The organism is Leifsonia sp. NPDC058292 (genome assembly GCF_042880955.1).
Lineage (GTDB): Bacteria > Actinomycetota > Actinomycetes > Actinomycetales > Microbacteriaceae > Leifsonia.
In genome coordinates, this window is sequence record NZ_JBHVYL010000002.1 from 1 (window position 1) to 222,840 (window position 222,840).

The 222,840-nt window shown below is 68.4% G+C and carries 226 protein-coding genes, 1 tRNA gene, 3 rRNA genes, 1 pseudogene and 1 riboswitch (1 of these 232 only partly in view); of the genes and pseudogenes, 106 read left to right on the forward strand and 125 right to left on the reverse strand.

All coding sequences use genetic code 11. The features are described 5' to 3' along the window. Positions 1–17: 17 nt before the first annotated feature. On the reverse strand, positions 18–1,307 hold the full coding sequence (locus ACFVWR_RS02005; RefSeq protein ID WP_387207452.1) for an ABC transporter substrate-binding protein: 1,290 nt from the start codon (positions 1,305–1,307) through the stop codon (positions 18–20). A gap of 135 nt (positions 1,308–1,442) precedes the next feature. Here ACFVWR_RS02005 and ACFVWR_RS02010 point away from each other — a divergent pair, with 135 nt between their 5' ends. Next, a complete protein-coding gene (locus ACFVWR_RS02010) occupies positions 1,443–2,594 on the forward strand; it encodes an ROK family protein (RefSeq protein WP_387207454.1) in 1,152 nt (383 codons plus the stop codon). A 22-nt stretch (positions 2,595–2,616) separates the two neighbouring features. Here the strand turns inward: ACFVWR_RS02010 and ACFVWR_RS02015 are convergent, their stop codons facing one another. The 3 genes from ACFVWR_RS02015 to ACFVWR_RS02025 are packed head-to-tail and all read right to left on the reverse strand — an operon-like array spanning position 2,617 to position 5,135. Further along, entirely contained in the window at positions 2,617–3,012 is a 396-nt protein-coding gene (locus tag ACFVWR_RS02015) for a nuclear transport factor 2 family protein (RefSeq protein WP_387207456.1), read from the reverse strand. Between the two features lie 19 nt (positions 3,013–3,031). Next, positions 3,032–4,789, reverse strand: coding sequence for a 2-succinyl-5-enolpyruvyl-6-hydroxy-3-cyclohexene-1-carboxylic-acid synthase (gene menD, locus ACFVWR_RS02020; RefSeq protein WP_387207458.1), 1,758 nt, complete (start codon positions 4,787–4,789; stop codon positions 3,032–3,034). Beyond that, positions 4,782–5,135, reverse strand: coding sequence for a PLDc N-terminal domain-containing protein (locus ACFVWR_RS02025; protein WP_387207460.1), 354 nt, complete (start codon positions 5,133–5,135; stop codon positions 4,782–4,784). Before ACFVWR_RS02025 ends, menD begins: the two co-directional genes overlap by 8 nt. Before the next feature lie 42 nt (positions 5,136–5,177). Here ACFVWR_RS02025 and ACFVWR_RS02030 point away from each other — a divergent pair, with 42 nt between their 5' ends. After that, complete coding sequence (locus ACFVWR_RS02030; protein WP_387207462.1) at positions 5,178–5,471, forward strand: DUF4229 domain-containing protein; 294 nt, start codon at positions 5,178–5,180, stop codon at positions 5,469–5,471. Here ACFVWR_RS02030 and ACFVWR_RS02035 read toward each other — a convergent pair. From ACFVWR_RS02035 to ACFVWR_RS02045, 3 genes are read right to left on the reverse strand one after another with little or no spacing between them, the layout of a single operon-like run. Further along, positions 5,459–6,436, reverse strand: a complete 978-nt coding sequence (locus ACFVWR_RS02035; RefSeq protein ID WP_387207464.1) for a 1,4-dihydroxy-2-naphthoate polyprenyltransferase — start codon at positions 6,434–6,436, stop codon at positions 5,459–5,461. The genes ACFVWR_RS02030 and ACFVWR_RS02035 overlap by 13 nt on opposite strands. A 26-nt stretch (positions 6,437–6,462) precedes the next feature. Continuing rightward, entirely contained in the window at positions 6,463–7,647 is a 1,185-nt protein-coding gene (locus ACFVWR_RS02040; RefSeq protein WP_387207466.1) for an AMP-binding protein, read from the reverse strand. A 15-nt stretch (positions 7,648–7,662) separates the two neighbouring features. Then, a complete protein-coding gene (locus ACFVWR_RS02045; protein ID WP_387207468.1) occupies positions 7,663–8,574 on the reverse strand; it encodes a 1,4-dihydroxy-2-naphthoyl-CoA synthase in 912 nt (303 codons plus the stop codon). A gap of 47 nt (positions 8,575–8,621) precedes the next feature. Between ACFVWR_RS02045 and ACFVWR_RS02050 the strand changes: the two genes are divergently transcribed. Beyond that, entirely contained in the window at positions 8,622–9,614 is a 993-nt protein-coding gene (locus ACFVWR_RS02050) for an o-succinylbenzoate synthase (protein ID WP_387207470.1), read from the forward strand. Between the two features lie 29 nt (positions 9,615–9,643). Here the strand turns inward: ACFVWR_RS02050 and ACFVWR_RS02055 are convergent, their stop codons facing one another. Both ACFVWR_RS02055 and ACFVWR_RS02060 read right to left on the reverse strand, forming a co-directional pair. After that, positions 9,644–10,666: an HAD-IIA family hydrolase gene (locus tag ACFVWR_RS02055; protein WP_387207472.1), complete on the reverse strand. Its 1,023-nt coding sequence runs from the start codon at positions 10,664–10,666 to the stop codon at positions 9,644–9,646. After that, positions 10,641–11,570: a hypothetical protein gene (locus ACFVWR_RS02060; RefSeq protein WP_387207474.1), complete on the reverse strand. Its 930-nt coding sequence runs from the start codon at positions 11,568–11,570 to the stop codon at positions 10,641–10,643. The genes ACFVWR_RS02055 and ACFVWR_RS02060 overlap by 26 nt, the downstream gene beginning before the upstream one ends. On the opposite strand from ACFVWR_RS02060, the gene ACFVWR_RS02065 reads away from it, so the two are divergent. Then, complete coding sequence (locus tag ACFVWR_RS02065; protein ID WP_387207476.1) at positions 11,535–11,906, forward strand: hypothetical protein; 372 nt, start codon at positions 11,535–11,537, stop codon at positions 11,904–11,906. The genes ACFVWR_RS02060 and ACFVWR_RS02065 overlap by 36 nt on opposite strands. 551 nt (positions 11,907–12,457) lie before the next feature. Here ACFVWR_RS02065 and rrf read toward each other — a convergent pair. From rrf to ACFVWR_RS02105, 8 genes are all read right to left on the reverse strand, one after another. Further along, positions 12,458–12,574: ribosomal RNA gene (gene rrf, locus ACFVWR_RS02070) — 5S ribosomal RNA — on the reverse strand. A gap of 135 nt (positions 12,575–12,709) precedes the next feature. Then, positions 12,710–15,824, reverse strand: a 23S ribosomal RNA gene (locus ACFVWR_RS02075). A 433-nt stretch (positions 15,825–16,257) separates the two neighbouring features. Further along, positions 16,258–17,781 (reverse strand): 16S ribosomal RNA (locus ACFVWR_RS02080). Together the 16S, 23S and 5S rRNA genes form the textbook arrangement of a ribosomal RNA operon. A gap of 684 nt (positions 17,782–18,465) precedes the next feature. Further along, complete coding sequence (gene ccsB, locus ACFVWR_RS02085) at positions 18,466–19,524, reverse strand: c-type cytochrome biogenesis protein CcsB (protein ID WP_387207478.1); 1,059 nt, start codon at positions 19,522–19,524, stop codon at positions 18,466–18,468. 9 nt (positions 19,525–19,533) lie between these two features. Beyond that, positions 19,534–21,177, reverse strand: a complete 1,644-nt coding sequence (locus ACFVWR_RS02090; protein WP_387207480.1) for a cytochrome c biogenesis protein ResB — start codon at positions 21,175–21,177, stop codon at positions 19,534–19,536. Continuing rightward, positions 21,161–21,901, reverse strand: a complete 741-nt coding sequence (locus ACFVWR_RS02095) for a cytochrome c biogenesis CcdA family protein (protein ID WP_387207482.1) — start codon at positions 21,899–21,901, stop codon at positions 21,161–21,163. Before ACFVWR_RS02095 ends, ACFVWR_RS02090 begins: the two co-directional genes overlap by 17 nt. 1 nt (position 21,902) lies before the next feature. Then, positions 21,903–22,526 carry a TlpA family protein disulfide reductase gene (locus tag ACFVWR_RS02100; protein WP_387207484.1) on the reverse strand — a complete coding sequence of 208 codons (624 nt, stop codon included), beginning with the start codon at positions 22,524–22,526 and terminating at the stop codon, positions 21,903–21,905. Continuing rightward, entirely contained in the window at positions 22,523–23,221 is a 699-nt protein-coding gene (locus ACFVWR_RS02105; protein ID WP_387207486.1) for a histidine phosphatase family protein, read from the reverse strand. Before ACFVWR_RS02105 ends, ACFVWR_RS02100 begins: the two co-directional genes overlap by 4 nt. Positions 23,222–23,342: 121 nt before the next feature. Between ACFVWR_RS02105 and aspS the strand changes: the two genes are divergently transcribed. Continuing rightward, positions 23,343–24,656: an aspartate--tRNA(Asn) ligase gene (aspS, locus tag ACFVWR_RS02110; RefSeq protein WP_387207971.1), complete on the forward strand. Its 1,314-nt coding sequence runs from the start codon at positions 23,343–23,345 to the stop codon at positions 24,654–24,656. Here aspS and ACFVWR_RS02115 read toward each other — a convergent pair. Together ACFVWR_RS02115 and pip are read right to left on the reverse strand one after the other, a co-directional pair. Next, the gene (locus tag ACFVWR_RS02115; protein WP_387207488.1) at positions 24,586–25,338 is read right to left on the reverse strand and encodes a RadC family protein; all 753 of its coding nucleotides are present in this window, start codon (positions 25,336–25,338) and stop codon (positions 24,586–24,588) included. The two genes, aspS and ACFVWR_RS02115, sit on opposite strands and share 71 nt — an antisense overlap. A 106-nt stretch (positions 25,339–25,444) precedes the next feature. Then, complete coding sequence (pip, locus tag ACFVWR_RS02120; protein ID WP_387207490.1) at positions 25,445–26,404, reverse strand: prolyl aminopeptidase; 960 nt, start codon at positions 26,402–26,404, stop codon at positions 25,445–25,447. Positions 26,405–26,522: 118 nt separating this feature from the next. Here pip and ACFVWR_RS02125 point away from each other — a divergent pair, with 118 nt between their 5' ends. Beyond that, positions 26,523–27,710: an acetyl-CoA C-acetyltransferase gene (locus ACFVWR_RS02125; RefSeq protein ID WP_387207492.1), complete on the forward strand. Its 1,188-nt coding sequence runs from the start codon at positions 26,523–26,525 to the stop codon at positions 27,708–27,710. Positions 27,711–27,848: 138 nt separating this feature from the next. Here the strand turns inward: ACFVWR_RS02125 and ACFVWR_RS02130 are convergent, their stop codons facing one another. Genes ACFVWR_RS02130 through ACFVWR_RS02140 form a run of 3 tightly spaced genes read right to left on the reverse strand, consistent with a single transcriptional unit; the run spans position 27,849 to position 31,472 of the window. Further along, positions 27,849–28,976, reverse strand: a complete 1,128-nt coding sequence (locus ACFVWR_RS02130) for a bifunctional 2-methylcitrate synthase/citrate synthase (RefSeq protein WP_387207494.1) — start codon at positions 28,974–28,976, stop codon at positions 27,849–27,851. Positions 28,977–29,001: 25 nt separating this feature from the next. After that, the gene (gene prpB / locus ACFVWR_RS02135; RefSeq protein WP_387207496.1) at positions 29,002–29,901 is read right to left on the reverse strand and encodes a methylisocitrate lyase; all 900 of its coding nucleotides are present in this window, start codon (positions 29,899–29,901) and stop codon (positions 29,002–29,004) included. After that, on the reverse strand, positions 29,901–31,472 hold the full coding sequence (locus ACFVWR_RS02140; protein ID WP_387207498.1) for an MmgE/PrpD family protein: 1,572 nt from the start codon (positions 31,470–31,472) through the stop codon (positions 29,901–29,903). Before ACFVWR_RS02140 ends, prpB begins: the two co-directional genes overlap by 1 nt. 54 nt (positions 31,473–31,526) lie before the next feature. Between ACFVWR_RS02140 and ACFVWR_RS02145 the strand changes: the two genes are divergently transcribed. Further along, a complete protein-coding gene (locus ACFVWR_RS02145) occupies positions 31,527–32,165 on the forward strand; it encodes a LysE family translocator (protein ID WP_387207500.1) in 639 nt (212 codons plus the stop codon). A gap of 130 nt (positions 32,166–32,295) precedes the next feature. Here ACFVWR_RS02145 and ACFVWR_RS02150 read toward each other — a convergent pair whose 3' ends face one another. Both ACFVWR_RS02150 and ACFVWR_RS02155 read right to left on the reverse strand, forming a co-directional pair. Then, the gene (locus ACFVWR_RS02150; protein WP_387207502.1) at positions 32,296–32,829 is read right to left on the reverse strand and encodes a YbhB/YbcL family Raf kinase inhibitor-like protein; all 534 of its coding nucleotides are present in this window, start codon (positions 32,827–32,829) and stop codon (positions 32,296–32,298) included. Beyond that, positions 32,826–33,650 (reverse strand): polyprenol monophosphomannose synthase, encoded by an 825-nt coding sequence (locus ACFVWR_RS02155; protein ID WP_387207504.1) that lies wholly within the window; start codon positions 33,648–33,650, stop codon positions 32,826–32,828. Before ACFVWR_RS02155 ends, ACFVWR_RS02150 begins: the two co-directional genes overlap by 4 nt. 115 nt (positions 33,651–33,765) lie before the next feature. On the opposite strand from ACFVWR_RS02155, the gene ACFVWR_RS02160 reads away from it, so the two are divergent. After that, complete coding sequence (locus ACFVWR_RS02160) at positions 33,766–34,653, forward strand: rhodanese-related sulfurtransferase (protein WP_387207506.1); 888 nt, start codon at positions 33,766–33,768, stop codon at positions 34,651–34,653. Positions 34,654–34,660: 7 nt separating this feature from the next. Here ACFVWR_RS02160 and ACFVWR_RS02165 read toward each other — a convergent pair whose 3' ends face one another. Next, positions 34,661–36,241: a Na+/H+ antiporter gene (locus ACFVWR_RS02165; protein WP_387207508.1), complete on the reverse strand. Its 1,581-nt coding sequence runs from the start codon at positions 36,239–36,241 to the stop codon at positions 34,661–34,663. Positions 36,242–36,311: 70 nt separating this feature from the next. Further along, positions 36,312–37,688: an LssY C-terminal domain-containing protein gene (locus tag ACFVWR_RS02170; protein WP_387207510.1), complete on the reverse strand. Its 1,377-nt coding sequence runs from the start codon at positions 37,686–37,688 to the stop codon at positions 36,312–36,314. A gap of 34 nt (positions 37,689–37,722) precedes the next feature. Here ACFVWR_RS02170 and ACFVWR_RS02175 point away from each other — a divergent pair, with 34 nt between their 5' ends. The 5 genes from ACFVWR_RS02175 (at position 37,723) to ACFVWR_RS02195 (ending at position 40,354) form a co-directional block, all read left to right on the forward strand. After that, a complete protein-coding gene (locus ACFVWR_RS02175) occupies positions 37,723–38,511 on the forward strand; it encodes an isocitrate lyase/phosphoenolpyruvate mutase family protein (RefSeq protein WP_387207512.1) in 789 nt (262 codons plus the stop codon). After that, positions 38,508–39,059 (forward strand): MOSC domain-containing protein, encoded by a 552-nt coding sequence (locus ACFVWR_RS02180; RefSeq protein WP_387207514.1) that lies wholly within the window; start codon positions 38,508–38,510, stop codon positions 39,057–39,059. Before ACFVWR_RS02175 ends, ACFVWR_RS02180 begins: the two co-directional genes overlap by 4 nt. 60 nt (positions 39,060–39,119) lie before the next feature. Beyond that, the gene (locus ACFVWR_RS02185) at positions 39,120–39,374 is read left to right on the forward strand and encodes a hypothetical protein (protein ID WP_387207516.1); all 255 of its coding nucleotides are present in this window, start codon (positions 39,120–39,122) and stop codon (positions 39,372–39,374) included. Positions 39,375–39,671: 297 nt separating this feature from the next. Then, on the forward strand, positions 39,672–40,076 hold the full coding sequence (locus ACFVWR_RS02190) for a VOC family protein (RefSeq protein ID WP_387207518.1): 405 nt from the start codon (positions 39,672–39,674) through the stop codon (positions 40,074–40,076). Beyond that, the gene (locus ACFVWR_RS02195; RefSeq protein WP_387207520.1) at positions 40,073–40,354 is read left to right on the forward strand and encodes a winged helix-turn-helix transcriptional regulator; all 282 of its coding nucleotides are present in this window, start codon (positions 40,073–40,075) and stop codon (positions 40,352–40,354) included. Before ACFVWR_RS02190 ends, ACFVWR_RS02195 begins: the two co-directional genes overlap by 4 nt. Before the next feature lie 46 nt (positions 40,355–40,400). Here the strand turns inward: ACFVWR_RS02195 and ACFVWR_RS02200 are convergent, their stop codons facing one another. Further along, positions 40,401–40,736 (reverse strand): hypothetical protein, encoded by a 336-nt coding sequence (locus ACFVWR_RS02200; RefSeq protein ID WP_387207522.1) that lies wholly within the window; start codon positions 40,734–40,736, stop codon positions 40,401–40,403. Between the two features lie 146 nt (positions 40,737–40,882). Here ACFVWR_RS02200 and ACFVWR_RS02205 point away from each other — a divergent pair, with 146 nt between their 5' ends. After that, a complete protein-coding gene (locus tag ACFVWR_RS02205; protein ID WP_387207524.1) occupies positions 40,883–41,905 on the forward strand; it encodes an MDR family oxidoreductase in 1,023 nt (340 codons plus the stop codon). Positions 41,906–41,909: 4 nt separating this feature from the next. Continuing rightward, entirely contained in the window at positions 41,910–42,290 is a 381-nt protein-coding gene (locus ACFVWR_RS02210) for a DUF1304 domain-containing protein (protein ID WP_387207526.1), read from the forward strand. On the opposite strand, the gene ACFVWR_RS02215 is transcribed toward ACFVWR_RS02210, so the two are convergent. After that, positions 42,259–43,518 (reverse strand): FAD-dependent oxidoreductase, encoded by a 1,260-nt coding sequence (locus tag ACFVWR_RS02215; RefSeq protein WP_387207528.1) that lies wholly within the window; start codon positions 43,516–43,518, stop codon positions 42,259–42,261. The genes ACFVWR_RS02210 and ACFVWR_RS02215 overlap by 32 nt on opposite strands. 24 nt (positions 43,519–43,542) lie before the next feature. Between ACFVWR_RS02215 and ACFVWR_RS02220 the strand changes: the two genes are divergently transcribed. Then, a complete protein-coding gene (locus ACFVWR_RS02220; RefSeq protein ID WP_387207530.1) occupies positions 43,543–43,923 on the forward strand; it encodes a DUF1304 domain-containing protein in 381 nt (126 codons plus the stop codon). Here ACFVWR_RS02220 and ACFVWR_RS02225 read toward each other — a convergent pair. Next, positions 43,920–44,306, reverse strand: a complete 387-nt coding sequence (locus ACFVWR_RS02225; protein WP_387207532.1) for a hypothetical protein — start codon at positions 44,304–44,306, stop codon at positions 43,920–43,922. The genes ACFVWR_RS02220 and ACFVWR_RS02225 overlap by 4 nt on opposite strands. Before the next feature lie 121 nt (positions 44,307–44,427). On the opposite strand from ACFVWR_RS02225, the gene ACFVWR_RS02230 reads away from it, so the two are divergent. From ACFVWR_RS02230 to ACFVWR_RS02250, 5 genes are all read left to right on the forward strand, one after another. Further along, complete coding sequence (locus tag ACFVWR_RS02230; RefSeq protein WP_387207534.1) at positions 44,428–45,609, forward strand: ROK family transcriptional regulator; 1,182 nt, start codon at positions 44,428–44,430, stop codon at positions 45,607–45,609. Between the two features lie 72 nt (positions 45,610–45,681). Further along, on the forward strand, positions 45,682–46,788 hold the full coding sequence (locus ACFVWR_RS02235) for a sugar ABC transporter substrate-binding protein (protein ID WP_387207536.1): 1,107 nt from the start codon (positions 45,682–45,684) through the stop codon (positions 46,786–46,788). 22 nt (positions 46,789–46,810) lie between these two features. After that, the gene (locus ACFVWR_RS02240) at positions 46,811–47,638 is read left to right on the forward strand and encodes an ATP-binding cassette domain-containing protein (RefSeq protein ID WP_387207973.1); all 828 of its coding nucleotides are present in this window, start codon (positions 46,811–46,813) and stop codon (positions 47,636–47,638) included. Continuing rightward, positions 47,635–48,882 carry a sugar ABC transporter permease gene (locus tag ACFVWR_RS02245; RefSeq protein WP_387207538.1) on the forward strand — a complete coding sequence of 416 codons (1,248 nt, stop codon included), beginning with the start codon at positions 47,635–47,637 and terminating at the stop codon, positions 48,880–48,882. The genes ACFVWR_RS02240 and ACFVWR_RS02245 overlap by 4 nt, the downstream gene beginning before the upstream one ends. A 37-nt stretch (positions 48,883–48,919) precedes the next feature. Further along, entirely contained in the window at positions 48,920–49,156 is a 237-nt protein-coding gene (locus tag ACFVWR_RS02250; protein WP_387207540.1) for a hypothetical protein, read from the forward strand. 42 nt (positions 49,157–49,198) lie between these two features. On the opposite strand, the gene hemL is transcribed toward ACFVWR_RS02250, so the two are convergent. The 11 genes from hemL to hemE all read right to left on the reverse strand — a co-directional run bounded on the left by hemL (position 49,199) and on the right by hemE (position 59,259). Continuing rightward, the gene (gene hemL, locus ACFVWR_RS02255) at positions 49,199–50,566 is read right to left on the reverse strand and encodes a glutamate-1-semialdehyde 2,1-aminomutase (RefSeq protein WP_387207542.1); all 1,368 of its coding nucleotides are present in this window, start codon (positions 50,564–50,566) and stop codon (positions 49,199–49,201) included. Next, positions 50,563–51,546, reverse strand: coding sequence for a porphobilinogen synthase (hemB, locus tag ACFVWR_RS02260; RefSeq protein ID WP_387207544.1), 984 nt, complete (start codon positions 51,544–51,546; stop codon positions 50,563–50,565). The genes hemL and hemB overlap by 4 nt, the downstream gene beginning before the upstream one ends. Positions 51,547–51,725: 179 nt before the next feature. Beyond that, the gene (locus ACFVWR_RS02265) at positions 51,726–52,511 is read right to left on the reverse strand and encodes a uroporphyrinogen-III synthase (protein WP_387207545.1); all 786 of its coding nucleotides are present in this window, start codon (positions 52,509–52,511) and stop codon (positions 51,726–51,728) included. Beyond that, a complete protein-coding gene (gene hemC, locus ACFVWR_RS02270) occupies positions 52,508–53,509 on the reverse strand; it encodes a hydroxymethylbilane synthase (protein ID WP_387207547.1) in 1,002 nt (333 codons plus the stop codon). The genes ACFVWR_RS02265 and hemC overlap by 4 nt, the downstream gene beginning before the upstream one ends. Further along, on the reverse strand, positions 53,506–54,690 hold the full coding sequence (locus ACFVWR_RS02275) for a ferrochelatase (RefSeq protein ID WP_387207549.1): 1,185 nt from the start codon (positions 54,688–54,690) through the stop codon (positions 53,506–53,508). The genes hemC and ACFVWR_RS02275 overlap by 4 nt, the downstream gene beginning before the upstream one ends. After that, complete coding sequence (gene hemQ, locus ACFVWR_RS02280; protein ID WP_387207551.1) at positions 54,687–55,409, reverse strand: hydrogen peroxide-dependent heme synthase; 723 nt, start codon at positions 55,407–55,409, stop codon at positions 54,687–54,689. Before hemQ ends, ACFVWR_RS02275 begins: the two co-directional genes overlap by 4 nt. Positions 55,410–55,463: 54 nt before the next feature. Continuing rightward, entirely contained in the window at positions 55,464–55,679 is a 216-nt protein-coding gene (locus tag ACFVWR_RS02285; RefSeq protein ID WP_387207553.1) for a DUF3618 domain-containing protein, read from the reverse strand. Continuing rightward, on the reverse strand, positions 55,669–56,079 hold the full coding sequence (locus ACFVWR_RS02290) for a phage holin family protein (RefSeq protein WP_387207555.1): 411 nt from the start codon (positions 56,077–56,079) through the stop codon (positions 55,669–55,671). Before ACFVWR_RS02290 ends, ACFVWR_RS02285 begins: the two co-directional genes overlap by 11 nt. A 31-nt stretch (positions 56,080–56,110) precedes the next feature. Further along, entirely contained in the window at positions 56,111–56,602 is a 492-nt protein-coding gene (locus ACFVWR_RS02295) for a hypothetical protein (protein ID WP_387207557.1), read from the reverse strand. Positions 56,603–56,617: 15 nt separating this feature from the next. Beyond that, positions 56,618–58,150: a protoporphyrinogen oxidase gene (hemG, locus tag ACFVWR_RS02300; protein WP_387207559.1), complete on the reverse strand. Its 1,533-nt coding sequence runs from the start codon at positions 58,148–58,150 to the stop codon at positions 56,618–56,620. Further along, positions 58,147–59,259 carry a uroporphyrinogen decarboxylase gene (hemE, locus tag ACFVWR_RS02305; RefSeq protein WP_387207561.1) on the reverse strand — a complete coding sequence of 371 codons (1,113 nt, stop codon included), beginning with the start codon at positions 59,257–59,259 and terminating at the stop codon, positions 58,147–58,149. Before hemE ends, hemG begins: the two co-directional genes overlap by 4 nt. Before the next feature lie 98 nt (positions 59,260–59,357). On the opposite strand from hemE, the gene ACFVWR_RS02310 reads away from it, so the two are divergent. The 5 genes from ACFVWR_RS02310 (at position 59,358) to ACFVWR_RS02330 (ending at position 66,505) form a co-directional block, all read left to right on the forward strand. Next, positions 59,358–60,665, forward strand: coding sequence for a glutamyl-tRNA reductase (locus ACFVWR_RS02310; protein ID WP_387207563.1), 1,308 nt, complete (start codon positions 59,358–59,360; stop codon positions 60,663–60,665). Positions 60,666–60,688: 23 nt separating this feature from the next. Further along, positions 60,689–61,330 (forward strand): GNAT family N-acetyltransferase, encoded by a 642-nt coding sequence (locus ACFVWR_RS02315; protein ID WP_387207565.1) that lies wholly within the window; start codon positions 60,689–60,691, stop codon positions 61,328–61,330. 118 nt (positions 61,331–61,448) lie between these two features. Further along, on the forward strand, positions 61,449–62,837 hold the full coding sequence (locus tag ACFVWR_RS02320; RefSeq protein ID WP_387207567.1) for a glycine--tRNA ligase: 1,389 nt from the start codon (positions 61,449–61,451) through the stop codon (positions 62,835–62,837). A 24-nt stretch (positions 62,838–62,861) separates the two neighbouring features. Continuing rightward, a complete protein-coding gene (locus ACFVWR_RS02325; RefSeq protein WP_387207569.1) occupies positions 62,862–65,414 on the forward strand; it encodes a bifunctional lysylphosphatidylglycerol flippase/synthetase MprF in 2,553 nt (850 codons plus the stop codon). 23 nt (positions 65,415–65,437) lie between these two features. Beyond that, positions 65,438–66,505 (forward strand): NAD-dependent epimerase/dehydratase family protein, encoded by a 1,068-nt coding sequence (locus ACFVWR_RS02330; protein WP_387207571.1) that lies wholly within the window; start codon positions 65,438–65,440, stop codon positions 66,503–66,505. Positions 66,506–66,629: 124 nt separating this feature from the next. Here the strand turns inward: ACFVWR_RS02330 and ACFVWR_RS02335 are convergent, their stop codons facing one another. From ACFVWR_RS02335 to ACFVWR_RS02365, 7 genes are all read right to left on the reverse strand, one after another. Next, positions 66,630–67,658: an alpha/beta hydrolase gene (locus ACFVWR_RS02335; RefSeq protein ID WP_387207573.1), complete on the reverse strand. Its 1,029-nt coding sequence runs from the start codon at positions 67,656–67,658 to the stop codon at positions 66,630–66,632. 63 nt (positions 67,659–67,721) lie between these two features. Beyond that, positions 67,722–68,630 carry a serine hydrolase gene (locus ACFVWR_RS02340; RefSeq protein WP_387207575.1) on the reverse strand — a complete coding sequence of 303 codons (909 nt, stop codon included), beginning with the start codon at positions 68,628–68,630 and terminating at the stop codon, positions 67,722–67,724. A 142-nt stretch (positions 68,631–68,772) separates the two neighbouring features. Next, positions 68,773–70,752, reverse strand: a complete 1,980-nt coding sequence (locus tag ACFVWR_RS02345) for a M13 family metallopeptidase (protein ID WP_387207577.1) — start codon at positions 70,750–70,752, stop codon at positions 68,773–68,775. Positions 70,753–70,761: 9 nt separating this feature from the next. Beyond that, positions 70,762–71,232, reverse strand: coding sequence for a hypothetical protein (locus ACFVWR_RS02350; RefSeq protein ID WP_387207579.1), 471 nt, complete (start codon positions 71,230–71,232; stop codon positions 70,762–70,764). 220 nt (positions 71,233–71,452) lie between these two features. Next, positions 71,453–71,929 carry a GbsR/MarR family transcriptional regulator gene (locus ACFVWR_RS02355; RefSeq protein WP_387207581.1) on the reverse strand — a complete coding sequence of 159 codons (477 nt, stop codon included), beginning with the start codon at positions 71,927–71,929 and terminating at the stop codon, positions 71,453–71,455. Positions 71,930–71,968: 39 nt separating this feature from the next. Continuing rightward, on the reverse strand, positions 71,969–73,687 hold the full coding sequence (locus tag ACFVWR_RS02360; RefSeq protein WP_387207583.1) for an ABC transporter permease: 1,719 nt from the start codon (positions 73,685–73,687) through the stop codon (positions 71,969–71,971). Beyond that, positions 73,684–74,607, reverse strand: coding sequence for an ATP-binding cassette domain-containing protein (locus ACFVWR_RS02365; RefSeq protein ID WP_387207585.1), 924 nt, complete (start codon positions 74,605–74,607; stop codon positions 73,684–73,686). Before ACFVWR_RS02365 ends, ACFVWR_RS02360 begins: the two co-directional genes overlap by 4 nt. A 130-nt stretch (positions 74,608–74,737) precedes the next feature. Here ACFVWR_RS02365 and ACFVWR_RS02370 point away from each other — a divergent pair, with 130 nt between their 5' ends. Beyond that, entirely contained in the window at positions 74,738–74,902 is a 165-nt protein-coding gene (locus ACFVWR_RS02370) for a hypothetical protein (RefSeq protein ID WP_387207587.1), read from the forward strand. 127 nt (positions 74,903–75,029) lie between these two features. Here ACFVWR_RS02370 and ACFVWR_RS02375 read toward each other — a convergent pair whose 3' ends face one another. Continuing rightward, complete coding sequence (locus ACFVWR_RS02375) at positions 75,030–75,881, reverse strand: serine/threonine-protein kinase (protein ID WP_387207589.1); 852 nt, start codon at positions 75,879–75,881, stop codon at positions 75,030–75,032. Positions 75,882–75,979: 98 nt separating this feature from the next. Here ACFVWR_RS02375 and ACFVWR_RS02380 point away from each other — a divergent pair, with 98 nt between their 5' ends. Next, positions 75,980–76,819: an aldo/keto reductase gene (locus tag ACFVWR_RS02380; RefSeq protein ID WP_387207591.1), complete on the forward strand. Its 840-nt coding sequence runs from the start codon at positions 75,980–75,982 to the stop codon at positions 76,817–76,819. Positions 76,820–76,911: 92 nt separating this feature from the next. On the opposite strand, the gene ACFVWR_RS02385 is transcribed toward ACFVWR_RS02380, so the two are convergent. Then, positions 76,912–77,796: a LysR substrate-binding domain-containing protein gene (locus ACFVWR_RS02385; RefSeq protein ID WP_387207593.1), complete on the reverse strand. Its 885-nt coding sequence runs from the start codon at positions 77,794–77,796 to the stop codon at positions 76,912–76,914. Between the two features lie 131 nt (positions 77,797–77,927). Between ACFVWR_RS02385 and ACFVWR_RS02390 the strand changes: the two genes are divergently transcribed. Next, entirely contained in the window at positions 77,928–79,256 is a 1,329-nt protein-coding gene (locus tag ACFVWR_RS02390; RefSeq protein ID WP_387207595.1) for an MATE family efflux transporter, read from the forward strand. A gap of 120 nt (positions 79,257–79,376) precedes the next feature. Here ACFVWR_RS02390 and ACFVWR_RS02395 read toward each other — a convergent pair whose 3' ends face one another. Together ACFVWR_RS02395 and ACFVWR_RS02400 are read right to left on the reverse strand one after the other, a co-directional pair. Further along, entirely contained in the window at positions 79,377–80,606 is a 1,230-nt protein-coding gene (locus ACFVWR_RS02395) for an amidohydrolase (RefSeq protein ID WP_387207597.1), read from the reverse strand. Between the two features lie 775 nt (positions 80,607–81,381). Beyond that, entirely contained in the window at positions 81,382–82,443 is a 1,062-nt protein-coding gene (locus ACFVWR_RS02400) for a LacI family DNA-binding transcriptional regulator (protein ID WP_387207599.1), read from the reverse strand. 81 nt (positions 82,444–82,524) lie between these two features. Here ACFVWR_RS02400 and ACFVWR_RS02405 point away from each other — a divergent pair, with 81 nt between their 5' ends. Beyond that, on the forward strand, positions 82,525–83,802 hold the full coding sequence (locus tag ACFVWR_RS02405) for an MFS transporter (protein ID WP_387207601.1): 1,278 nt from the start codon (positions 82,525–82,527) through the stop codon (positions 83,800–83,802). Between the two features lie 382 nt (positions 83,803–84,184). Here the strand turns inward: ACFVWR_RS02405 and ACFVWR_RS02410 are convergent, their stop codons facing one another. Further along, positions 84,185–85,135, reverse strand: coding sequence for a helix-turn-helix transcriptional regulator (locus tag ACFVWR_RS02410; protein WP_387207603.1), 951 nt, complete (start codon positions 85,133–85,135; stop codon positions 84,185–84,187). Positions 85,136–85,195: 60 nt separating this feature from the next. Here ACFVWR_RS02410 and ACFVWR_RS02415 point away from each other — a divergent pair, with 60 nt between their 5' ends. Beyond that, positions 85,196–86,347 (forward strand): epoxide hydrolase family protein, encoded by a 1,152-nt coding sequence (locus ACFVWR_RS02415; RefSeq protein WP_387207605.1) that lies wholly within the window; start codon positions 85,196–85,198, stop codon positions 86,345–86,347. 53 nt (positions 86,348–86,400) lie between these two features. On the opposite strand, the gene ACFVWR_RS02420 is transcribed toward ACFVWR_RS02415, so the two are convergent. Further along, on the reverse strand, positions 86,401–87,456 hold the full coding sequence (locus ACFVWR_RS02420) for a lactonase family protein (protein WP_387207607.1): 1,056 nt from the start codon (positions 87,454–87,456) through the stop codon (positions 86,401–86,403). 33 nt (positions 87,457–87,489) lie between these two features. Between ACFVWR_RS02420 and nucS the strand changes: the two genes are divergently transcribed. From nucS to ACFVWR_RS02440, 4 genes are all read left to right on the forward strand, one after another. Beyond that, a complete protein-coding gene (gene nucS, locus ACFVWR_RS02425) occupies positions 87,490–88,185 on the forward strand; it encodes an endonuclease NucS (protein WP_387207609.1) in 696 nt (231 codons plus the stop codon). Beyond that, entirely contained in the window at positions 88,185–88,604 is a 420-nt protein-coding gene (locus ACFVWR_RS02430; RefSeq protein WP_387207611.1) for an SseB family protein, read from the forward strand. Before nucS ends, ACFVWR_RS02430 begins: the two co-directional genes overlap by 1 nt. 37 nt (positions 88,605–88,641) lie before the next feature. Continuing rightward, positions 88,642–89,319 (forward strand): HAD family hydrolase, encoded by a 678-nt coding sequence (locus tag ACFVWR_RS02435; protein WP_387207613.1) that lies wholly within the window; start codon positions 88,642–88,644, stop codon positions 89,317–89,319. An 87-nt stretch (positions 89,320–89,406) separates the two neighbouring features. Beyond that, a complete protein-coding gene (locus ACFVWR_RS02440; protein WP_387207615.1) occupies positions 89,407–89,814 on the forward strand; it encodes a hypothetical protein in 408 nt (135 codons plus the stop codon). A 98-nt stretch (positions 89,815–89,912) separates the two neighbouring features. On the opposite strand, the gene ACFVWR_RS02445 is transcribed toward ACFVWR_RS02440, so the two are convergent. The 8 genes from ACFVWR_RS02445 to ACFVWR_RS02480 all read right to left on the reverse strand — a co-directional run bounded on the left by ACFVWR_RS02445 (position 89,913) and on the right by ACFVWR_RS02480 (position 96,221). After that, positions 89,913–90,257, reverse strand: a complete 345-nt coding sequence (locus ACFVWR_RS02445; protein ID WP_387207617.1) for a hypothetical protein — start codon at positions 90,255–90,257, stop codon at positions 89,913–89,915. Between the two features lie 71 nt (positions 90,258–90,328). Next, positions 90,329–91,402, reverse strand: coding sequence for an NAD(P)/FAD-dependent oxidoreductase (locus tag ACFVWR_RS02450; RefSeq protein WP_387207619.1), 1,074 nt, complete (start codon positions 91,400–91,402; stop codon positions 90,329–90,331). Continuing rightward, complete coding sequence (locus ACFVWR_RS02455; protein ID WP_387207621.1) at positions 91,399–91,923, reverse strand: isoprenylcysteine carboxyl methyltransferase family protein; 525 nt, start codon at positions 91,921–91,923, stop codon at positions 91,399–91,401. The genes ACFVWR_RS02450 and ACFVWR_RS02455 overlap by 4 nt, the downstream gene beginning before the upstream one ends. Next, positions 91,920–93,062 (reverse strand): type III polyketide synthase, encoded by a 1,143-nt coding sequence (locus ACFVWR_RS02460; protein ID WP_387207623.1) that lies wholly within the window; start codon positions 93,060–93,062, stop codon positions 91,920–91,922. The genes ACFVWR_RS02455 and ACFVWR_RS02460 overlap by 4 nt, the downstream gene beginning before the upstream one ends. Positions 93,063–93,136: 74 nt before the next feature. Further along, positions 93,137–93,934 carry an ABC transporter ATP-binding protein gene (locus tag ACFVWR_RS02465; RefSeq protein WP_387207625.1) on the reverse strand — a complete coding sequence of 266 codons (798 nt, stop codon included), beginning with the start codon at positions 93,932–93,934 and terminating at the stop codon, positions 93,137–93,139. Between the two features lie 25 nt (positions 93,935–93,959). Beyond that, complete coding sequence (locus tag ACFVWR_RS02470; RefSeq protein WP_387207627.1) at positions 93,960–94,364, reverse strand: RidA family protein; 405 nt, start codon at positions 94,362–94,364, stop codon at positions 93,960–93,962. Further along, positions 94,357–95,148 (reverse strand): IclR family transcriptional regulator, encoded by a 792-nt coding sequence (locus ACFVWR_RS02475; RefSeq protein WP_387207631.1) that lies wholly within the window; start codon positions 95,146–95,148, stop codon positions 94,357–94,359. Before ACFVWR_RS02475 ends, ACFVWR_RS02470 begins: the two co-directional genes overlap by 8 nt. Further along, positions 95,145–96,221 (reverse strand): sugar kinase, encoded by a 1,077-nt coding sequence (locus tag ACFVWR_RS02480; protein WP_387207633.1) that lies wholly within the window; start codon positions 96,219–96,221, stop codon positions 95,145–95,147. The genes ACFVWR_RS02475 and ACFVWR_RS02480 overlap by 4 nt, the downstream gene beginning before the upstream one ends. A 92-nt stretch (positions 96,222–96,313) precedes the next feature. On the opposite strand from ACFVWR_RS02480, the gene ACFVWR_RS02485 reads away from it, so the two are divergent. The 4 genes from ACFVWR_RS02485 to ACFVWR_RS02500 are packed head-to-tail and all read left to right on the forward strand — an operon-like array spanning position 96,314 to position 100,470. Next, on the forward strand, positions 96,314–97,573 hold the full coding sequence (locus tag ACFVWR_RS02485) for an alanine racemase (protein WP_387207635.1): 1,260 nt from the start codon (positions 96,314–96,316) through the stop codon (positions 97,571–97,573). A 44-nt stretch (positions 97,574–97,617) separates the two neighbouring features. Then, positions 97,618–98,265 carry a bifunctional 4-hydroxy-2-oxoglutarate aldolase/2-dehydro-3-deoxy-phosphogluconate aldolase gene (locus ACFVWR_RS02490; RefSeq protein WP_387207637.1) on the forward strand — a complete coding sequence of 216 codons (648 nt, stop codon included), beginning with the start codon at positions 97,618–97,620 and terminating at the stop codon, positions 98,263–98,265. Next, positions 98,262–99,869, forward strand: a complete 1,608-nt coding sequence (locus ACFVWR_RS02495; RefSeq protein WP_387207639.1) for an amidohydrolase family protein — start codon at positions 98,262–98,264, stop codon at positions 99,867–99,869. Before ACFVWR_RS02490 ends, ACFVWR_RS02495 begins: the two co-directional genes overlap by 4 nt. Positions 99,870–99,885: 16 nt before the next feature. Continuing rightward, positions 99,886–100,470 carry an RBBP9/YdeN family alpha/beta hydrolase gene (locus ACFVWR_RS02500; protein WP_387207641.1) on the forward strand — a complete coding sequence of 195 codons (585 nt, stop codon included), beginning with the start codon at positions 99,886–99,888 and terminating at the stop codon, positions 100,468–100,470. A gap of 29 nt (positions 100,471–100,499) precedes the next feature. Here ACFVWR_RS02500 and ACFVWR_RS02505 read toward each other — a convergent pair whose 3' ends face one another. Genes ACFVWR_RS02505 through ACFVWR_RS02530 form a run of 6 tightly spaced genes read right to left on the reverse strand, consistent with a single transcriptional unit; the run spans position 100,500 to position 105,931 of the window. Beyond that, the gene (locus ACFVWR_RS02505) at positions 100,500–101,660 is read right to left on the reverse strand and encodes a mannitol-1-phosphate 5-dehydrogenase (RefSeq protein ID WP_387207643.1); all 1,161 of its coding nucleotides are present in this window, start codon (positions 101,658–101,660) and stop codon (positions 100,500–100,502) included. Then, positions 101,657–102,094: a PTS sugar transporter subunit IIA gene (locus tag ACFVWR_RS02510; protein WP_387207645.1), complete on the reverse strand. Its 438-nt coding sequence runs from the start codon at positions 102,092–102,094 to the stop codon at positions 101,657–101,659. The genes ACFVWR_RS02505 and ACFVWR_RS02510 overlap by 4 nt, the downstream gene beginning before the upstream one ends. Further along, positions 102,091–103,602 (reverse strand): PTS mannitol transporter subunit IICB, encoded by a 1,512-nt coding sequence (locus tag ACFVWR_RS02515; RefSeq protein WP_387207647.1) that lies wholly within the window; start codon positions 103,600–103,602, stop codon positions 102,091–102,093. Before ACFVWR_RS02515 ends, ACFVWR_RS02510 begins: the two co-directional genes overlap by 4 nt. A gap of 26 nt (positions 103,603–103,628) precedes the next feature. Further along, positions 103,629–105,311, reverse strand: coding sequence for a phosphoenolpyruvate--protein phosphotransferase (gene ptsP, locus ACFVWR_RS02520; RefSeq protein ID WP_387207649.1), 1,683 nt, complete (start codon positions 105,309–105,311; stop codon positions 103,629–103,631). Between the two features lie 2 nt (positions 105,312–105,313). Next, positions 105,314–105,580, reverse strand: coding sequence for an HPr family phosphocarrier protein (locus tag ACFVWR_RS02525; RefSeq protein ID WP_387207651.1), 267 nt, complete (start codon positions 105,578–105,580; stop codon positions 105,314–105,316). A 42-nt stretch (positions 105,581–105,622) separates the two neighbouring features. Next, complete coding sequence (locus tag ACFVWR_RS02530; RefSeq protein ID WP_387207653.1) at positions 105,623–105,931, reverse strand: PTS sugar transporter subunit IIB; 309 nt, start codon at positions 105,929–105,931, stop codon at positions 105,623–105,625. Positions 105,932–106,131: 200 nt separating this feature from the next. On the opposite strand from ACFVWR_RS02530, the gene ACFVWR_RS02535 reads away from it, so the two are divergent. Continuing rightward, positions 106,132–108,048 (forward strand): BglG family transcription antiterminator, encoded by a 1,917-nt coding sequence (locus tag ACFVWR_RS02535; protein WP_387207655.1) that lies wholly within the window; start codon positions 106,132–106,134, stop codon positions 108,046–108,048. An 83-nt stretch (positions 108,049–108,131) separates the two neighbouring features. Here ACFVWR_RS02535 and ACFVWR_RS02540 read toward each other — a convergent pair whose 3' ends face one another. Further along, the gene (locus tag ACFVWR_RS02540) at positions 108,132–108,548 is read right to left on the reverse strand and encodes an META domain-containing protein (RefSeq protein ID WP_387207657.1); all 417 of its coding nucleotides are present in this window, start codon (positions 108,546–108,548) and stop codon (positions 108,132–108,134) included. A gap of 117 nt (positions 108,549–108,665) precedes the next feature. Between ACFVWR_RS02540 and ACFVWR_RS02545 the strand changes: the two genes are divergently transcribed. After that, complete coding sequence (locus tag ACFVWR_RS02545; protein ID WP_387207659.1) at positions 108,666–109,166, forward strand: pyridoxamine 5'-phosphate oxidase family protein; 501 nt, start codon at positions 108,666–108,668, stop codon at positions 109,164–109,166. 11 nt (positions 109,167–109,177) lie between these two features. On the opposite strand, the gene ACFVWR_RS02550 is transcribed toward ACFVWR_RS02545, so the two are convergent. Then, entirely contained in the window at positions 109,178–110,356 is a 1,179-nt protein-coding gene (locus ACFVWR_RS02550; RefSeq protein ID WP_387207661.1) for an ROK family protein, read from the reverse strand. 152 nt (positions 110,357–110,508) lie between these two features. Between ACFVWR_RS02550 and ACFVWR_RS02555 the strand changes: the two genes are divergently transcribed. The 7 genes from ACFVWR_RS02555 (at position 110,509) to ACFVWR_RS02585 (ending at position 116,736) form a co-directional block, all read left to right on the forward strand. Beyond that, a complete protein-coding gene (locus ACFVWR_RS02555) occupies positions 110,509–111,261 on the forward strand; it encodes an amino acid ABC transporter ATP-binding protein (protein WP_387207663.1) in 753 nt (250 codons plus the stop codon). Positions 111,262–111,324: 63 nt separating this feature from the next. After that, a complete protein-coding gene (locus ACFVWR_RS02560) occupies positions 111,325–112,260 on the forward strand; it encodes a glutamate ABC transporter substrate-binding protein (protein ID WP_387207665.1) in 936 nt (311 codons plus the stop codon). An 89-nt stretch (positions 112,261–112,349) separates the two neighbouring features. Then, entirely contained in the window at positions 112,350–112,994 is a 645-nt protein-coding gene (locus ACFVWR_RS02565; protein WP_387207667.1) for an amino acid ABC transporter permease, read from the forward strand. Continuing rightward, positions 112,991–113,917: an amino acid ABC transporter permease gene (locus ACFVWR_RS02570; RefSeq protein ID WP_387207669.1), complete on the forward strand. Its 927-nt coding sequence runs from the start codon at positions 112,991–112,993 to the stop codon at positions 113,915–113,917. Before ACFVWR_RS02565 ends, ACFVWR_RS02570 begins: the two co-directional genes overlap by 4 nt. Further along, positions 113,910–114,944, forward strand: coding sequence for an asparaginase (locus tag ACFVWR_RS02575; RefSeq protein WP_387207671.1), 1,035 nt, complete (start codon positions 113,910–113,912; stop codon positions 114,942–114,944). The genes ACFVWR_RS02570 and ACFVWR_RS02575 overlap by 8 nt, the downstream gene beginning before the upstream one ends. Further along, entirely contained in the window at positions 114,941–115,747 is an 807-nt protein-coding gene (locus ACFVWR_RS02580) for a copper homeostasis protein CutC (RefSeq protein ID WP_387207673.1), read from the forward strand. Before ACFVWR_RS02575 ends, ACFVWR_RS02580 begins: the two co-directional genes overlap by 4 nt. Further along, positions 115,744–116,736, forward strand: coding sequence for an ROK family protein (locus ACFVWR_RS02585; protein ID WP_387207675.1), 993 nt, complete (start codon positions 115,744–115,746; stop codon positions 116,734–116,736). The genes ACFVWR_RS02580 and ACFVWR_RS02585 overlap by 4 nt, the downstream gene beginning before the upstream one ends. Positions 116,737–116,816: 80 nt before the next feature. Here the strand turns inward: ACFVWR_RS02585 and ACFVWR_RS02590 are convergent, their stop codons facing one another. The 3 genes from ACFVWR_RS02590 to ACFVWR_RS02600 all read right to left on the reverse strand — a co-directional run bounded on the left by ACFVWR_RS02590 (position 116,817) and on the right by ACFVWR_RS02600 (position 120,675). After that, positions 116,817–118,373, reverse strand: a complete 1,557-nt coding sequence (locus ACFVWR_RS02590) for a chaplin family protein (protein ID WP_387207677.1) — start codon at positions 118,371–118,373, stop codon at positions 116,817–116,819. 82 nt (positions 118,374–118,455) lie between these two features. After that, a complete protein-coding gene (locus ACFVWR_RS02595) occupies positions 118,456–119,388 on the reverse strand; it encodes a hypothetical protein (RefSeq protein WP_387207679.1) in 933 nt (310 codons plus the stop codon). A 90-nt stretch (positions 119,389–119,478) separates the two neighbouring features. Beyond that, entirely contained in the window at positions 119,479–120,675 is a 1,197-nt protein-coding gene (locus ACFVWR_RS02600) for an MFS transporter (RefSeq protein ID WP_387207681.1), read from the reverse strand. Positions 120,676–120,823: 148 nt separating this feature from the next. Here ACFVWR_RS02600 and ACFVWR_RS02605 point away from each other — a divergent pair, with 148 nt between their 5' ends. Both ACFVWR_RS02605 and panD read left to right on the forward strand, forming a co-directional pair. After that, complete coding sequence (locus ACFVWR_RS02605) at positions 120,824–121,273, forward strand: MarR family winged helix-turn-helix transcriptional regulator (protein WP_387207683.1); 450 nt, start codon at positions 120,824–120,826, stop codon at positions 121,271–121,273. Positions 121,274–121,313: 40 nt separating this feature from the next. Continuing rightward, positions 121,314–121,727, forward strand: a complete 414-nt coding sequence (panD, locus tag ACFVWR_RS02610; protein WP_387207685.1) for an aspartate 1-decarboxylase — start codon at positions 121,314–121,316, stop codon at positions 121,725–121,727. Positions 121,728–121,750: 23 nt separating this feature from the next. On the opposite strand, the gene ACFVWR_RS02615 is transcribed toward panD, so the two are convergent. Further along, entirely contained in the window at positions 121,751–122,248 is a 498-nt protein-coding gene (locus ACFVWR_RS02615) for a hypothetical protein (protein WP_387207687.1), read from the reverse strand. A gap of 77 nt (positions 122,249–122,325) precedes the next feature. On the opposite strand from ACFVWR_RS02615, the gene ACFVWR_RS02620 reads away from it, so the two are divergent. After that, positions 122,326–122,697, forward strand: a complete 372-nt coding sequence (locus ACFVWR_RS02620) for a hypothetical protein (RefSeq protein ID WP_387207689.1) — start codon at positions 122,326–122,328, stop codon at positions 122,695–122,697. On the opposite strand, the gene crcB is transcribed toward ACFVWR_RS02620, so the two are convergent. From crcB to ACFVWR_RS02635, 3 genes are all read right to left on the reverse strand, one after another. Further along, complete coding sequence (crcB, locus tag ACFVWR_RS02625; protein WP_387207691.1) at positions 122,694–123,068, reverse strand: fluoride efflux transporter CrcB; 375 nt, start codon at positions 123,066–123,068, stop codon at positions 122,694–122,696. The genes ACFVWR_RS02620 and crcB overlap by 4 nt on opposite strands. Next, the gene (locus ACFVWR_RS02630; protein WP_387207693.1) at positions 123,065–123,499 is read right to left on the reverse strand and encodes a fluoride efflux transporter FluC; all 435 of its coding nucleotides are present in this window, start codon (positions 123,497–123,499) and stop codon (positions 123,065–123,067) included. Before ACFVWR_RS02630 ends, crcB begins: the two co-directional genes overlap by 4 nt. Before the next feature lie 11 nt (positions 123,500–123,510). Then, positions 123,511–123,593: riboswitch (Fluoride riboswitch) on the reverse strand. Positions 123,594–123,622: 29 nt separating this feature from the next. Further along, positions 123,623–124,147 carry a universal stress protein gene (locus ACFVWR_RS02635; protein WP_387207695.1) on the reverse strand — a complete coding sequence of 175 codons (525 nt, stop codon included), beginning with the start codon at positions 124,145–124,147 and terminating at the stop codon, positions 123,623–123,625. A 119-nt stretch (positions 124,148–124,266) separates the two neighbouring features. Here ACFVWR_RS02635 and ACFVWR_RS02640 point away from each other — a divergent pair, with 119 nt between their 5' ends. The 4 genes from ACFVWR_RS02640 to ACFVWR_RS02655 are packed head-to-tail and all read left to right on the forward strand — an operon-like array spanning position 124,267 to position 126,667. Further along, positions 124,267–124,698 carry a phage holin family protein gene (locus ACFVWR_RS02640; RefSeq protein WP_387207697.1) on the forward strand — a complete coding sequence of 144 codons (432 nt, stop codon included), beginning with the start codon at positions 124,267–124,269 and terminating at the stop codon, positions 124,696–124,698. Continuing rightward, entirely contained in the window at positions 124,695–124,943 is a 249-nt protein-coding gene (locus tag ACFVWR_RS02645) for a DUF3618 domain-containing protein (RefSeq protein ID WP_387207698.1), read from the forward strand. Before ACFVWR_RS02640 ends, ACFVWR_RS02645 begins: the two co-directional genes overlap by 4 nt. Next, positions 124,930–125,979 carry a YihY/virulence factor BrkB family protein gene (locus ACFVWR_RS02650; protein ID WP_387207700.1) on the forward strand — a complete coding sequence of 350 codons (1,050 nt, stop codon included), beginning with the start codon at positions 124,930–124,932 and terminating at the stop codon, positions 125,977–125,979. Before ACFVWR_RS02645 ends, ACFVWR_RS02650 begins: the two co-directional genes overlap by 14 nt. Before the next feature lie 31 nt (positions 125,980–126,010). Next, positions 126,011–126,667: an NUDIX domain-containing protein gene (locus ACFVWR_RS02655; RefSeq protein WP_387207702.1), complete on the forward strand. Its 657-nt coding sequence runs from the start codon at positions 126,011–126,013 to the stop codon at positions 126,665–126,667. A 110-nt stretch (positions 126,668–126,777) separates the two neighbouring features. Here ACFVWR_RS02655 and ACFVWR_RS02660 read toward each other — a convergent pair whose 3' ends face one another. Continuing rightward, positions 126,778–127,563 carry an NAD-dependent epimerase/dehydratase family protein gene (locus ACFVWR_RS02660; protein ID WP_387207704.1) on the reverse strand — a complete coding sequence of 262 codons (786 nt, stop codon included), beginning with the start codon at positions 127,561–127,563 and terminating at the stop codon, positions 126,778–126,780. 7 nt (positions 127,564–127,570) lie between these two features. Continuing rightward, positions 127,571–127,717 carry a hypothetical protein gene (locus tag ACFVWR_RS02665; protein ID WP_387207706.1) on the reverse strand — a complete coding sequence of 49 codons (147 nt, stop codon included), beginning with the start codon at positions 127,715–127,717 and terminating at the stop codon, positions 127,571–127,573. A gap of 76 nt (positions 127,718–127,793) precedes the next feature. Here ACFVWR_RS02665 and ACFVWR_RS02670 point away from each other — a divergent pair, with 76 nt between their 5' ends. Then, entirely contained in the window at positions 127,794–128,225 is a 432-nt protein-coding gene (locus ACFVWR_RS02670) for a GNAT family N-acetyltransferase (protein ID WP_387207708.1), read from the forward strand. Between the two features lie 216 nt (positions 128,226–128,441). Further along, positions 128,442–128,702 carry a helix-turn-helix domain-containing protein gene (locus ACFVWR_RS02675; protein WP_387207710.1) on the forward strand — a complete coding sequence of 87 codons (261 nt, stop codon included), beginning with the start codon at positions 128,442–128,444 and terminating at the stop codon, positions 128,700–128,702. A 675-nt stretch (positions 128,703–129,377) separates the two neighbouring features. On the opposite strand, the gene ACFVWR_RS02680 is transcribed toward ACFVWR_RS02675, so the two are convergent. After that, positions 129,378–129,971 carry a TetR/AcrR family transcriptional regulator gene (locus ACFVWR_RS02680; RefSeq protein ID WP_387207712.1) on the reverse strand — a complete coding sequence of 198 codons (594 nt, stop codon included), beginning with the start codon at positions 129,969–129,971 and terminating at the stop codon, positions 129,378–129,380. Positions 129,972–130,067: 96 nt separating this feature from the next. On the opposite strand from ACFVWR_RS02680, the gene ACFVWR_RS02685 reads away from it, so the two are divergent. The 4 genes and pseudogenes from ACFVWR_RS02685 (at position 130,068) to ACFVWR_RS02700 (ending at position 132,972) form a co-directional block, all read left to right on the forward strand. Then, positions 130,068–130,493, forward strand: a complete 426-nt coding sequence (locus tag ACFVWR_RS02685) for a nuclear transport factor 2 family protein (RefSeq protein WP_387207714.1) — start codon at positions 130,068–130,070, stop codon at positions 130,491–130,493. 46 nt (positions 130,494–130,539) lie between these two features. Then, positions 130,540–131,295, forward strand: a complete 756-nt coding sequence (locus tag ACFVWR_RS02690) for an MBL fold metallo-hydrolase (RefSeq protein WP_387207716.1) — start codon at positions 130,540–130,542, stop codon at positions 131,293–131,295. Positions 131,296–131,989: 694 nt separating this feature from the next. Further along, positions 131,990–132,603 (forward strand): annotated as a pseudogene (locus ACFVWR_RS02695) (recombinase family protein). Positions 132,604–132,768: 165 nt separating this feature from the next. Continuing rightward, a complete protein-coding gene (locus ACFVWR_RS02700) occupies positions 132,769–132,972 on the forward strand; it encodes a hypothetical protein (protein WP_387207718.1) in 204 nt (67 codons plus the stop codon). Between the two features lie 335 nt (positions 132,973–133,307). Here the strand turns inward: ACFVWR_RS02700 and ACFVWR_RS02705 are convergent, their stop codons facing one another. Continuing rightward, positions 133,308–133,841, reverse strand: coding sequence for a CGNR zinc finger domain-containing protein (locus ACFVWR_RS02705; protein ID WP_387207720.1), 534 nt, complete (start codon positions 133,839–133,841; stop codon positions 133,308–133,310). Positions 133,842–133,949: 108 nt separating this feature from the next. Between ACFVWR_RS02705 and ACFVWR_RS02710 the strand changes: the two genes are divergently transcribed. Further along, on the forward strand, positions 133,950–135,206 hold the full coding sequence (locus ACFVWR_RS02710) for a hypothetical protein (RefSeq protein ID WP_387207722.1): 1,257 nt from the start codon (positions 133,950–133,952) through the stop codon (positions 135,204–135,206). Positions 135,207–135,241: 35 nt separating this feature from the next. Here the strand turns inward: ACFVWR_RS02710 and ACFVWR_RS02715 are convergent, their stop codons facing one another. From ACFVWR_RS02715 to ACFVWR_RS02740, 6 genes are all read right to left on the reverse strand, one after another. Further along, complete coding sequence (locus tag ACFVWR_RS02715; protein WP_387207724.1) at positions 135,242–136,174, reverse strand: hypothetical protein; 933 nt, start codon at positions 136,172–136,174, stop codon at positions 135,242–135,244. Positions 136,175–136,335: 161 nt separating this feature from the next. Beyond that, on the reverse strand, positions 136,336–139,365 hold the full coding sequence (locus tag ACFVWR_RS02720; protein WP_387207726.1) for an alpha-mannosidase: 3,030 nt from the start codon (positions 139,363–139,365) through the stop codon (positions 136,336–136,338). 32 nt (positions 139,366–139,397) lie between these two features. Further along, positions 139,398–140,234 (reverse strand): carbohydrate ABC transporter permease, encoded by an 837-nt coding sequence (locus ACFVWR_RS02725; RefSeq protein WP_387207728.1) that lies wholly within the window; start codon positions 140,232–140,234, stop codon positions 139,398–139,400. After that, a complete protein-coding gene (locus tag ACFVWR_RS02730) occupies positions 140,234–141,199 on the reverse strand; it encodes a carbohydrate ABC transporter permease (RefSeq protein ID WP_387207730.1) in 966 nt (321 codons plus the stop codon). Before ACFVWR_RS02730 ends, ACFVWR_RS02725 begins: the two co-directional genes overlap by 1 nt. 6 nt (positions 141,200–141,205) lie before the next feature. Further along, positions 141,206–142,555: an extracellular solute-binding protein gene (locus tag ACFVWR_RS02735; protein WP_387207732.1), complete on the reverse strand. Its 1,350-nt coding sequence runs from the start codon at positions 142,553–142,555 to the stop codon at positions 141,206–141,208. A gap of 177 nt (positions 142,556–142,732) precedes the next feature. Further along, positions 142,733–143,287: a TetR/AcrR family transcriptional regulator gene (locus ACFVWR_RS02740; RefSeq protein WP_387207734.1), complete on the reverse strand. Its 555-nt coding sequence runs from the start codon at positions 143,285–143,287 to the stop codon at positions 142,733–142,735. Between the two features lie 39 nt (positions 143,288–143,326). Between ACFVWR_RS02740 and ACFVWR_RS02745 the strand changes: the two genes are divergently transcribed. Further along, positions 143,327–144,046 carry an MBL fold metallo-hydrolase gene (locus ACFVWR_RS02745; RefSeq protein ID WP_387207736.1) on the forward strand — a complete coding sequence of 240 codons (720 nt, stop codon included), beginning with the start codon at positions 143,327–143,329 and terminating at the stop codon, positions 144,044–144,046. 70 nt (positions 144,047–144,116) lie between these two features. Here ACFVWR_RS02745 and ACFVWR_RS02750 read toward each other — a convergent pair whose 3' ends face one another. From ACFVWR_RS02750 to ACFVWR_RS02765, 4 genes are all read right to left on the reverse strand, one after another. Then, complete coding sequence (locus ACFVWR_RS02750) at positions 144,117–151,712, reverse strand: DUF5979 domain-containing protein (protein ID WP_387207738.1); 7,596 nt, start codon at positions 151,710–151,712, stop codon at positions 144,117–144,119. Positions 151,713–151,963: 251 nt separating this feature from the next. After that, positions 151,964–152,521, reverse strand: coding sequence for a hypothetical protein (locus ACFVWR_RS02755; RefSeq protein WP_387207740.1), 558 nt, complete (start codon positions 152,519–152,521; stop codon positions 151,964–151,966). Beyond that, the gene (locus ACFVWR_RS02760) at positions 152,518–154,173 is read right to left on the reverse strand and encodes a response regulator transcription factor (protein WP_387207742.1); all 1,656 of its coding nucleotides are present in this window, start codon (positions 154,171–154,173) and stop codon (positions 152,518–152,520) included. Before ACFVWR_RS02760 ends, ACFVWR_RS02755 begins: the two co-directional genes overlap by 4 nt. A gap of 397 nt (positions 154,174–154,570) precedes the next feature. Continuing rightward, positions 154,571–155,827 (reverse strand): ROK family protein, encoded by a 1,257-nt coding sequence (locus ACFVWR_RS02765; protein WP_387207744.1) that lies wholly within the window; start codon positions 155,825–155,827, stop codon positions 154,571–154,573. Between the two features lie 111 nt (positions 155,828–155,938). On the opposite strand from ACFVWR_RS02765, the gene ACFVWR_RS02770 reads away from it, so the two are divergent. From ACFVWR_RS02770 to ACFVWR_RS02785, 4 genes are all read left to right on the forward strand, one after another. After that, complete coding sequence (locus ACFVWR_RS02770; RefSeq protein ID WP_387207975.1) at positions 155,939–156,271, forward strand: UBP-type zinc finger domain-containing protein; 333 nt, start codon at positions 155,939–155,941, stop codon at positions 156,269–156,271. 101 nt (positions 156,272–156,372) lie between these two features. Further along, positions 156,373–157,032, forward strand: coding sequence for a hypothetical protein (locus tag ACFVWR_RS02775; RefSeq protein ID WP_387207746.1), 660 nt, complete (start codon positions 156,373–156,375; stop codon positions 157,030–157,032). Positions 157,033–157,129: 97 nt separating this feature from the next. Further along, on the forward strand, positions 157,130–157,858 hold the full coding sequence (locus tag ACFVWR_RS02780; RefSeq protein ID WP_387207748.1) for a YcnI family protein: 729 nt from the start codon (positions 157,130–157,132) through the stop codon (positions 157,856–157,858). Next, positions 157,855–158,547 (forward strand): copper resistance protein CopC, encoded by a 693-nt coding sequence (locus ACFVWR_RS02785; RefSeq protein WP_387207750.1) that lies wholly within the window; start codon positions 157,855–157,857, stop codon positions 158,545–158,547. The genes ACFVWR_RS02780 and ACFVWR_RS02785 overlap by 4 nt, the downstream gene beginning before the upstream one ends. Before the next feature lie 57 nt (positions 158,548–158,604). Here the strand turns inward: ACFVWR_RS02785 and ACFVWR_RS02790 are convergent, their stop codons facing one another. Next, positions 158,605–159,498 (reverse strand): SDR family oxidoreductase, encoded by an 894-nt coding sequence (locus ACFVWR_RS02790; RefSeq protein ID WP_387207752.1) that lies wholly within the window; start codon positions 159,496–159,498, stop codon positions 158,605–158,607. A 99-nt stretch (positions 159,499–159,597) separates the two neighbouring features. Here ACFVWR_RS02790 and ACFVWR_RS02795 point away from each other — a divergent pair, with 99 nt between their 5' ends. After that, a complete protein-coding gene (locus tag ACFVWR_RS02795; protein ID WP_387207754.1) occupies positions 159,598–159,729 on the forward strand; it encodes a hypothetical protein in 132 nt (43 codons plus the stop codon). 58 nt (positions 159,730–159,787) lie between these two features. Here the strand turns inward: ACFVWR_RS02795 and ACFVWR_RS02800 are convergent, their stop codons facing one another. Beyond that, positions 159,788–159,958, reverse strand: coding sequence for a hypothetical protein (locus ACFVWR_RS02800; RefSeq protein WP_387207756.1), 171 nt, complete (start codon positions 159,956–159,958; stop codon positions 159,788–159,790). 160 nt (positions 159,959–160,118) lie between these two features. On the opposite strand from ACFVWR_RS02800, the gene ACFVWR_RS02805 reads away from it, so the two are divergent. Both ACFVWR_RS02805 and ACFVWR_RS02810 read left to right on the forward strand, forming a co-directional pair. Continuing rightward, entirely contained in the window at positions 160,119–161,306 is a 1,188-nt protein-coding gene (locus tag ACFVWR_RS02805) for a MarP family serine protease (RefSeq protein ID WP_387207758.1), read from the forward strand. 124 nt (positions 161,307–161,430) lie between these two features. After that, complete coding sequence (locus tag ACFVWR_RS02810; protein ID WP_387207760.1) at positions 161,431–162,447, forward strand: NADPH:quinone reductase; 1,017 nt, start codon at positions 161,431–161,433, stop codon at positions 162,445–162,447. Here the strand turns inward: ACFVWR_RS02810 and ACFVWR_RS02815 are convergent. Further along, entirely contained in the window at positions 162,431–163,666 is a 1,236-nt protein-coding gene (locus ACFVWR_RS02815; protein ID WP_387207762.1) for an MFS transporter, read from the reverse strand. The two genes, ACFVWR_RS02810 and ACFVWR_RS02815, sit on opposite strands and share 17 nt — an antisense overlap. A gap of 87 nt (positions 163,667–163,753) precedes the next feature. Here ACFVWR_RS02815 and ACFVWR_RS02820 point away from each other — a divergent pair, with 87 nt between their 5' ends. The 4 genes from ACFVWR_RS02820 to ACFVWR_RS02835 all read left to right on the forward strand — a co-directional run bounded on the left by ACFVWR_RS02820 (position 163,754) and on the right by ACFVWR_RS02835 (position 165,830). Continuing rightward, positions 163,754–164,299, forward strand: a complete 546-nt coding sequence (locus ACFVWR_RS02820) for a TetR/AcrR family transcriptional regulator (protein ID WP_387207764.1) — start codon at positions 163,754–163,756, stop codon at positions 164,297–164,299. A 40-nt stretch (positions 164,300–164,339) separates the two neighbouring features. Beyond that, positions 164,340–165,074 (forward strand): AzlC family ABC transporter permease, encoded by a 735-nt coding sequence (locus ACFVWR_RS02825; RefSeq protein ID WP_387207766.1) that lies wholly within the window; start codon positions 164,340–164,342, stop codon positions 165,072–165,074. Next, on the forward strand, positions 165,071–165,376 hold the full coding sequence (locus ACFVWR_RS02830) for an AzlD domain-containing protein (protein WP_387207768.1): 306 nt from the start codon (positions 165,071–165,073) through the stop codon (positions 165,374–165,376). The genes ACFVWR_RS02825 and ACFVWR_RS02830 overlap by 4 nt, the downstream gene beginning before the upstream one ends. A gap of 85 nt (positions 165,377–165,461) precedes the next feature. After that, positions 165,462–165,830 (forward strand): hypothetical protein, encoded by a 369-nt coding sequence (locus ACFVWR_RS02835; protein WP_387207770.1) that lies wholly within the window; start codon positions 165,462–165,464, stop codon positions 165,828–165,830. A gap of 13 nt (positions 165,831–165,843) precedes the next feature. Here the strand turns inward: ACFVWR_RS02835 and ACFVWR_RS02840 are convergent, their stop codons facing one another. Continuing rightward, entirely contained in the window at positions 165,844–166,536 is a 693-nt protein-coding gene (locus ACFVWR_RS02840) for a GntR family transcriptional regulator (protein WP_387207772.1), read from the reverse strand. Between the two features lie 94 nt (positions 166,537–166,630). Here ACFVWR_RS02840 and ACFVWR_RS02845 point away from each other — a divergent pair, with 94 nt between their 5' ends. Then, complete coding sequence (locus ACFVWR_RS02845) at positions 166,631–167,284, forward strand: GntR family transcriptional regulator (protein WP_387207774.1); 654 nt, start codon at positions 166,631–166,633, stop codon at positions 167,282–167,284. A 198-nt stretch (positions 167,285–167,482) separates the two neighbouring features. Here the strand turns inward: ACFVWR_RS02845 and ACFVWR_RS02850 are convergent, their stop codons facing one another. The 5 genes from ACFVWR_RS02850 to ACFVWR_RS02870 all read right to left on the reverse strand — a co-directional run bounded on the left by ACFVWR_RS02850 (position 167,483) and on the right by ACFVWR_RS02870 (position 173,297). After that, positions 167,483–168,577 carry a substrate-binding domain-containing protein gene (locus ACFVWR_RS02850; RefSeq protein ID WP_387207776.1) on the reverse strand — a complete coding sequence of 365 codons (1,095 nt, stop codon included), beginning with the start codon at positions 168,575–168,577 and terminating at the stop codon, positions 167,483–167,485. A gap of 66 nt (positions 168,578–168,643) precedes the next feature. Continuing rightward, positions 168,644–169,981, reverse strand: a complete 1,338-nt coding sequence (mmsB, locus tag ACFVWR_RS02855; protein WP_387207778.1) for a multiple monosaccharide ABC transporter permease — start codon at positions 169,979–169,981, stop codon at positions 168,644–168,646. After that, positions 169,981–171,543 carry a multiple monosaccharide ABC transporter ATP-binding protein gene (gene mmsA, locus ACFVWR_RS02860; protein WP_387207780.1) on the reverse strand — a complete coding sequence of 521 codons (1,563 nt, stop codon included), beginning with the start codon at positions 171,541–171,543 and terminating at the stop codon, positions 169,981–169,983. Before mmsA ends, mmsB begins: the two co-directional genes overlap by 1 nt. Positions 171,544–171,675: 132 nt before the next feature. Then, positions 171,676–172,866 (reverse strand): ROK family transcriptional regulator, encoded by a 1,191-nt coding sequence (locus ACFVWR_RS02865; RefSeq protein WP_387207782.1) that lies wholly within the window; start codon positions 172,864–172,866, stop codon positions 171,676–171,678. Between the two features lie 86 nt (positions 172,867–172,952). After that, positions 172,953–173,297, reverse strand: a complete 345-nt coding sequence (locus ACFVWR_RS02870; protein ID WP_387207784.1) for an L-rhamnose mutarotase — start codon at positions 173,295–173,297, stop codon at positions 172,953–172,955. 103 nt (positions 173,298–173,400) lie between these two features. Between ACFVWR_RS02870 and ACFVWR_RS02875 the strand changes: the two genes are divergently transcribed. Together ACFVWR_RS02875 and ACFVWR_RS02880 are read left to right on the forward strand one after the other, a co-directional pair. Further along, positions 173,401–174,258 (forward strand): fumarylacetoacetate hydrolase family protein, encoded by an 858-nt coding sequence (locus ACFVWR_RS02875; protein WP_387207786.1) that lies wholly within the window; start codon positions 173,401–173,403, stop codon positions 174,256–174,258. Positions 174,259–174,283: 25 nt separating this feature from the next. Next, entirely contained in the window at positions 174,284–175,039 is a 756-nt protein-coding gene (locus ACFVWR_RS02880) for an SDR family NAD(P)-dependent oxidoreductase (protein ID WP_387207788.1), read from the forward strand. 109 nt (positions 175,040–175,148) lie between these two features. Here ACFVWR_RS02880 and ACFVWR_RS02885 read toward each other — a convergent pair whose 3' ends face one another. After that, positions 175,149–176,441 carry an enolase C-terminal domain-like protein gene (locus ACFVWR_RS02885; RefSeq protein WP_387207977.1) on the reverse strand — a complete coding sequence of 431 codons (1,293 nt, stop codon included), beginning with the start codon at positions 176,439–176,441 and terminating at the stop codon, positions 175,149–175,151. Positions 176,442–176,535: 94 nt separating this feature from the next. After that, on the reverse strand, positions 176,536–177,300 hold the full coding sequence (map, locus tag ACFVWR_RS02890; RefSeq protein WP_387207790.1) for a type I methionyl aminopeptidase: 765 nt from the start codon (positions 177,298–177,300) through the stop codon (positions 176,536–176,538). Between the two features lie 66 nt (positions 177,301–177,366). Here map and ACFVWR_RS02895 point away from each other — a divergent pair, with 66 nt between their 5' ends. After that, positions 177,367–177,678, forward strand: a complete 312-nt coding sequence (locus tag ACFVWR_RS02895) for a helix-turn-helix domain-containing protein (RefSeq protein ID WP_387207792.1) — start codon at positions 177,367–177,369, stop codon at positions 177,676–177,678. Here ACFVWR_RS02895 and ACFVWR_RS02900 read toward each other — a convergent pair. From ACFVWR_RS02900 to ACFVWR_RS02930, 7 genes are all read right to left on the reverse strand, one after another. Next, positions 177,675–178,373 carry a GntR family transcriptional regulator gene (locus ACFVWR_RS02900; RefSeq protein WP_387207794.1) on the reverse strand — a complete coding sequence of 233 codons (699 nt, stop codon included), beginning with the start codon at positions 178,371–178,373 and terminating at the stop codon, positions 177,675–177,677. The two genes, ACFVWR_RS02895 and ACFVWR_RS02900, sit on opposite strands and share 4 nt — an antisense overlap. Before the next feature lie 58 nt (positions 178,374–178,431). Continuing rightward, entirely contained in the window at positions 178,432–179,439 is a 1,008-nt protein-coding gene (locus ACFVWR_RS02905; protein ID WP_387207796.1) for an aldo/keto reductase, read from the reverse strand. A 14-nt stretch (positions 179,440–179,453) separates the two neighbouring features. Next, entirely contained in the window at positions 179,454–180,578 is a 1,125-nt protein-coding gene (locus ACFVWR_RS02910) for a mandelate racemase/muconate lactonizing enzyme family protein (RefSeq protein ID WP_387207798.1), read from the reverse strand. A gap of 46 nt (positions 180,579–180,624) precedes the next feature. After that, complete coding sequence (locus ACFVWR_RS02915; protein ID WP_387207800.1) at positions 180,625–181,524, reverse strand: carbohydrate ABC transporter permease; 900 nt, start codon at positions 181,522–181,524, stop codon at positions 180,625–180,627. Next, complete coding sequence (locus tag ACFVWR_RS02920; RefSeq protein WP_387207802.1) at positions 181,514–182,494, reverse strand: carbohydrate ABC transporter permease; 981 nt, start codon at positions 182,492–182,494, stop codon at positions 181,514–181,516. Before ACFVWR_RS02920 ends, ACFVWR_RS02915 begins: the two co-directional genes overlap by 11 nt. A 2-nt stretch (positions 182,495–182,496) precedes the next feature. Next, positions 182,497–183,744 (reverse strand): ABC transporter substrate-binding protein, encoded by a 1,248-nt coding sequence (locus ACFVWR_RS02925; RefSeq protein WP_387207804.1) that lies wholly within the window; start codon positions 183,742–183,744, stop codon positions 182,497–182,499. A gap of 230 nt (positions 183,745–183,974) precedes the next feature. Beyond that, on the reverse strand, positions 183,975–185,339 hold the full coding sequence (locus ACFVWR_RS02930) for an alpha-L-fucosidase (protein ID WP_387207806.1): 1,365 nt from the start codon (positions 185,337–185,339) through the stop codon (positions 183,975–183,977). Positions 185,340–185,482: 143 nt separating this feature from the next. Here ACFVWR_RS02930 and ACFVWR_RS02935 point away from each other — a divergent pair, with 143 nt between their 5' ends. From ACFVWR_RS02935 to ACFVWR_RS02950, 4 genes are all read left to right on the forward strand, one after another. Beyond that, positions 185,483–186,862, forward strand: coding sequence for an alpha-L-fucosidase (locus ACFVWR_RS02935; RefSeq protein ID WP_387207979.1), 1,380 nt, complete (start codon positions 185,483–185,485; stop codon positions 186,860–186,862). 3 nt (positions 186,863–186,865) lie between these two features. Then, positions 186,866–187,714 (forward strand): amidohydrolase family protein, encoded by an 849-nt coding sequence (locus tag ACFVWR_RS02940; protein ID WP_387207808.1) that lies wholly within the window; start codon positions 186,866–186,868, stop codon positions 187,712–187,714. 126 nt (positions 187,715–187,840) lie between these two features. Beyond that, positions 187,841–188,662, forward strand: coding sequence for a shikimate 5-dehydrogenase (locus tag ACFVWR_RS02945; RefSeq protein ID WP_387207810.1), 822 nt, complete (start codon positions 187,841–187,843; stop codon positions 188,660–188,662). Positions 188,663–188,688: 26 nt separating this feature from the next. Beyond that, complete coding sequence (locus tag ACFVWR_RS02950; RefSeq protein WP_387207812.1) at positions 188,689–189,126, forward strand: MarR family winged helix-turn-helix transcriptional regulator; 438 nt, start codon at positions 188,689–188,691, stop codon at positions 189,124–189,126. A gap of 49 nt (positions 189,127–189,175) precedes the next feature. Here the strand turns inward: ACFVWR_RS02950 and ACFVWR_RS02955 are convergent, their stop codons facing one another. Next, complete coding sequence (locus ACFVWR_RS02955; RefSeq protein ID WP_387207814.1) at positions 189,176–189,397, reverse strand: hypothetical protein; 222 nt, start codon at positions 189,395–189,397, stop codon at positions 189,176–189,178. A gap of 169 nt (positions 189,398–189,566) precedes the next feature. Here ACFVWR_RS02955 and ACFVWR_RS02960 point away from each other — a divergent pair, with 169 nt between their 5' ends. Both ACFVWR_RS02960 and ACFVWR_RS02965 read left to right on the forward strand, forming a co-directional pair. Then, positions 189,567–189,812, forward strand: coding sequence for a hypothetical protein (locus ACFVWR_RS02960; protein WP_387207816.1), 246 nt, complete (start codon positions 189,567–189,569; stop codon positions 189,810–189,812). 64 nt (positions 189,813–189,876) lie between these two features. Continuing rightward, positions 189,877–190,461 (forward strand): dihydrofolate reductase family protein, encoded by a 585-nt coding sequence (locus ACFVWR_RS02965; protein ID WP_387207818.1) that lies wholly within the window; start codon positions 189,877–189,879, stop codon positions 190,459–190,461. Here the strand turns inward: ACFVWR_RS02965 and ACFVWR_RS02970 are convergent. Next, positions 190,427–191,005, reverse strand: coding sequence for a hypothetical protein (locus ACFVWR_RS02970; RefSeq protein ID WP_387207820.1), 579 nt, complete (start codon positions 191,003–191,005; stop codon positions 190,427–190,429). The genes ACFVWR_RS02965 and ACFVWR_RS02970 overlap by 35 nt on opposite strands. Positions 191,006–191,037: 32 nt before the next feature. Beyond that, positions 191,038–191,610, reverse strand: coding sequence for a helix-turn-helix domain-containing protein (locus ACFVWR_RS02975; protein ID WP_387207822.1), 573 nt, complete (start codon positions 191,608–191,610; stop codon positions 191,038–191,040). 59 nt (positions 191,611–191,669) lie between these two features. Here ACFVWR_RS02975 and ACFVWR_RS02980 point away from each other — a divergent pair, with 59 nt between their 5' ends. From ACFVWR_RS02980 to ACFVWR_RS02990, 3 genes are all read left to right on the forward strand, one after another. Then, positions 191,670–192,587 carry an NAD(P)/FAD-dependent oxidoreductase gene (locus ACFVWR_RS02980; RefSeq protein ID WP_387207824.1) on the forward strand — a complete coding sequence of 306 codons (918 nt, stop codon included), beginning with the start codon at positions 191,670–191,672 and terminating at the stop codon, positions 192,585–192,587. Positions 192,588–192,620: 33 nt separating this feature from the next. Next, positions 192,621–193,202 carry a TetR/AcrR family transcriptional regulator gene (locus tag ACFVWR_RS02985; RefSeq protein ID WP_387207826.1) on the forward strand — a complete coding sequence of 194 codons (582 nt, stop codon included), beginning with the start codon at positions 192,621–192,623 and terminating at the stop codon, positions 193,200–193,202. Between the two features lie 110 nt (positions 193,203–193,312). Then, on the forward strand, positions 193,313–194,725 hold the full coding sequence (locus ACFVWR_RS02990; protein ID WP_387207828.1) for an MFS transporter: 1,413 nt from the start codon (positions 193,313–193,315) through the stop codon (positions 194,723–194,725). A gap of 21 nt (positions 194,726–194,746) precedes the next feature. On the opposite strand, the gene ACFVWR_RS02995 is transcribed toward ACFVWR_RS02990, so the two are convergent. Beyond that, positions 194,747–195,583 carry an alpha/beta fold hydrolase gene (locus ACFVWR_RS02995; protein WP_387207830.1) on the reverse strand — a complete coding sequence of 279 codons (837 nt, stop codon included), beginning with the start codon at positions 195,581–195,583 and terminating at the stop codon, positions 194,747–194,749. A 277-nt stretch (positions 195,584–195,860) separates the two neighbouring features. On the opposite strand from ACFVWR_RS02995, the gene ACFVWR_RS03000 reads away from it, so the two are divergent. Then, positions 195,861–196,502, forward strand: coding sequence for an NADPH-dependent F420 reductase (locus tag ACFVWR_RS03000; RefSeq protein ID WP_387207832.1), 642 nt, complete (start codon positions 195,861–195,863; stop codon positions 196,500–196,502). A 179-nt stretch (positions 196,503–196,681) separates the two neighbouring features. Beyond that, complete coding sequence (locus ACFVWR_RS03005) at positions 196,682–198,607, forward strand: PKD domain-containing protein (RefSeq protein ID WP_387207834.1); 1,926 nt, start codon at positions 196,682–196,684, stop codon at positions 198,605–198,607. Positions 198,608–198,637: 30 nt separating this feature from the next. Here the strand turns inward: ACFVWR_RS03005 and ACFVWR_RS03010 are convergent, their stop codons facing one another. Then, positions 198,638–200,374, reverse strand: a complete 1,737-nt coding sequence (locus ACFVWR_RS03010; RefSeq protein ID WP_387207836.1) for a cation:proton antiporter — start codon at positions 200,372–200,374, stop codon at positions 198,638–198,640. 43 nt (positions 200,375–200,417) lie between these two features. Next, positions 200,418–201,311, reverse strand: coding sequence for an SDR family oxidoreductase (locus tag ACFVWR_RS03015; protein ID WP_387207838.1), 894 nt, complete (start codon positions 201,309–201,311; stop codon positions 200,418–200,420). An 83-nt stretch (positions 201,312–201,394) separates the two neighbouring features. Between ACFVWR_RS03015 and ACFVWR_RS03020 the strand changes: the two genes are divergently transcribed. Then, positions 201,395–201,955: a TetR/AcrR family transcriptional regulator gene (locus ACFVWR_RS03020; protein WP_387207840.1), complete on the forward strand. Its 561-nt coding sequence runs from the start codon at positions 201,395–201,397 to the stop codon at positions 201,953–201,955. Positions 201,956–201,961: 6 nt separating this feature from the next. On the opposite strand, the gene ACFVWR_RS03025 is transcribed toward ACFVWR_RS03020, so the two are convergent. From ACFVWR_RS03025 to ACFVWR_RS03035, 3 genes are all read right to left on the reverse strand, one after another. Next, positions 201,962–202,438, reverse strand: coding sequence for a hypothetical protein (locus tag ACFVWR_RS03025; RefSeq protein ID WP_387207842.1), 477 nt, complete (start codon positions 202,436–202,438; stop codon positions 201,962–201,964). Between the two features lie 156 nt (positions 202,439–202,594). After that, positions 202,595–203,491: a serine hydrolase gene (locus tag ACFVWR_RS03030; RefSeq protein WP_387207844.1), complete on the reverse strand. Its 897-nt coding sequence runs from the start codon at positions 203,489–203,491 to the stop codon at positions 202,595–202,597. Then, the gene (locus ACFVWR_RS03035) at positions 203,484–204,401 is read right to left on the reverse strand and encodes a LysR family transcriptional regulator (RefSeq protein ID WP_387207981.1); all 918 of its coding nucleotides are present in this window, start codon (positions 204,399–204,401) and stop codon (positions 203,484–203,486) included. The genes ACFVWR_RS03030 and ACFVWR_RS03035 overlap by 8 nt, the downstream gene beginning before the upstream one ends. A gap of 93 nt (positions 204,402–204,494) precedes the next feature. Here ACFVWR_RS03035 and bla point away from each other — a divergent pair, with 93 nt between their 5' ends. The 3 genes from bla to ACFVWR_RS03050 all read left to right on the forward strand — a co-directional run bounded on the left by bla (position 204,495) and on the right by ACFVWR_RS03050 (position 206,480). After that, on the forward strand, positions 204,495–205,445 hold the full coding sequence (gene bla, locus ACFVWR_RS03040) for a class A beta-lactamase (RefSeq protein ID WP_387207845.1): 951 nt from the start codon (positions 204,495–204,497) through the stop codon (positions 205,443–205,445). Positions 205,446–205,541: 96 nt separating this feature from the next. Then, complete coding sequence (locus tag ACFVWR_RS03045; protein WP_387207847.1) at positions 205,542–206,234, forward strand: hypothetical protein; 693 nt, start codon at positions 205,542–205,544, stop codon at positions 206,232–206,234. Positions 206,235–206,249: 15 nt separating this feature from the next. Then, on the forward strand, positions 206,250–206,480 hold the full coding sequence (locus ACFVWR_RS03050; RefSeq protein ID WP_387207849.1) for a hypothetical protein: 231 nt from the start codon (positions 206,250–206,252) through the stop codon (positions 206,478–206,480). A gap of 141 nt (positions 206,481–206,621) precedes the next feature. On the opposite strand, the gene ACFVWR_RS03055 is transcribed toward ACFVWR_RS03050, so the two are convergent. Continuing rightward, positions 206,622–207,188: a TetR/AcrR family transcriptional regulator gene (locus tag ACFVWR_RS03055; protein WP_387207851.1), complete on the reverse strand. Its 567-nt coding sequence runs from the start codon at positions 207,186–207,188 to the stop codon at positions 206,622–206,624. A gap of 112 nt (positions 207,189–207,300) precedes the next feature. Between ACFVWR_RS03055 and ACFVWR_RS03060 the strand changes: the two genes are divergently transcribed. Together ACFVWR_RS03060 and ACFVWR_RS03065 are read left to right on the forward strand one after the other, a co-directional pair. Continuing rightward, positions 207,301–207,867, forward strand: a complete 567-nt coding sequence (locus tag ACFVWR_RS03060; RefSeq protein WP_387207853.1) for a hypothetical protein — start codon at positions 207,301–207,303, stop codon at positions 207,865–207,867. Between the two features lie 60 nt (positions 207,868–207,927). Further along, complete coding sequence (locus ACFVWR_RS03065) at positions 207,928–208,227, forward strand: EthD family reductase (protein ID WP_387207855.1); 300 nt, start codon at positions 207,928–207,930, stop codon at positions 208,225–208,227. Positions 208,228–208,343: 116 nt separating this feature from the next. Here ACFVWR_RS03065 and ACFVWR_RS03070 read toward each other — a convergent pair. Then, positions 208,344–208,427 (reverse strand) — tRNA-Leu (locus tag ACFVWR_RS03070). Between the two features lie 175 nt (positions 208,428–208,602). Here ACFVWR_RS03070 and ACFVWR_RS03075 point away from each other — a divergent pair. The 7 genes from ACFVWR_RS03075 (at position 208,603) to pknB (ending at position 217,539) form a co-directional block, all read left to right on the forward strand. After that, positions 208,603–209,346: an FhaA domain-containing protein gene (locus ACFVWR_RS03075; protein ID WP_387207857.1), complete on the forward strand. Its 744-nt coding sequence runs from the start codon at positions 208,603–208,605 to the stop codon at positions 209,344–209,346. Further along, positions 209,343–209,933 (forward strand): FHA domain-containing protein, encoded by a 591-nt coding sequence (locus ACFVWR_RS03080; protein WP_387207859.1) that lies wholly within the window; start codon positions 209,343–209,345, stop codon positions 209,931–209,933. The genes ACFVWR_RS03075 and ACFVWR_RS03080 overlap by 4 nt, the downstream gene beginning before the upstream one ends. 5 nt (positions 209,934–209,938) lie before the next feature. Next, positions 209,939–211,186: a PP2C family protein-serine/threonine phosphatase gene (locus ACFVWR_RS03085; RefSeq protein WP_387207861.1), complete on the forward strand. Its 1,248-nt coding sequence runs from the start codon at positions 209,939–209,941 to the stop codon at positions 211,184–211,186. After that, positions 211,173–212,570: an FtsW/RodA/SpoVE family cell cycle protein gene (locus ACFVWR_RS03090; protein WP_387207862.1), complete on the forward strand. Its 1,398-nt coding sequence runs from the start codon at positions 211,173–211,175 to the stop codon at positions 212,568–212,570. The genes ACFVWR_RS03085 and ACFVWR_RS03090 overlap by 14 nt, the downstream gene beginning before the upstream one ends. A gap of 1 nt (position 212,571) precedes the next feature. Next, positions 212,572–214,026: a peptidoglycan D,D-transpeptidase FtsI family protein gene (locus ACFVWR_RS03095; protein ID WP_387207864.1), complete on the forward strand. Its 1,455-nt coding sequence runs from the start codon at positions 212,572–212,574 to the stop codon at positions 214,024–214,026. Then, positions 214,023–215,744 carry a protein kinase gene (locus ACFVWR_RS03100; RefSeq protein WP_387207866.1) on the forward strand — a complete coding sequence of 574 codons (1,722 nt, stop codon included), beginning with the start codon at positions 214,023–214,025 and terminating at the stop codon, positions 215,742–215,744. Before ACFVWR_RS03095 ends, ACFVWR_RS03100 begins: the two co-directional genes overlap by 4 nt. Before the next feature lie 100 nt (positions 215,745–215,844). Further along, positions 215,845–217,539, forward strand: coding sequence for a Stk1 family PASTA domain-containing Ser/Thr kinase (gene pknB / locus ACFVWR_RS03105; protein ID WP_387207868.1), 1,695 nt, complete (start codon positions 215,845–215,847; stop codon positions 217,537–217,539). Between the two features lie 63 nt (positions 217,540–217,602). Here the strand turns inward: pknB and ACFVWR_RS03110 are convergent, their stop codons facing one another. From ACFVWR_RS03110 to ACFVWR_RS03120, 3 genes are read right to left on the reverse strand one after another with little or no spacing between them, the layout of a single operon-like run. Then, a complete protein-coding gene (locus ACFVWR_RS03110) occupies positions 217,603–218,241 on the reverse strand; it encodes an anthranilate synthase component II (protein ID WP_387207870.1) in 639 nt (212 codons plus the stop codon). Next, positions 218,238–218,396, reverse strand: coding sequence for a hypothetical protein (locus ACFVWR_RS03115; RefSeq protein WP_387207872.1), 159 nt, complete (start codon positions 218,394–218,396; stop codon positions 218,238–218,240). Before ACFVWR_RS03115 ends, ACFVWR_RS03110 begins: the two co-directional genes overlap by 4 nt. A gap of 3 nt (positions 218,397–218,399) precedes the next feature. Next, complete coding sequence (locus ACFVWR_RS03120; protein WP_387207874.1) at positions 218,400–219,149, reverse strand: class E sortase; 750 nt, start codon at positions 219,147–219,149, stop codon at positions 218,400–218,402. A gap of 87 nt (positions 219,150–219,236) precedes the next feature. On the opposite strand from ACFVWR_RS03120, the gene ACFVWR_RS03125 reads away from it, so the two are divergent. Next, positions 219,237–219,479 (forward strand): cell division protein CrgA, encoded by a 243-nt coding sequence (locus tag ACFVWR_RS03125; RefSeq protein WP_387207876.1) that lies wholly within the window; start codon positions 219,237–219,239, stop codon positions 219,477–219,479. A 215-nt stretch (positions 219,480–219,694) separates the two neighbouring features. On the opposite strand, the gene ACFVWR_RS03130 is transcribed toward ACFVWR_RS03125, so the two are convergent. Both ACFVWR_RS03130 and ACFVWR_RS03135 read right to left on the reverse strand, forming a co-directional pair. After that, positions 219,695–220,546: a rhomboid family intramembrane serine protease gene (locus tag ACFVWR_RS03130; RefSeq protein WP_387207878.1), complete on the reverse strand. Its 852-nt coding sequence runs from the start codon at positions 220,544–220,546 to the stop codon at positions 219,695–219,697. A 23-nt stretch (positions 220,547–220,569) separates the two neighbouring features. After that, complete coding sequence (locus ACFVWR_RS03135) at positions 220,570–221,109, reverse strand: peptidylprolyl isomerase (protein ID WP_387207880.1); 540 nt, start codon at positions 221,107–221,109, stop codon at positions 220,570–220,572. 101 nt (positions 221,110–221,210) lie between these two features. Here ACFVWR_RS03135 and ACFVWR_RS03140 point away from each other — a divergent pair, with 101 nt between their 5' ends. Continuing rightward, a complete protein-coding gene (locus tag ACFVWR_RS03140) occupies positions 221,211–221,753 on the forward strand; it encodes a hypothetical protein (RefSeq protein WP_387207882.1) in 543 nt (180 codons plus the stop codon). Between the two features lie 115 nt (positions 221,754–221,868). Continuing rightward, positions 221,869–222,066 (forward strand): PspC domain-containing protein, encoded by a 198-nt coding sequence (locus ACFVWR_RS03145; RefSeq protein ID WP_387207884.1) that lies wholly within the window; start codon positions 221,869–221,871, stop codon positions 222,064–222,066. On the opposite strand, the gene ACFVWR_RS03150 is transcribed toward ACFVWR_RS03145, so the two are convergent. Beyond that, entirely contained in the window at positions 222,063–222,482 is a 420-nt protein-coding gene (locus ACFVWR_RS03150) for an NUDIX hydrolase (RefSeq protein ID WP_387207885.1), read from the reverse strand. The two genes, ACFVWR_RS03145 and ACFVWR_RS03150, sit on opposite strands and share 4 nt — an antisense overlap. A gap of 62 nt (positions 222,483–222,544) precedes the next feature. Here ACFVWR_RS03150 and ACFVWR_RS03155 point away from each other — a divergent pair, with 62 nt between their 5' ends. After that, positions 222,545–222,840 carry the 5' end (the start) of an Fpg/Nei family DNA glycosylase gene (locus ACFVWR_RS03155; RefSeq protein WP_387207887.1) on the forward strand. The gene runs 568 nt beyond the window's last position, so the window shows 296 of its 864 coding nt (coding positions 1–296); the start codon lies at positions 222,545–222,547; its stop codon lies beyond the right edge, outside the window.

Here is a 222,840-nt window from a genome sequence, read left to right on the forward strand (position 1 = left end):
GAGCCCGACCATGGCGGCTAACCGTTTGTGACCTTGAAGCCGTTCTTCTTCATGTCCTGAACGACGGCCTTCTGCGTTGCGATGAACGCGTCACGCCACGGGGTCTTGTTGGCGATCGCCTTCGACAACGCATCGGTGAACGTCGACTTCGCCAGGTTCACGTTCGGGCCCCAGGTGACGGGCGTCGTCTCCGAGGAGATCTGCGCGGCGAGCGAGTAGAAGTCCGTCTGCTGCGGCATCAGCGCCGGCGGTTTCTGCGACTTCGCGAGTTCCTGGCCAGAGGTCGCCGCCGGGTAGAGGTTCTGCGTGTTGAGGAGCAGCTTCACGCCGTCGGTGTTGGCGTTGTACCAGGTCGCGAACTTCGCGGCGGCTTCTGCGTGCTTGGAGTTCTTCGACACGATGATGGACGAGCCGCCCTGATAGGAGACGGATGCGTCTCCAGCAGTCCACTGCGGAAGGGGAGCGAGGGCCCACTTGCCCGCGGTATCCGGAGCGACGCTCTGCAACACTCCCGGCGCCCACAGCGCCGACGGCCACGAGAGCATCGTCCCGTCGTTCAGAGCCTTGTCGTACTCGGGAGTGAGCAGCGGATCGGTGCTGATCAGACCCTCATCGGCGAGCCCCTGAAAGAAGTCCGCCACCTTCAGTGAGTCCTCGTCGGCGATGCCGACGGTCCATTTGCCGTCTTTCACGTTCCACCATTGCGATCCCGCCTGCGCGGCAATGCCCGCGTATGTGCCGAATTCCGTCGGGGGGATGGATGCGATGACCGCCTGCGGGTTGGCCTTGCGCACGGTCTGAGCCGCGACCTTGAAGTCGTCCCACGTCTTCGGTGCGGCGATTCCGTACTGCTTGAAGATGTCCTCGCGATAGGTGATGGACATCGGACCGACGTCTTGCGGTACGCCGTAGACCTTGCCGTCGAAGGTGGTCTGGTCCCACGTGCCCTGGGTGAAGTCGTCTTTCACATCCGCCGTGTACTTGGTGATGTCCGCCGGAACGCCGGCGACGATCAGGGAGGGGAGGGTGGTGTATTCGACCAACGCCAGGTCCGGCGCGTTGCCTGCGCGGCTGGCTGTGAGCAGTTTGGATGCGGACTCGTCGCCTCCACCGGCGTCGGTGTACTTGACGTGGATCTTCGGGTTGGCCTTGTTCCAGGCGTCGACGACTTTCTGGCTGTTCGGCGCCCAGGACCAGAACTTCAGGGTGACGTCGCCCGAGTCGCCGCCCGAGCTACTGCAGCCGGTGAGCATGGCGACGCTGACGGCGGCCGCCAGCCCTAGTGCCATGACGGATCGTGATCGCATTCTGAATCTCCTTTGACTGGTGCGAATGAGGGGTGCAGACAACCCGAACGGGGCTGAGGGTGGTTCCAATATGCGCGAGACCCGAGTAGTTTGTCAACTGATGAAATTAACTCTGTGGAAGCTACAGTGAATGCCGTGTCCATCGTTACGCAGGCCCCACATCAGTGGCCGGACCTTCAGCCGTCCGCCCGCGCCGCCCTGCAACTCGTTCTGCGCCAGGGGCCCATGGGTCGTTCCGAAATGGCACGCAGCCTGGGGGTTTCTCGGGCGAACCTCACGCGGGTGACGCGTGACCTGTTGGCGGTGGGATTGGTGCAGGAGGGCCGCACCGAACTGCGGGCCAGCACCGGCAGACCCATCGAGCTGCTCGAGCCGGTTCACGACGCCTACCAGTTCCTCGGGGTGAAGCTCACGGGTGAGGCGCTGTACGCCGCTGTCGTCAATCTGGCCAATGATGTCGTCGCATCAACGGAACTGGAGCTTCGATCCCACGACCCCCACCAAGTGGCGGACGAGATCGCGATCATCCTTCGTGGCTTCCAGAACGACCATCCGAGGATCGCCGGCGTCGGGGTCACTCTCGCCGGCACGATCTCCGGCCCTCCAGGGCAAGAAGTCGTTTACGAATCGAGCTACCTGGGCTGGGACGGTGTCGCATTGGCCGACCTCCTGAGCACGCGGGTCGGCCTACCGGTGAGCGTGGCCAACGATGTGCAGGCTCTGACGCTCGCCGAGAGCATCGGTCTGCAAGGACACTCGTCCATCGTGACCATGGCGCTGGTCACAGTGGGAGTGGGGATCGGCGTCGGATATGTCATCGACGGGAAGCTGGTCAAGGGCGCCAACGGCAGGCCCGGCAAGCTCAGCCACCTCCTGGTCGACGCGACCGGACCTCAGTGCGACGCGGGCCACCGGGGCTGCGTCTCCAGCTATCTCACCAACGCGTCCATCGCCCGGAACGCCGGCCGGGAGGCATACGGCGAAGCGTTGGAGGCCGCCAGAGCGGGCGACGAGCCGGCGATGCGCGCGTTCCAAGCTGCCGGACTCGCGTTGGGCACGCTTTTGGGCGCGGTGGCCGATGCGACCGATCCCGGCCTGATCATTCTCACCGGAGACGGCCTCGCGCTGCATTCCCTGGCTGAGAGCTCGATCCAGGAAGGGATCGCGCGGGCTCACGCTTGGGACGCCGGCGCTTTCACGCTGGACGTGCGCGCGTTCGACTTCTCCGAATGGGCAAGAGCCGCCGCGGTCATGGCCATCAACACAGCACTGGTCACGGTTCGCTGAGCGAGACGATGACGGCGTGACGCTAAGCCCGCCGGATATCCCTGCCCGGCATCGGCTCCGCCAGCGCCCTCCGCGACTCGGGCGAGTCGAACGGCTCGGCGAAATACTGCGTCTCGTGAGAGACCTTGCCGCCCGCGAACTCCATGATCGACACCGAGTATGTCGGCGCTCCGTCATAGCTGATGATGCACTCGCTCACCCACAGCTCATCGGCGCCCGTGATGCGGAGCACGGTGAAATGCCGTTCCGCCGGATGCCCTCCCCGCTGCGCCGCGATCTTCTCGCGGCCTCGGAACCGCTCACCCGACTGGGGATAGTCGAGAGTCGCGTCGTCGGCGTAGATCGCGTGCTCCGTCCGGATGTCGCCGCTCTCGGATGCCCGCCAATGTTCCTCGATCGCCGCACGTATCGAATCCACACCGCTCCCCGTTCTGTCTTTACCGCTCCAGAGGAACCTCGACGACACTGACCCCGGCCGGCGGCGCCGACAGCGCCTGGTCGAGTTCGCCTTTCGTGCGCGCGACCCGGTGAGCCCAGCCGTAGGCGGCCGCCAGGCTCGCGATGTCGGCGGCCTGCGGCGTGAAGAGCACGCGGTTGAAGGCGCTCTCCGGCGCTGTGCCCGCGACTTCGAGGCCGTCGAAGATCGTGCCGCCCCCGTCGTTGCCGACGACGACCTGCAGGTGCGGTCGCCGCTCCCCGCTTCCGAAGAGCAGGGCCCCGACGTCGTGCAGGAGCGCGAGGTCGCCGAGCAGCACGCGAGTCACCCCGGCAGGGCTGCCCGTCTCTTCGGCCGCGGCCTGGCTCGCCAAGGCGATGCCGATCGCCGTGCCGATGGTGCCGTCGATCCCCGCCAGCCCGCGGTTGGCGTGAACGCGAATCTTCTTGCCGGGCACGATCTTGTCCGCATCCCTGATCAGCCTCGACGCTCCGAGCACGAGACGATCATGCGGCCACGTGTAGCGCCAGAGCGCTTCGGCGAGCAGCGGCCTCGTGATGGGAGCTCGCACCGCGGCGAGTTCGGCCTTCGCGAACGCGAGCGCGTCGGCGGGCGCGTACGAGCGGGCCTTGTCGACATCCGGAGCGCCTGCGCCTCCGTCGGCCTCGCGTTCGGCGGCCTCCTGCAGCCTGCGGCTGGCGAACACCCAGCTGCCGACCCATCCCCGCACCTCCGGCGAGCGCAGGTCGACGGATGCCGGCGCACTCGCGGCCCCGACCACGCGCGCGCGATGCGCCGGGTTGTACGCTTCGAGGCCCGAAGGCGCGACGACGATCACCTCGACGTCGTCGCGACTCAGCAGAGCGGGCACTTCGCGACTGAGGGTCGGATGCCCGAACACGATCGCCCGCGATACCCGGCCGCCGAACGCGTCGTCAGACAGCAGCTCCCGATACGAGACGACCAGGTTGGGCCCGAAGTGCGATCCGCTCGACACCTCGGCCAGCAGCGGGTAGCCCCCGGCACGAGCGAGGGATTCTGCGGCCTCTCCGGCGTCGGCGCCCGCGATGACGATCGTGCCCGGCGCATCCGTCAACTCGATGGACTCGCGCCCGAGAACACTCGGGGATGCGACGGCCGGCACGGCGCCGACGGTACCGACCTCGATCGGCGGAACCGCCACCGAGAGCGGCGCCCGCAGCGCCAGGTTGATGTGCACCGGCCCGGGGGCGGCCGTGTCGGCTCCGACGGCGGCGCGCACGGCCGCCCGGGCCAGCTCTTCAGCCGCGCCCCGCTCGCGCTGCTCACCTTCCGGAGCCGCGACATCCAGCTCGAGCCGGGTCGCCGAACCGTAGAGTCCTTGCTGGCGCGTGGTCTGGTTCGCCCGGATGCCCCGCAACTCGGCCGGCCTGTCCGATGTGAGCACGATCAGCGGCACACCCGACTCGTGCGCCTCCAGCACCGCAGGATGCAGGTTGGCCGTCGCGGTGCCGCTCGTCGTGATCACGACCGCGGGAACGCCGCTTTCACGTGCCAGCCCCAGCGCGAGGAAGCCCGAGACCCTCTCGTCGATCCGCACGTGCAGTCGCGCAGCACCGGCGCGCTCCAGCTCGGCAGCGACGAGCGCGAGTGCCTGCGACCGGGACCCGGGGCTCACGACGATGTCGCTGACCCCGTTGCGCACGAGCGCGCCGAGAAGGGCGATGGCGTAGTCGGTCGCCGGGTTGCCGGTCACTCGGGTCTGTGCGGCGTCAGGCATCCCGGCGGCCGGTTTGGTCGTCGGGGCCGTTCTCATCGAGGTCGGAGAGTTCCTTCTCGAGCTGACGGATGCGCTCCTCCTGCTCGCGGTCGGTGCCGAGCCGCTTCAAGAACTCGGGATCGTCGTCGGGGGCCGTCGTGCGGCGCACACCCTCGCTGCGTCGACGCCCGCGCCCGACGAGAAACCAGAGCACACCGCCGATGACCGGGAAGAGGATGATCACGAGAAGCCACACAGGCTTCGGAAGTCCGCGCACCCGCGAGCGCTCGAAGAGGGCGCAGTCTGCCACCGAATAGATGTAGAACACCGCGGCAGCGACGCCGAGGACTATCCAGAGGCGAACCATATGTCAATCGTAACTCTCAGAGAGTGTCCCTAAGCTGGGAGCGTGAAACGCATTCCCTCTTGGGTCACCTATTCTGTGCTGCGACTGCTCCTGTTCGCAGTTCCGCTGGCGATCCTGCTGGTTCTGCGCATCGACTGGTGGATTGCGGTCATCGCCGCAGCGCTCATCGGGCTGTGCCTGTCTTACGTCATCCTGCGCAAGCCGCGGGATGCGGTTGCTCGCGACCTGTACGCCGCGCGTCACCGCGAGACCCCGGCGACGACGGTCGACGACGACACGGAAGACGCGGCGGTCGACGCCGCCGAAGAGACGCGCTCGAAGCCTCAGAACACGTAGGCGCACCCCAGCGCGATCGCCACGAGCAGTCCGGTGAGACTGGTGAGCTGCAGAGCGGTCACCAGCTCACGCGGCGTCTTCGCGAACAGTGTGATCACGCACGCCGGAAGAGCGGCGAGCAGCGCGAAGAAGCCCAGCCACGCGATCGGATAGAACAGCGCGAGCACGCCCAGAATGGCGAACGGCACCAGCAGGAACACGCAGAACACGATGCGGGATGCGACGTTGCCGAGCAGCACGGCGAGCGTGCGCTTGCGGGCGGCCTTGTCGGGTTCGATGTCGCGGATGTTGTTGACCATCAGCACCGCGCAGGCGATCAGTCCCGCGATCACCGAGCCGAACCATGCCTCCTGGTTCACGGTGCCGGAGAGCATGTACGTCGTTCCCGCCGTCGCGACCACCCCGAAGAAGACGAACACGAACACCTCGCCGAGCCCGAAGTATCCGTAAGGCCGCTTGCCGCCGGTGTAGAACCAGGCAGCCGCGATGGCCGCGGCACCGACGAGCAGCACCCACCAGTGCTGGGTGAGGAGCACGAGCGCCAGACCGGCCACGGCGCCCAGGCCGAAGAACACGAGGGCGACGGTGAGCACGCGCTTCGGAGCCGCACGCCCCGAGCCGGTGAGCCTGCTCGGCCCGACCCGGAACTGGTCGGTGCCGCGAACCCCGTCGGAGTAGTCGTTCGCGTAGTTCACGCCGATCTGCAGCAACACGGCGACAGCGAGACAGAGGAGCGCTCGAACCGGATGCCAGACTCCCGCTCCGTCGGCCACCTTGGCCGCCCCGACACCGATGATGACGGGTGCGATCGCGAGCGGCAGGGTGCGCAGTCGCGCGCCCGCGATCCAGTCGGACGCCGTCGCGGGCTTCACTTTCGCCTTCGGCGCACCGGGCCGCCCGCTTCTCCCGTTCGTCCCGCGCTGGGCCGGGTTCATCCGCTGCATCCGTGGCTTGTTCTGACTCATCACAGTGCGAATTGTAACGACACCGGCTATGCCTCGCCGTTCCGCCGGCTGTCGGTGACGGCCCGTGCGACGCGCACCCGGTCGGGTTTCCCGCTGCTCAGCATCGGCAGGTGCGGCAGCACGACGATCCGGCTCGGCGCAGCGGCTCGTCCCACCCGCTCGGCGACGAACTCACGCACCGCCGCAAGCTCCGCCCTCTCGACACCCGCGGCCGCGACATCCTCCGTCACGACCACCGGAACTTGCCCCCATTCCGCGTCGTCCTCCGCCACGACCACCGCGTGCTCGTAGCCGTCGAGCAGCCGCACGGCCCGCTCGACCGCGTCGAGCAGAACCTTCTCGCCCCCGGAGATGATCACGTTGTCCGCGCGGCCGAGCACGACCACCCGGCCCTCCGCATCCACTCGCCCCACGTCGCCCGTGCGATACCACCGCTGCCCGTCGGCCTCGTGGAAGGTCCCTTGCGTGCGAGCCGGATGGCCCAGGTATCCCTCGGCCAGCGTCGGTCCGGCGATCTCAAGGCCGCCATCGACCTCGCGCACGACCGTCGCTCCGATGGGCGTCCCGTCGTAAACGCAGCCGCCCGCCGTCTCGCTCGACCCGTAGGTGCCGAGGATGCGCGCGCCCACCGCCGCCGCCCTCTCCCGCACTCGGCCGTTCAAGGCCTGACCGCCCACCAGGATGCCGTCGAACCGGCGCAGCGCATCGGCCACCTCCCGAGCGCCGTTCTCCACCGCGGTGAGCAGCCGCGCGAGCTGCACGGGAACGAGGGACACGTAGCGCAGGTCGCTCGTGAGCTCGGCGGCCAAGCCGGCGAACGCCACGGGGTCGAAGTGTCCCCCGCCGTAGATCAGGGGTTCGGTCTCGGCAGCGATCGACCGCACCAGCACTTGCGCTCCCGCGACGTAGTGGGCAGGGAGGGCGAGGATCCACTGCCCCTGACCACCCATCGCGCCGGCCGACGCCGCGGCGCTGGCCAGCAGCGCGTCGGTGGAGAGGGCGACCCGTTTCGGCGAGCCCGTCGACCCCGACGTCTCGATGACGAGCGCAACGTTCTGCGCCACCGTCGCTCCCGGCTCCGGCCACCGACCGCGCTTCGCCGCCGGGTCCCGCGGCACGACAGCCGGCCCACCACCGGCGAGCGCCGCCCGCAGCGCGAGCAGGATGTCGCCCGGCCGGTCCGACCCGAGAACGTTGAGCGCGCGGGTCACCGCCGCGGCCTCACGTCAGTACTGCCACGGGAACGGCGACCAGTCGGGTTCCCGCTTCTCGAGGAAGGAATCGCGACCCTCGACAGCTTCGTCGGTGCCGTAGGCGAGGCGGGTGGCCTCACCCGCGAAGACCTGCTGGCCGACCAGACCGTCGTCGACGGCATTGAAGGCGAACTTCAGCATCCGGATGGCCGTGGGCGACTTGGTGAGGATCTCCGCAGCCCAGTCGAGGGCCGTCGTCTCCAGCTCGGCGTGCGGAACGACCGCGTTCACGGCTCCCATCTCGTAGGCACGCTGAGCCGAGTACTCCCGCGCCAGAAAGAACACCTCGCGCGCGTTCTTCTGCCCGATCTGCCGGGCGAAGTATGCGCTGCCGTAGCCGGCGTCGAACGAGCCGACATCGGCATCCGTCTGCTTGAATCTCCCGTGCTCTGCGCTCGCGATCGTCAGGTCGCAGACCACGTGCAGCGAGTGGCCGCCGCCGGCCGCCCAGCCGGGAACGACGGCGATGACGACCTTGGGCATGAAGCGGATGAGACGCTGCACCTCGAGGATGTGCAGCCGGCCACTGCGAGCGGCGTCGATCCCGGTCGCGGTCTCGCCTTCCGAGTACTTGTAGCCGTCGCGGCCCCGGATGCGCTGGTCGCCGCCCGAGCAGAAGGCCCAGCCGCCGTCTTTGGGGCTCGGCCCGTTGCCGGTCAGGAGCACCACGCCGATGCGCGGGTTCGTGCGAGCGTCTTCGAGAGCCGCGTACAGCTCATCGACCGTGTGCGGGCGAAATGCGTTGCGCACCTCGGGGCGGTCGAACGCGATGCGCGCCACCCGGCCGGTGAGGTCGTGGTGATACGTGATGTCGGTGAGCCCGTCGAAACCGGGCGCCTGGCGCCAAGCGTTCGGGTCGAAGATGTCTGAAACCGCCTGTGCCATACGACAAGCCTACGGTTCGCCGGATGCGCGCGTGCGAGACTGGGGAGATGTTGCCCGAGCTGGCCGATCTGCTGAGCAGTACCCGCGTGGTCTCGTTGCCGTTGACGGCGAGATTCCGTGGCATCACGGTGCGGGAGGCGGTGCTCTTCGAAGGGCCGCAAGGCTGGACGGAGTTCTCGCCCTTCGTCGAGTACGGCGACACGGAGGCTGCCGCCTGGCTGCACGCGGCCATCGACTTCGGCTGGCGACCCGCCCCGACGCCGCTGCGCGACCGCATCCCCGTGAACGCGACCGTGCCCGCCGTGGCCGCCGGTCGCGTCGCTGCCGTTCTCGACCGCTACCCGGGTGCGCGCACGGCGAAGGTCAAGGTGGCCGAGCCCGGGCAGACGCTTGCCGACGACGTCGCGCGCGTGCGCGAGGTGCGGGAGTATCTGGGGCCCGAGGGCCGCATCCGCATCGACGCGAACACTCTGTGGAACGTCGACGAAGCCGAGCACGCCATCCACGCGCTCGCGCCCTACGACCTCGAATACGTGGAACAGCCCTGCGCGACGGTCGAAGAGCTGGCCGAGATCCGCGGTCGCGTCGCGTACATGGGCGTTCCGATCGCCGCGGACGAGAGCGTGCGCAAAGCCGAAGACCCGCTCGCCGTTGCGAAGGCGGGCGCGGCCGACCTGCTGATCGTGAAAGCTCAGCCCCTCGGCGGCATCCATGCGGCGCTCCGCATCGTCGGCGAGGCCGGGCTTCCGGTGGTCGTCTCGAGCGCGATCGACACCTCCGTCGGCATCGCGATGGGGGCGCATCTGGCCGCGGCCGTGCCGTCGCTCGAGTTCGACTGCGGGCTCGGAACAGTTGCGATGTTCGAGCAGGATGTCGCGGATGAGCCCCTGCTGCCGGTCGGCGGGTCCATCCCCGTCGTGCGCCCCACCGTATCGACCGCACGACTCGACGCGCTCGCGGCCGACGCCGAACGCCGCGACTGGTGGATCGACCGCATCCGTCGCTGCTACCGGGTGGTCGAGCGGGCCGCAGCGCTCTGAGCGCGACAGGCCACCGACATCACGGCCGGTCAGATGTAGAGTCGCTCCGGCACTTCGAGCCCGTAGATCGCCCGCCCCGAGTTCCAGATCACGGCGCACGCCGCTCTCAGCAGATCGAGTTCGGATGAGCCTTCGGTCACGATCTCCACATCGTTTCCGGCGATCCGCACCACCGAGTCGCCGACGGTCGCGGTGAGGCCGTCTTTCGAGAAGACGGTCTCCGGATACGGCTCCGACAGGCCGCGCAGATCGCCCAGGATGTAGGTCGGGCGAGAGTTCGCATCCGCCGCGATCAGCTGCTTCGCGCCATCGATACCGGTGAGCACGAGCACCGAATCGATTCCGGCCCGGTTGGCGCCGAGGATGTCGGTGTCCAGTCGGTCGCCGATGAACAGCGGTTTCGAGGCGCCGAACCGGGCGACGGCCTCGTCGAAGATCGCGATCTCCGGTTTGCCCGCAACCAGGGGCAGCCGGCCGATCGCCGTGTGCACTGCGGAGACGAGCGTGCCGTTTCCCGGTGCGATCCCCCGCGCCACCGGGATCGTCCAGTCGGTGTTGGTGGCGACCCAGGGTCGCTCCTCCTCCGTGCGCCCTTGCAGGGCGAACGCGGCTTCGGCCAGGTGGGTCCAGCCCACCTCCGGGGCGAACCCCTGGATGACCGCCGCCGGCTCGTCGTCGGCCGATCGGGTGACGGAGAAGCCGCCCTTCTGCACTTCGTCGACGAGTCCGTCGCCGCCGATCACGAGGATCGTGGAACCGGCCGGTACGTGCTGCGCGAGCAACCGCACCGCAGCCTGCGGCGAGGTCACCACATCGGCCGGCGCCACCTGCAGGCCCAGGTCAGTGAGGTGCGAGGCGACGGATGCGTCCGTGCGCGACGCGTTGTTGGTGATGTACCCGACGCGTACGGTCTCACTCGCGGCGTTCAGGCTCTCGACGGCGTGCTCGATCGCGTCGGGGCCTTTGTAGACCACACCATCCAGGTCGGCGAGGATGAGGTCGACACCATCCAGCGGAGTCACGGCTTTAGCGCTCCGTCGGAACAGTGCCATCGTCACCCTTGTCTTCGTCTTCGTCTTCGTCTTCGTCGTCTTGCGTTGCGTCGTCGTGCAACGGGTCTTCGAGCTCGATCACCGCGTCGGCGTCGAGATCGGAGTCGCCGGCCTCCACGACCGCGAAGCTGTCGACCTCGCCGGACTCGTCGACCTCGCCGGACTCGTCGAAGTCGATGTCGACGCCTTCGAACTCCTCTTCGACGATGTCCACCGTCTCATGCTCATCGACGCTCAGTGCCGCGCCGATCGCCTCCTCTGCACGGGTGGCGCGCTCGCGCCACGTCGCCGCCTGCTCCTCGCGGCCGAGCTCTTCGAGAACATCCGCGTAGGCGTGAAACAGGTCGGGGCTCCAGCTGAAGGCACGGTTCGGATCGAGCTGCGGAATCTCCAGTTCGGCCAGCGCCGCTTCGGTCTGCCCCAGGTCGAGCCGCGCGCCGGACATGGCGATGGCGAGCGACGCCTGCACGTCATTGGGAAGAGTGGTGCGGTCGACCGAGCGGCCCAGCTCGAGCGCACGGTCGGCACGCCCGACCCCGCGCTCGCTGTCGACCATCAGGGGCAGTTGGTCGTTCGATCCGGAGATGCGTCGATACGTCCGCAGCTCACGCAGGGCCAGGGCGAAGTCCCCGGTCGCGTACGCGGTGATCGCCAGCGTCTCGCGAACGACGCCGATTCTGCCGGCGCGACGAGCGGCCGACATCGCGTGCTGGTGCGCGAGCTCCGGGTCGTCTTCGATGAGCCTCGCCGCCATCACCAGATGCCGTGCAACCCACTCGGCGTTCTCTTTGCTCAGAGTCTTGAGCTCGGTGCGAGCACCTTTGTCGAGGTCACGTGGCTCGACACTGTCGGGAATCTCAGGATCGTCGTGACGCGTGCGAACGGAACGCAGCTCGCGCGCCATCCGTTCCTCTTCGGTGAGCTCACGCTCGAAGTCGCGCGCATCGCGGTCACCCCTCGCGGGTCGACCTTCGCGCGTCCAGAGCTTCTCGTCGCGTCCGTCGCGGCCGCCCGGTCGCTGCCCGCCTCGCCGATCGTTCGGCCGCTCACCGCCTGGCCGCTGCCCATTCGGCCGCTGCCCATCGGAACGCACGGCATCGCCGGAACGACCGCCAGCGCCTTGACCGTTACGCGACGGGGCGCCGCCACGACCGCCGGAGCCCTGTCCATCACGCGAGTACGCGCCGCGACCGCTGGAGCTCTGGCCGTCGCGCGAGTACCCGCCACGACCGCCCGCTGACTGCCCGTCGCGCGAGCCTGCGCCGCGGCCGCCCGAGCTCTGCCCGTCGCGAGAGCCTGCGCCGCGGCCACCCGAGCTCTGCCCGTCGCGCGAGTAGCCACCGCGGCGATCGCCTCCAGCGGCATTCGGCCGACCGGCCGCGCGGTCACCGGAGGGGCGTCCACCCGAGGGGCGTCCCGTGGAGGGACGTCCGCCCGCATCGCGATCACGCCCACCGCGATCACCGCCGGCGCGATCACCGCCGGCGCGATCACCGGAAGGTCGTCCGCCACGGTCGTCGCGCCTGTCGCGCGAGCCGCCAGCGCCGCCTTGACGCCGCTGACCCCCGGCGCCCTCGCCGTCACGTCGGTCGCGTTTGTCGTTCTGGTCGTCTGGCGGTGTCTCGCTCACGACTTCTCCTTCGGTTGCCGGCACGACGTGCTCAGCCTACGACGATGCTTCTCGAGGTCTTCCGGGCTGACGCCCGTGCTGCTCAGCGCGCTGTGTTGTTAGAAGACTGCTGTTAAACGCGAAATGGCCACCCAAAGCTGGGTGGCCATTTCACAAAAGAAGTCCGGCGGTGTCCTACTCTCCCACAGGGTCCCCCCTGCAGTACCATCGGCGCAGAGAGTCTTAGCTTCCGGGTTCGGAATGTAACCGGGCGTTTCCCTCTCGCTATGGCCGCCGAAACACTATTGATGTATCAAAGTGAACGAACAATCATGACGATTGTATTTGTTCTCGACCGTACATCGAGAACCACATAGTGGACGCAAGCAATCTCAGGCTCTCCATACCAGCCTTACAACGGTATGAAGATAGTGATTATCAAATTATCGGCTTATTAGTACCGGTCAGCTCCATGGGTCTTTAGTCCCCACTTCCACATCCGGCCTATCAACCCAGTAGTCTAGCTGGGAGCCTCTCGCCCGAAGGCATGGAAATCTCATCTCAAGGCCGGCTTCCCGCTTAGATGCTTTCAGCGGTTATCCATCCCGAACGTAGCTAATCAGCGGTGCTCTTGGCAGAACAACTGACACACCAGAGGTTCGTCCAACCCGGTCCTCTCGTACTAGGGTCAGATCCTTTCAAATTTCCTACGCGCGCAGCGGATAGGGACCGAACTGTCTCACGACGTTCTAAACCCAGCTCGCGTACCGCTTTAATGGGCGAACAGCCCAACCCTTGGGACCTACTCCAGCCCCAGGATGCGACGAGCCGACATCGAGGTGCCAAACCATGCCGTCGATATGGACTCTTGGGCAAGATCAGCCTGTTATCCCCGAGGTACCTTTTATCCGTTGAGCGACAGCGCTTCCACAAGCCACTGCCGGATCACTAGTCCCGACTTTCGTCCCTGCTCGACTTGTCAGTCTCACAGTCAAGCTCCCTTGTGCACTTACACTCGACACCTGATTGCCAACCAGGTTGAGGGAACCTTTGGGCGCCTCCGTTACTTTTTGGGAGGCAACCGCCCCAGTTAAACTACCCACCAGGCACTGTCCCTGAACCGGATTACGGTTCTAAGTTAGATATCCAGAGTGACCAGAGTGGTATTTCAACATTGACTCCACCGACACTAGCGTGCCAGCTTCAAAGTCTCCCACCTATCCTACACAAGCCACACCGAACACCAATACCAAGCTGTAGTAAAGGTCACGGGGTCTTTCCGTCCTGCTGCGCGTAACGAGCATCTTTACTCGTAGTGCAATTTCGCCGAGTTCGCGGTTGAGACAGCTGGGAAGTCGTTACGCCATTCGTGCAGGTCGGAACTTACCCGACAAGGAATTTCGCTACCTTAGGATGGTTATAGTTACCACCGCCGTTTACTGGGGCTTAAATTCTGAGCTTCGCCGAAGCTAACCCTTCCTCTTAACCTTCCAGCACCGGGCAGGCGTCAGTCCGTATACATCGTCTTGCGACTTAGCACGGACCTGTGTTTTTAGTAAACAGTCGCTTCCCACTGGTCTCTGCGGCCTTCAAACGCTTCGGAAGTAAATTCCTACACGCCTCAGGCCCCCCTTCTCCCGAAGTTACGGGGGCATTTTGCCGAGTTCCTTAACCACGATTCTCTCGATCTCCTTGGTATTCTCTACCTGACCACCTGAGTCGGTTTGGGGTACGGGCGGCTGGAACCTCGCGTCGATGCTTTTCTTGGCAGCATAGGATCACCGATTTCGTCAATTAAGACTACCCATCGTGCCTGGCCCTATATGAGAGACGGATTTGCCTATCTCTCGGGTTACACACTTAGACCGGGACAACCATCGCCCGGCTCGGCTACCTTCCTGCGTCACACCTGTTAATACGCTAACCGCACCAGCATAGGGTCGTGTGCTAGGCCCACTCGTCTAGGCCCGAAGGCTTCGATCAAGGGGATTCAGACACTTAGCATTACTGGATTAGTTTGGGCGGTTCTTCGCCGGTACGGGAATATCAACCCGTTGTCCATCGACTACGCCTGTCGGCCTCGCCTTAGGTCCCGACTTACCCAGGGCGGATTAGCCTGGCCCTGGAACCCTTGGTCTTTCGGAGGACGGGTTTCTCACCCGTCTTTCGCTACTCATGCCTGCATTCTCACTCGTGTAGCCTCCACGGCTGGTTTACACCGCCGCTTCGCTGGCCACACGACGCTCTCCTACCCATCAACACGGCTGGACCACGAAGGCCTACCAATAATGTCAATGCCACAACTTCGGTGGCGTGCTTGAGCCCCGTTACATTGTCGGCGCGGAATCACTTGACCAGTGAGCTATTACGCACTCTTTCAAGGGTGGCTGCTTCTAAGCCAACCTCCTGGTTGTCTGTGCAACTCCACATCCTTTCCCACTTAGCACGCGCTTTGGGACCTTAGTTGGTGGTCTGGGTTGTTTCCCTCTCGACGATGAAGCTTATCCCCCACCGTCTCACTGCTGCGCTCTCACTTACCGGCATTCGGAGTTTGGCTGACGTCAGTAACCTTTTAGGGCCCATCGGCCATCCAGTAGCTCTACCTCCGGCAAGAAACACGCAACGCTGCACCTAAATGCATTTCGGAGAGAACCAGCTATCACGAAGTTTGATTGGCCTTTCACCCCTATCCACAGCTCATCCCCTCAGTTTTCAACCTAAGTGGGTTCGGTCCTCCACGACGTCTTACCGTCGCTTCAACCTGGCCATGGATAGATCACTTCGCTTCGGGTCTAGGACATGCGACTGAATCGCCCTATTCAGACTCGCTTTCGCTACGGCTGCCCCTCACGGGTTAACCTCGCCACATATCACTAACTCGCAGGCTCATTCTTCAAAAGGCACGCTGTCACCCCTACAAGGAGGCTCCAACGGTTTGTAAGCAAACGGTTTCAGGTACTATTTCACTCCCCTCCCGGGGTACTTTTCACCTTTCCCTCACGGTACTTGTCCGCTATCGGTCATCTGGGAGTATTTAGGCTTATCAGGTGGTCCTGACGGATTCACACGGGATTTCTCGGGCCCCGTGCTACTTGGGATACTCTTCGCGCCATTGGAACATTTCGACTACGGGGTTGGCACCCTCTATGACTGGCCTTTCAATGCCATTCGTCTATATTCCTTTGTAACGCTTGCTGTTCGGCAGAATCAGCAGAAAAGTCCCGCAACCCCGACCATGCAACGCCTGCCGGCTATCACACATGATCGGTTTAGCCTCTTCCGGTTTCGCTCGCCACTACTAACGGAATCGCTTTTGCTTTCTCTTCCTGTGGGTACTGAGATGTTTCACTTCCCCACGTTCCCTCTACCCGCCCTATATATTCAGGCGGGAGTCACTGGGTCACCTTACGGGCCCAGCGGGGTTTCCCCATTCGGAAATCCTCGGATCAAAGTTCGTTTATCAACTCCCCGAGGCTTATCGCAGATTACTACGTCCTTCTTCGGCTCCAGATGCCAAGGCATCCACCGTTTGCTCTTAGAAATTTGAAATCACATGAGTTTGAATCGATCTTTCGTTAGAAAAATTGACCAATGATCTAATAAATCAGATCATCTTTTTGTGATCCGAGACTCGCCAGCCGAAACCGGCTCGACTCGAATCTAAGATGCTCGCGTCCACTGTGTAGTTCTCAAAGTACGGGCGGTACCTTCTCTGACGGCAAGTGATGCCGACAAGAAAAGGTCCAGAGGTCCAGTTCTCATCCGTTCGGACGAGGCCCGGTCCCTCAGGACCCAACAGCGTGCATGTGCGGTGCTTCCGAGTTCGAAGCTTTCCAACTCCGAAGAGCGTACTGACTTCGAGCCGTTCGGCTCCGCACCAATGTCAATGTTCCACCCATGAGCTACCAGCGAGAACGTGTGTCTCGATCTGGCGCCTGGACACCACTGCGTCTTACGACACGGGGTGCCAGATGCTCCTTAGAAAGGAGGTGATCCAGCCGCACCTTCCGGTACGGCTACCTTGTTACGACTTAGTCCTAATCACCGATCCCACCTTCGACGGCTCCTTCCACAAGGGTTAGGCCACCGGCTTCGGGTGTTACCGACTTTCATGACTTGACGGGCGGTGTGTACAAGGCCCGGGAACGTATTCACCGCAGCGTTGCTGATCTGCGATTACTAGCGACTCCGACTTCATGAGGTCGAGTTGCAGACCTCAATCCGAACTGAGACCGGCTTTTTGGGATTCGCTCCACCTTACGGTATTGCAGCCCTTTGTACCGGCCATTGTAGCATGCGTGAAGCCCAAGACATAAGGGGCATGATGATTTGACGTCATCCCCACCTTCCTCCGAGTTGACCCCGGCAGTCTCCTATGAGTTCCCACCATTACGTGCTGGCAACATAGAACGAGGGTTGCGCTCGTTGCGGGACTTAACCCAACATCTCACGACACGAGCTGACGACAACCATGCACCACCTGTTTACGAGTGTCCAAAGAGTTGACTATTTCTAGCCCGTTCTCGTATATGTCAAGTCTTGGTAAGGTTCTTCGCGTTGCATCGAATTAATCCGCATGCTCCGCCGCTTGTGCGGGCCCCCGTCAATTCCTTTGAGTTTTAGCCTTGCGGCCGTACTCCCCAGGCGGGGAACTTAATGCGTTAGCTGCGACACGGAGACCGTGGAATGGTCCCCACATCTAGTTCCCAACGTTTACGGCGTGGACTACCAGGGTATCTAATCCTGTTCGCTCCCCACGCTTTCGCTCCTCAGCGTCAGTTACGGCCCAGAGATCTGCCTTCGCCATCGGTGTTCCTCCTGATATCTGCGCATTCCACCGCTACACCAGGAATTCCAATCTCCCCTACCGCACTCTAGTCTGCCCGTACCCACTGCAGGCCCGAGGTTGAGCCTCGGGATTTCACAGCAGACGCGACAAACCGCCTACGAGCTCTTTACGCCCAATAATTCCGGACAACGCTTGCACCCTACGTATTACCGCGGCTGCTGGCACGTAGTTAGCCGGTGCTTTTTCTGCAGGTACCGTCACTTTCGCTTCTTCCCTACTAAAAGAGGTTTACAACCCGAAGGCCGTCGTCCCTCACGCGGCGTTGCTGCATCAGGCTTGCGCCCATTGTGCAATATTCCCCACTGCTGCCTCCCGTAGGAGTCTGGGCCGTGTCTCAGTCCCAGTGTGGCCGGTCACCCTCTCAGGCCGGCTACCCGTCGTAGGCTTGGTGGGCCGTTACCTCACCAACTACCTGATAGGCCGCGAGTCCATCCTTGACCGAAATTCTTTCCACGTACAGGAGATGCCTCCGTACGTCGTATCCGGTATTAGCTTCCGTTTCCGGAGGTTATCCCAGAGTCAAGGGCAGGTTACTCACGTGTTACTCACCCGTTCGCCACTAATTCCCCAGAGCAAGCTCCGGGTTCATCGTTCGACTTGCATGTGTTAAGCACGCCGCCAGCGTTCGTCCTGAGCCAGGATCAAACTCTCCGTAAATGTTTGATTGCACGAGACGCAAGCGTCTCGGCACATCTAGTGCTTCGAGCCACCGGAATGGGTGACATCTCAGCAAGTTTGAAACTGACAGAACAAATCATTACTGACTTGCTTTGTTGTTTTAATCTGTTTCCAAAGGAATCTCTTGCTTAGCCGAAGCTAAGCGTCGAGGTTTTTGGCATTTGACATTGTGCACGCTGTTGAGTTCTCAAGGATCGGACGCTCCCAGTTTCTGACCTCTCGGCCGTCTCTCTGGGGCAACTTCTCTACCTTACCACTCTCCGTCAGTTTGTCAAGTCGGCCGTTTCGTGTTCTCGCGGCGGTCCTTATCTGGACGCAACCGTTTCACACGATCCGAGTCGGTTAGACCTGCTCAGTGAGTGGGGTTTATATCCTAAGCATTCCGGGCGCTCTCAATCAAGTTGAGATTTGCCGTTAGGCTAAGGATTCGGTCCCGCTTGAGGCCGGGGAGCTCTTCGGCTCTCCCGCACCTTTGGGGTGACAAGTAAGTACTTTACGCAGGTCCCCAGGGGCTCGCAAATCTGCACTGCAGCCCGGGCGTGTCGCACCCCCGCATCCGCGTCATCCCGCGGATCTAGCAGGTTCGGCGGCGCTTAAACGACGAAGAGCGCGTGATGCACACGCGCTCTTCGTCTGTCGGAAACTTGCTTCCGGATCCGCCGGTTACAGACCCGAGTAGGCGTGCAACCCCTTGAAGAAGACGTTGACGATGCCGAAGTTGAACATCACCGCGGAGAACCCGATGATCGCGAGCCACGCGGAACGCGACCCGCGCCACCCGCGAGTGGCTCGTGCGTGGATGTAGCCGGCGTAGATCACCCAGATGATGAACGTCCAGACTTCCTTGGTGTCCCAACCCCAATACCGACCCCACGCCTTCTCGGCCCAGACCGCTCCGGCGATGAGTGTGAACGTCCAGGCGATGAAACCGAAGATGTTCACCCGGTAGGCGAGGTTCTCGAGAGTCTTCGCCGTCGGTAGGGTCGCGAGGAACTTGAACTGCTGCGGCACGGAGTCTTCGATCTGCCGTTCGCGTCGGGCCTGCAGCAGCTGCAGACCAGAGAGGGCGAACCCGAGAGCGAAGAACGCGGTGCCCAACACCGCGACGATGATGTGCAGCACCAGCCAGTACGACTGGAGCGCCGGTTGCAGCGGGACCACCGGAACGTAGTACCGCACGAGGGCGATGCCCAGCAGGATGAGCACGAGCCCGAGGACGAACGTGCCGAGGTACTTGAGGTCGAGCTTGAGATTCACGACGAGGAAGACGCCGATGATGACGAGGGTTCCCGTCATCGAGAACTCCCACATGTTCGCCCACGGCACCCGGTCGGCCGCGATGCCTCGCAGCACCGTTGCAGCCAGGTGGAAGGCGAATCCCACGATCGTGATGACGAAGGCGGCCCGCATACTGAACGAGATCGCGCCCCCGTTGGCGACATCGTCTTCGACGCGCGATGTGATGCGCGTGCTCAGGCGGGTGAGGGTCGTCGTCGCGCCACCCGAGCTCTCGTTCGCCGTGACGACGGTCGGCGGCGCGGCCGACGCGCGCCCCGCATCCGTTCGCCGTGCCACTGCACTAGGCACGATGGCTGCTTCTTCGGCCGTGGCCCGCGCGCCCCGCCGCGCGAGATCGAGGGCGAACGCGACGAACGCGAGCACATAGATGCCCATCGCCGCGTAGATGAAGACGGTTGAGAGCTGAGCGAGGATGTCAGTCACGGTGTAAGCCTAAGTGTTTTCTGTTCGGGTGCGAGCGGAACTTCGGGTGAGCCCCGCGGCGTGCTGTTCGGCGATCGTCTCGATCGCCGATTCGAGATTCGGGTCTTCCCCTCGGGCCAGTCCTGCGTACTCCAGAGTGACGGACCCGTCGGCGTTGTCGACCGCTTTGACCCAGATCCGCCGGCGCGGAACGAACAGGGCCGTCAGCAGCCCGCCGAAGATGAGGATCGCGAACAGCAGCACCCAGCCCTGGGCGGGATCGCTGTGGATGTCGAGGCCGACATAGCGTTTCACTCCGTCGACGGAGACCGTGCCCAGCCCATCCGGAAGTTGGACGGTCTGGCCCGGCGCTATCTCCAGCGATTTCGTGGCGGTGCCCGGTCCGGCCACCTGCTTCATCTTGTCGGTGTTCAGGCTGTACACGTTCTGCGGAACGCCGTCGTCGAGGCCGAGACTTCCGACGTAGACGTTGAGCGTGACGAGCGGATCGCGCAGGTCGGGGAAGATCGACGCCATCGCTCCCGCCGCTGTCTGGCTGTCACCCTTGGTCGGATAGAAGAAGCCGGTCATCCCCACCTGCTGGGCCAGGCCGTCGGGCACCTTGATCGTGCCGAGCGAGGTGTTGTTGGTGTCTTGCGAGCGGAACACCACGTCGTCCTGGAACACGATCTTGCCCTGCGGGTCTCGAACCGTCACCTCGGGGGCGTACGCGTTTCCGAGGAGATAGACGCTGGTGCCGCCGATCTCGAGCGGCTCGTTGACCTTGATGGTCTGCTTCTTCGGCGCTTGGCCCGGCTCCGTCGTCGTGACGTGGGCCGTGTAGTCGAGGGGGGTTCCCAGGGCGTTCTTGTTCTCGGTCTCGTACTTCACGTCGAGCTTGTCCACCCTGATTGAAAAGGGGATGAGCGAATCGCTGTTGAAGAACCGCCCCGGATTGAACGAGTTGTACGACGGGATGCTGTTGACGAACGACTGCCCCTCGATGACGATCTTCTGCCCGGTGAAGCCCAGTCCTCCGCCGAACCCGACCGCGAAAAGCACCCCGACGAGTGCGGTGTGGAACACGAGGTTGCCGGTCTCCCGCAGGTAGCCGCGCTCCGCCGAGACCGACGTCGAATTCGCATCCTGGTAGACCGCCACGCGATAGCCGGCCTTGCGGAGTACCGTACGTGCCGCCTCGATCGGCTCGGCGCCGTCAGCCGCCGCCTCGGCGGGAAGCAGCCGCGCGCGGAAGCCCGCCATGCGGGTGAGTCGCACCGGTGTACGAGGAGGTTTCGCCCGTAGCGCGTTCAGGTGGTGCTTGGTGCGCGGGATGATGCAACCGATGAGCGAGACGAACAGCAGCAGGTAGATCGCCGAGAACCACGCCGACGTGTAGACGTCGAACGCTTGAAGCTTGTCGAGTAAGGGCGCGATGTCCGGATGCTCGGTGAAGTAGTTCGCGACACCGTTCGGGTCGGAGCTTCGCTGGGGCACCAGGGATCCTGGCACCGCGGCGATCGCGAGCAGCAGGAGCAGGAACAACGCCGTGCGCATGCTCGTGAGCTGTCGCCAGAACCACCGCGACCAGCCCACGAAGCCGAGTTTGGGCTGAACGACGTTCGGGTCTTCGCGCGGTGGCGCGGAATCGATGTGGTCAGAGGGCCGGCTCAAAACCTGTGATCACCGCCAAGAATTGTGACATCAGCGCGCTCCAGACGCCGGTCGCCATCAGAATTCCGATGATGACCAGCAGCACGCCGCCGATGATGTTGATGGCACGGATGTGCCGTTTGAGGAATGCGACCGATCCGGTGACCCACTCGAAGCCGAGGGCGACGAGCAGGAACGGGATGCCGAGGCCGATGCAATAGAAGAGCCCGAGCAGCGCACCACGCCACGGCGATCCGCTTCCGACGCTGAGCGCACTGATCGCCGCGAGCGTCGGCCCGATGCAGGGTGTCCAGCCGAGGCCGAACACGATGCCGAGCAGAGGCGCGCCGATGAGCCCGGTGGCCGGGCGCCAGGTGGGCTTGATCGTGCGCTGGAGGAAGGAGAACTGCCCGATGAACACCAGGCCCATGATGATGACGAGCACCCCGAGGATCCGGATGACCACCTCTTGCCAGCGCACCAGCCACAGGCCGAGCGCACCGAAGGCGGCGCCGTAGGCGATGAAGACGATGGCGAAGCCGAGGATGAAGAGCGCCACTCCGGTCAGCAATCGCGAGCGGTCGCGCTTCTCCCCCGTTCCGCTGAACCCGCCGACGTAGGCGAGGTAACCCGGAACGAGTGGAAGCACGCACGGCGACGCGAACGAGACGAGCCCGGCCAGCACGGCGATGGGCAGTGCGAGTAACAGCTGTCCACTGAAGACGATCTCTCCGACGCTTCCCACCTCAGTCGGTCTCGGCGAGAGCGTCGGAGATGAGCGAGTCGAGGATGCTCGCGTCGGGGATGGCGCCGAGGATGCGCGCCGCGACGCGACCCTTCTTGTCGACGACCAGCGTTGTCGGAGTGGCCTTCGGCGGAACCGTTTTACTGAAGGCGAGCAGCACCGACCCGGTGTCACGGTCGAGCACCGACGGATAGGTGACGCCCTTCTCCTTCTCGAAGCTGGCGGCCGTTCCCACGGAGTCGTAGAGGTTGACGCCGAGGAAACCGACACCGTCGGCTTTGTATTTCTGCGAGAGCTTCTCGAGCTCCGGCGCCTCGACCCGGCACGGCGGGCATCCCGCGTACCAGAAGTTGACGACGAGCACCTTGCCCGCGTAGTCCTTCGAGCTGACGGGCGTGCCGTCGGCGACCTTTCCGCTGAAGCTCACGGCCTCGCCGCGGTTGTCGGCCGCGAACTCGGTGACTGTTCCGTCACCGGCGATGTAGTTCTGGCCGTTGCCCGAGCGGTACTGCTCGGCGAGCTTGTCGGTCGTGCATCCGGTGAGCAGGAGCGCCGCCGCCGCGACGGTGGCAACGAGAGGCGCCAGGATGCGGGCGCGGGTGCGGGTGCGGGTGCGGCGCGTCATACGGCCCCCACATCGGTGGCCGCGGCCTGCAGATCGGCAGCCGGTTCCGCGTAGCCGACCTCGACCAGCCGGAGCTCGGTGCCCGGCGGCTCCGTCGGCTCGGGATCGCCAGGTCGGCGCTGTACGACGACGGGGAGCTCCTGTCGCTCGAACGTGGTGATGCTCGACAGGGCGCAACGGCGCTTGCGCGGGTCGTGCCAGAACTTTTCGCCGGCGACGGAGAGGTGCGCGACCCAGATCGGGAGCTGGTGGCTGACGAGAATCACATCGCCCTCGTCGACCGAGTCGAACGCGTCGTCGATGGCGGCGATCATCCGTTTCTCGATGCTCGTGTACGCCTCGCCCCACGTCGGCCGGGCCGGATTGATGAGGAAGGGCCAGTTCACCGGGTTCTTGAGCGCCCGCGACATCACGGTGCCCTCGAAGTGGTTGGTCGGCTCGATGATGCGCTCGTCGATCTCCGGCGTCAGAGCGAAGGCTGTCGCGATCGGGGCGGCGGATTCGCGAGTGCGCTGCAGAGGAGACATCCGTAGCAGGGTGGTCGCGCGGCCTCTCGTCGCGAGGTGGTCGGCCGCCGCGGCGGCCATGCGATGCCCGAGCTTGGAGAGGCCGAAGCCCGACAGCCTGCCGTACAGGATGCCGTCGGGATTGAACACCTCGCCGTGACGGACCAGGTGTACTTGGCTTGCTACCACTGCTCCAGTCTACGGAGGGCAATACCTTGAATTCACTGAGCGCGGGCTCGGGCGCTGCAGCGAGGGCCTCCGGAGGCACTAAGGGCTGACGGTAAGCTTGGCTCTCGTGACTGAGCGCGTAGTGATCAAAGACCTGGCCGCCTCCCCCGACGGCCCCGTGACCGTTTCTGGATGGGTCGAGACCGTTCGCGACCAGAAGAAGGTGCAGTTCGTCGTCCTGCGCGACGAGTCGGGCGCCGTTCAGCTCGTGAACCCCCGCACAGTCGATGCCGACGGCGCCGTGGTCGCGGACGAACCCGCCACCACCATCTCCGGTCTCGCGCAGGGCAGCTTCGTCACCGCGACCGGCGAGCTGAAGCACGACGAGCGAGTGAAGCTGGGCGGCATCGAGATCAAGCTCTCCACGCTGACCGTCGAGTCGGCCGCCATCCCCGAAACCCCGATCGCCGCGGACAGCGGGATCGACAAGCGCATGGACTGGCGCTTCCTCGACCTGCGCGAGCCGAAGAACAACCTCATCTTCCGCGTGCAGACGACGTTCGAGCACGCTCTGCGCGACTACTGGGTGAAGAACGACTTCATCGAGCTGCACACGCCGAAGCTCATGGCCAGCCCGAGCGAGTCTCGCGCCGAGCTGTTCGAGGTCGGCTACTTCGACACGACCGCCTATCTGTCGCAGAGCCCGCAGTTCTTCAAGCAGATGGCGCAGCCGGCCGGCTTCGGCAAGGTGTTCGAGATCGGCCCGGCTTTCCGCGCCGACCCCAGCTTCACCAGCCGTCACGCCACCGAGTTCACCAGCGTCGACGCCGAGGTCAGCTGGATCGACAGCCACGAAGACGTGATGACCTTGCACGAGAACCTCATCGTCGCCGGATTCACCGCGGTGAAGGAGAAGCACGGCGAGCAGATCAAGGAGCTGTTCGACGTGGAGGTCGAGGTGCCTTCGACGCCGTTCCCGCGCATCCCGCTGGCCGAGGCGAAGCGCATCGTGGCCGAGCGAGGCTACGAGGTTCCTCGTCACGACGACGACATGGACCCCGAGGGCGAGCGTCAGATCTCCGCCTACGTCAAGGAGACCTACGGTCACGAGTTCGTCTTTCTGACCGACTACGCCTCGAGCATCCGGCCGTTCTACCACATGCGGCACGAGGGCGACCCGTCGATCACGAAGAGCTACGACCTCATCTTCAACGGTGTCGAGATCTCGACCGGCGCACAGCGCGAGCACCGCATCGACGTGCTCGAGGCACAGGCCCGCGAGAAGGGGCTCGACCCCGAAGAACTCGGGTTCTACCTCGACTTCTTCCGCTACGGAGTGCCGCCTCACGGCGGTTTCGGCATGGGGCTCGCCCGCGTGCTGATGCTCATGCTGCACCTCGCGAACCTGCGCGAGACGACCTACCTGTTCCGGGGCCCGACCCGCCTGCTCCCGTAGCCGCTCTGGGCTGAAGGGCCGCCCATTCGTCGCCCGCGACGAGGATGTGTCCCAGGAATCGCAGACCGATCGTGGCGGCCGCCTGGTCGAGCCGTCTCGTGACGGTGACGTCGGCCACGCTCGGCTCGAGGCTGCCGCTGGGATGGTTGTGGGCGACGCCGAACGATCGACCGCCGCGGGTGAGCACGGCCTGAAGCACTTCGGCGGGCTCGATCGAGGTCTGGTGGATGCCGCCGTCGCGCAACAGCACGATCTCGATAGGCCGACCCGCGCGGTCGGCGACCACGACCACGAAGCGCTCACCATCTCGGTGCAGCAGCTCGGGCCTGACGATGGCGGCGACGGCCTCGTGATCGACCAGTCTCGTCCAGGCCGAAGAGGTTCCTGCCCGGCGCCAGATCTCGATGATGGCGACGAGCTTGCCGGCCGTGGCCGGACCGACGCCCGGCAGTATCTCCAGGCGGGCGAAGTCCATCGTGGCGAGGCCGGGGAAACCTCCGGTTTTTCGAAGAATCGAACGCGCTGATGCGATGACACTGCGCCCGGGCTGGCCTGATCCCAGCACGAGGGCGAGCACTTCGTCGTCGGTGAGGGCGCCGACGCCGAGGCGCCGCATTCTCTCCCTGGGTCGATCGTGTATCGGCACATCGGCGAACGACTCCTCCTGATCGTTGTTCGGCATGACCCCAACCTAGAAATCAGGGGCGGTCCCGTTCGATGCCGATCAGCAATCTGTGGAGAACTCTTCGCCGCGGCCGCCTGTGGAGAACCCACGCGCACCCGCGCGATCAGGGCGCGTCGGCGAAGCGCTCCGCTGCCGCCAACTGGAGTCGCATCGTCTCCGCGCTCCCCTGGTGGCCGGCCGAGCCCACGATGTGGAGCTCGGCATCCGGCCAGGCCTCGGCCAGCAACCACGGCACGTCCACCGGTCCGCCGAGGTCGAACCTGCCGTGAATCAGCACCCCGGGGATGCCGGCCAGACGATCCGCGTCGCGCAACAACTGCCCCTCCTCGAGCCACGCCCCGTTGCTGAAGTAGTGCGTGACGATGCGGGCGAACTGCATCCGGAAACCCGCGTCGCGGTACCGCTCGCTCGGCGCCCAGCCCGGCTCGAGTGACACGGCCGCGTCCTCCCAGTCGGTCCAGAACTGGGCCGCCCGGAACTGCACCTGCGGGTCGTGCGACGAGTTCAGCAGCTCGTCGTAAGCCGCGACCAGGTCGCCGTCACGCGCATTCTCGGGCACACCGTCGCGAAAAGCACGCCACTCCTCGGGCAGATAGCGACCGACCTCGTGGTAGAGCCAGTGCACGTCGGAGCGGCGGGTCATCGTGACCGACACGAGGATCATCGCCCGCACCCGCTGCGGATGGCGCTCGGCGTACGCGAGCGCGAGAGTGCATCCCCACGACCCGCCCCAGACGACCCAGCGCTCGACGCCGAGGTGCAGACGCAACGACTCGAGGTCGGCGATCAGGTGTTCGGTGGTGTTCGCCGAGAGGTCCACGGACGGGTCTGCCGCGGACGGCGTGCTGCGGCCGCAGTTGCGCTGGTCGAACTGCACGATCAGGTACTTCTCCGGGTTCCAGGTGCGGCGGCCGCCCGGCGTCGAGCCCGAGCCGGGCCCGCCGTGCAAGACCACGACCGGTGTGCCGGAAGGGTTGCCGCTGGTCTCCCAATACAGTTCGTTCCCGTCGCCGACCGGGAGCATCCCAGTGGCGAAGGGTTCGATCGGGGCGAAGCGCTCCATGGGTCTCCTCGTTCATTGGCGAGGTGTCAGGCTATCGCGGGCTGCGGCGCCGGCGACGGTGTGAGATGGTGAAAGGAGAACCGGCCACAAGCCGCCGAACGGCCACGAAGGAGTCGCCATGAACAGTCCACGAGACGTCGTCATCCTGTCTGCTGCACGCACCCCGCAGGGAAAGCTCAAAGGTGCGCTCGCCTCCCTGAGCGCTGTCGAGCTCGGTGCGGTCGCACTGAAGAAGGCACTTGCCGATTCGGGCCTGGATGCGGAAGCGGTGGATGCGGTCATCTTCGGCCAGGTGCTCCAGGCGGGCGCCGGTCAGAACCCTGCGCGGCAGACCGCGATCGCCGCCGGAATCGGCTGGAACGTGCCGGCCGTCACCATCAACAAGGTGTGCCTCTCGGGGCTGGCGGCCGTGATCGACGCGGCGCGGCTCATCCGCGCAGGCGAGGCCGAGGTGGTCGTCGCGGGCGGTCAGGAGTCGATGACCAACGCGCCCCACGTGCTGCCCGGCTCGCGCACCGGCTGGAACTACGGCTCGATCACCGCCCTCGACTCCGCGGCGCACGACGGACTGACGGATGCGTTCGACGGCATCTCGATGGGAGCGTCGACCGAGTCGTACACCGAGAAGCTCGGGCTCACGCGCGAGGCGCAGGACGAGTTCGCCGCCGCATCCCACCGCCGGGCGGGCGAAGCCGCTGCCTCAGGGGCGTTCGACGACGAGATCGCGGCGGTCAGCATCCCGCAGCGCAAGGGCGAGCCGGTGGTCGTTCGCGAAGACGAGGGCGTGCGGCCCGACTCGACGGCAGACGTTCTGGGTCGACTGCGCGCGAGCTTCTCCGAAGGCGGCACACTCACGGCGGGCAACTCGTCGCCGCTGAGCGACGGGGCGGCGGCGCTCGTGCTCACCAGCCGGGAGAACGCGGAACGCCGGGGACTGACGTGGCTCGCCGTCGTCGGCGCGAGCGGGCAGGTCGCCGGGCCCGACAACTCGCTGCACTCGCAGCCGTCGAACGCGATCTCGGCCGCGCTGGCGAAAGCCGGCTGGAGTGTTGACGACCTCGACCTGGTGGAGATCAACGAGGCGTTCGCGGCCGTCGCGCTGCAGTCGATGGCAGACCTGGGGCTGGATGCCGAGAAGGTCAACATCCACGGAGGTGCGATCGCGCTCGGTCACCCGATCGGCGCATCCGGGGCCCGGCTCGCGGTGCACGCGGCGCACGAGTTGGCGCGACGCGGGGACGGCCGGGCGGCGGTTGCGCTCTGCGGTGGCGGCGGGCAGGGCGAGGCGCTGCTGCTTTCGCGCTGAGCGACTGGACGGAGAAATCGGGCGGCGCGCCGGTGGGATGACCGGCGCGCCGGTCATTTGCGGGCGGGTGCCCCAAATCTCCGACGCGAAACCGGCGGGCCAGGCCAGGTGGCGGGCCGGGGCAGCAGAGCAGGCGGGTCAGCGGGACAGGTGGCGTTCGGCGGGGCCGTTGTAGAGGGAGAGCGGCCGGATGAGGGAGTTGGCCGCGTACTGCTCGAAGATGTGGGCTGTCCAGCCGGCGACGCGCGCGGCGGCGAAGAGCGGCGTGAACGTCTCGGTGTCGAACCCCATGAGGTTGTACGCGGGGCCCGACGGGTAGTCGAGGTTCGGCTTGATGTTCTTGCGGTCGCCCATCGCCTGCTCGAGCGCGTTGTAGAGGTCGAGCACATCTCGGCGGTCGTAGTGGTCGGCGAGCTTCTCGAGCGCGGCCTTCATGGTAGGGACCCGGGAGTCGCCGTTCTTGTAGACCCGGTGGCCGAATCCCATGATCTTGCGCTTCTCGGCGAGAGCGTCGTCGAGCCACGCCTCGGCCTTGTCCGCCGTCTTGATCTCGTCGAACGCGTGCATGACCGCCTCGTTGGCGCCGCCGTGGAGCGGTCCCTTGAGAGCGCCGACCGCGCCGGTGACCGCCGAATAGACGTCGGACAGTGTCGAGGCGATCACCCGGGCGGTGAACGTGGAGGCGTTGAACGAGTGCTCGGCGTAGAGCACGAGGGAGACCCGGAAGGCGTCGACGACGACGTCGTCGGGGATCTCGCCGAACGTCATCCAGAGGAAGTTCTGCGAATAGTCGAGGTCGTCCCGTGGCTCGACCGGGTCGAGGCCGCGCCGGCGGCGCTGGTCGTAAGCCACGATGGTGGGCAGCTGCGCCAGGAGGTAGACCGCGCGACCCTCGTTCAGCTCGGGGTCGAGCACGGCGTCGGGCTTGGTGAGCGTGGCGTCGAGGCCGCCGAGCTGGCTGACGGCGCTGCGCACGACATCCATCGGATGCGCACTCACCGGAACATCGTCGATCGCTCGCTTGGTGCGCTCATCGAGGGGCCGCAACGAACGCTCCAGAGCCTCGAACGCGACGAGCTCATCGTCGGTCGGCAACTCGCCGTGCCAGAGCAGGAACGCGACCTCTTCGAACGAGCACTGCGCGGCGAGCTCCTGCACGGGGTAGCCGCGGTAGAGCAGAGAGTTGGTCTCGGGGTTCACGGACGAGACGGCCGTGGTGTCGACCACGACGCCGGCGAGGCCTTTGTGGATCTCGGGGTCTGTCATGCTGCTGCTCCTTCGCTGCGCGGTGTCACCGCTTGACCTCGAAGTTGTACACCGAGGTGTCGAACGCGTTGTATCCCTCGTAGTCAATCAGGTCGTACAGTTCGGCGCGATGCTGCATCTCGCCGAGCTTCGGCTCGAGGGTGCCCTCGGCGAGCAGCTGGTCGAGTCCACGCTCCGCCGCGCCCATGGCCAGCCGCAGCAACGACACGGGCCAGATCACGATGTTCACTCCGACGTCACGCAACTGGTCGACCGTGAACAGGTCGCTCTTGCCGAATTCGGTCATGTTGGCGAGCATCGGAACGTCGATGGCGGCGCGAACCGCCTCGAACTCGGACAGGTCGGCCATCGCCTCGGGGAAGATCGCGTCGGCCCCGGCGTCGACGAGCGCCTTCGCCCTGTCGATCGCCGCCGCCAGCCCGTCGACGGCGCGGATGTCGGTGCGCGCCATGATCAGCAGGTTCGGGTCACGCCGGGCGTCGGCGGCCGAACGGATGCGTTTCAGCGCGGTGTTCTCGTCGACGACCTGCTTGCCGTCGAGGTGCCCGCACCGCTTGGGGTTCACCTGGTCTTCGATGTGCAGGCCGGCGACCCCCGCGTCTTCGAGCGTCTGCACGGTGCGCGCGACGTTCATCGGCTCGCCGAACCCCGTGTCGGCGTCGACCAGAGCCGGCAGGTCGGTCATGCGCGCGATCTGCGCTGACCGGCCGGCCACCTCGGTGAGGGTGGTGAGACCGATGTCGGGCAGGCCGAGGTCGGCGCTCAGCACCGCGCCCGAGATGTAGACGCCATCGAAGCCCTTGCGCTCGATCAGGCGCGCGGAGAGCGGGTTGAACGCGCCGGGCATCCGGATGAGCTCCCCCGAATCGAGGCGAGCGCGGAAGGCCGCACGCTTCTCGTGGGCGGGAACGCGGGAGTACAGCATCAGAAGAGTCCCTTCGGGGCCGGGATGGTCGCGAGCAGTCCCGGTTTCGCGGTGATGGTGAGACCGCCGAGCTCGTCGGAGGTGAGCTCGGGGAGGCGCTCGGCGACTGAGAGGAACCGCTCGATCTCGGCGGGTTCGAGCACGTCGGCGGCGAGCATCCGGAACTTCTGCACATAGTCGGCACGCGCGAACGGGCGGGCGCCGAGCGGATGCGCGTCGGCGACGGCGATCTCGTCGGTGACCACAGTTCCGTCGGTGAGGTGGATCTCGACACGGCCACCGAACGCCTTCTCGGCCGGGTCGATCGAGTGGTACCGGCGGGTCCACTCCGGGTCTTCCGTGGTGGTCACCTTGTGCCACAGCTCCACCGTGTCGGAGCGGCCCGCGCGCTCGGGAAGGTACGACTCGACGTGATGCCAGCCGCCATCCTGCAGTGCGACGGTGAAGATGTACGGGATCGAGTGGTCGAGGGTCTCGCGCGAGGCAGTCGGGTCGTACTTCTGCGGGTCGTTCGCGCCCGAACCGATCACGAAGTGCGTGTGGTGGGAGGTGTGGATGAGGATGCTCGCCACGTTTCGCGGGTCGGCGACCTCGGGGTGCTCCCGGTGCAGCTTGCGCGCCAGGTCGATCCACGCCTGCGCCTGGTATTCGGCCGAGTGCTCTTTGGTGTAGCTGTCGAGGATGGCGCGCTTCGCCTCCCCCGGCTCGGGCAGCGGCACGTCGTAGCTCGCCTCGGGGCCGTCGAGCAGCCAGGCGATCACGCCGTCTTCGCCCTCGTAGATCGGGGTCGGGCTGGTCTCGCCCCGCATCGCCCGGTCGACCGCTTCGACGGCCATCTTGCCGGCGAACGCCGGGGCGTGCGCCTTCCAGCTGGAGATCTCGCCCTTGCGCGACTGTCGCGTCGCGGTCGTGGTGTGAAGCGCCTGGCCGACGGCCTGGAAGACGACCTCGGTGGGCAGGCCGAGCAGGGTTCCGATGCCGGCGGCGGCGCTCGGCCCCAGGTGGGCGACGTGATCGATCTTGTGGGCGTGGAGGCTGATCGCCTTGGCCAGGTCGATCTGGATCTCATACCCGGTGGCGATGCCGCGCACCAGGTCGCGACCAGTCAGGCCGAGCGCCCGGGCGGCGTGCTGCGCGACGGCGACGATGGGCGGGATGTTGTCACCCGGATGCGAGTACTCGGCAGCCAGAAACGTGTCGTGGTAGTCGAGCTCGCGCACGGCGACACCGTTCGCCCAGGCCGCCCACTCGGGCGACACGCGTCTCTGCTCGGGCTCGCCGAACACCGTGGAACCGTCTTGCGGGTGGCCGACCGCGTCGACCAGCTCTTCGAGCTCGCGCTGAGGAAGAGGATGCGCCAGCGCCTGCGCGCGGGCCGACACGACGGGCCGTCGGGTCAGCGACGCGGCAGCGACGGCCGCGTTGTCGATGACCCGGTTGATCACCATCTCGGTTACCTCGGGATCGACATCGACGGGGTCGACGGCGACCTCCGCGATGGCCCAGGCGAGCTGGTTCTGACGGGCGAGATTCTCTTCGCTTCTGTGCACGCGGACGTTGTGGAGCTTCACACCTCGAACCTACCCGCTGTAGCCGGGTCACGTTCCGGTGGGTAGCCTGTGCCCATGGTTCCTCCGACGTCTTTGCTGGCGTTCGCGCTCGCATCCCTCGCCCTCATCGTGATCCCGGGCCCGAGCGTGCTGTTCGTGATCGGGCGCTCGCTCTCTCTCGGGCGCGTCGGCGGCCTCCTCAGCGTCGTGGGGAACGCGCTCGGGATGCTGCCGCTCATCATCGCGGTGGCTCTCGGGATCGGGGCGGTCGTCGCGCAGTCGATCGTGCTGTTCACCGTGATCAAGTTCGCCGGAGCGGCGTACCTCGTCTACCTCGGCGTTCAGGCCATCCGCCACCGTCGCCACACCGCGGTCACGCACGAGGCGACGCCTCCGCGCCGCTCGCACTTGCGCATCCTCTCCGAAGGTTTCGTGGTGGGGCTGACCAACCCGAAATCGCTCGTGTTCTTCGTTGCTGTGCTGCCGCAGTTCGTCGACTACTCGGGCGCGTGGATCCCCGGCCAGATGTTCGAGCTCGGGGTCGTGTTCCTCCTGATCGCGCTGGCGTGCGACAGCGTATGGGCGCTGGCAGCGGGCACGGCTCGCGGATGGTTCGGCCGGTCGCCGAAGCGCGTGGAGCGCCTCGGGGCGACCGGCGGCGTGATGATGATCGGGCTGGGCGGGGTGCTGGCCTTCACCGGGGTCAAGCACTAGCGCCGGAGTTTTCGGCCGACGCGCCGGTGGTTCTTCCGTCGTGACGGTCGAATCGGCGAGGTGGGACGAGAACTCCGGCGCTAGCGAGGCGTTGCGAGCAGCCAGCAGTGAGCAGTGAGCAGGTTGTGGGCTAGATGTCGCCGTGTGTGGCCGTGGGGATGAGGACGGCGCGGGCCAGCGTGTGGAAGTGGGCGTTGAAGCCGAGCACGGCGGGCGTGGACGCGGGGTCGAGGTCGAGCCTGTCGACGTCGAGCGCGTGCACGACGACCGTGTAGTGGTGGGTGCCTGTTCCGGGCGGAGGCCCGGCGCCGGTGAAGCTCTTGGCTCCGAGCTCGTTCGACAGCATGGCCGCGCCCTGGGGCAGGGAGGCGCCGCCCTCGGCTCCGGCGCCGGCCGCGAGCGACGTGACGTCGGCAGGGATGTTGTACACGGCCCAGTGCCAGAAGCCCGAACCGGTCGGGGCGTCGGGGTCGTGGATCGTCACGGCGAAGCTCTTCGTCTCGGCAGGGAAACCCGACCAGCTCAGCTGTGGGGAAATGTCACCGCCGCCACCGCCGGCACCCCATTGCTCCCGGCCCAGAGGCCGGTCGTCGGCGATGTCGTCGCTGGTGAGCGCGAAGTGGGGAACGGCGCCGAAGCGCTCGAGAGGATCGTTCTCAGTCATGCCACAACGCTACGCCGACGGCCGAACCGGGCCGGAAGACCGGTGATCCCCCACCCGGTGACCCGGAGCATCGCCTCGGCGACGATGCCGCCGGTCATCTTCGATGCACCGAGCTCGCGCTCGACGAAGGTGATCGGAACCTCGGCCACCGTCAGGCCAGCATCGTATGCCCGACGAAGCATGTCGATCTGGAAGCAGTATCCCTGGCTCTCGACGTCGGCGAACTGGATGCGCCGCAGCGCCTCCGCCGTGAACGCCCGGTAGCCCCCGGTCACATCGCGGGCGGGGATGCCGAGCATGATGCGCGAGTACGCGCTTCCGCCGCGGGACAGCATCCGGCGACGGGCGGGCCAGTTCTCGACTCCGCCTCCGGCGACCCAGCGCGAGCCGAGCACGACGTCGGCGCCGGTGGCCTTCGCGTCGGTCGCGTCACCCGCGTCACCCGCGGCGGCCGTCTCGGGCGGCCGGAGGGCGGCGAGGAGCCGCGGCAGCTGCTCGGGCTTGTGGGAACCGTCGGCGTCCATCTCCACGATGCGGCCGTAGCCCTCCTGCAGCGCCCAGCGCATCCCTTCGCGGTAAGCGGCACCGAGGCCGTCTTTTCCGGCGCGGTGCAGCACGCGCACGTTGGGGTCGGCCGCGGCCAGCGCGTCGGCTATCGCGCCGGTGCCGTCGGGCGAGTTGTCGTCGACGACCAGAACCTCGACCTCGGGCGCGGCGGCGCGCACACGGGCCACGATCGGAGCGACGTTCTCGCGCTCGTTGTAGGTCGGGATGATCACGAGCGTGCGCACAGACCCATCCCGTTGTCCTGCGTTTGGCACGGCACCCCTTAAAGCATTGCGATTCAACGAACGACATGCAGCCTAACCCTCAGCCGCCCGGAGTCCATACCGACCGCTCGGAGACCACACAGACGGCGCCGCCTAGCATGGTTCGGTGCCGGTTGCGAAGATCATCCTCTATTACGCGTTCACGCCGCTGGCCGACCCAGAGGCGGTGCGGCTGTGGCAGCGCGACCTGTGCGAGGCGCTGGGACTGCGCGGACGCATCCTTCTCTCGGCCGACGGCATCAACGGCACGCTGGGCGGCGAGCTCGGCGCCGTCAAGAAGTACCTCCGCAAGACGAAGGACTATCCGGCGTTCAAGAACCTCGACGTCAAATGGAGCGAGGGCACCGGGCTCGATGAGAACGGACTGAGCGCGGACTTCCCCCGGCTGTCGGTGAAGGTGCGCGACGAGATCGTCAGCTTCGGAGCGCCCGGCGAGCTGCAGGTCGACGACTCCGGAGTCGTCGGCGGAGGAACCCGTCTCGACCCCGCCGCGCTGCACGAGCTGGTCGAGAAGCGGGACGACGTCGTCTTCTTCGACGGCCGCAACCGCTTCGAGGCGCAGATCGGGCACTTCAAGGGCGCGGTCGTGCCCGACGTGTCGACGACGCGGGACTTCGTCGCCGAGCTCGACAGCGGCAAGTACGACCATCTGAAAGACAAGCCCGTCGTGACGTACTGCACCGGCGGCATCCGCTGCGAGGTGCTCTCCGGTCTCATGAAGTCGCGCGGATTCGGCGAGGTGTACCAGCTCGACGGCGGCGTCGTCCGCTACGGCGAGACCTTCGGCGACGCCGGGCTCTGGGAGGGCTCGCTCTACGTGTTCGACGGCCGCGGCTCGCTCGACTTCACCGAGCAGGCGGCGGTCGTCGGCGCCTGCGTGGTCTGCGGCGAGGCGACCAACCGGATGCGCAACTGCGCCGACCCGTCGTGCCGCGAACAGCTCGTGGTGTGCGAGGCGGAGAGCGACGTGCGCTGCCCGGCCCACGCATCCTGAGCCGGCGTCACATCAGCGGCTTGCGCGGTCCCGACGACTTGAGCGCCGACTCCTCCGCGTCGAGGAAAGCCAGCACGGAGCGCACCGCGGGCTCCTGGTAGCGGCCCTCCGACCGCGCCTGCAACACGGCCTGGCGCTCGGCTTTGATCATCGAGCGACGCAGACGCTGGTACTCGACCGCCACATCCTCGCTCTCGTCTTGCGACGGGTTCTCGAGCGCGTCGGAGAGGAAGGCGGCGTTGATGCGGAGCCGCACCAGAACGCGCTCGTCTTCGTCTCCAGTGACCTGGCCGTCCAGATGACCGAGGCCGGCCGTCTGCGCCTCGGCGAGCAGGCGTTGCATCTCGCTGGCCTCCTGAGCGAAATCGGGCGGCGGCAGCTTGAGCCGGCGGATGATCCAGGGCAGGGCGAGGCCCTCGAGCAGCGTCGCCACCACCACGATGAAAGCGAGGAACTGCAGGAACTCGCGGTGCGGCGTCTCCTTCGGCAGGAGGAAGACCGCCGCGAGCGTGACCACTCCCCGGATGCCGGCGAACGACACCGCGATGCCGGTCGGCCAGTTCCAGCCGCGTTCCCGCAGCCGCTCGGGGCCGTAGCGGTAGACGGTCGTGGTCAGCACCATCCACAGCAGTCTTGCAAGGAAGAGGGTGAGCAGCACGACGGCACTGATCATGATCGTCTGCGGCACGGTGATGCCCGACGAGAAGGCGGAACGGAGGATGCCCGAGAGCTCGAGCCCGATGAACAGGAACACCGCGTTCTCGAGCAGGAACTGGATCGTGCGCCAGTTGATCGTCTCGGCTATTCGGGCTTCGGCGGTCTGGATGGTCGGCGAGCGGTACCCGAGGAACAGTGCGGCGACGACCACGGCGAGAAAGCCGGAGCCGTGCAAGAACTGCGCGGGGATGAACGCGAGGTACGGGGTGATCAGCCCGAGCGAGGTGTCGAGCACGGGCGCCCGCAACTGTTTGCGGATGGCCGCGAGCACGAAGCCGACGGCCAGACCGACGGCCACACCGACCACCACTGCCAGCACGAAGTCCCCGGCGATGGCCCACGGATTCACGACGCTCACGATCGCGGCGATCGTGGCGTTGAGGGCGACCAGGGCGGTGGCGTCGTTGAGCAGGCTCTCGCCCTCCAGCACCGTGACGAGACGTCTCGGCAGATGGAGGCGGCCGGCGATCGCGCTGACCGCCACCGTGTCCGTCGGCGCCACCACCGCCCCGAACGCGAATGCCGCGGCAAGGGTGAGCGTCGGCACGACCAGCCAGGTGGCGAAGCCGACGGCGATCACGGTGAAGATCACGAGGCCCACCGAGAGCAGCAGGATGCCGTCGCGCCTGGCCCGCACATCCACGAACGACGTCTGGATGGCCGCGGCGAACAGCAGCGGGGGCAGCAGGCCGTAGAGCACGAGCTCGGGCTCGATCTCGATGTGCGGAACCCCGGGGATGAACGATGCGACGGCCCCGACCGCGACCAGCACGACCGGCGACGACCAGCCCACACGGCGCGACAGCCCGGTGACCGTGACCGTCACGAGAACGAACGACACGATCCAGACGATTGTGGCGACCGGATCCATGGTGTTCATGATGGCGGCAACGCGGGCAGGGCGGCAATGTTTCCCGTGGGAGCGGCGAATCCGATCGCTCTCAGCGAAGCGTCGTATCGTCCGCCGGAAGCTCGGGCGACACCAGCGCGTCAAGGCCGTGCCGGCGCGATCTGCGACGACGGGCCCAGAGCCGGGACCGCTGCGACGACAGCGCGAGCACGACGAGGATGTCGAGCGGGATGCCCAGCAGGTTCGTGCGCAGCGAGACCTGCGGGCCGCCGTTGAAATAGTCGATCGCGGTGAACGCGATGATCGCCGCGCTGAACGTCATCGACGCGATGCGGGCCCAGTTGCTGCCGAGCAGCACGAGCACGGCCAGCGCGAGGTAGACGATCAGGCCGAGACCGAGCACGCCGGCGATGACCCCGAGTGCGACGTCGGAATCGGCATCGGAGATGGTGATCGAGCCCGCGCGCAGCAGCTCCGGCCAGGCGAGAACCAGCACGCCGATCGTCAGAGCACCGGCCACCACGCGCAGCAGCATCAGCAGAAAACCGAGCGTGGTCGGCACGGGACGCTGCTCGGCGATCGCCGCTCGGTACGCATCCGCCCGATCGACCTCGGCGAGCGCTGCAGCGTCGACGGCCACGCCTCGAACGTCGATGATCGGCAGGTCGCCGTCGGTCTCGATCGTGTCGCCACCGCCGTTGCGCGAGTGGTAGCCGGTGGAGAAGTCGCGGATGACGTTCACCGCGACCCCCGCATCCGCATCCCGCAGAGTGGAGACGATGTGGTCGCGCTCGATGTCTGTGTTCGCGTCGATCTTGTGCGTGATTTGGAGGGTGAAGAGCGAGAAGCCGACGGCGCGGTCGAACGTGCCGGCGGCCATCCAGTCGGCTCGATGCCCTCCCGGGAGGAGCCAGCCTTCCGGGCAGCGCCAGAAGCGCACGTGATGGCGCTTCGCCGGGTTGCCTTTGACCTCCTGCTGGAAGGCGACGTCTTGCTGGTGGCCGAACAGGAAGAGCGGGCTCACCGGCGCCTCGTCGTAGCTGCGTCGCAGCAGGGTCGACCTGACGATGCGCCAGCTCGTGCCGAGGGTCACGTCGTCCGCTCGCGTCCAGCCCGCCTGGGTCATCGCCTCGTCGAGTTGCGCCTCGGTGCCGAGGAGCGCGAGGTTGATCGGGTCGCCGAGCAGCCCGTCGCTCGTGCGGGCGCGGCCGATGAAATAGTCGGGAACGTAGATGCTGGTCAGGATGCGGTGCAGGCGCGGCAGCACCAGGTACGCCAGAAGCACCCAGAACAGCACGAAGAACAGCACCAGGAACCAGCCCCAGCTGAAACTCTCGGTGAGCACGAGCCACGCCAGCCAGACGGCGGAGGCTCCACCGAAGACGAAGAACGCGTAGTCGACGATGACGTTGATCGACCGCGGCCGAGCGGTGGCCGATCGCGTCTTGGGCACCGTCGTCTGCGGCATGGGGACATCCTATGGCCGAGGTTAGGGTGAAGGGATGACCGACGTGAGCTCCGAACTCGACGACCAGGCCGCCCTCCTCCGGCAGCTGCACGAGGCGCCCGAACTGCTGCAGGTGGTGAACGTGTGGGATGCGGCGAGCGCCCGCGTCGTCGCCGACCTTCCCCGAACGCGAGCCGTCGCCACGGCCAGCCACTCGATCGCGGCCTCGCACGGGTACGAAGACGGGGAGCGCATCCCGCTCGACCTGATGATCGCCGCCATCGGCCGTATCGTCGACGCCGTTCCGCATCCGGTCAGCGCCGACCTCGAGCGGGGCTACGGCGACCCGGGCGGGACCGTGCGGCGGGCGATCGGCGTCGGCGTCGTCGGTGCGAACCTCGAAGACGCGATGGCCCCGTTCGACACCGCGGTCGCCGCGGTTCGAGCCGCCCTCTCGGCCGCGTCGGCCGAAGGGGTCTCGTTCGTGTTGAACGCGCGCACCGATGTGTTTCTCGTCGACGAAGGACGCACCGTCGGCGAGAAGATCACCGAGGCCGTGAGGCGCGGGCGCGCCTTTCTCGCCGAGGGTGCGGCGTGCGTGTTCGTGCCCGGCGCCTTGGACGAGACGACCATCGCCGGCCTGGTCGAGGGCCTCGGCGAGCGCCGCTTGAGCGTGATCGGCAGCCCGGGCTCGGTTGCTCCCGACCGGCTGGAGGCGCTTGGCGTCGCCCGCGTGTCCTACGGCCCGTGGACTCAGCGCGTCGCTCTCACCGCTGTGCAAGACACCGCCTCCGCGCTCTACGCCGGTGGAGGCGTTCCGGTCGGTACCCGGGTGCTGTCGTGAGCGCGACCCTCCCCTCCGTCGTGGCGGTCAGTCGCGACGACACGCACCGCTTCAGCAAGGTCGTCGTCGACGAGATCACCCTCGTCGCCGGTCTCGGTGTCGACGGGGATGCTCACGCCGGCGTCACCGTGCAGCACCGCTCGCGCGTGGCGCGCGACCCATCGCAGCCCAACCTGCGGCAGGTGCACCTCATCCACACGGAGCTGTTCGACCAGCTGGCCGGCTCGGGGTTCGCCGTCGCCCCGGGGATGCTCGGCGAGAACATCGCCACGCGCGGCATCGAGTTGCTCGAACTGCCGACGGGAACTCTGCTGCACATCGGCTCGGAGGCGGTGGTCGAGGTCACCGGCCTCCGCAACCCGTGCCGCCAGATCGACGCGTTCGAACCGGGGCTCCTCAAGCGGGTGGTCTCGCGGCGCGGCGACGGCTCGATCGAACGTCGCGGCGGTGTGATGTCGGTCGTCGTAGCCGGCGGTGTCGTGCGCGCTGGCGACGACATCCGGGTGGAGCTCCCCACCGGCGCTCGCACGCCGCTCGCTCCGGTTTGACGCCGGGAAGCAGCGACAGCATGAGCGGAACCAACCGCCTTTACCTCTAAAATGTGAAACGTGAACCATCAGTACGCGAACGTCGAGCATCCCTGGCAGCGCTTCTCCCGCCTGTGCGAACTTCGGCACCACCTCGTCATGCGGGTGCTCGGCCCTCTCTCCGAGTTCTCATCGACCGAGCAGATCGCCGCCGCCGGCGCCGCGGTCGACGAGATCAACGCCATCGTCGACCGCACCGACCGCTACGACCCGGCGTCGGTGCGCAAGGCCGAGTGGATGCTTCAGGCCTACGCGGACCAGGCGAGCGCGGGCTGACCCGCTGGTCGGTTCGCATGCCCGCTCCATCGTCGAACATAGTCTGACCTCGTGAGCCAGGCACGGTAACAGCGATCGACGCAGGCGGCGACTGTTCCGCGCATCCGGGCTGGTGCTGGTGGTGCTCGGTCTTTTTCTCGCGGCCGGGCAGTTCGTGGGCGGGCCGTCCCGCGATCTGGCCTCTCGGTCGCGCGTGCGGACGATACTCACCGTTCAGCCGTCGCGGCGCCGGATGAAAGCCGTTTCTGAATCGAGCTAGGTCTTGACGCGGCACTTCGATTTTGAAAGTATGCCGACATGAGCCTTTTCATCACATGCCCGGTCGAGAGCGTCGAACGCGCGACCGCCTTCTACACCGCCCTCGGTTGGACCCTCAATGCTGAGATGTCCGATCACAACGTGTCCTGCTTCGCCATCGCGCCCGAGCAGTACGTCATGCTCGGCAGTCGCGAGATGTACGCGAGCGTCGGAGGTGTCGAAGACAGGATCGGCGGACCCGAAACACCCTCGAAGGTCACGGTCTCGTTCGACCTGGGCAGCCGCGAAGCCGTCGACGAGCTCACTGAACGCGCCGGCGCCGCCGGCGGGCGGATCGGCGACACCGACGACTACCCCTTCATGTACCAGCGCCAGTTCGACGACCCCGACGGCTACCACTACTCGCCGTTCTGGATGAAGCCTGACGCCGATCCGACCGCGTGAGCGATCTCGCCGCGGCCCTCGACATCATCGGAGCGCGATGGGCTCTCCTCATCGTGGAGCGACTGCTCGACGGGCCGCAGCGATACGGCGATCTGCAACGCGACCTCGGAGTGCCGATGAGCATGTTGGCGACCCGCCTTCGCGAACTCGAAGCCGCCGGTCTCCTCTACCGATTGCCCCTTCGGCACAACACCCGCGCCTACGCGCTGACCGATCGCGGACTCGCCCTGAGGGAGGCGATCACCGCACTCGGACGCTGGGGCGCCGCGGAAGCCTAGGTCTGGGGACCTGATTTCCTGCTCAATCGCGGCGTGCCGCCGGTCGCTAGCTTTCGTTCGCCAGCAGTGCCCAAGCCACGATCCACGCGAGCAACGCGGCAGCGAAGACAGACAGCCACAGCACGGCCGGTGATCCCGGCACCAGGACGGCCAGAATCCAGCCGGCCACGAACGTTGCGACGGCGAACGCTCCGACGAACACCGCAGCGTTGACCTTCTTCAGGTTCTTCTGCGGCACGACGCTTCGAAGCCGGTTCACGATGGGGCGTCGAAAGAACACGACGATCGCGGCCGCCCCGAGAGGACACAGGATGCTGACGACATCGACGGCATAGCTCGCCCCGTTCGGCACGCTACCCTCCCCCTCGACATGCTCGCCCACGATACCCATCCGATCTCGGATGGACGGCTGAGGCCACCAGAGTAGCGCGAGCGGCGAGACCGGCCGCCGCCGGGGCGGCCGCTACACGGGCGAGCTGGAACTCAGGGGTCGATCCCGCCACCCGGCACGAGCGTATCGTGGCGGCCATGACTGATTTCCGGGCCATCGTGATCGAGCAGGAGACCGAGTCGGGGCGTGTTCTGGCGCACACCGCCGAGGTGAGGCGGGTGACGGATGCGTTCCTCATGCCGGGCGACGTGACCATCGCCGTGGAGGCGTCTGGGCTGAACTTCAAAGACGGGCTGGCGATCGCCGGGCGGCCGGGAGTGGCGAAGACGTCGCCGCTCATCCCGGGCATCGACATCGTCGGAACCGTTGAGGAGTCGACCGACCCGCGCTGGCGCAGCGGCGACCGGGTCGTGCTCAACGGGGACGGCGCCGGCGAGAACCATCACGGCGGTCTCGCCGAGCGGGCCAGAGTGAGCGGGGATGCCCTGGTGCGCGTGCCCGACACCCTCACCAGCGTGCAGGCGGCCGCCATCGGCACCGCCGGTTTCACCGCCATGCTCTCGGTGCTCGCGCTGGAGCGGAACGGCGTCGACCCGGCGGAGGTGCGCGAATCCGGCTCGACCGTGCTCGTGACCGGCGCTGCGGGCGGCGTCGGCTCCGTCGCCATCGCGATCCTCGCGAAACTGGGTTACCCGGTTACGGCGTCGACCGGGCGCGTGACGGAGCAATCGGAGTACCTCCAAAGCATCGGTGCTGACGCCGTCATCGAGCGCTCCGAGCTGTCCGAGCCTGGCAAGCCTCTGCAGAGCCAGCGCTGGGCCGGAGTCGTCGACGCGGTCGGCAGCCACACGCTGGCGAACGCCCTTGCCCAGACCCGGTACGGCGGCACGGTGACCGCGTGCGGTCTGGCGCAGGGCTCCGACCTCCCCGCCACGGTGATGCCGTTCATCCTGCGTGCTGTGACCCTCGTCGGCATCAACTCCGTGCTCGCACCTCCGGCCATTCGCGAGACGGCCTGGCGGCGGCTGGCCGACGACCTCGACCTCGACGCGCTGAAGCGGATGACCACCACCATCCCGCTGGCCGATGCCGTGCCCGCCGCCGAGCGCATCCTGGCCGGTGAGCTGCACGGCCGCACGGTGGTCGACGTCCTAAGCTGACTGCATGATCGTCCTCGCCACCGTGGTGGTCACCCTCGCAGCCGCCCTGCACATCGGAATCTTCATCATGGAGAGCGTGAGCTGGGCCCGCCCCGCCATCTGGAAGCGCTTCGGGGTCGCGTCTCAGGAGGCGGCGGACACCATCCGGCCGATGGCGTACAACCAGGGCTTCTACAACCTGTTCCTGGCGATCGGCGCGATCGTCGGGCTCATCCTCTACGGCGTGGGGATGCACGCGGCTGGTTTCGCGCTCATCCTCTTCACCATGGCCAGCATGGTGGCGGCCGCCGTCGTGCTCGTGACCGGCGGCCGGCGGTACGTGCGACCCGCGCTCATTCAGGGCATCCTGCCCCTCATCGGTTTCGTGCTGATGCTCCTGTCCTGACCGACGGCTCCCTCAGCTCGGGCGAGACCGACTCGGGAAGGAACCCGCGCCCGATCATCCGGGCGGTGAACCGCTGGATCAACGGCGTCGCCGCGGTCAGCGCCAGACCGAGCGCCCGCGGCATCGGGTTCGGCAGAAAGGCCAGCCCGCCGGGTCGGGCGATGCGTTCGTGCGCGGCCAGTTGCAGCTTCTGCATCCGCGCGACCGGTGGAAGCCTGCGCTGCTGGATGCCGTCGAGCACCCGCAGGTCGACGGCGCCCGAGCGCAAAGGCGCGGCGAGCGCGTTCGCCGACGCCACCGCATCCTGCACCGCGTAGTTGACCCCGACGCCGAAGGCCGGAGACATGGCGTGCGCCGCGTCACCGATGGCGAGCAGACCCGAGCGGTACCACCGCGACAGCCGGTTGATCTGCACCGACAGCAGCTTCACCTCGTCCCAGCTGGTGATCGCGTCGGCGACCGACTCGAGAACGGGCGCTGCCGCGACGAGCTGCGCACGGAATGCGTCGAGCCCCTGGCGCTGGAGGCCGTCGAAGCCGCCCTTCGCGATGATGAGCCCGGTCTGGTAGTAGTCGCCGCGGTCGATCGTGATGACCATGGCGCCGTGGTCGACGTAGGCGAGCGTGCTCGGCGGAAGGTCGTGCGGCTTGGGCAGCCGGAACCAGAGCACGTCGATTCCCACGCCGAACTCGCGAGGTCGCAGCCCCGCAGCCGCGCGCACCGTCGACGCGCGCCCGTCTGCCGCGACGGTCAGGGCGGCGCGCACCTCCTGATCGCCGTCCGCTCCCCGGATCGTGACGCCGCGGATGGCGCCATCCTCCTCGATGATCCCCGTCGCCTCGGTCTGCATCAGCAGCCGGAACGTCGGGTAGGCGGCGGCCTCGGCCGCGAGGAAGTTCAGGAAGTCCCACTGCGGCGCGAGCACGAGGAAGTCGTCGGGTGGACCGAGCCGGCTGAAGTCGACCGGATGCAGCCGGGTTCCGTTGACGACGGCATCCAGGGTACGGATGCTGTTGTGCGGCAGAGCCAGGAACCGCTCGCGCAACCCCAGCTCGCCGAGAACCCCGACGGTCGAGGGGTGGATGGTGTCACCGCGGAAGTCTCGGAAGAAGTCCTCGTGCTTCTCCAGCACGACCACGTCGATGCCGGCCCGGGCGAGGATGAGTCCCAGCATCATGCCCGCCGGCCCGCCTCCGGCGATCACGCACGATGTCTCGATCGTTGTCATGAGGCCCAGCGTATGCTCACATCCATGGCGATCATCGGATCGATTCTCCTCTCGGCGGCGGCGCTCGTGCATCTGGGATTCTTCGCCATGGAGAGCGTGCTGTGGTCGACCCCCGCCGTGTGGAGGCTTTTCGGGGTCGCCGGTCAGCGAGACGCGGATGCGATCCGCCCGATGGCGTACAACCAGGGCTTCTACAACCTGTTCCTGGCGGGCGGCGCGGTCGTGGGCCTCGTGCTCTACTGGACGACCCTGCGAGACGTCGGTTTCGGTCTCGTCTTCTTCAGCGCATCCTGCATGGTGCTCGCCGCGGTCGTACTCCTCACGACCGGCCGCAGCTACCTGCGTGCCGCCCTGCTGCAGGGCGTGCTGCCGCTCGCCGGCCTGGTGCTGCTGGCGCTCGGCTAGTCGATGAACTCGCCGCCGGCGGCGGTCTCGCTCGCGTCGAGGCGAAGCGTCTCGATCAGCTTCGTGGCGTGCGGGGTGGAGACGATGATGCGGGAGAACTCCTCGCCGTCGAGGTCGATGACGACGGCCGCCCGCTGCTTGCCCTTGATGAGGAGGAAGTCTTTGCCGCCGTGGAACTTCCAGGTGCCGGTGGCGAGGGTGAGCGGGATCTGGGCTCCGGGGGCACGGATGCCGCGGATCCAGATCCACGGGTCCTCCGTGATGGCGACGGACCGGATGCTCTCGCGCGGCACGATCAGGTCGTCCCGTCGCAGCGCGAGCACCTTCTCCGCTGCCGTGAGGTGGATCTCCAGGCGGTCGGGGTGAACGTGCAGATCGGCCATACCTCTATCCTGCCAACATCGGCGCGCATCCAGGCAGTCGAAAGTTCACAAAGACATAACCGTCTGCCCAGCCGATTCCCACACTCGGTGGCCTGACGTCGTCTCGCTGTACGCTCATCTGGTGGCAACGCAGCGTCGGACTCCGGGATCGCAGACTTCGCTGCGCGAGGCGAACCGGGCCCGCATCGTCAACGCCATCAAACGCCACGGCGGTCTGACCCAGATCGAGCTCGCCGGAGCCACCGGGCTCTCCCCCGCGACAGTGTCGAACATCGTCAAAGAGCTCTCGAGCTCGGGCGTGCTCAGCACATCCCAGAGCATCAGGAGCGGCCGCCGAGCCCAGCACGTGACGTTGGCGCACGCGCTCGGGCTCGTGGTCGGCGTGCACATCTCCACCCGGCACATGCGCATCGCGCTCGCCGACGTCGCCCACACGGTCGTCGCCGAGCACCACATGCCGCTCGCCAAAGACCACCGCGCCGACAACGAACTCGACAAGGTCTCCCTGCTGCTGACCGACATGCTCGAATCGGTGGACGCCCGCCGCGACGAAGTGCTCGGTGTCGGGGTCGCGGTGCCCGCGCCCATCGACCAGGCGACCGGAACCATCGCCCGTCTCGGGATGATGCGGGGCTGGGACGGCGTGCACATCGCCGAATCCCTCGAGCGGCGCGTGAAGCGGCCGGTCTGGGTCGACAACGCCGCCAACCTGACCGCGCTCGCGGAGAACCGGCTCGGGGTCGCCCGGGGCAGACGCAACACGGTCACCCTCGACATCGCCGACAGCATCGGGGCGGGCCTCAGCATCAACGGACAGCTCTTTCGCGGAGCGCACGGCATCGCGGGCGAGTTCGGGCACACCGTCATCCGCGAGAACGGGCCGCTCTGCCGCTGCGGCAACCGCGGATGCCTGGAGGCGATCGCCGGTGGCCCCGCCATCCTCGACGAACTGCGAGACCACCTCGGCAGCCTGAAGCTCGGCGACGTCGTGACGCAGGCGAAGGCCGGGGATGCCCGCTGCATCCGGGCCATCGGCGACGCCGGCCGGCACATCGGCGAGGCCACCGCCAACCTGTGCAACCTGTTCGACCCGGAGATGGTGGTGGTGGACGGCGAGCTCGCACGGGCGGGCGAGCTGCTGCTCGGCCCGTTGCGTCACGCCGTCGAACGCTCCGTGATCGGCGGCGGCGATCTGGGACCTGAGATCGTCGAGGGCCAGCTCGGCACCCGCGCCGCGACCATCGGCGCCGTCGTGTTCGCCGTCGACCGGGCCGGAATCGGCGGAGACCTCGCCTCCTATTGAGCCGACCATGAGCGATCAACACCCGAACCGCATCCCGAACCCCATCCCGCACCGACCAGAACGGAGGCACCCATGAAGCTCGCACGACCCGTCATCGCGGCCGCTTCCGCACTTCTCTACGTCGCCGTGCTCGCCGGCTGCAGCAACGCCGTCTCACCGGGCACGGCGCCGAGCGTCGACCCGGCCGACGCCAAGATCGGCCTGCTGCTGCCCGACTCGGTCACCGCCCGCTACGAGAACGCGGACAAGCCGTACTTCCAGGCCGAGCTCACCCGCCTCTGCCCCGGATGCAAACTCCTCTATGCGAACGCCGACGGCGACGCGAGCAAACAGCAGCAGCAGGCCGAATCGATGCTGGCGCAGGGCGTCAGCGTGCTCGTGCTCGACCCGTTCGACTCGCAGGCGGCGGCTTCCATCGCCGCGGAGGCGGAGACCAACGGCATCCCTGTGATCTCGTACGACCGGCTCACCGACAGCGAGCACCTGGACTACTACATCTCGTTCGACAACGAGAAGGTCGGCCGGCTGCAGGCCCAGGCCCTGGTGGACAAGCTGGCGGCCGACGATTCGGGGCGCGGCGACCACGGCATCCTCATGCTGAACGGCTCACCGACCGACAACAACGCGGTGCTGTTCAAGAAGGGCGCGCACTCGGTGATCGACAAGAGCGGCTACCGTCTGCTGGCCGAGTACGACACCCCCGGCTGGGACCCGGCCAAGGCGCAGGACTGGGTGACCGGCCAGATCACGCAGTTCGGCGACCGCATCGACGGCATCTACGCCGCCAACGACGTGCTCGCGGGAGCGGCGATCGCGTCGCTCAAGGCGGCGGACGTCTCGCCGCTCAGGCCCGTCATCGGGCAGGACGCAGAGCTGGCCGGGGTGCAGCGCATCCTCGCGGGCGACCAGTACATGACGGTCTACAAGGCGATCCAGCCGGAGGCGGAGAAGGCGGCCCAGCTCGCCGTGGCGCTGACCCGCTCGGAGCGCCCGAAAGGCGAGTCGACGGTGCGGGTCGCCGGAGCCGACATCCCCTCTTTTCTGCTGGCCGTCACCCCGGTCAGAGCCGACAACGTGGAAGACACTGTGGTGAAAGACAAGTTCTACGGACCGGACACCGTGTCGAAGATCTGTTCCGGTGACTACAAGACGGCCTGTGCTCAGCACGGGATCCGATAGGACGGAGAACGACACCGTGACGATGGAAACCCCCGTCTTCGCAGCAGACGCCGCGACGCGACGGCCCGTGCTCTCGATGCGTGGCATCTCGAAATGGTTCGGCGCCGTGCAGGCACTGACCGACGTCGACTTCGACGTGTACGCGGGCGAAGTGGTGGCGATCGTCGGCGACAACGGCGCCGGCAAGTCGACGCTCATCAAGATCCTGGCGGGCGTTCACCCTCAAGACGCCGGAACCATCGAGTTCGATGGCGACATCGTGCACATCCCCAGCCCGGCCGCGTCGCGCGAGCTCGGCATCGCCACCGTGTTCCAAGATCTGGCGCTCTGCGACAACCTCGACGTCGTCTCCAACCTCTTCCTGGGTCGGGAGATCGCGCACGGCACACTCGACGAAGAAGAGATGGAGAGCCGTTCGTGGGCGCTGCTGCGCCAGCTGTCGGCGCGCATCCCCTCGGTGCGGGTGGCCGTGGCGTCGCTCTCAGGCGGCCAGCGCCAGACGGTGGCCATCGCCCGATCGCTGGTTGGAGATCCCAGCATCGTCATCCTCGACGAGCCGACCGCCGCGCTCGGCGTCGCCCAGACCGCCGAGGTGCTGAACCTCATCGAACGGCTGCGCGAGCGGGGGCTCGGTGTCATCCTCATCAGCCACAACATGGCCGACGTGCAAGCCGTGGCCGACCGGGTGACCGTGCTGCGGCTCGGGCGCAACAACGGCGACTTCCGCATCCCCGACGTGAGTTACGAAGACATCATCTCCGCGATCACCGGCGCGACCGACAACGTGGTCAGCCGGCGGGCCGAACGCATCGGCGACCGGTCGGACGAAGACGAGGAAGGCCGCCGATGAGCCGCACGAGAACCCCGACGGCGCCCACACCGGTGACGGACTCGCGGATAGCCCGCACCGGCGGCATCGGCGACGCCCTCACCTCGTTCGGCCACCGCGTGCGCGGCGGAGACCTGGGCTCGCTTCCCGTCGTCGTCGGCCTGGTTCTGATCTGGGCGGTGTTCCAGCTGCTCAACCCGACGTTCCTCTCGCCGCAGAACCTGGTGAACCTGGCTGTGCAGTGCGCGGCCGTCGGCACCATCGCGATCGGGATCGTGCTGGTGCTGCTGATCGGGCAGATCGACCTCTCCGTCGGCTCGGTGAGCGGGCTCTCTGGCGTGATCGTCGGCGTCACGTTCGTGAACTTCGGCTGGCCGCTGCCGGTGTCCATCGTCGCCGCCATCCTTACGGGCAGTGTGCTCGGGCTGATCTACGGGCTGCTGTTCACCTCGTTCGGCGTGCCCAGCTTTCTCATCACCTTGGCCGCTCTGCTGACGGTGCTCGGCCTGCAGTTCTGGGTGCTCGGCAAGAACAGCACGATCAACATCCCTTACGACTCACCGCTCGTGTTCTTCACCCAGCAGCTGTTCCTGCCGCCGTGGCTGGCGTATACGTTCGCCGGACTCGCGGCGATCGGGATGTTCTTCTCCGACTGGCGCACGACGGTGCGGCGACGCAACGCCGGGCTTCCCGAGGGCTCGCTCACCTGGATGGCGCTGAAAGCCGCCCTGCTGCTGGTGGCTCTCTGCCTGGTCATCTGGTACCTCGCGAAAGACCGCGGCGTCGGTGCGATGTTCCTGCTGTTCGTGGTGCTCGTGGCGCTCATGAACTTTCTGCTGCGGCGCACGCGCTGGGGCCGATCGGTGTACGCGGTCGGCGGTTCGGTCGAAGCGGCCCGCCGCGCGGGCATCCGGGTGAACCGCGTCTACATCAGCGTGTTCGTGCTCTGCTCCAGCTTCGCGGCGCTCGGCGGCGTGCTGGCGGCCGGCCGGCTCGCCTCTGTGTCGCTCTCCAGCGGCGGAACCGACACCAGCCTCAACGCCATCGCCGCGGCCGTGATCGGCGGCACCAGCCTCTTCGGCGGGCGCGGGCGGGCATGGTCGGCGCTGGTCGGGATCCTGGTCATCCAGTCCATCTCCAACGGGCTCATCCTGCTGAACCTCGACAGCTCGTACCGCTACATGATCACCGGAGTGGTCACGCTGCTCGCCGTGGTCATCGACTCGCTCTCGCGCCGGTCGCGCGCATCCCACGGCCAGGCGTAGCGCCCACCGGCGGCACCGGACATGAGAGGCTGAACCGGTGAGCCGCACCATCACCTTTCATGCCCGCCTGCTGCGACGGGATGCGCGACCCCAGACCGTGACGGTGCGCTCCGCCTCTGACACCCCACCCCGAACGCTCCGCCGGGCGGCGGGCGGGGGCGGCGAGCTCACGTTCGACGTGTACGCCCTGGTGGACGCGGACGGCTGGCCCACGGAGGCCACGTACTCCTACGTCGAATCCGTCTCGCGCGCCGCGGCCGATCCCGACGTCTGACGGCCGCTTGCGGCGCCCGCCCCCGGGGCATCCGCCGGCGACTCAGACCCTGGGTGGGGCTGCGGGTGCGGGGGTGGCGGCAGCGGCGGCTGCGGCCGCGGGGAGAGCGGCGAGGATGCGGTCGACGGCCGCGTCGTCGTGGGCGGCCGTGACGAACCAGGCCTCGAAGACGCTCGGCGGCAGAGAGACGCCGGCGTCGAGCATCGCGTGGAAGAACGCGCGGTAGCGGAAAGCCTCCTGCGTCTGCACCTCGGCGTAAGTACGCGGGGCGGTGGCGAAGTCGCCGAAGACGAAACTGAACAGGTTGCCGGCGGTCTGCACCCGGTGTGCGACGCCGGCGGCGCTGAGGGCGTCGGAGACGGCGGAAGACACCGTGTCCGCCACGACGTCGAGGCGGTCGTAGACACTCTCGTCCGCGTGCTCGAGCGTTGCGAGACCGGCGGCGACGGCGACCGGATTGCCCGACAGGGTGCCCGCCTGATAGACCGGGCCGGTCGGGGCGAGATAGTCCATCAGCTCGGCGCGTCCACCGAGGGCAGCCAGCGGCATCCCGCCGCCGATGACCTTGCCGAACGTGACGAGATCGGGTGTGTACCCGCGATCGAGGCCCCAGAAGCCTGCGTCGCTCACCCGGAACCCGGTGAGCACCTCGTCGAGGATGAGCAGGGCGCCGAACTCGTGCGCCAGTTCGCTGAGCGCGGCGTTGAAACCGGCCACCGGCGGCACGACACCCATGTTCGCGGCGGCGGCCTCGGTGATCACCGCAGCGATGTCGGGGCCGTGCTCCTCGAACGCGACACGCACGGCGTCGAGGTCGTTGTACGGCAGCACGAGCGTCTGCGCCGCCGTGGCCTCTGTGACACCGGCGGAACCGGGCATGGCCAACGTGGCGAGACCGGAACCCGCCTCGGCGAGCAGACCGTCGGAATGCCCGTGATAGTGGCCGGCGAACTTGATGAGCAGCGGGCGACCCGTGAAACCACGGGCGAGACGGATCGCCGTCATCGTCGCCTCGGTGCCGGTGGAGACCATCCGCAGCTTCTCGACGAACGGCACGCGCGCGAGCACGGCCTCCGCGAGCTCGGTCTCGGCAGGGGTCGACGCACCGAACGACAGGCCGCGCGCGGCGGCCTCCTGCACGGCAGCGACGACAGCGGGATGCGCGTGGCCGAGGATGGCCGGGCCCCACGACGCCACGAGGTCCACGTATTCGCGGCCCTCCGCATCCGTGATGTACGGCCCTTTGGCGGAGACCATGAACCGCGGGGTGCCGCCGACGGAACGGAAAGCACGCACCGGCGAGTTCACACCGCCGGGGATGACCCGCTGGGCGCGCTCGAACTGGGCGAGGTTCACGTCGCCGATGCTCGCGCCATCGGCGAGCGCCTGACGGTCGTCGTCGAAGCTCATCGCAGCCACCTCGCGACCTCGGTCGCCCAGTAGGTCATCACGGCATCCGCCCCCGCGCGCCGTGCGCCGATCAGGGTCTCCTCGATCACCCGGCGGCGATCGATCCAGCCGTTGGCCGCGGCCGACTCCACCATCGCGTACTCGCCGGAGACCTGGTAGGCCCACACCGGCACATCGCTGATCGACGCCACATCCGAGAGCACGTCGAGGTAGCTCAGCGCCGGCTTGACCATGAGCACGTCGGCGCCCTCCTCGAGATCGAGGCGGGCCTCGCGCAGACCCTCGCGGCGGTTCGCGGGATCCTGCTGGTAGGCACGGCGGTCGCCACTCAACTGCGAGTCGACGGCCTCACGGAAAGGCCCGTAGAAGGCTGAGGCGTACTTCGCGGCGTAGGCGAGGATCACGGTGTCGATGTGCCCGGCCTCGTCGAGGGCCTCGCGCACGGCGGCGACCTGGCCGTCCATCATGCCGCTGAGCCCGAGCAGCTGCGAGCCGGCCTCGGCCTGGGCGATGGCCATGTCGCGGTAGCGGATGAGCGTGGCGTCGTTGTCGACGTGTCCGCGCGCATCCAGCACCCCGCAGTGCCCGTGATCGGTGAACTCGTCGAGGCACAGGTCGGTCTGCACGACGAGCGCATCGCCCACCTCGGCGGCGAGCGCACGAGTGGCGACGTTGAGGATGCCGTCGGGGTCTGTCGCGGCAGAGCCGACCGCATCCCTGGTCTCCGGAACACCGAACAGCATCACGCCGCCGACGCCGGCCTCCGCCGCCTCTGCCGCGGCACGCTTCAGCGAGTCGACACTGTGCTGCACGACGCCGGGCATCGAGAGGATGGGGAGAGGTTCGGGGGTGCCTTCGCGAACGAACATCGGAAGGATCAGCTCGTTCGGGTGCAGTCGGGTCTCGGCGGTCAGCCGGCGGAGGGCAGGAGACTGCCGCAGCCGTCGTGGTCGGACAACAGGATGCGTCGCTTCACTCACCGGTCAAGCCTACGCGCGCGCGGCCCGGCGAATCTGCACGTGTTCCCAGGTCGGAGATTTGGGGTGACGCGCCGTCGGGATGTCCGTCATGCCGGACATTTCGGGCTGCCTGGATCATTTTCCCGGCGCCGCGGGTGGGGCGCGGGAGGGAGGAGGGAGGGAGGTGGGGGCTGGGCGGGTCAGCGGGCGGCGGCCACGACGGCGGCGATGAGGGAGGCGGCGGTGCGCTCTTCGGCGATGACGTCGACGCGGAGTCCCAGGGCGCGGGCGTCGCGGGCGGTCTGGGGGCCGATCGCCGCGACCAGGGTGGATTCGGGGATGGGGCCGAGCTGACTCTGCACCTGCTCGGCGACCGAACCGCTGGTGACGAGGATGGCCTGCACCAGACCGTCGGCCACATCGGAGACCACGTTCTCGGGAACCGGAACGCCGATCGTGCGATAGGCGACGACCGACTCCACATCGTGGCCGATGCGCTTCAGGCCCTCGGTGAGCAACGGCTTGGCGATCTCAGAGCGAAGCGTGAGCACCCGCAACGGAACGACGCCGGCCGTCGCGGTCTCCCACTCTTCGAGGAGCCCGCGCGCCGAGTTGTCTTCGGAGGGCACGAGATCGACCTTGTAGCCGGCAGCCGCGAGGGCCGCCGCCGTCGTCTCGCCGACCGCCGCCACCCGGGTCGTCGGCGGCACGACCGCGCGCTGCGCGCTCAGCACGTCGACCGTCGTGGCGCTCGTGACGGTCATCCAGTCGAACTCACCAGCCGCCAGACGGGCGAGGGCTGCTTCCAGAGCGGGAGCGTCGACCGTCGGTGCGAAGTTGATCATCGCGGCCACGATGGGCGACGCACCCTTCGAACGCAGGTCGGCCGCGACCGAGTCGCCCCAGGGACCACCACGCGGAACGAGCACCCGCCAGCCGGCGAGAGGCTTGCCTGCCACGGGGATCGGCCCGGTGGATGACGTCATCGCGACCCTCCGAGCGGCGCCAGGTCGGCCGCGCCGGCGGCGAGAAGCTCGTCGACCGCGCGCTGTCCGACGTCGCGGGCGGCGGCCTCGAGGTCGCGACGGCTCATCGAGTCGGGCGTCGCAGCGTGGGATGCGGTGAGCTGCTGGGTGCCGTCGGGCCGGTAGACCGTCGCGGTGAGGAACAGCAAGCCGTCGTCGACGATCGCCGTCGCTCCGATGGGGGCCGCGCATCCCGCTTCGAGCCCGGCGAGCACCGTGCGCTCGGCGATGACGCAGGCGTGCGTGGTGGCGTGGTCGACGCTCGCGATGGCTTTCGCTATCGGCCCTCGGCCGGTCGCGTCGGGGGCCCGCACCTCGATGGCGAGAGCGCCCTGGCCGGGAGCGGTCGGAACCTCCGACAGAGGGAACAAGTCGGTGACGGCGTCGGAGCGGCCCAGCCTGCCGAGACCGGCGGCCGCCAGCACGACGGCGTCGAGGTCGCCTTCGGCCACCCTGCCGAGGCGGGTGTCGACGTTTCCGCGGATGTCGGCGATGACGAGGTCGGGGCGGCGGGCCTTCAGCTGCGCCGCACGGCGCGGGGAGCCCGTGCCGACCTTGGCGCCCTGGGGCAGTGTTTCGAGGGTGAAGCCGTCGCGGGCGCACAGTGTGTCGCGGGCATCCGCCCGCTTCGGCACGGCGCCGATCACGAGACCGGCGACCGGGCCGGTGGGGAGGTCTTTCAGGGAGTGGACGATCAGGTCGCACTCGTCGGCGAGCAGCGCATCCCGGAGCGCGCTGGCGAAGACGCCGGTGCCTCCGAGTTCGGAGAGCGACTCTCGCGAGGTGTCGCCGTGAGTCGTCACGGTGACGATCTCGACATCTACGCCGGCCGCCTTCGCCAATGCCTCGGCGACGACGGTCGTCTGGGCCAGCGCGAGCGCGCTGCCCCGGGTGCCGACGCGGAGCACTCCGTCGCGACGCGGCGACTCCCCGGATGCGCGACTCACCGAGGGCGTCACGGTGCGAGCCCCGCAACGGCCGGTTTGAACCCGAGCCGGGTGTTCTCGCAGCAGCCGGGCCGGCACACGTCGTACCAAGGGCCGAGGTCGGTCATGGCCGGGCGCTGATCGACCGGGACGCCGTCACGGCGTTCGAGCACGAGGTCGATGAGCCCTGCGACGTAGGCGTGATGGGTGCCGGGGGTCGGAACACGCACGGCGACGAGGCCGTTCTGCTCGCTCGTCTCCATCGCCTCGTTGTCGAGATCCCAGAGCACCTCCATGTGATCGCTCACGAAGCCGAGCGGCACGATGATGACCGCGCGCTTGCCCTTCGCGGGCAGCTCGGCGATGACGTCGTTGATGTCGGGCTCCAGCCACGGCATCGAGGGCGGGCCGCTGCGCGACTGGTAGACGAGCTGCCACTCGATCACGCCGTCGGTCGCAGCCTGCGACACGACCTCCGCGACGGCGAGGTGCTGAGCCGCGTACGCGCCTTCCTCACCGAAGCCACGAGAGGCCGGCCCCGACCTCAGGGCGTCGGCCGATGGGATGGAGTGGGTCGTGAAGAGGATCTCGACCTCGCTCGCCGGGTCGATGCCGGGCAGCTTCTGCTGCAGGTCGGCGAGCGCATCCCGAACGCCCTCGATGAACGGTTCGACGAAACCGGGGTGGTCGAAGAACTGGCGCACCTTGTCGATCTCGATGACGCCTTCGAGGCCCGTCTCGTCGAGCGCGATCGCGAAGTCTTCGCGGTACTGCCGGCAGCTCGAGAACGAGGAGTATGCACTGGTGGCGATGGCGATGATCTTCTTGAGACCCCGCTCGTTCGCGTCGATCAGCGCATCTTTGAGGTACGGATCCCAGTTGCGGTTTCCCCAGAGGACCGGAAGGTCGATGCCGCGCGAGGCGAGTTCTGCCTCGAGCGCCGCCTTCAGTTCGCGGTTCTGGTCGTTGATGGGGCTGACCCCGCCGAAGTGCCGATAGTGATGGGCGACCTCTTCGAGGCGCTCCTCCGGGATGCCGCGCCCGCGGGTCACATTGCGGAGGAACGGGATGACGTCGTCCTGACCTTCCGGACCACCGAAGCTCGCGAGCAGGATGGCGTCGTAAGCGACGGGCTCCGTCACGTGCTCCGGGCCCAGGGCGGCGGCGGGCGTCGCTCCCAGAACGCGAGCGGTCGACGTGTCGACGTCGGTCACTGCAGCACCTCCACCAGCTCAGCGGCGGCGATGCGACGGCCCGTGAAGAAGGGGACCTCTTCACGAACGTGACGACGGGCGTCGGTCTGGCGCAGATCGCGCATCAGATCGACGAGGTCGGTGAGCTCATCCGATTCGAGGGGCAGGATCCACTCGTAGTCGCCGAGGGCGAAGGATGCGACGGTGTTGGCGAGCACCGAGCGGAAAGCGGCGCCCTTACGGCCGTGCTCCGAGAGCATGCGTCCGCGCTCTTCGTCGGGGAGCAGATACCACTCGTAGCTGCGGACGAACGGGTACACGGTGAGCCACTCCTTCGGCTCCTTGCCGCGCAGGAAGCCGGGCACGTGCGACTTGTTGAACTCCGCATCCCGGTGCACGCCCATGGCGTTCCAGGTGGGGAGCAGCGACTTGAGCAGCCGGGTGCGGCGCAGCTGACGCAGCGCCCACTGCAGGGTGTGAGCCTCGGGACCGTGCAGCCAGATCATGACGTCGGCGTCGGCGCGGAGACCGGAGACGTCGTAGAGGCCGCGGGTCGTCACGTTCTGAAGCTCGAGATCGGCGATCACGCCCTCCAGCTCACTGACCGCGGGAGGCACGTCGGTGCCGTCGAGATCGTCGGGTCGCGCCGGATCGCGGCGGAGAACAGCCCACAGAGCGAAGCCGTTCGTTGTTTCTTGGGGGGTGCTGACTTCTGCCGGAGTGGCAGTGGGAGTGCTCATACTTCACAGTCTCTCTCTGAAACCTGTGAGGCACCAAAAGCGCTGCCGTGGCGGCTACTTCTTTGCGACTCGGATCGCGAGCCAGACTACACCGGCGACCGCTGACGCGACCGCCACCGCGATGCCGACGAGGGCCAACGGGTTGTTCTTGCGAAGTCGCTCGAAACGCTCCGTCGCGCGCTTGGGAACGTTCAGCTTGTATTCGATCGCGTCGAGGGTGCTGGCCAGGTCGGCCCTGGCCCGCTCGACGTCGCTTCGCTCAGTTGTCATAGCGACCCAGCCCCTTCAGCGCCTCGGTGTCTTCGTGGATGCTCTCCAGCGTCTGCTTGGGAGCGACCCCGTTCATCCTCTTGAACGAGGAGATGCCGATGAGCACCAGCACCGCGGCGATGATCAGCAGCGCGACGGCAACGATCAGAGCCGCGAGCCAGGCGGGCAGCACGACGGCGAGCCCCAGAACCGCGGCCGCCACGAAGACGCCCAGAGCGAAGAACACGAACCCCGCCGCAACCACGAGCAGGCCTATGCCCACCCCGGCATACTTCGCCTTCTCGGCGAACTCCGCCTTCAGGTGCGCGAACTCCGCCTTGAGCAGGTCGGTGAGCAAGCGCGGAAGATCGCCGATCAGCGCGAACAGCGATCGCGAGCGTGCGCGTTCGTCGTCAGTCATAGGGGTCACCGTACTCCTCGGCGCTGCGGCCTCAAGCGTCTGCGTCGCCGGAGGGCTTCGAGGGCTTCGTAGCCGCGGGCTTCGCGGACGTCGACTTGGCAGTGGTCGACTTCGCAGCCGTCGACTTCGCGGCGGGCTTGTCGGTCGACTTGGCGGCGGGCTTGCGGGCCGCCTTGGCTGTCGTCGTCGGCGCTGCGGAAGCGGCCGAACCGGACTCCTCGATCGCCGCTTTGGCCGCAGGAGCAGGTGCCGGCGTCGCCGACCGGGCGGGTCGTGTCGACTCCTGGCGCCGGTTCGACGCCTGCACGATCAGCTTCTTGACGCCCTCGTAGAGAGCGCCGGGAACGTCGCCCACCTTGGCGGCCACGAAGTCTTCGACCGAATCGACCTGCTTCTGGATGCCGGGCGACTCCCACACTTTCGTCGCCGCCGACTTGATCTGCTCGTACCGCTTACGGCCGGCTCGTGCACCGAGCACGTATCCCACCGCCGCACCGGCCACAAAGAGAAGCTTTCCGCGCATTGCCCGCCCCGTTCGTCAAAGGTTCTCGGTCAGTGCCTTCCAGCGTAGACCCCTCGCGCGGGCCGCGGCCTCGCGCGCATCCGGCACGACGGATGCCAGCCCCGTGCCGGTGAGCCAGGAACCGGTCGCTTCCAGGCCGACGATCGGCTCCACTCCCCTGCGCACGGCGGCGATCCGCTCGCCTTCGCCGATCGCCGCGTACGGAAGGGCGCTCGTCCAGGGGGTGCGCGCGAAGTCGATAAGGGCAGATTCCTCGAACGGAATGTTCAGGAGTTTGCCAGCGTCGGCGAGGGCCAGCTTTCGCACATCGTCGTCGCTCAGGCCCACGGTCTCCGCCTCTCTGCCGGCGCGCCCGTAGGAGAGGCGCACGAGGTGCCTGTTCTCCCCAGTCTCTCGGGCCAGCCACGCCCACTTGGCTGTCGAGTGCGTCATCGCCTTGGCCGTCACATCGGACTTCTCGGCGTCGGCGACCAGCACCCCAGTGCCGCGCGGGGCTGCTGCCAACCGCTCGTCGGCGAGCAGCAGGGTGACGAGCTCGACGCTCGACGCTCGCGGCCACTCGTCGGCGGCGAGCGCCGCGAGGTCATCCGAGAGCCCGCCGAGGAGGGCGAGCGCCGTTTCGGCGGGAGTGGCGAGGATCACGACATCGGCCGGGAGCTCCTCGCCGTCGGCGAGACGAACCGTCCAGCGAGCCTCAGCGTCGGGCTCGGCGTCGGTCTCCGAGGCTTCGGCCGGCGCGAACGGTGCGACGGACGCGACCGGCGACGACAGCCGGAGATCTGCGCCGGCCGCCTCGAGGGCGGCGGCGAGCGCGGCCGGGAGGCGCCACATCCCACCGCGGATGCCGCCGACGGCGCTGCCCGCCTTGGCGCGGGAGCGCAGTTCGCCCACCGCCCCGGAGAGCGAGCCCAGCCGCGTGAGCGCCGCGTTGAGGCCGGGGGCGACCACGTCGATGTCGAGATCGTCCGCCTGCGCGGAGTAGACCCCGGTGGCGACGGGAGCCACGAGGCGGTCGAGCACCCTCGCGCCCATCCGCTTTCGCACCAGCACACCGAGGCTGCGCTCGCGACCGATCTTGAGCACAGGCATGAGCCGGTCGAGGTAGGCACGCCAGGCACCCGACCAGCCGATGGCGCGCACGACGTCGGCGGCCAAAGGAGAACTCGGGATGCCCAGCAGCCCCGCCTTGGGAAGAGGCACGGTGTCGCGTCCGGACCTGACCCAGGCGCCCGCCGGATTCGGCTGCACCACGTCGCCGTCGAGGCCGAGCTCGTCCAGGAGCGCCGCCACGTGACCGCCACGGGTGGCGAAGCTCTCGGCGCCGGCATCGGCGGTCACGCCGCCGATCGTCAGCGCGGCGACCGATCCGCCGAGCGTGGGTGACGCCTCGAGAAGCGTCACGGTGAAGCCGGGGCGGGCGCAGTCGTAGGCAGCGACCAGTCCGGCCATCCCGCCGCCGACCACGACGACGCGGGTCGGCGGCGCCTCGACGATGTGCCTCAGGTCGACGGCCGCTTCAGCCGGATCGGTCTGCGCGCCGTCCGTCATCGCGCGTGGACGTAGTCGACGAGACGGGTCAGCACCGCCGGATCCGTCTCGGGCGGCACGCCGTGGCCGAGGTTCAGCACGTGCGCCGGGGCGTCGGCGCCGCGCGCCAGCACGTCGTCCACGTGAGTGCGGAGCACGCTCCAGGGCGCGTCGAGCATCGCCGGGTCGATGTTCCCCTGCAGCGGCACCACGTGCCCGAGGCGGCGGCTCGCCTCGTCGAGGGGGATGCGGTAGTCGACGCCGACGACGTCGGCCCCGACCTCGTGCATCGCCTTCAGCAGCTCGCCGGTACCGACACCGAAGTGCACGATCGGCACGTTGCGCGTCTCGGCCTCGTCGCCCGCCGCGACCTCGTAGGTCAGATCGCGGACGTGCGAGAGGGCGCGCGTCGACGCGGGGGCGACGTGCTCCGTGTAGTCGGCGAGCGACAGCGCCCCGGCCCACGAGTCGAACAGTTGCGCGGCGCTGGCGCCCGCGAGCACCTGCGTGCGCAGGAAGGCGCCGGTGACGTCGGCCGTCCAGGCCATGAGCTCCGACCAGGCTTCGGGTTCGGCGTGCATGAGCGTGCGGGCGCGGATGTGATCTTTCGAGGGGCCGCCCTCGACGAGATAGGCCGCAAGAGTGAAGGGAGCGCCGGCGAAACCGATCAATGGGGTGTCATCGAGCTCGGCGATCGTGATCGCGACGGCCTCGACGATCGGGGCGAACACCTCGGCATCGAGCGAGGCGGGATCGATCTCGGTGAGCCGCTTCACATCGTCGGCCGTGCGCACCGGCCGGCCGAGCACCGGCCCCTTGCCGGGCACGATGTCCACCTCGACGCCCGCCAGGCGCAGAGGGATGACGATGTCGCTGAAGAAGATTCCGGCGTCCACCTTGTGACGGCGCACCGGCTGCAGGGTGATCTCGCTGGCGAGGGCCGGGTCGAGGCAGGCGTCGAGCATCCTCGTTCCCACGCGGAGCTCTCGGTATTCGGGCAGCGAGCGACCGGCCTGGCGCATGAACCAGACCGGCGTCACCTCCTGCCGTTCGCCCTGGTAGGCGCGAACGAGACGGGCGGACGTTGTGCGTCCTGCACTCAGCGGGTGCGACGGATCGAGGGTGTTCACACCCTGATTCTGTCAAAGCGCCGGGAATGAAAGCTGTGTGTTCGCGAAAGCCGACCGCGCGATTCGAGCTTCGGCCGCGGCAAGCGTAGGCTCGACAGGTGCTTCTGTGTTTCTCGTCGAGTCATCGCACCGCAGACTTCGACCTTCTCGAACGGCTCGAGCGTCACGCTCCGGCCGTGAAAGCCGCACTCGCCGAGCACACCGAGATCATCAGCGGATCCGTGGTTCTCGCCACCTGCAACCGCTTCGAGGCCTACCTCGACGTCGATGAGCCACTCACCGCGGCCCGCGCCGTCTCGGTGGAGACGGTCGTTCAGGCCGTGAGCGCTGCCGCCGGCATCGACGCGCAAGAACTGCGCGACGCGAGCGACGTCATCTGCGACCACGGCGTGGCCGAGCACCTCTTCGCCGTGTCGAGCGGGCTCGAGTCCGTCGTCGTGGGCGAGGGCGAGATCGCCGGACAGGTTCGCCGCGCACTCGAGACGGCTCGCGCATCCGGAACCGTCACGAGCGAGCTCGAGCGACTCTTCCAGGGCGCATCGCGAACGTCGCGCGGTGTCAAGAACCGCACCGGCATCACCACGCGGGGTCGCTCGATGGTGCGCCTGGCGCTCGACCTCGCCGAGAGCCGCATCACCGACTGGGCCGGCACCCGCGTGCTGCTGGTCGGCACCGGAGCCTACGCCGGCGCGAGCCTCGCCGCCCTCCGCGACCGCGGCGTCGTTGACGTGCGCGTGTTCTCCCCCTCCGGCCGCGCCGCCAAATTCGCCCTGTCGCACGACATCGAGCCGATCGGCCCCGCCGAGCTGACGGATGCGCTCGCCCACTGCGACCTGATCGTCACCTGCAGCGCTGCGACAGACCCCATCCTCACCCAGGCCCAGCTCGCCGAGGCGATCACCCGGCCCGATGCGCTCGAACGCAGGCTCGTGATCGACCTCGGGCTCCCGCGCAACGTCGACCCCGCGGTCGCCGAACTGCACGGCGCAGAACTGCTCGACCTCGAGACGATCAGCCGTCACGCCCCGCTCGAGGAGCTGAACGCGGCAGAAGACGCTCGCGTCATCGTCGGCGCGGCTGCGGCCGAGTTCGCGGCGCAGTCCGCCGAGCAGTCGGTGACCCCCGCGCTCGTGGCCCTCCGCAAGCACGTGTTCGACGTCCTCGACGCCGAGATCGAGCGCGCGCGAGGGCGAGGCGACTCGTCCGAGCAGACCGAGGCGGCGCTCCGCCACCTGGCAGGCGTGCTGCTGCACACGCCGTCGGTGCGTGCTCGCGAGCTCGCCCGCGACGGCGAGGCGCAATCCGTGATCGACGCGGCCAACGCGCTCTTCGGGCTCGACGTTCCCGCCGCGGCCCCCCGCGCGGGCCGACTGCGCGCCGTCGGCGACGAGAGCGCCGCATCCTGACCACTCCCACTCCAGGAGGAAACGTGAGCACCGAAGCTGACGAGAACCCGGCCGCCGCTGCCGCCACCATCGACGCTCCGCACGGCGCCACCGGGCTTCCGTACGCGGCGGCGGAGCTGCACACCGAACGGCTTGTGCTGCGCCCGCTCAACTCCGGCGACCTGGACGACGTGCACGCCTACCAGAAGCTCAAAGACGTGGTCCGCTACCTCTACTGGGAGGTGCACGACCACGAGGAGTCGGCCAAGCACCTCAAGAAGCGCATCGCGATGAACCGTCTCGCCGAAGACGGCGACGGACTGATCTACGCGGTCGAGCTCCCCGACCCCGAGGGCGGCCACAGCCGGGTCATCGGCGACATGAGCATCTTCCTGAAGAGCGCGAAGCACGCGCAGGTCGAGGTCGGCTGGGTGTTCCACCCCGCCGTGCACGGCCGAGGCTTCGCCACCGAGGCGGCCGAGGCTGTGCTCGCGATCTGCTTCGACGTGCTCGGCGCGCACCGCGTCTTCGCGCAGCTGGACTCGCGCAACGAGGCCTCCGCGCGTCTCTGCGAACGGCTCGGGATGCGCAACGAGGCGCTGCTGCGCGAGAACGAGATCTTCAAGGGCGAGTGGAGCGACACCGCGGTCTACGCGATGCTCGACTCGGAGTACCGAGCGCGCTGAGCCCCGCACCGCTCTTCTGCGCCGCCTGCACTGACAGAACACCTGGACATCCTCAGTAGGATTGTCTTCGCAAGCCGTGTGCCGTAAGCGCGGGAAAAAGCGATCCAGGGAGCAGTAATTGGCTGAACACTCGAGACTCGATTCGGTAATCACGCTGGCACAGCACCGCGGGTTCGTGTTCCCCTCCGGCGACATCTACGGCGGCACCCGCTCTGCCTGGGACTACGGCCCCCTCGGCGTGGAGCTCAAAGAGAACATCAAGCGCGAGTGGTGGAACAGTTTCGTGCGCGCCCGCGGCGACATGGTGGGCCTCGACTCCGCCGTGATCCTGCCGACCGCCGTGTGGGAGGCCTCCGGTCACGTCAAGGTGTTCAGCGACCCGCTGACCGAGTCGCTCATCACGCACAAGCGCTACCGGGCCGACCACCTCTTCGAGGCGTACGAGGCCAAACACGGCCACCCGCCCGAGAACGGTCTCGCCGACATCCCCGACCCCGAGCACCCCGACAAGGTCGGCCAGTGGACGGAGATCCGTCAGTTCTCCGGTCTGCTGAAGACGTTCCTCGGCGTGGTCGACGACCAGTCGGGACTGCACTACCTGCGCCCCGAGACGGCCCAGGGCATCTTCACCAACTTCGCCAACGTTCTGCAGACCTCGCGCAAGAAGCCGCCGTTCGGCATCGGCCAGATCGGCAAGGCTTTCCGCAACGAGATCACGCCGGGAAACTTCATCTTCCGCACCCGCGAGTTCGAGCAGATGGAGATCGAGTTCTTCGTCGAGCCCGGCACCGACGAGGACTGGTTCCAGACCTGGATCGACCTGTGCTGGGACTGGTTCGTCGACCTCGGCGTGAACCCGGAGAACATCCGCCGGTTCGAGCACCCGGAAGACAAGCTGGCGCACTACTCGAAGCGCACCATCGACATCGAGTACAAGTTCGGGTTCACCGGGAGCGAGTGGGGCGAGCTCATGGGCGTCGCGAACCGCACCGACTACGACCTGAAGACGCACATCGAGCACTCGGGCAAAGACCTGAGCTTCTTCGACCAGAACAAGAACGAGCGCTTCGTTCCGTTCGTGATCGAGCCGTCGTTCGGCCTCACCCGTGCACTGATGGCCTTCCTGGTCGACGCATACGACGAGGAGGAGGTGCCGAACGCCAAGGGCGGCACCGACAAGCGCACCGTGCTGCACCTCGACCCGCGGCTCGCGCCCGTGAAGGTCGCCGTGCTGCCGCTCTCGCGCAACGAGGCACTGTCACCGCTCGCCCGTTCGCTGGCCGACTCGCTGCGCAAGCGCCGCAACGTCGACTTCGACGACTCGGGTGCGATCGGCCGGCGGTACCGCCGACAGGATGAGATCGGAACCCCGTTCTGCGTCACGGTCGACTTCGACTCGCTCGAAGACAACGCCGTGACCGTGCGCGACCGTGACACGATGAAGCAGGAGCGGATCCCGCTCGACGAGCTCGACGCCTACCTCGCCGGTCGCCTCAAGGAAGTGTGACCGAGCGGGCCTGAGGGAGGAACTGTGAGCACATCCCCCACGGCCCCTCGATCACCGGCCCAGCGGCCGGCCCAGCAGCCGGCGCTGGTCGTGGCGCTCCGCCGCTACCTCCACGTCGCCCCGGCGAGCGTCGCCTTGGCGGCGGTCGTCGTGCTCACATCGATCGTGACCGGCACGATGTGGAACCCGGCCCGCACCGGCGGGGCCTCGCTCACCTGGGCTGCCGGCGTCAGCACGACCATCGACTCCGGCCGGTGGTGGACCACGCTCACGGCCCTCTTCGTGACCGCCGATCCCGTGCAGCTGGTCGTGGTCGTGCTGCTCGCGCTCACCCTGATGGCGTCGGCCGAACGGCTGCTCGGCACGGCGCGGGCCGTTCTCGCTTTCCTCGTCACGGGCGTGCTCGGCATCGGGCTCGGGGTGCTCATCCAGTGGGGTGCAGCATCGGTCGGTGAGCTCTGGGCGCAGGCGACCTCGTTCGACTTCACGCTCGACCCGACTGTCGGCATCATCGGCGCCCTGATCACGGCGAGCGCGTTCGCGTCGCACCTGTGGCGGCGCCGCATCCGTCTGCTCACCTTCGCCGTCGTCGCGATGTTCGTGCTCTACGACGGCGACCAGAACGACTTCTACCGTCTCATCGCCGCCCTGCTCGGTCTGGCGCTCGGAGCGCTGCTGCGGCCGGGGCGGATGCGCGCCCTCCGCCGCAGCTCGCACTCCGAGACCCGCACGCTCGTCGCAGCGGTGGTCGCCATCACGGCCATCGGTCCGCTGGCCTCGCTCATCCCGCCCGGCGGCTTCGGCCCGCTCTCACTGCTGGGCCAGCTCTTCCAGCACGACCTCACCTCGCGGGATGCCGTGCTCACCGCCTGCGACCAGAACTTCACCGCCGACTGCAAGCTCGAGCTGGCGCTCGTCGGGGCCGACGGGATCGGCCCGCTGGTGCTCAGCCTGCTGCCCCTCGTTCTGCTGATCGTCACGGCGATCGGACTGCGCCGCGGCCGGCACTTCGCGCTCGTGCTCGGCATCGTGGTGAACGTGGCGCTCATCGTTCTCGCGCTGGTCGCCTTCGGCGTCGGAAACATCACGCTCGACGCGGCCGACGCGCGAGAGTTCGCCCAGGCGATCGAGGTGCTGATCTGGCTGGCAGCGGCCCTGCTGGTGCCCGTCGCCAGCATCGTTCTGCTGATCGTCACCCGCCGTCAGTTCCAGATCCGGGCGCCGCGCAGCAAGGTCGCCCGCTTCACCATCCTCGTGGTCAGCGCGTTCGTCGTGCTCGCTCTCGCCTATCTGGTCGCGGGGCTCGCCTCGCTCACCGAGTACGTGCCCGACGCATCCATCGGCGACGTCTTCGCCTCGACCGTGCGCCGGTTCATCCCGACGGGCTACGACGCGGTGCTCGGCACGATCATCTACCCGACCTCGCCGATCGTCGTCGTGCTCTACCAGTGGGTCGGGCCCGCGTTCTGGCTCGTCTTCGTGCTGGCGACCATGCGGCTCTACAGTGCGACCATCACGGGAAGGACGCCGAGCGACGAGCAGCACTTCCTCGCCCTCCTGAAACGCGGCGGCGGCGGAACGCTCGGCTTCATGGGCACGTGGCCCGGCAACGTGTACTGGTTCACGGAAGACGGGGAAGGGGCGATCCCGTACCGGGTGATCAACGGCATCGCCATCGCACTCTCCGATCCGGTGTGCGTACCCGACAGGGCCGAGCGCACGATCACCGAGTTCATCGGGTTCTGCGACGCGAACAGCTGGACGCCGGTGTTCTACAGCTTCCACAAACCGTTCCTCGCGGTATTCGAGTCCCTCGCCTGGCAGTACGCTTCGGTCGGCGAAGAGACCCTGATGCACCCGCAGACCTTCGACATGGCCGGCAAGCCGTGGCAGAAGGTGCGGCAGGCGCACAACCGCGGGCTCAAAGAGAACATGTCCACCCTGTGGACCACGTGGGACGACCTCCCGCCGATCCTCGCCACCCAGATCACCGCGATCAGCGAGCAGTGGGTGTCGGAGAAGCAGCTTCCCGAGATGGGCTTCACCCTCGGCGCGATGGACGAGCTCAAAGACCCGGATGTGCGTCTCTACCTCGCGATCGCGCCCGACGGTGCCGTGCAGGCGGTCACCAGCTGGCTGCCGAGCTACCGCGACGGCCAGGTCGTCGGCTACACGATCGACTTCATGCGCCGTGGCGACGACACCATCCCGGGCATCATGGAGTTCGTGATCGCCTCGGCGGCGCTCCACATGCAGCAGCTGGGCGTCGAGGTGCTGAGTCTCTCCGGCGCACCTCTCGCCACGAAGCCGGTCGACACCGACGGTGACGCCGACTCGCCGGAGCGGAGCGCGATGGACAGGCTGCTCGAGCTGCTCGCGCGCATCCTCGAGCCCGCATACGGATTCGCGTCGCTCTTCAAGTTCAAGAGCAAGTTCAACCCCACCTACGAGACCATCTACATGGCCTATCCCGACCCCCTCGCGCTGCCCGCGATCGGCGCGGCGATCGGCAAGGCGTACCTGCCCGACGTGACGCCGAAAGAGTATCTGGCCCTGGCCCGCACACTGATCGGCTGACCGTTCGGCGTACGGTGGGGGCCATGCAGGTCGACACCACGCGCACGGCGATGATCATCGGAGGAACGGGCCAGATCGGAGCGGCGGCGGCACGCAGACTGGCCCTCGACGGCTGGTCGGTGCTGATCGCGCATCGCGGGCAGCGTTCCGGCAACACGGCACTCGCCGACCTCGACGTGACCACCATCCGGCTCGACCGGGACGACACGGCGGCACTGCTCGACAAGGCGCGAGGGCACGATCTGGTGCTCGACACGGTCGCCTACGAGCCCCGGCATGCCGACCAGCTCGCGCAGCTCGCGGGCGACGTCGGCTCGGTGGTCGTCATCTCGACCGGCTCCGTCTACACGGGAGCCAACGGCGGGTACCTCGACATCGTGACCGGGCCCGACGACTTTCCTGACTATCCGATACCGCTGCGCGAGTCGGATGCGACGGTCGACAACCGCAAGCACACGTACTCGCCGCTCAAAGCCGCGATGGAGCGCCGGCTGCTGCAGGCCGAAGACCTGCCGGTGAGCATCCTCCGGCCGGGCGCCATCCACGGACCGTTCAGCCCGGCGCTGCGGGAGTGGTTCTTCATCAAGCGGGCGCTCGATCACCGCGAGCACGTGGTGCTCTCCGACGGCGGGACCAACCGGTTCAGCACCTCGGCCACCGTGAACATCGCCGAGCTGGTGGCGCTGTGCGGCGAGCAGCCGGGACGCCGCATCCTCAACGCCGTCGACGAAGACAACCTGAGCGTGGCCGAGATCGCCCGCACCGTGTTCGAGCTCATGGGCAGCGAGGTCGACATCGCGGCCTTTCCCGGGGCGCCCGTCGAAAACGTGGGGTCGACGCCGTGGACGGTCGCGCATCCCCTCGTCATGAGCATGGCGGCGGCCACCGTGGAGCTCGGCTACCGGCAGCCGATGAGCTACCGGGATGCGGTGGCCGGCGCCATCCGCTGGGCCGTGCAGGAGGTCGACGTGGCCGAGCGGCGAGACGAGACCTGGCAGACGGTGTTCCCGTCGATGGCCGCACGCGCCGAAGCCGACGGCTGGTTCGACTACGTCGCCGAAGACGCGTTTCTGCGCGACCTGCCCGACTGACCCCGCTCTTCCCCGCGGACCGGCCGAGATGCCACCTACGACCACCGTGAATCGATTCAAACGTGCACTAACTGGCATCTCGCCGATTCGGCATGCGAGTGCAGACAGGAGGACCGATCCGCAGCTAGCGGGCTCTGACCGTGTCGAGGAAGGCGATGGTGGAGTCGAGAGCGGAGCGGGCTTTCGCGAATTTCAGGTGGAACTGGTATTCGTGGGGCAGGCCGGGGCTCTCGTCCGCCGGGTAGAAGACCGTGGTGACGTCGACGCCGAGGCTCTTGAGCTTCGCCGCGAGAGGCTTGGACTGACTGGCGGTGAGGGGATCGTCGTTGCCGCCCGAGATCCAGGTGGTCGGAAAGTCTTTCGTGACGTACTCGATCGTCGACATGTCTTGGCCGCCGGGAGTCTCCGACCAGTTCTTCGTGCCGAGGTAAGACCAGAGGGCGATGCGGAAGCCCCAGCCGCCGATGCCGGGCGCGTTCGGAATGCCGCGCACGTCGTAGATGCCGCAGTTCAGGATGACCGCGGCGAGCTGGTCTTTCGTCAGGCTGGGCTCGATGCCCATCCGTTTCGCATAGTCGGGGCTGGTGACGAGAGCTGCGAGCTGGGAGGTGTACTGCGAGCCCGCCGAGTCGCCGGCGATCACGATGCTGTTCGGGTCGATGTCGTAGTCGTCCGCGTGCTCGACGAGAAACCCGAGCGCGTCGTTCAGCTGGGTCAGAGCGGTCGGGTATGTGGCCTCGGGCGAGATCGTGTAGTTGAGGGCGACGGCCGTGTACCCGTGCGAGGCGATGATCTGGAGGTAGGGGTCGACATCGCGTTTGTCGCCCGAGATCCAGGCACCGCCGTGAATCCACACCACCGTGGTCAGCGGCTTGCCGGCGCCCGTCGGCGAGAACACGTCGAGCGAGGTGTCTGCGCCCGCGTCGCCGTATTCGATGTCACGGTGCGCGTCTACGCCGCTCTTCGGCACATACGGCTCCATCTCGGCGACGGTATCGCGAGCGCCCTTCTCGAACAGCGAACGGATGAGCAGAGCCGACGGCCACGGATTGACGAACGCCACCACCACGGCCGTGACGACCGCGAGACCCAGCGCCAGGAACGAGACGGTGACGACGCTGTCGTGCCAGCGCTTGTGGGTCCCCTTCGCCATGAGACGACCCTATCGGTCGCCGCGGCCGTCGCCGTGCGCTGCGGCTCTCGGCGAGCCAAGACCTCAGGACACGTGCTCCAGCAGGTCGAGCCCGAAGGTGCGCATCCCGTCGATCACGGCGAGACGGGATGCGAGCGTCGAGTCGTCGAAGTACATCGAGACCGCGTAGGTCACGCCCGACCGCGGGCCACGGAGCACCCCGACCTCGCTGCGCACTCCCGCATCCGTGCCGGTCTTGTTGACCACGAGGATGCCGTGCTCGGCCGTGCGGTGCGAGTGCGGGTCGAGTCCGAACGCGCTCGACACCAGTGAGAAGTCGCTGTTGAGGGAGAGCCAGGAGATGACCCGCTGGCTCGTCGGCGGGTCGACGATCTCCCCGCGGGCCAGCGCCGAGAACAGCCAGGTCAGCTCGTTCGCGCTGCCGACGGAGAGCTGCGGGGCGTCGTCGGGGCCGCGGTGGTCGCGCACGAGATCGAGGAGTGCGGTGCGGGTGAGGCCCAGGGTCTCGGTGCGGGCGCTCACGGCTTCCAGCCCGACCCGGCGCAACAGCACGTTGGTGGCGAGGTTGTCGCTGGTGGCGCCGACCAGCGCGGCGAGGTCGGCCACAGGGAGGGCGGGCGCCTGCAGGTGCTGCCAGATGCCGGAGTCGCCCACCGCATCCACCGGCGCCCGGTCGAGAAGAGCGAGCGGGCTGAGTTCCCCGGTCTGCAGCCGGGCGGCCACCTCGACGAGCAGCAGCACCTTGCCGATGCTCGCCGTCGGCATGACGACATGGTCGTCGACCGAGAACAGCACGGCGCCCGTCGCGAGGTCGGTGGCGCGGGCCGAGACCTGCACGCCACTCAGTGCCAGCTGGCCCAGGGATGCGAACCCGCGACTGAAGTTGCTGCTCGAGTCGACGCCGCGATGGCGGCCGCGCCGTGTCGCGCTGTGGCGGCTGCGGCGTTCGGATTCCTGGGTCTGGATCGTCACGGCGGAGGCAAGTCCTTCATCGGTTCACTGATCGTGTGGCGCGGTCCCCCATCCGCTGCTGGTCGATCCTACCCCGCGTCAGGGGGACATGGCTCCCCCTGACGCGGAAGGCGGTGACGCGTCACCGGCTGGTCGCGCAGTGTCACCAGATGGTGACGCGCTCCGCGGGGTCGAGCCACAGTTCGTCGCTCTCGGTGACGGCGAAGGTGTCGTAGAACGCGTCGATGTTGCGCACGATCTGGTTGCATCGGAACTCGTTCGGCGAGTGCGGGTCGATCGCCAGCAGGCGGATGACCTCCTCGTCGCGGCCCTTCTGCTGCCAGGCCTGCGCCCAGGAGAGGAAGAACCGCTGGGCGCCGGTGAGGCCGTCGACCACGGGGGGCTCCTCGCCGCCGAGCGAGATGCGGTACGCCTTCCAGGCGATGCCGAGGCCGCCGAGGTCGCCGATGTTCTCGCCGATCGTGAGCGCGCCGTTCACGTGGTGGTCGGGCACCTGCGCGGGGGCCAGTGCGTTGTACTGCTCGATCAGGCTGCCCGTGCGCTTCTCGAACGCCGAGCGGTCGGCCTCCGTCCACCAGTCCTGCAGCCGGCCGTCGCCGTCGTACTTGGAACCCTGGTCGTCGAAACCGTGCCCGATCTCGTGGCCGATGACCGCGCCGATCGCCCCGTAGTTCGCGGCGTCGTCGCGGGCGGCGTCGAAGAACGGGAACTGCAGGATGGCGGCCGGGAACACGATCTCGTTGAAGCCGGGGTTGTAGTAAGCGTTGATGGTCTGCGGCGTCATGAACCACTCGTCGCGGTCGAGCGGCTTGCCGATCTTGCCCAGCTCGCGGTTGAACTCGAACGTGCTCGTGCGGCGCACGTTGCCGAGCAGGTCGGCCGGGTCGATCTCGAGGCTCGAGTAGTCGCGCCACTTCACCGGGAAGCCGATCTTCGGCGTGAACTTCTCCAGCTTGTCGATGGCGCGCTTGCGGGTCTCCTCGCCCATCCATTCGAGGGTGCGGATGCTCTGCCGGTAGGCCTCGATGAGGTTGGCGACCAGGGCATCCATGCTCTCCTTCGACGCGGGCGGGAAGTGCCGCTCGACGTAGATGCGGCCGACGGCCTCGCCCATCGCACCCTCGACCAGGGAGACCCCGCGCTTCCAGCGGGCACGCATCTGCGGCGTTCCGGTGAGCGTGCGGCCGTAGAAGTCGAAGTTCGCGTCGACGAAGTCGCCCGAGAGGTAGGGGGCTGCGCCGTGGATGATCTGCCACGCCAGCCAGTCCTTCCAGCTCTCCAGGCGGTCAGCGGCGAGCAGGCTCGCCAGACCGGAGGTGAACGACGGCTGCCGCAGCACCAGCTCGGCGAGAGCACCCTCGGGGGCGCCGAGAGCCTTCTCCCACACGGTGAGGTCGGCGCCGTCGGTGGCGTCGCCGGCGAACAGGGCTGCCGCATCCTGCCAGCTGTACAGGTTGTAGGTCTTCTCGGAGTCGCGGGACTTCACGTTGTCCCAGTGGTGGCTCGCGATGTCTTTCTCGAGGTCGTAGACGCGCTGAGCACGCTCGGGCGCATCCTGGAAACCGGCGAGCTCGAACATGCGCTGGATGTGCGCGACGAACGCCTCGCGGATCGGCGCGAACGTCTCTTCGCGAAAGTACGACTCGTCGGGCAGCGAGATGCCGGCCTGCTCGGCGAACACCAGGTAGCGCTCGGGGTTGCCGGGGTCGTTGTCGACGAACAGCTGGTAGAAGCCGGCGAGCCCGTGCCGTTCCAGCTTGCCGATGGTCTCCAGCAGGCTGGGGATGCTGTCGACATCGCTCGCGAGCGCCAGCTGCGGCTCGATCGGTTTCACACCGAGCTGCTCGATGCGCTCCTCGTCCATGAAGCTCGTGAACAGGTCGCCGAACTTGCGCTCTTCGGTGCCCTCGTCGGCGCTCGTGGCCTCCTGGATGATGTCGCGCACGGCGGCCTCGGCCTCTTCGGCGAGGATCATGAACGAGCCCCAGCGGGCCTTGTCGCCCGGGATCTCTGTGCGGTCGATCCACTTGCCGTTGACGTGACGGAACAGGTCGTCTTGCGGGCGGACGGCGGGGTCGAGTTCGGCGGTGTCGATGCCGGATGCGGTGGAGGAGTCAGTCATCCCGCCAGCCTACGGGCGGGGGCTGGCGGGCGCATCCGTAGGTCGGGGGCGAGCCGTGCGGGTGGTGGCGGCTCTGTTGGGGGTCGCGGCCGGGTGCTGGGCGCGCAGGCGGAGGAACGAGAGCGTGAACAGGACGGCGAGCGCTCCCTGCACGAGGATGGAGACCACATCCGCGGCGGTCACCTGCACGAACGCCAGCGCGATCAGGCTCGTCACCACACCGATCGCGTAGAGCACCGCCCACACGCCGCTGAGCAGCGGCCGCGCGGTCATCCGCCACCACGGCCGTGCCGGAGCGACCGGCTCGCCAGCGCCGCGGAACACCCGTGTGGCCAGATACCAGCCGATCAGCTGCAGCAGCGACACGACGATCGACCCCGGCGCCCACGAGAACGCGTTCAGCACCAGGATCAGCAGCCCGTTGACCGCCATCAGCACGACGACGGCGATCGTCTTCTCGCGAACGGAGACAAGACGCATGAGGAACCCCCTGGTGGTGCACGCGCTGGGCGGCGCAGTGTTGCTCCGCCCAGGATGCCAGCCGCGCGCCGTCCCGGCCCGGAGGCGCGCTCACGCTCGCTCGGCGCGCGCGGCGCGCTCGCCGCGCTCGCTCGGCGCCGAGGGGCGAGTACTTGCGACCCCAGCACCCTCCCCACCCGCAACTACTCGCCCCTCGTGGCCTCCCGAGATCGTCTGCGGGCTACCCGGCCTGGCCGTCGCGCACCTGTTCCCACTGCTCGAGGAGCTCGGGGAGCTTGCTGCCTACGAACCGGTAGAACTCGGCCATCTCGACCAGGCGGGCGCGCGCGACGGATGCGGGGTCGTCGATCGCGGCGGCACCGGCGTCGGCCTGCGCGGCGAGCACCTCGTAGATGTCGTTCTTGCTGGTGAGGGCTTCGTACCAGGCGTCTTCGGGCAACTCCCAGAGGTCTCGGCGGCTGCCCGACTGGGAGACGCGGCGCGCGATCCCCACAGTCTGGAGGTAGCGGACGGCTCCGGAGATCGCGGCGGCGCTCACCCCGAGCTGTTCCGAGAGCTCGCCGGCGGTGAGCCCACCGGTCTCGGTGACCGTCAGCGCCATGAGGACGCGCGCGGGCATCTTCGGAAAACCGGCCGCGGTGAGGATGGACGCGGCCCGTTCCACCACATCGCTCAGCGCCTTCTCGTCCCTCGCCATGCGTCCCATCCTTTCATCCGGCGGCCTCACCCTTCGGCGTCACCCGATCGCGAAATCCCGGCGGCGGATGAGCAGCGCGGCACCGGCGGTCGCGACGACGGCGATGCCGAACATCCAGTAGCCGCCCGTCCAGTCCGGAGTACCGACCACGACCGGCACGTGCGTGAACGGGGAGAGGTCGCGCATCCATTCGGGCATCCCGACCAGACCGCCGAAGATGCCGACGAACGCACCGAGGCCGAGCAAGGTCCAGGCGAGCGGGACGGTCCAGCGGGGCGCGAGCACGAACACGAACACGAGAACCCCGAGGTAGACCAGCGCCACAGGGAGCTGCGCAGCCGCCGCGGCGAACGAGTCGTTGACGATCGAGGCGCTTTCCCCGGCCGACACAGCGGAGAGACCGGATGCGAGACCGGCCGCCGCGAGCACCAGCACGATCGCGATCACACCGACGAGCAGGAACTGCAGCAGCCACCGCACCCGCGACAGCGGCGTCGACATCAGCACTTCCGCTGCGCCGGCCGCCTCCTCCTGCCGCAGCCGGATGGCCACCTGGGTGGCGCAGGCCGCGGCGAGAACGCCGACGATCGAGAAGATCGCGGCGATGAACACCTGCGTCAACGGGCCGGATCCACCCGACCCGATCGTTCCCAGCGCACTGCGGATGTTCGCGAGCGCCGGGTCGTCGGCCACCGACGAGCTGACCACGCTGCCGAGGGCTCCGGCGAGCAGGCCCGTGAACAGGCCGCCGACCGTCCAGCCCAGGATCGTGGGCCACTGCAAGCGCCACGCGAGGCCGAGCGGGCCCGAGAGAGTCGCACGAGCATCCGCCCGCCCCGGCCGCTCAGGGATGAGCCCGGCTCCGCTGTCGCGCACCGACTGCAAGGCGAACACCACGACCATCAGCACGACGGCGAGGGCCAGATCGAGTAGCAGCGGCGTCCAGTCGTCTCGCACGTACGCCGACGTCTGCTCGCCCCAGCCGATCGGGCTGAGCCAGCTCGGCCACGAGCTGACCATGTGCGTTCCGTCGCCCGTGACCGTACCGGTCGCGTCGCCGATGCCGCGCAGCACATAGGCGAGCACCACGAGGGCCGCCGCCGCGCCGTTGGCGCCGCGCGAGGTCATCATGAGCTGCGCGAGCAGCAGACCCACAGCGACGAACGCGACGCCGACCCCGCCGGTCGCCGCTCCCGCGAGGAAGGAACCGCCGACCGGCAGTCCCGACGCGATGAACCCGAGCGCCACGGCCACGGCGAGAACCACATTGGCGAGAACGCCGTGCACGAGGGTGGCGACCGTCGGCAGGATGCGCGCCGCGGGCGTCGAGGCGACGAGCTCGGCGCGCCCCGTCTCCTCTTCAGCGCGCGAATGCCGCACGGCGAGGAAGGTGCTCATGAGGCCCGCGAGCAATGCCAAGAAGGTGAAGATCTCGAAATAGGTCACGGCGGCAAGGCCGCTGCCCTGCGGGAGTCCGCGCAGCATCAGGATCGCCGGGTTCGCGATGGCGAGCGTCAGCAGGTCGGCGCGGCCCTTCGCATCCCCGTACGTGTTCTGGATGCTCGCCGCCGAGAAGAGCGCGAGCAGGGCGATGGCGAGAATCCAGATGAGGAGCTGCCAGCGGTCACGGCGCAAGCGCTGCCGGAGCAGCACGGCGAGAGTGCGGGTCGCACCCTGCGGCCGTTGCGTGGAGTGAGCGTGGGCTCGCGTGCGTTCAGGAGGCTCCGACGGTGTGCGCTCGGTCGTCGTGGTGCTCATCGTGCCGTCGCCTCCGCCAGTTCGTCGCCGTAGTGGCGCAGGAACAGCTCTTCGAGCGACGGCGGGGCGACGGTGAGGCCGCCCGGGTTCAGCTCCGCGAGGGCGGCGAGCACTCCGCCGAGCTTGTCGCTGTCCACCGTGAAGTGCACGCGATCGTTCGTGGTCTGCAGGTCGTTCGCATCCGGGATGCGCGCAAGCTGCGCATCCGTCACCCCGTCGGCCGCGAAGGCGACCTCGGTGCGCGTCAGGTGTCGGAGGTCCGCCAGCGTGCCCGACTCGACGGTCTTGCCCGCGCGGATGATGCTCACCCTGTCGCACAGCTGTTCGACCTCGGAGAGGATGTGGCTCGACAGGAGCACGGTCGCACCCTCCTTCGCGACGCGCGACACCTCGGCGTTGAACGTCGCCTCCATCAGCGGATCGAGTCCGCTGGTCGGCTCGTCGAGGATGTAGAGGTCGGCTGGCGTGGCGAACGCCGCGATGAGGGCGACCTTCTGCCGGTTGCCCTTCGAGTACGCCCGGCCCTTCTTGGTGGGGTCGAGCTGGAAGACGTCGGTGAGCCGCTTCTTGCGTTCGGCGTAGGCGGCCCTGTCGGCGGTGCCGCCGCGCAGGCGGGCGAGCAGGTCGATCGCCTCGCCGCCGGAGAGGTTCGGCCAGAGGCTGACGTCTCCGGGAACGTAGGCGATGCGACGGTGCAGGTCGACCGCATCCTTCCACGGGTCGCGACCGAAGAGCGTCGCGCTGCCACCCGACGATTTGGCCAGGCCGAGCAGCACCCGGATGGTCGTGGATTTTCCGGCGCCGTTCGGGCCGAGGAAGCCGTGCACCTCCCCCGCCGAGACGGAGAGGTCGAGCCCGTCCAGAGCCCGCACACGGCCGAAGCGCTTCTCGAGGCCGGTGGCCTTGATCACTGTGTCCATGGGCGGACTCTACGCCTGTTTCACAAATTTGTGAAAGCTATTTATTGCGGGATGGGATGGCGCGACCGCTGCTCAGCGGTCTACCGTCGCGCACGACGGGGCCGAGTCCCCGAGGTGAACGGAGGACACCATGACCGATGCACGTGATGACGCGCTGGAGACCCCATCCGGGGAGCCGCTCGACACCGATCCCGACGAGGACGCCACCGACGGGCGGGAGCCGTATGACGCCGACGGGTTCGTCGAGCCCGAGCGGCACGACCCTGCCGGGGATGACGAGGACCAGACGTCCTAGGGTCGGAGATTTCGCGCGACGCGCCGGTGGGATGTCCGGCCTGACGGAGATTTGCGGCGAGGGATGCGGAAATCTCCGGCGCGAGGTGCCTGGCGCCGGCGGTAGCCGGGGGCCGGGGGCCGAGCAGCTAGGTTGTCGCGTCGAAGATGGCCTGGCGGAAGGCGAGGGTGAGGTCGGCCATCGCGGGGCGGGCATCCGGGTCGCGCGCGGTCATGGCGGTGAGGAGCGCCGTCCAGTCCCCGGGCAGGTCGGCGGGAATGGCGGGGTCGGCGTCGAGACGGGCGAGCGCCGACTGCACCTGGTTGCCCGGAAAGGCGATGGTGCGCGTGAACGACTGCAGCAGCACCAGACCGAGCGAGTAGACGTCGGATGCCGTGCTCACCGGCTGCCGCGAGGCCTGCTCCGGGCTCAGGTAGGCGGCGGTGCCGGTCGTCTCCTGGCCGGTGTCGGTGTTGTCGTCGGCCACGTTGAGGGCGATGCCGAAGTCGGCGAGCCGCGCGCGGGCCCGGAAAGTGGAGGTGCCGTATTCGACGAGCATCACGTTCGACGGCTTGATGTCGTGGTGGATCACTCCGTTGGCGTGCACGTATTCGAGCGCTTCGGCGAGGTCGAACGCGATCTCGGCGATCTCCTCCGCGGTGAGCGCGCGCTGGCCGAGGGTGGTCTCGAGGTCTGTTCCCCGCACCAGTTCCATCACGAGGAAGGGCCGGGGGTCTTCCGGGCTCGAATAGTCGATGCCTGCGTCGATGAGCGAGACGATCCCGTGGTGGCTCAGCCGCGCGAGCGCGGAGAGCTCGGTGTGGTGCTGGTCCATGTCTTCGGCACCGCCGGCCCGGAACAGCTTCAAGGCCACGTCACGATCGAGGGTCTCGTCGTGGGCGCGGAAGATCGACGCCATGCCGCCACGGCCGATCAGGCTGTGCGGGCGATATCGGCCCAGCAGCAGTGGCGCGGCGGATTCGGGGATGGTCGTCGTCATGGCTGGGCCTCCGCGAAAAGTCTAAGGACAGCCCCCACGCGATGCCCAACCGGGGCGCGGGGGTTGACATCGGTGGCGCATCCATGCTCCCTGGAGGAATGACCTCTGAGACGAAACTCGATCTGAACGATGGCAACGCCCTTCCCTCCATCGGCTTCGGCACCTACCCGTTGCGCGGCGGCGAGGGCGCGGCCGCCATCGGCAGCGCGATCGACATCGGCTACCGGCTGATCGACACCGCGGTGAACTACGGCAACGAGGATGCGGTGGGCCGTGCGGTCGCCGAGTCGTCCGTTCCGCGCGAAGAGCTCAAGATCACCACCAAGGTGCCGGGGCGCGACCACGGCTACGACGAGACCATCGCATCCTGCCACCGCTCACTGGATGCGCTGCAGCTCGACTACCTCGACCTGTACCTCATCCACTGGCCGAACCCGAGCGTCGGCAAGTTCGTCGACACTTGGAAGGCGATGGTGGAGCTTCGGGCCGACGGCCCTGTTCGCTCGATCGGCGTCTCCAACTTCACGATCGAGTTCCTCGAACGCCTCGAAGCCGAGACGGGAGTGCTCCCGGCGGTGAACCAGATCGAGCTGCATCCCTTCTTTCCTCAGACGGAGCTTCTGGCCTACCACCGCGAGAAGGGGATCGTGACGGAGGCCTGGAGCCCGCTCGGCAAGAACGCGCCCGTGCTCACGGCCGAGCCCGTCACCCACGCCGCCGCGGCGCACGGTGTGACGCCCGGGCAGGTCGTGCTCCGGTGGCACACGCAGATCGGTTCGCTCCCCATCCCCAAGTCGGCTTCGCCCGAACGCCAGCGGGAGAACTTCGACATCTTCGGGTTCGAGCTCGACGGCGACGAAGTGGCCGCGATCACGGCGCTCGGCAAGCCCGACGGCCGGCTCTTCGGCGGCGACCCGAACACGCACGAAGAGATGTGAGGTCGGCCGCCGCCGGCGAGGCATCGAGTCTGTGCAGCCGCTAACCGTGACCTAGTGCCGTCGCGCCCGAGCGGGGCGAGGGTCCCCGGGCCTCAGGCCCACTCCTCCCGCACGAACCGGGCGAACTGCTGCGCGGCGGCGGAAGGACTGCGCGAGCGATTGGTCGCCAGACCGATCACGCGGGTCGCCTCGTCGCGCAGAGGGACCAGCCGCAGACCGGCATCCTCGGTCAGCTCCGGCAACAGCGCGACGCCGACGCCCGCCCGCACCAGTGCGCGCAACGTCGACAGCTCGGTGACCTCCAGCACGACGTTCGGAACGACGCCGTGCACCGCGAAGTACGAATCGGCGATGCCCCGCAGTCCGGCGCCGGGCTTGAGCGCCAAGAACTCCAGATCCTCCAGCTCGCTCACCTCGACGCCGTCGGTGCGCGCGGCGAACGGATGCGCATCCGGCACCCCGAGCGCCAGCCGTTCCGAGGTCAACGCCCGCCAGTCGATCTCGGGGTCGCGAGGGTCGGGGCTCAAGATCGCGATGTCGGCGGCTCCCCCGCGGAGCGCCTCCAGCACGGTGTCGGCCGTTCCCCCGTTCAGCACGAAGCGGATGTCGGGGAACAGGGCGCGGTAGTCGCCGACCAGTCGCGGGATGAGCCACGACCCGAACGACGAGACGTAGGCGATCGACACGGTGCCCGCAGAAGGATCGCGGAGCGCGTCGATGCGCGACCGGGCCGTCTCGAACTCGGCGAGCGCGCGCGACGCGTGAGCGAGCAGGATCTGCCCGTACCGGTTCAGTTCGAACCGGCCCTTCGTGCGGTCGAACAGCTCGACGCCCATCTCCGCCTCAAGCCGTCCGACCGAGCGCGACAGGGTGGACTGCGAGACGCCCAGCGCCTCGGCCGCATGCGCCACATGTCCGTCGGCGGCGAGCGCCAGAAAGTGGGTGACCTCGTCGATGCGCACCCTCACATCATGCACCCGCGCCCCCCTCACCCCTCACCCCTCGCGCCCCTCGCCTCCTCGCGCCGACGAGGGGCGCGTTCTTGCGACCTGCGCACAGTGCCAGGTCGCAACAAGCCGCCCCTCGCGCGGGGCGGTAGCGTTGTGCGGTGCGGAAGCAAGAGACACGGCCCGTCGACCGGGACATCCTGCGGCTGGCCGTTCCCGCGCTGGGGGCGCTCGTGGCCGAACCGGTGTTCCTGCTCGCGGACTCGGCCATGGTCGGCCATCTCGGCGTCACCCCACTCGCCGGCCTCGGGATAGCGAGCGCCGTGCTGCAGACGATCGTCGGACTCATGGTGTTCCTCGCCTACAGCACCACGCCCGCCGTGGCGCGTCGCCTCGGAGCAGGGGACGTACGCGGCGCCGTGGCGGCCGGCGTCGACGGCAGCTGGCTTGCGCTGGCGCTGGGGATGCTGCTCGCGGCGGCGGGCTGGTTGGCCTCGCCGTGGCTGGTGTCTCTGTTCGGCGCCTCGCCCGCGGTGTCGGCCGCCGCATCCACTTACCTGCAACTGTCGATGCTCGGCCTGCCGGCCATGCTCCTCGTGTTCGCCGCGACCGGGCTGCTCCGAGGCCTGCAAGACACCCGCACGCCGCTCGTCGTCGCCGTCGCCGGTTTCGCGGTCAACATCGTGCTCAACTACCTGTTCATCTATCCGCTCGGCTGGGGCATCGCCGGGTCGGCGGCCGGAACCGTCGTGGCGCAGTGGGCGATGGCGCTCGTCTACGTGGTGATCGTCGCCCGGCACGCCCGCCGCGTCGGCGCCCCGCTTCTTCCGCACCACACCGGGGTCGCCCACAGCGCACGGTCGGGAGGCTGGCTGCTGCTTCGCACGGCGAGCCTGCGTGCGGCGATGCTCTTCGCCGTCTTCACCGCCACCGGTCTCGGTCCTGACGAGCTCGCCGCGTTCCAGGTCACCATGACCGTGTTCGCGACCATCGCGTTCGCTCTCGACGCGCTCGCCATCGCCGCCCAGGCCCTCGTCGGCAAAGGCCTCGGCGCGGGAGACCTCGAGAACGTGCGCGCGGTGCTGCGGCGATGTCTGCAGTGGGGCGTCGGGGCCGGGGTCGTGTTCGGGGCGATCGTGGTCGTGCTCAGCCCGTTCGCGGCCGGACTGTTCACGAACGATCCGTCGGTCGCATCCCTCCTCCCGGTGGCGCTCGCCATCATCGGGGTCGGCGCACCGCTCGGCGGCTACGTCTTCGTGCTCGACGGTGTGCTCATCGGAGCCGGGGATGCGCGGTACCTCGCGCTGACCGGGCTCACCAATGTCGCGGTGTTCGTTCCGCTGGCACTGATGGTCGGGGCGTGGGGCGGGCATGACGCGGCGGGGCTCGCCTGGCTGACAGCGGCGTTCGCGTTCGGATACCTCGGGGCGCGCGCCGTGACGCTGGGGCTGCGCGCGCACACGACCCGGTGGATGCGCCCGGGGGTGTGAGCGGGGCCGGCGTCACGGGTGCGCGCCGGCGTCACGGGTGCGCCGCCAGCGTCACGGGTGCGGCGCCAGCGTCACGGGTGCGGCGCCGGCGTCACGGGTGCGCCGCCGGCGCGTGAGTGTCTAGGCCAGCCACTCCCGCGCGGCGACGACCAGCGCGCGCACACCGGTGTCGATCGTGGGCTGGGCGAGCGGTGCGAAGTGCGGGGAATGGTTCGACGGGATGTGGGCCTCCATCGTTCCCGCGGCAAGCGCGGCGGCAACGGTCGCCGGGTCGCCGCCGCCGAGCATCCAGTAGACCAGCGGCACCGTTGAGCCCTTGACCGCGGTCGCCGCCGTCGCCAGGTTGCCCACGTCTTCGCTTCCGGAGATGGCTCCTGGGTCGAACAGGCGCTCCTCGCCGAACTCGGCGGCGAACGCGGCCGTTGCACGCTCGGTCGCGGCGGGGTCGTTCACGGTGACCGGATACCGTTCTCCGAACTCGATCGTCGGCGGCACCGTCGCGCCCGACGCCGCGGCTTCGGCCGAGACGATGCGCTCGACCGAGCCGAGCACCCGCGCGCGCACCTCTTCGCTGAAACTGCGCACGCTGATGCCGAGCTTCGCCTCGGCCGCGATGATGTTGTTGGCGCTGCCCGCGTGCATCGAACCCACCGTCACGACGGAGGTCTCCTGCGGCGCGATGTCCCGCGACACGATCGTCTGCAGGCGCATCACGGTGGCGGCCGCCATCACGACGGGGTCGATGGTCGTCTCGGGCCGGGATCCGTGACCACCGCGACCGTGCAGCGTGACCTCCATCGTGTCGACGGCGGCCATGGCGGCGCCCGAGTGCGCGCCGAGCATCCCCGCGGGCAGCGGCGTCACGTGCTGGCCGAGCACCACATCCGGCACCGGAACCTTCTCGTAGAGTCCGTCTTCGATCATCACCTGCGCGCCGCCGCCGTGCTCCTCGGCCGGCTGGAAAAGCGCCACCAGTGTGCCGGTCCACTCGTCGCGCGCCGCGACCAGCGCTTCGACGGCGCCGACCAGGCACGTGATGTGGATGTCGTGGCCGCACGCGTGCATCACAGGAACGACCGCGCCGGTGTGATCGGTGGCCGTCTGGGTGGACGCCCATTCGAGCCCGGTGTCTTCGAGAACCGGGAGGGCATCCATGTCGGCGCGAAGCAGCACGGTCGGCCCTTCGCCGTTCTCGAGCACCCCCACAACCCCGGTGCCGCCGATGCCCTGCGTCACGTCGAGACCCAGCGCGGACAGCCGCTCGACGACGATGCCGGCCGTGCGATGTTCGGCGAACGCGAGCTCGGGGTGGCTGTGCAGGTCACGGTACAAGGCTTCGAGATCGGTCATGCCGACAGCCTATTCGGCGGGCGTCTGCGGGTGGGGTGTGCGTGTCGGATTCGGTGGGCGGTGAGGGTGCGGGTGGGGAAGGGGAGTGGTGAGGGCGCGGTTCGGGCGGGTGCGGAATGGTGATGCGGTTTGGGCGGGTGCGGAGTGGTGATGCGGTTTGGGCGGGTGCGGAGTGGTGATGCGGTTTGGGCGGGTGCGGTGCGGGGGTGCGGTCTCGCGGGCATCCCGACGAGCGTGGCCCATCCCGACGAATGTAACCCATCCCGACGAGTGTGACCGTTCCGGTCGAATGTGGCAGGCACAGCAGACACACTCGACCGCACCGGACACACTCACGGCAAAGAGCCACACTCGTGAAGGCAACGAGCCACTTAGGCCATTCGCGAACGCACTAACCTCTACGCCCGTCGAACGTGGCCCATCCCGACGAATGTGGCCCGTGCGGTCGAATGTGGCCGGCACTGCAGGCACACTCGACCGGAACGGGCACACTCATGGCGAAGAGTCACACTTACGGAACGGGAAGGGATGCGCGCACTCACCACAACGCCTATCGAGCGTGGCCGATCCTTGCGAATATGGCCGGCGCACACTTGCCCTCAGGCCGCGCGAACGTGGCCCATCCCAACGAATGTGGCCCGTGCGGTCGAATGTGGCCGGCACTGCAGGCACACTCGACCGGAACGGGCACACTCATGGCGAAGAGTCACACTCGCGGTAGAACGGGCGCGGCGGCAGCAACGGGCAGCAGCAGCGGCGGCGGCAGCAGCGCCGCTCAGCGGCGGGGCGGGGCGGTGGTGTTGCCGAGGTGGAAGACGCTGGTGAAGGTGGCGGGGCGGGCGGAGCGGCCGTCGAGCATGTCGACGATGGCGACGCCGGCGGCGCGGCCCTTGTCGACGGCGGGCTGCACGAGGGTGGTCAGGTCGTAGGGCCAGAGGCCGTCGACGCGGACGCCGTCGAAGCCGACGACGCTCAGGTCGGCGGGCACGTCGAGGCCGAGCTCCTCGGCGGCACGGATGACGCCGGCGGCCAGCAGGTCGCTCTGGGCGACGATCGCGGTCGGCCGGGTGGCGGGGTCGCCGAGCAGCACGTGGCCGGCGATGCGGCCCTCCTCGACGAAAGAGCCGCGGGTGACCTCGCCACGCGCATCCGGAAACACGTCGCGCAGGCCGGCGAAACGGGAGATCGTCGTGTTGGAGGTTCCGGAGGCGAGACGTTCGGAGGTGAGGGGGCCGCGCGTGCGGTCGCGGTCGAGGGAGAGAGTGACGGCCGCCACATCCCGATGACCCAGGTCGTAGAGATGCTGCGCGGCGACACGGGTGGCCTCGCGGTTGTCTTGGCCGATCGTCAGAACGTCGTCGGCGGGGTCTCCCTCGATCGCGACCAGAGGGATGCCGCGCTGGCGGAGGATGGCGACCGACTCGTCGAGGCGGGGGCTGCAGCCGATGAGCACCACCGCATCCATCGGAGCGTCGTCGATGCGCTGGGCTGTCTCGCCCGCGTCGGTGAGGATGAGCAGCCCCGCGTCGATCGCGCCGATCTCCTGGGCGATGCCGTCGAGGAGGGCGATCTTGATGGGGTCGTGGAAGGCGTCGCGAACGCGCTCCTCCATGACGACTCCCACGATGCCGGAGCGTCCGCGGCGGAGGGAGCGCGCACGCGGATCGGGGCCGGCATAGTTCAGCTGTTTCGCGGCGTCGAGAACACGTTCTCGGGTCGATTCGGAGACCGGTCCGCTGCCACTGAACGCCAGAGACGCGGTCGAATTGGAGACGCCGGCCAGGCGAGCGACCGCCGCGAGGGTGGGGCGCGCAGGGGAGGTGCTGGTGTCGTTCACGTGTGGTAGCTTAGTCGAATCGTTTCGATCGAATCGATTCGAGCATCCATCAGCACCGTTTCCCAGCCGTACAGGACCACGATGTCGCAGACGACCCCGACCACATCCCGCAGCCGCCGCGAGCTCACCGCGTGGCGCAACGCAGTGTTCGTGATCTTCATTCTGAGCGGACTCGCCATGGCGACCTGGGTGGCCCGCATCCCGGGCGTGCGCGACGGGCTCGACCTCGGCAAAGACCCTTCGGCGATCGGTCTGCTCATCCTCGGGATGTCGGTCGGCGCGATCATCGGTCTCGCCCTCTCCTCACCGGTGCTGGTGCGTTTCGGCCCGCACAAAGGGATGGTCGCCGGCCTGACGATCGTCTCCGTGGGGCTGGTGCTGCTCGGCGTCGGCACATCGGTGGCGCACTCGATCCCGCTGGTTGCGGTCGGTCTCATCCTTCTCGGCTTCGGAAACGGGATGGTCGACGTGATGATGAACGTCGAAGGCACCGCCGTGGAACGCGAGATCGGCAAGACCCTCATGCCACTCATGCACGCGTGCTTCAGCCTCGGAACGGTGCTCGGCGCGGGAATCGGCGCCGCATCCGCCGCCCTCGACATCGACGTGTCGTGGCACCTCATCGCCATCGCCGTCGTGATCTTCGCCGGCGTGATCGTGGCCGTGCGCTACATCCCGCGCGAGGCCGAACTCGGCGACGAGGCCGCGGGCGCGGCTCAGCCCAAGGTGCCATTCGGTCAGCGGATGCGCGACAGCCTGGCCGTGTGGGCCGACTGGCGTCTCATCCTGATCGGCGTCGTGATGCTCGGCATGGCGTTCGGCGAAGGTTCGGCCAACGACTGGATCTCCCTCGCCGTGGTCGACGGACACGGTCAGGACAACTCGACCGGAGCCGTGGTCTTCGGCTTCTTCGTGGCCGCGATGACCATCGGCCGCGTGGCCGGCGGCCCGCTCGTCGACAGGATCGGCCGGGTGGTGGCCATCCGTATAACCGCCGGGCTGGGCGCCGCCGGGCTCCTGATCTTCATCCTCGGCGGGCCGCTCTGGCTCGTCGTGATCGGCACCGTGCTGTGGGGGTTCGGCGTCTCGCTGGGCTTCCCGCTCGGGATGTCCGCCGCGGCCGACGGCGCCGCCAACCCGGCCGCCCGCGTGAGCGCTGTGGCGATCATCGGATACTGCGCGTTCCTGGTCGGCCCGCCGGTCATCGGGTTCCTGGGCAAGGAGTTCGGCCTGCTGAACGCGCTGTACCTCATCCTCGTGCTGCTCGTCGCCGCGTTCTTGGCGGCGCCGGCCGTGCGGGAGTCGTCGCGCAGCCGCAAGCAGCCGGCCGCCGCGTCCGCGAGCGACCCCGCCGCGTAGCCGGCCGTCCGGCGCTGGCCGCACGGCGCTGGCCGCCGCCCCGCGCATCCCCGTCGAGCGAGGCACTTGCGGTCGACCGTGGCCGGTGCACCGGGCACACTCGACCGGAACGGACCGGCTCGGTGCAAACGGCCACGCTCGCCCGCACGGCAAACACTGCCAGTCTGCGCGCACCGCGCCCGGCTGATGGCGAGCGAGGCACTTGCGGTCGACCGTGGCAGGTGTGCCGGGCACACTCGACCGGAACGGACCGGCTCGGTGCAAACGGCCACGCTCGCCCGCACGAACGGGCACGCTCGCTCGCCCGCGGCGGCACGCGCGCAGGCGCGCACCACCGCGGCACGCGCAGGCCCGCCGCACAGCGCCGGCGCGGCCCGCCGCGCTACCGCACGGCCCGCGCGTAGCGCGCGCCGAGGGCGCGCACCTGGGCGACCAGCTCGGGCGGCGACGTCACCTTGAAGTCGAGGCCCAGCATCCCGATGTAGACCGCGATGATCTCGACGCTGTCGCCGCCGGTGACCAGCACGCAGGTGTCGTCGTCGATCGGCTCCACCACCCCGACGGCGGCGTTGATGCGCGACAGCACCTCTTCCGCCGGCGCCATCACCTCGATGCGGGCGTGCACATCCCAGCCGGCCGCCGCCACCGTGCGCAGCACGAAGCTCGCGTAGTCGCCGCCTTCGAGCGGGCGCGGTTCGAACGGGCGGTGGGTGGGCATCCGCAGCGTCATCCAGTCCACGCGGTGGGCTGCCCACTCCGCCGTCGTCGTGTCGCGCGCCACGAGGTACCACCGGCGCTGCCAGTTGACCAGGCGATACGGTTCGACCGCGCGCTGCCGCTCCCGATCGTCGAACCTGAGCCAGTGGCGTTCGTGGATGGCCGTGGCGATCGCCGAGAGAACGTCCGCGTCGACCACGGGGTCGGGCACGTTGCTTCCGGTGTTCTCCGGCGCCTTCGACACCGTCTGGTTCACGGCCGTCACCTTGATGCGCAGACGGTCGGGAAGCACCTGCTCGAGTTTGGCGAGCGCCCGCGCGCTGCTCTCCTCGATGCCGCTGATTCCGGTCGCCGCCCGCAGGCCGATGGTCACCGCCACCGCCTCCTCGTCGTCGAGCAGCAGCGGGGGCAGCCTCCCGCCCGCTCCGAGACGGTAGTGGCCCGCCGGACCGCGCACGGCGTCGACCGGGTAGCCGAGCGCGCGAAGCCTGTCGATGTCGGTGCGGATGGTGCGCGAACTCACGGCCAGCCGCTCGCCGAGTTCGGCGGCCGTCCAGGCGGGCCGAACCTGCAACAGGGCGAGGATGCGCAGCAGTCGCGAGGCCGTATCCGTCATGCCGAAGATCATCGCATATATAGGAACCGAACGTTCCTATTAGCTTTCTACAGTGAAGCCATGACAACTCAGACGAACACCCAGATCACCCCGTTCCGCATCGCCGTCTCGGATGACGACATCGCCGACCTGCAGGACCGCATCGCCCGCACCCGCCTCCCCCGGGCCGTTCCCGGCGAGGACGACTGGCAGTACGGCGTGCCCAACTCCTACCTCCGCGAGGTCGCCGAGACCTGGCGGAACGGGTTCGACTGGCGCGAGCAGGAGGCCAAGATCAACGCCTTCCCCGGCTTCCTCACCGAGATCGACGGCCAGACCATCCACTTCCTCCACGTTCCGTCGGCCGAGGAGAACGCGACACCGCTGCTGCTCGTGCACAGCTACCCGGGCAGCTTCGTCGACTTCCTCGACCTGATCGGCCCGCTCGTCGACCCGGTCGCGCACGGCGGACGGGCGGAGGACGCGTTCTCGGTCGTCGTGCCGTCGCTGCCCGGGTTCGGCTACAGCGTGCCGGTGGTCGAGCGCGGCTGGACGATGGCCCGCGTCGCGCGCACGTTCGACACGCTCATGCACCGCCTCGGATACGACGAGTACGGCACCCACGGCAGCGACGGTGGTGCGATGGTCGCCCGCGAGTTCGGGCTCGCGGCCCCCGAGGGATACCTCGGCTCGCACGTGCTGCAGCTGTTCTCCTTCCCCTCCGGCGACCCCGCCGAGTTCGAGAAGCTGGAGCCGAAGGACTACGCAGCCCTCGAGCACATGCAGTGGTTCCAGTCGGTGGGCGGCTACAACGCCATCAACGCGAGCCGGCCGCAGACGGTGGCCGTCGGCCTCTCCGATTCGCCGATCGGGCAGCTGGCCTGGAACGAGCTGTTCCAGTCGTTCGGCAACGGCACGAGTCTCGTCACGACCGAGCAGATCCTCACGGAGGCCTCGCTCGAATGGTTCACCAACACCTCGGCGACGATGGGCCGCTACCACCACGAGGAGGCGCACGCGGGCGCGGAGCCGGCGGTGAACCACTCCCCCATCGGCGTCGCGGTGTTCTCCGACGACTTCAAGTCCGTGCGCACCTTCGCCGAGCGGGACAACGACAACATCGTGCACTGGTCGGAGTTCGACGGCGGCGGGCACTACGCGGCGCTGGAGCGCCCCGCTGTTCTCGCCGAAGACATCCGGGCCTTCTTCGCCACGCTCCGCACCCTGAAGTAGCCCGTACGAGCACACACCGTCGCCGCCCTCCAGCTCGGGGGCGGCGACGTCTGTCAGCCGACGAAGCGCAGGCAGACCGGCGTCGGCGCGGCCGTGAGCGAGACGAATTCGAGCGTGCGCTCGGCGTCGTCGAAGGCGAAGACCGCGACGCTGCCGCCGTCTTGGTTGGCGACCAGGATGCGATCCCCCTCCGGCGACACGACCAGATCGCGCGGGGTGGCGCCGCGCGTCGGCACGGTCGCCACGAGCGCGAGCGACGGCTCCGCGCCCTCCGACTCGAACGCGAACACGGCGACACTGTCATCACCGCGGTTGGTCACGAAGACCGTGCGCCCGCTCGACGAGACGCGAACGGCCGCGGCCGAACTCTCGCCCACCGCATCGGCCGGACGAGTGGACGCGGTGCTCACGCGAGCGAAGCGGTCGCCCTCGCGCCGCAGCAGATCGATGGTGTTGTCGAGCTCGTTGACCACGAACGCGTGGCCGCCGCCCGGGTGGAACGCGAGGTGGCGGGGGCCCGCCGCTCCCGATGAGACCGTCACCTCGGGTCGGAGCTCGACGGAGCCGTCGGCGCCGAAGTCGTAGAACCGCACCTCTCCGAGGCCCAGGTCGACCACCACGAGGTCTCCGGTGACAGGGTCGAAGCTCACCTGGTGCACGTGCGGCGCCTCTTGGCGGGCGGCGTTCGGGCCGTGTCCTTCGTGCTGCACGAACGACACCCGCTCGCCGAGCGACCCGTCGCCCGCCAGCGCGAAGACCGAGAGCGAGCCGCCACCGTAGGTGCCGGCCACCACGAACCGCTCGCTCGGATCGAGCGTGAGGTACGCCGGCGCCGCGCCTCCCGACGAAGACTCGCCGAGTGCCGTGAGCACGCCATCCTCGTCACGGGCGAAGGCGGCGATCGCGCCATCGGGCTCGGTCTCGATCGCGGCGTAGACACGCGAACCGTCACGGCTCGATGTCACCCACGACGGATTGTCGGCAGCGGCCGCAAGCCTCACGTCCTCGATCCCGGCCCCGTCGAACACGGCGGCGAGGATGCCGTCTGCCCTGCCGTCGACGTGGGGAAGGTGCTGCGTATAGGTGCCGATGAGGAGGTCGCTGGCCATGCACCCATCCTGCCAGCGCCCTAGGATGATTCGGTGCGTCTAGTCATTGCGAAGTGCTCCGTCGACTACGCCGGCCGCTTGAGCGCGCACCTGCCGCTGGCGAACCGGCTGCTCATGCTGAAGTCCGACGGCAGCCTGCTCGTGCACTCCGACGGCGGCTCGTACAAGCCGCTGAACTGGATGAGCCCGCCGTGCACGCTCAGCGTGCTGCAACCCGACGAGGCTCAGGCCGAGGTCGGTGTCACCGAGATCTGGAAGGTGACCCAGGCGAAGACGGCCGACATGCTCGTCGTGTCGATCCACGAGATCCTGCACGACTCGGCCCACGACCTCGGCGTCGATCCCGGGCTGCAGAAAGACGGCGTCGAAGCCCACCTCCAGAAGCTGCTCGCCGAGCAGATCCACCTCCTCGGCGACGGCCACGTGCTCGTGCGCCGCGAGTACATGACGGCGATCGGCCCGGTCGACATCCTGGCCAGGGATGAGAAGGGCGGCGCCGTCGCGGTCGAGCTGAAGCGCCGGGGCGACATCGACGGCGTCGAACAGCTCACTCGCTACCTCGAACTGATGAACCGGGATCCCCACCTGGCGCCGGTGGTCGGTGTGTTCGCCGCTCAAGAGATCAAGCCGCAGGCGAGAACGCTCGCCGAAGACCGCGGCATCCGCTGCCTCGTGCTCGATTACGACGAGATGCGCGGGCTCGACGACAGCGACAGCAGGCTGTTCTGATGGCGATGACACCCCGCTTCCCCTCGAGCTACGAGAACGTCCCGGTGCGCAAGGCGCTCGCCGCCATCGTCGCCGAGCCCAGCATCGAGAACCTGGATGCGCTCCTCACGGCAGCGGTGAAGGGCGGCCTGGTGGTCGACGTCACCGGGTCCACTCCCGAGAACACGACGCTGCGCACGATCTCCTCCACCACCGGCGAGTCCGTGCTGCCGCTCTTCACCTCGATGAAGGCTCTGCAGGGCGCCGTGGCCGGCGGCGCCGGCGCGGGAACCCAGGTGCAGGCCGTGATCGTGCCGGCCACCGAGGCACTGGGGTTCATCACGACCGCAGACTTCGTCGCCGTGCAGTTCAACCCCGGGGCCGACGAGACGATGGTCGTCGCCCGATCGCACATCGAATCCGCCCTCGGCGGACGTTGAGCGTTCTTCGATTTCTCTCACCTACCATTGGACGGTTATGACCAACACCACCCCCACCGTCACGCGAACATGGACCTGCGTTCTGTTCGACCTCGACGGAACCCTCACAGACTCAGCACCCGGCATCACCGCATCCCTCGCCTCGACGTTCGAGACCCTCGGTCTGCCCGTGCCCTCCCCCGCCCAGCTCGTCGAGTACGTCGGGCCTCCGCTGCTCGACTCCCTGCAGGAGTTCGCCGGGATGACCGAGGAGGAGTCGCGCAAGGCCCTCACGATCTACCGCGCCTCGTACCACGAGCACGGCGCCTTCGACAGCGCGGTCTTCCCCGGCATCCGCGGCCTGCTCCAGCGACTCAAAGACGCGGGCATCCCGCTCGCGGTCGCCACCAGCAAGCCTGAGCTGCAGGCCAAGCGCATCCTCGAGCACTTCGATCTCGCTCAGTACTTCGACGTCATCACCGGCGCCACCGAAGACGAGTCGCGCAGCGCCAAGGCCGATGTCGTGGCCGAAGCCGTGCGCAGGCTCACCGAGCAGGGCGTCGACCTCACGCAGACCGTCATGGTCGGCGACCGCGCGTTCGACGTGGAAGGGGCGGCCGAGAACGGCCTGCCCACGATCCTCGTCGAATGGGGCTACGGCTCGCCCGCCGAAGCCGCCGGCGCGATTGCGATCGTGCACTCCACCGACCAGCTCAGCTCACTGCTGCTGGGCTGACATTCGTCATGGGTGCCCTGCACACCCGAGAGTAAGCTGGATGCTCGCAATACCGCATCACATACGCATACAGCACTAGGAATCAACATGCAGAACGCACGCAAGAAAATGTTCATCCCTGCCGTTTTCGCGGCAGCCATCACGATCGGATCGCTCGCCGGATGCTCCGGCACCGGTGACGCATCCACCTCCACCCCGTCAGCCAGTGAGTCCAGCGCTTCGGCTTCGCTCCCGTCGAGCTTCCCGAAGAGCGACGTGCCCCTGATCGACGGCGACATCCTGGTCGCTCGCGGCGACAAGGACAACGGCTGGAGCGTCACAGTGCAGCCGGAGGGCAAGACCGGTTTCGCCGACGCCAAGTCGAAGCTCGAGCAGGCCGGCTACACGCTCTCGGGCACCGCATCTGACAGCAAAGCCACCTACATCAACGACAAGTACACGGTCGGTGTCGGCACGCCTGGCGTGTCGGTCACGTATACGGTCACGGCCAACTAGCCGCCGCCAGCACGACCAGAACGCCGCGCTCTCCGTCTTCTGACGGGGGCGCGGCGTTCGTGCGTGTCGGGCGAACCGCCCCTCGGGCCACCCTCGACTCAGACGCCGACGGGACGGCCCGGCTGCAGTCGCTCCGGACTGCCGTCGAACTCTTCGCCATCGTTGTACATCACCTCGCGCCGTTCCACCTCGGCCAGGAGCGCCTTGCCGATCAGGTCGGACCAGCTCAGGTCGGCCTCGTCGGCGCAGGTCATGCGGTAGGCGGTGCGTGCGCGGTTGCGCAGCGTTTCGGACAGATAGAACGTGATGCTGGTGCGCCCCGCCGCTGTCGGCGTCGATGCGACGGTGGTCGCCAGCGCCCGGAACTCGGCGGCCTTCTTTCGAGCAGCCGCAGGCTTTGTGCCGGCCGTCTTCCCCACGCGGAACCTCGCAAAATATTGCATGTGAATAGTGTCAATTGCAGATACTACACCCGCCATGAGGGTACGAGCCGCGATTGGAATCCGCGTGTGGGTCACCGGGCGAGGCGGTCAACGACGCTTCCGAACAGTCGCGGAGCAGCAGCGGCGGCGGGCACGATGCGGTGACGCAGCGGCGACCGCGCGGCGGCGACGAGCGCTGAGGTGAGCATCCGGAAGTCCCTGGTCTCCTGTCGCCAGGCGCGCTCATACGCGGAAGCGTCACCGGCCACGATCGCGGCGACGGCCGAGCGCGCCTGGGCGAACCCCACGCGGAGCCCCTCGCCGGTGAGAGCGTCCACGTAACCGGAGGCGTCTCCCGCCAGCAGCACGCGGCCCGACGTTCTCGCGCTGGTGCGCTGCAGGAGGGGGCCGGCACCGCGCGCGGAGGTGACGGCCGGCGCCGCCGCGAGATGTGCCGCGAGCGTCGGGATGCCGGCGAGCGCGGCATCCAGGTCGACGTGCCGGGGGCCGAGCATGGCCACCCCGACCGTCTCCGCATCGACCGGAGTGACGTAGGCCTCGACGTCGCCCGACCAGTGCACCTCGACCAGGTCGGTCCAGGGGGCGACGGCGTAGTGGCGGCGGATGCCGTACCGGCGACGGTCGTCGCGCTGCGGCGAGCGCTCGAGGTCGAGCATGCGGCGCACGGGCGAGTGCAACCCGTCGGCCGCGATCATCCAGCGCGCCCGCACCCGGCCGCCGGAGAGACCCGCCTCCCCCGCGAGCCCGGCAGACACGCTGTCGGCTCCGACGTCGACGTCGACGACCCGCGCGCGTTCGACGCGCACGCCCACCTCCGCGGCACGGGCTGCGAGCGCGGCGTGCAGCACGGTGCGCCTCACTCCTCGGCCGGTCGCGCCGACGAAGCGGTGCCGCGCCTCGCGGGCGCCATCCAGGTAGGCGATGCCCGCGATCTCGTGGCCGGCCGGATGCGCTCCGAGACGGTCCAGCGCCGCCAGCGCGCCCGGCATCAGCCCCTCACCGCACGCTTTGTCGATCGGGCCCTCTCGCGGCTCGACGATCAACACATCCATACCCAGAACGGCGGCCTCGATGCCTGCGGCCAGCCCGACCGGGCCGCCCCCGACAACGATCAGATCGGCGTCGTGCGGCCTCCCACCGGTCATCGGCGGGCCGGCACGACCGTCGCCAGAGCACGATTCTCGACCGGGATGCGCACGGCGAGCAGCAGCACGGCGTTCAGCACCGTGAAGACGATGGCGGTGACCCAGGCCGTGTGCACCAGCGGCAGCGCGAACCCTTCGACCACGACGGCCACGTAGTTTGGATGCTTCAGCCAGCGGTACGGCCCGCCGGCGACCAGCGGCAGGTCCCTGACGATGATCACCCGGGTGTTCCAGCGCGGCCCGAGCACGGCGATGCACCACCAGCGCAGGGCCTGACTCGCCAGCACGAGAACGAGCATCGGCCAGCCCAGCCACGGGATGAACGGCCTGTCACCGAACCAGACCTCGGCGAGGCACGCCAGCAGAAGCCCGGTGTGCAGCGCGACCATCGGCGGAAAGTGTCGTTTGCCGAACTCGACGCCGCCTCGGGCGAACGACCAGCGGGCATTGCGCGTCGAGACGACGAGTTCGGCGATGCGTTCGAGCCCGGTCGCGAGCACGAGCACGGTGTACAGGATCACGCAGCTGCGCCGATCTCGCCGACGGACGAATCGGCGCCGACCTCGATATCGGTCTGCGCGTCGGCCGCGGTGCCTGCCGCCCACCGCAAGAGCACGAGTTCGGCGGTGACGCCGGGGCCGAGCGCGAAGAGCAGTCCGTTGGTGCCGGGCTCGGGATGCCCATCCATCAGTTCGGCGAGCACGTGCAGCACAGCGGCGGAAGACAGGTTGCCGACCCGGGCGAGCGAGCGCCAGCTCGCGTCGAGCGCACCGTCGGGCAGGTCGAGCGCCCGCGAGAACGCTTCGAGCACCTTCGGGCCTCCCGGATGCGCCGCCCACGCCCCGATGTCGGCGATCGTGAGCCCGTGCGCCGCGAGCAGGCCCTCGGTGTCGCCGGCGAAGTTGCGGTCGATCACCTCTGGCACCCCCGCACTCAGCACGATGCGAAAACCGGTTCCGCCGATGTCCCAGCCGATCACATCCGCGGTGTCGGGGTAGATGCGGCTGCGGGTGTCGACGACCTCGGGGCCGGGGAGCCCGAGTTTCTGCGCGCGACGGTCGCCGACCATGATCACAGCGGCCGCCCCGTCGCCGAAGAGACCGCTGGCGACGATGTTCGCCATCGAATCGTCGCTGGCCTGCACCGTGAGGGAGCAGAGCTCGACCGAGAGCAGCACGGCGACCTCATCCGGATGCCCGATCAGGTAGTCGTGAACCCGGGCGATGCCCGCAGCCCCCGCAACGCAGCCGAGGCCGAAGCTCGGCAGTCGCTTCACATCCGAGCGCAGCCCGAGGCGCGAGACGAGTTGCGCGTCGATGGACGGGGCGGCGATCCCGGTGACGGAGGTGAACAGCAGAAAGTCGACGTCGGCGGGCTCGAGGCCGGCCGAGGCGAGTGCACCGGTCAGGGCGCGCTCGGCGAGGGTGGTGCCCTCGGCGATGAAGAAGTCGTTGGACTCCTGGAACGAGACCAGCGACGCGTAGCGTTCGAGCGGCATCACGAGGCTGCGAGTCTCGACCCCGCTCGACGCGTGGATGCGCCGCATCACCGCCTGCCTGCCCGGATCGGTCGTGATCATCGTCTGCAGCGCAGTGGTGATCTCGCTCTGGCTATAGCTTCGAGCCGGCACCACCGGTGCCACCGCCACGATTCGGGTCACATGCGCAACGTACCACTGCCGAGGTCCGCTGCCGCCGGTCGGCCGAGATTCCCGGCGGGCACGCAACCTGGGCGTCACCGTCTGGCTGTGCGCACCGCCCAGCGACCGTCGGTGCGTGTGATGGTCAGCGGGTAGTTCAGCGTCTCGCTGATGAGCTCGCTCGTGAGCACATCGTCGGCGAGCCCCTGGGCCACGATGCGGCCGTCGCGCAACAGCAGGGCGTGGGTCGTGCTCGCCGGCAGCTCTTCGAGATGGTGCGTGACGAGCACGCTCGCCAGATCGGGATGTTCGATCCGCAGGCCGTCGATGCGGTCGAGCAGGTGCTCGCGTGCGGCGATGTCGAGGCCGGTGCTCGGCTCGTCGAGCAGGAGGAGATGCGGATCGGGTTGGAGTGCCCGCGCGATCAGGGTGCGCCCCCGCTCGCCCTGGGAGAGGGTGGGCCAGGTCGAGTCGGCGAGGTCGCGCATCTCGAGGAGGTCGATCAGCTGCTCGGCCCGCGCAGACTCTTCGGGCGTGGGCTCCCACCGCATCATGAGCTCGGTCGTGCCCGTCACACCGGTGAGCACGACCTCGCGCACGGTCAACGGCGAGCGCACCTGGTGCCTGGGGTTCACGTGGCCGATGAGCCCGCGGAGCTCGCGCAGGTCGACGCGCCCGAGCCGGCGCCCCAACACCTCCACGGTGCCGCGCGACGGATGCACGACCGCGCCGAGCATGCTGAGGATGGTGCTCTTGCCTGCGCCGTTCGCTCCGATCAGCGCCCAGTGCTCCCCTGGCCGCACGACCAGGTCGATGTCGTCGAGGATGGTGCGCCCACCGCGCACGAACCCCACACCGCGTGCCTCCAGAATCGCCTTCGCCGCATCCGTCACCCCTCCATCCTCTCGGATGGCAGAGCTAGTCCGTGACCGCGAGCGCGTCGATCTCGACCAGCATCTCCTCGCGGGGCAGCCCTGTGAACACGGTGGTGCGGGCGGGCAGCACTCCCGACGTGACGCGGGAGGAAACGAACGCCCCGTAGGCGTCGTTCATCGTGCCGAAGTCTTCGCGCTTGGTGAGGTAGACGCGCAGCATCATGACGTCGTCGAACGTGGCTCCGGCCGCGGCGAGGATCGCTTCGACGTTCTGCAGCGTGCGCGTGGTCTGAGCCGCGACGTCACCCGCGAAGACGTAGTCGCCGCTGGCGGGGTCGACGGGGCCCTGGCCGGAGACCTGCACGAACGGGCCGCGGCGCACCCCCTGCGAGAAGGTGTGCGCGGGGGCGGGGGCGTCGCTGGTGCGGATGGCGGTGCGGTCAGCCATGGGTGTCCTTTCGAAGGGGTGCGGGCGGGATGAACGGGGCGGAGCCGGTGAAGCCCAGCTCGGCCGAGATGGTGGTCGTGGCCTCGTGCAGCACGGGAAGCAGGGCGAGCACGTCGGCGTAGGGAAGCACGACGTTCGGCACGGAGATCGAGACGGCGGCGGCGACCTTGCCGTCCGCTCCGAAGACGGGAGCGCCGACGCAGTTCATGAACGTCTCGTGCTCCTCGTGGTCTTGCGCCCACCCGCGCGAGACGGAGAGGCGCACCTCGGCGATGAGGTCGTCGGCGGTGCCGATCGTTCCGTCGGTGAAGCGCTCGTAATCGATGCCGTCGGCGATGCGGCGCAGCACGGCGTCGTCGAGGCCGCCGAGGAGCACCTTGCCGACGGCCGTCGCGTGCAACGCCGCTGGGAGGCCGACGCGGGAGTACATCCGGAGCGGCTGGCGCGACTCGACCTTGTCGATGTAGGTGACCGTTCCCGATTCGTAGGTGGCGAGGTGCACGGTCTGCCCGGTGCTCGCACCCAGCGCCTGCAGGGTCGGGGAGGCGACGCGGCGCACATCCCGCCCCTCCAGGGCCGACTGCGCGAGCGAGAACACGGCCGAGCCGACGTGGTAGCGGAAGGCCGCATCCCGCGTGACGAAACCGTGCGACTCGAGCGTCTGCAACAGCCGCAACACCGTGGTCTTGTGCACCCCGGCGCGTTCGGCGAGCGCGTCGAGCGAGTCGACCCCGCGCGAGACGAAGTCGAGCAAGTCGAGCGCGCGCGAAAGAGACTGGCTCACGCGGTCCGCCACGGGATGTCACCGGGATGCACGCGCCACCCCGCCCACTCGTCGTCGGCCGCCGAGGCGATGCGGCCGCGTTCGGCGGCGGTCGGCACCGCCGCGGGGCGGTCGCCGGCGACGATGAGCGTCAGCGCGGCGACGGCATGCCCCAGCCGCAGGCAGGCGACCTCGTCGCGCCCCTCGGCGAGCGCGGCCAGGTAGCCTGCGGCGAACGCATCCCCGGCCCCGACGGGTTCGACGACCTCGACGGTCAGGCATGGCACGTGGGTGGTCTCGCCGTCTCTCGTCACGCTGGTCGCCCGCCGCACGTCGTCTTTCAGCACGAGTGTCGACAGTGCCGGATTCTCGGCGAAGAGCCTCTCGGTGTCGCTGTGCCCGAAATGCGTCTCGGCCTCGTCGAGGCCGGCGAACAGCAGATCCGCTTGCGACACGAGCGCCGTGAGTGCTTCGGCCGTGCGTCCCTGCCAGAGCTGCGGGCGGTAGTTGAGGTCGACGCTGACGATGGTCTCGGCGCCGACCGCTGAGCGCAGACCCGAGACGGCGGCCGCGCTGCTCGGCGAGAGCGCGGGGGTGATGCCCGAGGTGTGAACGATGCGCGAGTCGCGCAGGGCCGCGGCTGCCGCCGGCGTGGCGAACAGGTCTGGGCCGATCGCGGAGGCCGCCGAGTCGCGGCGGTAGTAGTGCATCCGGGTCGAGAGCCCGTCGGGGCCGCCCTTCGCCTCCTTGACGTACAGCCCGGTCGGCCGCTCGGCGTCGATCTCCACGGCAGACGTGTCGAGCCCGGCGTCGGCGGCGGCGCGGCGGATGCGCTCCCCGAAGCCGTCGTCGCCGAGCCGCGAGATCCAGGCGGTCGGCACCCCCATGCGGGCCACGGACGTGGCGACGTTGAACTCCGCGCCTCCGGTGTCGGAACCGAACGTGGTGGCGTCGGCGAGGGGCTGTCCGCCGTCGGGGAACAGCACGACCATCGCTTCTCCGATCGTGGTGACCGCGGTCTTGCGCTGCTGCACTGCTGCCTCGATCTCCTCCGCCCGGTCGTCTTGCCGGGTTTCGCCGCCATCCCCCTGCATGGTAGAACAGAGAGACCGCTTGCTGCAACGCGCGTTGCGCGTGACGCAACGACACCGTGCCGCATCGTGAGATGCCGGAGGAAGGAGCCGCCGTGGACTCGTTCAAGGCGATGCCGCTGAACGCCACCCCGGCAGACGTGGAGAGCCTCCCGGTGCGCCGGCCGCCGCTCCACTCGTTTCCCACACCGCTCGTGACCCTCAGCGAGTCGGCCGTGCAGAACAACCTCGACACGATGAGCGCTTGGTGTGAGAGCGCCGGAGTCGGACTCGCGCCCCACGGCAAGACCACCATGAACCGTGAACTCTGGGAGCGCCAGCTCGCAGCGGGCGCTTGGGGCATCACCGTGGCGACGCCCTGGCAGCTCTCCGTGGCCGTCGGCTGGGGCATCCCGCGCATCATGCTGGCGAACGCGCTGGTGCAGCCGGATGCGCTGCGATACGTCGCCCTCGTCGCCCAGCCCACAAGCGAGGTGCTGGTGTGGGCGGATTCGGAGCGAGCGGTCGAGATCATGCACACGGTGCTCGGAGAGCTGACGGCCGACCACGCTCGCCTCGGCGTCCTCATCGACGTGGGCGGCGCCGGCGGCCGCACCGGGGTTCGCACGCGCGACGAGGCGCTCGCCGTCGCCCGCGCGGTCGCCGCCTCCCCCTCCCTCCGTCTCACGGGGGTGGCGGGATACGAGGGCGTGCTCGCCCACGGCGGCGACGCGGCAGCACTCGGCACGGTGCGCGACTATCTGCGGCGGCTCCTCGACGTGCACGACGCCATCGAGGCGGCCGGCCTCTATCCGCAAGGCTCCCCGGTCATCCTGTCGGCCGGGGGCAGCGCGTACTTCGATGTCGTTTCGGAGGTGCTCGCACCCCGACGTGACCTCGCGGGCGCGAACGGCCGGGTCGTCGACGTTCTACTGCGATCGGGGGCGTACATCACCCACGATGACGGCTTCTATCAGAGCATCACCCCGTTGGGTCGAGTCGGCGGCGGTGCGTTCCGCTCGGCGATCCACGGCTGGGCAACGGTCGTGTCCCGCCCGGAGCCCGGGCTCGCCATCGTCGATGCGGGCAAACGCGACTTCCCGTACGACGAGGGTCTGCCCATCCCACAAGCCATCCGCAGATTCGGTTCGGAGACGACGGTGCCGTTCGCGGGAGCGTCTGTCACCAGGATGAGCGACCAGCACAGCTTCGTCTCGGTGCCGCCGGGCGCGACGATCGAGATCGGCGACGTGCTGCGGTTCGGCCTCTCGCATCCGTGCACCACGTTCGACAAGTGGCGGGCGCTCGCGGTGGTCGACGACGTCGACTCCGACCGCCCGTGCGTGATCGGTCTGGCCGAGACGGCATTCGGCTGACCAAGACCACCGCCCCCGAGACACTGACGGCCCCGAGGAGACAGATGCTGATCGACGTACTGACCGCCGATCGCGCCATCGCCGTGGTGCGTGCGCCCCGCATAGACGATCCGGCGGCGCTCTGCCGCGCGCTGGCCGCCGGGGGCATCCGGGCCGTCGAATACACGTTCACGACGCCGGGGGTCGAGGAGGTCATCGCGGCATCCGTGGCCGCCGTCGATGCGGGCGACCCGGCGGCTCCGCTCGTGGGGGCGGGAACGGTCACCGATGTCGCCAAAGCCGAGGCGGCCATCGCCGCGGGGGCACGCTTTCTGGTGACGCCTGGGCTGCACGAGGGCGTCGCTGCCGTCGCGCGCGACGCCGGCGTGCCCTTCCTGCTCGGCGCCCTCACCCCGTCGGAGGTCATGCGCGCGGTCGAGTGCGGCGCGGCCGCGGTGAAGATCTTCCCCTCGACCGTGGTCGGCGCCGGGTACCTGAAAGACCTGCGCGGCCCCTTTCCCGACACGCTCTTCGTGCCGTCCGGCGGGCTGCACGCCGGCAACGCGGCCGACTGGATGCGCGCCGGCGCCCTCGCGGTGACGGCCGGCTCCAGCGTCGTGAGCGCGGCGACCATCGAGGCGGGCGACTGGACGGGTATCACGGAGCGCGCACGGGAGTTCACCGCGGCTGCGCTGGGGGCGCTGACGGCGTGACCGACCACGACGGCCGCACGCTCATCCGGGGGGCCGTGGTGCTCGACGGCTCGGGCGAGCCCGGATACACGGGCGACGTGCTAGTGGTCGGCGACCGCATCGCCGAGGTCGGAGCGCGGCTCGACGCGCCCGCGGGCACGCGCATCCTCGACGCCGACGGACTCGCCGTCGCCCCCGGCTTCATCGACATGCACGCCCACTCCGACCTCGCGGTGCTCACCGACCGCGACCACCTGGCGAAAGTGTCGCAGGGAGTCACCACGGAGGTGCTCGGACAGGATGGGCTCTCCTACGCGCCCAGCACCCCCACGACGATGGCGATGCTGCGCGACCAGCTCGCCGGCTGGAACGGCGTTCCCGACACCGTCGACTACTCGTGGCGCACCGTCGCGGACTACCTCGACGCGATCGACCGGCGCGGCACGGCGACGAACGTCGCCTACCTGATTCCCCAGGGTTCGGTGCGGATGGCCGTCGTCGGCTCCGACGACCGCGCCGCCACGCCCTCGGAGCTCGCCCGGATGCGGGAGCTCGTGGCCGACGGGATGCGCGACGGCGCATTCGGGCTCTCCTCCGGCCTCACGTACGTGCCCGGGATGTTCGCGAGCACCGACGAGCTGGTCGCTCTCTGCGAGGTCGTCGCCCGGCACGGCGGCTACTTCGCGCCCCACCAGCGCTCCTACGGCGCGGGCGCGCTCGCCGCGTACGCCGAGATGGTCGAGGTGGCCGCGAGCTCGGGCTGCGCCCTCCACCTGACCCACGCCACCATGAACTTCGACGTCAACCGCGGGCGAGCCGGCGAGCTCGTCGACCTGATCGACCGGGGCATCGCCGACGGTGTCGACATCACCCTCGACACGTACCCCTACCTCGCCGGGGCGACGACGCTCTCGGCCCTGCTGCCCAGCTGGGCCGCCGTGGGCGGGCCCGGCGCGACCATCGAGCGCCTGCGCGACCCGGCTGTGCGCATCCGGGCCGCGCACGAACTCGAGGTCACGGGCAGTGACGGCTGCCACGGCGTGCCGGTGGACTGGGCGACCATCGAGATCGCCGGCGTGCGCGACGCGCAGCACTCCTCGGCCGTCGGTCACACGATCCGCTCGCTGGCCGCCCGGGACGGCGCCTCCCCCGCGGAGGCGTACTTCGGGCTGCTGGTCGCCGATCGGCTGGGGACGAGCATCCTGCAGCACGTCGGGGACGAGGAGAACGTGCGCACGATGATGCGGCACCCCCGTCACACGGGCGGCAGCGACGGCATCCTCGTCGGCGACAAACCCCACCCGCGCTCCTGGGGGACGTTTCCGCGCTACCTCGGCCACTACGTGCGCGACGAGGGGGTGCTCGGGCTCGAGGATGCGATCGTGCACCTCTCGGCGAGACCCGCGGCCCGACTCGGGCTCACCGATCGCGGGCGGCTCACGGCCGGATACATCGCCGATCTCGTGCTCTTCGATCCCGCCGGCGTCGCCGACCGCGCGACGTTCGCCGAACCGCGGCGCCAAGCCGACGGCATCCCCTGGGTGTTCGTCGGAGGCGTACCCGTGCTCGCTGATTCGCGCCGCACCGACCGGACGCCCGGCCGCGCCCTGCGATCGGGCGTGTGACCTCTAGGCTGGCGCGGTGACCGAGACCGCATTCCTCATTCTGCACGGCTGGGACAACTTCCGGCCCGCCGGGCACTGGCAGCACGAGCTCGCGGTGGCGCTGCGGGGGCGGGGACGGCGAGTGGACTACCCGCAATTGCCGGATGCCGCCCAGCCGTCGGTCGAGGCCTGGCGCGATGCCCTCGCCCAGGCGCTGGAGGCTGCGGCCGCCGACGGGCGCCGCGTCGTGGTGCTCGCGCACAGCCTGGCCTGCCTGCTCTGGCTCGGCGCGCGGCCCCGCACGGCGGACGAGGCGGTCGAGCGGGTGCTGCTCGTGGCGCCTCCGGCCCCGGCGGTCGTGGCCGGAATCCCCGAGATCGCGGCGTTCGCGGCTCTCGAGCTCAGCGCATCCGGTGCGCCGACCACGATCGCGGCCTCGGATGACGACCCGTACTGCCCCGAAGGCGCCGCGACCGCCTTCGGCGAGCCGCTCGGCATCCCGGTGACGGTGATTGCCGGCGGCGGGCACCTCGAACGCACCGCCGGTTACGGCGAATGGCCTTCGGTGCTCGCCTGGTCTCTCGACGCCGCCGCGCCGCTGCTGCCCAACACCGCGCGCTGAGTCTCGCCCGGCGGGTGGGCGACGGGAGGTCAGCGGGCGGGGAGGGAGCTCTGCACGTCGCGCACGGTCGCCACGAGCGGATCGTAGAGGGGCTCGCCGGGCGTCACTGCCGTGACCTCGGTGACGATGTCCTCCGGCTCGGCCTCGCGCAGCAGCCGTTGCAGTTCGACGCTCTGGCTGTCTTCGGAGAAGTCGAAGCGCAGAGCGTTGCCGATGGCCGACAGGAGGGCGACTGGCACAGCGCCCGAACTCGCGAAATCGGCGGCAGGGCCGATGAACCGGTCGTTGCGGCTGAGCTTGCGGAGCGGCTCACGGCCCACGCGGGTCACCTCGTCGACCAGGTACGGGTTCGCGAACCGACCGAGGATCTTCGCCCGATACGCCTCCAGCTCGGCCGGTTCGAGACCGTGCTTCGCGACGAGAGCGGCCGACGTCTCCTGCAAGGCGGCCTCGGCGGCCGCTCGCACCTCGGGGATCGCGATGGCCTCGCTGATCGTGCGCGCTCCCGCCAGGAACCCGGCGTAGGCGATGGTCGCATGACCCGTGTTCACGGTGAACAGCTTGCGCTCGATGTACGGCGCGAGGTCGTCGACGAAGGTGGCGCCGGGGATGCTCGGCTCCGCGCCCGCGAACGCCGTGCGCTCGACGACCCACTCGTAGAACGTCTCGACGGTCACGTCGACGCCGGCGTCGGCCGCTTGGGCGGGCACGATGCGGTCGACGGCCGTGTTCGCGAAGACGGCGCGCTCGGCGATCTCGTCGCGACTCTCCTCGGGCAGCGACGTGAGCACTTCGAGGGCAAGAAGGTCGGTCGCGCCGATCGCGTTCTCGCAAGCCATGACGGCGAGCGGCGCCGCGTCGGTCGAACGCGCTGCGAGTCCCGCGGCGATCGCGGGGGCGACGAACTTCAGGATGCGGGGGCCGACCGCCGTGGTCACCACGTCGGCGGTGGCGATCTCGGCGACCAATGCATCCGCATCCGTCGCGCTGTTGATGGCACGGAAGCCGCGCACGACGCGATCGGTGGAGATCTCGCCCACTTCGTGCACCGTGTACGAGTCGGCCGCGGCGAGAGTGTCGATCAGCTCTCCGTTGACGTCGGCGAAGACCACCTCGTAGCCGGCCTCGTTCAGCAGGAGACCCACGAAGCCGCGGCCGATGTTGCCGGCGCCGAAGTGGACGGCCTTCATTCGTTCACGTCCCCCAGCAGGGCGAACAGTGCGTCCGCATCCGGAGCCTCGATGAGCTTCTGCACGTCGTCCTCCTCCGAGAAGATGATGGCGATCTTCGAGAGGATCTCGAGGTGCTCGTTGTTCACTCCCGCGATGCCGACGACGAACCGCACCTCCTCGCCGTCCCAGTCGATGGGCGATCCGTAGCGGATGAACGACAGGGCAGAGCGCTTGATCTCGTCTTTCGCCTCGTTGGTGCCGTGCGGGATCGCGAGCCCGTTGCCCATGAACGTGGAGACGGTGCGCTCGCGGTCACCCATCGAGTCGATGTAGGCCGGCTCGACGGCACCCGCGGCCACGAGCAGTCGACCCGCTTCACGGATCGCCTCGTCGCGGGTGGTGGCGCTGCCCAGCGCCACCACGTTCGCGCGGTCGAGAATCGTGTCTGTCATTTGTTCGCATCCTCCGTCGGCGCTGTCGCCTGCTGGTTCTTGACGAGTTCGACGACCTCGTCGTATTTGGGGCTGTTCATGAAGTTGTCGACCGAGACGTGCACCGAGGCAGGCGACTGACCTTTGGCGCGGTCGGTGAGCTGCTGCTGCGTGATCACGAGGTCGGCCGTCCCGTCGAGATTGCTGATGGCCTGGTTGGTGACCGTCACGCCATCGACACCCGCCTTCTTCATCTTGTTGCGCAGCACGGATGCGCCCATCGCGCTCGAGCCCATGCCGGCGTCGCACGCGAACACGATGTTGCGCACCAGCCGGTCAGTGGCATCGCCCTGCGCGTCACCGGTGTCGTGCTCGCCCTCGGAGACCAGCCCGCCGAGCACCGACGACGACTTGCCCTTGTTCGACTCGGTCTGCGCGACGGCGGCCGACATGTCGCCGGCGTTCCCTGCCGCGAGGTCGCGTTTGCGCGTCGACCGGAGAACGATCGCGCTGAACGTGAAGGAGACCGCGGCCGCCGCGACGATCGACACCGCGATGCCCACCATGTTCGGAACCGGCGCTTGGGCGAAGATGGCGAAGACCGATCCGGGAGCCGCCGGCGCTCGAAGCCCCGTCTGGAACGCGACGTTGACCGCGACGCCCGTCATGCCACCCAGGATCGCTCCGATGATGAGGATCGGCTTCATCAGCACGAACGGGAAGTAGATCTCGTGGATGCCGCCGAAGAACTGGATGATGAAGGCGCCCGGAGCGCTCGCCCGCGCCGCGCCCAGACCGAAGACCGCCCAGGCCAGGAGGATGCCCGCGCCGGGGCCGGGGTTCGTCTCGATGAGGAAAAGGATGGATTTGCCTGCCTCCTGCGCCTCGATCGTTCCGATCGGCGTGAAGACCCCATGATTGATCGCGTTGTTGAGGAACAGCACCTTCGCCGGCTCCACCAGAATGCTGACCAAGGGCAGGATGTGGGCTGAGACCAGCCAGTCGACACCACTCACCATGAGGTTCGTCAGTCCTTTGACGAGCGGGGCTATCCCGAAGAACGCGCCGATCGCCAGGATGAACCCGAGGATGCCGGCCGAGAAGTTGTTGACTAGCATCTCGAAGCCCGCCTTGATCTTCCCCTCCCAGATTCGGTCGACTACCTTCATCAGGTAGCCGCCGAGCGGGCCCATGATCATGGCGCCGATGAACATCGGGATGTCCGTACCGACGATCACACCCATCGCGGCGATCGTTCCCACGACACCGCCTCGGGTGCCGTAGACGATCCTGCCTCCGGTATTTGCCAGCAGTAGCGGCAGCAGGTAGGTGATCATGGGGGTGACGAGCCCGCCGATCGCCTTGTTGGGGAAAGGTCCTTCGGGAATGAAGAGTGCCGTGATGATGCCCCACGCGATGAACGCCGGGATGTTCGGCATGACCATGTTGGAAAGGAACGTGCCGAACCTCTGTACGCGAACGCGCGCGCCGACCGGCTTGCGTGTCGTGGTCTCAGACGCCGTTGTCATTGTGGGGCCTCGTTTCTGTGGTGGTGTTAGGGAGCGGGATGCCCCGCGACGGCGGCTCGCACCGCGTCACGGGCTTCGGCCGCGCCATCGGCGGCCAGAGCTGTCTGGGCCAGGCGCTTGGCCTGGTCGAGACTGAAGTTCTTGAGCGAGAGACGCACGTCGGCGATCGCCGACGGCGACATCGACAGGGTGGTCGCGCCGAGGCCGACGAGCACGACGGCGAGCAGCGGGTCGGCCGCCGCCTCGCCGCAGATGCCGACGGGCTTGCCCGCTGCCGCGCCCGCAGTGCCGACCTCGCCGATCAGGCGCAGGACGGCCGGATGCCACGGGTCCTGGAACGAGGCGACCGAGCCGAGCAGGCGATCGGCCGCGAGCGTGTACTGGGTCAGGTCGTTCGTGCCGATGGAGGCGAAAGCGGCGTGCTCGAGGATGCGGTCGGCCAGCAGCGCGGCCGACGGCACCTCCACCATCACTCCGACCGTCTTCAGGCCGAGCTCGGTGGCCAGGTTCACGAAGTACCGGGTCTCCTCGACGGTGGACACCATCGGCGCCATCACCCAGAGGTCGGCGTCGGTGACTGCATCGGCTTCGGCGAGCGCGGTGAGCTGCTCGCGAAGCAGGTCTTCGTTCGCGCGCAGCGAGCGAAGCCCGCGGAGACCGAGCGCCGGGTTGTCCTCGTGCGCGTCGTTCAGGAACTCGAGCGGCTTGTCGGCGCCCGCATCCAGCACCCGCACGACGACCTTGCGCCCCGGAAAGTCGCTCAGCAGCCGCTTGTACTGCTCCCGCTGCTGCTCGACCGTCGGCGCCATGCGCTGGTCGAGGAAGAGGAACTCGGTGCGGAACAGTCCGACGCCCTCGGCTCCGGCATCCAGGGCCTTCTGCGATCCGTCGGTCGCGCCGAGGTTGGCGAGCAGGGGAACGGGGGTGCCGTCGGCGAGCGCTCCAGGGTCGAGGCTGCCCGACAGCGCCGACGCCCGCTCCTCGATGCGGCGAGCGGTGTCGGCGCGGGATGCCGCATCCGGGTTCACGGTCACGGTGCCGACCGCCGCGTCGACGATCACGTCGTCGCCGTCGGCGATCGTGTCGGCCCCGGCCACGCCGACGACCGCAACGATCGCCTTCTCGCGAGCGAGGATCGCGGTGTGGGATGTCGGGCCGCCCTCGCGGGTGACGAGTCCGAGCACCTTGGTCAGGTCGAGCAGAGCGGTGTCGGCCGGGGCGAGGTCGTGCGCGACGAGCACGAACGGCACGTCGGACTCGGGGACACCCGGCGCCGGCCTCCCGCTCAGGGCGGCGATCACGCGCTGGGCGACGTCATCGAGGTCGGTGGCCCGCTCCCCCATGTAGCCGCCGAGGCCGATGAGCATGTCGCGGAAGACCGCGAAGCCCTCGAACACGGCGCGCTCCGCGGTCTTGCCCGAGTCGATGCGGGCGGAGACGTCGTCGAACAGAGAGGAGTCCTCCGCCATCATCGACTGGGCTTCGAGCACGTCGGCGGCCGTTCCGCTCACCTTGGCGGCGCGAGCCCGCAGGTCGTCGGCGACCGTCTTCACGGCGGCGGCGACCCGGGCACGCTCGTCGTCAGGGGTGCGGGCGCTCGGTTCGTCGGCGGGTTCGGGAAGGGGGGCGGCCATCCTGAGCACCGGTCCGAGGGCCACGCCCTGTCCGATGCCGGCGCCGGTGAATGTCTGAGTCTCGAGATCGGTCATGATCAGGCGTCGTGGTCCGTCGAGAGGATCTCGGCCAGATCGTCGAGCACCGCGTCGGCGTTGTCGGCCTCCGTGTTCAGCGTGACGTAGTCGCCGTGGTCGATGCCCAGCGAGATGACGCCGAGGATGCTGCCCGCGTTCACAGCCTTGCCCGAGTTCTTGGCGATCGTGACAGGGGCGCCCGACTCGGCGACCGCCTGCACGAAGAGTTTGGCGGGTCGGGCGTGCAGCCCGTGGGTCGATCCGACTCGGATGGTCCGCTCAGCCATGGTGGTCTCCTTCGAGGTGGCGTGAAAAGGCAATGGATGCTCTCATAGTGCCGCCGCCCGGGTGTCGAGTGCCAGGTCGAGCGCCTCATCGCCGTCGAGCGCGGCGGGTGAGACCGCCGGAAGAACCGCGACGGATGCTCCCAGAGCCCGGGCACGCGCCCTGAGCTCGTCCACGCTCGCGGCCAGGTGCGCACCGACGAGCACGACGTCGAGATCGCCGAAGGCCTCCAACTGATCGGCGCTGCCCGCCCGAACCTCCACGGCGACGCCACGCTCTGCAGCGGCTTTCCGCACCTTCAGCGCGACGAACGTGCTGGACGCGCCGGCACCGCACACGACGAGGATCTTCATCGATCTTGCCTTTCGAGACGTGCTGTGGAGCTGATGGGACGAGTGGATCAGTGCCATGCTCACCCCGGCGGCCGCTGCACCTCCAGCAGCGTTTCTTCCTCACCCCAGGAAGAAACGACCGAAGACCCTGATCAGCGCGCGGGAAAGTGGTTGACTCATGGCAGTCACGCGCTCGGCGCGCGGAAAGGTATGTGGTCACGGTGGCGCTCCCGGCGAAGCAGGCGACGATGCTCGACATCCTGTCGCGCCGCGACGGCTGGACGACCGCCACCGAGCTGGCGCACGACCTCGGCGTCACCACCCGCAGCATCCGCACATACGCCGCCGAGCTGAAGGAGGCCGCCGCGCCGCTCGAACTGATCGAGTCGGGGCCGAACGGCTACCGCGTCGACCGCGACGCGTACGCCGCCTACCTCGCCGGGGCAGACGGGTCGGGCCCGGTCGCCTCACCCCAGGAGCGCCTCACCCACCTCGTGCGCCGGCTGCTCGACGAGCCCGACGGCATCGACGTCTACGAGACCGCCGACAGCCTGCATGTCAGCGACTCCACCGTCGAATCCGACCTGACCCGGATGCGCGGCCTCCTCGCCGACACCGAGCTCTCCCTCGAGCGGCACGGCGGTCGGGTGCAGCTGAGCGGGCCGGAGATCGCCCGTCGCAAACTGCTCAGCCGGCTCTTCCGCGACGAGATGCGCCAGGGCGTGGTCGATCTGGCGCGCATCCAGGAGGCCTTCTCATCTCAGGGGCTCGCGGCGTTCAAGTCAGACCTTGTCGACATGCTCGACGCCCGCGGCTTCTTCGTGAACGAGTACGGCATCAACGACGTGCTGCTGCACATGGCCGTCGCGCTCGACCGGGTTGCGAAGAACCGCGTGCTGCCCGCAGCCGCCGACCCGGAGGCCAGCGAGACGATCCGCCGGCTCGCCGACGATCTCGGCACGCTCGTCACCCAGCACTTCGATGTGACACTCGACCCGACCGAACTGCGCTACCTCGCCATCCTGCTGCGAACCCGCGTGATCGCCCCGGGCGCCGGAGCCGACCCCGTGTCGGAGTTCGTGAGCGAGGAAGATCTGGACGTCGTGCGCGGGATTGTCGCCCGCGCATCCGCCGAGTATCTCGTCGATCTGCGCGATGAGGACTTCATCGTGCGGTTGACCCTGCACGTGCAGAACCTGGTGGCCCGCGCCCACGAGAACTCGTTCTCTCGCAATCCGCTCACCCGGTCGATCAAGAGCTCGTATCCGCTGATCTACGAGTTGGCCGTCTTCATCGCCAGCCGCCTGCAAACCGCGGAGCACATCGTCGTCAACGACGACGAGATCGCCTACATCGCCATGCACGTCGGCGCCTACCTCGAGCAGCAGTCCCGGCGGCAGGATGCGGTGACCTGCGCGGTCGTCTGCCCGAACTACTACGACATGCACATCCTGCTGCGCGACCGGCTCGAGAGCGCGCTCGGCGACGAGCTCGACGTCACCAGCGTGATCACCTCGACCGACGCCGACTGGGATGCGATCGACGCCGACCTCGTGCTCACGACGATCGAGCCGAGGGGACGCCGCGACAACGCCGTGATCGTGCAGCCGTTCCTCACCGAGTCGGACATCGAACGCACCCGGGCGGCGATCGCGCGCATCCGCCGTCAGCGCCGTCGTGCCCGCATCAAGAACGACCTGCTCGAATACTTCGACGAGTCGCTGTTCCTCCGCAACTTCTACGCCCGCGACCCCGTGTCGATGATCCAGGCTCTCGGCGACAGGATGATCGCGGCCGGAGCGATCGACCAGGAGTACGTCGACCGCACCATCGAACGCGAGCACATGTCTTCTACGGCGTTCACCGACTCGCTCGCCGTGCCGCACGCGATGGCCATGAGCGCCAACCGCACGGCCATCGCGATCGTGGTCAACGACACGGCCATGGACTGGGGGGATGCTCGCGTCAACGTGATCGCCTTCATCGCGTTCGACGCCGCCGGGCGAGGCGCCTTCCAGACGGTGTTCGATCAGTTCGTGGAAGTGTTCTCCGACCGCGAGGCCGTGCTCCAGCTCATCCGGAGAACAGACGGCTTCGCCGCCTTCATCGACGAGCTCGTGCGCATCATCGACTCCTGACCCGCCTCCCGCGCGCGTCTCTTCGTGCGAAAAGTGCGGTCAGCCGCACTCCAGCCGCACTTTCGGCACGAGTGCTCGGCGGGTCAGCGGCGGTCGAGCGTGCCGATCTTCGTGCCGTCGGTGCGGAACACGGTGAGGGTGTCGCCGGAGACGGTGGCCTTGTTGGCGAGGTTGAGCCAGACGGTGATGCCGGGGCAGGCGACGAGTGTCGAGGCGAAGGGGCCGAACACGAACGTGTCGCCGTTGATCTTTCCCTCGCCGACCATGGCGTTGCAGCCGTCGGTGCCGTTGAAGCCGCCGTCGGGGGCGATGGTCAGCGACGGCTTGCCTGCGGTGTCTTCTCCCCACGCGCCCACGAACGGGGACGCCTGCGAATCGGCGGTCGCGGTGGAGGTCGCCGTGGGCGTCGGCGAGTCGGCCGGGGTGCCGGACGAGCATCCGGTGAGGGCGGCCGCCGCGGCGATCGCCAGAACGAGAACTGCGGAGCGCACGGTCTTCATGCGCTCAATCTAGCGGCGCGACACTCCCAGCCGCGAGGGGCGAGTTCTTGCGGGCGCAGGGATGCGGCAGCTCGCAACCACTCGCCCCTCGGCGCACCCGGGCGTACCGTGACGGCCATGACTGACGACACCCAGAACGCGAACACCGAAGACCTGAAGACGATCGCCGACCTGATCGCGGCGTCGAAGGTCGCCCTCCTCACCACGCAGACGGCCGCCGGGCACCTGCATTCCCGCCCGCTCGCAACGCAGAAGGCGGAGTTCGACGGCGACCTGTGGTTCTTCACGCAAGACCCGAGCCCGAAGGTCGACGACATCCTGGCCCACCCGAGCGTGAACGTCTCCTACGACACCGGCAAGGGCTACCTCTCGATCGCGGGTACGGCCGAGCTGGTGCACGACCGCGAGAAGGTGGACGAGCTGTGGTCTCCTCTGGTGGAGCCGTGGTTCCCCGACGGCAAAGACGACCCGAGCGTCGCCCTCCTGCTGGTGCACGCCGACTCGGCCGAGTTCTGGGCGTCGCACGAGCCGGGCGTCGTGACCGCCTTCAAGGTCGCGCGCGCCGCCGTGACGGGCAAACAGCCCGACATCGGCGAGAACAAGACCGTCGACCTCTAGGCGAGCCATCGTCACCGCACGACGCTGTTGATCTCCTGGCTGTCGAAGAGCTTGTCGAGCACGAGCCGGGCGGCGCCGAGGATGCCGGCGCGATCTTTGGTGACGCTCACCGCGATGTCCAGGTTGTCGGTGACCATCGGCAGGCACTCGAAGTAGATCGTCGATCGCACACCGGCGACGAAGGCTTCGGCCTCGCCGAGGATGCCGCCGAGCACGAGGCGTTGCGGGTTGAAGAAGTTCATGATGGTGGCGAGCACTCCGCCAACCCGCGTTCCCGCCTCGCGCAGCATCTGGGTGGCCAGCGGATGCGCGTCGCGGGCGAGCGCCAGCACGTCGCTGGTGTCGGCCACGGCGACCCCCGCGTCCTGGAGCGCCTGCACGATGGCTGCCCCTCCGGCCACGGCGTCGAGGCATCCCTTACGCCCGCAGGAGCAGAGCACCGCAGGCGCCCCGGGCACGGTGACGTGGCTGATGTCGCCCGCCATGCCGTGGAAGCCGTGGTAGAGCTCGCCGCTCGCGATCACACCGCAGCCGATGCTCGAACCCGCTTTGACGAAGACGAAGTGCTGCACCTCATCCCGAAGGCCGACATGCTCGCCGAGCGCCATGAGGTTGGCGTCGTTGTCCGTCGCGGTCGGAAGCCCGCTCAGACCCGTCATGAGAGCCGACACGTCGACGCCGTTCCAGCCGGGCATCCGGGAGGGCGACACCATGAGCCCCGAGGAGTCGACCGGGCCCGGTAGACCGATGCCGAAGCCGCGGAGCCGCTGACCCGGCTGCCCGTGCTCGGCAAGCAGCTCGTCGGCGACCGCGGCGATCCAGCTCAGGATGCGGTGGGGGCCATCCGCGATGTCCATGTTCTCGTTGCGCACGGCGATCAGCCGGCCCGAGAGGTCGACCAGACCGAAGGTCGCGTGGTGCGAGCCGAGGTCGACGGCGCAGACGACGCCGGTCGACGGATCGATTTCGAGGGTGCGCGGGCGGCGGCCGCCCTGCGAGACGCCTTCACCCGCCTCCCGCACGTAGCCGGCGCCGATCAGCGCGTCGATGCGCTGGGCGACGGTGGACGGCGAAAGCCCGGTGGAGCGCGCGATCTCGGCTCGCGACCGGGAGTGGCCCGAGCGGATGAGGTCGAGGATCGCGGCCGCCGACGAGCCGGAGCCCAGCAGGGCATCGGTGGTGCTGTTCATCGCGCCGGGCACTCCACTCTCAAAGAGGTTTGGGTCGAGAATACTGTATCGACTTTATTCGAAATCGAACGAAGTAAATCCACAATTGCATAATCATGTGAACACTTAGTACGCTTTCCGGAACCCGACCCACGATGACGCGAGGAACCTGGATGAACGCAACGGATGCACGGCCGATGGTGAGCCTGCACGCGGTCAACAAGCACTTCGGAGACCTGCACGTGCTCAAAGACATCGAGCTGCTCGTCGAGCCCAAAGAGGTCGTCGTGGTCGTGGGGCCGTCGGGCTCCGGCAAGTCGACGCTCTGCCGTTCGATCAACCGTCTCGAGACCATCGATGCCGGCGAGATCCGGGTCGACGGCGAACCGCTCCCCGTCGAAGGGGCGGCGCTCGCCCGCCTGCGCGCCGACGTGGGCATGGTGTTCCAGTCGTTCAACCTGTTCGCCCACCGCACGATCCTCGAGAACGTGACCCTCGCACCGCTCAAGGTGCGCGGCGTCAAGAAGGCGGAGGCCGAGCGCGAGGCGCTCGAACTGCTCGACCGTGTCGGCATCAAAGACAAGGCGGGCAGCTACCCGGCGCAGCTCTCGGGCGGCCAGCAGCAGCGCGCGGCCATCGCGCGGGCGCTGGCCATGCATCCGAAGGTCATGCTGTTCGACGAGCCGACCAGCGCGCTCGACCCCGAGATGGTCGGTGAGGTGCTCGAGGTGATGACCGCCCTCGCCAAAGAGGGGATGACGATGATCGTCGTCACGCACGAGATGGGCTTCGCCCGCCGCGCCGCCGACCGCGTCGTCTTCATGGACCAGGGCCAGATCGTCGAAGAGGCCACCCCCGCCGAGTTCTTCGACAACCCGAAATCCGAGCGCGCGCGCTCGTTCCTTGCTTCCGTCCTGTCGCACTGAGTGCGCGGAAGGCACCACCGGCACCACCCTGCACCACACATCCCCCGAGGAAGGACGCAGTACATGACCCGCACCACCCGCAAGGCGACTGCCGCCGGCATCCTGCTCGCAGCAGTGACGCTCGCCGTCTCCGCCTGTTCCGGCACCACCAGTCTCCCTGGCGGCGACCCGAGCTCCAGCTCGTCCGCCGACTCCGTGTTCGCCGACGCGCCCGTCGCCAAGGCCGACCTCATCCTCCCGAAGTCCACGATGGAGGCCATCAAGAAGCGCGGCAAGCTGATCGTCGCCGAGGCGCTCGACGCCCCGCTGCTGTCGCAGCAGGACCCGACGAACCCCGACCAGGTGAACGGCTTCGACGCCGACCTCGCCAAGCTGCTCGCGATCTACATCCTCGGCAAGCCGAACGTCGAGATCGTGCCGCCCGCATCTGAGACCCGTGAGGCGATGCTGCAGAACGGCACTGTCGACGTGGTGTTCAACACCTACACGATCACCGAGGAGCGCGCGAAGCAGGTCGACTTCGCCGGGCCGTACTTCGAGTCCGGTCTCGCCGTCGCCGTGAAGAGCGACAACGACAAGATCAAGAGCGTCAAAGACCTCGACGGCAAGAACGTGATCGTCGGCGCGAACACGCCGGCCGTCACCGAGGTGCCGAAGGTCGCTCCGACCGCCAAGGTCACCGCGTTCGCCACCGACCCGGCCGCCGTGCAGGCGCTCATCCAGGGTCGCGGCGACGCCTACGTGCAGGACTACACCCTGCTCGCGAGCGACGCGGCCAGCGAGAAGCAGATCAAGGTCGTCGGCAACCCGTTCACCAAGGAGCCGTACGGCATCGGCCTCAAGCACGGTGACAGCGACTTCAAGTCGTTCGTGAACGAGTGGCTGAAGACCATTCAGAAGGGCGGCCAGTGGGGCAAGGCGTGGAAGACCACGCTCGGCACCGTGACCGACTCCTCCATCCCCACCCCTCCGGAGATCGGCTCGGTCCCCGGTTCCTGACCGGCCGGGATGCGCGCGGAGTGCCCACACAACCTCCGCGCGCGTCCCGACCTTCATCCATCGATCCGCACGTCACGAGTGAGTGAGCAATGAACCCCCTGATCGACAACCTCGGGCTGATCGCCCAGGCGCTCGGCACGACCCTGATGATGGCGATCATCGCCGGGGTCGGCTCGATCGTGCTGGGTGTGCTCGTGACGGTGGCGCGGGTCAGCCCGATCCCGATCCTCCGGGGCGCCGCTTTCCTCTACGTTCAGTTCTTCATCAACGTTCCGTTGCTCGCGCTGCTGCTGCTCGCCGTGTTCGCGCTGCCGGACGCGGGAATCCTGCTGCCCCTCACCCCGACCGCGATCATCGTGCTGACCGTCTACGAGGCGGCCTACGTCGCCGAGGCCGTGCGAAGCGGTGTCAACACGGTCGGTGTCGGGCAGATCGAAGCCTCGCGCGCTCTGGGTCTGACGCTCTCGCAGTCGCTGCGTTTCGTCATCATCCCGCAGGCTCTGCGTGCGGTCGTTCAGCCGATCGGCAACGTGATGATCGCGCTCGCGATGAACACGGCGCTCGCGGCTGCGGTCGGCGTCGTCGAACTCACCGCGACGGTCAACAAGATCAACCTGGTCGCCGCGCAGCCCATCCTCATCTTCTCCAGCGCGGGCCTCGTCTACATGGCCATCGCTCTCGCCATCGGGCTCGCCGCGGGCTGGGTCGAACGAAAGGTGGCGATCGTCCGATGACCGCTCAGCTCATCCCCGACCGTCCGGCGCCCTCGCCGAAGAGGCGTCGCCCGCGCCGCGAGTACGCGGCCTCCTTCATCTACGACCAGCCCGGCCCGCGCGGCAAGCGCACCATCCTCTTCGGCTCGATCGTCAGCTCCGTCGTCTTCATCGTCGTGATCGGGCTCGGCCTCTGGCAGTTCGCAGACCACGGCCAGCTCGCCCCCGAACGCTGGGCGCCGTTCACCGACTGGGCCATCTGGAGCTACCTCCTCGTCGGCCTGCTCGGCACCCTCGAGGCCGCGGCCATCGTCGCCGTTCTCGGGGGTGCACTCGGTGTGCTGCTTGCGCTCGGCCGGATGAGCCACCAGCGCTGGCTGCGCTGGCTGAGCTCCACCTACATCGAGATCGCCCGCACCGTTCCCGTGCTGCTGATGATCTACCTGATGCTGTTCGGCCTTCCCCAGATCGGCATCAACCTGCCGACTCTCTGGAAGCTCGTCGTTCCGCTGACGATCGCCAACTCCGCCGTCTTCGCCGAGATCGTTCGCGCCGGCGTCGCGAGCCTCCCCCGCGGCCAGCGCGAGGCTGCGCTCAGCCTCGGGATGCGCGGCTCTCAGGCCATGCGCTTCGTCGTGCTGCCTCAGGCGTTCCGCAACGTGACGCCGTCGCTGGTCACCCAGCTCGTCAGCCTGCTGAAAGACACCTCGCTGGGCTACATCGTGGCCTTCACCGAACTGCTCTACCGCGGTCAGGTGCTCGCCTCTTACCTGCACCTGCTCATCCCCACCTACATCGCTGTGACCGCGATCTACCTCGTGGTGAACGGCAGCCTCTCGTACGTGGCGTCTCGGCTTCAGCGCGACCAGAGTCGCCGTCGCGTCAAACAACCACCGCTGCCGGCGCTCCCGGCCATCGACCACACGAAAGCCGCGAATGCCTGAGCCGACCTCCGCCTCCGTCTCCCCCGCCGTCACCGCGACGCCCGCCGCCGGTGTCGCGCACCTCGCCGAGCTCGCGGCCGTCACCCGCTCGGGTCTCGTCGAGAGCCGGCACTTCGGCTCGCTCGTCGCCGTCGATCCGTCGGGCGCGACCCTGCTCGAGCTCGGCACACCGGATGCGGTCGTGCTGCCCCGCTCGACCGTCAAACCCCTCCAAGCGCTCGCCTGCCTCACCGCCGGCGCGCCGCTCGCCGGGCCCGAGCTGGCCATCGCCGCAGGCAGTCACACGGGTGAGGACGAGCACGTTCGGGTCGTGCGCGCCATCCTCGAGCGCGCCGGCCTCGACGAGAGCGCCCTGGGATGCCCGGTCGACCGGCCGGAGGACGAGGCGACCTTCGAGCGGCTGGTGCGGGCGGGCGAGCCGCGCACGCGCATCCGGATGAACTGCTCGGGCAAGCACGCGGCCATGCTCCTCGCCTGCGCTGTCAACGGATGGTCGACCCACGACTACCTCGATGTGGCGCACCCCCTGCAGCAGCACGTGCGGGCCACCATGGCCGGGCTCACCGGCGTGCCGGTGGAGCACGACGCCATCGACGGCTGCGGCGCTCCGCTCTTCGGAACCAGCGTGCGCGGCATCGCCCAGGCGTTCCGCGCGCTCGTGCAGGCCGAGCCGTCGTCTCCGGCCGGCCAGGTGGCGGCGGCGATGCGCGAGCATCCCTTCTACGTGGGCGGCTCCGGGCACCAGAACTCGACCCTGATGGAGACGGTTCCCGGCGCTCTCGCCAAGGGCGGCGCCGAAGGGGTCATCGGGGTGGCCGCCGCCGACGGCACCGCCGTCTCGATGAAGATCGTCGACGGAAGCCCGCGTGCCACGACGGTTCTGGCGCTGCGCGTGCTCGAGACGTTCGGCGTCGACATCGCGGGCGCGGGCGCCCTGACGTCTGTCGCGATTCTCGGCGGTGGCGTTCCGGTCGGCGCGATCACTGTCGGCGACGACCTCTCCCGAGCTCTCGGGGCCACCGCGTGACGGCCGTCGAGATCTGCCTCGACGATCTGAGCGGCATCACCGTCGCCGAACGCGCCGGCGCCGACCGGGTCGAGCTCTGCGCCTCACTCGGCGAAGGCGGCATCACCCCCAGCATCGGCACCGTGGCCGTGGCGCTGCGCACCGCCACCACCATCGGTGTGAACGTGCTGGTGCGGCACCGCCCGGGCGACTTCGTGTACACCCAGGCCGAGGTGGATGCGATGGTCGCCGACATCCGCGCGATCGCCCAGCTGCCGAACCCGGCCGGTGTGGCACTCGGGTTCGTGCTCGGCGCGCTGAACGCCGACGGCTCGATCGACGTCGAATCCACCGCGCGCATGGTCGCCGCCGCCGCCGGAGCTCCGGTCACCTTTCACAAGGCGTTCGACCAGGCTCCGGACCTTCCCGCGGCACTCGACGACGCGATCGGGCTCGGCGTCAGACGCATCCTGACCTCTGGCGGTGCGAGCACAGCCATCGACGGCGCGGAGACGCTCGCCGAGCTCGTCGTGCGAGCGCGCGGGAGGGTCGGCATCCTCGCCGGCGGCGGCGTGCGCCCGGGCAACGTCGCCGAGATCGTGCGACGCACCGGCGTGACGGAGGTGCACCTGCGCGCGGGAACGGCCGTGCCGAGCGCCGCCCGCGCCGCCGGGGGCGCGGCGACCGTCTACGACTCCGGATTCCGGATGGTGACCTCGGCCGAGATCGTGCGGGATGTGCTGCGGCAGCTCGGCCGTGACGGTCGCGATGGTCGGGTCGCCCGCGACGGCGGGGCTGCCCGCGACGGCGGAGTCGCGGCGTGAGCGGCCCCGATCAGGCGGGCGCCGCATCCCTCGCCCTGTCCACCGACGGCACCACCGCCGTGCTCGCCGTCGACCTCGGCGGAACAGCAATGAAGGGCGCCGTGGTGACGGCCGACGGTGAGACCGTCGCCCAGCTGACCCGCCCGACTCCTGCCGCTGAGGTGGTCGCGGCGCTGATCGAGCTGTTCCTCGACCTGCGCGAGCTGGCCACCGGTCTCGGCTGCACCGTGGTCGGTGCGGGCGTCGCCACCCCCGGCATGGTGGACGAGGAGCGCGGCGTCGTGCTCTACGCCTCGAACCTCGACTGGCGCGATGTGCCCCTTCTTGATGCTCTGCGTGACGCTCTCGACGTTCCGGTCGCGCTGGGCCACGATGTGCGGGCGGCGGGACTCGCCGAACGCACCCTCGGCGCGGCGCGGGGAACGGACGACTTCGTGCTCGTGCCGATCGGCACCGGGGTCGCGGCCGCCCTCGTGACCGCCGGCGGAACGATCACCGGCGCGACCGGCGCCGCGGGCGAGTTCGGGCACATCCCGATGGTGCAGGACGGCGAGCTCTGCACGTGCGGCCAGCGTGGGTGCCTCGAAGTGTACGTCTCGGGTGCGGGGCTGGCCCGGCGCTACGCGGCGGCGGGCGGAGACCCGCTCACCTCGAGCGAGATCGTGGGCCGCCTCGGTAGCGACGCCGTCGCCGACACCGTCTGGCGCGAAGCGGTGGACGTGCTCGCCCAGGGCCTCGTCACCCTCACCCTGCTGCTCGATCCGACCGTCATCGTGCTCGGCGGCGGGTTCTCCCGCGCCGGGGATGCGCTCTTCGCGCCCCTGCGCTCGCGCGTCGCCGCCGGTCTCGCCTGGCGCAGCAGCCCCCGCATCCTGCGCAGCGAACTGGGTGGGGATGCGGGGCGCATCGGCGCCGCGATCCTCGCCTTCCGCGCCGCCGGCCTCGCCGACGTAGCGCGCACCTGGACCACCCTCACCGTCACTCCCTGACCCGGCCGCGCCCGCCCGCCCGCGTTCGGGCATGACGACGCGCCGCCGGGCACGTGGCCCGGCGGCACGGCCGCCCGTTCTCACTTGCTGTGGTGCATGCGGTGAGCGCGCGGCGCGATGCGGTTGCGCGCCCCGAACATCAGAATGACTCCCAGCAGGGCCAGCAGCGCAGCGATCGCGCCGAGGCCGAGCTCGTTCGAGCCGGTCTGTGCGAGGGTCGTCGCAGAGCCTGCACCGAGCGCCAACGTCGTTCCCGAGCCCGCCGTCACCGTGGCCGCTCCCGGGTCACCCGGGGTCGTCGGCGTGGTGGGGGTGGTCGGAGTGGTCGGCGTCGTCGGAGTGGTGGGCGTCGTCGGGGTCGTCGGGGTGGTCGGCGTCGTCGGCGTTGTCGTCGACCCGTCCGTCTCGCTGTCGCCGATCACACTGACCGCGTTTCCGCCGACGGTCACCGGAACTCCGAGGTCGATCGGCAGCTGAACGCCACCGAGGATGCCGCCCTCACCGCCCGTCGTGATCCCCGTCGAGCCACCGCCTGCCGCGCCACCCTGCGTGGTCGAGCCCGACGAGGTCGAGTCACCCACCACGCTGATGGCGTTGCCGCCGGCCGTCACCGGGACATCCCCGGCCACCGGAACCTGGATGCCCGAGAGCACCCCATCAGAACCCGTCGTGGTCGATCCCGCACCGGCAGCGGAGCCGCTCCCCGACCCAGCCGCAGGAGCCGCCGTGGTCGAGCCCGACGAGGTCGAGTCACCCACCACGCTGATCGCGTTGCCACCAGCGGTCACCGGAACCGCGGCGCCGACAGGAACCTGGACACCCGAGAGCACCCCATCAGAACCCGTCGTGGTCGAACCTGCACCGGCTGCGGGGTCGCTACCCGATCCAGCCGCAGGAGCAGCCGTTGTCGCGCCGGACGAGGATGAGTCGCCGAGCACGCTGATCGCGTTGCCGCCGACGACGACCGGGATCCCCAGATCGATCGGAGCCTGGATGCCCGAGCCGATGCCGTTCTCACCCGACGTCGTCAGGCCATCACCGGCCGTGCCGGACGCCGCGGCGGGCTGCGTCGTCGAACCGGACGACGTCGAGTCGCCCAGCACGCTGATCGCATTGCCGCCCACGGTGACCGGAACGTCCGCGTTCACGGGCGCTTGGATGCCGGAAGCGACACCATCGCTGCCCGACGTCGTCGGTGCGGCCGCCGGTTCAGCAGCAGCCGGAGCGGCGGCGGCGGGCGCAGCGGATGCCGCGGTCGCGTCGCTGCTCGACGCATCGCCGACAGCGCTGACCGAGTTGCCGGTCACCGTGACGGGCACGCTCACATCCACCAGGGCCTGGGCGCCGGAGAGCACCCCGCCGAGACCGGAGGTCGAGACGTCGACAGACGGTGACGCCGCCGGGGCCGGGTCGGCAGCCGGAGCCGCCGTCGAGTCCGTCGACTGCGAGTCGCCGATCACGCTGATGCCGTTTCCGCTCAGCGTGACGGGAAGGGTTACTGTGACGGCCGCTTGGTCGCCCGAGGCGACTCCGTCGTCACCGCTGGTCTCGGCCGCGTTCGCGACACCGACTCCAGCCAATGACAGGCCGCCGAGGAAGAGGGTGAACCACAGCCCCCTCGACACGTACTTGTTCATGGTTTTGCCTTTCGAATGAGTGTTGTGTGCTCCCAGAAGGGAGACTTCGGTCGCGTTCTGCCTGAAGGCAGACGGGACCCACTCAGTCGGGGCTGATGTCGTGGTCGGCGGTGGGCGACGACGGCAGGTCGTCGTCAGCGTTCACTGGCCGCGCACCGGATGCGGCGCCCGCGATGTCGAAAGTCTTCTCCGCCACCGCCACTGCTGCGGCCGATGCGACAGAGCCCGATCCGGCGCCGGCGCCGGTCGTGACGGCCAGCGGATGAGCTGGGTACGGCCCGCCGGGCGCCGGCGGTGCACCGGGCGCGTTCTCGGCCGACCCGACGACCGGAAGCGCGCCCAGCGCGCCGTCTGCCGCGGGCACGTGGCCCGCTCCGCCCTGTGACAGGGCGGAAAAGAGCGGCCGAGGCTCGACGGCTGCTGAAGCACCGGGCGAAACGGCCAGGCCGGGCAGCACGAGCGAGGGCAGTGCGGGCAACCCGCCCGACTCGTCACCCGGAGGCGGTGACGCGCCCGCGATGGGGTCGACCGCATCCGTGGTCAGGTCGACGACGGCGCCGACCGTGTGGTCGGCGAGCCCGGCGACCGGGGTGACGAGGGAGGTGACGGGGTCGTCACCGAGAAGATCGTGGATGAGCGGGACGGCGTTCACGACGCCGTCGACCGCTCCGGCGACGGGTGAGACGACCTGAGTCACCGGCGACGTCTCGGCCACGCCATGCACGGCGGTGGTGACCGGCGTCACGACGGTCGAGACGACCTCGCGCACCGGCTCGGGTGCAGCATCGGCGACCGGCTGTGTGACGGCCGCGACCGCGCCGCCGACGTCACTGACCACGCCGGTCACTGCGCCGTCGACGCCCGACACGACCGATCCGACGGCGCCCAGCAAAGAGTGTGCGACGGGAGCCGGCTGTGGGGCCGGTTCTGCCGCCGAAGCCGAGCCGGCGCTCCAGAAGAAGCCGAGGATGGCGATGCCAGCGCCGCCGATCAGGGATCCGAGAACAAGGCGCACGGGAGTGAGGTGAGACCCTCGTTCTTCAACACGCGTCTGCATTCACGATCACCCCCTGACCGTCCGTTGAGGCTGAATGTACTCCTCGGTCTACCGCACCGGAAGAGGGTGCTCGGTATTTTTTCCGGCGCTGACGCGCGCGGTGCGGCGGGCCGCACCGGCTGCGACGGCCATGACGACGACCGCGCCGACCGTGATCGCGGCGCCCGCCCAGAGCGGCGACGTGTAGCCGAGGCCCGCCGTGATGGTGAGCCCTCCGATCCAGGCGCCGAGCGCGTTGCCGAGGTTGAAGGCGGCGATGTTGGCGCCGGAGGCGAGCGTCGGTGCGTGATCGGCGTAGATCATCACCCGCATCTGGAGACCGGGGACGGTCGCGAACCCGAACGCGCCCATCAGTACGAGCGCGACGACGGTCGCGGCCGGATTGCCGGCGACGAGCGCGAACACGGTCAGCACCACGGACAGCCCGATCAGGAGGAGCAGCAGGCTCTTGTCGAGCGCCCGATCGGCGAAGCGTCCACCGATGGCGTTGCCGGCGAACAGTCCGAGGCCGAACAGCACCAACAGCCATGGCACAGCGGCGGAGGCGAACCCGGAGACCTCGGTGAGCGTGTACGCGATGTAGGTGAAGGCTCCGAACATCCCGCCGAAACCGAGCACGGTCACGATCAGCGACAGCCACACCTGCCCGGAGCGGAACGCCGTCAGCTCCTTCAGCAGGCCACCGCCCGAAGCCGTCGTGGTGCTGCGCGGAACGAGCACCGCCACGCCGATCAGAGCGATGACGCCGATGGCCGTGATGGCCCAGAACGTGGACCGCCAGCCGAGCGCCTGGCCGAGGAGTGTGCCGAACGGGACCCCGAGCACGTTGGCCGCGGTCAGTCCCGTGAACATCAGGGCGATCGCCCGCGCCTGCTTCTCGGGAGCGACCATGCCGGCGGCGACGACGGAGCCGATGCCGAAGAAGGCTCCGTGGCACAGGGCTGCGAGAACGCGACCCGAGAGCATCACCTCGTAGGTCGGGGCGATCGCCGACAGCGCGTTGCCCGCGATGAACAGCACCATGAGGCCGAGCAGCACGGGTTTGCGCGGCAGCCGCGTGACGGCGGCCGTGAGGCCGAGCGCGCCGACCACGACGGCGAGCGCATAGCCGGAGATCAGCCAGCCGGCAGCGGCCTCGTCGACATGGAAGTCGGCGGCGACCTCGGGCAGCAGCCCGGCGATGACGAATTCGGTCAGGCCGATGCCGAAGCCGCCGAGGGCGAGGGCGATGAGACCGACAGGCATGAGAACTCCCTGAGTTGGTTTCTGGTTTGGGGATGCGACGCGTACGCTAATAGTTGCAGGCGCGTCATAAATAGTTGCACATGCAAATACTTCTCGCAACCTGCGGCGCGACTGCGACGACGGTTGCGTTCGACACAGAGAGGCCACCATGGGAATCGCCGACGACGCCCTCGAGGTGCGCGCGCAGGGCTGGCGCACGCTCGCCGCACTGCACGACTTCATCGAGACCGAACTCGAGCGCTCGCTCAGCAAGCAGGCGGGACTCTCCGTGGTGGAGTACACGGTGCTCGACGCCCTCAGTCGTCAGCACGGCTGGCACATGCGGATGCAGCAGCTGGCCCGCGCGAGCGCCCTCAGCCCCAGCGCCACCACGCGCCTCGTCAACCGTCTCGAAGAGCGCGGCCTGCTCACCCGCGTGCTGTGCGACGACGACAGGCGGGGCATCTACACCGAGCTCACCGCCGCCGGCCACCGCCTGCTCGACACGGCGCGGCCCATCCATGACGACGCCCTCGAGCGCGCGCTCGCCGGTGCCCACGAGGTGCCGGAACTCGCGACCCTCATCTCGGCGCTCCCCCAGCTCGCGCTCGTCCACTAGCCGCGCAAGAGCTCCACGGGCTGCAAGAATTGAGGCAATCATGCTCAGAACGATGTTCAAGTCCAAGATCCATCGCGCGACGGTGACGCACTCCGACCTGCACTACGTCGGGTCTCTCACCGTCGACCAAGAACTGCTCGACGCGGCCGACCTGCTGCCGGGCGAACAGGTGAGCGTCGTCGACATCGCGAACGGCAGCCGGTTCGAAACCTATCTGATCGCCGGCGAGCGCGGCAGCGGCGTCATCGGCGTCAACGGCGCCGCCGCCCACCTGGCCGAGGTCGGCCACCTCGTCATCGTGATCTCGTACGCGCAGCTGACCGACGAGGAGGCCCGCGTCTTCGAGCCGACCGTCGTGCACGTCGACGCCGCCAACCGCATCCTCGCTGTCGGCAGCGACCCCGCCGCCGCCGTCACCCCCGGCGTCTCCGCGCCGCCCTTCGCCCTCCACTGACCGAACCGGCCTGAAGGCGCGACTCAGCGCAGGATCTCGACCAGGGCGACCCAGGAGAAGACCACCGCGGCGATCAAGGCGATGATCGTCGCGACCGCGACGATCATCAGCCCGGCCGGCAGACCCAGCACGAGCATCACCCCGCCCACCGCGTAGACGACGAGCGGCAGCACGAACGAGAGGATGTGGCCGGCGTCGTACGTGCGGATGCGGCCCGGCGAGTCGTCCGACAGGATCGCCCGCGCCGCGAGCACCGCGATCACACCGCATCCCAGCGTGCCGGCGAGCACCTCGGCGCCGAACGCCGGCAGCGACTGCTCCGGGATGAGCGCCACGCACGCCAGCACGACCCCGAGGATGAGCGCCGCCACGGCGGCACCGGCCCGAGCGGCGAGGCCACGGGACTCCGCGATCTGCTTGATGTTGACCGACAGTGCCACGATGAGCAGACCGCCGAGCGCCGCGCCGGCGCCCGCGATCGCCACGTTGAACTCTTTCCACGAATCCAGCGCCGATTCCATGTGCACAGGGTACCGAATCGGCTCCGGCGCGCGAACCGCCCTGGCGTGTGCGGTCGACGAGGGCGTATAACGGTGCCATGAGCGACGCGATCACCCACTGGATCGACCTCTACCGTCGAGCTTGGGAGTCCAACGACCCCGACGACATCCGCGCGCTCTTCACCGAGGACGCGTCGTACCGCACCGAACCGTTCGCGGAACCGTGGGACGGCCACCTCGAGATCGTCGAGGGCTGGCTCGACGCGCAAGACGACCCGGGTGCGGTGGCGTTCGAGTGGCGTCTGGCCGGTCGCGACGCGTTCACCTATTTCGTCGAGGGCCTGACGGAGTATCGCGAAGGCCCGACCTACAGCAACCTCTGGGTGGTGAAACTCGCTCCCGACGGTCGCGCCGAGGAGTTCACCGAGTGGTGGATGGAACAAGACGGCGGAGACGAGGACGAGGGCTAGAGCGACCCCAGCCACAGCCCGAGCCCGGCTGCCGCGAGGGCCAGCACCATCATCCCGAAGCCGTTGAACAGTGCCGCCCGGTAGCGGCGCTGCAGCGCGAGACGCACCGTCTCGTAGCTGGCCGTGCTGAAGGTGGTGTAGCCGCCGAGGAAGCCGGTACCCAGCACGGCGCGCCACTCCGCCGGAAGGCCGTGCACGAGAGCGAGCCCGGTCACCAGTCCGAGCAGGAACGACCCTGTGACGTTGATCACGGTCGTTCCGAGCGGAAAGTTCACGGCGACCCGGCTGCGAAGCACGCCGTCGAACACGAAACGGGCCACTGCGCCGAGACCGCCGGCCGCAGCCACCGCGAGCAGGAGCAGCGGGGTCATCGCGGCCTCCGTTCGAGCCGGGCCGCGATGGCGATGCCGGCCATCGACGCCACCGCTCCGACGACGATCGTGGCGACGGTGTAGAGGATGCTCCCCCCGACGTTGTGCGCGACGATCAGCCCGTCCGCGTCGACGGCGAAAGCGCTGTACGTCGTGAAGCCGCCGAGGATGCCCGTGCCGGCGAACAGGCGCACATCACGACGGCGCCCCGCCTCAGGGCCGGCCGAAGCGAGGGACTGGAGCAGCATCCCGAGCACGAAGGCGCCGACGACGTTGATGCCGAGGGTGGCCACGGGAAGACCGGCGACGGGTGGCAGCGTCGCGCCGAGAAGCGCACGCACGGCGGTTCCGAGCGCACCGCCCACGAACACGAGCGCGATGTGCCGCCAGTGGAGGTGCACCGGCGTCGGGTTCTTCGCAGGCAAGAGCATCCATTCTTCGCAAGAAGGTAGGAACTATCAGCGACCGGTGCGGTTCGGGCTGCGCTCGGCGCGGGCCCCGGCGAGATCCATCGCCGTGCGCCCACTATACCGAGGGGGCTGAACCGACGGGTGCTACACCGGCGGCTCCTCCCACGGCAGCTGGCCCTCACCGGCGACCGGCGCGAGCGGCACCACGATCACGGGCCGGTGCTGCCGGTGCGCGAGGTGCACGGCGATCGACCCGTTGAAGAACTCGCGGATGCTCCCCCTGATGCCGGCCTCGCGCGTTCCGACGACGATGTACCGCGCGTCGACCTCCTCGGCCAGCCGCGCCAGCGCCCACGACGGGTCGCCGGCGAGCTGCTCCAGGCTGTAGCGAACCCCGATCGGTTCGAGAACCGCCCGCACGTGCGCCTCCAGGTCGGGGTCGAACCGTTCGTCCTCGACCTCCGGCAGATCGGGGTCGTACGGCAGCGCGACGACGGTGCCGTCGACATAGCTGGAGACCAGGTAGCGGTTGGGGTCGACGTTCGCGCAGACGAGGGCGACATCGAGGTCGTCGGCCAGGCGTGCGGCCTGTTCGAGAACGGCGGTCGGCTGCCCGGCGACCACGGCCACCAGGATCCCTCCCCGTTGAGTATTGTCCGCAGCGCTCATGTGTCTAGTGTGGAGCGCCGTGCCGCCTCCGTCCAGACCGCCGCACACACGCCGTGAGCCCTTGGCCTCGGCCGGATGCGGGAGTAGCGTCGCCACGAGACGGCCTGAAGGGAGCCCACATGAGTTTCGACAAGCCGCCCCTCCCGCGTGAGCGGCGACGCACCACCCGAGGGCTTCGCCCTCTGCCCGAGTTGACGCGCGACCTGGTCGCCCAGTTGCGCCGTCTGGTCGCCGGTGAGCTCGCGCTCTTCAAGGCGGAGATGACGGCCAAGGCCAAGGCGGCGGGCGTCGGCGCCGGGCTGCTGGTCGGCGCGCTCGTCTTCGTGTTCTTCGCGCTCTGCGCGCTGGTCACGACGGCGGTGCTCGCCTTCGCCCTGATCTGGCCGGCGTGGCTCGCGGCACTCGTCGTGGGCGCCATCCTTCTCGTGCTCGGCGGCATCGCCGCGTTGATCGGAGTGTCGAGCCTGAAACGCGGGATGCCTCCGGTGCCCGACGACCTGAAGCAAGAGCTCGGCGACGACCTCCGCGCACTGAAAGGGGAACGCCCGTGACCGACAAACGACCCGAGCGTCCTCCTCTGCAGAAAACCGCCGGCATGAACGTGCTGAAACTCGACCTCGAGCAGACCCGCGACGAACTCGCGTCGACCCTCGACGACCTCTTCGCGACGTTCAATCCCGGCGTGCAGATCCGTTCGCATCCTGTCTTCTTCGCCGGTCTGTTCCTCGCGATCGTCGGCGCCGCAACCGGCGCCGTCGTGCTGCTGACGCGGGGCCGGAACCGTGCCGCCCGCTGACCTGGGCGGAGTCGGAACCGCGAGGGCCGAAGCGGTCGGCCGCATCGAGGGGATGAACCACGTCTCCTGGTTCCGGCTGCCGTGGAAGTTCATCCTCAAGCGCACGCTGCACAGCTTCTCGCGCGACGCGGTCACCGACCTCGCCGCCGGCCTCACCTACTTCGGGGTGCTGTCGCTCTTTCCGGCGATGATCGCGCTCGTCAGCATCCTGGGTCTCATCGGACAGAGCAAGTCGGGCATCGACGCCCTTTTCGGCATCGTCGAAGAGTTGGCCCCTGGCGCACTGGATGCGGTCAAGGGCCCCATCGAGAACCTCGCCGCCTCTCCCGCCAGCGGGTGGGCCCTCGCCATCGGCATCGTCGGCGCCATCTGGTCGGCGTCGGGATACGTCGGCGGGTTCGGCCGCGCGCTCAACCGCATCTACGGAGTTCGGGAGGGCCGCACGGTCTTCTCGTTGCGCCCCGTTCAGCTGGGTGTGACGATCGCCGCGCTACTCCTCATCGCGCTCGTCGCGGTGCTGCTGGTGCTCTCCGGCCCCGTCGCGACGGCGATCGGGGGCGCGCTGCACGTGGGCGAGACGGTGCAGGTGCTGTGGTCGGTTCTCAAGTGGCCCGTGCTGATCGTCGCCCTCGTGCTCCTGGTCGCACTGCTCTACTACGCGACGCCGAACGTACGGCAGACCAAGTTCCGCTGGCTCACCACGGGTTCGTTCGCCGCGATCGTGCTGCTCGGGATAGCCTCCGCCCTGTTCGCCTTCTATGTCGCCAACTTCGGCAGCTACGACAAGACGTACGGCTCTTTGGCCGGCGTCATCGTGTTTCTGCTGTGGATCTGGATAGCGAACGTGGTGCTGCTGCTCGGCGCCGAACTCGATTCGGAGATCGAGCGGGCCCGCCAACTGGTCAGCGGCATCGAGGCCGACTCGGCGCTCCGGCTGCCGCTCAAGTCGAACAAGGCGATTCTGAAGCTGCAGGATGCCGACGCCGCCGACATCCTCGCCTCGCGAGAGGTGCGTCGCCGCTACCGCGACCGCTGAGGTGCTCAGGCAGCCGGGTTAGGGTCGAACCATGACCTCAGAACGGCCCGGCACAGGCATCCCCGACTCCCGCGGACGAACGGGCTTGCAGCTGCTCGGCCGCGACCTCGACCGCAACCCGGATGTGCGCGTGCGCGATGTCGAGGTCACCTCCGACGGTTGGCATGTGCTGCGCCGCACGACGTTCGAGTTCCGCGGGCGCGACGGTGCATGGACGACTCAGCAGCGCGAGACCTACGATCGCGGAAACGGCGCGACCATCCTGCTCTACGACCCGGTCGCTCGCACCATTCTGCTGACCCGCCAGTTCCGGTTTCCCGCCTACGTCAACGACCACCCCGACGGGATGCTCGTGGAGGCGGCAGCCGGACTGCTCGATGACGACTCCGCCGAAGACGCCATCCGCCGCGAGGCCGCCGAGGAGCTCGGGGTCGAGGTGGGCGAACTGCGCCACCTGTTCGATCTCTACATGAGCCCCGGCTCGGTGACGGAGCGCGTGCACTTCTTCGCGGCCCCGTACACCGCGGCCGATCTCACCGGCACCGGCGGTGGCGTCGAAGAGGAGGGCGAAGAGATCGAGGCGGTGACCGTCGCCTACGACGACGCCCTGGCGATGATCGCCGACGGCCGCATCGTCGACGGCAAGACGGTCATCCTCCTGCAGTGGGCCGCGCTCACCCTGTTCTAGACGATCGATCGTGCAGAAGGTCACCACCACCGACGGCGGCGACGCTGCCGAATGGCGCTTGACCTTCGGCCGCCCGGAACGACCGGTTCCGTGCGCGAGTCGAGTCCCAGCTATTGACGCATCCGGTCGAGTGAGTAGGTTTGCGATGCAAACTGGCCGCCTTGGGGTTCCCCCAGTTCACCGGTAAGAGACCATTCAGCGGCATCATCCTCAGGCACGTAGCCGAGCCGCTCACCTTCGGCCCTGTCCCACCAGGGGGCCGAGTTGGCCGACACCGCGTAGAACGTGGCATGGTGCGCGGTGGTGGTCATCGCAGCGACGAACGCGCGGACGGCATCATTGTGACTGAGCCATGTGTGGCGCTCACGAGGGGTGCTCGGCTGCACCTCGTAACTCCCGATGCGCAAAGCTATCGTGCTGAGGTCGAATTTGTCCGAGTAGAGCTGGCAGAGGGCCTCGCCTGCTACCTTCGAAACGCCGTAGAAGCCGTCGGGTCGGGGGGGCATCGTGTGGTCGACCAGGGTCGTCGTTGGGTACATGCCGGTCACTCGATTGCTGCTGGCGTAGATGACGCGAGGCACCTCGTTCCGACGCGCTGCTTCGAGCACGTGGTACGTCCCAACGATATTCACCTCGGCAAGGTCATGGAAGTCGGCCTCATCGGACAGGCCACCGAGATGGATGATGCCGTCTGCGCCGTCGAACAGGGTCGTGAGCTGTGCCAGGTCAGACAGGTCGGCCGTGACGACGCGATCATGATCGTCTACAGCGTCAGCAAGCCGGACATCGGTCGAGATCAGGTCGACCCCCGACGCGCGCAGCGCCCTGCGAAGGCGTGTTCCAATGTTGCCTGCGGCGCCGGTGATGACCCAACGAGAGTTAGATAGTTTGCCCATCTCACAATCATGACGCCTGGTCGAAGGGTCCGGGCTCGCGGTCGAGGTCGCGCTGTTGCTGGGACTCTTCTGTGTCGCGCTTGCAATGATCGTGGCAGTCATACGTGGTGATCGCGGTACGGTTGCGGGCAAGGAACTCGATACGCTCGTCCATTCAATCACGCTCGTGTTGCACCAGGTCGAGTCTGATCATCGGTCGGCCGCCGGTGGACGGGAGCAGACTGCAAGCTATGGACGTTCGGGTGGAGCCAGCAAGCGCCGACCGATGGGCGGCGATCGTGGACGGCGAGCCGGCAGGCTGGACCCGCGTGGTGCCGCGCGCGACCTTGCCGGGCGTCATGGGCAACAGAGCACTCCAGAAGCTTCTTGATCCTGACCCGCTCGCGTGGTGGGTCGCCTGCGTCACGGTGCGCCGCGAGTCCCGCGGTGCGGGCGTGGGCGTCGAGCTGCTCGGGGCCGCCGCAACGTGGGCTCAGGAGCATGGCGCGACGGTGTTGGACGGACATCCGGTTGACGTGGCGCTTTTGAAGAGCGCTCCGTCCGCGTCCGCACTGTTCACCGGTACTGTCTCAATGTTCCGCGCCGCTGGGTTCGACGAGATTGGGCGCACTTACGTCAGCCGGCCGGTGATGCGGCGGGCAAGTCTTGCCAGGTCGAGCTGACGCCCGCCCACAACAGTAAGTCTTCTGCAGCCCGCCGAGCTCGACCGAATACGATCGCGGTCTCAACCGGTCGATGCACCGTTCGGGAAGGATTGATCCGGAGGTGCGGCTGGTGTTCACGAGTGAGCTGGAGGACGAACTGTGGGAGCGATGGGCACGAGGTGAATCGAGCCGGTTGATCGCGCGGAGGCTCCGCGACCTCATGCGGTCCGCACGGTGTTGGCGCTACACGGAGGCGTTAGACCCCGAGCCCGCGCACGCGGCAAGCAACAGCTCACCGTTGCCGAGCGCGAGGGAGTTTCGCGTGGCATCGCTGCTGGGCTATCCAGCAGCGCGATCGCAGCGATCCTGAGGCGCTCGCCCTCGACGGTGTCTCGGGAGATCGCCCGCAACGGCGGGCGGCAGCCATACCGAGCCGACCTCCCGCGAACGCAAAGCAGGTCCCCACACGGTCGGCTGACCAGGATGCACGAATAGCGATCCTTGAGTGCGCCTCAGGGGAGGCCGTCGTGGGGATTGAGATCGGATCACGCCGTCGGGAGGCTACCGGTCGGGAGCTGCTCGTCGACGCTGCGACGCCCCCACGATCGTGCTCAAGAATCCCAGGGCAGCAATGCCATAGGTAGCAGCCGTGAGCGCGTCGCTGCCTACCTGCGACCGGACCGTGCCGGCGCCATCGATACGTTCCCAGTTGCAAACGGTTCCGATGGGCCACCAGCTTCGGGCTTCGCGGACAGACCCTCCGGCGTCTGTCCGTATCGCCCCAGCCGGCGCAGGCCCGAAACGAGCGCACGAGTTCTTCGACGCGTAGCCGAGCTGCGTCACGATCATCAGGACGACTACGACGAGCAATAAGCTCCCGACAGGAATCAGTGCTGCGCTCGCTCGACCCCTTCCCGACCATCGGCTCACGCCGTCCACGGTAGCTGCAACCGGGGAGCTCAGCATCCGTCGAGCGGATGAGCCGCCCAGGTCGCGCAGGCCGTCTGAATAGGGATCCCTCAGCGGGCACGTAAAGGTGCTCCCGGGTAGTGATGGTGCTTGGCGACCAGATGTCGGCGATGTGCGGAGGTTTTGCGTATTGATCGGTCGGCGTTCGAGCTTCGCCTCGATACCAGAGATGGGTGAGTCCGAGCGCGAGCCGGCGACCGTTCAGAGCGCTGCTAACTGGTCGAACGCGGCTTGAGTCTGGGCGCCAAGCTGGCTGGGACTTGTCGACCGACGTCGGCCTATTTGATAGCAGGCCAGCGCCACCTGGCCGGCGAACACGGCCGTGGGCTCACTCGTGCCACGCCCTACGAGAAGTTGGGTGAATCGATCGGCGATCAGCTGCGTCTTCAGGGCATCGTGTGCGCGCAGTTCGAGGTGCTTCTCGACCAGCTCGTAGTGGAGCGCATACCCGTCGATGTTGTCGCTTGCGTAATCACATAGTGCGACCACGATGGGCCTCAGCTGTTCGACGGCTTCCGCGGTGGTGCGGGCGGGGCCTACGGACTCGGCCGTCGCGAACTGGGTGATCCGGTCGAGCATTTCCTCTTCGTGGGCGAATACGACCTCGGCCTTGTCGCCGAAATATCGAAAGAACGTCGTGCGTCCGACATCCGCGCGCGCAGCGATGTCCGTTACGGAGACATTGTCGAACCCTTTCACGGCGAAGAGCTCGTCCGCGGCCTCGATGATGCGCTGGCGGGCGAGACGTCGTTTTCGCTCCGTGAGGGACTCACGGGCCGGGATGGTTTGCGACACGGTCCAACACTACACGCAAAAGGTACTTGACACCGTACGGAACTCAGTGTGTTACGGTACTGAGTACCAACAGCCATCCACGAAAAGGGACTGCTCATGCTGACCATCCAGGACCGTCTCGACATCAACGACACTCTGGCCCTCCACGCCCACATCGTCGACACGAACCAGTTGGACCGGTTGGATGATCTGTTCGCGCCGGATGCGGTTTATGACATGTCAGCGACCGCGAGCGGCCTCGGAGCGTTTCAGGGAATCGACGCGATCCGCGTCGCGGCGGGACGCTTGGCCGAAAGCGGCCACGCTCCGCTTGCGCATCTCGTGACGAACATCATCGCGACAAGCGCGGGAGAGGATACCGCGACGGTCAAGTCCAGAGGGCTGATGATCATGGCGGACGGCTCGGCCCACGCCGTGTCCCACGACGACGTTCTGCAACGACGCGACGGGCTGTGGCGCATTAGTCGCCGGGTCATCACACCGCTCGGTGTGCCCACAACCGTTCCGGCAGGACGCCGGTGACCTCGTTGCTGTCCACACCCGCTGCCCGCCAAGTGAAGGAACCGTCATGACCGAGTCGCTCGCCATCACCCGCGTCACCCACAGCTGTCACCTGATCGAGATCGGGGGACTGACGGTGCTCACCGACCCGTGGTTCTCACAGAAGACCTTCTACCACCCAGGCGAGCCCATCGCGTTCCAACCGGAGAAACTACCGCACCTCGATGCTGTCGTGATCAGCCACGAGCATTACGACCACTGCGACCTGGACGCGTTCAAGCGCTACCCGGACAAGGACGTACCGATGATTGTCGCCGGTCCCGTCGTCGAAAAGGCGAGGAAGGTCGGCTTCACGAACGTCACCCCACTTGAGGCGTGGGAGAGCACGAACGTCGGCGACCTGACATTCAACGCGGCCCCCGGCGAGCACGGCGTTTACGAAGTCACGTATGTGATCACAGGCGGCGGCCGCAGCGTCTACTTCGCCGGCGACACGCTCCTCACCCCGGAACTGCGCACCCTAACCGACCGTTTCGGTCCCCTCGACGTAACGTTGCTCCCGGTCAACGGTCTCCACTTACGGATGGCCGGAAACAAGCAGGTCGTCATGAACGCCGAGGAAGCCGCCGAACTCACCTCAGTCCTGCGCCCCAAACTGGCCATCCCGCAGCACTACGCCTTCACCGCCGGCTCCGTCGGCGACCGCCTCATCCTCAAAAGCGACAAGGACCCGGCGCTCTACGTCGATGCCGCCCGCCGACTCGCCCCAGACGTTCCCGTCACCGTGATCGAACCAGGAGAGCGTCTGGTCGTTCCAGCGTGAAGGAATGGAAAGATGTTCGCCGACCCAATCGAAGCGTGTAGCTGATCTTGGCGAATGGCACGACCGACGGAAGCCACAGTCGGGCACTCGCCAGGATGGTGTTCGACGTCGTACCGTGCCGATAGGGCTGCATCCGCGATGGTCGAGAAGGTCCGAAAGGTCTACTCGGCGATGAACTTCTACAGCCCGGATACAGGGCAGCTGAGCGCGATCGCCCGCTTAGGGCGCGACGCCGAGTCTGGCGAAATCATCTGGATGCTGGAACAAGTGAATGGCGCTCCCGCAAGATCGGAGCCTGGTTCTCTTCGGTCCGTCCTGAGCAGGGAGTCCACGCCGTTGTCTGGCGAGCCCGCGCACTTCGGACGGCCATCTAACGGCCCCTGATCTGGACGTCGCGGCGGTCAGATTGTCGGGTGTCGGAGCGCTTTCGGCGATTGTGGACTATTGGAGAGGGAGCTGTGACCGCCGGCCACGGTCGCTTGGGACGGACCTCCACAAGTTCGTTGCGAAGATGATTGCCGTCGCAAAACTAATCGAGGTCCTTTAGCTGCCCGCACACCGGTCGATCAACGGGACACACGAAACAGGTCCAGTTCTCATCCGATGGATCGCGTATTTTCGCGGCCGACGATTCCCGTAAGACCCGCCCGCAAATATGCCCGGCGATGGCGCGTTAAACGCTACAGTCCGAATCATGCGCATCGGTTACGCACGCGTCTCCACCAACGCCCAAGACCTCCAGCGCAACGCAACGCACTCCGCGCGCTCGGCGTCGACGAGGAGAACATCCACGTCGACCACGGCCTCACGGGGAGCAACCGCGAGCGACCCGGCCTCCGCGAAGCGCTAGCCGCGGTGCGTTCCGGCGACACCCTCGTCGTAGCGAAACTCGACCGACTCGCCCGGTCCCTGCCAGACGCGCGTGACATCGCGGACGAACTCACGCGGAAGGGCGTCGCACTCAGCCTAAGCGGCAGCGTCCATGACCCGAGCGACCCGGTTGGCCGGCTGCTGTTCAATGTGCTCGGGATGGTCGCGGAGTTCGAGTCCGACCTGATTCGAATGCGCACGCGCGAGGGGATGGCCGTCGCGAAGGCCAAAGGTCGCCTCCGCGGTAAGAAGCCCAAACCCTCCGCTGCACAAGAGCGACACCTGGTGAACCTGCACCGCCAGGGAGCTCACGCCAGATCCGAAATCGCCGAACTATTCGGCGTCGCACGCTCCACCGCCTACCGCGCCATCCAACGAGCGGACACACCCAACCCCGCTACGCTCGATTCAGAGCCGGGTGGTGCGTTCACCGGTTGAGACCGCGATCGTTTCCGAGCGGCTCGACGTTGGCCAAGCCGCGCCCACGGAATTGCAAGGATACAAAGTTGCTCAAAACCCTTGCCGAAACCCCGTTCTGTTCAAAACCCTCCCTGGGGGCTTTTGAGCACGCCGGGTAGCCTGGAGAGGTCGAAAGGGGCAGCGATGAGCGTCAAGAGCGTGAGCACGATCTCCGCGGCTGAGCACTATCTCCGCGAGCGTGTGGTGGCTGACGCCGCGCACAACTCCGAGATGGAGGGGCTGACCTCTTCGAGCGAGTATCGCGCGGACGCTGCAGCGTTCGTCGAGGGGGAGTTCGACGCCGACGAGCTGGTACGTCGCACCCGCGCCCGCTACGGCCTTGCCTGAGTTCGTCGGCCCGTACCTCGAGCCCGCCTCGGGCATTCTTCGCAACAAACCCGGCATCACCGATCAGCGCTGATGGTCTTCGAGGCGGCGAGCACCTCGCCGTTCGCGTCGAGCGCTTGAGCGGCGAAGGTGGTGCCCTGAGCGACGAGCAGGGAGGTCCCGTCAACTATCCGCGCAGAATTCGGAGCCGACTAGGGAACCGATGAGTTCTCTGTGAGACGAAGGAGCGTGACAGGCCGAAGACAACGGTACGGGCCGGTTCGCGGCGCGGCCGGTGCAGTCCGGTCATTACGACTCCGGGGCGAGCGAGACCGCAACCGCGAGCGCGAACCGCGTCACCCGCGAACGGCGAGTCGCCGACGGTAGGCGGCGGCCTTCGCCCGATCTCCGCAGCCGGACATGCCGCACCACCGGCGGGAGCCGCCTCGGGAGGAGTCGATGAAGGGGCGCGTGCAGTCCGCGCCGTCGCAGAACCGCAAGCGATCATCGGTGAGCGCCTGCTGGGATGCGCGGGCGATGAGCGCGAGCGCCGCATCCGCCGACCCACGGCTCACCACGGCGCCGTCGGACAGCACAGGAACCGGAGTCGCCACGGCGGCGGCCGAGTTGATCGCCGCTACGGCGCGATCGCTCGGGGCGCGCCCGGCCGTTCGTTCGCGGAGGGCGCCGTAGATCGTCTCCCGCAGGGCGATCGCTCGATCGAACTCGCTGCCACTCACCACGGGAGGCTCGCCGACGGCACCACTGAGAACGAGCCATTCCGCCAGGTCGGCGGCGGTGACCAGCTTTTCTTCGGCGACCGTGTCACGGCTCGCGATGGTCGCCACGAAGTCCAGCGCCAGATTGCCGGCAAGAAACGAGAACTGCATATCACCACCTTGACAGGTGATGAGAATCGGGACAAGAGTGGAATCACCGGCTGAACCGGTGATGACGACGGCGCAGGCGCGAGGGAGGACTCGGATGGGCGGCACACGGTGATCGCGCTCTATGCGGTGACTGCAACGCTCGCGCGGAGCGCCGACGCCGGCGCGATCGTCGGATTCGTTCTGCTCGCCACGGCGGGCCAAGGCGATGCTGCCGTCGCCGGTCTCCTGGCCGCCGCGCTGACGGCGCCGCATCTCGCCGGCCCTCTCATTGCGCCGCTGCTCGACCGCTCGGCGCACCCCGCGGCCGTTCTCGCGACGGCGTTCGCTTGTTACGCGCTGTGCGTCGGGGCTGCCGCTGCCGCGTTCACGGTCGGCGCGACGGCGCTCAGCGTGATCGCGCTCGTGATCGCCGGTGCGTGTGGGCCCCTCCTCACCGGCGGTCTGAGCAGTCGGCTCGCCGGGCTGGTGCGCGACGAACGATCCGCTCAGCGCCGGGCGCAGGGCATGGATGCGCTCACCTACGGGCTGGCCGGAACGCTCGGTCCGGTCGCCATCGCCTTGATCGCCTCAGCCGTCACGCCCCTGGCCGCGATTCTCGTCGTCGCCGCCTTCGCTCTGGTGGCGGCCGCTCTTCTCACAGCGCTACCCGTCGGCCGCCCCGGAGCCACCGCCGAGAGGAATGACGCGCCCCGGCCGTCCTTCCGCAAGAACCTGGCCGTGCTGTTCAGCGTGCCGCCCCTTCGCCGTGTGACCGTCGGCACCGGCGTGACGGCGTTCGCCGTCGGCGCGATGCCGCTTCTCGCCGTCGCGGCCGCGACCCTCCACCCCCTCGGCCCGAGCGCGACGGCCGTGCTCGTCTCCGCTTTCGGCGTCGGCAACCTCGTCGGTTCGGTCGCGATGACCGTCAGACCGCTGCGCGGCTCGCCCGAACGCGCGGTCGCCCGGGCCGCCGTTGCGATCGCCCTCTTCGCTGCTCTCTGCGCCTTGGCGCCCACGCTCATCCTCGCGGCCGCGGCGTTCGCTCTGACGGGACTCGCGAGCGCCGTGCAGTTCACGTCGAGCCTCGCCGCCCGAGCGGAGTACTCTCCGCCGGAGGCTCGCGCGCAGGTCTTCGTGACGATGGCCGGCCTCAAAGTGGCCTTCTCGTCAGCGGGTGTGGCGATCGCCGGAATCGTCGCCTCGACAGCACCGCTGGCACTGCTCGTCGGCGCCGCCGCGACCGCCGCGCTCGCGGCGGCGCTCATGGCGCTCGACGCCGGGCTCGGCCGGCTGCGTGAGCGCCGCGGGCGATCCGAACAGGACGCACCCCGCCGCCAAGCCGCGGCGCGCTCGATCTCGAGGGAGACCGGTGAGCCGTCACCGTAACGCACGGCGCCCCCAGTTCGGGTCGCCGGCGATGGTCACTCCTTGAGGCTCGCGCCCTCGGAATTCAGGAAGTCGAGGTGCAGGTGGTTGCACGTGTCGTCGAACGGTTTGAAGTTCTGCAGGTCCATCGACGCGCGGCATTCGACCTGGCCGAGCCCCGAGCCGTTCGGCACCAGAGGGTCGAGAGCCTGGATGAGCTTCACCGATTGGGCGTCGCCGCCGGTCAGCGGGCGACCGTCGAGGAGGTAGAAGTCGACCGCGTGACCGCCGCCGTCGACGTAGTGCGCCGACTCGGTTCCCGCACCCTCGATCTGGCCGGTGCAGTGACGGTTGATGTCGCTCACGCCGACCGAGCCGAACGTGTTGAGGGCCACGTCGATCGCCTGCAGCACGCGGTAGTCGACACCGCATCCGGGAACCACACGGCCCTCGGCCAGGTTCTGGATCTCCGGGATGTGGTTCGGAGTCGACCCCACCAGGCGCCCGCTGGCGGCGGCCGCCATCAGCTTGGTGGCGAGCTCGCGCACGGAGGCGGAGACGAAGTTGTTCTCTGTCGAGTCGAGCATCGTGGCGTTCTCGACGACGCTGTAGCCCTCACGCGTGGCGGAGGGCACTGTCGCCGTCGGCGCACCGCCCGTGAGCGTCTGCACGGCGAGCGCCACGCGGGTGTCGCCGTTCACCGACGCCGTGTCGGACGACGCGTAGGCAGGCAGGGCCGCCGTGCCGACGAGACCGGTCACAGCGACCATCAGCAGAGCCTGGAACCAGGGGCGACGGATGCCTTTGATGCGCGGTGCGCGTGAGGGAACGTGAGACGCCCGGTGCCGCTCGATCGCGGCTTTGCGCTCCCTGACCTCGCGCAGCGCCGCGCGGCCCGACCGCTGCTTCTCCGGCGTCTCCTGAGTCTCCGCCTCGAGGGCGGGGAGGTAGGTGCGGCGGGTTCGCTGCGGCTTTCGGGAGTGAAGCAAAGAGTCGGAAACTTTCTGAGGGGGCTTTTCACGGGCGGGTGAGCGCGCGCGACGAGGAAACGACCTACCTATCCTGCCTCATCGGCACTGGGAGTTCCCTCCGTATGGCGGGAGTGTCGCCCGCCCCGGGGTTCGCGCGGCCCGGGGCGGACGGTCTGTCGTCAGCCGCGCGCGAAGCGCAGCGTGACGAGTTGGAAAGGCCGCAGAGAGACGACTGCGCCCGCGTCGTCGCCCGAAAGCAGCGCAGTCGCGCGCTGCTCCCGTTCGAGCAGATCGGTCTCCACGACACCGAGGTGTGCGAAGGTCGTGGCAATGGTCGAGGTCGCCCTCGCGCCGAATGCTTCGTAAATTCTCACGATCACATCCCCCGACCCGTCTTCGGCGAGCTTGACCGTCTCGATGACGACGGCGGGGTTCGAGGATGCGACGAGCGGCTCGACGGCCGCACCGAGCGCCTCGCGCACCGGCAGATTGAGACGGTAGCCCTCCTCGATCGCCCGGTCGACACCGCCGACGACGATGGCACTGCGCAGCACGTGCTCACCCTGATCCGCTTCGGGGTCGGGGAACAACGGCGCGCGCAACAGGGTCTGCCGCACGAGCGAGTATGTTCCCCCGCCGTCGCGCGCGTGCCGGGTGATGTCGTGGCCGTAGGTCGAATCGTTGGCCACGCCGACCCCGAAGGTCGCGTCGGCGACGTGCACCCAGCGGTGCGCCGCGGTCTCGAACCTGGCCGTGTCCCAACTCGTGTTCGTGTGGGTGGGCCGATCGATGTGGCCGAACTGGATCTCAGAACGCGCCGAAGACGTGTGCACGTCGACGGGGAAGGCGAGCTTCAGCATCCGTTGCCGCTCGTGCCAGTCGGCGTGCGTCTCGATGTCGAGCGCCGGCGACCCCGCCCGCAGACTGAGGGTCTGCGTGACGACCGATTCGCCGAACGAGCGCACGATGCGCACCGCGACGAGTTGCGGGGTGTCGGTCACGACCTCCAGGCTGTCGAGCGCGACGAGGTCGTCGCCCGACCGGCGGTACTCGACGTCGACATCCCAGGCGTCCCACTGGGTGGGGGTGTCGCGGAAGACCTGCAGAACGTTCGCCCGGGTGCCCGGAGGCAGCACCTCGCGGCCCGAAGCGACCTCGACGATCGAGGAGATCAGGCCGGCTCCGTCGATCCGGATGCTCAGCGCCGAGTTCTCGATGACGTGATCGTCGCCGTCGGTCGCGAGTCGCACATCCGCACCCACCGCCGGTGTCGCGGCGCCGAACGCCGGCACGCCGTCGATCGCGAACGGCGAGGCGTTGAACGTCGTCGCTACCGAGTCGGCGGCTCCATCCCGGCCCCGCAGAGCCTCGAACGAGGAGGCGATCAGCGTCTCCAGCGAGCGGGCGACAGCGGTGTAGTTCTCGACGGCCTGGTCGTGCACCCAACCGATGGACGAACCGGGAAGGATGTCGTGGAACTGCTGCAGGAGCACCGTATGCCACGCCTCGCGCAGTGCGTCGGCGGGATACTCGGCGCCCGTGCGCACCGCAGCCGTCGTCGCCCAGAGCTCGGCCTCGTGCAAGAGGTGCTCGCTGCGGCGGTTGCCCTGCTTCGTGCGCGCCTGCGACGTGTAGGTTCCGCGGTGGAACTCCAGGTAGAGCTCGCCCGCCCAGACGGGCGCGGGATCGAACTCGGCGGACGCGGCCGCGAAGAACTCGGACGGCGAGGCGAGCCGCACCGTCGGGGAGCCTTCGAGCGACGCGGTGCGCTGCGCGGCCGCGAGCATCTCGCGGGTCGGCCCTCCCCCGCCGTCGCCCCAGCCGAACGGCACCAGCGAGGTGTTCGCGTGGCCCTTGTCGGCGAAGTTCTGCTCCGCGTGCGCGAGCTCGGCGCCCGACAGCTGCGAGTTGTAGGTGTCGACCGGCGGAAAGTGCGTGAAGATGCGCGTGCCGTCGATGCCCTCCCACTCGAAGCTGTGGTGCGGAAAGCGGTTGATCTCGTTCCACGAGATCTTCTGGGTCAAGAAGTAGTCGGCACCCGCGGCCCGGGCGATCTGCGGGAGCGAACCGCTGTAGCCGAACGAGTCGGGCAGCCACACCTCCTTGGGCTCGACCCCGAACTCGCGGAGGAAGAACTGCTTGCCCTCCACGAACTGCCGCGCCATCGCCTCGGAGCCCGGCATGTTCGTGTCCGACTCCACCCACATCCCGCCCACCGGCACGAACCGGCCCTCCAGCACCCGCTCCCGGATGCGCTCGAAAAGCTGCGGGTAGAACTGCTTCATCCACGCGAACTGCTGGGCCGACGAGCACGCGAACACGAACTCCGGGTCTTGCTCCATGAGGTCGAGCACGTTCGAGAAGGTGCGCGCGCACTTACGGATCGTCTCCCGCACCGGCCAGAGCCACGCCGAGTCGATGTGCGCGTGGCCGACGGCGTACACGCGGTGCGCGCTGGCGGCTGCCGGCGAGGCGAGCGCGGCGGCGAGCACAGCACGGCCCGCCGAGGCGGTGCCTCCCACATCCGTCGGATCGACCGCGTCGACCACGGCGTCGAGCGCGGCGAAGAGGGATGCGCGGCGCGGCGACGCGAACGGCAGTTCGGCCGCCAGCCCCCTGGCTGTCCAGACATCCTGGATGAGCTCCCACACTTCCCTGTCGCGGTGCACGACGGCCAGGCGGCGGAGGGCGTAGAGCGGACGGTCGGGCGCCGTCGACTTGCGCCCCATCCCGCTCGGCACGAAGTCGACGAACTGACTGCCCAGATCGGGGTTGCCCGCGGCTTCGATGTACACCTCGAACGCGTCGCCCGGGGATGCCCGCAACCTCACGTAGCCGTTGAACGGTTCGATGGCTTTCAGGATGCGGCCATCGGGCGCGTAGACGAGCCCCTCCGCTTGGAAGCCGACCTGACCGGCCGTGAACCCGAGGTCGACAACCAGCTCGACGTCGTCGGGCGCCGCATCCCACTCCGCGGGAACGGTTCCGGTGACCCGGAACCACACGGTGCCCCAGGGCCGCCCCCACGACTGCCCGAGCTCGAACGGCGCGAACGCGTTCGTGATCGCTTGCTCGAACGGCACCGGCTCGCCGGGCACCTCCCACGCCTCGACGGTGACGGGCGCGCTCGCACGCTCCACCGCCGACGCCAGCCGTTCGCGCACGAAACGGTCGACCCGCAGTTCGGTGAGCTGGTTCTGCTGATACAACGAGACTCCTTAGTTAAGAGGGAAGAACGGCACTAGCCCTTGACCGCGCCGGCGAGCGCCGATGAGCCGCCGAGCACTCGAGAGACCAGCACGTAGAGCGCGATGACCGGCACCGAGTACACCAGCGAGTACGCCGCGAGCTGCCCGTAGGCGACCGCGCCGTACTGCCCGAAGAAGGTGAAGATGCTCACCGCCGCCGGCTGGTTCTCCGGGCTCAGCAGCAGCACGAAGGGAACGAAGAAGTTCCCCCAGGCCTGCACGAACACGAAGATGAAGACCACGGCGATACCGGGGCGCACGAGCGGCACCACGACCGTCCACAGGGTCTTCATGCTCGATGCTCCGTCGACCCAAGCGGCCTCCTCGAGGGAGAGCGGAACGGCGTCGACGAAGTTCTTCGTCATCCAGATCGCCATGGGCAACGAAGACGCTGCCATGAACAGGATCGTCCCACCGAGCGAGTCGATCAGGTTGAGCGACACGAAGAGACTGTAGACGGGCACCATCATGGCCGTGATCGGCAGGCAGGTGCCGAACAGGATCGCGTAGAGGAACGGCCGGTTGAAGCGGTTGCGGTACCTCGACAGCGGGTAGGCGGCGAGGATGGCGACGATGACCGTCAGAATCGCGCATCCGGCCGACAGCAGCAGGCTGTTCCACAGCGGCACGAAGGCGAGGTCGGGCGTCAGCACTTGCGTGAAGTTGTCGAGCGTCCACGACTTCGGCCAGCCGACCGCCAGAGTGGCGGACCCGTCGAAGGAGGCGAGCACGACCCACACCATCGGCAGCACGAACACCACTCCGATGAGCAGCAGCAGGATGTTGGCGACCCATTTGAGCGCGGTGCCGTTCGGCGACGAGAGACGCATCAGTCCACCTCCGATTTCAGGGCGCGCACGTACACGAAGGCGAAGATCGCTCCGACGAGCAGCAGGATGGTCGCGATCGCCGTTCCGTAGCCCAGCTCGGAGAACTTGAAGGCCTCCTGGTAGGCCAGCACCGGCAGGGTCATGCTCTTGTTGCCGGGCCCTCCGCCGGTCATCACGTAGATGAGGGTGAACACCGACAGCGTCTGCAGGGTGATCAGCATCATGTTGGTGGAGATGCTGCGGCGGATCATCGGCAGCGTGATGAGGAAGAACCGCTTGACGCCGTTCGCTCCGTCGACCTCCGCCGCCTCCGTGATCTCGGGCGGCACCTCCTGCAACGCCGCCGAGTAGACGAGCATCGAGAAGGCGGCGCCTCGCCAGGTGTTGGCGAGGATGACCGCGAGCATCGGGAAGGCGAACAGCCAGGCCGGCCCCGCGATGCCGAACATCCCGAGAATGGCGTTCAGGGTGCCCTTCGAGCTGAAGAACGCGTACGAAGCGAAAGCGGCCACGATCTCCGGCAGTACCCACGCGCCGACGACGAACGTCGAGACGATCGCCCCGACGACGCGGCCGCCGGAGCGCATGAGCAGCGCCAGGATCATTCCGACGATGTTCTGCCCGATCACGGCCGAGCCGATGACGAACACGAGCGTGAGCACGACCGCCACCGGGAAGTCGGGACTCGCGAACAGGTCGAGGTAGTTCTTGAACCCCACCCACTCGCTCGAGGCCGCTGCCGCACCCGTCAGCGACGAGTTGGTGAACGAGCCGTAGAACGAGGAGAGGATCGGCCCGACGAGAAACACCACGAGCAGGCCGATGGCCGGCACGAGCGGGATGCTCCGGGCGATGGCTCGCCGGGTCTTGCGCGAACGCGCCGTCGGCTCCGGGCGCGGCGGCCGGGAGGAGGTGTCCCCCCGGCCGCCGGCGCCCGCCGAGACGGCGCCGAGTGTCGACGTCACGGGTGGCTACTCCGCTTTCGTCTTGTCTTTTCCGACGATCCCCACGACCGTGTCGTCGTAGGCCTTCGCGGCTTCGGCCGGGGATTGTTGCCCGGTCATCACCGACTCCATGGCCACCTGGATGCCGTTCGAGATCTTCGAGTAGTCGGGCGTCGCCGGGCGGAACTTGGTGACGGCGACCAGCGACGAGAAGAACGCCGAGGTGGGGTTGGCCCCGGTGTACGCGGAGTCGGACGCGACATCCTTGCGCACCGGGATCTGGCTCAGCTTCACGTCGAAGTCGAGCGAGTGCTCACGGTCGGTCGCCAGCGAGACGAACTTGAACGCCGCATCCTTCGCCTTGCTCTTCGACCCGACCGACAGCGTCCAGCCGCCCGACATGCTGATGCTGCCGGGGTCGTCGCCGTTCTGCGTCGGCATGGCCGCCACACCCATGACCTTGTTCCATTCGGGCCACGGCGTCGCGCCGGTCTCCTGCCAGTTGTTCGACAACCAGGAGCCGTCGAGGTTGATCGCCAGCTTGCCCTGAGGGATGAGCTGGCTGCCGACGATGTTCTGGTAGTTGGTGTCGCTCGTGATCTCCTGCGACGGGCCGAGGTCTTTCGTGTAGACGTCTTTGATCACGTCGAGCGAGTCGGTGAACGCCTTCGAGCCGGTGATCCACTTGCTCGACGACGCATCGTAGAGCCCGTCCTTGCTGGCCCCGTAGAGCAGCATCTCGAAGCCCTGCATGGAGCTGGCCTCGCCCCCGGCCTTGCCGGAGAAGATGTTGATCGGGGTGACGTCGGGCACCTTGGCTTTGATCGTCTTGGCCGCGTCGAGCACGTCGGCCCAGGTCTTCGGCTTCCAGTCCGTCGGCAGACCGGCCTTCGCGAAGATGTCTTTGTTGTACCAGAGGCCGCGAGTGTCGGTGCCGAGCGAGACGCCGTAGATCTTGCCGTCGTCGCCCTTGCCCGCGTCCTTCGCGTTGTCGAAGAACTGCGACCAGTCGTCCCACTTCTTCACGTACGAGTCGAGCGGTTCGAGGTAGCCGGCCTGGGCGTCCGACCGGATGAGGAACGTGTCTTCGTAGAGCACGTCCGGCGCCGTCGACGCGCTGCGGTTCATCAGCGACAGCTTCGTGTAGTAGTCGTTCTCCGCTGCCTTGATCGGAACGAGTGTGACCTTCTCGCCCTTGTTGGCCGCCTCGTAGTCCTTCTTCACGCCTTTCATGAACGTGTCGATGAGGTCAGACCCGAAATCCTGATAGGCCACTTTGATCGTCTTGCCGTCGCCCGAACCCGACGACGAACACCCTGCCAGTGCGACGAGGGTGGATGCGGCCACCGCGGCGGCCAGAATCCTGCTGCGTTTCATCGATGCTCCCTTGCTTCGATCTGCCGGTGGGCTCTTCCGCGCCCTCATCCGGACCCTGCCGTAATTTATAAAACAGTTTGACAAAATAAGCAATGCTTGTGCGGACATTGACACAAATCCCCCGTACGGGGGTGGGTGTCAGTGGAGGAGAAGTCGCGGGCTGTCGCGGGGGGGGGGCTAGCGAGCGAGCGAGCGGACGATCCGGTCGAGGCCCCAGCGCCAGGCCTGGTCCACGTCGCCCCCGAGCCCGAACAGGCCGCCCAGCTCCATGGTGATGAATCCGTTCGCCCAGGCCGTGAGGAGGCGCGCCGCATCCAGTGCGTGCTCGGCGCCCGTCAGTGCCGTCACGGCGTCGAGCAGCGGGGTGACGCTGCGGACCACCGCGGCCGGTTGGGGACGCGGCGTGCCATGCGACGCGAAGATCAGCCCGAACCCGACAGGATGCGCGTGCGCGAACGCGCGCAGCGCGTCCGCCTGTGCGGCGACCCGGCGGGCCGGATCCGTCTCGACACCCGGGGCCTGGAGGCGGACCGTCAGGTCTTCGAGCGTGTCGGCGACCACGAGCGCCAGCAGCTCATCCCGATCGCGGACCCGTTTGTACAGAGAGGGAGCGCGCACACCCACGCGTTCCGCGACGGCCTGCATCGTGAGCCCCGCCAATCCGCCGCTTTCGAGCAGACCGCGCGCGGCCGCCACGATTGCGGGGAGCGAGGTCTTATCCGGCGTCGGCATGCTTGCATCCTGTGCCCATAGCTAATTAGTATAGCCATCATGGAACTGGCACCCGGACTCCGCCGTATCGGCAACGACATCATCGCCGTGCATCTGATCGTCACCGACGAAGGGATGACGCTGATCGACACCGGACTGCCCGGCCACTACGCCGATCTGACGCGCGAGCTCGCCGAGCTCGGCCGACCGCTCAGCGACATCAAAGGGATCGTGCTCACGCACGGCGACAGCGACCACACCGGCTTCGCCGAGCGGCTGCGCTCGGAGCTCGGCATCCCGGTCTACGTGGGCGCCGGCGACGCCGCGCGGGCGATGGGTGAGAAACCGCCGTCGCCGCCGAAAGACCGCCGGCGCATCGGTGCGGTGATCGGATTCTTCGCGTACGCGATCCGCAAGGGCGGCGTGAAGATGCCGGCGGTCAAGGAGGTCACGCCGGTCGACGACGGCGCCGTGCTGGCGCTGCCCGGCGCGCCCGAGATCATCGGCATGCCCGGCCATTCGCCCGGCAGCATCGCCATCCATGTGCCCGCCGTGCGCGCCGTGTTCGTGGGAGACGAGGTGACCACGAGGAGCGTGCTCACCGGCGAAACAGGCCCGCAGCCGGCGCCGTTCACCGACGACCAGGCCGGGTCGTCCGCGTCGCTGGAGAAGCTGGCCGGGCTCGACGTCGACTACGTGATCCCGGGCCACGGTCCGGTGTGGACCCAGGGAGCCCCGGCGTTGATCGCGGAGTACCGGCAGGCGGAGACCCGCCACTAGCGACAGCCGACGTCCAGCGTGCGCTGGGCCGGTGCGCGTCTCGCAGCACCGGCCCAGCGCCCACCAGCGGCTAGCGGCGAGCCCGGCTGCGGAAGCGCGCCCTGGTGCGGGAGAACATCCCGGCCGCGGCGAGCAGCACCATGCCGCCGCCGATGATCAGCAGTGCGAGCCACAGCGTCTTCGTCAGGTCGGAGCCCGTGCTGGCCAATCCGGCGGTCGCCGGGTCGGTCACGGTGGCGCAGGCCACGTCGCTGTCACCGCAGGTGCCGGTGGCCGAGGAAGGATCCCACGGACCTGGCGGGGTCGCGACACTGGCCCTGTTGACGGTGGTGACAGGCGCGATCAGTTTCGCCGTGACGGTCACCGTGGCGCTCGCGCCGTGCGCGAGCGCAGGGATCGTCCAGTGCAGCGCACCGTTCTTGGCCGGACCACTGGCGGCCGGCGAGACACTGCTCACCTGAAGGCCATCGGGCAGCGTGTCGGTGACGGCCACATCGGTGGCGTCGATCGCGCCGTCGTTGGTGACCACGATCGTGTAGACGATCGTGTCGCCGACCGTCGCCGTCGAGCGGTCGGCGCTCTTCCGCACGGTCAGGTGGCCCACATCGAAGGCGTTCGTCACAGTGACGGTCGCCGTGGCGCCGTCGCCGATGATGACGGTTCCGTCGGCCGGGTCCATCGTGGTCGCCGTGGCGAGTCCCGCATCCGTCTCGTCGATGGCACAGGATGCGCCGGCGATGAGTCCGTCGATCGTCGCGGTGTAGCCGTTCGCCTTCGAGAGCACGAGGGTCGCATCCGCGCCCAGGTCGATCGGCGTCGTCACACCGTCCACGACGTAGGTGCACGTGACGGCCATCGTGAACGGCCCGTCGCCGAACGCCGTCACGCCCGCGCCGACGCGCTTCTTGTCGACCGTGAGCGAGCCGGTGCTGAAGGTGTTCGTCACCGTCACTGTCGCCGGCGTGCCGGCAGGAACCGTGACGCCCGCCGCCGGGGCAATGGCCACCGAGGTCGCACCGCCTGTCGCGGTCTCAACGGTGCCGCAGTGCGCACCCTGGATGAGACCCGTCACGGTGGCCGCGTATCCGTTGGCCTTGTCGAGCACGACCTTGCCGCCGTCGGGCAGCGGGATGGTCGCGGTGACGCCGTCCTTCACCCAGGTGCAGGTGAGCTGCGCGGTGAACGGTCCGTTGCCGTAGGTGGCCGCGCCGTCGCCGGTGCGCACCTTCTCGACGGTGACCGAGCCGGCCGAGAACGTGTTGGTCACGTTCACCGTGACGGTGGGCACGGTTCCGTCGAGCGAGCCGGGGATGGTGACCGTCGGCTGGTCGACGGTGGTTCCGGTGGCGCCGCCGTTCGTCGTCTCGACCACCGAGCACTCGGTGCCCGCGGGGAACACACCCGGAACCGTCAGCGTCTCTCCACCGGTGATCGAGAGGTCGCCGTCGAAGAGGGTCTGGTCGCCGTCGTAGACGCACTGCACGTGCAGCGTGAACGGTCCGTCGCCGTAGCCGGCAGCTGCATCCCCGTCGACCGTCTTGGTGACGGCGAGGGTTCCTGCGGCGTAGTGGTTGACGATCAGTGCGGTGTCGCCGCCGGCCGCACCGGCGAGCGTGACCGTGTCGGTGTCGCCGGAGTGCTCGGTCGCGCCGTTGAAGGCGATGCCGACGTGGTTCGGGGCGGTGGCGGCTCCGTCGCTGTCGGTTTCTGTGACGGCGCACTCGGCTCCGACCGGCAGGTTCGCCACGGTGTGCGATTCGCCGTCGGCCAGAGTGAAGGATGCGTCACCGGTGCCCAGCGGGATGCTCGCCCCCAGCGCGCTCGTGCAGCTCAGCGTGACGTCGAACGGGCCGAAGGCGCCGCCGGTCGCCGCGGTGTCGACCTTCTTGGTGACCGTCAGCGAGGTGGCCGCGTAGTCGTTCACGATGGCGACCTTCTGGGTGGCCGGAACCGGCTGCGACGCGTCGGCGGCCGTCGCGACGACCACGGCGGACGGAGTGACCGTGCGGGTCGACTCCCCGTACGATCCAGTTGCGCCGTTCTCGGTGACGGCACAGGATGCGCCGGTCGGGATGCCGTCGATGCGCGCCGTGTAGGAGTTCGCCGCGCTCAGCGTCACGGCTGCGGCCGTGCCCAGGTCGACGTCTGCTCCGTCGATGGTGCAGGCGACGTTCGCCACGAAGCTGGTCGGCGCGTAGCCTGCTGCCGCTCCGGTGATCGTCTTGGTGATCTGCAGCGGTCCACCGGTGAGGATGACACCGGCCTTGATGGGCTCCTGCGGTCCGGCCGGCTGTGTGCCCGTGACGTAGCTCGGGTAGAAGCCGAACGAGTTCCAGGCGCGCACGCCGGTGACCGGCGCCGTCACCGGCGCACGGTGGTCTCCAGCGCTGGCGGTCGGCACGTTGGTGGTCGAGTATGTGACCTTGACGCCGGCGCCCGCAGGGAGAACAGCGCCGGGTGCGGCGCTGAAGTCGAAGACGAGCTTCACACCGGTGACGTCTGCGGCCTCCACAGTGGTTCCGACGGCGCTCGACGGCAGCCAGGCTCCCGCCGGGCAGGCACCGGCACCGGGGGTGATCTCCTTCGCACAGGGCTGCGCGTCGGTGGTCACGAACCAGTCCATCCGTGTTCCGGTGGTGCCACCGGTGGCCTGGAACGCGACGTCGCCGTTGAAGCGCGGCGTGTAGACCGAGCCCCGAGCCGAGGGGTCCACCACGCCGACGTCACCCGGGTAGGGGAACACGTCGACCGCCGTGAGGTTCTTGGCCGCGACGTTTCCGCCGTTCACCATCTCGAGCTTCCAGTGGTCGGTGGCGCCGATCGCGCTCACCGCGGCGCACGGGTAGCGGTAGTAGCCGTCGGAGTCGGCGGTGCACGGCACGGCGGCGCTGTTCACGTTCTGCGCGATGCCGGTGTCGGAGGCCACACCCTTCGAGGCGGTGAACGACCCCTGCGAGAGCGTCGTCACGACGTTGCTGGTGGAGCAGGTGTTGCCTGCGAAAGACGCTCCGCGGCCGTTGCCCGGGTTCAGCGGGGTGCACGCGCCGGCCGTGAGGGCGCGGTCGGTGCTGACGCCGAACGTGTTCGTCGTGGTGCTCGCCGGGGCGAGGCCGGGCTTGATCTGCAGGGCGAGCGTGATGCTGTACGTCTCGCCCGGCGAGAGTTGCGAGCCGGCCGGCCAGGTGAATCGGATGGCGCCGGTCGCGGCGTCGAACGCGCGGGTCACAGTGGCGGCGTCCGTCGGGAGCGTTCCGCTGGTCGAGGTGGAGTAGATCGGCACGTTGGTCGGCACGAAGAGCAGCGAACCGTCGGCGGGCAGCGTGTCGGTGACCACCGGGTTCGGCAGGAAGCCGGTGCCGGTGTTCTTGAACCGGAGCGTCCAGTTCACCTCTTTACCTGCGGCGGCCTGTCCTGGGCTGGTCTTCTCGACCGCGATGGCCGCGGTGCCCGGGCTCACCGTGAAACCGGCGACGGCCTGGGTGCGGGTGGCGTGCACCTCGTTGTATGAGGCGTCGGCGAGCACGGTGTTCGAGATGGTGCCCGCGGCGGTCTCGCCCGGCATGGGCGTGGTGACGGCCGTCGAGGTGACCGGGCCGGAACCGTCGCGGAGCGCTGAGCGCAGTGCCACGTTCAGGCGCACGTTGTCGACGTTGTTGCTCGCCGCGAAGCTGGCGCCATCGGCCCGGGTGAAGGTGAACCGCACCCCGGTGACGTCGGCGGCCGCCACCCCGGAAGGGAGGGCCGCGTTCGCGGTGGACGTGGCCGAGCCGGTGTGCCAGGCGGCGGATGCGCCCTGGCCGGTCTGCGCATCCACGGTCACCCGGTCGGCTCCGGTCGGCACCGCGAGGATGCTGAAGCCCGAGAGGGTGAAAGCGTTCCAGAAGGTGGGCGCCGAGTCCTCGATCACGAGCGCCTTGGGCGAGAGGGTGCCGGTGGAGCGGGCCCGCAGGTTGACCTGCACCGGGTTCACCGGGTTGGCCTGCAGCGTGCTGGCCGGGTTGAACGTCTTCGCCGTGCTCACCTGGAGGTTGCCGTTGGCGAGGGTGACGCCGGCGCTCTGGCTGTCAGCGGCGACGACGGCCGGGTAGACGTCGTCGTGCAGCGCGCCGAACACCGTGTTGTTGAACATGCCGGCGGTGGGCGCGACGCCGTCGGCGCGGCTGGTCGCACGCAGCTGGGCGGTGAGCGTCACCGTCGCCTTCTGGCCCGGAGCGATCGTGGCACCGCTGCCGTCGGTGCCCTGGGCGTTGGTGCCGCGCAGCAGCACGCTCACGCCGACCACGTCGGCGAGCTGCGCCGGGGTCAGCGCGGTCGCCTGTGCGATGGTCGCCGTATCGGTGCTGAGGGTGCCGTCGGATGCGCGGTGCAGCAGCGAGACCACGCTCTGCGAGGTCTGCACGCCGGCCGCGGCGGTCAGGTCGATCGCGATCTTGGTGAGCGTGACCTTGTCGAACGGGTTCGCCGCCGGGTCGTAGGCGCCGAACGTGCACGGAGCGGTGCTCGTGGTGTTGGTGCAGTCCACCGGGTCGCTGATCCTGAGCTGCCAGGTGTTGCTCGTCGACGAGTTGGCGATGGTGGTCGTGTACGCGGTCGACGGGTAGGCGGATGCGGGCACATCCAGCTGCGGGATCACCAGCGTGGTCGGGTTCGCCGTCTTGGTGACCTTCGTGGTGAGCGCCGGGTCGATGATCGTCACGTGGTCGTTCGCGGTGCGCGAGAAGGGGGCGCCGGTGAACGGCACGCCGCTCACGAGAACGGTGTTGTCCACGGCTCCGGGCGAACCGGCCAGGTTGTAGTCGCGGGTTCCGGTGACCCAGTCGGTGGCCGAACCGCCACGGACCGCGTTGCGCAGTTTGAGATCGAGGTGCACGGTGCGGGCGTTCGCGTTCGCTCCGGGGAAGGCCCCGGCGGAGGCACTGGCGACACCGCTGCCCACGCTGGGAGCGGTGGGGTCGCCGGTCGCGGCGATCGCGGCGGCGCGGTTCGGGCTCTCGATCACGGTCAGGCGGGCGCCCTGGGTCGATGCCCGCTCTGCGGCGCTGAGCGTGTAGCCGGGGAACGTTCCGTCGCAGGCGTTCGCGCTGGCGCACGCTTTGCTGGTCACGTCGTTCCAGGTGCTGCCGTCGAAGAGCTCGACCTTCGACACCTTGTCCCAGCGGATGAGCGGATCGAACGTTGCGCCGCCGGTGGAGGTGGGGGTGATCGCGTCGATGCGCACCAGGTCGAACGCCTGGAAGACGCTGCCGGAGACGGGCGACGGGGTGGCCGGGTCCTGGATGGTCATCGACTGCACGCCGGTGGCCTGGGTTCCCCAGCCGAGCGTGACGCCGGTGGTGGTTCCGGACTGTGCTTGCAGCACCTTGGTGCCGTCCCACGACTTGGCGGCGATCAGCGGGCCGGGTCCGCCGGTGGTCGCCTGCACGTTCGCGGTGGCGCAGTCGGCCGCGGGCTGGCTGGTGATCGGCGTGCCGCCGTTGACCGTGCCGCCGGCCGTGCTGACGGCGCAGTTCTCGTACGCGGTGACGGCAGGATACGCGCCCGGGTCGGTGGGACCGGAGTTGTCGCGCAGCGTGCCGCGGGCGACGAAAACGATGGCCGGCTTGACGTTGGTGGCCTGACCGAATCCGTCGGCGTCCGTGAAGGTGAACCGCAGGCCCGTCACGTCGCTGTGGGTGGTGCCGTTCGGCAGCTTGGAGTCGAGCACCGCGGAGTAGCTCTTCGCTCCCCCGGTCGCGTCGACGGTGTCGAACGTCTTCCAGATGGTTCCGTCGGTCGTGTACTCGATGGTCAGTGTGGAGCCGTCGGGAACGGAGGTCGGAGCGATAGCGGTGGCGTCGAAGGCATTCCAGTAGGCCGAGCCGGTGTTCTGCGGCTCGGTCACCACGATCGAGGTGGGACGCACGGAACTGGTGCCCGACGGCGTCTGGGCCGACAGCTGCACCAGGCTCGCGCCACCGGGGATCACCGAGGCCGGCGTGATCGTCTTGTCGAGCGCGAGCTTGACCTCGGGGAAGTAGACGTCGAGGTTCGCGGTGGCGGTGTCGTCGGCCGTGCCCGCTGCGTTGGCGCCCGAGACGGTCGCCACGTTCGGGTAGGTGACGAAACCGGAGCCGGCCGGGCCGGCGGCGACCGTGGTGTTCACGGTGACCGGGATGATCGCGGTCGCTCCGGTGTCGATGGCGCCTGTATAGGTCACCACGAAGCCGGTGATGAACTGCCCGCCCGCGAGACCGGGCGCGGTGGGCAGCCCCGAGTTCTCGGTGAAGGTGGAATCGGCGGGAGCCGTGCCCGAGTCGACCGACCAGGTGATCGTGGCGCCGGTCGCGCCCTCCGGCCAGGCCGCACCCGAGGAGAAGCCGCCGAACACGACCTTGTCGGAGAAGAACGTTCCGCTTCCCGGCTCGCGCACGCTCAGCGAGGTGAGACGGCCGGTCGAGGTGTTCTTCGCGGTCAGTGTGGCCACCGTCGACTGACCGGCGGGCAGCTGCTGCACGCTGAAGCTCTTGTCGGCCGAGACGCTGATCGTCAGCGGAGCGACCACCTGGGAGGCGGAGGCGACGGGCGAGGTCGCGTCGCCACCCGGGGTGCTCACCGTGGCGGTGACGACGTTCGCGCGGGTGCCGCCGGCCACGAGCGTGCCGGCGTCACGCCGGTTCGTGGCGCGCTGAGCGAAGGTGACGTCGACGGCGCCGGATGCGGCGGGGGCGATCGCCGCACCGTCGCTCGACGTGAACACGATCCGCAGACCGATCACGTCGGCCGCGGCGACGGACGACGGCAGCTGCGGAGTGGTCCCGACCGGTCCGGCGACCGGGCCGCTGGAGATGATCGCGATCGCCTGCACCTGATCTGCGCCGGCCGGAAGGGTGACGGCGCCGAAGCCGGCGAAGTCGTAGAAGTCGAACACGCCGCCCGTGGCCGACGGGTCGGCCGGCTCGGCGATGGTGAGCGTGCTCGCGGCGACGTTCGACGCGTTCGCGCCCTTCAGGGTGGCGGTGGACTGCTCGCCCGGCGTGTACTGCGTGGACGACGGCGTCCAGGTCTTGGCGGCGGTGGCCGCGATGACATCCGGCACGTGCAGGGTCACGGGCCTGGACGCCTCGACCGACGTGGCGTTCGTGGCAGTGAAGGTGGCCTTGTTGGTGAGGGTCTGCGCGTCGAACGACTTGGCGAGCGCATCCGGTACCTTGACCTGGATCTGCACGGTTCCGGTCGCTCCGGCGGCGAGGCCGGTGCTCGCCGGGGTGGTGTTGGGGACGGGGTCGGTGAACGCCGCGGTGACCGTCGAGCCGTTCACCGAGACCGTGGCGCTGCCGCCGACGACGTTCGGCGTTCCCACCACGGTGAGCGGTGCGGGCACCGGGTCGGTGATGACAGCGTCGACACATCCGGTGGTGGTGGAGGAACAGCCGAAGTTCAGCGTGTAGATGAACTGCTGGCCGGCGTCCGCATCCGTCACCGTCGAGCTCTTGGAGAGGTTGAGCACGCCCGAACCGAGGTCGGCGGCGGATGCGGCGGGCGCGCCGATCGCGAGAGCGCCGACCAGCGCGAGCACCACGCCGGTGGCGACGGAGGCCGGAGCGCGCAGCGTGCGGCGACCGACGTGACGGCCTCCCCGACGGGTCGACGAACGAGTGGAAAGAACCGAGAGAAGACGGGTGAACAACGTGCCCCCAAGAACACCGAGCGAACGGGCGTGGCGCCGTCGACGTCGGGCGAAATCGCGGGTTGAGAGCCAGGCCACCCCTACAACTACCGGTCGGGGCCACGCCGCAGAGCGGTTTTCACCCCGCAATCACCTTCGTGGGGCTCGAACGCGTCGCCCGGCTGCGGGAATCACCCCTGGGCGGGGCACACGGGCGCCCGACCTGGGGGGCAGCGCCGGGCGATCGGCGCCGGGCGGTGGCCGGTGGGCGGTCAGTGCGTGCGTGCCAGGCCGGCGCGGGCGAGACGGCGCGCGAGCACGCCGGCGATCAGAGCGGCGCACACTTGCCCGATCACGCGGGCGGCCGACGTCGCCAGGAGTACGCCCGGCACGAGGTCGTCGGAGGAGAACACCGGCAGCGACACCAGGAAGAGCGCGACCCCCGACACAGCGGCCGCCACCACCCACACCCATCCGGCGGGCCGGCCCGCCCCTGCGCGGTCGACGCGCTTTGCGCGCAGCAGCAGCGTGGCGGTCAGATCGAACGCCAGACTCCCGGCGAGCAGCGGCACCAGAGCCAGGTAGCCGATCGGCGTGAACGCTCCGGTGAGCAGCCCGGCGAACAACGACACCAGGGTCGCCGTGATGCCGAACCCGAGGAGGCGCCTGGCCAGGAACGGCAGCACGCTGTAGACCGAGACGACCAGCGCGTAGAGGGGCGGCGCGAACGCGGCGAGCGCGCCGGTGAACGGGATGAGGGCGAGCAGCACCAGCGCCGTCAGCCCTCCCAGGGCGGCCATCACCAGGAGGTTGCGGGTCGAGACCTTCACTCGCGCTCCTTCGGCACGAGCAGGTGCCTCGCGATGGCGACCGCGATCGCCTCGTCGCGGCTGGTGACGCCGAGCTTGCGGTACACGCTGCGCAGCTGGGTCTTGACGGTGTTCGTCGACACCACGAGCTCTGCGGCCATCGCCGACACCGACGGGGTGCGTTCGAGGGCCCGCAGCACGGCGAGCTCCCGCTCGCTCAGCACCGTTCCCGGGTCGGCGTCGGCGAGCAGCGACGTCACGTCGAGCCCGTCGGTGAGGTGGCCGTAGCCGGCCTCGGCCAGCGCGCCGAGCAGCCGCTCGACATCACGAGGGGGGAGCAGGGCAAGCACGAGACGCTGCCCGTTGCGTTCGAGCACCGCGCCGAGTTGCTCGACGGCGGCACGGGCGCGCGTCCGCTCGGAGAAGCGCAGCAGCGCAGCCGCCTCGAGCGCCAGGGCCTCCGCGGCGGCCCGGGAGGTGGGTGCGGAACCCTTCACGTTGCGCAGTTCCTGCAATGCCGCGCCATGGTGCCCGAGCACCAGCTCGACCCGCGCCTTGGCGAGGTGGCGGGCAGGACCGGCCGGAACGTCCCGTCGCACGATCACGTCGGCGGCATCCGGGTTGCCGAGGGCGAGCTGGAGCATGGCCCTCGTCGGCGCCAGCGCCGCGCGCGCCGTCGGCGAACGCCCTTCGGAAGCGCGCATCGCCGCGAAGCTGTCGAGCTCTGCGAGGGCGACGGCCGGCCGGCCCGCCACCAGTTCCGTCATCGCCTCGACGCGGGCGATGGCGATCCAGTGCTCGATCGTTCGCCGGTCGTGCACCATGGCGGAGAGCTGCTCGCGGGCCTCGACGGCGTCGAAACGTTCGAGCGCAACGACCGCCTCGGCGACGCGATAGAAGGTTCCCGGATACCAGGACTTCTGCATCGCCGTCCACTCACCGTCGCGGGCCAGTTCGAGGTAGGCCTCCGACTCGGAGAGGTCGCCCCGCAGAGCGTGGATTCCGGCGAGCATCGCCAGGTTTCCGAAGCCCGGAGAGTATCCGGTCTCCGGCGACTCGGCCAGGCCCTTCTCGAACGTGTCAAGCGCGTCGTCCACCTGGTCGGCGTAGTAGAGCGTGGTGCCGACGTGCGAGTAGACGCGGGAGAGCGCCTGCACCGACTGTCGGTCCGCGCCGGTGAGGCCGTCGAGGGCGCGCACGGCGGCCCTGGCCGGCTTGACGCCGAGACTCGGGCGCCCGATGAGCCGGTAGGCCGCACTCTCACTGGCGAGGATGAGCGCCCGGTCGACCGGGTCGATGTCGCGACGCACTGTGCGCGCGGCGCGTGCGGCGCCGACGAAGTAGCGCAGGCCCTTCACCCGGCGGTGCGGGACGACGTTGTAGATCAGCCCGAGCAGCATCATCAGCAGCGGGTGCTCGCGCAGCGCCGCCGCCGGCATGCGCTCGATCTCGAGACCCATCTGCTCGTCGATGCTGAGCAGCAGGTCGAACCAGTTCTCGCGCACCAGATCGGAGGCGAGCGAATACTCGCCCGCGGCGATCAACGCCGTCATCCGTGGCCGCACGCTCGAGTCCACGCGCGCACGCACATCGTCGGCTTCGGGTGGGTCGGAGGGCAGGGGGTCACGCCCGTCGTGGAACGAGCGCCGGGGGTCGGGTGCGCTAGTCGACACGTGTCATCTCCAAGCTGGCTGGGGTCACGAACAGCATAGGGCGACGATCGGCGCCGGATGCGGGGCTCAGGCGGGCGGCGTCATCAGCGGCTGAAGCCCCCGACGAAAATGAGCACTCCGAGAATGATCGTCAGAATTGCGGCTGCGGTGATTCCCCAGAGCCGTTGCCCGCGCACATACCCTTCGGCTCGCGGCCCGAACAGTTCGCGCTGCCTTCGCAGGATTCGCGCAAACAGTCGGCCTCGAAAAACGAGTGCAGCCACACCTCCGAGCAGCACCAACAGTCCAACGCACCAATACACGAGCGCAAGTATCGAGGAAGGAAGGATCGCCCCTTCGTGAATCTCGTGCATTAGAAGGTTCACGACACTCCCCGCGTCCGGAGGCCCTACCCGGCTCAGGCGAGCGTCGAGCGCGGCGAGAACGTGGCGTCGAGCACCAGGCAGGCGGCGCCCACTGCGGCCACGTCGTCGCCGATGGCGCTGCCCGCGATGCTGACCGGGTGCGTGAGGATGCCCATGTCGATCTCGGCGATCCGCTGCGGAAGCTGCTCCAGGTAGCGGCTCTGGAGCCGGCTCCAGGAGGGACCCCCGAACACCACACGGTCGATGTCGAGCAGCGCGGCCAGGTTCGACACGTAGGTCGCGGTGTCGCGGATCGAGCGGTCGAGGATGCGCTCGGCCGCCGCATCCCCGTCGTCCGCCGCCCGGATGAGCGCGGTGAAGAGCTCCTCGACCGTCTCGACGTCGAACTCGGGTTCCGTGCCGGTCGGGCCGCCGGTGAACTCGGTGCCCGGCGGCGCTTCGATCACGCCGTCTTGGATGGCCTGCACCACGAGCCGGTGCGGCCGAACGGATTCGCCGAAGCAGCCGCGGCGGCCGCAGTAGCAGCGCGGCCCGTCGGGGTTCACGATCGCGTGCCCGACATCGCCGGCGTTCTGCGTCGCTCCCGTGTAGACCTGCTCGGCCAGCACCATCCCGACGCCGACCCCGGTGCCGTAGTACAGGAACACGAAGTTGCCGCTCGCGCCCGCCGGATCCCGCCACCGTTCGGCGAGCGCCGCAGCAGTGACGTCTTTCGCCACCCGCACCGGCAGCCCGGTCGCGGCCGTCAGCTCGTCGCGGAGGTGGAAGTCCGTCCATCCCGGAACGAGCGGCGGGCGCACGACGACCCCGGTGTGCGAATCGATCGGGCCGGGCGCCGCGACGCCGATGCCGCTCAAGCGGTCGCGGTCGACCCCCGACGTCTCGAGCAGCTCCTCGATCGCCGCGGCGGTGATCTCCACCGTCGCGGCGGCATCCCCCGACACCGGAGCCGGGCGGCGGATGTGCTCGACGACCGTGCTCTCGAGGTCGAGCAGCACGCACGTGATCACGGTCGGATCGAGGTGCACGCCGATCGCATACGACCCCGTCGGTTCGAGCTGGAGGATGGTTCTCGGTTTGCCGGGGCCGTCCACCGGCGCGCTTCCCGCTTCGCGGATGAGGCCGTGGCCGAGGAGCCGCCGGCTGACATTGGTCACGGTCTGCGCCGACAGCCCTGTCGCCCCGACGAGTTCGACCCGGCTCATCCCTGTGCTCGAACGCCGGATCGCGTCGAGGAGCACGGTCTCGTTGAACGCCGCGATGACCGGAAGATTCGCCCCTCTCGGCATGAGATCTCCTTCACTGCCCCATCACCCCGGTCGGGCCGGGGTTTCTCGTAGGATACGGGTCTGGCGCGAATCCACGCGGACGGCGACAATTGCATCGTGCCCGAACAGACCATGATCGACCCCTCCGTTCCACCGAGCGGCTCCGGTTGCGTCGAATGCTCCGAAGACGACGGCTGGTGGTTCCACCTCCGGCGCTGCACGGCCTGCGGGCACATCGGATGCTGCGACAGCTCCCCCTCGCAGCACGCCACTGCGCACGCCAGGGAGACCGGGCACAGCGTCATCCAGTCGTTCGAGCCCGGCGAGGCCTGGTTCTATAGCTACGAGAGCGGCGAGATGCTCGACGGCCCCGCCCTCTGCGACCCGCAGAATCACCCGGAGAGCCAGCCGGCTCCTGGGCCCCAAGGGCGGGTTCCGGCCGACTGGCAGCAACTGCTGCACTGATCCGCAGCGGCCGCCGTGATCCTCCGGCAGCGTCCGCACCCATCCGACTCCTAGACTTGGTACGAACTGCGAGCACAAGCCGGTTCGACGATGGGAGCGTCATGGGATCGAGGTGGGCTCGCGTCATCCGCGGGCTGCTCGCATCCGCGGCGGCCATCTTCGTCGCCGCGCTCTTCCACGTCGCCGGCGGCGGAGCCGCTCCCGGCCCGATCGCCATCGCGCTGAGCCTCGCCTTCGCGACGCTCGCCTCCATCGCCCTGACTGCGCGTCGCCTGTCGCTCTGGCGGTTGACGGCATCGGTGGCCATCAGCCAGTTCCTGTTCCACCTCCTCTTCGCGCTCGGCGGCGGAACGGCGACCTTCGCGTCGAGCGACGGCTCGGCCATGCCGAACCACCTGCACTCGGGAGCCGCGCTGGTCATGTCGGCCGCACCCGGGGCGCCGAATGTGACACATGCCGACATGGGCATACTGCCGAGCGACGCGGGGATGTGGGCCGCCCACGCGAGCGCCGTTCTCGTGACGGTCGTGGCAGTGACCTTCGGCGAGCGCGCGTTCTGGGGCCTCCTCGAGAGCGCGCGCCTGGTCGTGCGCAGCGTCGCCGGCCTCTTGCTCGCGGCGGCCTCGGTCGTGCTCCCCGTCTTCGCTCCCCACCGCACCGCCGCGGTCGCCGGCGCCGAGCCGTCGCGTCTGCGCGACCTCGGCATCCCGCTCGGCCGCCTAAGACACCGCGGACCACCGGCGGCCATCGCCGCGTTCTGACGTCGCTCATCCGGATGCCCGGGGCGCGTACGTCTGCGCGCGCCACCGCATCCACCGGGTCCGCCGCGACCCCACGACTTCGACCTCAGGACATCCCATGAAGAAAACGACCTTCGCAGCCTCCATCGCAGCCGGCGCCACCGCCATGCTGCTCATCGCCGCACCGCTTGCGGCCAGCGCCCACGTGCGCGTCGACCCAGGACAGGCCGCCGCCGGCGGCTACACGACGCTCACCTTCAAAGTGCCGACCGAATCGGCCACGGCCGGCACGGTCGAGCTCGTGGTCGACCTCCCGACCGACACTCCCTTCACGTCCGTCTCGTATCAGCCGATCGCGGGCTGGACCACCACGGTCGACACGGAGAAGCTCGCCAAGCCGGTGAAGACCGACGACGGAGCCATCACCGAAGCACCCGTGAAGGTCACCTGGACGGCTGAGAGCGGCGTGGCGGTCGAGCCGGGCCAATTCCAGCTCTTCACCATCTCCGCCGGCGCCGTGCCCGACACCGGCAAGGTGCTTCTCCCGGCGCACCAGACCTACTCCGACGGCTCGGTCGTCGACTGGTCGGAGGCGACACCCGCCTCGGGCAAGGAGCCGGAGCACCCCGCCCCCACGCTCTACATCAACGACGCTCCCCCGGCAGAAGACGGCGGTGCGGCCCTGGTCGCCACCGACACCCCGGCACCCACCGCAGCGTCGTCGACCAGCGCCTCGGATGCGGTGGCCATCGGCCTCGGCATCGGCGGGCTGGCTCTCGGCGCGATCGCGCTCGTCGTCGCCGTGTTCGCCGCGACCCGCCGTGGGCGTGGCAAGGTGGACGCATGATCCGGCCACGCGCCCTCGGCGCATCCATCGCCGCCTTGGGCCTCGCCGCAGCACTCGCACTGCTGCCGGCCGCCGGCGCGACGGCCCACGACTACCTCGTGAGCAGCGACCCGGCAGCGGATTCGACGGTGTCGACAGCGCTCGACAAGGTGAGCCTCACGTTCAACGATCGCGTGCTCGACCTGTCGGGCGACGGCTCCAGCTCGCTCGTCACCGTGACGGGGCCCGACGCATCCACCCGCCACTTCGAGACCGGATGCGCCACCACCGCCGACACGACCGTGTCGGCTCCCGTCGCCCTCGGCGGGGCGGGCAAGTACACGATCACGTACCAGATCGTGTCGGCCGACGGCCACACGGTGTCCAACTCCCTGGCCTTCTCGTACCAGCCGCCGGCGGGCGCCACCCCTGCCGAGGGCACCGAGTCGTCCGCCTGCGGCACGTCATCGGCCGCGCCGACACCGTCGGGCGAGGTGACGACCCAGGCCACCGATCCGGCCGCGGGGGTCGTCCCGACCGAGAGCGCCGGGTCATCCAAGCCCATCGCGAAAGCGGGTGACTCGAACAATCTCGGGCTCGTGATCGGCATCGCGGTCGGCATCGTCGTGCTGGCCATCATCGGCGTGCTGATCGTGGTGCTGACGAGCCGCCGCCGAGGGTCGAAACCCGACGAACCGAGCGGAGTCTGACCCCGCCCCCGCCGAGTCCGCCTCACAGACGGGCGCGGACTCGGCGGGGATAGCGGTCTACGGCGTGGGCATGCCGCCGTTCACGTTGAGCGTCTCGCCGATCACGTAGCTGGACTCGGGAGAGGCCAGGAACACGTAGGCCGGCGCCAGCTCGGTCGGCTGCCCGGCACGCCCGAGCGGGGTCTGCTTGCCGAAGTCGGGCAGAGCATCCTTCGGCTGACCGCCCGACACCTGCAGCGGGGTCCAGATCGGGCCGGGAGCGACGGCGTTCACGCGGATGCCCTGAGGCGCGAGCTGCTCGGCCAGCCCTTTGGTGAAGTTGTTGATCGCCGACTTGGTGCTCGCGTAGTCGACGAGTATTCCGCTCGGCGCATACGCCTGGATGGAGGTGGTGTTGATGATGGTCGATCCGGCGGGAAGGTGCGGCAGCGCCGCCTTCGTGATCCAGAACATCGCGGAGACGTTCGTGCGGAAGGTCTCCTCGAACTGCTCGTCGCTCAGGTCTTCGAGCTTCTCGCAGAACTGCTGCTGCCCGGCGTTGTTCACCAGGATGTCGAGACCGCCGAGGGCCGACACCGCATCCGCGACGAGAGCGCGCGAAGCCTCCGGCGTCGTGATGTCGTAGGCCAGGGCGGCCGCCGTACGACCGGCCTCCTCGATCAGTTTCACGACGTCGCGTGCGTCCTGCTCCTCGTCGGGGAGGTATCCGATCGCCACGTCGGCTCCCTCGCGCGCGAAGGCGATCGCGACAGCGGCGCCGATGCCCGAGTCGCCGCCCGTCACCAGGGCGCGGCGGCCCTCCAGCCGGCCCGTGCCGCGGTAGCTCTGCTCTCCATGATCGGCCTGGGGCATCAGCTCGTCGTCGAGACCGGGCGCCGGCTGATCCTGCTTGGGCGCTTCGAACGAGGGGAAACGGTCGACGGGGTTCTGGAAGTGGAGTTGATCTGTCATGGCGGGGACCGTACGCGGAGACCGGTGTCAGTCAAGCCCGTTGCGAATGCTCCGCCGGGGATGCTTGGCAGGCGGTGCGGGCGGGAGTACGGTACGCGCATGGACAAGGATGCCCAGGAGCAAAGAGCCGTGGCCGTGACCATCGATCCGCGCGAAGCGGTCGGCGCTCCTGCGAGCCTTCCCGATCCGGCCGCCGTCGACGACAGCGACGAAGAGGACGGCACCCTCTAGCGAACCGGGTGCGCGGCTCCGAGCGGCCGCGCACCCTGTTCATACGTCGGTCGGACGCTCAGTCCGGGGCGCCGCCCGACGCCGTGTCCTCTTCGGTCTCAGCGTCGTGGTGGTGCTGCTGCGACGGCTCGCTCTCCTGGCCGTGTTCCGGGTCGGACGCCGTGAAGTCGGCACTCGTCATCTCGTGCTCACCCTCGTCGAGGTCGGGGCGCTTCTGGTCGTCGCTCATGCGTGCATCCTTTCGTCCGCGCTTCCTTGGCGAGACCGTGTGTCTCGCCCTGTCTGTCGCAACGCGAACGGTAGACCGGGTGGCTCGAGTCTGTAAGGGGTGCGAGCGTCGTGCAGCGGAGGTTGAGCCGCCGTCCAGGCTGGTGAGGCACTGTTGCCTGGTGGAACTCGTTGTCGACGTCGTGCTGGTGGTGCTGGCCATCGTCGCCATCGTCGTCGGCTGGCGTCACGGCGCCATCCGCGCAGCGGGTTCGCTGGTCGGCCTGGGCCTCGGGCTGTGGTTGGGGCTCACCCTCGCGCCGCTCGTCGTGGCCTGGCTGGCGTCGGCCGGGTGGGGAAGCATCCTGCAGCGGTCGATCGTCGCCGCCATCGTCATCCTGGCGTGCGCTGCGGTCGCCTACGCGATCGCCGCCGCCATCGCAGGGCTCGTCGGCAAAGTGCTGCGACACGGACCGATCCGCTGGCTCGACACCCTTGTCGGCGGTGCGCTCGGCCTGCTCACGTGGGCCGTGGTCGTCTGGCTGCTCGCCGGGTTCGCCTTCGCCACCAATCTGGCGACGTTCGTGCAGGCGGCGAGCTCATCCCGCGTCGTCGCCACCCTCGAGGCCATCGCGCCCATCCCGTCGTCGACGGTGCTGGGAGCGGTCGACGACGCACTCGCGGGCGCCGGGCTGCCGAAGGTGTTCGAGGGCGACGAGTCGATCAAAACGGTTCAGCCGCCCGACCCGACGGTGCCCGCCGCCGTCAATGACGCGCAGAGATCTGTGGTGACGGTGCTCGCCTCCAAGCCCGAGTGCGGCGTCGACTCCGAGGGCAGCGGCTGGGTCGTGCAGCGCGGACGGGTCGTCACCAACGCGCACGTGGTCGCCGGCGCCTCCGCCATCGCCGTGCGCGAGTCCGGCTCCGGCCACGTTGTGCGCGCCACGCTCATCGCCTTCGACCCCGAGCGCGATCTGGCCGTGCTCGACGTCACCGACCTCTCGGCCCCCGCCCTCGACATCGGCGACGATGTGACCTCGGGCGCTCCGACCTACGCCGCCGGCTACCCCGGCAACGGTCCGTTCACGATCAGCCCCGAGCGAGTGCGCGACAGGGTCACGGCCCGCGGCACCGACATCTACCAGAGCGGAACCGTCGACCGCGACATCTACTCGCTGCGCGGGTCGGTGCGGCCGGGCAACTCGGGCGGCCCGCTGCTCGACACCGACGGCGACGTGGTCGGCATCGTCTTCGCCCGCTCCAGCGTCGACCCCGACACGGGATACGCGCTCACTCTCAACGAACTGCGCCCCGTGCTGAACTCGGTCGGCTCCGCGCCCATCGGCTCCGGCGGCTGCGCCACCGGCTGACCCCGGCTCCCCCTCCCCAACCCCAATCCGCGAGAGTCGCGAAATGTCGCCCATTCCCGGTGGATGGCGCACACTCGGCACCTCTCGTGGAACACATCGACGCGGGGAGTGGTTGGCTGGGGGCATGAAGGCTGTCAGCTACTCGTCCACAGGTTCGTCTGATGTGCTTGCGCTCGGCGAGCGCGAGGAGCCGCACGCCGGCCCCGGAGAGGTGCGCGTGCGCATCCATGTCTCCGGCGTCAACCCGACGGACTGGAAGGCGAGGCGCGGCTCCGGCGACGGCGCGGCGCTCCCCCGTCCGCAGGTTCCGAACCAGGACGGCGCCGGGGTGGTCGACGAGGTCGGCGACGGTGTCGATGGCCTCAGCGTCGGCGACCGGGTCTGGGTGTGGGATGCGGCGTACAAGCGTCAGGACGGCACCGCCCAGGAGCTCACCGTCGTGCCGGCCCGGCAGGCCGTGAAGCTGCCCGACGACGTCGGCTTCGACGTGGGCGCGTCCCTCGGCATCCCCGCGCTCACCGCCCACCGAGCCCTGACGTCGTACGACTACGCGCCGCGGCAGCTCGCGCCGGGAACCCTCGACGGACGCACCGTTCTCGTGGCGGGCGGGGCCGGCGCTGTCGGCCACGCCGCCATCCAGCTCGCCGTCTGGGCCGGGGCCACCGTCGTCTCAACGGTCAGCAGCCACGACAAGGCCCTCCTCGCCGAGGCCGCCGGCGCGCATCACGTGGTGAACTACCGCGACGAGGATGTCGCCCAGGCCGTCGGCGCGCTGGCGCCGCGCGGCGTCGACATCGTGGTCGAGGTGAATCCCGGTGCGAACACGGACCTGAACACGAAGGTCACCGCCAACGACGCGACCATAGCGATCTACGCCGACTCGCCCGCCGAGCTGGAGGTCCCGGTGCGACCGAGCATGACCAAGAACCTGCGGTACCAGTTCGTGCTCACCTACACGACGCCGGCCGATGTGAAGGATGCCGCCGTGCGAGCCGTCGCAGCCGCCGTCGCCGACGGGGCTCTTCCCGTCGGTTCGGAGCACGGGCTGCCGATCACCCGCTTCGGTCTGGCCGACACCGCCGCCGCCCACGACGCGGTGGAGAACGGGCTGGTCGGCAAGGCTCTCATCGACGTGGTCTGACCAGCATCAGCTGAGCGACGATCGCGGCGGCGGCGACCAGAGCGATCGCCGTCGCGTACCAGACGACCGTCGACGTGAGCCCGATCACCCCGATGAGCTCGCCCGCGGCCAGCGCAGGAACGCCGTAGGCGAGGTAGCTCACCAGGTAGACCCCGGCGAACATCTCTGCGCGCTGATGGGCGGGAGCCAAGGGCGCGAGGATGCGCATGGTCGCTGAGAACGCTGCGCCGAATCCCGCGCCTCCCACGAAGGATGCGGCGAACAGCAGCCACAGCATCCCCTGCGTGACCGACAGCACCGTGAGGCCGACGCCGACGATCACGACCGCCAGCCCCCAGATCGTCGACACCCGTGCCGGAAAGCGGCTGAGCACGAGCCCGGCGACCGCGCCGATCGCCGGTGCGAGCCCGACGACCGTTCCGTTGACGAGCCCGCTCTCGACGTGGAACACGCCGCGAACGATCGACGGCGCGAGGCCGATGAAAAGCCCAGAGAGCATCCAGGACGCGACCAACAACGGCAGCGCGCCGACGAATTCGCGGCGGGCCGCCGGGGGAACCAGCAGCCTCGGGACGAGCGAGCGCACGGCACCGGGGCGGCGCGTGACGGTCTCCCGTGATCCTGCGACGACGAACACGCCGGCCGCGAAGATGAGCACGAGCGCTGAGAAGACCCAGACCGTCGGCTGGGCGGCGACCTGCACCACGAGACCGGTGACGATGGCGCCGAGTGCGATGCCACCGAGCGGGGCCGTGCTGCCGATGACAGCGCCGAGCTTCTTGTGCCGTTCCGGAGCGAGCTCCACGAGAGAGGCGCTGAATGTGGCCATCGCGGCTCCCGTGCCGATACCCTGCACGGCGCGGGCGACGACGATCCAGCCGATGTCGGAGGCGAAGAGGAACAAGAGCATCGCCGCCGCTTCGAGGGCGAGCGCCCCGATGAGCACGGGGCGGCGACCGATGTGGTCGGAGAGCGAACCGGCGACGAGCAGTGTGACGAGCAGCGTGATCGCGTAGATCGCGAACGCGACGGTCAGCATCCAGTCGGCGAAGCCCCACTCGCGCTGGTAGAGCACGAAGAGCGGGCTCGGCGCGCCGACCGAGAACGAGACGGCGACGAATGCGATGGCAGCGCCGACGAAGGCGGGGAGCGGGCGCAGTGTGCGTCGCGGCCGGGTGATCACGGCGGGGAGCGAGTCGGTTTCTTCGAGTGTGGACATCAGGTCTCCTAAAGCAAAAATGATTGCTTTAGCGATGCTAGACCTCCTGCTCTTCAAAAGCAACAATTTTTGCTTTAAGCTAGACGCATGGAAACAACAACCACTCCGTCGAAGAGGACGGGTGGGCGGAGCGCCGCAGTCATCCACAACGTTCGCACCGCCGTCGAAGAGCTCGTCAAAGAACGCGGCAGCGATCGCGTCACCGTGCCCATGGTGGCCGAGCGCGCCGGCGTCAATCCCACGAGCATCTACCGGCGCTGGGGAGACCTGCCCACGCTCCTCAACGACATCGCCACATACCGTCTCGACCCCGAGCGACCCCTCCCGGCCAGCGGCACCCTCCAGGGCGACCTCACCGAGTGGGCGCGCGAGATCGTCACCCACTATCGCAAGCCCGTCAACGCGGCCCTCCTCCGCGGCGGCGCTTCGAACGCCGGCGACCGTCAGTCGGACTGCCTGCGCAACCGGCGGCTCGAGGCCTCGATGTTCGTCGACCGGGCGGGAGCCGTCGGCATCACGGCCGAAGACATCGTCGACGTCGTGATCGCCCCCATCATCTACCGCGTGATCTTCCAGCCCTGGACCCTCACCGACGACACCGCCGAAGGCCTCGTCGACCGACTGTTCGCCTGACGACTTGCGCCGTTCGGGCGCGGGCGTCGAGGATGATCGGATGAGCAGAACCGCCGGGGAGCGCGCCGCCGCCCGCTCCGGCTGGGCGGTCGGCGTCGCCACGGCGGCCTACGGCATCTCGTTCGGGGCACTGTCGACGGCCTCCGGTCTCGACGTCTGGCAGACGTGCGTACTGAGCCTCGTCATGTTCAGCGGCGGCTCCCAGTTCGCCCTCATCGGCGTGCTGGCCTCGGGGGGCGCGGCCAGCGGCGGCACGGCCATCGCGGGCGCGGCACTTCTCGGCGTGCGCAACTCGTTCTACGCCCTGCGGATGTCGCGGGTGGTGGGTCGAGGATTCTGGCGCCGGGCGGCTGCCGCGCAGCTCACCATCGACGAATCGACGGCGGTGGCGACGGCCCAGCTGGAGCCGGGCGCGCAACGCGTCGGCTTCTGGACGACCGGGCTGGTCGTCTACGTCGGCTGGAACCTCACCACCCTGGCCGGCGCGCTGCTCGGCAACCTGATCGGCGATGTGAAGGCGTACGGTCTGGATGCCGCTGCCGCTGCCGCCTTCCTCGGCCTCCTCTGGCCGAGGCTGAAGGCGCGTCAGACGCAAGCGGTCGCTGTTGCGGCCGGGTTCGTGGCCACGCTGCTCACGCCGTTTCTCACCCCTGGGCTGCCGGTGCTCGCCGCGGCGGCCGTCGCGATCGTCGTCGGCGTGCTGAACCTCTTCGGCCGGCGCGACGATCCGCCGCACCCCGAAGCCGTGCCGATGGAGCGGGAGGTCGAGCCGTGAGCACCTGGAACATCATCCTGCTGGCCTCCATCGCGGTGCTCGCGCTCAAGGTCGTCGGTTGGCTCGTGCCGCCGAAAGCCCTGGACCACCCGACCGTGGCCCGCGTGAGCGACCTGCTGACGGCCGCGTTGCTCGCCGCCCTCATCTGCGTTCAGACCGTCGGCGCCGGCCAGGGGCTGCAGCTCGACGCACGCATCCCGGCCATCGCCATCGCCGCCGGTCTCTACGCCCTCCGGGTGCCGTTCATCGTGGTGGTGCCGGTGGCGGCCGTCGTGGCCGCGCTCATCCGCCTCTTCACCTGACCGATCGCCCACCCGCGATGTCGGGGGCCTTTCATACTCTGTCACTGCAGCGGGCCGGGCTGCCGACCACCAGAGAAGGAGAGCAGTGGCCCAGTGGCATCCTGTCATCAACGCGCAGGCCAGCGAATGGGTGCTCCGTCAAGGCAAGACAGGCCAGCCGTACGGAGTGGTGCGGCTGTTCGCGTTCGGCGATCCGAACAAGCCAGAGATCTGGTTCCGCATCGTCACCTGGGCTGGTCGATCGGAAGACCGGGAGCTGATCGGCTGGTGCCGCACCCTGGAGGCTGCGGCAGCCGCGGGCTGGGACCATCGCTGCGCCGACGAGTCGTGGCGTCACCATCGTGCCGCCAAACGGGTGGATTCGGCCACCATGGCGAGCGAGCGGCCCCCGGCCGCCGAGATGGTGCGGTTCTACCGCGCCGCCCTCCGCCGCCGCAGCGGAGCCTCCGCCTGAAGGACTCGCTCGGCTATCGGCGGGGCGTGTGATCGGAGGCGGTGGCCGATTCTTCTGCGGATGCGCCGATCTCGTGCAGCATCTCGAGGATCTCGCCGCCCGCTCGCGCGCCGTCCACCGCGATGGTGCGCGCCAGCCCGGCGACCCGCTGGGCGCCGGCGACCTGCCCTGCCGCACTGTCGGCGAGATAGAGGTAGCGGAACACCCGCAGCTGAAGCGCCTCGATCGTGTCGGCCAGCACGCGATTCGGCAGCATCGACAGCATCAGGGTGAGCACACGGCGCAACACATCGACGGGGTTGGTCTGCGGGTCGCGTTCGAGCCTTCCCGCGAGCAGGTCGAGTTCCAGTTCCACTTCGACGGACATGGTGTCGAGGGCGTCGGCCAGCGCTCCCTGATAGAGCAGCCGGAGGATGTGCGCGATCGACGCGATCTCGGTGCTGTCCAGACGCGCGACGAGCGTGTACCGGTTCGGTGCCGTCGCCACCAGCCCGATGGCGGAGAGCCGGCTCAGCGCCTCGCGCACGGGAGTTCTGGAGACGAGGAGCCACGCTGTCAGCTCGGTGTCTTTGAGTCTTGTGCCCGGCTTCAGGTCACCGCGGAGGATGCGCTCGAGCAGCAACTCGTAGACGTCGTTGCGAAGCAGCCGTCGGTCGACGCCTTGTGGGGTGATGCTCGCGAGCGGTGAATCAACGTCGACGATCATGCTCTTCCTTCTCACTCAGCCCATACCGGGTGTAATATACATAAAGTTTAGCATCGATGTACCAACATACTTGACAGCGCCCGGAGGTTCCGCCATGCCCATGCCCACAGACCACGTGACGAGGGTGTCGCTGTCCGACGAGGCGTACTCGCGCATTGAGGCAGCCATTCTCGACGGAACCCTCGCCCCCGGTGAACGCCTCCGAGACCCCGACCTGGTCGCGTGGCTCGGAATCTCGCGCACGCCCATCCGTCACGCCCTCGAACGGCTGATGGCGCAGGGCCTCGTCGAAATGGAAAGGAACAGGTTCACGCGAGTCGCTCCGTTCGACGTCGTCGGCGTCAAAGGCGCGGTCGAGGTCGCCGCCGACCTCTGGTCGGGCGCCGTGCGTCGCAGCCTCGCGAGCTGGGAACCAGAAGACATCGCCATCGTCGCCGAGATCGCGAACGACCTCGTCAGGTCGACGACGGACCAGGACGTGTCCCAGGTCGTCGGCGGCCTCGAGCACCTGGTGACCACCTGCGTTCTGGTCGACGGCAACCCCGTTCGGCTCCGCACCCTGACGAACGTGCTACCTCAGGTGCACCGTCTCGCGCGCAAGCTGGTGGGAAGGCCCGTGTTCGACGACATGTGCACTTTCGTAGACGAGTTCACCGTGGCGCTGGGGAGGCAAGACGGCCGGGCCGCCGCCGATCTCATCGACCGACACGTGCAGAAGCTCATGCGGTCGATCCCCGACCCGACCTGACCCGACCCGACCTGACATGCGAGGCTGCACGGCCACAAAGATCCGTGCCACCCCTGATGCCGGCCCACAGACGATAACCGTACGTTTGGTACGAGACCTTGAGCCGGGGGCACAGGGGACACCGGGGGAACCCAGGGGGAACAAAGAAAGGGCCGGACCTCTTCACGAGGTCCGGCCCTTTCTGTTCTGGTGCTGCGACTACTTGGTCAGCGGCTCCAGGGACGGGTCGTTGGCGTAAGCCTCGGCCGCGTTCTCCTTGGTGACGATGACCGGCTTCAGCAGGAAGGCCGGAACGACCTTCTTGCCGTTGTCGTACGACTTGTCGTCGTTCGTCTCAGGCTTCTTGCCCTGCTGCAGGTCCTTCACCATGGCGATGGCCTGCTTGACGAGGTTGCGGGTGTCCTTGTTGATCGTGGAGTACTGGATACCCGCCATGATCGACTTGACCGACTCCGGCTCCGAGTCCTGGCCGGTGACGACCGGGACCGGCTTGCCAGCACCCTGCACCGAGGTGATGATGGCGCGAGCGAGGGTGTCGTTCGGCGACAGAACGCCATCCAGCTCGGTCGAACCGTAGTTCGCGGCGAGCAGGGTGTCCATGCGGGTCTGCGCGTTCGCCGGCAGCCAGCCCTGGGTAGCGGTCTGCTTGATCTCCGTCTGACCGGAGACGACCTTGAGGGTGCCGTCGTCGATCTTCGGCTGCAGGATCTTCATGGCGCCGTCGAAGAAGACCTTCGAGTTCGCGTCGTCGGGCGAACCCGAGAACAGCTCGATGTTGTAGTTCTTCTTGCCCGGGAAGCGCTTGGCCATGCCGTCGAGCAGGGCCTGACCCTGCAGTTCGCCGACCTTCTCGTTGTCGTACGCGACGTAGTAGTCGACGTTCGGCGAGTTGAGGATCAGGCGGTCGTAGGCGATGACGGTGGCGCCGGCGTCGTGAGCAGCCTTGGCCTGAGCCGCAAGCTGTCCACCGTCGACGGCACCGATGATGACGACCTTGGCGCCGTTGGTGATCATCGACTGGATCTGGCTCTGCTGGTCGGCGACAGCGCCGGAAGCACCCGCGTACTGAACGTCGGGCTTGAAGCCGGCATCCTTGAGCCCGTTGGTGAACAGGTCACCGGCGAGAACCCAGTTCTCCGACGTCTTGGTCGGAAGGGCGACGCCGATGGTCGCGCCCTTGTCGAAGCCCGCAGCGGCCGAGGCATCGCTGCCCGATCCGCGGCTGGAGCAGCCCGACAGGGCCAGCGCGGCGGCAGCAGCGACGGCTACTGTCGCGATTGCGATTTTGCGCATGTGTACTTTCACTTTCTCTTTTTGGATGGTGCAGGGAGTACTACAGGTGTTTCTTCGGGAAAAACTTCAGGAAGAGAGCGAACGGGAGCTCGCCTCGGGCTCGTCCGCCGAGGGAACCACGGCGGGCTGGTCGGCGCCGGCCGCGTCGTCCGACTTGTCTTTGCGACCGAATCTGCCGATCAACGACGCGCCTCCCCGGCGCTTGCTGTAGACGTCGATGCCGACGGCCGCCAGGAGCACGAGGCCCTTGATGATCTGCACACGGTCGGACGTGACGCTGAGGAGCTGCAGGCCGTTGTTCAGCACGGCGATGACGAGACCACCGATGATGGAGCCGGCGACGGTTCCGATACCACCGGAGACCGCTGCGCCACCGATGAAGACGGCGGCGATGGCGTCGAGCTCCCAGCCGAGGCCGTCCTGCGGGCCGGAGGAGATCGAGCGGGCCACCGAGACCATGCCGGCGAGAGCCGCGAGCACCGACATGTTCATCATGACGAAGAAGTTGATGCGCTTGATCTTGACGCCGGAGAGCTCTGCTGCGTGCCAGTTGCCGCCGACCGCGTAGATGTGACGGCCGAAGATCGTGCTGCGGGTCACGAACGAGTACACGACCACGAGGATGCCGAGGATGATGCCCGACACCGGGAAGCTCGTGCCGATGCGACCGCCGGCGAACAGGAACGCGGCGTAGATGACGACAGCATCCAGCACGACCACCTTGAACACGCTGACCCACAGGGGCGCCTTCTCGGAGCCCATCTTGGTCTGTGTGCGGCGCTTGCGCCATTCGGAGATCGCGATGACGATCGCGATGAGCAGCCCCAGCAGCAACGTCGAGTTGTTGTAGCCGAAGTCGGGGCCCCAGTCAGGGAGGAAGCCACCACCGATGTAGGTGAAGCCGTCGGGCACCGGGATGGTGTTCGCGTTTCCGATCGCCTGGTTCAGGCCACGGAAGATGAGCATGCCCGCCAGGGTGACGATGAACGCCGGGACCCCGACGTAGGCGACCCACCAGCCCTGCCAGGCTCCGATGATCACGCCGACCACGAGGCCGAGGATGATCGCGAGCGGCCAGGGGAGGTTCCAGTCCTGCATCGACTTCGCGACGATGATGCCCACCACAGCCGCCACAGAGCCGACCGACAGGTCGATGTGGCCGGCGATGATGACCATCACCATGCCGATGGCGAGGATCAGAACGTAGGCGTTCTGGTTCACCATGTTGATGAGGTTGACCGGCTCGAGCGTCTTACCGCCGGTCAGGATCTCGAAGAAGATGATGATGACGACCAGCGCGCCGAGGATGCCGAACTGGCGTCCGGTCGACTGGCCGCCGCCGAACATCTTTCCGAGGTCGCGGATACCTCCGGACTTCTTCTTTTCGGGGATCTGTGTGGTCATTATCGGGCTGTACCCTTCGTAACGGGCCTCTTCTGGGCGGATGTCATGCTTTTCAGGAGTGTCTCGGGGTCGGCTTCGGACGCGGGCAGTTCGTTGGTGATCTGACCCTCGAAGATCGTGTAGATCCGGTCGGAGATGCCGAGGAGCTCGGGCAGTTCGGAGGAGATCACGATGACGCCCTTGCCCTGCGCGGCGAGCGCCTGGATGATGCCGTAGATCTCGTACTTCGCGCCGACGTCGATGCCGCGGGTGGGCTCATCGAGGATGAGCAGGTCGGGGTCGGTGAACATCCACTTGGCCAGCACGACCTTCTGCTGGTTTCCACCGGAGAGGGTGCTGACACCGCGGTCGACATCGGGGGTCTTGATGCGCAGGCTCTTGCGGTACTGCTCAGCGACCGCGTACTCCTCTTCGTCGTTGACGACGTTGAGCTTGGCGATCTTCTTGAGCTTCGCCGAGACGATCGACTGCTTGATGTCGTCGAGCAGGTTCAGCCCGAGCACCTTGCGGTCTTCGCTCACGTAAGCCATGCCCTCGTCGATGGCGTCGCTGACGTTGCGCACCTGGATCTCTTTGCCGTCTTTGTAGAGCTCGCCGGAGATGAAGTTGCCGTACGAGCGCCCGAAGACGCTCATCGCGAGCTCGGTGCGGCCGGCGCCCATGAGGCCGGCGAAACCGACGATCTCGCCGCGGCGCACGAAGAAGCTGGAGTTCTTGACCACGAGACGGTCGGGAACCTGCGGGTGCTGAACCACCCAGTTCTTGACCTCGAAGAACGTCTCGCCGATGTTCGGGGTGTGTTCGGGGAAGCGGCTCTCGAGCGTGCGGCCGACCATCCCGCGGATGATGCGGTCTTCGTCGACGCCGTCGGCCTTCACGTCGAGCGTCTCGATGGTGCGGCCGTCGCGGATGATGGTGATCTGGTCGGCGACGCGCTCGATCTCGTTGAGCTTGTGGGAGATCATGATCGAGCTGATGCCCTTGCTCTTCAGCCCGAGGATCAGGTCGAGCAGGTGGCTCGACTCGGCCTCGTTCAGTGCGGCGGTGGGCTCGTCGAGGATGAGGAGCTTGACGTCCTTGTTGAGCGCCTTGGCGATCTCGACCAGCTGCTGCTTGCCGACACCGATGTTCTTGATCGGGGTGTCCGGGTCATCGGCCAGGCCGACCCGGGCGAGCAGCTCGGTCGCGCGAGTCTTCGCCTCCTGCCAGTTGATGACGCCGCCACGGGCGGGCTCATTGCCGAGGAAGATGTTCTCGGTGATCGAGAGCTCGGGGATGAGCGCCAGCTCCTGGTGGATGATGACGATTCCGGCCCGCTCGCTGGAGCGGATGTCCTTGAACCGCATCACCTCGCCCTGGTAGACGATGTCACCGGTGTATGTGCCATAGGGGTAGACACCCGAGAGGACTTTCATCAGGGTGGACTTTCCTGCACCGTTCTCGCCGCAGATCGCGTGGATCTCGTCGGCTCGGACGGTGAGGGAGACATCCTCGAGCGCCTTGACCCCAGGGAACTCCTTGGTGATCGCGCGCATCTCCAGGATGACTGCGTTCGACGACATCGTCGCTCCTTACGTATTGCTCTGCTTCGAACTATCTATCTGCCTAAGTAGTAAACGCTACGTGCGGTCTTGGCGTCAAATAGTGAACACAACGACCTGATAACGACTTGACGGGCTTCGGTGCCCTCACCGTCAGTCGTGGGCGGCGATGGAACTCTGGATCACGAGCGCAGCGGCGCCCAGGGATTCGGCGCGGTCGCCGAGCGACGACATCCGCAGGGTCGTGGTCTCGCCGATCGCGGGAATGGCGTTCTGGCGGATGCCGTGCTGGATCGGGTCGAGCAGCGCATCCCCCAAACCGGCGAGCGGGCCGCCGATCAGCACGATCTCGGGGTTGATGATGTTCGCGATGTTGGCGATGGCCTTGCCGATCGCCGCGCCCGCATCCCCGACCACCCGCAGCGTCGCCGGGTCGCGGCCGAGACCGCCGGTGACGATGTCGGCCGTGGTGACCGTCTCGTCGGTCCCGCGGTTCAGCGACTCGAGCATGACGGTCGTGGAGGCGACGGTCTCGAGGCAGCCGCGGTTGCCGCAACGGCAGATGATGCCGTGCTCGACGACCGGGGTGTGGCCGAGCTCCCCCGTGATGCCGAGGTGGCCGTAGTAGGGCTGGCCGTTGAGGATGAGCCCCGCCCCGATGCCGGAGCCGATCTTCACGAACATGAGGTTGCGGGTGCCGCGGTTGGCCCCCCAGGTCACTTCGGCGAGCGCGCCGAGATTCGCGTCGTTGTCGACGACGATCGGGAAGTGGAAGGCGCTCTCGAGGTCGCGCAGGTTGACACCGACCCACTCGGGCAGGATCGCGCCCTGCAGCACGGTTCCGGTGCGCCGGTCGATCGGCCCCGGCACCCCGACGCCCACCGCGAGCACCGACTGGCGCTCGAAACCGTTGGCCTCCAGCAGGCGGTCGAGCAGCGCCGAAGCGGCGTTCAGGCTCTCCACCACGACGTACCCCAGCGGCAGGGCCAGCGACTCTTCGGCCAGCACCTCGTAGCCGAGCGTCGCCAGCACGATCCTCACGTGCCGTCGACCGAAATCGACCCCGACCGCGATGTCTCCCGTGTCTGTCAGCCGGACCAGCAGGGCTCGACGGCCCGAACTGTTCACGGGCGAGGTCTCGACCACGCCCTTCGCCGCCATGTCTCGCACGATGTTGGAGACGGTGGCGGTGGAGAGCCCCGTTCCGCGCGCCAGCTCAGCCTGGGTCGATGGGCCGTTGGCCAGGAGGAACTCGAAGAGCCGTTCCTGGTTCAAGTGCCTCAACGCGCCTTGCGACCCGGGATTGCGTGCGCCGCGAACGGGAGAACCCGAAATGGCGGTCATAGCGATAAGAGTGCAATATCCCGATGTTGTAGTCAAGTTGTGAACACATGCGTTCCACCCCCGCACGGGGCGCACTCAGAAATGGCTCAGGATGCGCGGGCCGAGCCACGGCGTTGCGACTGCAGGGTCCAGACGCTGTCGAGGGGCATCCCGGCATGGCCGTCGGCGCTGGTGACGAAGTGGTCGACGAAGGGGCCGATGAACGCCTGCCAGCGTTCGTTCGCGGGATCGGTGTCGAGCGCATCCATCGCAGCAACGAAGTCGTCGCACTCGACCAGGTGGAACAGGTCGCGCCCGCTGCGCCAGATGCTCCAGTCGTGGATGCCGAGCCGTTCGAACGACGCGACGAGGTCGTCGGGAACGGCGGCGTGCGCATCCAGATACCCGGTTTCGTGGCCTTCTCGCAACACCGAGTGCAGTGCGACGCGCATGCTTCTCCTTAGGATCGGGATCGGAGCGGCCCTCATGGGCACCATTCCTTGGAATGCTATAGGAAATAGTAATAGGCTCTCCGTACGAGCGAAAGGACCCTCGATGCGATTCATGCGACTCGGCGAACCAGGAGCAGAGATCCCGGTCGCCGGCGGAGACGACGGCAGCACCTGGGATCTGCGGCCGCTGACCGACGATCTCGATGGAGCGTTCTTCGCCTCCGACGGTCTGGCCCGGGCGGCTGCGGCCATCGCCGCGGGCGAGCTTCCCGAGTTCGATGGCGGCGGGATGCGCGTCGGCGCCCCCATCGCCCGACCCTCCGCGGTGATCTGCATCGGCATGAACTACGCCGCCCACGCGCGCGAATCCGGCTCCGAGCCGCCGAAAGACGTCGTCGTGTTCTACAAGCACCCGAACACAGTGGTCGGCCCGAACGACGACATCCTGCTGCCGCCCGGATCGGTGAAGACCGACTGGGAGGTCGAGCTCGCCGCCGTCATCGGGAAACGCGCGCGCTACCTCTCCTCGCCCGACGAGGCACTGGCGCACATCGCCGGTTTCACCGTGGCGAACGACGTCTCGGAGCGTGAATACCAGCTCGAACGCTCGGGCGGCCAATGGAGCAAGGGCAAGAGCTTCGAGACGTTCAACCCTCTCGGCCCGTGGCTGGTTCCGACCGCCGAGGTGGGCGACGGCTCGGGCCTCGGCCTGCGCTCGACCGTGAACGAGCAGCCCCGGCAGGACTCGACCACCAGCGACCTCGTCTTCAGCGTCGCCGAGATCGTTCACCGCCTGAGCCAGTTCACCGTGCTCGAGCCCGGCGACCTCATCAACACCGGCACGCCGGAGGGCGTGGCGCTCTCCGGCCGGTTCCCGTACCTTGCCGCCGGCGATGTCGTCGAACTCGGCATCGACGGTCTCGGCGAGCAGCGCTCCGTCGTCCGCGCCGCCACCAGGTGACCGGCCAGCACACGAAGGGATTCGCATGACCCGCAATTTCGAAGGGCTCGTCGCCGCCGTCACAGGTGGGGCATCCGGCCTGGGCAAGGCCATCGCCGACGAGCTGAACGCGCGCGGCGCCCGCGTCTTCTGTCTCGATCTCGACGCGGATGCGGTCGCAGCGCCGCACACGGGCATCCGCTGCGACATCGGCGACGACGAGAGCGTGCGCGCCGCGATCGCAGCCGTTGTGGCTGACGCCGGGGGCCTGGATGTGGTCGTCGCCAACGCGGGCATCGGCGCGCAGGGCGACATCGAGGCGAACGACGACGACGAATGGATGCGGGTGCTGAACGTCAACGTCATCGGGTCGGCCCGCACCATCCGTCACGCCATGCCGCATCTGAAGGCGTCGGATTCCGCTGCCATCGTGCTCACGAGCTCGATCGCGGCGTGGACGGGACTCCCCCAGCGCGCCCTCTACTCGGCGTCGAAGGGCGCGATCTCGGCCATGACGCTCGCGATTGCGACCGACTGCCTGCCCTACGGCATCCGGGTGAACGCGGTCGCGCCGGGCACGGCGGACACCCCGTGGGTCGGCAGGCTGCTCGACAGCGCCGCCGACCCGGGGGCGGAGCGCGCCGCACTGGAGGCGCGCCAGCCGAGCGGCCGTCTCGTGCAGCCGCAGGAGGTCGCGGAGGCGGTGGCCTACCTGGCGTCGCCGACCTCCGGCAGCACCAACGGCGTCATCATGGCCGTCGACGGCGGCATGCACACCCTGCGGGCACGCCCGCAGCACTAGCGCGCGAGGGGCGAGTTGTTGCGAGCGGAGCACGTCTCCAGCCCGCAAGAACTCGCCCCTCGGCGCGCGGTTGCGGCGCGCGGGCGCGGGCGGGGGCGCGGCGCGCGGGCTACTTCAGGAGGGCGGCTGCGAACTCGTGGGCGGCGAGGGATGCGGGCAGCATCTCCATGCCCGCGCCCGGGGTGAGCGGCGCGCGGTACCGGCCGCCCTGCACGGTGACCGGAGCCACGAAATGCTCGTGGAGGTGCTTGGTGTACTCGATCATGCGGCCCTCTTCCGTGCCGGAGACGGCCACGAAGTCGAACATCGAGAAGTGCTGCACGGCCTCGCACAGGCCGACGCCGCCGGCGTGCGGGCAGACGGGGATGCCGAACTTCGCCGCGAGCAGCAGGATCGCGATGTTCTCGTTGACCCCGGCGACGCGGGTTGAGTCGATCTGCACGACGGCGGCGGCGTTCGCCTGCAGCAGCTGCTTGAACAGCACACGGTTCATCCCGTGCTCCCCGGTGGCGATGCGCACCGGCGCGACCGCGCGAGCGATGGCCGCGTGGGCGAGCACGTCGTCGGGACTGGTCGGTTCCTCCACCCACGCGAGGTCGAACTGCTCGAGCGCACGGATCCACTCGATCGCCTGATCGCGGTCCCAGCGCTGGTTGGCGTCGATGGCGATGCGGATGCGGGGGCCGACGGTGTCGCGCGCGATGCGCATCCTGCGCACATCGTCTTCGAGCCGGTCGCCGACTTTCAGCTTGATCTGCTCGAAGCCATCGTCGACGGCCTCGCGAGCGAGTCTGCGCAGCTTGTCGTCGGAGTAGCCCAGCCAGCCCGGGGTGGTCGTGTACGCCGGGTACCCGCCCGCAAGCAAGGTCGCCTCGCGCTCGGCGCGGCCGGGCTCGGCGGCGCGAAGGATGTCGAGGGCGTCTTGCCTGGTCATGGCGTCGCTGAGGTACCGGAAGTCGACGAGGTCGACCAGCTGTTCGGGTGTCATGCGCGCGAGCAGCTGCCAGAGCGGCAGACCCGCGCGCTTGGCTTTGAGATCCCAGAAGGCGTTGACCACGGCGCCGATGGCCATGTGCATGACGCCCTTCTCCGGCCCGAGCCAGCGCAACTGCGAGTCGTAGACGAACTCCCGCCAGAAGCTGCCGAGGTCGGCGAGGATCTCCTCTACGTCGCGGCCCATCACCCGGTGCGCGACCGCCTCGATCGCAGCCACCTGTACGTCGTTGCCACGGCCGATCGTGAACACGAAGGAGTGCCCTTCGAGGCCGTCGGGCGCATCCGTCGTCACTCGGAGATAGGCCGCCGAGTAGTCGGGGTCGGGGTTCATCGCGTCGGAACCGTCGAGCATCGCCGATGTCTCGAACCGCACATCCAGTGTCTCGAAGCCGGTGACGTTGCTCACTCGCTGCCCTTCCACTTCATCGTCGCGGGGCATCCCGCAACCAACATCCTATTGGATATAGGTGGCTATGACCAGCGCGGGGGCGATGCTTCCACTATTCGGTGAGGATGACCGGCCCGTCGGCTGTGATGGCGATGGTGTGCTCGGTGTGGGCGGTGCGAGCGCCGGTCGCGCTGCGGAGGGTCCAGCCGTCGCTGTCGGTGACGAGTTCTGCCGTGTCGGCCATGACCCAGGGCTCGAGCGCGAGCAGGAGGCCGGGGCGCAGCACGAAGCCGCGGCCCGCACGGCCGGTGTTCGAGATGTGCGGGTCTTGATGCATGGTCGAGCCGACGCCGTGTCCGCCGAACTCCGTGTTGATGGGGTAGCCGGAGCCGGCGAGCACCGAGCCGATCGCGTGCGAGATGTCGCCGGTTCTGGCGCCGGGAACGGCGGCCGCGATGCCGGCGGCGAGCGCCCTTCGCGTGGCGTCGATCATGCGGGCGTCTTCGTCGTCCGCCCGGTCTCCCACGATGAAGCTGATCGCGGCGTCGGTGACGATGCCGTCGAGGGATGCGGCGAAGTCGAGGGTGAGGAGGTCGCCGTTGCGCAACGCGTAGTCATGAGGAAGGCCGTGCAGCACCGCGTCGTTGACCGACGTGCAGATCACGTGCCGGAACGGTCCGCTCCCGAAAGAGGGCGCGTAGTCGACGTAGCAGGAGACCGCGCCCGCCTCGGCGATCATGCTCGCCGCCCAGCCGTCGATCTCGAGCAGGTTCGTGCCGACCACAGTGCGTTCTCGCAGCCTGCGTAGCGTGTCGCCGACGAACGCTCCACTGGCGTGCGCGCGACGCAGTTCGGCGGGTCCGAGAATTTCGATCATAGAGAGCACCTTCACAAGACAGCGGGATAGTTATACCGGTAATAGTATCCCGCTACGATGGGTGTCATGGTTCGATTGCCGCTGTCACCCGTCGATGTCGAGCGCGGAGAGCGCCTGGGCGCCCTCCTGCGTCAAGCGCGCCGCGAGCGCTCGATGGTCGAGGTGGCCCTGACCGCCGGCATCTCGCCGGAGACCCTGCGCAAGATCGAGACCGGGCGCGTAGCCACGCCGTCGTTCGCCACCATCGCGGCGATCACGACCGTTCTCGGGCTCTCGCTCGACGAGGTCTGGGCATCCATCGGCGCCGGCGAAGACGAGCCGAATGTCGGGGTCGAGGCTCCGGCGCCTGCGCAGGTCGGCGGCCGGCTCGCGTCTTAGCCTTCGAGGCTCGCAGAGATGCGGTGGTACGACTTGGTGATGTGATCGAGCATCGCCTGCTCGGCCGCTTCGGCATCCCCGGCCCGCAGCGCTTCGAGAACGGCCTCGTGCTCACCGGAGGTCTCGTCGACCACGCCGTGCTTGAAGTAGATGCGGTACTGGTGCATGTGCGAGCGCAGGCGCGCGATCGCATCCGAGAGCAACAGGTTGCCCGAGTGCTCGGCGATGATGCGGTGGAAGGCCGCGTCTTGATCGGCGAAGTCCTTGTAGTCGTTGAACCGATCTTCTCCGCTCTGGGCGGCGGCGCCACTGCGGTGCATCTCCTCGCAGAGCTCTTCGAGCTCGTCGAGGGTGGCCGGCGTCAGTTCGCCGACGGCGTTGCGCGTAGCGTACGGCTCCATCAGGCGGCGCATCTCGAACAGCTGCCGCAGCCCTTCGCTGTCGAGCAGCGGTGCGGCGGTGTATCCCTTGAGTGCCCGCTTGACGACCAGACCCTCCGACTCCAGTCTCGCCAGAGCCTCGCGCACCGGCGTCGGTGACACGTTCAGCTGGCGCGCGATGCCGTCGATGCTCGCCCGGCTGCCCGGCTCGATCACCTGGTCCATGAGCAGAGCGAGCACCGCGTCGTAGACGTCGTCGGCGAGCGCCCTCCTCGCGGGGAGGAATCGTTCGCCGGATGCAGGTTCAATGCTCATGAGGACATCGTAGGTCGGCGTCGACGGAAAAGAGAGGAAAGAGGGTAGAGGATCCGGATCATGCGTCGGCGGCCTTTCGGCTGATCAGACCCGAATCCTCGAGTTCGGCCCAGAGGTCGCCGGGCACCGCGACGTCGGCCAGGGCCGCGTTGCGGGTGATCTGCGCCGGGGAGTCCGCACCGAGCACGACCGTCGAGACGGCAGGATGCCGCAGCGGGAACTGCACGGCGAGCTGCGGAACGGTGACCCCGTAGGCGTCGGCCACGTCGGCGATGCGCTCGGTGCGGGCGACGAGGTCGGCCGGAGCGGCGCCGTAGTCGAACGTCGCGGTGCTCGCCGGGCGATCCGTCGCGAGGATGCCCGAGTTGAACACGGCGGCGACCGCGACGGAGACGCCTCTCTCGCGGGCGGCCGGCAGCAGGTCGGCCTCGGCCGATGGGTCGAGCAGCGTGTAGCGACCGGCGCACATGACGATGTCGAGGTCGGTGCGCTCCACGAACCGCGTGAGTATCGCGGACTGGTTCATGCCCGCACCGTAAGACCGGATCACACCCTGCGAACGCAGCTCCTCCAGCGCAGGGAACGCGCCGTCGAGTGCTTCGCGCTCATGCTCGTCGGGGTCGTGCACGAACAGCACGTCGATGCGGTCGAGCCCCAAGCGGGTGAGGCTGTCCTCCACAGACCGCAGCACGCCGTCGCGGGAGAAGTCGAATCGCCGCCGCAGCGTGGCGGGCACGGCGAACAGGTTGGCGATGTCGGTGTCGCCCGGGCGGTAGTCGGGGTTCGGTTCCAGCACCCGCCCGACCTTGGTCGACAGCACGAACTCGTCTCGCGGGAGCTCGCGGAGACCCTCTCCCAGACGCTCCTCGGCCAGGCCGAGACCGTAGTGCGGGGCCGTGTCGAAGTATCGGATGCCCGCCTGCCAGGCCGCGGGAACGCATTCGGGCCACACGTCGTCGGGCCGGGGCGCATACAGGTTGCCGAGCGCCGCGACGCCGTAGCCGATCGGCCCGACGCTCAAGCCGCCGCGGCCGTAGCTCCGTGTCGAAAGCGTCGGTGCGGTCACGTCACTCATTCTGCTCACTTCACCCTCAGGTCGTCGACGGCGTCGAGGTTCCACTCGATGCCGAGGCCGGGCGCCATCGGCGCGACACCCTGGCCGTCGGAGATGGTCATCTCGCTGTGCGTCACCGCGCGCAGTTGCGGGATGTGCTCCAGATAGAGCGCGTTCGGCACGGCACAGGTGAGCGAGACATGCAGTTCCATCAGAAAGTGCGGCGCCACCGAGACGTTGAACGCCTCCGCGAGGTGCGCCACCTTCAGCCACGGCGTGATGCCGCCGATGCGGGCGACGTCGACCTGCACGATGGAGGCGGCGCCGGCCTGCAGGTACTCGCGGAAGTGCCCGATCGAGTAGATGCTCTCCCCCACCGCGACCGGAAGGCTGGTCGACTCGGCGAGGCGCCGGTGCCCGGCGACGTCTTCGGCCGGAAGCGGCTCCTCGAACCAGAAGATGTCGAGCGGCTCGAACAGCGCCGCCCTCCGGATGGCCTCCGCGGCCGTCATCGACTGGTTCGCGTCGATCATGATGTCCATGCCGGGGCCGACGGCGTCTCGCACCGCGGTCAGTCGTTCGAGGTCTTCGTGGCCGCGCGGCTTGCCGACCTTGATCTTGACCCCGTTCATCCCGAGCGCCTGCGACTCCACGGCCTGAGCGACGAGTTCGTCGGTGCTGAAATGCAGCCAGCCCCCCTCTGTGTCGTAGAGCGGGATGCTCGGCCGCGCACCGCCCGCCGCCACCCACAGGGGCAGCTCGGCGGCCTTGCAGCGCACATCCCACACCGCCGTGTCCACCGCGGCGAGCGCGAGCGACGTGATCACGCCGACGGTGGTCGCGCGCGTCGACGAGAACAACGCCGACCACACGGCTTCGGGCCGGCTCGCGTCGAGGCCGACCAGTACATCCAGCAGCCCGGAGCGCAGCAGGCTGAGCACCGCGCCGCCGCCCGTGCCGATCGTGTAGCTGTAGCCGATCCCCTCGACGCCACCGGCGGTGCGGATGCGCACGAAGACCGTCTCCTGTTTGACGAACGACTGCACGGCGTCGGTGCGCACCGTCTCCACCTCGAGGTCGCTCAGCCACGCCTCGGCGGTGACGATGGTGCTGTCGAGCGCGCGAGCGGTGCGGGGTGAGGTGATGGTCATGTGAACTGCTTTCGGTCGAAGACGGGTGACGGGTGGCCGGTGCCCACTACCGGCCGCCGAACCCGCCGAGGGCGACACCCTTGATCAGCTGCCGCTGCAGCACCGCGACGATGATCAGCGACGGGATGATCGCGAGGGTCGAGGCCGCCATCATCAGGCTCCACTGCGTGCCGTGCTCACCCGTGAACATCGACAGCCCGAGCGGAACCGTCGCCAGCTCCTGGCTGTTGATGATGATCAGCGGCCAGAGGTACGAGTTGTAGTAGCCGATGAACGAGAACACCGCGAGCACCGACAGGGGTGCGGTCAGCTGCGGCAGGAGCACCGACCAGAGCGTGCGGAACCGCGAGGCGCCGTCGATGAGGGCGGCCTCCTCGAACTCGATCGGGATCGTGAGGAAGAACTGCCTCAGCAGGAAGGTGCCGAACGCGGTGAAGGCGAACGGGATGATGAGGGCCGCGTACGAGTCGACGAGCCCGAGCTGGTTCATCATGATGAACAGCGGCACCACCAGCACTTCCTGCGGAAGCACGAGCGTGAGCACGTAGAGCAGGAAGATGCGGTCGCGGTATTTGAATCGCAGGCGCGAGAAGGCGTACGCGGAGAGCACCGCGACGATCAGCGACAGCAGAGCGCCGAGGATCGACACGAAGAAGCCGTTGAAGATGAACCGGCCGAACGGAACCAGAGTCCACGCGTCGACGAAGTTCGACCACTTCACCTCCGAGCCGATGAACGACGGCTTCGACGAGAAGACCTCCGACTCGGGCTTGAGGGCGGAGAAGAACATCCAGATGAACGGAAAGGTGAAGATCAGCGCAACGATCGCCAGGGCGAGGGTGTTCAGCCAGGTCTTGGTGGCGACGACCTTCTGGGCCGGGCGCAGCTTGGGCCGCGGGCGCTTGGGTTGGCGCGTCTCCGTCTGAGCGATGGTGTCACTTGTCATAGTTGACCCACTTCCTCTGCCCCGCGAACTGCAGTGCGGTGATGAGCATCACGACGATGAACAGGATCCACGCGAGCGCCGAAGCGTAGCCCAGCCGATCGAAGACGAACCCGTTGCGGTAGAGGTAGAGCACGAACGTGTTCGTGGACTCCCCCGGACCGCCCTGGGTCAGGATCTGCGGCTGCACGAACACCTGGAACGCACCGATCATGGTCATCGTCATGGTGAAGAACAGCGAGGGCGAGATCATCGGCAGGATGATCGACTTCAGCCGCTGCCAGGCGCTGGTGCCGTCCATCCGGGAGGCCTCGAGAATCTCCTTCGGGATGCCGCCGAGACCGGCGGAGAGCACGATCACGTTGTAGCCGAACGACTGCCAGACCGACATCGTGATCACGGAGAACAGCGCGAACGTCGAGTCGGAGAGCCAGCTCGGCCCATCGATGCCGATGGAGGCCAGAGCCGAGTTCACGATGCCGTTGTCGCTCAGCAGCAGGCGCCAGACCAGCGCGTTGGCGACCATCGGCGTGATCGCCGGCAGGAAGAAGATGACGCGCCAGAACCCGGCGAACTTCACCCGGGTGTTCAACCACAGCGACACGGCGAGCGCCAGAGCCAGGTTGAGGGCCGTGTACACGAAGGCGAAGATCACCGTGTTGATCAGCACCGTGTAGAACGTCGGGTCGCTGAAGAGCTTCTGGTAGTTGGCGATGCCGACGAACGTCGGGCTGCCGAACAGCGGCCACTCGAACCCGCTGATCACCAGCGAGCCGACCAGCGGCACCAGGATGAAGAACGTGAAGCCGGCGAGACCCGGCCAGAGGTAGGCGAGAGCCACGAGGCCGTCGCCCTTCCTCTTCTTCGACCGCGGCGGCGTGGGATGCGGAACCCCGAACGGCCGGGTCACAGGCGCGGCGGATGCCGCCGTCTCCTCCGAGACGACGGCACCCGTGCTGAGGGGGGAGCTCATGCTCAGCCGCCCACCGAGTGCTGGATCGTATTCAGCACATCCTTGGCCGTCTTGTCACCCCGGTATCCCTCGACGCCGTACTGGGTGAACAGGGTCTCGACCTGGTTCCAGGTCGGGGTGGTGAGCTGGGCGGTGGCGTTGGAGAGCAGCGCGTTGACCGCATCCATCGCCTCCGGAGACTTGCCCTCGGCCCAAGCCGACTGCGCGTCGGCGCGGGACGGCACGATTCCGCGCTTCTCGGCCTGACCCTTGAGCACGCTCGTGTCGGTCATCGCCTGGATGGCCTTGAACGCTCCGTCGGGGTCTTTGCAGTTCTTGGCGATGCCGAATCCCGAGCCTGCCGTCATGCCGTGCGCCTCGCCGGAGGTGCTCGGAACGATGGTGACGCCCATGTCGAACTTGGCCGCGTCGGCGAAGGTGCCGTACATCCAGGGGCCCTCGATCAGCATGTCGACGTTGCCGCCGGTGAAGGCCGCCTGCGCGACGTCCGATCCGTCGGCCGCTTCGGGGGCCTTGGCGATGCCCTCTTTGCTCACCAGGTCGAAGTAGCTCTGCACCTGGTCGACCAACTTGGAGCTCGTCAGGTCGAGCTTGCCGTCTTTCACCGCTTCCGCACCGTCGGCGATGGCCCAGGCGTTCGGGATGAAGAAGCCGGGTTCGATCGCGAGCGCCTTGTGGTCGGCCGTCGTCAGCTTCTTCGCGTCGGAGAGGAACTGCTCACGCGTGTACGTGGCTCCCGGCGCTGTGAGGCCGGCGGCCTTGAAGGCGTCGGCGTTGTAGTAGAGCACGATCGGCTCGGCGTCATACGGGATCGCCCGGATGGTGCCGTCGACGGTCATGCCTTTCAGCATCGACGAGTCGAACGCCGACGTGTCGAGCTTGTACTTCTTGATCAGGTCGTCGAGCGGCATGAGCAGCCCGCCCAGCTCCTGAGCGCGCGCCGCCTGCGTCGTGAGCAGGCAGGGCGGGTTGCTGCCGGAGAGGCGTGTCTTGACCTTCGTCCAGTAGTCGTTGAAGCTCGGTCCGTCGATGGTGACGTCGAGCTTGGGGTCGACCTTCTTGCCGAGGGAGATGAAGCCCTCCCACTGGTCGCGGTCGCTCTGACTGCTCACCCAGGTGTACATCGAGATGGGGCCGCCGGAGGCACTGCCTCCACCGCCCCCTGCGCATCCGGCCAGAGCTGTCAACGCTCCGGCCAGTACGATGGCGGTTCCGATCTTTCCCGCCGCACGCTTGCTTCGTGGTGTCACTTGCTGTGCCTCCTCCATTGGATTCATCTGTGTGATCGCCTACTGAGCCTGCTGTTTCGCGCTGTCACTGACGCACGATCCTATAGGGTCTTTGATATAGGTTATCGGAAGCATAAGCGCCTCCCTCCCCCAGGTCAAGCAATCGACTCCGGGAAGAATGCTGTTTGCGGAGCAGATTTTGCGCATTCTTCCCGGAGTCGATTGCAGGTGGTCGGCGGGTGGTCGGTGGGTCAGGCGAAGTCGATCGCGATGACGTCGATGGGGGCTCCGGATGCGCGGGGCGCGGGGATGAGGATCTCGCCGAGCGGGTCCTCGCCGGCGGCGGACTGCTCGTGCACCTCGAAGTTGATCTCGTACGGAAGCTGCTCGCCGGTGGCCAGCAAGCGGATGCCCGTGACGCGCCCCACGGGGATGCCCCGCACGATCACCTGCTCGATCGGGCGCATCACGAGATGCAGGTAGAGAGTGCCCGGCCGCGCGGTGGACGGGCCGTAGAAGTCGACACCGGCAGTGGGGGTTACGCCGACGACACTCTCCGCGTGCCTGTCCATCCACTCGCCGATCTCCGTGAGCGTGTCGACCTGTGACTCGTTGAGACTGCCGTCGCCCTTGGGCCCGATGTTGAGCAGCAGATTGCCGCCGCGGCTCGCGACCTCGATCAGCGTCGTCACGAGCGACGTCGTGCTCTTGCTCTTCGTGTCCCCCGGCCGCCACGCCCACATCTGGCCGATGGTCATGCACAGCTCCCACGGGCCTTCCGGCGCCGTGACCGGGAAGCCCTGCTCCGGCGTCTTGTAGTCGCCCTGGCCGAGCAGGCGGTCGTTGATCACCACATCCGGTTGCAGCGACTTGATGTGGGCGCGCAGCCCCGCGCTGTCCCACTCGTCTTCCGAGCGCTCCCACTCCCCGTCGAACCAGAGCAGGTCGATCGTGCCGTAGTTCGAGAGGATCTCGGTGAGCTGACCGCGCAGGTAGGCCTGAAAGCGCGCCCACTGCTCGGGCGTCGACCGACGATGCTTGTCGTCGGCCACCGGAGTGCCGGCGTACGCAGGGTCGCCCGCCGACGGCCAGTGCTCGAGCGGGTACGGCCGATCGCTCATCTCGAATGCCGGGTAGTCGGGGTGGTTCCAGTCGGGCAGGCTGTAGTAGATGCCTACCCGGATGCCCTCGGCCCGGATCGCCTCGACGAACTCTCGCGTGATGTCACGGCCGAAGGGCGAGTTCTCGATGCCGAAGTCGGAGTGCTCGGTGTGGAACATGGAGTAGCCCGCGTGGTGCCGCGCGGTGAACACGACGTAGCGGGCCCCCGCGCGCTTGGCGAGTCGGGCGAGGGCGACCGCATCCCACTCCACCGGGTCGAAGGTGGCCGCGCTCGACTGGTACTGCTCGACCGACACCGTGTCTTCGACGCCGTCGGAGCCGGGGATGATCGAGCGGCCGACCAGGGGCCAGGAGATCTCGATGCCCTGCTGGCTGGCGTGATCCCAGTGCACGAAGAGGCCGAACCCGGCCCCGATGAACCACTCGCCTCCTGGCAGTTGAAAATCAGACGGCCGGGCGAAACTGTCGGGAAGGACTGCGAGGGTGGATTCCACGGAACGGACTCTCCTTTGAGCGGGTGTTGGGATGGTTCGAACGAACAGGCTCTTGAACCGAGAATGCCTATTGCCTATAGGATATGTGGCAGTGGCGCATCCCACAATCCATTCGACGAAGAAGGAGAACCTCGCTCGTGGCAATGTTCAAAGACGATCCTGTCCGCCCCGAGAACTACCGGCGCTTCGAGCGTGACGTCCCGCAGTGGTTCACCGACGCCAAGCTGGGCATCTTCGTGCATTGGGGCCCGTACTCCGTGCCGGCCTGGGCCGAGCCCATCGGCGAGCTCGGCACGATCGAGAAGCAGTACTGGTTCAAGCACAACCCGTATGCCGAGTGGTACTACAACACCATCCGCATCGAAGACAGCCCGGCGGCGCAGCACCAGCGCGACGCGTTCGGTGGGGCGCCGTACGACGACTTCATCGATCAGTGGAACCCGGCGCAGTTCGATCCCGAGGAGTTCCTCACCCTGGTCAAGAGCACTGGAGCCGGCTATTTCATCCCCACCACCAAGCACCACGACGGCGTCACCCTCTGGGATGCGCCGGGCACCGATGGCCGCAACACCGTGGTCCGTGGGCCACGCCGCGACCTGGTCGGCGAGTTCGAGAAGGCGACGAGGGATGCGGGCCTCCGGTTCGGCGTGTACTACTCCGGCGGTCTCGACTGGCACTTCTCCGACCTCGAGCCGATCACCGACGACGGCCAGGAGTTCGGCCGCCCCGTCGACGCGGCCTACGCCGAGTACGCGTACAAGCACGTCGACGACCTGCTCGACCGTTACGCACCCGACATCCTGTGGGGCGACATCGAGTGGCCGGATGCGGGCAAGCCGCGCGGCCCGTTCAGCATGGAGAACCTGTTCGAGAAGTTCTATTCGCAGACTCCCGACGGCGTCGCGAACGACCGCTGGGGCGAGACGCACTGGGACATCCGCACCAGCGAATACCAGAACGGGCTCAGCGTCGAGGGCGACGGCGGCTGGGAGAACTGCCGCGGCATCGGCTACTCGTTCGGGCACAACCGGCTGGAAGACGAGACCCACCTGCTGAGCGGTCCGGATGCGGTGAAGACCTTCGTCGACATCGTCTCGCGCGGCGGCAACCTCCTGCTGAACGTCGGCCTCACGGCGGAAGGAACCGTTCCTCCCCTGCAGCGCCGCACGCTGGAGCACCTGGCCGCCTGGAACGCCGTGAACGGGGATGCGGTGTTCGGCTCGACCACGCTGGACGCCTCGATCGCTGCGCCCTCGGCCGCAACCGCCGCGGGCACCGGCGCCGAGCCGTGGGTGCGGTGGACGCGAACCGGCGACACCGCCAACGCGTTCGTCGCGGGAAGCGAGGGTGCGGGCGGCGTCGTCACGATCCGCGGCGTCTCCGACGCCGTCGACGTCTCGACCGCACGCCTCGCCGACGGAACTGCCGTGGAGGCGACGCGTGCCGGCGACGCCGCGAGCCTCGTGCTGCCGCCTGCTGCTGTCGAGGGCCCCATCCTCATCCGTTTCGACCTGGCGGCCTGAGTCGTGACGGTCGACGCCCACCTGCACCTCTGGAATCTCGAACGGGTCTCCTACCCCTGGCTCACCGAGAGCCTGGGGCCGATCCACCGCACCTTCGAGTTCGGCGAGGTGCGCCCCCAGTTGGTGCAGGCGGGCGTCGACCGCGTCGTGCTGGTGCAGGCCGCCAACTCCGTCGACGACTCCGAAGCGATGTTCGCCGTCGCCGACGGGTTCGAGGAAGTGGCCGGGGTGGTGGCGTGGGTCGACCTGCTCGACCCTGCGCGAGCGCACGGCCAGCTCGACGCCTGGCAGGCGCGGCCCGGCTTCGTCGGCGTGCGTCATCTCATCCATGACGAGCCCGATCCCGACTGGCTGGGCCGGCATGCGGTGCGCCGGTCGCTGGCGCTGCTCGCGGAACGCGGTCTCGCCTTCGATGTGATCGGCGTTCTCCCCCGCCATCTCGAGCACGCCGTCGCCATCGCGACCGAGCTCCCCACCCTGCGGCTGGTGATCGACCATCTCGGCACTCCGCCCGTCGGCGGCGCCGATCCCGAGACGTGGCGCACGCTGATGACCGAGCTCGCCGCACGACAGAACGTCTTCGTGAAGCTTTCCGGCCTCACGACTCTGGGCCCCGCCGGGCACGCGGACGCCGACGACCTGCGCCCCTGGGTCGACCACGCCCTCGACGCCTTCGGACCCTCCCGGATGCTGTTCGGAGGCGACTGGCCCGTCTCCACGCTCGCAGACCCCTACGCGGCCACCGTCGCGACCACGCGCTCGCTCCTCGCACCTCTCACGCCCACCGAGCGCGCCGACATCCTCACCCACTCCGCCGAGCGCGCCTACGCCCTCCCCGCACCCACCCGCTGACGCCGCCGTTGCCCGCCGAGGGGCGAGTAGTTGCGGCCCGGCACCCCGCCCAGCTCGCGCCTACTCGCCCCTCGGCGCGGCGTCCCGCCGCCGTGTCCGGGCGTCGAGGCCTGCGAAGATGGAGGCATGCCCATCCTGAACAAGGACATGCAGGTCTGCATGTCGCTGGCGGCCCGGCCGAGCAACATCGGCACCCGGTTCCACAACTATCTGTACGACGAGCTCGGCCTGAACTTCATCTACAAGGCGTTCACGACCACCGACCTCGAGGGAGCCGTTCGGGGCATCCGGGCGCTCGGCATCCGCGGCTGCTCGGTGTCGATGCCGTTCAAGGAGGCGATCATCCCGCTCGTCGACGTGATGGAGCCGTCGGCGCTGGCGATCGAGTCGGTGAACACGCTCGTCAACGACGCCGGCGTGCTGACCGCATCGAACACCGACTACGAGGCCGTCGCCGCACTGCTCGCCGAGCACGAGGTCGATCCCGCCCAGCGGGTTCTGCTGCGCGGCTCGGGCGGAATGGCGAAAGCGGTCGTCGCGGCCTTCAGCGGCGCGGGGTTCGACGACCTCACGATCGTTGCCCGCAACGAGGGTGCCGGGCGGGATATCGCCGAGCGCTACGACTACAGCTGGGTGCCGGTGGACCCGGCCCCGGAGTTCGACCTGGTGGTCAACGTGACGCCGATCGGGATGAGCGGCGACGCCGAAGGGCAGCTCGCTTTCCGCCCGGAACATGTCGAGCGCGCCTCCACGGTGTTCGACGTCGTGGCCTTTCCGTCGGAGACTCCGCTCGTGGCCGCGGGCCGCGCCGCGGGCAAGCGACTCATCACCGGGGCCGAGGTGATCGCCTTGCAGGCCGCACGCCAGTTCGAGCGCTACACCGGCGTGCCGCTCACCGCCGAGCAGGTCGCCCGCGCCTCCGAGTTCTCGCGCCTGCCCGGCACCTGAGTCGCGCCGCTCGGTAGAATGGGCGGATGTCAGAAGACCTGCTCGCGCTGGAGAACCAGGTGTGCTTCGGCCTCGCAGTCGCCGCGCGCAGTGTCATCGCCCTGTACCGGCCGGAGCTCGAACCGCTGTCGCTCACGCATCCGCAATACCTCGTGATGCTGGCGCTCTGGGAGCGCGACCCCCGCTCGCTGAAAGACCTGAGCGAGACGCTGCAACTCGAGCCCGCTACGCTCTCCCCGCTGCTCAAGCGGCTCGAGGTCACGGGCTACATCGAACGCAAGCGCAGCACCACCGACGAGCGATCGCTCGAAGTAACGCTGACCGACGCGGGACGCGCGGTGCGGGCCGAGGCCGAACTCATCCCTCACCGCATCGTCGAACGCCTGGGGATGCCCGTGGCCGATCTCGAGACCCTGCGGACGAGTCTGCACACCATCATCGCGGCGGCGGCCCGAACCCCCTGAGACGGTTACCGCCGCGTCACCGTGGCGTCACCGCCGCCTCATCGCAGTGTCAGGCGACGGCGACCGGGCAGATCAGCCGCGTCGCATCGCGCTGACCGTCGGGGCGCTGCACGGTGTGCTCGGTCATCGGACGCCCGCAGATCGGGCACGGCGCGGAAGCCGACCGGCGATCGGGGCCCTCGGGATGCCCGGCGCCGAGCTGAGCGGGGCCCGCGACACTGATGAGTTTCTGGTTGGTACGCGAGTACCAGCTCATGAAGCGTCCGGCCATGTCTCCTCAATTCGTTAGGGCACTAACTATCTTACTCCAGTTCACGCAAGCGTGGGAGCGGAGGCCGAAGGTCATACCGGGGGATGACACACACCCAACCCCTCGGTGGATGCCGCGCGACCGCTCGACGGCTTGACTGGGAGAGTCGGCCACCGAGGGGAGAACCACCATGACGACGCTGAACCACCAACTACCCCTGACGGGGTCGGTTCCGCAGGTCAAGCGAGCCCGGGGGGCGCTCGCGACCATCGCCGAGAACGCCTACTTGAGGTTGTTCGCGGCGCTCGTCGTCATCGCGGCCGGCGCGACGGTTCTCGTCATCGCGATCGCCATGCTGCTCGACCTCGTCGTGCCACTGGTGTTCGCGAACGAGATCCACGCGCTGGCCGCTCTCTTCCCGCAGTCGGCCGGCTGAGCGGAGCGGCGGCCTCTAGCGCCGCGCCCCGCCGGTGCCTAGAGTCGCAGGCGGGAGGGTCACCATGTCGACGATCGCGTTCTCCGCCATCGCTTCTCTCGACGGCTACACCGTCGACGCATCGGGCAGCTTCGACTGGGCGGCGCCCGACGCCGACGTGCACGCGTTCGTCAACGATCTCGAACGTGACGTCGGCACCTACGTCTACGGGCGCAGGATGTACGAGACGATGCGCGTCTGGCAGACGCTGACGGATGACGACGACGATACGGGCGTCATGGCCGACTACGCCGACATCTGGCGCGGAGCGGACAAGCTCGTCGTCTCGTCCACGCTCGACGAGGTGACGACGCCGCGCACCCGACTGGTGCGCACCTTCGACGCAGAGGCCGTGCGTGACCTGGCGGACGCATCCGACCGCTCTGTCGGCATCGGCGGGCCGACGCTCGCGGCCGAGGCGTTTCGGGCGGGCATCGTCGACGAGGTGCAGCTCTTCGTGGTGCCGATCGCGGTCGGCGGCGGCACACCCGCCTTTCCGCTGGGTCTGACCGTTGCGCTCGACCTCGTCGACGAGCGCAGGTTCGCCGGCGGCGTGGTGTACCTGCGGTATCGGGTCAGACGCGAGCCGGGCGATCCAGCCGCAGAGTGACGGTCGGCTGCGTCAGCGCAGCGTGCAGATCGTCGAGGCCGACGCCGTGGCGCGCGAGGATGGCCAGCGGGTAGAAGAACGGGTCGTAGCCGTACTCGGATGTGGGGCACACGAGGTCTTCACCTTCGAACGGCAGCGGGTCGCCCGAGGTGCGGGAGACGAGATCGCCGTCGTCTCCGAGCTCGACGGAGACGGTGCGTGACGGCATCCCACCGTCCAGGTAAGCCCACGACATCGCCGGCAACCTCACATCGATGGTCGCCCGGAACACAGGATGCCGCTCGCTCAGTATCGCCGCGGCTCCGCCGACGGTCTCGCTCGCGCCATGAAGCAGCATCCACCCCTTCATCGGCACGGTGAGCACGAGCAGCCCCGCGCCCTCACCGACGTGAGGGTTCTCCTCCCAGCGATAGGCGGCGGGCAGCATCGAGGCCCCCAATTCGGTCGCGACCGCAGCCGGCGAACGTTCGGGCAGGCATACCCAGCTCCCACTGCCGAACACCTCGAACAGGCTCTCGCTGAGAATCGGAACATCGGGGGGCACGGCTTGATTCTAAGCAGAGCGCAGCCCGGCCATCAGACGTCTCGCAGGTGCACCGACGCGCCTTGCCTGCTGAACAGGCTGATCATTTCGACAGGGTGCACCGTCGCACTGCCGAGAGAGTGCGGAACCCGGGTGTCGAACTCCGCCGCCTCGCCAGGGCCGAGCACGTGATCGTGGTCGCCGAGCCCGAGCAGCAGCGAGCCGCTCAGCACGTAGACCCACTCGTAGCCGTCGTGTGTCTTGCGCTCTTGGCGCGTTCGGGTCGAGCGCCCGGGCAGAATCTGCTTGTACGCGTTCAGGCCTCCGCCGTCGCGAGTCAGCGGGATGTAGGTCATCCCGTGTTTCCTCACCGGTTTGGGGTGGATGCGCGGGTCGCCGGTCGCCGGCGCTCCCACCAGTTCGTCGAGCGGCACCCGGTACACCTTCGCGAGCGGGAGCAGCAGTTCGAGCGTGGGTCTGCGCTGCCCGCTCTCCAGTCGGGAGAGAGTGCTCACGGAGATCTCCGTGGCTGCCGAGACGTCGGTCAGGGTGAGGCCGCGCTGCGCCCGCATCGCCCGCAGACGCGGACCAACGAGGGCGAGCACATCATCCGAGGCGTCGGTCATGTTGCCACAATAGCAAAGCGATTTGCCGTCGCGGCTGCCCCAGGGGCCACGATGCCGCTATGAACGAATCATCCTGGGATGTCATCATCGTCGGCGGCGGCAGTGCGGGCCTCAGCGCCGCACTCATGCTCGTTCGGGCACGCCGTCGAGTGCTCGTGCTCGACGCGGGCGAACCGCGCAACCGGGTCGCGCCGCACATGCACGGGGTGCTCGGGCGAGACGGAACCTCACCTCTGCAGTTGCTCGCCGACGGCCGTCGCGAGGTCGAGGGATACGGCGGCCGAGTGCTCTCGGCACGCGCGACGGCCGCCGAACGGGAGGGCGCCGGCTTCGTGGTGACCACGGACGACGGCTCCCGGTTCACCGCCCGCCGCCTCGTGGTCGCGACCGGGATGCGCGACGAGCTGCTCCCCGTCCCGGGCCTTGCCGAGCAGTGGGGAACCGGCGTTGTGACCTGCCCGTACTGCGACGGCTGGGAGGTGCGCGATCGGCGCATCGCCGTGGTGGCCACCGACGAGCACGGCCCGCTGAAGGCACAGCTGCTGCGGCAGTGGTCGGCCGATGTCATGCTCTTCACGAACGGCGAACCCGAGCCGGCCGAGCCGCAGCGCGCTGCACTCACGGCGCGCGGCATCCGGGTCGAAGCACGGCCCATCGCCCGCGTGGTCGACGAGAACGGCAGACTCGCCGCGATCGAGCTGACCGACGGCGAGCGCATCCCGGTCGACGCGATCTTCGCCAACCCGGCGCCGCTGCCGTCGTCGGCCCTTCTCGACGCTCTCGACCCAGCGTGGTCTGTCGCAGACCCGTCCGGCCGAACGACGATCCCCGGCGTCTGGGTGGCGGGAAACGTCGCCAACCCGGCGGCGACCGTCCCTGTTTCCATGGCGTCGGGCGCCCAGGCCGGGGCGATGGCGAACTTCGAACTGGTGGAAGAGGATGTGGCCGACGCGCTCTGGGCAATGGCGCAGGCTTGACCGCCCACCAAGAGTGAGTGTACAGTCACTCACATGACCGCAGTGACCCGACCGCCCCGACCGGCCCGCTCCACACTCTCGACCGCCGAAGCGCGGCGCGAGACCGTGATCGCGAGCGCGATCGAGGTCTTCGGCACGTCGGGCTACCTCGGAACGCCGATCGCCGCCGTCGCCGATCACGCCAAGATCTCCTCGGCCTACGTGTTCAAGCTGTTCCCGGGCAAAGAGAGCCTGTTCGTCGCCGCGCTCGACCGCTGCTTCGACCTCATCGAGGAAGCGCTCGAGGCCGGCGCAGCCGGCGCCACCGAGCAGACTCCGGACGGCATCCTCTTCGCGATGGGCGGCGCGTACGCCGAGCTCATCGGTGACCGCTCGCTGCTCATGCTTCAGGTGCACGCCCAGTCGGCGGTTCAGGTCACCGACATCCGCGAGGCGCTGCGGCGCGGCCTGGCTCGCGTGACCAGGTTCGCGAAGTCGCGGTCGGGCGCAGACGACGAGGCCGTGCAGCGGTTCATCGCCTTCGGCCAGCTGTGCCACCTCATCGTCACCACGGGCATCGAGACGGACGACTCGGATTGGGCGCGCATCCTCACCGCAGGCATCCGTCACCCCTGAACGAAACGGTCGGCAACCGCCGGCCTTTTCTTGACCCACAGGAGTGACTGTTTAGTCACTCACTAGCCACCACCCACCATCCACTAGCCACTATCGAAAGGTTCTCTCCCATGTCGACCATCACCGCAGCCGCCGCTCCGCCCAGAAGCCTTCACCGCTGGTGGGCGCTCGGCGTTCTCGCCCTCGCCCAGTTCCTCGTCGTGCTCGACGCGTCGATCGTCAACATCGCCCTACCCGCGCTCGGCACGCAGCTCGGGCTCGACACCGCGGCGCTGTCCTGGGTGATCACCGCCTACGTACTGCCGTTCGGCGGTCTGCTCCTCCTGGGCGGCCGGCTCGCCGATCGCTACGGCCATCGCACGCTGTTCCTCATCGGCGTCACCGGCTTCATCGCCGCCTCCGCTCTGGCCGGTCTCTCGGTGAGCGGCGGCATGCTGCTCGGAGCCCGAGCGCTGCAGGGGGCGTCCGCCGCGCTGCTGGCTCCCGCATCCCTCGCACTCGTCACCCAGCTGTTCACGACCGCCGGCGATCGCGCAAGAGCTCTCGGCGTCTGGGGCGCGGTCGCCGGTATCGGCAGCGCGGCAGGCGTGCTGCTCGGCGGCGTGCTCACGGCGGTGTTCGGCTGGCAGGCGGTGTTCTTCGTGAACGTGCCCGTCGGCGCGATCGTGCTCGTCGCCATCCCCGCGCTGGTCGCCCGCGACGCCGTGACCGACCGCACCCGCATGGATGTGTGGGGCGCGATCACCATCACCGCCGGGCTCACCGCGGCCGTCGCAGCGCTCAGCTTCGCCGGCCTGCTCGGCTGGACGCACCCGGTGACCCTCGTCGCCTCCGCCGCCGCGGCCGCCCTCCTCGCCGCGTTCGTGGTCGTCGAGCGCCGAGCCGAGCATCCGCTCGTTCCGTTCCGCTTCTTCCGCAACCGTGACGCCGCAACGGGCAACCTGGTGATGCTGCTGGCCGGTGGCGCGACCACCGCACTGTTCTTCGCGCTGTCGGTCTACCTGCAGGATGTGCTGGGATATGACGCGCTGACGGCGGGCATCAGCCAGCTCCCCCTCGCCGGCGCGCTGGTGATCGTGGCCGGTGTCGTGCCGTCCGTCGTCGCTCGGGTCGGTCTGCGCGTAACGGTCGTCGCAGCCCTGGCGGTGTTCGCCGGCGGACTGGTGTGGCTCGCCGCGGCCGGCCCTCACGCCGCGTTCGCGAGCGGACTGCTGGGCCCGAGCATCCTCATCGGGGCAGGCCTCGGCGCGGTCTTCATCACCGCCACGCAGCTCGCCGTCGACGGTTCGTCGTCAGCCGATTCGGGGCTGGCCAGCGGCCTGGTGAACACCAGCCAGCAGATCGGCGGCGCACTCGGTCTCGCGGTGCTCGGCACGATCGCCGCCGCCCGCACCTCTGCGTCGATCGGCGCCGGAGCGTCGGCGCCGATCGCGCTCTCCGACGGCTTCTCCCTGCTGTTCCTCAGCGCCGCCGGGCTGGCCGTGGTGGGCGCGGGTGTCGCGACACTGCTCCGAAAGCGTTGATCGCAGCATCCCGCGCCCGGGTCACCGTGAGACGGCCTCGACGAACCAGTCCAGCGCCACGGGCAACGCTCCGAGAACGGAGACGTGCCCGTCGCGCGGCCGGAACCACAGCTCGGCGCGCGGCAGTCCCGCAAGAAGCCTGTCGGCGTGGGATGCCGGGATCACCCGGTCTTCTCCGCCCTGCACCAGCAGCACCGGCGCGACGACGTCGCCCAGGTCGAATCCCCACGGTTTCGTCAGGGCGACGTCGTCGTCGATCTCCCCGTCGGCACCCTGGGCCGCCGATCGTTGGGCATCCTCGCCGAGCACGCCCCACGCGCCGGCGAGCAGCTCGAAGTCGGCCGGGGTGAAACTGTTCGGGTCGAACTCGGCCGTCTCCGCGTAGGCCGCCCGCCCCGAGCGGCCATTGCGGGCCGAGCGCAGTCCGCCGTCGGCGACCATCCCCTCGAACCATCCGGGCTCGTCGGCGAACGGCGCGACTCCCGCGAAGGTCACGACGGCCGACACCCGCTCCGGCGCCAGTGCGGCGCAAGCGAGGGCGTGCGGCCCTCCGCCCGACGCGCCGATCGATCCGAAACGCGCTATCCCGAGAGCGTCGGCGACGCGCACGACGTCGGCGGCCGCGTCGCTCACGTTCCGGTCGCCGATGGGCGACGTGCCCTCGTATCCCGCACGGGCGCACGAGACCACCCGGATGCCGCGAGCACCCGCTGCGGCGGCGAGCGGCTCCAGCAGACGCCCGGTCTGCGGGGTTCCGTGATGCCAGAACACCGTCGCGCGCACGCCGGGTGCCTCGCCGCTGTCGTAGTACCGCACGCTCCGGCCGTCGGCCGTTCGGACATCCCCAGCGATCGTCATGATCTCAACCTAGCGAGGTGTACCGACGGGGGCGGGCTCCGGCTTCGCCGCCGGCGCCCACCTCCGCTAGACCCCCAGGGTTCCCCGTCGTGCCGGCCCACTTCACGTGAGGTAGACCAGGCTGTTTACACCCTAAATATTCGCTGCCGAAATAACAAGAATCCCAGCCGGTATTTTTGCCCGGATGCCAGGCACAGCGCGGTTGTGAGTCGCGTGAGAGTACTCGAATGATCTGGCTCGGCCGGAATTCGTCGGCGGCATCCGCGTTGACGTCAGCATGACTAACGTAGGAATCATCGGAGCCGGCCACATCGGCCAGGCGCTCGCCCGCACATTCATCGAGCACGGCTACACCGTCACCATCGCGAACTCGCGAGGACCGGAGACGCTGGCCGACCTGGTCGCCGACCTCGGCCCTTCCGCGAAGGCCGCTACGGCCGCCGACGCCGCTGCCGCCGCAGACTTCGCCGTGGTCACCGTGCCGCTCAAGAACTACCTGGACGTGCCCGTCGAGCCGCTCGCCGGCAAGATCGTCATCGACACGAACAACTACTACTGGGAGCGCGACGGCCGCATCCCCGCCCTCGACGATGGCAAGGCGACCGTGTCGGGTCTCCTTCAGGAGCACCTTCCGACCTCGAAGGTCGCGAAGGGCTTCAACCACATCGGGTTCGGCGACATCCAGACCACCGGCTCCCCCGCGGGCACCCCGGACCGCCGTGCCCTCGCCACCGCGAGCGACTTCGACGACGCCGCCGCGCTGGTCACGTCCATCTACGACGAGTTCGGCTTCGACACCGTGAACGTCGGCGCGCTCTCCGAGAGCTGGCGCGTGGAGCGCGATCGCCCGGCCTACGTCGTGCGGCAGAACCGCGAGGAGCTCGAGAAGAACCTCGAGATCGCACCGCGTACGATCTGACCGTTTCGGCACGGCCAGGCCAGCCCACGGATATTCGAGAAATCCTCATTCTATCTGTCGCTGAGAGGATGTACAGGCTAGCCTGTGCACGAGCCCGCACGACGGGCTACTGCCCTCGACGGAGCACCGAAGCTCCGAGACAGTAGAGCGCCATCGCGAGCCTGAGAAGGAGCGATGGGATGCGTGCGTTCAGAATTCCCGTGGTGCTGGCCGTCGGAGCGGCTCTGGTGGTGACCGCCGGCGTGGCGCCCGGCGTGCTGCCGCGACTCGCGGCCACCGCTTCGAGCGTGCACTTCAGTGCATCCGGAGACTTCGGCACGTCGGCGTCGGCTCAGGCGGTGTTCACCGGCATCGGGGCGGCTCATCCCGATCTGCACCTGGCGCTCGGCGACCTCTCTTACTCTCCGACCGGGCAGGAGCAGGCGTGGTGCGACCTCGTCACGCAGGGCGTCGGCGCCGGCTTTCCGTTCGAGCTCGTGTCGGGAAACCACGAGAGCAACGGCCAGAACGGCAACATCAACGACTTCTCGGCCTGCCTTCCGAACCAGCTGCCCGGCGCGGTGGGCACCTACGGCCGGCAGTACTACGTCGACGTTCCGCAGGGAGCTCCGCTCGTGCGGTTCGTCATGATCTCCCCCGCGCTGCCGTTCGCCGACGGCACCTGGAGCTACGCCGCGGGGTCGGCGCGCTACAACTGGACCTCCGCCGCGATCGACGGAGCACACGCCGCCGGCATCCCCTGGGTGGTCGTCGGGATGCACAAGCCCTGTCTGTCTCTCGGGCAGTACACCTGCGAGCCCGGCGCCGACCTGCTCAACCTCCTCGTCGACAAGCGCGTCGACCTCGTGCTCAGCGGCCACGAGCACCTGTACCAACGCACCCACCAGCTGGCGACCGGCGCGGGATGCAGCGCGATCGCTCCCGGAACCTTCACCGCCGCCTGCGTGGTCGACTCCGACGCGGCGATGCGGAAAGGCGCCGGCACCGTCTTCGCCACGGTCGGCACCGGCGGCAACGGCAACTACAACGTCAACACCGCCGACACGGAGGCCAGATACTTCGGCGCGAGCGGAGGGTCGAGCGCCAGTCCGATCTACGGTTCACTCGACGTCACGGCGTCTGCGTCAGAGCTGACCGCCTCCTTCAACCGCGTCGCCGGAGCCGCGTTCGCCGACTCGTTCACCCTCGGCGCCGGCGGAGGAAACGTTCCACCGAGCGCGAGCTTCGCGACCACGTGCACCGATCTCACCTGCGCGTTCGACGGCACAGGATCCACCGACCCCGACGGCACGATCACGTCGTACGCCTGGGAGTACGGCGACGGCGCGACGGGCTCGGGCGCGACCGCGTCGCATCCGTACGCGAGCGCGGGCACATACACGGCGCGCCTCACAGTCACCGACAACGGTGGAGCCACTGCTGTCACCACCCGACAGGTCACGGTCACCGCGCCGCCGCAACCCGGCGTGCTGGCGAGCGATCCCTTCGAGCGCACCGTCGCGAACGGCTGGGGCACCGCTCCGACCGGGGGCGCCTGGACCTTCACCGGCAGCGCATCTCGCTACGCCGTGAACGGCACCGCCGCGACCATGCAGCTTCCGACGGCCTCCGGAGGCACGACGTATCTCACATCCGTCTCCTCCGCAGCCACCGACCTCCGGCTGAGCGTCGCGATCGACAAACTGCCGTCGTCGGGCAGCGTGTATCTCTCCGTCTCCGGTCGGCGCATCACGACGGCGGGTGCGTACCAGTCGAAGGTCATCATCTCGTCGGCGGGCAAAGTGTCCCTCTACATCGTGCGGGTGAACTCGACCGGCGGCGCCGAGGTCGTCGTGCAGAACGGTGTAGCCGTGCCGGGGACCTATGCCGCCGGCACCAAACTGTCGATCCGCGTGAAGGTCACCGGAACGAACCCGACCCTGATCGAGTCGCGGGTGTGGCCCGGCGGCTCACCGGAGCCGACGGCCTGGCAGCGTTCGATCACCGACTCGACCCCTGAACTGCAGGGCCCGGGCGGGCTCGGCCTCACCGGATACCTCTCGGGCGGCGTCGCGAACTCGCCGGTGACACTGACTGTCGACGACCTGACCGCGACGGCGCCGTGAACGACGCCGTGAGAGCGCGGTGAGCGTCGGTCAGTGCCCGCGGTTGCGCGGCCGCAACCGCGTCTCCTCGGCATCGAGCATGGCCTGCGCCTCCTCGAAGATGCGCGACGGGTACCGCCCTTCGCGCCGCTCCTCCATCAGCTTCTCGCGCTCCGCTTCCACCACGGCCAGACGCAGATCCCGGTAGAGCTGGTGCGGTCGCTCGGCCTCGACGTCTGCGCGAGCCCGCGCTCTCTCCCAGGCCGCCTCGGTGCGGAGGAACGATGACTGTCGCACCCGCTCGATGACATCCGGGTCGACAGCCTCATCTGTTCCGGCCGCGAGCTCGGGGTCGTCGAGCACTTCGAGCCCGGCGTTGCTGAGGGTGTCGAGCAGTGTGGCCAACTGGTGCCTGTCGCGCTCCGCGTCGATGCCCTCGACCTTGAGCAGACGGATGAGCGCCGGAAGCGTTCCGCCCTGCACCACGAGACTGAGCACCGCAACCGTGAACGCGATGAGGATCAGCTGGGGGCGGTACGGGATGTCTTCGGGCAGCGACTGGGCGGCCGCGAGTGTCACCACGCCGCGCATCCCCGACCAGCCGAGAACGATGCCGCCTCGCCAGTCGATCGTCTGCTCGCGCATCGCCTGCAGGTCGCTGCGCATCCGGTAGTAGCGTCGCTCGGCGATCTGTTTGCGCCGGCGCTGCCGGGAACTCTCGACCGGATGGTCACGAAAGTAGGTGAGCATCAGCAGCTCTTGCAGCGTGCGCCGCTCCGCACGCTCGGTGCGTTTTCGCAGCCCCCAGACGAGCGGCATCGCCCACGCGAACCGGATGGCGATGAGCAGTATTGTCGCGAGCAATCCGATACCCACCGAGTCCCAGACGCTGAGGACGGTCTCCCTTGCCTCGACGTCTTCGATCAGCGTGCGGATCTCCAGGCCGATCACGAGGAACACCGCGTTCTCGAGCAGGAACTGGATGGTGCCCCAGTTGATGCGGTCGGTGATGCGCGCCTGGGCGGTGAAGGCCCGCGGGCTCGCATACCCGGTGTAGAGCCCCGCGACCACGACGGCCAGCACGCCCGAACCGTGGATCGTCTCCGCCGGCATGAAGGCGGCGAACGGAACCGCGATCGACAGCGCCGTGTCGAGCAGCGGATCGGACAGCTTCGAGCGCACCCACACCGAGACGATGCCCGCGACCAGTCCGACCGCGATGGCGGCGACCGTCGCCCAGGCGAAGTCGGCGACTCCGGCCCACGGCGACGCGAGCAGCCCGGCCGCGGCGGCCGTCGCCGTGCGGAGCAGCACGAGGGCGGTCGCGTCGTTGACCAGGCCCTCACCTTCGAGCAGGGTCAGCAGGCGCGGCGGCAGACCGAGGCGACGGCCGATGGAGGTGGCGGCCACCGCATCCGGAGGGCTGATGATGGCACCGAGGGCGATCGCGCCGGGAAGGCTCAACTGCGGCAGCAGAGTGTAGAGAAGCCAGCCCGACACGAACGCCGTGAGGATGACGAGGACAACCGACAGCCCCGCGATCGGCGCCAGGTCACGACGGAAATCGGCCAGCGGCAGCTTGATCGCCGCCGCATAGAGGATGGGCGGAAGCACCGCGTCGAGCACGATCTCGTGGGGTACCTCGATCGAGGGGACGCCCGGCAGATAGGAGAGGCTGACGCCAACGATGACGAGGATGATCGGCGCCGCGATGCCGAGCCGCCGGGAGAAGGCGGCCACGCCGACGATCACGGCCACGCCGATCACCGCATAGAAGCCCAACTCCATGCATCAACCCTATTGGTGTGCTCGGAGCCGGCTCCCGCTCATGTCAACGGAAGTAGGAGCCGGCCCGCAGGTCTTCGAACAGGGTCGGATGCGTCGGAGTCCACCCGAGCAGCTCGCGGGTGATCCGGCTCGACGCGGGCACGTCGAGCGAGAAGAACCCACCGATCCAGCCGAAGTGCTCGGACGCCTTCTCGGGTGCCACCGAGACGACGGGGAGCCCCAGACCGGCGCCGATCGCGCCGGCGATGTCGCGAGCGGCCACGCCCTCTTCCGCCACGGCGTGCATCCGACTGCCTGCGGGCGCCTTCTCCAGTGCCAGCGCCACGAGCTTCGCAGCGTCGCGCTGGTGCACGGCAGGCCAGCGGTTCGAGCCGTCACCGACGTACGCGGCGACGCCCTTCTCGCGCGCAACCCCCGCGAGCACCGCCATGAAGCCGTGATCCCCCTCGCCGTGCACGGTTGGAGCGAACCGCAGGGCGACCGAACGGATCCCGCGGTCGGCGAAGCCGAGCGCCAGGTGCTCGCCGCCGCCTCGGGGAGCGTCGGCACCGGTGAACGGACTCGGTGCGTCTTCGGTCAGTAGAGTGCCGTCGCCGGCGATGGCGACACCCGACGCGAACAGCAAGGGCCGGTCGGAGCCGGCGAGCACATCCCCGAACGTCTCGATCGCCGCCCGCTCGGTGCGGCCGGCGCCCGCGGAGTCGGAGAAGTCGTGCTTGAACGCGAGGTGGACGACCGCATCGGCCGGTTCGGCGCCCGCTCTCAGGCTGTCGAGGTCGTCGATGTCTCCCCGGTGCGCCTCCGCACCGGCCGCGCGCAGGGCCGCGGCCGACGCGTCGGAGCGGGCGAGGCCGACCACCTCGTGCCCCGCTTCCAATAGTTCGGGAACCACGGCCGAGCCGATCCAGCCGGATGCACCTGTGACGAATACGCGCATGAGCGAACTCCTTGAAGTCGATGTCAGTGAATGACATCACCCTAACACGCTATGTCAGTCGCTGTCATCACTACACTGGAATCATGGGACGCTGGGAACCGGATGCGCGAGGACGGATGAGGGCCGCCGCCATCCAGCTCTACGTCGAACGCGGGTTCGACGAGACGACCGTGGCCGACATCGCCGAGCGGGCAGGAGTGACCGAGCGCACGTTCTTCCGCCACTTCGCCGACAAGCGCGAAGTGCTCTTCGTCGGCACCGAAGTGCTGCAGGGGGCGGTGGTCGCCGCGATCGCCTCAGCCCCGCACGGCCTGACCCCGCTCGAGACCATGGCGACGGCGATCGAAGTCACCGCCGACCTACTTCTCGACCGCGAGTGGTCGCGGCTCCGCTCGGTCGCCATCGACAGCACCCCGAACCTGAAGGAACGCGAGCTGCTCAAGATGTCGTCCCTGGGCGCAGCGTCCGCCGAGGCGCTCCGCGCGCGGGGCGTACCTGAGCCCGCAGCGACCCTCGCCGCCGAGAGCGGGGTCACGATCTTCCACGTGTCTTTCCTCCGCTGGATCGGCGAGGAGTCGTCGGGTGACCTCAGACAGGACATCCGCGACACGTATGCGCAGCTCAAGGCGTTGAACGCCCGCTGACATCCGTCAGCTCGCGTGCACCCGACGGGTGTTCAGCACCTCGACCCGCGCGTCGACGAAGTGGTGCACGCTCTCGGTGATCTGGTACTGGGTGTGAGCGATGCGGGCATCGTGGTCGCCGACCAGCGCGCGGGCCGCATCCAGTCGCCGCCGCAGCTTCAGCAACGAGGAAACCGCGGCCAGCAGCAGTGCCACGATGGCGGCGGCGGCGGACCACTGGATGATCGCCGTCCAGGCGGCGAGCGCCGGCACACTGTCGGCGAGCCATTCGCCGCCGACGATGGCGATGACCAGCGCGGCCGTGATCAGCAGGGTGTTTCGAGCGTGGACGAGCGGGCTCGTCGCGAGTGCGAGCCGAGCTTCGCCGAGTTCGCGTTCGTGCTGACGCCGGCGGTTCTTCGCCCAGTGCAGATCGCGCTCGTGGCGACGGGCAAGGCGGTGGGCGTCATCGTGGGCGCGGTTGTACGCATAGGTGGTGTTCACAGACGTGTCCTTCGGGTCGACGTGGCTGCAATGTTCGGGTGTGTTCAGTTGGGCGCCGAGGCTGGGTGGGCCACCGACAGCCCTGAGCATAGCTAGAAAGAACGGTCTGTAGGTCTTTTGGAGGACACGAATTTGTACCCCACTTCGGGCGCCATGTCACGCCCGCAGCGCTGAGTAAAGCTCCCGCACGGCGGCACCCAGCGCAGCCTCCGCCGCGAACTGGGTCGACGCGGCCACGGATGAGGTGCTCAACGCCACGATCGCGAAGCGCGTGCCGTCGGCGTTCTCCAGCACGCCGGCTTCGTGCCTCAGGTTCAGCAGTGTGCCCGTCTTCGACGCCCAGCGAGCGTCATCGGCGGCCAGGTCGGGGGCGAGACGATGCCGAACCATGTTGCCGTGCAGGTACTCCTGGAGCCGCGCGGCGACCTCGGCGTTCACGCCGCGCTCCCGCCACACCAGTTCGAGAAGATCGGCGAACCCGCGCGCCGTGACGGTGTTGGTTCTGGCGACGTCGAGCTGGCGCACCGGATGCCCGTTGGCCGGTGTGCTGCCGCGGATGGCGAGGGCGTGCGCGAGATGCGCCTCGTCGGGCGCGAACCGCTCGAGTGGCGTGTCGCTGAGCTCGGCGAAGGGATGCCGCACGGCGATCCCCCGAACGCCGAGCCGGTCGAGGTCGGCCATGACCGCTTCGGCCGACACCAGCGCCAGCAGCGCATCGGCCGCGCCGTTGTCGCTGATCGTCACGGCGAGAGACACCAGGTCGTCGACCGCGATCGTGGCCGGATGCCGAAAGCGCCCGGTGCCCGGGGTGCTCTCCTCCGGATTCCCGGCGGGAACCGTCACGGGCATCGCGCCGTCGATCCGCCCATCCGCGATGCGCGTGAGAACGGAGAGCGCGATCGGCACCTTCGCCAGCGACGCCGCCGGGGTCACGACGTCGCCGTCGAGCTCGATCTCGCGGCCGCTGTCGAGGTCGCGCACGACGATGGACGCTCGCAGGCCGGCAGCGTCGAGTTCCGCTCGCACCGCGCCGAGCAGCCTCTCGTCACGCATTCGCGGCCTCCTCCCTGGGTGTCGCCGGCCCCCGGGTGGTCGCGCCGAGCGCCCCCGCGATCTCCTCGCCGATCGCCTGCAGCACCGACTCCACGTCGTGGTCGCTGTCACCGGCGAGCGCGAAACCACGCGCGATGTCGAGCCCAGCGATGGGTCGCCAGTGCAGCCCGAGGTCGCCCGCCTCCGCCTCCGTGCACAGCAGCAGGTCACCGTCGGTCAGCACTCCGGCGAGCGAGGCGGTCGTCGACCCGTCCACCGGGAGCTGTCCCGGCGCAAGCCCGGCGGCGTATCCCGCTCGGGTCAGGGTGTCTCTCACGTGCGGCAGGTCGTCTTCCGGTGAGATCCGGATGCGCGAGCCCGCATCCTCGTCTCGCCCCGACCCCTTGCCGCGGCGCGGGCGGAGACCGTCGAGCCGCAGCACGCGATCGGCCGGGCGCCGCCCTGCCGCGCCGAGTCTCGCCACCCAGTGCGCCTCATCGACCGGAACAGCCGCCACGGCGACCCGCACCCCGAGCGTCCTGGTGAGCTCCGCGCGGCGCACCGGAGACGCCGCCACGAACTCGAAGCGGAGCCCCGCAGCCCGCCCGGCCGCATCGGCGACGGCGAGGTCGCGCGTCGTGCACGACTCGGGGACCGCGATGGTGATCGGGCGCAGGCGCGCGCGTTCGGCATCCAGTTCCAGCTCATCCGCCAACCGCACGAGTCGCCGGGCAGACGGCACCAGATCCCGGCCGAACGGCGTGAGCACGGCGCGCCGAGCGTTCCGCTCCAGAAGCGGAGACCCCAGGTGGTTCTCAAGCGCGAGGATGCGGCGGCTCGCGACGGACTGCGCCACATCCAGCGCCGAGGCGGCTCGGGTCACCGAACCTCGCTCATCGATCTCGACCAGAACCCGGCACGCTGCGATCATGTCCACGCCAGCAGCCTAGGTCAATGCCGATCGAGCATGGGTCGGCGCGTTCCGGTCTTCGACGGGATGAGTCACGCTTGTCAAGCTGAAGGAATGAACACTCGCACACCCCTTCTTCGCCGCGCCGCCGCGGCCGCCCTCGCGGCCTCCACCATCTTCGTCGGCTGGCAGTCGTCGGTCGCACCGACCGCTGTCGCGGCGTCCGTGACCGGGCACGGCCCGGCATCCGCTTCTTCGGGCTCATCGAACAACTCGAACGCGAGCACGACCCGCGCCTTCGCCGCGCTCGAACGCGCGCACGACGCCCGTCTCGGCGTCACCGCGATCGACACCGGCTCAGGTCGCACGGTCGCGTACCGTTCCGGCGAGCGCTTCGCGTTCGCATCCTCGAACAAGACGTTCATCGCCGCAGCCGTGCTGCAGCGCTCGTCTGTCGCAGACCTCGACACCGTCGTCCGCTTCACCAAAGACGACCTTCTGAGCTACGCGCCCATCACCAGCCGCTTCGTCGACACGGGGATGACGGTGCGCGAACTCCTCGACGCCATGCTCCGCTTCAGCGACAACACCGCCGCCAACCTCCTGGTCGCGCGGCTGGGCGGGCCGCAGGTCGTCGAGCAGTGGCTGCGCGGTATCGGCGACCGCACGACGAACGTCGACCGCATCGAACCGGACCTGAACGAGGCGACACCCGGCGATCCGCGCGACACCACCACGCCGGCCCAGTTCGCCACAGACCTGCGCAAGGTGCTGCTCGGCAACACCCTCGAGACCCCCGACCGCACCCTTCTGCGCAACACCATGCTAGACAACACGACCGGCGACGAGACCATACGCGCCGGCGTTGACCCCGCCTGGCCGGTCGCCGACAAGACGGGAACCGGAGAGTACGGCGTGCGCGCCGACATCGCCGTCGTCTACCCGACCGCACGCTCCCCCATCGTCGTCGTCACCCTGTCGAGCAAAGACACTGGCGACGCGACCCCCGACAACGCGCTCCTCGCCGCGGCGACCAAGGTCGCAGTCGCCGCACTTCGCGGGTAGGCGCCGCGGCCCGCGTCAGGCGATTCGGCGCGCGATAGCGGAGTCGGCGCTGCTTCTACACTCTTGTCTGGCACACATATCTATGAAATGTTTCATATGTACCAGCCCTTCGGGGGAGGACAGCCGTCCAGCTGGTCGGAGGGGGTTGAGAAGTTGAAATCAAGACTGAATATGGAATTCGCAATGGGAGTTGCGACGATCGCGGCGCTTGCAACTGCGATCGGCGCAGCACCGATAGCCCCGGCGATGGCTGAGGTGCGGACGAGCGACACAGTCGCCACCGAGAACGCGTTGGATGCACTGGGGCTTTTGGCGGCTCCATCACTGGGCCGCTCCGTTGATCTGAGCGCGCCGACAGGCGCCTTGGACTCCAATCGTGGCCTCGTGGTCGGTTCAGGAGACGGCGAAGTGACGGTTCGACCACTCACCGACGGCCCAGCGACGTTGTCGCCCAGCGGCAAATCGTTGGTCTATTCGAGTTCGACGTCGCACAGCATCGCTTTGACGGGGAAGACGACAGCGGCAGATGCTGGTTATGTGGTCATCAACGACGCCTCAGCACCCGAGGACTACGCCTTCAACCTCGCGACAGACGGCATCCCAGCCGTCCTAGAACTGGTGGAGGACCGCGTGCTTGTCAAGGACGCCGCCGGCGACGTCGTCAACGTCATCTCCCCCGCGTGGGCTGTGGACTCCTCTGGACGAAGCATTTCGACAACCTACAGCGTGGCTGGTTCCGTTCTAACCCAGCACGTAGACCACGCCGGTGCCGAGTATCCGGTCGCCTAGAAGGAGCCAAATAGGATGCCGATCAACGAATCAAAATCCGGCAAGGACCCCTTCGGCGAGGCGGTTCGGACGGGACCATTCTCTTGGATTTACTGGCTCCTGATCCTTGCCGCGACGGTCGCGGTAGTCGTCGGCATATTCGGTGATACGCAGCAACGCATCGTTACGGGGGCCGTCGTGTTCACCGTCATCGTGGTACTCACGATCGTCCGCTACATCATCGCCGCGAAGATCCGCCGGCGGTAGAACCTGACAATCCAGAGTGCCGGTTCGACGCTGTCATCGGGCCGGCCTTTCGCAAGCTGGCAAGGCCTCTAGGCTGCGGGACGTGAATCGCCCGATAATCGACTGCACGAGTTTGTGACCAAGACGGTCTAGCGGCCCGCGTCAGTTCGAGCGCGTGAGTGCCCGGGCGCTCCGCAGGAACGAGGCGGCGAGCGCGTCGGCATCGTCGAGGTAGCCGGCGACCATCGCCCCGTCGCGGATGAGCATGAGATCGTGCGCGACGGCGGCCGGGTCGGTGAGCCCGAGCGGGCGCACGATCTCCTCGAACGTGGCGAGACACCACGCGCGGTGCTCGTCGACGGTCTTCCGCACCGTGCTGGCAGGGTCTGGATATTCGGCCGCGGCATTGATGAACGGGCACCCCCTGAACCCCCGCTCACAGGCCATCTGACCCAGGGCGCCCGCGATCGCCTGGAACACTCCGTCGGCGTCTCCGCTCGCGGCGATCGCTCCGGTGATCCCGTCTCGCTCCTGGCCGGCGCGCAGCGCCAAGTGTGCGACGACCAGGTCGTCTTTGCTCTTGAAGTGCCGGTAGAAGGTCACCTTGGTCGTACCGGCGCGCTCGATCACCTTGTCGACGCTCACCGCGCGGAGACCCTCGGCATAGAAGAGTTCGCTCGCGGCCTCGATCAAACGCTCGCGCATCGAGGGTTTCACGGTCTCGATCATAGGGGTTCCATTCTCGGGGCTTGCGGTGCGAGCCTCTCGGTGTCTATGGTTACGTCATGTAGAGTGACTAGTCATTCTACATCGAGTTTCTCCCCAACAGAATGGACTTTTCGTGACCACGACCACCACGACCGAGCAGACGGCGACGATCGCCGGCGCGCTCAGACGGCTCTACTTCGTCCGCTTCGGATTCGCGATCGTCTGGGCCGCGCTCGTGGCCCTGACCGCGTCGACCATCAGCCCCTTCGCGGCCGTACTGCTCGTGCTGTATCCCGCTTTCGATCTCGCAGCGGCGATCGTCGACCACCGCGCCTCGCGTGCCACCCGGCCGGCTCCTCTTCTTTACGTGAACATGGCGCTCAGCCTTCTCACGGCCGTCGCACTCGGCTTCGCTGTCACCTCCGGCAAGACGGCCGTGCTGGTCGTCTGGGGACTCTGGGCGCTCACTGCCGGCGCCGTGCAGTTGGTGGTCGGTCTCAGCCGTCGCCGGCTCGGCGGCCAGTGGGCGATGATCCTCAGCGGCGGCATCTCCGTGCTGGCCGGGCTCGCCTTCATCCTCATGTCCGGCGGTGCGGCAGCCTCTCTCGTGGGTCTCGCCGGCTACGCCACCCTCGGCGGTATCTTCTTCCTCATCTCAGCGATCCGCTTGGGCCGCACCGCCAAGGCCGGCAGTCGCTGACCCGAGCGCCCTCCACCCCACTCCCGCTAGCCTCAAACAACTCCTAAGAAAGCAGAAATCATGCCAACGAAGATCACCCTCATCATCGACAACCCGGCCGACGCTGCTGCGTTCGAGAGCGACTACCCCGAACTCGAAGCACTGGCCGGGCAGCTTCCCGAACTCCGCCGCCTCGAGGCCGCCAAGGTCTGGCCGAAGGAGGACGGCACCCCCACCCCGGCCCACCGCACGCTCGACCTGTACTTCGACAGCTACGAGGACGCATCCGCAGCCGTCGCCACTCCGGCCGCCGGCGCCTTCTTCCAGCGCCTCGGTGGCACCGGAACTTCGTTCACCGGGCTGTTCTCCGAGATCGGCTGAACAGAACCGGACATGACAAAGGGCCGGTCTGACTTTCCAGTCAGACCGGCCCTTGATTCGTCCGCTTCGGCTATTTCATGAATTCGATTTTCAGAATTCAGTGAAACAACCGTTCGTGCGCGAGGGGGGACTTGAACCCCCACGCCCTTTCGAGCACTGGCACCTGAAGCCAGCGCGTCTGCCAATTCCGCCACTCGCGCGAACTCAGAGAGAATAGCACGGCGCGGTGCCGAACCTGAATTCGGGGCGCGGTTGCGGCGGCGCGCGAGGCTCATTCTCCAGGTGGATGTTCGCACAATAGAGAGGAGCGCTGGGGCGGCTTTACACTCGGGCCGACTAACATGCTCATAGTCGTCGAGCCGGAGCGGGAGACCTGTGGGCATTCTGGACAACTTCGAGAGAGGTCTCGAACGTGCCGTCAATGGTGCGTTCGCGAAGACCTTTCGGTCGGGGCTGCAACCGGTCGAGCTCACCAGCGCGCTCCGACGTGAGCTGGACACGAAAGCCGCGGTGGTGACGCGGGACCGCATCCTCGCACCCAACCGTTTCGTGCTGCGGCTGTCCCCTAGCGATTACAAGCGGATGCGGGGAATGGGCGCCGCCCTCACCGACGAACTGATCACGTTCGTGCAGAAACACGCCACCACGCAGAACTACCAGTTCGCCGGCGGCATCTCGATCGACCTGGTCGAAGACCCGGGCATCACCGAGGGGATGCTCCAGGTCGACTCGGAGAACGTCAAAGGCTCGGTCGCGTGGACGCCGGTGCTCGAGATCGGCGGCAACCGGTATCCGCTGACCCGCTCGAAGACCGTGATCGGCCGCGGAAGCGACGCCGACATCACCGTCGACGACACCGGCATCTCGCGCCGTCACGTGCAGATCATCTGGGACGGCCAGCGGGCGCAGGTCGAAGACCTCGGTTCCACGAACGGCTCGCAGCTGAACGGCCAGCCGGTGCGCAAAGCGATCCTCGAACCCGAGTCGGTGATCAGCATCGGCCGAACGCGCATCGTGTTCCGGGTGCTCCCGCAGGCGAGCGGCCCGCAGACGCGCGACAGTGTCGGTGACGACGCGACGAGGCACAACGACCTCGGCGGCTTCTGGAGCGAGACGTGAACCCCAGTGAGCTGACACTGCTCGTTCTGCGGTTCGGCTTTCTCCTCATTCTCTGGCTGTTCGTGTTCGGCATCGTCTACGCCCTCCGCACCGACCTGTTCGGCCAGCGCGTGCGCAAGCTCCCCGAAGCCCAGGCAGCCGCGTCGCCGTTCCCCGGAGGCGCGCCCGGCGTCCCAACCGCAGCCGGCGTCGCTCCCACGGCGAGCGCCGCAGCCCCACCGGTCATGCAGCGACCGCCCGCCTCGAACCTCCCCTCCGGCGCGAACGCCGCGGCACGGCCCAAGGCGACCGTGCTCACGGCCAGCCGTCTCGTGATCACGTCGGGCCCCCGGCAGGGAACGGAGCTGCCGCTCGGCCGCGACCCGGTGACCATCGGCCGCTCGGGCGAGTCGGGCCTCGTGATCCGCGACGACTACACCTCCACCCACCACGCGCGCCTGCTGCTGTGGAACGACGAGTGGATGATCCAAGACCTCGACTCGACGAACGGCACCTTCCTCGACGGCAAGCGTGTGACAGTGCCGACCCAGATCCCGCTCGACACCCCGATCAAGATCGGCACGACGACGTTCGAGCTGCGACGGTAGCCGCAGTGTCTCCGAACCGCGCGGCCGCCGTCTCCCATATCGGCAAGATCCGCTCCAACAACCAGGACTCCGGCTATGCGGGGCGGGAGCTCTTCGTCGTCGCCGACGGGATGGGCGGCCACGCGGGCGGCGACGTCGCCTCCGCGATCGCCGTCAACCGCATCCGGGAGGCCGACCGCGAGTATGCGTCAGCCGCCGAGGCCGAGTTCGCGCTGCAGTCGGCGCTGATCGCGGCCAACTCGCTGCTCGCCGAGACCGTGTTCGAGCATCCGGAGCTCACCGGAATGGGCACCACCGTCAGCGCGCTCGTGCGCGTCGGCGACCAGATCGCCCTCGCCCACATCGGCGACTCCCGCATCTACCTCTTCCGCGACGGCGAACTGAAACAGGTCTCGATCGACCACACGTTCGTGCAACGTCTCGTCGACAGCGGCCGCATCACCGAGGAGGAGGCGATGGTGCACCCCCGCCGGTCCGTGCTGATGCGCGTGCTCGGCGACGTCGACGCCTCCCCCGAGATCGACACCTGGACTCTCGACACCAAACCGGGCGACCGCTGGCTCATCTGCTCCGACGGACTGAGCGGAGTCGTCAAGAACGAAGACCTCGCCTCGGCTCTCGCGTCGAGGGATGCGCCGCGCCAGGTCGCGGAGAAGCTGGTGCGTCAGAGCCTCGACGCCGGCGCGCCCGACAACGTGACCGTCGTGATCCTCGACATCGCGGATGTGGCGCCCGGCGACACGATGAAAGACCCGGTCACCGTCGGGTCGGCAGCGGCACCCCTGTCGTTCAGCACGGAGTCCAAACCGACCACCCGCACGACGCGCCTCCCCTCGCTGCGACTGCACCCGGTGCGCCCAGCGACCGGCCCCACGCACTTCGAGCCCCAGTCGGAGGACTACCTCGACGAGCTGATCGAGGAGGACCAGCGTCGTGTCCGCCGCCGCAGGCTCACCTGGCTGATCGGCATCATCGTGGTCGTCGTCGCGATCGTGCTGGCGGCCCTGTTCGGCTACCAGTGGACGCAGTCCAGGTTCTTCGTCGGCGCATCCCCCTCGGGCAACGTCGCCGTGTTCCAGGGCGTGCAGCAGAGCCTCGGCCCGATCAGCCTCTCGCACGTCTACGAAGAGTCCGACGTGGCGGTCGGCGACCTGCCCGGGTACGACAAGCAGCTCGTCGAGCAGACGATCAACGCGGACAGCCTCGACGCTGCCCGTTCGATCGTGGAACAGTTGAGCGATGCCGTCGGCTAGCGGGGTCGCTGTCGCGCAACAGCCCCGACCGGAGACCGGTCGGGTGAAACGGCTGCGTCTGCCCCAGAAGCAGCGCAACCTCGAACTGGTGCTCCTGATCGCCGCGTGCGCGATCAACGCCACCGCGGTCGTTCTCGTGCAGCTCGGTGCGATCGGCCACGTCGACCTGAACCTGCTCTACCTCTGCTCCGGCCTGTCCGTGCTGGTCTTCGGCATGCACGTCGCGTTGCGCTATGTGGCCCCCCAGGCCGATCCGTTCCTGCTGCCCATCGGCACGGTGCTGAACGGCCTCGGCATCGCCGAGATCTACCGCATCGACCTCCACTACGAAGACTTCGGCTGGGACAGCGCCGGGGTGCGTCAGATCGTGTGGAGCGCCATCGCGATCATCTGCGCGATCGCCGTGATCATGATCATCCGCAATCACCGGGTGCTGCAGCGCTACACGTACATCTTCGGGTTCGCCGCGCTCGTGCTGCTGCTCCTGCCCATGCTGCCCGGCATCGGCCAGGAGATCTTCGGCGCCCGCGTCTGGATCCACATCGGGCCGTTCAGCTTCCAGCCCGGCGAGATCGCCAAGCTGTGCCTCGCTGTCTTCTTCGCCGGCTACCTCGTGCAGCGCCGCGATTCGCTGTCGATGGTCGGAAAGAAGTTCCTCGGGATGCGGTTCCCGCGCGCCCGCGACCTCGGCCCCATCCTCGTGGTCTGGCTGATGTCGATGGCGGTCATCGTGTTCCAGCGCGACCTCGGCACCGGCCTGCTCATCTTCGGCCTGTTCCTCGTGATGATCTACGTCGCCACGGCCCGTGTCAGCTGGGTCATCCTCGGTGTGCTGCTCATCGTCGGCGGCGCGGTCGTGGCGAGCCAGGTGCTGCCCTACGTGAACGATCGCTTCCAGAACTGGCTCATCCCGTTCTCGCAGAAGATCTACGACGAGCAGGGCGGCAGCTTCCAGTTGGTGCAGGGCCTGTTCGGTCTGGCCCACGGCGGCCTGATCGGCACCGGGCTCGGCCAGGGGCAGCCCTGGGTCACGCCGGTGGCCAACAGCGACTACATCATCGCGAGCCTCGGCGAGGAGCTGGGCCTGGCCGGGCTGTTCGCGATCTTCGCCCTCTACCTGCTCTTCGTCGCGCGCGGCCTGCGCATCGGCTTCGCCGGGCAGGACGACTTCGGCAAGCTGCTCGCGGTCGGGCTCTCGTTCACGGTGGCCCTCCAGTGCTTCATCGTGATCGGAGGCGTGACCCGGGTGATCCCGCTGACCGGCCTCACAACACCCTTCCTCGCCGCCGGCGGTTCGTCGCTGGTGGCCAACTGGATCATCGTGGCGCTGCTGCTGCGGCTGTCCGACACGGTGCGCAATCAACCCCGACTGGTGGTGAGCTGAGATGAATCGCGAGATCAAGCGCGTCAGCACCATCGTGCTGGCGATGTTCCTCGCCCTGCTGGTGTCGACCTCGATCCTGCAGGTGTTCCAAGCGGACACGCTCTCGGCGGATGCGCGCAACAGCCGCGCGCGCAACGACAGCTACTCGCAGCAGCGCGGCGCGATCCTGGTCGCCGGTCAGCCGGTCGCCCAGTCGGTGCCGGCCAGCGACGTCTACAAGTTCCAGAGGGTGTACAGCAACGGCCCGCTGTACTCCTCCGTCACCGGCTTCTTCCCGATCAACGGTGAGGCCACCGGCCTGGAGGGCGCCCTCGACGACAAGCTCAGCGGCTCGTCGAACTCGCAGTTCTTCGACCGTGTCAACGCCATCCTCACGGGCAAGAACCCGCAGGGAGCCTCCGTCGAGACCACGATCGACCCGGTGGCGCAGCAGGCGGCCTACGACGCCCTCGGCAACTACCAGGGCGCTGTGGTGCTGATGGAGCCGAAGACGGGCAAGATCCTCGCCATGGTGTCGAAGCCCGACTACGACCCCAACGCCCTCGCGTCGCACGACACGAAGGCCGTCAACACCCTCTACCAGCAGTTGCTCGACGCATCCGGCGATCCGCTCATCAACCGCACCATCGGCGGCGACCTGAACCCTCCGGGATCCACGTTCAAGCCGGTCATGAGCGCTGCCGCATTCGGCACGGGCGACTACACGAAAGACAGCCAGTTGCCGAACCTCTCGTCGCTCCCCCTGCCCGGCAGCGGAACTGTCGTCAAGAACGACAACTTCAGCACCTGCGGCCCCGGCGAGACGGTGTCGATCGCCACGGCGCAGATCCTGTCCTGCAACATCCCGTTCGCCGAACTCGGCATCAAGCTCGACCCGCAGACGATCAAGACGCAGGCGGACAAGTTCGGATTCAACCAGAAGCTCAGCATCCCCATCCGGGTCGAGCCGAGCGTGTACCCCCTCTACACCGACGACGCCGAGCGCGCCCAAGGGTCGTTCGGGCAGTTCAACGACAAGGCGACGCCACTGCAGATGGCCATGGTCTCCGCCGGAATCGCGAACGGCGGCAAGGTGATGTACCCGAACCTGGTCGACTCCATCCGCTCGGCCGACCTGCAAACCCTCGAGAGCTTCGAGCCCAAGGTGCTCAGTGAGGCCACGAGCCAGGCGAACGCGGACACGATCAAGCAGATGATGGTCGACGGCGTCGATCACGGCGTGGCGAGCAATGCAAGAATAGACGGGGTCAAGGTGGGCGGGAAGACCGGAACGGCGCAGAACGGGGACACGGATCCGTACACGCTCTGGTTCACAGGCTTCGCCCCGGCCGACGACCCTCAGTTCGCTGTGGCGGTAGTTGTTGAAAATGGCGGTGGACAAGGTCAGAACGGCACGGGTAACTCCATCGCCGCTCCGATCGCGAAGAAAGTACTAGAGGCGGTGCTGAACAAATGAGACCCACAGCAGGGCTCACCTTCGGTGGACGGTACGAGCTGCAGTCGCGCATTGCGATCGGCGGCATGGGCGAGGTGTGGCAAGCCACCGACCTCGTGATCGGCCGTACAGTCGCGATCAAGATCCTCAAAGACGAGTACCTGGGCGACCCGGGTTTCCTCGAGCGCTTCCGCGCCGAGGCCCGTCACGCCGCGCTGGTCAACCACGAGGGCATCGCCAACGTGTTCGACTACGGCGAGGAGGAGGGCAGCGCCTTCCTCGTGATGGAGCTGGTGCCCGGTGAGGCGCTCTCCACCATCCTCGAGCGCGAGCACGTTCTCAGCACCGACAAGACGCTCGACATCGTCGCTCAGACAGCCGCCGCGCTGCACGCCGCCCACGCCGCCGGGCTCGTTCACCGCGACATCAAGCCGGGCAACCTGCTGATCACCCCGGATGGCCGGGTCAAGATCACCGACTTCGGCATCGCCCGCATCGCCGACCAGGTTCCACTCACCGCTACGGGCCAGGTCATGGGCACGGTGCAGTACCTGTCGCCGGAGCAGGCGTCGGGACACCCCGCGTCCCCGACCACCGACATCTACTCGCTCGGCATCGTGGCCTACGAGTGCCTCGCCGGCCGTCGCCCCTTCACGGGCGAGTCGCAGGTCGCGATCGCGATGGCGCAGATCAACGAGGCGCCGCCGGAGCTCCCTCCGACGGTCGCCGAGCCGGTGCGCAACCTGGTCTTCGCCTGCATCGCGAAGAACCCGGCCGATCGCCCCGCGTCCGCCGCGCACCTCGCGAGGGCCGCGCAGGCGCTGCGCCGAGGGGATGTGCAGGCGGCCGCCGCCTCCGTGCCCGCCGTTCTCGGCATCGCCGGCCTCACCGGCGCCACCACGACCCTCATGCCGTCGGCCGGCGCTGGAGCGACCCAGGCCACGACCGTGCTGCCGTCGGCCGCTGCGGTGACGACCACCGAGGTCACCGACGAAGACGCACAGAAGTCGACGACCACCAAGAAGCGCAGCCCGTGGACGTGGCCGCTCATCGCCCTGATCGCGCTGCTCGCCCTCGTGCTGATCGGCACGATCATCGCGCTCGTCGCGCAGCCCCAAGGCACGCCCGCACCGTCCACCACGGCGACGACCAAATCGACCGCGCCCTCGCCGGCGCCGACGACCCCCAAGCCGACCCCCACGAGCAACACCGTGGAGATCAACGAGGGCGACTACACGGGTCTCTCCGCCGACGACGCCCGCGCGAAGCTCCAGGCCGCTGGGATGGTGGCCGACATCCAGACGGGTAACGCAGCGACATCGAACCCCCAGGTGAACACCGTGTACTCGGTGAACCCGACCGGGCCGGTGCCGCGCGGCAGCAAGGTGACGCTGAAGGTCTACGGGCCCGTCGCGTCCATCCCGACCCCGACGGACACGGTGACGACGAACCCGGCCTCCCCGCAAGACCTCACCACGCCACCGACGCAGGTCACGGTCACCTTCGGGTCGGCCAGCTGCCCGGCGGGCCAGAGCCTCGTGGGGCGCCGCCTCTACATCGACGGAGCTCCGCAGACTCCGGTGAACGCGAATTCGACGACGTGGGCGCCGACCGCGGCCAACACGTACAACCTCTCGTACACGATCTTCTGCGGCGAATCCGTGGAGTCGGCTCAGTCGCCCACGGTCCCGTACACGGTCAATGCCGCGGAGGGCGGCGGGGGCGGCACCGGCAAGTAGTGCGCCCGGCCCCGCAGACGGCCTCGACGGGTCGCACGACGAGGAGATACCCAGACAGCCCCCGCTACACTATCGGCAGCCCCGAGAGAAGGAGTTCGCAGTGAGCCCAGATAGCCGCCTGCTCGCAGGCCGATATCAAGTGGGCGAACTCGTCGGACGTGGTGGCATGTCCGACGTGCACCGCGGAACCGACACCCGGCTCGGGCGCACGGTCGCGATCAAGCTGCTGAAGCCGTCGCTCGCTACCGACCCCGCCTTCCGTACCCGCTTCCGCCAGGAGGCGCAGGCTGCTGCGCGCATGGCGCATCCCACGATCGTGCGTGTCTTCGACGCCGGCGAGGAGACCGTGCGGGAGCCCAACGGCCACGAGGCCCAGCTCCCGTTCATCGTGATGGAGTTCGTCGAGGGCGTGCTGCTCAAAGACCTCATCAAGAAGGGTCCCCTCGAGATCAGCGAGGCCGTGCGCATCACCGAGGGAATCCTCACCGCGCTCGAGTACTCGCACCGTGCCGGCGTCGTGCACCGCGACATCAAGCCGGGCAACATCATGATCACCAAGGCCGGTCAGGTCAAGGTCATGGACTTCGGCATCGCCCGGGCGATCAGCGACTCCTCGGCCACGGTCGCACAGACCACGGCCATCCTCGGCACCGCCAGCTACTTCTCGCCCGAGCAGGCGAAGGGCGAGTCGGTCGACTCCCGTACCGACCTGTATTCGACCGGCGTCGTGCTCTTCGAGATGCTCACCGGGCGGCCGCCCTTCCGCGGCGACACCCCTGTGGCCGTCGCGTACCAGCACGTCAGCGAGACCGCCGTCAAGCCCAGCAGCATCAACCCCAAAGTGTCGCCGGCTCTGGATGTCGTGGTCGCGCACGCGATGGCCAAAGACCGCTTCGAGCGCTACCAGACGGTCACCGAGTTCCGCGGCGACCTCGAGACGGCCGCCTCGGGCAAGGTTCCCCTCCGCAAGGAGGCCGATTCGCTCTCGGAGTCGCTGTTCGGCCCGCCGCCGAGCACCGTCACCGGGCCGGAGGCCGCCTTCCGCCAGCTCGCGGAAGATCAGACGATGGTGCGCACCCAGCGGCGCCCTCCGGTGATCTGGATCTGGGCGGGGTTCGCCATCATGGCCGTCGTCGTCATCGCCGTGCTCGCCTGGGTGCTCCGCCTCGCGCCGAGCACGTCGCTGCCCGAGACCAGTCGTGAGGTTCCGAACCTCTCCGGTCAGACCGTCGACAAGGCCACGGCCGAGCTGCAGGGCATGAAGCTCAAATGGACGCAGTCGCCCGAGGAGAGTTCGACCTACGCCGAGGGCCAGGTGATCCGCACAGACCCGGGCGCCGGGATCGTCGTCGCCACCGGCGACACCGTGACGGTGTACGTCTCGACGGGCAAGAAGGCGGTGACGGTGCCGGATGTCCACAACATGACCCTCGACGATGCCAAAGCCGCGGTCACGGCCGCCGGGCTCACCGTCGGGCCCGTAACGACGGAGAACTCGTCGAGCATCGCCGCCAACATCGTGATCAAGACCGACCCGGGTGCGTCCGGCAAGGCTCACGAGGGCGACGCGATCTCCTTCACAGTGTCGAGCGGAAACGTCACTCTCACCGATCTGACGGGACAGTCCATCCCCGCGGCCACAGGAATCCTGACGGAACTCGGCCTGACGGCCAACCCTCAGCCCGACAAGACCTGTCCGGCCGACGACGGCAGTCCGCTCGTGCACGCTCAGTCGGTGGCGCCTGGGGATGTGCCCCAAGGTTCGACGGTCAACCTCACCTACTGCACGGGCTGACGCGCGCGGGCTGTGCCGGCACCCTGGGTCGTCAGGTCGTCAGGTCGTCAGGTCGTCAGGTCGTCAGGCGAGTTTGACGAGCGGGTTCAGCCCGCGGGCGGTCTCGGCCGCCCCGGCGAGCCCGGCGACCTCGAGCCAGTTGCCGAGCATCCGGTACCCGCCCTCGGTGAGCACCGACTCCGGGTGGAACTGCACGCCGTAGATCGGCGCATCCCGGTGCCGGAGCCCCATGATCACGCCGCCCTCGGTGCGCGAGGTCACGATGAGGTCATCGGGAACCGTGCCGTCGACGACGGCCAGCGAGTGGTAGCGGGTCGCCGTGAACGGCTGACCGACGCCGTCGTAGAAAGGGCTCTCGTCGTGCGTGACCTGCGAGGTCTTGCCGTGCATCAGCTCTTCGGCGTTGGTGACGACCCCGCCGAACGCCTCCGCGATGGCCTGGTGCCCGAGGCAGACGCCGAGCAACGGCATCCCCGTCGCGAGCGCGAGTTCGACGACGGGGATCGAGGCTCCGGCGTCGGCCGGCTTGCCTGGCCCGGGTGAGATCAGCACAGCGTCGTATTCGGCGAGACGGGCGGGCAGATCGGCGGCCGGGATCGCATCGTTGCGCACCACGTCGGTGGTCGCGCCGAGCTCTCGAAGGTAACCGTTCAGCGTGTAGACGAAGCTGTCGTAGTTGTCGAGAACGAGTACGCGGGTCACGCGTTCACCGTACCTTCCTGTGGGCCGAGGAGCGAATCCACCCAGGGGAAGACCCAGGTCACGAGTGCGAACAGTACGACCGCCAGCAGCACGATCAGAATCAGGATGCGCACCCACACCGGTCCCGGCAGGACGCGCCACAGCGCTCCGTACATCTCTCACCCTCCGTTCGCCGCGACCTGCGCGGCGATCTCGCTCGGCACATCCGTCGTCGCTTGGTATCCCTGGAACACGGTGTAGGCGATGAGCCGCTCACCCGCGTGGAACGGCGGGTTGCACGTCGTGATCGTCATCAGGCGGTCGGCCGCCGTCGCCTGGGTCTTCTGCGGTACGGGAGCGATCACTGCAACGGCCGTCGGCTGCACGTACTCGAAGTTGCGGAACGTATAGGTGTACCAGCCGTCTTTCGTCTGCACGTACACGTGGTCCCCGATGTGCAGCTTCGACAGGTCGATGAACGTGTTGCCCCAGCCGCTGTCGTGGCCTGCCACCGCGAAGTTGCCCACCTGTCCGGGCATCGCCGTTCCCTTGTAGTGGCCGACACCGGCGTCGTAGCTGTTGAGCACCTTCTCGGTGTCGACGGTCTCGCGGATGGTGCGCTTCCAGTCGGGCCCGAGCCGCGGGATGTAGATGACGGCGAACGACTCATAGTCGGCCGGTTCCGTGAGCACGGGAGGAGCGGCCGGGTCGGAATTCGCCGGCGGCGGAACCTTCTTCGCGTCGTTCAGCCACTGCTGACTCTGCGAGCCCGCTGCGCTGGTCTGCTGGCCGGCCAGCACGAGGCTGTTCCACCACACCTGCCAGCCGAGGAAGAGCAGCACGAGAACGCCGGCGGTGATGAGTAACTCACCGAGGACGCCGACGACGGAGGTGCGCCTTCTGGGCCTCTTCCGCACGTCGCCGGTCATATGCGGGATTCTAGCGGTGGCGTCTGAGTGATAACCCTGGCGCTGTCTCACAGGATGCCGGGGCGCGGCCCGCTACACTATGGGACTATGGCACGCACCAAGTCGAAGACCAAGCCCGAACGCACCCCTGTGCAGTCCGGTGAGGAAGCCCCCAACCCGGTCTGGTTCAAACCGGTGATGTTCGGTTTCATGCTGATCGGACTGGTGTGGATCATCGTCTTCTACGTGAGCCAGAACCAGTATCCGATCCCCGCGCTCGGCGCCTGGAACATCCTCGTCGGCTTCGGCATCGCCTTCATCGGCTTCCTCATGACCACTCGCTGGCGCTAGTCGGCCTCCTCGCTTACCGCCCGGGATCACTTCGGTGGTCCCGGGCTTTTTCGTGCCCGCCGCTGACTTATCCACAGGATCCATCCACACTGAGGAGAAGCCCGCCTGCGGAGTTGTCCCCAGTGTTAATAAGCCTGTGGAGAGTTACACCGGTGTAATTATCCCCACTGTTAATAAGGCTGTGGATAACTTATCCACGCCTTGGGGAGAGCGGTTCAGACGAAGTGCACGAGGCTGAGCAGCACCAGGAGCACGCAGAACACAACGAGAAGCGGGAGCTGCCAGCGCTGCCGGGAGATCTTGCGCGTCTCCACGAAGATGAGGCCCACGATCGCGCCGCCGATCAATCCGCCGACGTGCGCCTGCCAGGCGATGCCGAAGCCGGGGATGAACCCGATCACCAGGTTGATCGCGATGAGCACCAGAAGCTGCGTCGCATCCCCACCCAGTCGGCGCTGAATGACGAAGAACGCGCCGAACATCCCGAAGATAGCTCCGGATGCGCCGACGACCGGCTGGCCCGGGTTCGCGATCAGCAGCACCCCCAGCGATCCCGCGAATCCGCTGATGAGGAACAGCGCCAGATAGCGTGCGCGGCCGAGGAGCGGCTCGAGAAGCATGCCGAAGATCCACAGGGTGTACATGTTCAGCGCGATGTGGATGAAGCTCGCGTGTGCGAACACGGCCGTCAGCATGCGCCACGGCTCGAAGCCCACGGCGGTGGTGCCCGGAGGGTACGAGTACAGCCCCGCGTATTGGATCGCTTCGGTCACCGATCCACCGATGCCGGGGATCGACTGCAGAATGAAGACGAGCACGCAGATGCCGATGAGCGCATATGTCACCACGGGCCGCCCGCGCCCGGTCATCCGGGTGAGGATGGCCGGCTTGGTCTTCGGCGCCGTCGCGCGCTGCTGAGCCATGCACTCCGGGCAGATGACGCCGACCGCGGCGGGCGTCTGGCATTCGGGGCAGATGGTGCGCCCGCAACGCTGACAGAGCACGAAGCTCTGACGATCGGGGTGCCGGTAGCAGAAATTGCTCCGGGAGTCAGCGGGCTGAGTCATCTATCGGCCCGGCCCCGCCGGCCTCAGACCTGCTCGACGGTGACCGACTCGATGACGACGTCGTCGAGCGGGCGGTCGCGCGCGTCGGTCGGCAGTTCTGCGAGCTTGTCGACGATCTTGCGCGACGCCTCGTCTTCGACGGCGCCGAAGATGGAGTGCTTGCCCTGCAACCAGGTGGTCGGGCCGACGGTGATGAAGAACTGCGAGCCGTTGGTGCCGTGCCCACCCTGGATGCCGGCGTTCGCCATGGCGAGGATGTAAGGCTCGGTGAAGTCGAGCTCGGGGTTGATCTCGTCGTCGAACTGGAAGCCGGGGCCACCGGTTCCGTTGCCGAGCGGGTCGCCGCCCTGGATCATGAAGCCGGGGATGATGCGGTGGAAGACCACGCCGTCGTACAGCTTGTCGGTGGTCTTGGCGCCGGTGTCGGGCTTCGTCCACTCGATCTCACCGGTCGCCAGTCCGATGAAGTTCTTGACCGTTTTCGGCGCGTGATTGCCGAAAAGGTTGACCTTGATGTCTCCGTAGTTAGTGTGGAGCGTGGCGACAGCGGTGTGCTTTGACATGGCATCAATTCTTGCACAGGGCTTGTGACCTCTCGGGTCATCCACAGCCCATTCGGTGGCAAGATGGATTCAATTCGCTACACGACGCAATGGAGGTCCACATGAGCCTGACACGGAAGCGTAAGAAGGAACTCAAGCGCCTGCGCAGTAGCGCCGAGGAGCTTTGGGAGCAGCAGCAGGAGGTGCTGGCACACGCCAACGCCGTCGCTGCCGAAGCACGCAAGCAGGCCGTTCACTACTCCCGCGAGGAGCTCGCTCCCCGGGTGCGCGACGGCTACGACCAGTACGTACGCCCGGCGACGCACACCGCGGGCCGGGTCGCAGGCATCGCCCGCGACCGTCTGGTCGGCGATGTCATCCCGGCCGTCGGCGCCACCATCGGCACCGCGATGAGCGTGGTCGACCACGCTCGCGACGCCAGGGCACGCGCTTTCATCGGCGACGTGAAGAAGGCCGGCAAAGACGTCTCCAAGAAGGCGAAGGCCGCGACGCAGAAGTCGGGGCCGGGTGCGGGCACCGTCATCGCCGTCGGTCTCGCGGTGATCGCCGCGGTGGGCGTGCTCTACGCCGTCTGGCAGACGTTCCGCGCCGACGACGAGCTGTGGGTCGCCGACGAGGAGCCGACCGCCACGACGGCCGAGTAGCGAACAACCGATTCCGTTCGAGCATTCAGGGTGGCACCCACCGGGTGTCACCCTGAAGCACGTTTCGGGGGATTCCCCGATGGTCGGCGCCGACACGCGCTGTCATCGTTGAGGTATGAACACTCTGCAAAGACCACTCAACGGCCGGATCATCGCCGGCGTCTGTGCCGGAATCGCCCAAAGGTTCGGATGGAAACCCTGGACGGTTCGGCTGCTCTTCCTGCTGTCCTGTCTGCTGCCGGGCCCGCAGTTCATCGCCTACATCGCGATGTGGATCATCGTGCCGTCACAGCAGGTGCGCCGCGCGGTCTAACGGGCGAGCCCCGCCATCCTGAGCGCGACATTCACCAGTTCGACCCGGCGCGATGGGATCGAGTCGAGCTCGAACCAAGCGGCCTCGTCCGTCGAGCCGTCCAGCTCGTTGGTGAGGTCGCCCGAGAGCACCCGGGCACGGTAGACAATGCGGAGCGCGTGCAGCGGCCCCGCATCCGGAACGAAGCGGTGCTCGGCGGGAACCACGTGTGAATCGATGCCGAGCAGCTCGCCGGCTTCGGCCACGTAACCCGTCTCCTCGGCGATCTCGCGCACCACGGCGTCGACGGGATCTTCTCCCGGGTCGATGCCGCCACCGGGCAGCGTCCAGCCCGAGCGCCCGTTCTCTCGCCAGTGGGCCAGCAGGATGCGGTTTCCATCGACGATCACACCGTAGGCGGCAACGCGGATGTCCATCCCGTCACCCTACTGCGGATGCTCATGCTGCGGATGTCGGCGGGAAGGGGCACACTGGATGCGTGCCTGAGCTGCCCGAAGTCACCGCCCTTGCGGCCGACCTCGACTCGCGTCTGAGCGGCCGAGTGATCGAACGGCTCTCGGTCAGCGCCTTCGCGGCACTCAAGACGTTCGATCCTCCGGTCTCCGCCCTGAACGGTCTGACGATCTCCGGGGTGACGAGACACGGCAAGTTTCTCGACATCGCCGCCGGTGATCTGCACGTGCTGATCCATCTGGCACGCGCCGGATGGATTCGGTGGCGAGATTCCCCGCCCCCGCCGCCCACCGGCAGGCCCGGCAAAGGCCCGCTCGCCGC

What these genes read in the sequence shown, in the direction of transcription:
- ACFVWR_RS02440 (WP_387207615.1), top strand. Translation starts at nt 89,407, where the DNA reads ATGCAGAACGCACGCAAGAAAATGTTCATCCCTGCCGTTTTCGCGGCA.
- ACFVWR_RS02685 (WP_387207714.1), top strand. Translation starts at nt 130,068, where the DNA reads ATGCTGACCATCCAGGACCGTCTCGACATCAACGACACTCTGGCCCTC.
- ACFVWR_RS02005 (WP_387207452.1), bottom strand. Translation starts at nt 1,307, where the DNA reads ATGCGATCACGATCCGTCATGGCACTAGGGCTGGCGGCCGCCGTCAGC.
- hemL (WP_387207542.1), bottom strand. Translation starts at nt 50,566, where the DNA reads ATGAGCTTCGACGACGACCGTCAGGCGCTCGCCGATGGCGCGAGCATC.
- ACFVWR_RS02235 (WP_387207536.1), top strand. Translation starts at nt 45,682, where the DNA reads ATGAAGCTCGCACGACCCGTCATCGCGGCCGCTTCCGCACTTCTCTAC.
- hemQ (WP_387207551.1), bottom strand. Translation starts at nt 55,409, where the DNA reads ATGAGCACTCCCACTGCCACTCCGGCAGAAGTCAGCACCCCCCAAGAA.
- ACFVWR_RS02770 (WP_387207975.1), top strand. Translation starts at nt 155,939, where the DNA reads ATGATCGACCCCTCCGTTCCACCGAGCGGCTCCGGTTGCGTCGAATGC.
- ACFVWR_RS02150 (WP_387207502.1), bottom strand. Translation starts at nt 32,829, where the DNA reads ATGACTGAGAACGATCCTCTCGAGCGCTTCGGCGCCGTTCCCCACTTC.
- ACFVWR_RS02875 (WP_387207786.1), top strand. Translation starts at nt 173,401, where the DNA reads ATGCGATTCATGCGACTCGGCGAACCAGGAGCAGAGATCCCGGTCGCC.
- ACFVWR_RS02240 (WP_387207973.1), top strand. Translation starts at nt 46,811, where the DNA reads ATGGAAACCCCCGTCTTCGCAGCAGACGCCGCGACGCGACGGCCCGTG.
- ACFVWR_RS02410 (WP_387207603.1), bottom strand. Translation starts at nt 85,135, where the DNA reads ATGACGGATACGGCCTCGCGACTGCTGCGCATCCTCGCCCTGTTGCAG.
- ACFVWR_RS02215 (WP_387207528.1), bottom strand. Translation starts at nt 43,518, where the DNA reads ATGACAACGATCGAGACATCGTGCGTGATCGCCGGAGGCGGGCCGGCG.
- ACFVWR_RS02700 (WP_387207718.1), top strand. Translation starts at nt 132,769, where the DNA reads ATGAGCGTCAAGAGCGTGAGCACGATCTCCGCGGCTGAGCACTATCTC.
- ACFVWR_RS02045 (WP_387207468.1), bottom strand. Translation starts at nt 8,574, where the DNA reads ATGGCACAGGCGGTTTCAGACATCTTCGACCCGAACGCTTGGCGCCAG.
- ACFVWR_RS03050 (WP_387207849.1), top strand. Translation starts at nt 206,250, where the DNA reads ATGCCGATCAACGAATCAAAATCCGGCAAGGACCCCTTCGGCGAGGCG.
- ACFVWR_RS02355 (WP_387207581.1), bottom strand. Translation starts at nt 71,929, where the DNA reads ATGGCGAGGGACGAGAAGGCGCTGAGCGATGTGGTGGAACGGGCCGCG.
- ACFVWR_RS02025 (WP_387207460.1), bottom strand. Translation starts at nt 5,135, where the DNA reads ATGGTTCGCCTCTGGATAGTCCTCGGCGTCGCTGCCGCGGTGTTCTAC.
- ACFVWR_RS02990 (WP_387207828.1), top strand. Translation starts at nt 193,313, where the DNA reads ATGTCGACCATCACCGCAGCCGCCGCTCCGCCCAGAAGCCTTCACCGC.
- ACFVWR_RS02330 (WP_387207571.1), top strand. Translation starts at nt 65,438, where the DNA reads ATGCAGGTCGACACCACGCGCACGGCGATGATCATCGGAGGAACGGGC.
- ACFVWR_RS03030 (WP_387207844.1), bottom strand. Translation starts at nt 203,491, where the DNA reads ATGCGTGACGAGAGGCTGCTCGGCGCGGTGCGAGCGGAACTCGACGCT.
- ACFVWR_RS02560 (WP_387207665.1), top strand. Translation starts at nt 111,325, where the DNA reads ATGACCCGCACCACCCGCAAGGCGACTGCCGCCGGCATCCTGCTCGCA.
- ACFVWR_RS02955 (WP_387207814.1), bottom strand. Translation starts at nt 189,397, where the DNA reads ATGGCCGGACGCTTCATGAGCTGGTACTCGCGTACCAACCAGAAACTC.
- ACFVWR_RS02640 (WP_387207697.1), top strand. Translation starts at nt 124,267, where the DNA reads ATGAGTTTCGACAAGCCGCCCCTCCCGCGTGAGCGGCGACGCACCACC.
- ACFVWR_RS03055 (WP_387207851.1), bottom strand. Translation starts at nt 207,188, where the DNA reads ATGATCGAGACCGTGAAACCCTCGATGCGCGAGCGTTTGATCGAGGCC.
- ACFVWR_RS03090 (WP_387207862.1), top strand. Translation starts at nt 211,173, where the DNA reads ATGCCGTCGGCTAGCGGGGTCGCTGTCGCGCAACAGCCCCGACCGGAG.
- crcB (WP_387207691.1), bottom strand. Translation starts at nt 123,068, where the DNA reads ATGACCCCGCTGCTCCTGCTCGCGGTGGCTGCGGCCGGCGGTCTCGGC.
- ACFVWR_RS02375 (WP_387207589.1), bottom strand. Translation starts at nt 75,881, where the DNA reads ATGACGACGACCATCCCCGAATCCGCCGCGCCACTGCTGCTGGGCCGA.
- ACFVWR_RS02945 (WP_387207810.1), top strand. Translation starts at nt 187,841, where the DNA reads ATGCCCATCCTGAACAAGGACATGCAGGTCTGCATGTCGCTGGCGGCC.
- ACFVWR_RS02530 (WP_387207653.1), bottom strand. Translation starts at nt 105,931, where the DNA reads ATGAAGATCCTCGTCGTGTGCGGTGCCGGCGCGTCCAGCACGTTCGTC.
- ACFVWR_RS02900 (WP_387207794.1), bottom strand. Translation starts at nt 178,373, where the DNA reads ATGAGCATTGAACCTGCATCCGGCGAACGATTCCTCCCCGCGAGGAGG.
- ACFVWR_RS02995 (WP_387207830.1), bottom strand. Translation starts at nt 195,583, where the DNA reads ATGACGATCGCTGGGGATGTCCGAACGGCCGACGGCCGGAGCGTGCGG.
- ACFVWR_RS02145 (WP_387207500.1), top strand. Translation starts at nt 31,527, where the DNA reads ATGGTTCCTCCGACGTCTTTGCTGGCGTTCGCGCTCGCATCCCTCGCC.
- ACFVWR_RS02480 (WP_387207633.1), bottom strand. Translation starts at nt 96,221, where the DNA reads ATGCAGGGGGATGGCGGCGAAACCCGGCAAGACGACCGGGCGGAGGAG.
- ACFVWR_RS02335 (WP_387207573.1), bottom strand. Translation starts at nt 67,658, where the DNA reads ATGGCGAAGGGGACCCACAAGCGCTGGCACGACAGCGTCGTCACCGTC.
- ACFVWR_RS02865 (WP_387207782.1), bottom strand. Translation starts at nt 172,866, where the DNA reads ATGACCGCCATTTCGGGTTCTCCCGTTCGCGGCGCACGCAATCCCGGG.
- ACFVWR_RS02380 (WP_387207591.1), top strand. Translation starts at nt 75,980, where the DNA reads ATGACCTCTGAGACGAAACTCGATCTGAACGATGGCAACGCCCTTCCC.
- ACFVWR_RS03020 (WP_387207840.1), top strand. Translation starts at nt 201,395, where the DNA reads ATGGGACGCTGGGAACCGGATGCGCGAGGACGGATGAGGGCCGCCGCC.
- ACFVWR_RS02435 (WP_387207613.1), top strand. Translation starts at nt 88,642, where the DNA reads ATGACCAACACCACCCCCACCGTCACGCGAACATGGACCTGCGTTCTG.
- ACFVWR_RS02980 (WP_387207824.1), top strand. Translation starts at nt 191,670, where the DNA reads ATGAACGAATCATCCTGGGATGTCATCATCGTCGGCGGCGGCAGTGCG.
- ACFVWR_RS02365 (WP_387207585.1), bottom strand. Translation starts at nt 74,607, where the DNA reads ATGGACACAGTGATCAAGGCCACCGGCCTCGAGAAGCGCTTCGGCCGT.
- ACFVWR_RS03045 (WP_387207847.1), top strand. Translation starts at nt 205,542, where the DNA reads ATGTACCAGCCCTTCGGGGGAGGACAGCCGTCCAGCTGGTCGGAGGGG.
- bla (WP_387207845.1), top strand. Translation starts at nt 204,495, where the DNA reads ATGAACACTCGCACACCCCTTCTTCGCCGCGCCGCCGCGGCCGCCCTC.
- ACFVWR_RS02765 (WP_387207744.1), bottom strand. Translation starts at nt 155,827, where the DNA reads ATGCCGAGAGGGGCGAATCTTCCGGTCATCGCGGCGTTCAACGAGACC.
- ACFVWR_RS02965 (WP_387207818.1), top strand. Translation starts at nt 189,877, where the DNA reads ATGTCGACGATCGCGTTCTCCGCCATCGCTTCTCTCGACGGCTACACC.
- ACFVWR_RS02975 (WP_387207822.1), bottom strand. Translation starts at nt 191,610, where the DNA reads ATGACCGACGCCTCGGATGATGTGCTCGCCCTCGTTGGTCCGCGTCTG.
- ACFVWR_RS03115 (WP_387207872.1), bottom strand. Translation starts at nt 218,396, where the DNA reads ATGTACGGAGCGCTGTGGCGCGTCCTGCCGGGACCGGTGTGGGTGCGC.
- ACFVWR_RS02540 (WP_387207657.1), bottom strand. Translation starts at nt 108,548, where the DNA reads ATGAAGACCGTGCGCTCCGCAGTTCTCGTTCTGGCGATCGCCGCGGCG.
- ACFVWR_RS03005 (WP_387207834.1), top strand. Translation starts at nt 196,682, where the DNA reads ATGCGTGCGTTCAGAATTCCCGTGGTGCTGGCCGTCGGAGCGGCTCTG.
- panD (WP_387207685.1), top strand. Translation starts at nt 121,314, where the DNA reads ATGCTCAGAACGATGTTCAAGTCCAAGATCCATCGCGCGACGGTGACG.
- ACFVWR_RS02290 (WP_387207555.1), bottom strand. Translation starts at nt 56,079, where the DNA reads ATGACTGACGACGAACGCGCACGCTCGCGATCGCTGTTCGCGCTGATC.
- ACFVWR_RS02245 (WP_387207538.1), top strand. Translation starts at nt 47,635, where the DNA reads ATGAGCCGCACGAGAACCCCGACGGCGCCCACACCGGTGACGGACTCG.
- ACFVWR_RS02850 (WP_387207776.1), bottom strand. Translation starts at nt 168,577, where the DNA reads ATGCGCAAAATCGCAATCGCGACAGTAGCCGTCGCTGCTGCCGCCGCG.
- ACFVWR_RS02125 (WP_387207492.1), top strand. Translation starts at nt 26,523, where the DNA reads ATGAACAGTCCACGAGACGTCGTCATCCTGTCTGCTGCACGCACCCCG.
- ACFVWR_RS02915 (WP_387207800.1), bottom strand. Translation starts at nt 181,524, where the DNA reads ATGACAAGTGACACCATCGCTCAGACGGAGACGCGCCAACCCAAGCGC.
- ACFVWR_RS02415 (WP_387207605.1), top strand. Translation starts at nt 85,196, where the DNA reads ATGACAACTCAGACGAACACCCAGATCACCCCGTTCCGCATCGCCGTC.
- prpB (WP_387207496.1), bottom strand. Translation starts at nt 29,901, where the DNA reads ATGCTGTACTCCCGCGTTCCCGCCCACGAGAAGCGTGCGGCCTTCCGC.
- ACFVWR_RS02960 (WP_387207816.1), top strand. Translation starts at nt 189,567, where the DNA reads ATGACGACGCTGAACCACCAACTACCCCTGACGGGGTCGGTTCCGCAG.
- ACFVWR_RS02840 (WP_387207772.1), bottom strand. Translation starts at nt 166,536, where the DNA reads ATGATCGTCGACGTTGATTCACCGCTCGCGAGCATCACCCCACAAGGC.
- ACFVWR_RS02725 (WP_387207728.1), bottom strand. Translation starts at nt 140,234, where the DNA reads ATGCGTCTCTCGTCGCCGAACGGCACCGCGCTCAAATGGGTCGCCAAC.
- ACFVWR_RS02670 (WP_387207708.1), top strand. Translation starts at nt 127,794, where the DNA reads ATGGACGTTCGGGTGGAGCCAGCAAGCGCCGACCGATGGGCGGCGATC.
- ACFVWR_RS03010 (WP_387207836.1), bottom strand. Translation starts at nt 200,374, where the DNA reads ATGGAGTTGGGCTTCTATGCGGTGATCGGCGTGGCCGTGATCGTCGGC.
- ACFVWR_RS02115 (WP_387207488.1), bottom strand. Translation starts at nt 25,338, where the DNA reads ATGCCGAACAACGATCAGGAGGAGTCGTTCGCCGATGTGCCGATACAC.
- ACFVWR_RS02665 (WP_387207706.1), bottom strand. Translation starts at nt 127,717, where the DNA reads ATGGACGAGCGTATCGAGTTCCTTGCCCGCAACCGTACCGCGATCACC.
- ACFVWR_RS02345 (WP_387207577.1), bottom strand. Translation starts at nt 70,752, where the DNA reads ATGACTGACTCCTCCACCGCATCCGGCATCGACACCGCCGAACTCGAC.
- ACFVWR_RS03125 (WP_387207876.1), top strand. Translation starts at nt 219,237, where the DNA reads ATGGCACGCACCAAGTCGAAGACCAAGCCCGAACGCACCCCTGTGCAG.
- ACFVWR_RS02795 (WP_387207754.1), top strand. Translation starts at nt 159,598, where the DNA reads ATGGACAAGGATGCCCAGGAGCAAAGAGCCGTGGCCGTGACCATCGAT.
- ACFVWR_RS03015 (WP_387207838.1), bottom strand. Translation starts at nt 201,311, where the DNA reads ATGCGCGTATTCGTCACAGGTGCATCCGGCTGGATCGGCTCGGCCGTG.
- ACFVWR_RS03065 (WP_387207855.1), top strand. Translation starts at nt 207,928, where the DNA reads ATGCCAACGAAGATCACCCTCATCATCGACAACCCGGCCGACGCTGCT.
- ptsP (WP_387207649.1), bottom strand. Translation starts at nt 105,311, where the DNA reads ATGACCGATCTCGAGACTCAGACATTCACCGGCGCCGGCATCGGACAG.
- ACFVWR_RS02935 (WP_387207979.1), top strand. Translation starts at nt 185,483, where the DNA reads ATGTTCAAAGACGATCCTGTCCGCCCCGAGAACTACCGGCGCTTCGAG.
- ACFVWR_RS02950 (WP_387207812.1), top strand. Translation starts at nt 188,689, where the DNA reads ATGTCAGAAGACCTGCTCGCGCTGGAGAACCAGGTGTGCTTCGGCCTC.
- ACFVWR_RS02820 (WP_387207764.1), top strand. Translation starts at nt 163,754, where the DNA reads ATGGAAACAACAACCACTCCGTCGAAGAGGACGGGTGGGCGGAGCGCC.
- ACFVWR_RS02690 (WP_387207716.1), top strand. Translation starts at nt 130,540, where the DNA reads ATGACCGAGTCGCTCGCCATCACCCGCGTCACCCACAGCTGTCACCTG.
- ACFVWR_RS02515 (WP_387207647.1), bottom strand. Translation starts at nt 103,602, where the DNA reads ATGACAACGGCGTCTGAGACCACGACACGCAAGCCGGTCGGCGCGCGC.
- ACFVWR_RS02775 (WP_387207746.1), top strand. Translation starts at nt 156,373, where the DNA reads ATGGGATCGAGGTGGGCTCGCGTCATCCGCGGGCTGCTCGCATCCGCG.
- ACFVWR_RS02735 (WP_387207732.1), bottom strand. Translation starts at nt 142,555, where the DNA reads ATGAAACGCAGCAGGATTCTGGCCGCCGCGGTGGCCGCATCCACCCTC.
- ACFVWR_RS02790 (WP_387207752.1), bottom strand. Translation starts at nt 159,498, where the DNA reads ATGACAGATCAACTCCACTTCCAGAACCCCGTCGACCGTTTCCCCTCG.
- ACFVWR_RS02810 (WP_387207760.1), top strand. Translation starts at nt 161,431, where the DNA reads ATGAAGGCTGTCAGCTACTCGTCCACAGGTTCGTCTGATGTGCTTGCG.
- map (WP_387207790.1), bottom strand. Translation starts at nt 177,300, where the DNA reads ATGATCGAAATTCTCGGACCCGCCGAACTGCGTCGCGCGCACGCCAGT.
- ACFVWR_RS02130 (WP_387207494.1), bottom strand. Translation starts at nt 28,976, where the DNA reads ATGACAGACCCCGAGATCCACAAAGGCCTCGCCGGCGTCGTGGTCGAC.
- ACFVWR_RS02430 (WP_387207611.1), top strand. Translation starts at nt 88,185, where the DNA reads ATGGCGATGACACCCCGCTTCCCCTCGAGCTACGAGAACGTCCCGGTG.
- ACFVWR_RS02740 (WP_387207734.1), bottom strand. Translation starts at nt 143,287, where the DNA reads ATGCCGACGCCGGATAAGACCTCGCTCCCCGCAATCGTGGCGGCCGCG.
- ACFVWR_RS02600 (WP_387207681.1), bottom strand. Translation starts at nt 120,675, where the DNA reads ATGCCTGTCGGTCTCATCGCCCTCGCCCTCGGCGGCTTCGGCATCGGC.
- ACFVWR_RS02055 (WP_387207472.1), bottom strand. Translation starts at nt 10,666, where the DNA reads ATGGCACTGTTCCGACGGAGCGCTAAAGCCGTGACTCCGCTGGATGGT.
- ACFVWR_RS02920 (WP_387207802.1), bottom strand. Translation starts at nt 182,494, where the DNA reads ATGAGCTCCCCCCTCAGCACGGGTGCCGTCGTCTCGGAGGAGACGGCG.
- ACFVWR_RS02615 (WP_387207687.1), bottom strand. Translation starts at nt 122,248, where the DNA reads ATGGAATCGGCGCTGGATTCGTGGAAAGAGTTCAACGTGGCGATCGCG.
- ACFVWR_RS02815 (WP_387207762.1), bottom strand. Translation starts at nt 163,666, where the DNA reads ATGTCCACACTCGAAGAAACCGACTCGCTCCCCGCCGTGATCACCCGG.
- ACFVWR_RS02170 (WP_387207510.1), bottom strand. Translation starts at nt 37,688, where the DNA reads ATGCCGCAGACGACGGTGCCCAAGACGCGATCGGCCACCGCTCGGCCG.
- ACFVWR_RS03035 (WP_387207981.1), bottom strand. Translation starts at nt 204,401, where the DNA reads ATGATCGCAGCGTGCCGGGTTCTGGTCGAGATCGATGAGCGAGGTTCG.
- ACFVWR_RS02630 (WP_387207693.1), bottom strand. Translation starts at nt 123,499, where the DNA reads ATGCTCTTGCCTGCGAAGAACCCGACGCCGGTGCACCTCCACTGGCGG.
- ACFVWR_RS02660 (WP_387207704.1), bottom strand. Translation starts at nt 127,563, where the DNA reads ATGGGCAAACTATCTAACTCTCGTTGGGTCATCACCGGCGCCGCAGGC.
- ACFVWR_RS02575 (WP_387207671.1), top strand. Translation starts at nt 113,910, where the DNA reads ATGCCTGAGCCGACCTCCGCCTCCGTCTCCCCCGCCGTCACCGCGACG.
- ACFVWR_RS02910 (WP_387207798.1), bottom strand. Translation starts at nt 180,578, where the DNA reads ATGACCATCACCTCACCCCGCACCGCTCGCGCGCTCGACAGCACCATC.
- ACFVWR_RS03140 (WP_387207882.1), top strand. Translation starts at nt 221,211, where the DNA reads ATGAGCCTGACACGGAAGCGTAAGAAGGAACTCAAGCGCCTGCGCAGT.
- ACFVWR_RS02210 (WP_387207526.1), top strand. Translation starts at nt 41,910, where the DNA reads ATGATCGTCCTCGCCACCGTGGTGGTCACCCTCGCAGCCGCCCTGCAC.
- ACFVWR_RS02555 (WP_387207663.1), top strand. Translation starts at nt 110,509, where the DNA reads ATGAACGCAACGGATGCACGGCCGATGGTGAGCCTGCACGCGGTCAAC.
- ACFVWR_RS02100 (WP_387207484.1), bottom strand. Translation starts at nt 22,526, where the DNA reads ATGACGCGCCGCACCCGCACCCGCACCCGCGCCCGCATCCTGGCGCCT.
- ACFVWR_RS03095 (WP_387207864.1), top strand. Translation starts at nt 212,572, where the DNA reads ATGAATCGCGAGATCAAGCGCGTCAGCACCATCGTGCTGGCGATGTTC.
- ACFVWR_RS02285 (WP_387207553.1), bottom strand. Translation starts at nt 55,679, where the DNA reads ATGACAACTGAGCGAAGCGACGTCGAGCGGGCCAGGGCCGACCTGGCC.
- menD (WP_387207458.1), bottom strand. Translation starts at nt 4,789, where the DNA reads ATGCCTGACGCCGCACAGACCCGAGTGACCGGCAACCCGGCGACCGAC.
- ACFVWR_RS02655 (WP_387207702.1), top strand. Translation starts at nt 126,011, where the DNA reads ATGACCTCAGAACGGCCCGGCACAGGCATCCCCGACTCCCGCGGACGA.
- ACFVWR_RS02505 (WP_387207643.1), bottom strand. Translation starts at nt 101,660, where the DNA reads ATGAAGGCCGTCCACTTCGGCGCCGGCAACATCGGCCGCGGCTTCGTG.
- ACFVWR_RS02050 (WP_387207470.1), top strand. Translation starts at nt 8,622, where the DNA reads ATGTTGCCCGAGCTGGCCGATCTGCTGAGCAGTACCCGCGTGGTCTCG.
- ACFVWR_RS02445 (WP_387207617.1), bottom strand. Translation starts at nt 90,257, where the DNA reads ATGCAATATTTTGCGAGGTTCCGCGTGGGGAAGACGGCCGGCACAAAG.
- ACFVWR_RS02420 (WP_387207607.1), bottom strand. Translation starts at nt 87,456, where the DNA reads ATGGCCAGCGACCTCCTCATCGGCACCTATACGCAGCACCTTCCCCAC.
- ACFVWR_RS02870 (WP_387207784.1), bottom strand. Translation starts at nt 173,297, where the DNA reads ATGCGCGTCGCACTGCACTCGGTGTTGCGAGAAGGCCACGAAACCGGG.
- ACFVWR_RS02295 (WP_387207557.1), bottom strand. Translation starts at nt 56,602, where the DNA reads ATGCGCGGAAAGCTTCTCTTTGTGGCCGGTGCGGCGGTGGGATACGTG.
- ACFVWR_RS02035 (WP_387207464.1), bottom strand. Translation starts at nt 6,436, where the DNA reads ATGAGTCAGAACAAGCCACGGATGCAGCGGATGAACCCGGCCCAGCGC.
- ACFVWR_RS02395 (WP_387207597.1), bottom strand. Translation starts at nt 80,606, where the DNA reads ATGACCGATCTCGAAGCCTTGTACCGTGACCTGCACAGCCACCCCGAG.
- ACFVWR_RS02985 (WP_387207826.1), top strand. Translation starts at nt 192,621, where the DNA reads ATGACCGCAGTGACCCGACCGCCCCGACCGGCCCGCTCCACACTCTCG.
- ACFVWR_RS02405 (WP_387207601.1), top strand. Translation starts at nt 82,525, where the DNA reads ATGTCGCAGACGACCCCGACCACATCCCGCAGCCGCCGCGAGCTCACC.
- hemG (WP_387207559.1), bottom strand. Translation starts at nt 58,150, where the DNA reads ATGACGGACGGCGCGCAGACCGATCCGGCTGAAGCGGCCGTCGACCTG.
- ACFVWR_RS02565 (WP_387207667.1), top strand. Translation starts at nt 112,350, where the DNA reads ATGAACCCCCTGATCGACAACCTCGGGCTGATCGCCCAGGCGCTCGGC.
- ACFVWR_RS02175 (WP_387207512.1), top strand. Translation starts at nt 37,723, where the DNA reads ATGACCGACGTGAGCTCCGAACTCGACGACCAGGCCGCCCTCCTCCGG.
- ACFVWR_RS03000 (WP_387207832.1), top strand. Translation starts at nt 195,861, where the DNA reads ATGACTAACGTAGGAATCATCGGAGCCGGCCACATCGGCCAGGCGCTC.
- ACFVWR_RS03130 (WP_387207878.1), bottom strand. Translation starts at nt 220,546, where the DNA reads ATGACTCAGCCCGCTGACTCCCGGAGCAATTTCTGCTACCGGCACCCC.
- ACFVWR_RS03135 (WP_387207880.1), bottom strand. Translation starts at nt 221,109, where the DNA reads ATGTCAAAGCACACCGCTGTCGCCACGCTCCACACTAACTACGGAGAC.
- ACFVWR_RS02545 (WP_387207659.1), top strand. Translation starts at nt 108,666, where the DNA reads ATGACTGACGACACCCAGAACGCGAACACCGAAGACCTGAAGACGATC.
- mmsA (WP_387207780.1), bottom strand. Translation starts at nt 171,543, where the DNA reads ATGTCGTCGAACGCAGTCATCCTGGAGATGCGCGCGATCACCAAGGAG.
- ACFVWR_RS02635 (WP_387207695.1), bottom strand. Translation starts at nt 124,147, where the DNA reads ATGAGCGCTGCGGACAATACTCAACGGGGAGGGATCCTGGTGGCCGTG.
- ACFVWR_RS02190 (WP_387207518.1), top strand. Translation starts at nt 39,672, where the DNA reads ATGAGCCTTTTCATCACATGCCCGGTCGAGAGCGTCGAACGCGCGACC.
- ACFVWR_RS02620 (WP_387207689.1), top strand. Translation starts at nt 122,326, where the DNA reads ATGAGCGACGCGATCACCCACTGGATCGACCTCTACCGTCGAGCTTGG.
- ACFVWR_RS02800 (WP_387207756.1), bottom strand. Translation starts at nt 159,958, where the DNA reads ATGAGCGACGACCAGAAGCGCCCCGACCTCGACGAGGGTGAGCACGAG.
- ACFVWR_RS02205 (WP_387207524.1), top strand. Translation starts at nt 40,883, where the DNA reads ATGACTGATTTCCGGGCCATCGTGATCGAGCAGGAGACCGAGTCGGGG.
- ACFVWR_RS02360 (WP_387207583.1), bottom strand. Translation starts at nt 73,687, where the DNA reads ATGAGCACCACGACGACCGAGCGCACACCGTCGGAGCCTCCTGAACGC.
- ACFVWR_RS03145 (WP_387207884.1), top strand. Translation starts at nt 221,869, where the DNA reads ATGAACACTCTGCAAAGACCACTCAACGGCCGGATCATCGCCGGCGTC.
- ACFVWR_RS02450 (WP_387207619.1), bottom strand. Translation starts at nt 91,402, where the DNA reads ATGACCGGTGGGAGGCCGCACGACGCCGATCTGATCGTTGTCGGGGGC.
- ACFVWR_RS02605 (WP_387207683.1), top strand. Translation starts at nt 120,824, where the DNA reads ATGGGAATCGCCGACGACGCCCTCGAGGTGCGCGCGCAGGGCTGGCGC.
- ACFVWR_RS02350 (WP_387207579.1), bottom strand. Translation starts at nt 71,232, where the DNA reads ATGCGTCTTGTCTCCGTTCGCGAGAAGACGATCGCCGTCGTCGTGCTG.
- ACFVWR_RS02525 (WP_387207651.1), bottom strand. Translation starts at nt 105,580, where the DNA reads ATGGCTGAGCGGACCATCCGAGTCGGATCGACCCACGGGCTGCACGCC.
- ACFVWR_RS02550 (WP_387207661.1), bottom strand. Translation starts at nt 110,356, where the DNA reads ATGAACAGCACCACCGATGCCCTGCTGGGCTCCGGCTCGTCGGCGGCC.
- ACFVWR_RS02165 (WP_387207508.1), bottom strand. Translation starts at nt 36,241, where the DNA reads ATGGATCCGGTCGCCACAATCGTCTGGATCGTGTCGTTCGTTCTCGTG.
- ACFVWR_RS02845 (WP_387207774.1), top strand. Translation starts at nt 166,631, where the DNA reads ATGCCCATGCCCACAGACCACGTGACGAGGGTGTCGCTGTCCGACGAG.
- ACFVWR_RS02705 (WP_387207720.1), bottom strand. Translation starts at nt 133,841, where the DNA reads ATGCAGTTCTCGTTTCTTGCCGGCAATCTGGCGCTGGACTTCGTGGCG.
- ACFVWR_RS02570 (WP_387207669.1), top strand. Translation starts at nt 112,991, where the DNA reads ATGACCGCTCAGCTCATCCCCGACCGTCCGGCGCCCTCGCCGAAGAGG.
- ACFVWR_RS02470 (WP_387207627.1), bottom strand. Translation starts at nt 94,364, where the DNA reads ATGGCTGACCGCACCGCCATCCGCACCAGCGACGCCCCCGCCCCCGCG.
- ACFVWR_RS03150 (WP_387207885.1), bottom strand. Translation starts at nt 222,482, where the DNA reads ATGGACATCCGCGTTGCCGCCTACGGTGTGATCGTCGATGGAAACCGC.
- ACFVWR_RS02895 (WP_387207792.1), top strand. Translation starts at nt 177,367, where the DNA reads ATGGTTCGATTGCCGCTGTCACCCGTCGATGTCGAGCGCGGAGAGCGC.
- ACFVWR_RS02780 (WP_387207748.1), top strand. Translation starts at nt 157,130, where the DNA reads ATGAAGAAAACGACCTTCGCAGCCTCCATCGCAGCCGGCGCCACCGCC.
- ACFVWR_RS02370 (WP_387207587.1), top strand. Translation starts at nt 74,738, where the DNA reads ATGACCGATGCACGTGATGACGCGCTGGAGACCCCATCCGGGGAGCCG.
- ACFVWR_RS02060 (WP_387207474.1), bottom strand. Translation starts at nt 11,570, where the DNA reads ATGGCGCGCGAGCTGCGTTCCGTTCGCACGCGTCACGACGATCCTGAG.
- ACFVWR_RS02825 (WP_387207766.1), top strand. Translation starts at nt 164,340, where the DNA reads ATGAGCAGAACCGCCGGGGAGCGCGCCGCCGCCCGCTCCGGCTGGGCG.
- ACFVWR_RS02225 (WP_387207532.1), bottom strand. Translation starts at nt 44,306, where the DNA reads ATGGCCGATCTGCACGTTCACCCCGACCGCCTGGAGATCCACCTCACG.
- ACFVWR_RS02220 (WP_387207530.1), top strand. Translation starts at nt 43,543, where the DNA reads ATGGCGATCATCGGATCGATTCTCCTCTCGGCGGCGGCGCTCGTGCAT.
- mmsB (WP_387207778.1), bottom strand. Translation starts at nt 169,981, where the DNA reads ATGACCACACAGATCCCCGAAAAGAAGAAGTCCGGAGGTATCCGCGAC.
- ACFVWR_RS02880 (WP_387207788.1), top strand. Translation starts at nt 174,284, where the DNA reads ATGACCCGCAATTTCGAAGGGCTCGTCGCCGCCGTCACAGGTGGGGCA.
- ACFVWR_RS02490 (WP_387207637.1), top strand. Translation starts at nt 97,618, where the DNA reads ATGCTGATCGACGTACTGACCGCCGATCGCGCCATCGCCGTGGTGCGT.
- ACFVWR_RS02785 (WP_387207750.1), top strand. Translation starts at nt 157,855, where the DNA reads ATGATCCGGCCACGCGCCCTCGGCGCATCCATCGCCGCCTTGGGCCTC.
- ACFVWR_RS02265 (WP_387207545.1), bottom strand. Translation starts at nt 52,511, where the DNA reads ATGACGTCATCCACCGGGCCGATCCCCGTGGCAGGCAAGCCTCTCGCC.
- ACFVWR_RS03120 (WP_387207874.1), bottom strand. Translation starts at nt 219,149, where the DNA reads ATGACCGGCGACGTGCGGAAGAGGCCCAGAAGGCGCACCTCCGTCGTC.
- ACFVWR_RS03100 (WP_387207866.1), top strand. Translation starts at nt 214,023, where the DNA reads ATGAGACCCACAGCAGGGCTCACCTTCGGTGGACGGTACGAGCTGCAG.
- ACFVWR_RS02590 (WP_387207677.1), bottom strand. Translation starts at nt 118,373, where the DNA reads ATGAACAAGTACGTGTCGAGGGGGCTGTGGTTCACCCTCTTCCTCGGC.
- ACFVWR_RS02745 (WP_387207736.1), top strand. Translation starts at nt 143,327, where the DNA reads ATGGAACTGGCACCCGGACTCCGCCGTATCGGCAACGACATCATCGCC.
- pip (WP_387207490.1), bottom strand. Translation starts at nt 26,404, where the DNA reads ATGGAGCGCTTCGCCCCGATCGAACCCTTCGCCACTGGGATGCTCCCG.
- ACFVWR_RS02510 (WP_387207645.1), bottom strand. Translation starts at nt 102,094, where the DNA reads ATGACAGACACGATTCTCGACCGCGCGAACGTGGTGGCGCTGGGCAGC.